This is a genomic window from Pseudoalteromonas sp. NJ631, from assembly GCF_000276645.1.
Lineage (GTDB): Bacteria > Pseudomonadota > Gammaproteobacteria > Enterobacterales > Alteromonadaceae > Pseudoalteromonas > Pseudoalteromonas piscicida.
On record NZ_AKXJ01000001.1, the window covers coordinates 461374 to 692059 of the forward strand.

Sequence of the window (230686 nt, forward strand, 5' to 3'; positions counted from 1 at the left end):
CTCTAAGATAACCCGACGAAATTAATAGCGCTTAGGTAACGGCTAGGCGCTATATAATTGAGGCACTCTATCATCAGAAAACTATGCTCGGTAACAGACATAGCAAAAGTTAATTGCTGCGCTCACTTCAAAGTTGATTCTACAAATCTCTTAGCCGCTTCATGGCTACTATCTAATTGCAATAGCTGCTGGTAAGTAACACGTGCATTGGTTTTATCTCCTTTAATTAGATACGCCTCAGCAAGACTGTCATAGGTATTCACGCTTTTTGGGTGTGCCGCAACATTCAATTTGAAAAATTCAATCGCGGCGTCGTAATAACCGACATCCAATAATTGATAACCAAAGCGATTTAGTTGGCGCTCACTCAGCCCCTTCCCTGTGCGACCCTGTTGCTGATAGTTTTTAATCGCAACTTCAAGGCCGTCAGATAGAATCGTCGCAAAAAGCAGCCGATTTGGACTTAACTTGGGCGCTGCTACAGCCCTACCTGCAAGGATTTCAAGTATGCCATCAACCATCTGTGTCAATGGTGCACCACCTGTATTATCCAGTAAAATAATAACCGTTTTGTCCTCCAATACTCTTGCAATCTTAGCCCCAAACCCTGGGATTCCACCGGCATGGTGAATCAGCGTTTTAGTTTGACTGGCATCTTCTTTGTTGGTGATTTCCCAGCCAAACCCGTAATTTCTATGTTTAGAGGGGGTAAATAACAATGTCTTGGTCTCAGGCGTTAATAGTTTATCTGTGTATAATGCACGGTCCCACTTATACATATCTAGCACCGTTGAATACATTGCACCCGCGGAAAAAGGCACAGTCATGTCAATAAAATCGGCATGTTTGAACCCCTTTAACGTGGTATCGTAACCACTGGCTAGGCCTTTAATTACCTGCTCATCATCGGCAAATCCAGTTTCTTTCATATCTAACGGTACTAATATTTGCTTTTCAAGTAGTTGCCAGTAACTTTGTCCACTCACAAGCTCAAGGATACGTCCAAGTATAGTGTAACCGGCATTGCTGTAACGAAACGCAGAGCCCGGCTCAAACAACAAGTCTCCTGAGCAGAAATGGTCGATAAACTCATCATGGTTATAAGGGTTGTGACTCTGCACTTGGCGAAATTCGGGGTGTTGAAACACATCAGGTAGGCCTGATGTGTGATTAAGTAATTGTCTTATGGTAATTTGGTCTCCCGTATCCTTTCGGTATTTAGGTAAATAACTGGAAATATTAGCATCAAGCTCAATCTTTCCTTTCTCAACCTGTTGTAATACCAAAAGCGCGGTAAACTGTTTGGTCACTGATGCGAGCTTAAATTTAGTATTGGGCTGATTTGCTATTTGCCACTCTACGTTGGCAAACCCATAACCTTGTTGCAGTAACACCTCAGATCCTCGAGCAACCAAAGCGGCACCATCAAACTCTTTAATTTGGTGATACTGCGCGATATAGTCATCTAGTTGTTTTTGCAGTTGAGTCGTCGCCTGAGCAGGCATAGAAAACAAGCATAAAAATAACAGTAAATGGGGTAATGCTTTCATGGAAATCCTTGTTTATTGTTATGACGAGTCTTACTCTACGTATCTAATGTTGGCTTGCCAGTGTGCTTTGGTGACATTGCGTGACAGAACAATTAAAAGCTTTTAAATCAATAAAATAAAAAATACAGGATTGATGACTTGCAGTATCAGTTGAATCAAAAATGGGACTTTAATGTGTCTTCTCGTACCATCAGTCATCGCGATGTGTCTCATGTACTGACACCGCTCGCGCATAGATTGTTGCTGAACCTGATTGAGCATGCACCTCACCTTGTGAGCCACCAGCAATTAGAACAACAAGTTTGGCTTGGTCGAGTCGTGACTCATGATGCGATTAAAAAACAAATAGCAAGGCTACGAAAGCTCCTTGAAGATGATGCCAATAAACCAGAATATATCGTGTCTGAACGCAGCTTCGGATACCGCTTTAGCGCAACCGTTAATAAGATAAATCATGAAGCGCAAGCGCCAGCAGTAAAACGATTTACTACTCTAGCCGGCGGAAGTATCGGCTTAATTCTGGTGTCTGCAATCTGTATATATCACTCCCCTTTTACCTCACCATTTTCTCCAACAAGTTCGGATACAGCATTGAGCATCGCCCAGCAACACTTTACCCAACAAACTTTAGAAGATAATTTGCGGGCGATAGCGCTGTATCAGCAAAGCATCACAACATCACAAAATGTAGATGAGAATTATAAGGGCTTGAGTCGGGCATTATTGAGCGACTACAACTTATATAATCAGGTTGCAGACGCGCTGACGAAAAGCCGGATCAATACAGAAAAAGCGCTGGACTTAACACCTGATAGTCCATCAGCAAATCTGCTTTTGGCTCAAGCACAGACGCTTCAAGGGCATTACCATCAAGCACAAAAACTTCTAAATGACACCATAGCAAATACACCTAATTGGCCTTTGTTAAAGTCACACCTAGCCGAGACCTATCTCTTGCAAGGCAATACCATTGATGCATACCCGCTAGCACGCCAAGCTTATGAGGCTTCTCCCACCGAACCCAAGGTAGTTGCTAGCTACCTCCACTGCCTGCGCAAAATGTATATGGCCAACTGGTTTAGCAAGGTACTTGTCAACGCCAGCCCTGAAGTAAAGGGATCTCCTAGGATACAACTAGAACACGTCCAGTTTTTGCAGCAACAAGCGCGGCACGAACAAGCCATCCAACAACTTAACTTATTAGCCAAAGCCGCACCAAATTCCCAGACATTAAACTGGTTCACAGCCCTTTCTTATCTAAGTAACAATCATCATGATAAAGCGACCGATGTTTTAGCGCTGACTGTTGAAAAGCACGGTAAATACGCATTATTCAGTCAATTATACTTGTCACTCCTCACTGCTAAGCATCAATCAATAAGTAAATACACCAATGATATTGCCAACCAGATAAAGGCCGGCAACCAAGACCCTGAATTAGTCTTTAGCCTCGGTCTCATCAGCCTTTACCATCAGCAAAATGACAAGGCTCAGGACTATTTCAAACAGGCTATTCAACTGGGATTTAGTGACGAGTTTAGGTTGAAAGCATTACCCTTCAATATCACGGCAGCTCAAGCTCATTTTTTAGATAGCATTGTTGAGCAGCTTACTCTGACTAACTTAAAGAAAAGAATAAAGCGCACACCAAAGTAGTCACTGTGCGCTGTATACCAATAGATTAATTGGCAGGTCTTAGCATTTCGATGACCTGAGCATCAACCCAAAAAATATCAGCATCTCGTGAAGGTGTGGTACGGTTAAAGAACAAATATTTACCATCGGGCGTGACACTCGCTGACGCCTCCCGCGCACTGGTATTCACTTTGTCTCCCAAATTAATCGCTTCGCCCCAACTACCGTCTTTCAAGCGGAAGCTAATATAAAGATCCGAGTTACCAAACCCTGAATCTCGAACCCCGTCCCATATAATGTAAGAATCATCGGGCGCGATAAACGGATGTGCATTATAAAGGCCAGTGTTAATTTCAGGACCTAATTTAACCGGTCGTTGGCGCTGACCGTTTTTCACCTCAGAGATCCTAATAACATCGCCACTTTTATAATCGTCAAACACATACGTACCACTCGCAGATGCACTTAACCGCATGATCCCCCAACTTTCTTTATCAAACATAGGGCCTAGACTTTTGGCTTCAGACCAGCTCCCCTCTCGACGTGTCATAACATATTTACCCATATGCATGGTCACGCCATCTGGTGCTAATAATGGCCTGCCAACTCTTGGACCAACAACCGTATCATGCCACTGTTCACCTCGCTGCTCGTATGCAATTAAACTCCAACGGTTCACGTTCAGATCCTTTCGCGTAAAATAAAAGGTTTTCATGTCCGGGGAGAAAAACGCATTGTGATCTCTGTGCTCTGTTGACACCGTGCCAAGCGCAAATACTTGAGGTGTGTCCCCAGGAGGTGTTTGGCCAAGATAAGGACCGGATCTAAGCTGCGCGAAACTCTTAGCAGACATTGATATCATCAACAGCGCTAAACCAATGTTTATTTTCATTTTTATTACTCACTTTCTTCGGTTAGAGATTATTTTTTTGAGAGTGGGTAAGGTAACAATTTCAGCAAAATTCTCTTGAATTTCTGATGATTTATTAATGACCTTTATCTGATTTCTACCGTTTTCCTTTGCGTTTAAGCTCTTCTAACCGCTCTCGCTCCGCCAAAATCATCTTTAACATCTGGATGCGAAGCTCCGCTTCTTGCTGTTTAAATTCAGAGAGCTGCTCTTCAAGCACTTCCACTTCATCCACTTTTGTTTGGTCACGGTACTTTTTACTGCCTACGTGTTCGATTAAAGCTTGCTGCTCATCATTAGTCGCGTCAGGGTGTTGTTCGACCCGTAAAAAGCGCTGCTCTTGGGATTGCATCAGTTTATTAATTCTTTCTTGGAGTTTACGAATTTGCGCTTGAATAAGGTCCATTGCCTTTTCTAAGTTTTCATAATCCTCTTTAAATACAGGGTTATCTTCCTTATAACCAGCCGCTTCGTCATCGAGTTCTTTGGAAAGCATCGCGGGTACCTCTTGCTTTTCCTCCACACCGCTTTGGGATTGCGATTCTAACTGGTTGGAAGCAGCTTGAGCCGAGCCCTGTGATTTCAACTCAGCTAGTTGCTTTAACGGTGATAAGCCACCTTGATGTATTTGAATATCCATTTTCACTCCTTGGGATAGACACTGTTTGTTATACATATCGGAAAAGCTGGAAAAAACTTAATTAAATTTATGTTGTGCGTTCCTAATTTCGTTTCCGCTGTCTTCAAACTGACATCAACTCGCGACCAATTTGTCATAAATACCAGCAAAAATACTCGATAAGCTAACTCGGCTAGGAAGTATGTTGGTATAGCCTCTTTTTTTCGCGGGAGCGTTATGGAAAACAAGCAAATTGCAGTGGTAACTGGTGCCTTTGGTGGGATTGGTTCTGCTATTACGAAAACACTCATTGAAAAAGATTTTTTTGTTATAGCGATAGCAAGCGAAAGGCGTAATGAGGCCGACTTTGATCTCTGGCTTAACACGCTACAAATAAATCCAGCTGCAGTAAAACCTTTATTCTTGGATGTGACTAACGCTGAGCAATGCCACGCAGCGATGACTCAGGTCCTACAAGAATTTGGTAATATCGATTTACTCGTAAACAACGCCGGGATCACACGCGACTCAGCGTTTAAAAAAATGACCCACGCGCAATGGAGCGAGGTGATCAACACCAATTTAAATTCCCTCTTTAATATGACCAACCCGGTCTTTGCGGCAATGTGCGCAAATAAGCAAGGTCGTATCGTTAATATCTCGAGCGTAAATGGCCTAAAAGGTCAGTTTGGGCAGGCTAATTATTCCGCCGCAAAAGCAGGCATGATTGGTTTTACCAAAGCGCTGGCCTATGAGGGTGCGAGAAGCGGTGTCACCGTCAATGCAGTAGCACCAGGCTACACAGAAACGCCTATGGTGAGCGCCATGCGTGAAGACGTATTAAATAGCATAAAAGCACAAGTACCGATGCAGCGTTTAGCCACGCCTGACGAAGTTGCAGCTGCAGTTGCTTACTTAGCATCAAAAGCAGCCGGTTACATTACTGGCGAAACCCTGTCGCTCAATGGCGGCCTATACATGCAATAACCTAAGTACCACTGAGGGAGCGAGCTGTACCTGATGTTCGGTGGTGCCAACTATTCACTATCATCCATTGTGTTAACTTAATCGATAACAAGGAAAAGACCATGTACAGCGATTTATTCAAAACATTCAACGAACAAACTGAGCAATTCTTTGCACCAGCGGTACAGTTTAACCAAATCGTGGCAAAAAACATCGAAGCACTATCTAAAATTCAGCTGCACTCGGCTGAACAGATCACTAAAACATCCATTGAGCAGCTAAAGCAAGCGACTGAAATCAAAGATGCAAAATCTATGATGGATTTTAACGCAAGTCAGTTGAACGCGTTAAACGCACTAAGCCAACAGATGATCCAAGATGGTCAAAAGCTTTCTCAGTTAGGTCAAGAATTTAAAGACAGCTTAGAATCTCTTGGTAAAGAAACGCTAAAAACAGCGAAAGCGCAATAACCTGCAATTTTGGGCGGCTTAGGTCGCCTTACCCGTTCAAACAACACAAAGGATCTACCTGTATGGGCACTCAAGAAAATATTGAGCAAGGGTTAACTGCGTGGTGGCAATATAACCAAGAATTGTGGCAGCTCGCAGCGACAAATTTTGGTAAAGCGAATCCATTACAAAATGCATTAAATGAGCAAAACCAAGCCGACTTACAAAGTTGGCTCAGTGCACTCAATCAGCAACCAGAAACCTTTATTAAGCAGCAAAATGCGTGGTGGCAAACTCAGTTTGCAATTTTTCAAAACAGTTTTATGCCACAAACTACCGATGAGAAAGAAGACATTATTAGCCCTGAGCGTGGAGACAAACGCTTTATAGACCCAGATTGGCAAGAAAATCCTTGGTTTAACTACCTTAAACAAAGCTATCTTTGGTTTGGACAATCACTACAAAACACCATTGAAAATACCCCAGGTCTCGACCCAAAACTTAAAGAGCGATTAGCGTTTTTTGCAAGACAATCCGTTAATTCAGTATCACCGAGCAACTTTGTTTCAACCAACCCTGAATTACTCAAGCTGACGCTAGAAAGTAACGGGCAGAACCTATTCGATGGACTGGCGCGCTTAAAAAAAGATTTAGCCAAAAGCACTGAAATGCTCCGAGTCAGCATGACCAATGAAAATGCGTATACACTTGGAGAAGACCTAGCTTGTACACCGGGAAGAGTGGTATTCCAAAACCACTTGTTTGAATTGATCCAATATCATCCGACTACGGAGCAAGTACACAAGACTCCCCTGCTTATCGTGCCGCCATTTGTTAATAAATACTATATTTTGGACTTGAGAGCAGATAACTCGATGGTTAAATGGGCACTTGAACAAGGGTATACCGTGCTAATGATGTCATGGAAAAACCCAGATCCAAGCATGGCAAATATTGCGTTTGACGACTATGTCGTCGACGGTGTGTTATGTGCTTTAGAGCAAACAGAAAAACAAACAGGCGAAACGCAAATCCATACTGTGGGTTATTGTATCGGCGGTACTCTACTCACCACATGTATGGCCTATATTGCTGCTAAACGCATCAAACAAAGAGTAAAAAGTGCAACCTTGCTGACCACAATTTTAGATTTCTCGCAGCCAGGTGAACTTGGCGCATTTATCAATGAGCCCACCATTAATGCGCTAGAACAGTATAATAATCAAAATGGCGTGATGTCAGGGCATCTGCTCGGTACTTCTTTTAGTATGCTGAGAGAAAACAGCTTGTATTGGAATTACTTCGTTAATAACTACCTCAAAGGCAAAGCGCCCGCCGACTTAGATTTACTCTACTGGAATAGTGATAGTACAAATCTAACAGCGGCCTGCCACAACTTTATTTTACGAGACTTATATCTCAATAATCAGCTTATTGAAGACAAGTCTGTCAGTATTCGTGGCACTAAAATTGACCTCAGTAAAGTAAAGCAACCTGTCTACTTTCTCTCTACCCGTGACGATCATATTGCGCTGTGGCAAGGCACTTTTGAGGGGGCTAAAAAGCTCAGCAGCCCGCTCACCTTTGTGCTCGGTGAGTCTGGTCATATTGCTGGTGTGGTTAACCCGCCAAATGCAAACAAATATGGTTATTGGTTTGATGGACAAGACCAAGAAAACCCCGCTGAGTGGCTGGCCTCGGCAAAGCATGAAAGCGGGTCATGGTGGTCCCATTGGGCACAGTGGTTACATCAAATAAACCCAGAGCAAGTCCCAGCTCGTGCTGCACAAAGTGATGAACAACCGGGGATTTACGATGCCCCCGGAGAATACGTCAAACAGAGTATTTAAGAAACTTACAATCAAATCAATTAGAGGCAAGAAATCTTGCTTCTAATATTTCCCGTTATTGACACATTCTATACATTCGGTCAGTCTAGGACGCAAAAATATAGGGAAATAACATGATTGGATTTCTTATACTTGTTGCGGCGTTCGTAGCCTTTGTTGGCGTATTACAATATCAAAAAGTAAAAACGACGGCACGTAGACGTAGTTTTATTCAAGATTACAACCTCACACATTTAAGGCCCAAACTCAGCCACCATTACCCTGAGCTTACCAATGAGCAACTGACACAGGTTGAGCTAGGCCTTAAGCAGTTTTTTCACGCGAACTTATTGCTCGAAGATCAATCCTTGGCTATGCCCTCTCAGGTTGTCGATGCGCTGTGGCATGAATTTATTTTACACACACAAGAGTATCATTCCTTTTGCTACCAGGCTTTTGACCGTTTCTTACACCATTGTCCATCTGAGGCAATGAAAGGGAAAAACAAAGCTCAACTCAGTTTGCGTAAAACATGGAGAGCCTGCTGTAGCATCGAAGGAATATCTCCGCGCAGGCCAGCTGCTTTACCTATATTATTCGCACTGGATGCCTTACTTAACATCCCAAATGGCTATTACTACTCGGCAACTGATTTTCGAGAGCCCATTGCCAAAGGCGACTCCAGCAGCACAACCTATGCCGGGCACATCGGGTGTACGTCAATGGACAGTGGCGACAGCAGCACTTCCTCAAGCTCTTCAAACTCAAGTTGCAGTAGTGGTTCAAGTTGCGGTAGCGGCTGTAGTAGTTAAACACAAAGTATTTCTAGGATGCGGCCTTTTACATTCGTTAACGTTAAGGCCTTATATTGGCGCCAAAGATTAGCTACTATTTGTACCGGTTTAACTAGTTTTCTTTTGGTGATCCGGTGCCTATTTTCAACAAACATTACAGCCTGCTATTTTCAGCCTTACTGATGTCGGGATGCCACCAGCTGGGCGAAGGTCAATCTTTGTGGAGAATCGCCTCAGAAGGCATCATTTTTGATGGGCAGCTGCAAACGCACCTGTCAGCTCCCTCAATTCAATGTGAACAATGTGAAATCAAACGTCAGACCGATATGCGCCCTTCCGGTCCTGCGGATTACACATTGGTGTCGGAAAACCACAAACTCAAAGCGATTTGGGGTAAAAGTAGCAATGCCGCTTTATATATTCCAAATAACGCAGGAAGAACCTTAATAAACTTGGCTCCGGATACAGAAACTGGTGTCTGGATAATGGATTTAGATAGCACACCAAAACCGCTCAAGGTGGGTAAGGTGAATTATGTGATGCTTGGCGCTGACACTTACCAAGTAGTGATCAGCCCAAATTCACAGCGCACAAACTTCGAGTACGCCGTACTTGTGAAATAGCTTTTATTGCGCTTCTAAAATCGTTACTGAGTCCGGTTTGAGCCTAACTAGATTCATTCCCTCAGTGACTTTGCTTGCATCAAACACTTCACCGTTTTCATGTGCTCTATGAGCCAAATAACGCTTCGTTTTCTCAATGTCTAACTCGAACTGCTCAAGTATTCCAGTCGCATAGGCTTGCTTTCCAATGGCAGACATTGGAAAAACCATATCGCCATCCCGTACCTTTACATTTATTTCCTCGCCGTTATCTACTTTCAGTGTCATCCAACAACCGCGTTTTTTACACACCTTGACCACTTCACCCGACAGCGTGATCTGACTCCCCACAAACTGCTCAGTATTTTTCAATACGTCTTTGCCCGCAACGAGCTTACTCATGTCTGCACCACCGCCAAACTGAGTATCACTTGCATAAGATATAGTGCTAAGCAATGCCAACATCAGCAGCAACCTATTTTGTAATTTCATAAAACCTCCTTCTCAAAAATTACAGCCAGTATAAACAAAAATGCCGACTTAAAGTCGGCATTTTTAACGTCATTTTGGTTTTTGCTCGTTATAGTTTTTTCAGCTTCATATCAGTGCCAAATACAAGGCCATGATCTGCAACATCCATACTAAACTCAAACACCATATTTTGCTGTAAAAACGCATCAATACCTTCCGGCATTGGTTGACCTGTCGCTTTTGCCGCTTCTAACATTGGTGCTAAAAACGCTTGCATATCCATGCTGAAATGCGTCATGCCATTAGTTTCTAACGCTTGGTTCGCCATTTTCTCAGCAATAACCGTCGCCTTTTCACCCGTAAACAATACCAAGTGATCGCCTTTAACTGCTAGTTTAATATCTACATCTAAAGGCTGTGGAGATGGAATATACTGGTTAATTGAAACCGGAGTACCATCTTCTGGGATTTGAATTTGACCCAGCATAGGTGCAAGCCCTTTTATCGTATTAACAAGTACTAAAGGATCTTCGGCCGACAATGTGACTAGAGCATCAAACGTTTTAGGTTCCGGCATGCCTTGGTCGTTTGGCTCCATAACAAGATCAAAAACGGATGCACTCACGCCTTTAACCGAGTTCGCCATCCCTGTCATCATCGCAATAGCCATAGGACTGTTTTGTTTCGCCTGCTGCTGTAGTGCAACGAGTTCAGAGCACTTGAATTCAGCTTTAGTAAAGCGGCCCCAAAGGGTGTTTACAAGCGGTGCAACTTTTGCAACGTCAACACCATAGCCAAACCCGAGTACTTTCTCTTCGCCGTTGGTGACGTGCGCAGGAATAAAACCACGGATCGACCCAAGCGCTTTCATCAGTTCAGCATCTTTACCCACCACCACAGTATCAACTTCAAAGTCGATTGCAGAATTAGTAAATTGAATATTCTTGGTACCCAATACCGTTGCTGGCCACAGGTTGGCGATTTCACTATAGTCCGCCTGACACTCAGGAGCACGTACCGCTGCTAATTTCTCAGTACCACCACCTAGCTGCAATAGGTTATCTAACATACGAGTCAAATCGGACTGCTTATTTGCAGTAATGCCATCGACGATAGCCACATGGTTCAAAAATGCAATTGACGAACCATCAAAACTGAACTGCGTATTGTATTGCTCAAGTTTGCCAGATTGCGCCAGTGACTGGGTTGGTTTGGCAATACCCAAAGCGACTTTTAAATCTGCTTCGGTGTTAATTGGCGTGTTAAATGTCGTCGTTACCCATTGACCTTGCACGGATGTGATAAGCTCAATTTTAGCTTCTGGCGCGAACTCAAGCTGATAACGCGTTAATGCGACGCCATCAAGCGTATCTTCTTGGTATGTGATTTCGGCATCTTTTGCAGCCATTTTTATTGTGCGCTGAAAAGCTTCGGGATCTGCAAGCTCATAACGCAGTGTCGGTAACAAACCAACGGTGTAGAATACACTTCTAACTGTCTCACCCATACCTAAGATAGCTTTCATTTGCTCAGGGGATGTCATTGCTAGATTGTACTGCTCTAATAGCGTTGCCAGAAAATTAAGATGTTTGTCATTTTCTTTTCTAAGCAACCCAGTTACTTCTTCAAGATCTTGTACTTTTCTAAGCGATTCAGGCATAAAAGATAAATATTTTTGCTGCTCAAAAGGCGTTAATTGCCCCCAAAATACAGCGGTATCAGCCGGAACATATTCCAGTTGTTCCATCGCGATGCTTGAAGAAGATGATTGAGTGGTTACATAAGCACCAACGGCAATAGCCACCGCACCTAAGCCAACGAGAAGTTTTGTATTCATAATTGATTCCTTGTTATCACCACGGTACATAGCCAAACACGTGGTAAATTTATTCTTCCCTACGAACCGCAACGATTGCGCGCGTCAGAGGTCGTTGCATAAAGACAATTGCATGCCCAAAAATGCAGCGGTATTGTACCTCGATTATTGTCTCAATTCCATTAATTGTGAACGGTCAAGTTACTCTCAAAATTCGGTCAGTTTTAAAATGAGCTTGATCGTTACACCAATAACCACCAAGCTCTCATTTACAGGGTTATTGACTTTCTGCTTGTAGAGTCAATCCTGAAAAAGCAGCGTAACCATAGAGCCCAATATGCCAAGTTCCCGCATTTGGATTGGTGATTGTGCATGTTTCATTATTGCCATTTTCATAAGGCCGACATTCGTAGGTATTACTATTTGGTTGTTGACCAAAGCGCAGATATAAATCAGCATCTCCAGTACCACCCGATGCCTTTACTTGCAGGCTCTGTGTGCCCTGTGCCACGTCAAAAGTATAATACTGCCACTGACCTTTACTGGCGGATTGATCCAACCATTGCTGGCTATTGCCTTGATCTGGAGGAGTGTCAGTATAAACCGTAGCCGTTAGCGCAACGCCTGAATAACTCTCATAGCCATTAAGCATGACATAGTAACGACCTGTTTGTACTGGAGTAATCGCACAGACTTCATTATTACCTGATTTATAGGGTCGACAATCGTAGTTTTGTGTCGTTGGTTCCGTATTAAAGCGCACATACATATCTACATCCCCACTGCCGCCCGCCGTTTCAACTTTTAGCTGTGTTGCTCCTGCTGGCACATCAATGTAATAAAGTGTCTGAGAAGACTTAGCACCAGTGACATTCGCTTGTGTTTGACCACTGATAAGTTCAATTGCAGCTGGCGGCTCAACAATGGGAGTTTCTATCACAGATAGATTATTGCTTGCTTTGATCAGATTCAGTTCATCACCAATTTCTGCGGCATACCACCATGTCATATTCATAGGTAACGCGAGCGGATCGGCATCTCGCTGCGCTTTAGATAACGCGGTTGCATTACTTGAAAACTCAGCAGTTCGAACAATGAGCTTATCGTTTGTCACACTCAACACTTTAAACTGTTGAATACTCGCAAGATCGATAGTCCAGCTTTTTGGATCATTGGCGCTTCTAGCCGGTGCCCCCCAGCTTCCCTCACCCACATAAACGGTGCCGCCTTGGGTCGTTGCAGTAAAGCCATTGCTGGTAGGCGTTAGTGCGTAAGTCAGTTTATTGATATGAGTATCGGACTCTACCACTAAGTTCATCGCATTATTATAGAAGTCTTGTGCCCACCAAGTGTGTAATATGGTGTTGTCTGACTTACCAGAATAGTGAGGGTACATCGGCTTGTGATACTGAGCGATACGCCACGTTGCGCTGTTGCCCTGAGACTGTAAGTCGCTTTTCAGCCAATTGTTCATCGCCGTAGCATAGCTCGACCAGCCACTATTTTTAAATTGGCTGTTTAAGGTATAAACCCTTAAAAGCCCCGCCACGTTAAAAGCACCATAGGTATCTTTTGCTGTACACGCACCATCTTGGTCATAATCGACGCCAAATACTTCGCATAGCGTTTTGTAGTTATCGTCTTCGTGATTGCCATGTGTTGCTACAAATGGATAAATTCGCTTGTATGCAAGGCCATCTATCAAATCATCCGAAAAGGTTAATTGCCAATCTTTTAAGTACTCACGCATTTCAGAAACGGAGTTTGCATTGGTGTAATCGCCACCATGCATAATAAATAGCGGTCGAATTTTAGCGATCAACTCATTGCCTTTACGACGCGTTGTCCAACCTGTGCGCGTATCACCACCAGCTACAGCAGTGATCCCTGATGCCGTTTGCGGCGCAGTTCTGAACCACAAACGCTGACCGCAACCTTGTGAATCACAAACACGATAATAAACCGCACTATCTGGGGTTAAACCGGTTAATTTCACAAATGAACTTGAGAGGCCACCGTCAAAGGTATGCGTTGCGCCGACCGCAGCACTTTGCCAACTCTGCTCATCCGTTGTGCTGCCATATTTAACAATATGATTAGTGCCCGATGTAGGTGTAAACCCTATTGTTGCTGAAGTGCTTGGACTAGTGTCCCACACAAGACGGTGGTAGTCACTCGCAGCAAAACTGCTACAAGATAGACCAGCTGCAACCACAAAAGTTGCCATTTGAGTATATTTCATTTCCTTGGTTCCTAGTTTAGAGTAACAGGCTCAGCACGACTTTGAGCCAATGAGAGTTGTGTTGACGGCGTAGCCACCAACATGACAAATGCGGCGTTTGCATAAGGGAGCGAAAGCGTCTCTGCAGAGTGAAAATTCACGGCCGTTGCCCCTAACTTTTCTCGCTTAAACGACTTGGGTAACGGCACACCAGCCTCACCACTCCAATAATCACCATTTTTAATATGTGGGAAAAAATCACTTGCGATATGGGGTTGTCCGGGACTATTTGGTGTTTGAATTAAAGAGCGCAGCTCATCAGGTGTAGGTAAGCGCCATTCGGCACTACCACATAATCTAGCTTGGTTAGTTTTACGGATCAGGTCTTGGCTGTCGCAGTGGGATGCTTCGAAATAACAATCACCTTGATCAGCATGACCAAATTGACCGTCATACCAAGAGTAACTCCAATAGCCATCGTGGATAGACTCATCATCTCGTTTTACTTCCCAAAGCAGATTAAGCTTTTTGTCATAGACACAATGCCAAGGACCCTGCCATATAGACAAAAATTGCATGTCATTAGTGACTTTAATAAAGCGTACATGAGTTGGAATTTCTCGCTCAGAGGGGCTGAATAACGAGTAGCTAATCGCCACAGCGGCAATCGCTAAACTAAGTATTAAACGTGAGGCTACGGTCATAGCATATACCTCAATTGAATAGCTCTGTGGTGACGAGTATGCGCGATTTGTGCGTGATCAAATGCCGAAACCCACATGCAAACACCAGAGCGCAGTTCAACATCAAGAGGAGAATGCGTTTGGTGTTTACGTACCAGCTCTAGCGTCCAATAGCCATCGTGCCACTCTCCCCTAGCTCTAACATCGGCTCTATCTCCCTCAAAACGATTTGAACGGTACAACACGGACGGTAACTGTTCGCCAATTTTCGCCATGTCTCGTTGTGGGTTGTAGGTTTCGCTGGCAAACCAATCAAGGACTTTGCGCTCAGTGATATCTGGCGATGGGATTGGTATTCGCTTTGGCGTAACCTCAGTCGGTGAGTACCAGCGCCAGTTCATCACATAAGCACCGCTTTCTTTGCCATCAGGTTGATACCCTGCGGTGTAGCGTCTTTGCCCAAGTGCAACGCTTTGAGGCGGCCCAAAAAAATTATCATCGGCCAAGTACATGTCATTGGTTCTCAGCGCTTTCCAGTGCCATAAATCTCGCGTGCGGCCGTCCGTACTTGCATGATAGCCCTTGCCATGCCAGTTACGGGGCTTGCCTGCAAGCGGCGCATCGCCGTATTGAACGGTGCCATCACCTCCTAGTTCACAGGTAGTCGATAGCATAATGGCAAACTTATCTTCATAATAAGTGCGCTCGTCAAAGCGATAAAAGCCATTTTCTTGTACTTGCCAACCGTTCGAGGTTTTTTCCAGCGGCAGATGCTCTAGACTTTCGGTCGGATCTTGCCAGCGGATCAGAAAAAAGGTTTCATCATGGTTGCTCAACGCTTTTATTTCGACCTCACTACTCCCATCTAAGAAGTTTGCACCACCAAATGTAGTTAACTTAATAGGCTTGGCACGCAACCATTCCGGCTCATCTCCTTTACCGTCTATTTCAAGGTGGCTTTGCCTTGATAGCGGCGCAACTTCTAGCCGTAAATGCTGCTCTGCAACAATAAGCTTTATGCCAAGGCCGCAAAAATACACCAGGGCAACACTGCAACTGAGTAAAATAAGCGCGTTTCTAGGCAATAATACGCTCAGTACTTGCTTACCCTTAAACACGGTGTGCTTTATGCCATGTAACACCAAATACAAAAAAATGCCTGTCGCTGATAACCCATGAATGACTAGACTTAGACTCTCTGGATTGAGCCAAAGTAACCAACCTGTGGCTATACTCAGCACGATAACAAGATACCCAAAGTAGTTAACGGCTTTATCAAACTTGCTTGGTGCGCCATGAAACGGTGTGCGAATGGTTGCCACGGTAAAAACAATCGCAATCAAGGTGAGTAAGCAACCAAATAACACATGCACTGACAACAACGCGCCTTGGGGAAGCAAAGGCGAAAGAAACGTAAGAAAATCATGATTGATAATGCCCAAACGAGGACCTGTCAGTAACCCAACCAAGATAACTATAACCGCCATAACATGAAAAATGGCAAAACTACTTCGACGCACAACCGCTCCCAAACAAATAAAGTAAATTTAGTGTAAACAAATAAATTTACATAAATATTTCATATTTGGAAAGATGAGACTTTCTCATCTTGTGAATTAGCGGCACGTGTAATGTCGTGTAACTTGATTGTTAATTAGTTTGTACTAAGGTAGTTGGTACTTCCACCGTCACGGACAGTTCAACATGAACAATAGACTAGTAATAAAATATGTAAGTGCGGCAGTGGCTTGCACATTGTTTCTCGCAAGTTGTAGCTCACCAAGTAAAAAACCTTCTGTGCCAAAAGAAATGCTCGACCCGGTTGCAGAATCTGGTCAAGTGCCTGAGCGAGTTTGGCTCAATCAAGGGTGGTCAGATAAACTTCGGCAAGACTTTTGGTTCACAGGTCAAGGGTCTCAAATCATTCCCTATACTTGGTTTACTTGGTTAGAGCAACCCAACAGTAAAAAGCTCTTTCGCGATAGCGAACATATGGAAATGCTGCGCTACCTGCCCAGTAAAACCGCCGCCAATAACCCTTCAGGCTTACCCATCGGTTTTGCCGTGCATAACAATCAAACCACGGGACAAGCTTGGGTCGGGATGACCTGTGCCGCATGTCACACTAACCAAATTGACTATAATGGCACAAAAATCTTGGTAGAAGGTGCGCCCACCCTCGCCAACTTTGTACTCTTCTTTAGCCGCCTAAATGCCGCGTTAGAAGCGACCCTTAACGATAATCAAAAGTTTAGCCGTTTCGCGATGCGCGTATTAAAAGAAGGGGCATCGCAAGAATTGATTGATGATCTACGAGACGATCTCAAGCATGTGGCGCTTGCAACCGCCGAGCGACAAACCGTTAATGACTTGCCCGAAGACTATCCAGACGATTTTACTAGCTATGCTCGACTTGATGCATTCGGCAATATACAAAACGCCGGCACGGCATTTGCGCTTGACGACCTTAACAATAAAAATGCGCCCACCGCACCCGTCTCCTATCCATTTTTATGGGGGACGCACCAGTCAAATGTTGTGCAGTGGAATGCTTCCGCCCCCAATATTCCTGTGGTCGGCCCATTAGTACGCAACATTGGTGAAGTTGTCGGTGTGTTTGGTTCGTTATCCATTGAAGAAGCACCGGTTTGGCAGCGCGTTTGGGGAAAACATGCTCGATATAGCTCAACGGTAGACATGCATGCGTTAGGGCAACTAGAAGCCTGGGTAAAAACACTTCTGCCACCAGCTTGGCCTGAGCAATACCTTCCGGGAATTGACACCAATAAGGCGGCACAAGGGAAAATGCTATTCCAAGCAAATTGTGCCAACTGCCACCAACTTATTGATAGCAAAAACTTACTCAAGGATTACGAAGCAGTAAAAGTACCGGTAAAAGAGATAGGTACCGATCCGACTATGTCTAATAACGCAAGCTGCCACATGGCAAAAACACTGTTCTTGGAAGGCACAAAAACCGACATTATCGCGGGAGACAAATTCCAAGCAGTGGATAGCGCTATCGATATCCCAGTAAATGGCGTGGTGGGTCTAGTGCTAAAAGATCCCATCAAAGCAATCGAAGCGGGCTTAATAGCAGAGCGCACCGGGCCAGATGGTAAGAAAACCACTGTGAAAAAGTCCATTGAAGAGCGCCTCAAAGTCTATTTGGCAAATAGACAACAGTTAACGCCCAATACTAACGAAGATTGTGTTGATGGTTTTTACGACGCGGGGGTCTACAAAGCAAGGCCGCTAAATGGAATTTGGGCAACCGCGCCTTATTTACATAATGGCTCGGTGCCAAACCTATGGTCACTACTACAATCACCAGAGTCGCGCCCAGATACCTTCTGGGTTGGCAGTCGCGAATTCGACCCTATCAATGTTGGCTATATTACTCATCAAGGCATGAACGAGTTCAAAGTGAACAAAGCCAGCGGCGAGGTGATGCCGGGCAATGATAACAGCGGTCACGTTTACGGCACGACCTTGAGTGACAATGAAAAATGGCAAATCGTTGAGTTTTTGAAAACGCTATAAACGCCATGTAGCACTAAAAACAAAGGGCCGAATACAGGCCCTTTGACTTATAACCGAAAACGTTATTTAAAATGACTCGTGCAACACCACCAGCGCACTTAACTTGCTTGCGCCAAACGTCATCATTTTTTCAAAATCCGACCTTGCGATGGGTACTTGCTGGCAGTCGATAGGGTTTTGGTCGTCCTCAACATCAGGGTCATTAAGATATAAACACAACTCATCCAACCCCGTAATAAGCACCCAATGCGGCGCTTTTTTACCGTTTAGCCTATAAGTGCTGATCAAAGCCAATACCGCACTGCCCTGTAACAACCATTGTTCAACCTGTTCAAGCTTTACATCGGCTTGATGAATAGCAATATCACGATATTCACACTCTTGACGGAATTGCTCATGAACTAAGGTCATCACCTGTTTTTTCTGCGCGCTTCTCACGCCATCTAAAAATAGCGGGCCCGCCGTATTCACCATCACCTCTGCCGCAAAACCACGGCGCTCCGCAGCCAATGCCAATCCAAATGGGTGACAGCCGCCGTGACCTGCGGTCATAAAGATGGTGGTCGCTTCACGCCATATCTCAAGCTCTAAGGCCTGATCGCCCATACAGCCTGGGTCTATGCTTGCCATTGCCATCATCAGTGACGCCGGTCCGCAGGTAAAGTCTGTCGTTTGCTGATACCAAGGAGCTTGGTGCAACACCGCCTTTTGCGACAGCTTACGCACGCATTTTTGCATTCTTAGCGCATCGTCATGATCCGCGTAATAGTTTTGATACTCGCCAAATACACGATAACCCATGCGTTTATATAAGCCGATGGCCGCGTCATTGCGTTTAGCCACTTCTAAACGCATATATAACCAGCCCATTTCACCCGCTCTGACTTCAAGCTCAGACATCAGTTGGCGTGCGATCCCTTTACCTTGATGATGAGGCGATACCGCCAATGAATAAAGCCTTGCTAGCCGCGTTCCTTGGTGCAACCAAAGCAGCCCATAGCCCACAAGTTCCCCTGCTAACTTTGCAGTGAGCAGCAAGCTATGTTCAAAACTGATGTAATGCTTGAGTTGGCGGCGACTCAGTCTATCCGCACTAAAGCAGCTTTGCTCCAGCGCGTTCAGTGAATTCAAATCGTGCTGTGTCGCCTTTTCAAGCACCAACGCGGCTTGCAACATTACTTTTTACCTCTCGCTTCAAGGCGTCTTGAAAATTCAGACATCACTTGCATGTACAGCTCGTCACCGAGATATTTGTCTTCAACCCCTTGGTCAATATTCGGGTTGTCGTTTACTTCTAGTACGTAGGCTTTGCCGTTGTGCTCTTTAATATCGATACCATACAAACCATTACCCACAACTGCTGCTGCTTTTAAGGCTGCACGTAACACCGCCTTTGGCACCTCAAACGTTGGTAGCGTGTCAAACCCACCCGAGAAATTACGTTTTGACTCATGGTTATAGATTTGCCAATGGTTACGTGCCATATGGTAACGGCATGCGTAGATCGCACGGCCATTTAATACCCCAATACGCCAGTCGTAATCTGTGTATAAGTAAGCTTGCGCCAACACAATCGCGGAGACGCTCATCAGCTCTTGTAAACGCTCGCCAAGTTCTTCTTTGGTTTTTACTTTAAATACGCCTTTTGAGAACGAACTCTCAGGCATTTTAAGCACCATAGGTAACGATAACTCAGCAATGAGTTTATCGATTACTTGTTCATTACACTGACTCACAAATCGCGTTTCTAAACTTGGCACCTTCTTGTAATTAAAGGCATCATGTAAAAACACCTTATTACAACAGCGTAGAATCGAGCTTGGGTCATCAATTACCACTAAATCTTTTTGCTCTGCTTCTTGCGCAAGGCGATAAGTATGGTGATCAATCGCTGTGGTTTCACGAATAAATAGCCCATCGTATTGGCCTAAGTTGTATAACTCAGCCGCTTCTAATGGATGTACTTTAATGCCAAGCTTTTCACCCGCTTTTACAAAGCGGCTTATCGCCCCTTTGTTACTTGGCGGCAACTTTTCATCATGGTCCACCAGCATCGCGATATCCCAGCGATACTTTTTGTGACTCTTACGTTTGTTCCACTGAGTGGCATGCACATGACCTAATACTTGAGTACAAAACTCAAGCTGCGCCACCTGTAGAGTCGAAAAGTCTCGACGCTGCACCTGCACACGCACGCCTTTATCTTGCTGCTGTAATGTCACTTTTAGTAGAGGCGCTGGAAATTGCTGAAATAAATACGCCGCCAACTTACTAAATTCAGGCTGTTGGGTTTCGCCCATACAAATGATCAACTCAGCGTCGTCGGTAATCGCGATCCCACGCTTATCAAACCAAGCTTGCGATAAGAACAACGCATTATCGCCATCACGTAGACCGTTAATAACTTTTAGACTCGGAAGTACTTGGTGATTACGCGCTTCAGCAAGTAAAGAGCAGTAATAACCTTGGCTTAAATAACGGTCACAGTCACATAAATTAATCACTCGAAGTTTTGATTCACCGAGCTTTGGGTACTCTTGCAAATACGTTTCAAACGTCACTACGTTATTTGCCAAAGGCAGTACATCTGCATTTTGATCAACAACGAATAGAGTAGATAGCATCTAAATAATCCTTAGGTGGCGATGCGTTAGCACATCAGTACATGATGGTTTAGGCACCCCACGATTTAACATAGGGGTCGTGGGCAAATTCAAGGCCCACATAAAAGTGGAGTAGTTGTAATCTTAAATATAGCACTTAGCAATTGAGTAATTTTGATTCTCAAGATAAATCTTTCTTGCTGTCGACGACTAGAATAAAAGGCTTTATTTTCAATTAGTTAAAAACAATAAAAGCGTATACAATTAGATTTGATTGAAACGATTAAGATTTCTCGTATTTACAAACAGATATCAAGGATGAAATAGCTCTCGACTGACATGCTTAGGAACATCACGAGCAATGAGTGCTTTGGTTGTAGTTGCTTATATTTGAGAGCAGATGACCACTAAAGGATAAGCCTTAATTTCATCTGATGGGAAGTCGTGAGTAAACAGCGAGAGTGGATAGAGCTCCACCATATTGATGATTTCAAGATAGGTATTTAAAGGTCTCTGAATAGTCAAAAATGTGAGAAATTGGGTTACTTGTGACGTGGTCAATAGAAAGCAGTGCGAATGTGTAATTCAGTGTAACTTCAAATTTTTAACATATATGATAATAATGTGTTAACTTATTATTTAATGGCGAACCAAAAGAAGGCCCAAATAAGTTACTCCTAGCTTGTTGCTAGTGGTTTGCATGTTGAAATTGTAATCTTTGAGCAGTAAGTTGCTAAAATTATTAAATAAAGTTAGCTTGATAATTTTTTGTTTTTTACTTGTGAATAAGAGAGATATTCAAGAGTTCTCGCTAATTAACTGTAGGCATAGGAAACTAAGAGTTTCGATTTTAGAGGATAAACGTAAATGAAAGAGGATGAAGGTTTACCGGATAAATCAGGAAAAAGTTGGCCTTATGTGTACAAAGCTACGCTAGAGTTTTTGGGGAAATTGGCAGCCCCCGCTGTAGTACTAGTTATAGCATGGCAGTTTCACTCTGATATATCCGATGCTTTAAAAAACCAAAAGATAAGAAAATTGGAGACTATATGGGGTAGCGCTGAGTTTGAGGAAATTCAGAAAATAGTGAAAACTGTTAAAAATGCACCGCCAGAGTCCAAGGAAGAAGCCGATGCGATCCGGAATGTGGAAGTAAAGGAAGAAGTTGTGAGGGCAGAGCTTGATGCAGGCTTGCGTATGGAAATTCCTACAAGTGGGCAGCCCAAAGCCGAAAACGAAGAGATAAACGCACCACCTACTCCACAAAACTGGGAAGTAGTTCTTGGTATCAGCTGGGTCAAACCTAATGATCTATTCGGACGCACATACTTCCTAAGTGTCGAAGGAAAAATGAACGTATGGCCAGTTGAAATTGACGAACAAAACAAACGTACCCTTTTTCTAATTAACTCCTCCACCAAATCTAGAGACTCAGGAACTCAGTATCTTAAGCCAACATGGGTTGTCGAGGGCGAATCAGCTAAATTCGAAGGTCCTGATAAAGCACATTATCGGCTAGTACTTGTTGATATTAGAAATGCAGGAAAAATACCAAGCAAAGCAGCATATATTCAAGTTGAAAAGTTGAATGGTGCCTAATCGGGTAGTCGGGGGTATCCAGCGCTCAGCCCCCACAACACCCTGCATGCGGGTCCGCACATGACGTTTCATTATTAACGGGGTTCGAATCGGTGACGAATCGGTGACACCCACTACTATTTGCACTATTTAAACTCATTACTAGTAATAACTAAATGGTTCTGATAGAAAGACTATACAAATTAAGTGTGGCGGAAGAAGAACAAAATATTCAATTAGCTCATAAAAAATAAGCCTAATTTAAATTTTTCATGGAGAGAATGGTTGAGATGAAAATAAATAGAACTGTCTTATCTACGGTAATAGCTTTCGGTTTGGTTGCATGTAGCCCTGTAGAAAGTGATTTAAAGGAGTTTTTAAAGTGTGGTATGGCTGCTAATAAGCTCTCAGAGCTAACTGCGGCAGATATGATCAATAAGAAAATGGGCCAATATATTAGGGAGAATCATGTTGATGGCACTTCAAGAGATGCAATGTATTTAGGTCAGGAGGTAAGAGAAGATCTAGAGTTGTACGCTAAAAACCCTCAGGGACGGTTTTTTACCTTAGCTAAAGTTTATAACTCATCAATATGCCTAGAAATGCACGAACAAGAAAAGATTGAAATGCCTTTCCTATATTATCTAGCATACATCTTTATTTAGATTTTTAAAGCATATTTAGAGTGGGTATCAGGTTAAAATACAGAGTTAGAGCATACTTCGTTAACGACCATTAACCAAAGATAAGCTCTGCCCTGAATTCATCGTCAAAGCTGGCCCGAACACACTTGCCACGTATCGAATCTTTACGGCCTGTGTGCTGTTTTACCAGATTGCGAACGACCCGTCTTAACAGTATTGGAATCGATGACACCCACTACCATTTGCATCAACGCTGAAAAATGCAGTATAAAATACTTCAATCACTGGGTACAAAAACCTTCATCGATAGGCTAATTTTTAGCGCCCAAGCGTATCTCTACTCCAAAACAGTTGTGGTGAGTGTCAGCTATTTATCAATATAAATGGCTGAAGTTAAACAATATATAAACCACAGTTTTCATCAAACTGAAAATGTGTATTAGGTTTCGAAGCTTCTTTCGCTTGATTGATACAGCGATTTATTCGATTAGTTAATTGAGTTTCGCTGACATTCCTTACAAGTGATACTGAAAAAGAAAAGTCGTAGTCGGGGCTAGTAAAACTGTAATGTCTCGCAGATAAATCTGATTCTTCAAACTTTTGTTCAAATTGAACATCTAATAGCTCAATTATTTTCGCTTTAATTTCTGATAATTCCATCTCAATTCTCCTTATTTTCATGCTTGACATGGGAGTCATACCACGCACGCTTATGGGGCAAATTGAGTAGGCTAAACTTGAGCGAAGCGAATAGCCCGCGAAAATTTGTCACAGCGAGTTTACGAGCAACATAAGGCGCTTGTTAGCCATACTTTCAATTAAAACACACTTTTAATAATTGAATTCACACCATCAATTAATTCTGCAACTTGAGCTTTTGTAGGCTCTTCATCCTTCTGGTGGCTACAAAGGTTTCTTATATCAGCCAACAATTGTATTTTACGCCAAGTTGGCACTCCATAAACGTTTGCTTGCTTGAGAGGATCGTTTAGATCTGAAATAGTTGGCGCTTTCTTTCTCAATTTAATTTGATGATTTTCAGCTGTCCGCTGTAAGTGCCTTTCCAAAACTACACCAGATAATGCTCCTGCGGCTCTAGGGCTGATCTTGATCAGTCTAGCCGCTTCCTCTAGTTCTTTATCTTGCAATTCAGCAAATAGATGCCCTGTAACATCTTGCAATACACTATCAATTCGGCTAGCAAGTGAAGCAATAATATGCACTTGATTCATTACTCGAATAGAAATTAAGTTGTTTACGTCCCACATTGGTTGGCGACTGTGGTCTGTTCTCGCTCCAATACCTTTTACATAGTCTTGAATGACGTAATTACTCGCATTAGTTAATTTTCTTTTGGGATCTATTAAATAATATTCAGAAAATTCTTTTAGCCTTTCAGGTGCTAGTGACTCTACTAACTTAATTGCTCTTGAATACCACTCTTGATATTTAGCACCAAATTTAATTGAATCACTTGTATCTTTTGCAAGATTTAATAAATCACTCTTACTAATGATTAAATCATCAAGCTCCTTTCTAATTTGATCAGAAGTGCTCATAGAAACTCTCTGTAAGGCTAGCATCTTGGTATTTATGCGACACGCAGTTTGTGTTGCATAATCGCTTGTTGGACTGAGCCGTTACCTCTTCGGTGCGTCAGAGTTGGTGTTGTTTATGCTATAGGAATTTGCTTTTTGGAGGCACTAACTTTCCTAACTAGTGTAATAAGTTTAGCTAGTGATATGTAAGCTTTCCCTGCATTGCTCAGTGCTTATTATGTATTCATTACACCTAAATTTGCCTTAATAAGCAAATATATTTTTTACGAATACAGAAGCCGCTAGCCTGAGCAATTGAGCTGGTTAACTAATTGATTTTAAGAAGCTATCGAGTTGCTAACTCGTTCGGTCTACTTTGGTCGTTGTTGCATCTAACTTGAATACGCTAATGAGCAGCAAGATACTTACCTTACAATGCTGACAAGGCCAATACGGTATCAGGAGTGAAAATCAATGACACCCACTACATATTTGCACCAAAGCTGGGAATTTGACTAACAAACCAAAACTTACCTACCTTCGGTTCTTCACTTTAGCTTTGACGGTGGTTTCCCATACCATTTTAAACAAACTTTATTGAGCGCACTTTGTTCTGTAAAACCGAGTGCGTCTACAATATCGAGTAACCTTGTGTTGCCGATGAGTTGTTCAAATCTATGCTTTCGCTCTCGGTCGAGTAAGGCTCTAAAGCTGGTGTGTTGTGTTTTTAGCTTACGCTGCATCGAACGCACACTCATGTTTAATGCCTTAGCCATACTTGCTTGGTTGACTCCGGCCAGTGAGTGCTTTGCCGCAAGTAAATTGGCAACACGCGTTTTTAAATCATGATTATCACAGAGCGCTGATACGCTTTTAGCAACCGCTTGCTCAATATGTTCGTGCATTAGGCTGTCGACGGTAGCGACTGGCATGGTAAGAAAATCTAACGGAAACGACAGTGCATTTTCAGGGCAATTTTGTGATACGGGGCAACCAAACCAAGTTTGCAACCGCTGTAATTCTAGGTCACACACGCTAAAGCTAAGCTGGAGTTGGTTAGGCGATAAAGTTGATCGCAAAAGCTGCCGTGCAGCACTCACCCAAGCGGTCATATTACGCAAAATGGCTTGCTTACCCAGCGGGGTTTTTGGTTGCCAAGTTAACTTGGCATTGTCACTATCACTTGTGAATACAGCGAGGCCAATATCGGCGACAATGGCGTCGTAATGCAATAATGAGGTAATAGCCTGCTGTAAGTCTTTACTGGTTTCGACCAAATAACCAAGCGCCCCATAGTCATGCAGCTGAATGGCTTTACCCAATTCAAAACCAATTAAAGGATCGCCGCTTAACTCCAGCCCTATCTCAAGCAACCGCTCGTACTCAATAAGTGTTACACGTTCAGGCCGTGACGCTACTAGCTCAGCAAACTCGCCTTGCAGTCTCTTGTTATCGGTAAAACGGTCATGGAGATATACCCACGCACTATAAAAATATACAAACGAAGTGGAGTGCATTGCAGTTCCTTTTGTCGTATTTGGACAAATTGTTGGCGCAGTTTGGCAGGATTGTCAATGGCTAACCCGCTACGCTTACGCATATAAAGTACCAAAGCTTTGGCTAAAGAAGGAGCTGTATATGATTGATGTATCAATAATTTTACTGGCACTCAGTCCCGTCTTTTTACTTTGTGTTGCATGGGAATATATTAAGCACCACGAGTACTATGATTGGCGAGATTCATTACTCAATGCCCTACTTGCGTTGCTCCATCAAGGCAGCGACGCGCTGGCTTTGCTTGTGCTGATGCCGCTCTTTTACTGGCTCCATCAATTTGCCTTATTCACAATCGAATTAAGTATCTTCACTTTGCTCTTTGGGTTTATCTTGCAAGATTTTTTGTATTACTGGTTTCACCGCGCATCACATTGCACTCACTGGCTTTGGAGTGCACACGTAGTCCATCACAGTTCTAACAACATGAACTTTACCACCGCATTTCGCCAAAGCTTACTTTACCCTATTGTTGGTATGTGGCTATTTTGGCTGCCTATGATACTACTTGGATTTACCCCGACTTTGGTATTTGCCATCGTCGCAATCAACTTGGCTTTTCAATTTTTTGTCCATACACAAACGGTTAATCGATTAGGGATGGTAGAGCGAATTTTTAATACGCCTTCCCACCACAGAGTCCATCACGCCAGTAATCCTGACTATATAGATAAAAACTTTGCTGGAGTGCTGATCATTTGGGATAAGCTTTTTGGCACCTTTGTTGAAGAGCGTGAAGACATAACAATTTGCTATGGAATAAGAGGTGCGGCGCCAAAGCAGACCCCTTTAGATGTAAACTTTGCTCAGTGGCGTCATATGTTCCACTGCTTTTCACAAGCAAACACCTTAAAGGGCAAATGGTTGGCGCTATTTGGTTATCCAACCCACTTACCCGACAAACCTAAGAATACAGCTTCAGTCAAGCCCTAGTGAGCTATTTATACCGCTCTGCCTTTTCTACAAGCGCTTGGCAGTACATTCTTAGTTTATCGCGAAGCACTCTCACACTTGGGTTGATCATTTGCTTTGACGGGCAGATCAACCACAGCGGCTTACATTCAACGCGGTAGTCATTTAATATACTTTGCACCACACCTTGCTCTAGTTGGTCTGCTACATCTATCGCGGAGCGCAATGAAATACCCGCTCCTTGCGCACACCAGCGCTTTACCACATCCGCATCATTACTGGTTCTACGCCCTTTAAGCACCACTTTGTAAGTTTGTTCATTTTTCGTCAGTTTCCACGTATCAAACTTACTGCCTCTGATCAAAAAGAATAGCCCTTGGTGCTCACTTAAATCCTCATGATCCTTTGGTGTACCCTGTTTTTCTAGGTATTCCGTAGAGGCACACAGCAGCAATGGCACATCACAAATTTTAAAGCCGTAGAAGCTACTGTCTTCAGGCGCACCATAGCGCAGCGCGATATCAACACCGTCACGATAAAAGTCGAGATTGTGATCATTAAGAATAAGCTTCAGGGCAAGTTTAGGGTATTCATCAAGTAATTCGTCTAGCCAAGGAAGGAGGATATTACGACCAAAATCTGACGGTGCGGTTAACCTTAGCTCACCGTCAATTTCGTTGTCGTTGTCGAGCACCTGCTTTTTGCCATCAGCCAAAAGCGCAAGTGCCTGCTCGCAAATTGGCAAGTAAGTTTCACCTTGCTTTGATAGCCTTAAGCTGCGCGTAGAACGCACAAAAAGTTGAAAGCCAAGGAGCTTTTCTACTCGCTTTATCGCAGCGCTCGCCGTAGCAACTTGCATATCTAACTGCGCAGCCGCCGCACTAATATTGCCAAGTTTAGCCGTTTTCATCACGACAATTAAATCTTGTGTATTCATTTTCAAAAAATTTTTGAAACTATTTAACTCATTATCATCTTTTTATTGATTATGTAAATCCATATTATGTCTTTAAAGCAATTTTAGGAGTCTGATATGTACACATTACGCGATGCAATTCACAATCGTTATTCCACAAAAGCCTTTGATCCTAATAAAAAAATTAGTGATTCAGATATTGACCTACTCAAGCAGGCGCTAAGACTAAGCCCGTCTAGCACCAACGTTCAGCCATGGCATTTCGTCATCGCAAGTACTGAGGCTGGCAAAACTCAAGTGGCAAAAAGCACACAAGAGAATTACAAATTTAATGAAGCAAAAATACTAAATGCATCGCATGTTGTTGTATTTTCTGCAAAACAAAATATAGATGATGCACATTTAGATAAAGTGCTTGCCAAAGAAAGTGCCGATGGCCGGTTTGAAAAAGACTCTGAGATCGAGGCACAAATGAACAATGGCCGTCGCTATTTTGTCGGCTTAAATCAAACCAGCGATGAAGCAATCAAAGCATGGACTGGCAAACAAGTTTATTTAAATCTTGGACAGTTCTTGCTCGGTGCGGCATCTCTTGGCATTGACTCAGTTCCTATCGAGGGTTTTGATGCTGAAATCCTCAGCAATGAGCTTGGGTTAACTGAGCAAGGCTTTGACGCTCTTGCCATTGTCGCATTGGGCTATCGAGACGAAGGTGATTTTAATGCTAAATTACCTAAATCTCGCCTTGCTATCGACGATATCATTACCGAAATCTAATACTCAGTTTGGCGCTGATAATGGCTAGCTATATAACGTCAGTGCCACTCCAACTTCTGTTGGAATACCATTTCAAACACCTCAATGTAAACCAATGTGAATGAAACAATAAATTCACAACTACCCTCTCCCCAGTTTTGTATTAAATTTATCCATACTTTTCAATAACATTACAGTTATTTGAAATTATTGGTAATTTTTTAATGTGAATTTTTTAACTCTGTTGTGAAAATTCTGCTTGAAACATTGAATATATTATTGTTAATTAAAAGTGAAGATTGAATTCACCTTTAAAAATAACGAAATGACAACAAGTAAACTCAGTCCTCGCCACTGGTTTTGTACCTGCCAGCCGAGAGACTGTAGCAACCTCAACAGGAAGAAATAATGAAGCTACTATCACGCACACTATCTACAGGGTTACTCGCGGCAGCCGTAACCGCATCACTGAATGCTCAAGCAATGAATAAAGACCTAGCGGTAAGCGTTGATGTCGACACAAAAAGCAATGGCGATGTTATTGCGACGCTAAACATCACCAATCAGGGTAAAGGCAATCAAAAAATCTTAAGCTGGTATACAGACCTTGAAGAAGAGCATATTTTCAAAATTACGCGTGATGGTAAAGAAGTTAATTTCTTTGGTCCTCACTACAAACGCCCAGCTCCTACTGAAGCTGACTTTATCAAGTTAAAGTCTGGCGAAACGCTCACTAAATCATTTGAGCTTTCAGGCCTTTATGATCTTAGCCAGCCAGGTAACTACGAAATTAGTTATGATGTTGAATCATTTGATCTTTTCGGTAAAAAAGAAATCCCGAGCATGACTACAAGAACGATGGGTCAGCAATCGATGATGCGTGCCGATGTTGCAGAACTCAGCTCAAATTCGGTAAATCTGTGGCTTGAAGGCGTTGCGATGACGAAGGGCAATGTTCAAGTCAATGCAAAACCAGCTGCAGGCGCGGCTGATTGTACTGATGGCACTTGTTTTACAGGTCGTTGTAGTAACAGTGAAAAAACCAGTATTTTGTCAGCACTAAATGCTGCAGACCAGATCACTAATGACTCCGTTGCTTACCTAAATAGCCACTCAGCAAGCAACCCGTCTACGCGTTATCAAACTTGGTTTGGTGCAGCGACAAGCAGCCGTTATGCAACCGTGAAATCTAACTTCAATGCAATCAATGATGCAATCGACAACCAAGATCTCACTTTTGACTGTAGTTGTAACAAATCATACTTTGCTTATGTATACCCAAATCAACCATACAAAGTCTATCTATGTCGCGCATTTTGGAGCGCAAATGAGCTAGGTACAGATTCACGTGCGGGCACGATTGTTCATGAGCTAAGTCACTTTAATGCCGTTGCAGGTACAGATGACATCGTTTATGGCCAATCTGGTGCGAAAAACTTAGCAAACTCAAACCCAAGTCAAGCGATTCAAAATGCTGACAGCCATGAATATTTTGCGGAAAACACTCCGTACCAAAACTAATCTCAACTAGTTATCCCTGAACGAGTATCGGGTTTAGGCAACCGTCTAAACCCGATACTATTCACAGCGATTTCAGCTAACATGAAATATACTTCTTAAATTCATCTATTTGCTGAGGAATTTAATGACTTGGGTTATCGTCGCGCTGTGTGGTTTTATCCTACTTGCTACGTTATTGCCACTTGCTAAGCATCCACACTGGAGTGTCAGAGCAATGGAGTTCCCACGGCTTCAGCTCACTATTATTACTGCATTTACGCTACTGCTGTCCATTTTCTACCTTAATCTTCAAAGCGTAGCCGCGCTTGCTGTCATTGCTCTATTAGGTTGTTTAAGTTTTCAACTCTGGTGGATTTTACCCTACACCCCGCTTTGGCCGGTCGAAGTAAAAAAAGCGACAACCAATACTCACACAATCAGTTTGATCACCGCCAATGTCCTGCAAACCAATCGACAGTTTAATCTGATATTGGAGCAAGTTAGGACACATCAACCTGATATTTTAGTCACGTTAGAAAGTGATGAGTTATGGGAGCAACAATTAGACTCGTTGTTAGATATACTGCCCTACAGCGTTAAATGTCCACAATCCAATTTATACGGCATGCACGTTTATTCTCGCTACCCGCTAGACGAGGCAAAATGTGAGTATATCGTTGAAGAAGGCGTGCCTTCGATACATGCAAGACTCAAGATCGCTCCCCATATCACTATCCAAACCCATTTTTTGCACCCAGCACCTCCGAGCCCCACCGAGAACGAAACGGCCATTGAGCGAGATGCAGAACTGGTGGTTGTCGCCAAACGCGTCATAAAGGAGCCTTTGCCTACCATAGTCACTGGCGATCTCAATGATGTTGCTTGGTCACCAACCACGAGGTTATTTAGGAAAATAAGTGGGCTTCTTGATCCGAGAGTTGGCCGAGGCATGTTTAACACTTTTCATGCACAGTACCCGTTTGCACGCTGGCCGCTAGATCATTTGTTTGCGAGTCACCATTTCACAGTGATCAATATTAAAAGGCTCAACAACATAGGGTCAGATCACTTTGCGCTTTATGCAAAACTCGCTTATCAACCCGTAAAAAATGAAGATGAAGCAGGTCTTGAGCTGAAAAAGAAAGATATACATCGCAGCAAAGAAATTATTGAAAATGCCGTGGCAAAGCCGAATTGCAAATTATGATAACCTGAGGTTTGGATAAGGAATGAGCTAGCTCATTGTTTTTTAATCATCTTAAACTATCTTCTTACCTAGCCAGAGAGTTTTGGGGATAACTCCGCTCTCGCGTCCTGCTACCGCCCAGGTACCTACATCCTTGTAGGCAAGGCGAATTTACGCACCAATAGCTGGCTATTGGAAGTGAATTCAACGCAGTTAGCGCTAAAACTGGCTGCTAGAAAGGCATTAATTATCCGAAGCTCAGGTTATGATAGTGACTTTAAGTACGGTGAGTTATGAACGAGCGCTATAAATAGAGGTTTTTAAATAGTGTCAGCTTGAAGCCAGCATCTCTCACTGACTTCAAGCCGAAAAGTATATTTACGACTTCAGAGAATTAATCCAAGTCTTAATATCTTCTTCAACAAGCGCCATAGGCCTTGCGCCTTTTAACAACACCACGTCGTGGAATGCTTTAATATCAAACTTATCACCTAGCTGTTGCTTAGCGTGCTCTCTAAGTTCAACCAATTTAAGCATACCTAATTTATAACCAAGCGCTTGTCCTGGCCAAGCGATATAACGGTCGATAGCCGATACCACATCACTCATCGCCGTACCGGTTGCATCAGCAAAATAAGTGATCGCTTGGTCTCGTGTCCACTTTTTATAATGTAGGCCCGTATCCACCACCAGTCGAGCAGCACGATATGCCTCAGCTTGCAGACGACCTAAGTCTCCAAATGGGTCGTCCTTATACATCCCCATTTCGTAAGCCAATAGCTCTGAATACAGTGCCCAGCCCTCAACATAACCATTAAATGAAGCATTTTGACGCATCAAACCGATTTCTGTTTGCAACATATTAAGCGCAATTTGGAAGTGGTGACCAGGAACCGCCTCATGATACGTTAAGGTTTTCATACCAAAGCTTGGTACTGCTTTCATGTCTTTTAGGTTGATTGAAAATACCCCAGGGCGACTTCCATCAAGCGATGGACCGTTGTAGTAACCACCCGGCGCGCCTGCTTCCACTGCTTTTGGTATACGTTTCACTTCAACAGGTTGCGGTGGAATAGTAGAAAAATAATCTGGCGCTTTTTGTAAAATAGTCCCTATTTCACCACGCAAGAACGATAATAACGCTTCACGACCTTCGTCAGAATCCGCATATAAAAATCTCGACTCTTCATTGAGCTGCTTCATCCGGTCACCAACAGTACCTTGTGAATAGCCATTTTGCTTGAGGATTTCGTCCATACGCTTTGAAATACGCTCCACCTCAGCAAGACCAATTTGGTGGATCTCTTCCGCGCTCATATCAGAATCCGCCAAATAGGTGATTTCATGCTGGTAGAAAGCTTCGCCATTTGGTTGGGCCCAAATACCGACATTTTCAGGCGCCTTGCTCTCTAGAGCTTGCATAATCGCAGACACATTTTTAAATTCAGGATAAAGCTTTTGCTCAACAATTTGTGTTGCCTGTGCAACATAATCAGCAGCGGCTTTATCCGTAATACCATCAATATTCGCAAGTTTATCTTTAAACGACACAACCAAAGGATGTTCTGCACCACTTGGCGCCGTGAAGTTATCTAAATAACCTAGCGTGTTCGGAAATAAAACTTTTGGTAAAATTACGCCTTTATTAGCATCCGCTTTTACCTTACTTGCAACTTGCTTCGTGACTTCAACAAAGGCATTTAGGCGCGCAACATAGTCTTTTGCATCTTGCTCACTCTCTATTCCATGCTGGTCTTTAAGCACATTCGGAATATCCAGCAATGGGCCGGACAATTGATTGACAATATATGGCAGGTGTCCGCCCCAAGTATCAATATAACCTGCTGAGAAGCCCTTATCACCAGCATAATAACGTGCAATAACTTCATTTACTTTAAGGTGCAACAAGTCATCAGAGTTCGCCACGCCCGATTGTAATTGTTTTAATTTATCTGCGGCTGCATTCATATCCACTTGGAGCGCCTGCATACCGACAACCGAGTAATCCGGCAGTCTATTAGCATAGTGGCCATATTCACTACTTGATAATTTGAGCGAAGTGGCTAGTGCGGGTTCATGGTTAATAAACTGCTTGGTGTACTGTTCTACGACTTTGTCGATTTCTGCACGAGAGAGAGTTGATTCAGTGGTTTTAGCAACAGATGTAGTTTCTGTTACTGGCTTGTCTTGAGCACATCCGCTCAAACCTAGCACGACAGAGAGTGCTACCAAGCTTATTTTATTCATTATTACGCCGCTCCATTAGGGTTGTTGTCAAAGCTAAAAATACCAGTGCAGATCAGACTGGTGATAGAATAATCATACCAATTTGACTGAACACTTGTTCAATTTGGTATAAGCACTTCATTCATTGAGAAATCAGAATGCAATAAAGTGCTCACGCTATTCTCATAGATGCAACTACAAGTAACATATTTGCGCTTTTGTTACAGCTATAAAAGATAGAATCCTGCAAAATAAGTTACTTTCTCTACACCTTAACTAAGGTACATAACCTTAGATAGAGTGCTTAGTCTTCAAGCAACAGAGGTTCAGGTATTTCGTTGTGGCCAAATGCAGAGTCAGCAATAATCTGCTGCACGCGACCAGATGACTTGTCAAACACAAAGCAAGCATGTGGCCTTTGCTCCAACTGTAAGCTGATGGTGATACTCAAACTTTTAGGTAAAGCCTGCGCTATCACATCTCTCGAGGCTTCTGTAAAGAGTACAGATTCAGGGGTAAATTGATAAAACTGCCCAAACTGTAAATCACAATGCTCGCCTTGCTGTAAGTCCTTCCTATATTCATATTGGTAGAGCTTGCTGCCACAACCGGGGCCAAAATAATTGGTTGTCAATGCCGTAAAGTTGTAGTCCCGCACTTGCGGAATAAAACAGCGCTGAGTCCCCCGCTTTGGCATTGGATGCCAAATTTGTGCGCATACTTTAAAAAATGGTCGTTTATTTTCATAAAGTACATATAGATCATCATTGTCCAACATCCCTCTGGCATGATGCTGGTAATTACTGCTGCCCGCAACTTGAGCCGCGAGAAATTGCTTGTTTTGCGATAGCCGATACAACATCTCAGCAAGCAGTCTTAATGTACTATCATCCAAGCAGTCTGGACCAGTATATAAGCTAGAAACACAATTAATAAAATCACTAAAATTAATTGCCCCATGACTATAAAAGTTATCGAATTGGCGTGCCATATTTCTTCCTTGTGTGTGAGCGTTTTAGTCAGACGAATAGTGAGTACGCCAGCTAAAATTCGTATTTTTTTAAAACAGAAACTTGCATATATCCGATTGCAAACTGCGCTGCTTTTTTCTTAGTCCCTAATTAAAGCTAATGCAGACTGGGGAGAACGCAACAAATTAATTACAATTTTGGTGACAGCCTAGTTAAGACTATTAATGAGATGAGTCAGAGGTGGTAGTTTAGAGTTTATACGCTATACAGAGCGTAAGTGAAGCATGAGTATATGTCATAAAAACTTCATGCAAATTTATGCACTTAACAGCACGCGCGACAGAGACTGATCCGAGCGCAATATTTATATTATATTTTCATCGTTCCGAATGACACTAATCAGCAAAACAAGATAAATCACGGTCCAAACTTACTTCGATTTGGACTCGGTAATCACCTCGTCTTGGCTAAACATCTCAACCTGAGTTGCTTGAGATGAGATGCTATGAGCATCAGTTGTTAACGTTAAAATAACAAACAATACAGTCATCACTGCAAATGCAATATTGACCGTTTTCCCTAAAAAGCGTGTTTTTAACATCACGATTTCTCCTAAACTTATTCCTACTAAGCTTAGTCGAAATCGTGAGCAAAAAGGTTTAATTCAAACAAAAAATAATTTACTAAATGCAATTATCGAAGCGTGTGGGATTATGCGTTAGCCAACGTTCGAGTTAATTGGTTTTAACGCCTTGATAAGCCTGAGTTCCCCATAATGGAACCGTTGATAAGCTATGCTTAAAGCTACCAGAGGTTTCCTTAGTGGTATAGGCTAAGTACATCAAGGTTTGATTTTTTGCATCAAAGATCCTTCTCACCTTCATTGCTTTAAAAAACACACTTTTTGATTTTTTAAATACCACTTCGCCTGAATCACTTTTATCTATATTCGCCAGCATTGCCGGTGTTATTTCACTCGTTTGACGGCAAGAAATAGAGCTATCGCTTGGGTCGGAAAAACTCAAGTCGTCTTCAACACTCGCCACATGACAGGTCACCCCCGTTACAACGGGGTCAACCATAGAGTCTAATTTTATATCTTTGAGCGTAAATAGACCGAGTGACACATCACCAACTTCACTGTCAGAGCAACCTAGTAACGTACAAGATGCCAACAATGCAAACATCAGCTTTTTCATTGTTTTTCCTTAAGATAATCGACGTACAAAAGAAACATACGGAGTTAATACTCTAAGCTATTTGAAAATTTTCGCAAATCACCTTATTAAAAAAGAAATAACCATTCAAAAAATCAAAATAATTATTCACAAAATACGAATAAGCATGTTAGCATGCGCCGCAGTTTCAGGGTGGCTAAATTTACCTAATCCGTGAACAAATCATGGCTAGTTAATTCACCACCGGCTGTATGAAATTCTCTCTAAACTCGGGACAGAAATGCACCACCTGCATAGTTACCCACTTATAAAGATTGAAATTTCGTCACGTTTAATTCTTAATTTGAGGTTTCACCATCCATGAGTAAGCTCCATCCAAGCTTAGTCGCACTAGCTGTTAGTTCGAGTTTTTTTGTTGTTAATCAATCACAAGCTGAAGAAAGTAAGCTTCAAGAAAAGTCAATTGAGCGAATTCAAGTAACAGCTACTCGACGCGCAGGCACAGTTCAAGAAGCGCCATTAAACATTACTGCCGTCGACAGCGATGTAATGAGCGACCAAAATATTGGCGACCTTGAAGATGTAGCAAGATGGGTTCCTGGTTTGACAATCACAGAGCAAGGTGGCCGTGAGGGCTCACCTATTATTGTTCGTGGCTTGAATACTAATTCGTCGGAACGTGCTTCTGACTCAGGAACAGTGGCAACTTACCTCGGTGAAATCCCAATCAATGTGGATTTGCGACTAACCGATATCGAACGTGTTGAAGTCTTGATCGGCCCACAAGGTACGCTTTACGGTGCAGGCACGCTAGGTGGTGCGATTAGAACCATGCTTAAAGCGCCAGTGCTTGACGTTATTGAAGGTAAACTAAGTGGTGACTTATTCAGTATCAATGAAAGTGACAGCCATGGTCATGAAGTAGGTGCTGTCTTCAATATGCCTATAGTGATGGATGAATTAGCCGTTCGTGCGAGCATTAACCGCTATCACAACCCCGGCTTTATGGATTACAGTTATGTGGTTAAGCAAGCTGGTGTTTCAAACCCTGATCCTGATTGGTCCAATACTGAGGATGTAAAAGCAAGCATCAACGCAGTTGCGGATGCAAATGATGAGACCATAACAACCACACGAGTTTCTCTACGTTGGTTAGTGAGTGAGAATATCGATACCACGCTGAACTATTTTCATCAGAAGCAAGAAAATGGCGCTAACTCAATTTCACAATATCAAAGCCTTGCAGCACAGCACCCGCTTGCCGATACGATCAAACCATACGAGTCAGCGTACCGTGTGCTTGAACCTAACGAGCAAGAAGACGACCTGCTTAGCCTTGAAATTAACGCCGATTTAGAGTTTGCTGATTTAGTTTCGGCATCCGGTTGGTCAAGCAAAGAACAACAAGGCCAACGAGATCAAACCGATCTACTTTATGATATTTGGCCGGGTTATGCGGATTTTCCTAGTTTTACCGCTTTGACTAAAGATACTACTGATCAAGACACTTTTACCCAAGAGATCCGTTTAGTCTCTAAAGGGGATGACGCGCTAAATTGGATTGCAGGGGTATATTACAGCAAACAAGAAATTAGTTCGGACGATAGAGAGTACACGCCAGGACTCACGGAGTTTTGGGGCGATGAAATCGACAATATTGAGCAAGATCTTGAGTATATTGCACTGACCAATGCCACCAGCAAAGAGTCAGCATTGTTTGGCGAAGTTGGCTATGCATTTTCAGACGATTTTAATATCACAGTGGGCGCTCGTTTCTATCGCTATGATGTTAAAACTGAGTCAGCGGCTGAAACCCCACTCTATTCTGGAGGCCTGCCAAGCCTTGAGCAAATTTCATTTGAACAAGTCAGTGCCAAAGACAATGGTAGTTTGTTTAAGTTTAATGCCAATTACACTTGGCAAGATGGACTGCTGACGTACTTCACTGTCAGTGAAGGATTTAGATTAGGCGGTGGTAACGGTTTGGAGTCCTGTCCAGAAACACTACCAGAGCAACAAATCATCTGTGCACTGCCGCATGAGCTTAGCTATAAACCAGATACCACCGCTAACTATGAGCTGGGATTAAAGTCAACATGGCTAAATAACAAGCTGCATTTTAATGCCGCGTTATTCAGTGTTGATTGGGAAGATGCACAGATCTCATCTGTGACGGTAAACGGCCAAGAGATCATTACCTCCAATGCAGGTTCTGCGAACTCTAGTGGGATTGAGTTATCAACTCGGGCTATCTTGAACGATCAGTGGACGGTGTATGCAACCTATTCTTATGCAAAAGCACAGCTAACTGATGATGCACCTGCCCTGTTTGCGGTATTCAAAGAAGGTGACTATAGCGCTGAAGAAATCGCGCTTTACCAGCCGTACTATGACGGTACAGATGGCGACCGCTTACCTGGCGCCCCAAAACAGCAGTTCTCATTCGGCTTAAGCTACGAACAGGAAGTGTTCGACGACAAAATGCTTAACGTTAATTATGGAGTAACCGCACAGAGTGACGTATACACTAAAGTCGGACTCAAAGCTGACGGAGAGGTATTGCCAGGATTTGCCTTGTCTAACCTCAGTGCGAAGCTTTCAAGCGAGCAATGGGCCGTCACTTTTTATGTCGACAACCTGTTTGACAAATTTGCTTTCACCTCGGTAAGGCGCGACAAATCTTGGGCTGGTGAAGCTAAATTCGCGGCGTTAAATAAAGCCTTGCCAGAGCAGCAGCGTGTTTACGGACACTACGTCACAACACCTCGCACCGTTGGGGTCAAGCTTAACTACCAGTTTGAGTTATAATCAGCAAAAAACTAAAATAGAGAGTGAAGTTACCTTCACTCTCTTTACGTTGCGATGACATCATACAATCAGATCCAAAGCTATATTCAACAGCGTCAATTTCAAGCGGCGCATCACGCATTAGTCGCTCGCATTAACAGCAATGCCAACGATCACCACGCGTACGCCTTATTGGCCGATTTGAATATCGCTCTCGGTAACCTCAGCAAAGCGCTAAAAATTTACGACAAGTGCCTAAGTTTATTTCCATGCGCACTTTACTCCCTAAGTGCTGCCAAACTTGCGCTTTTTACCCAAGCACCATTAGTGGCAAAGCGTTATATTCTGCATTTGCTAGGTAACACACAATTGTCGGGGTCAGAGCACGATACCCTCGCAAATATCTTACTGAGATTAAACCAATACACTGACGCTGGTTGGCATTTTAACCATGCCTATACACGCTCACCACACTGTCCTGAAATCGCGCTCAACTATGCAATGCATTTAAAGATGTCTGGTGAATTAGCACAAGCGCGGACGCTGCTTGCCTCTTTAGTGCAAGCAAAGCCAAGTAATGCTAAGTGCCAGTTAGCCTACTCAGAGCTTACTCCTGTAGAATTAGCATCGACTCGCATCACTCAGTTAGCAACTGAGATAACAGTGCAAACTGCACCACTTGCATTACAACGGCTTTACCATGCGCAGGCAATCGAATACGAAAAGCAGGAAAATTATCCCAAGGCATGGCAAAGCTTTATTGCCAGTAAACAAGCGATTAGTACTGAGGTTTCCTATTCATCTAAACAAATGACTGGCTATGTTCAAACACTTGGCAAACTTCTAGACAAGCCTATTAATTTTGCTCCAGAGCAAACGCTTGCACCAATATTTGTCATTGGTCTGCCACGTTCAGGCACCAGTTTAATGGAGCAGATCTTAGCGCAATTGTCGCTACAACCGCTGGGAGAAACCAGTGTATTACCCCAAACACTTAGGTTTTCTTGTGACTATAACAGCAATATTCAGCACATCAGCCACGCCTATGAAGAAGCTAACGCCATTGAGCAATACCGCCTCTTCACCGCGCAATCCGTTGCTGGTGACCAACGTTTTATAGACAAACAACCATTTCATTTTTTCTTTATCGATTTGCTTGCAAAGGCGTTTCCACGCGCAAAATTTGTCGTGATGAAGCGAGACAGAACAGATACTTGTATCGCAAACTTCCGTCAGCTATATCAAACGAATAGCCCCTTTCATGGCTACTCATACCGGATGCAAGATATTCAAGCTATGTATGATAATACTTATGCGTTTTTGCAAGATGCTGCACAAAGACATCCGACTCAAATTAAGTTTGTGAATTATGAATCGCTGGTAGAAATACCTCAGGCTGTGATGAAGGAAGTCTGCCAATTTCTCGAATTGGATTGGCAAGATAATGCACTTCACTTTTATAAGCAGGGTTATTACTCAGCGACAGCCAGCAAAATGCAGATCAGACAGCCATTGAATAACTCAAGTGTGGGCAAATATCGAAATTTATACCCAATATAGGAATATTGCTCCATTGCCGTGATGATGCTAACGTTAGACAAAAGGAATACCAAACAATAACGATATGAAGCAACTACTCCCTATTATATTTTTAACTGCATTAGCGGCTTGCACGCCATCAGAAATTACCAAGATAGAGCAAGAATTAACCCTTGCTCAGCAGCAACGAAATTTAGATGCCCAACTTAACGCGCTCAAGTCGCTCAATGAATATGATAATAATAAGTGGCAAGCGTTATACCTAGAAACATTGAATGCCTCCACTTTGCTATCCGATGCACAACGCGCCTATGACAACGGCAACATTGTTACAGCCCAGATAGGAGCTGGACAATCCAAAGGTATTAATAACTCATTGCAAGCGGATACATTGCTGCGTGCGTTATCTATCGATTACCCACTTACTGAGTTGATTGATGAATTAGTCCAATTGCAAACGACAGCAAGTAAAAATGAAATATCGTTCACCTCTTTTTTTAACCACTCTCCTAGCAAGTGGAATACTATCGAGATCAATCAAAAGCTGCTTGCCATAAATACTAAGATAAAAACAATTACTGAGCAGATTGAAACACTGCAAAATATTCAAAGACAATCTCAAAGTTACCAAGCGGTATTAGTAGAAGCAAAACGGCAACGAGGTTTACTAGTTGAACAGGAAGCTATTTTTTTACGCCACTTGCAACAACAGTTCAGTGTTTTACATCAAGCTCAATTTGCAAAGATTTATCAAACAGTGGCCGAACAACTTAATAACTTTGACGAACGAGTAGTAGCCTCAATGATCCGCCAAGATCAAAACAAGTTAATTGAGACGATGCAGCATCAAAGCGAGCTGTTGTACAATATTGATCTCATGCTAAAGCAGGCAGGTTCTAACAGACATGCTGAATTTGAGCCTTTTTATCTTGCCTATATTCAACTACTGAATAAACCCAAAGATTACAGAGAGTATGTACGCAAGGGAGAAGCAGCGCTCACTTTATTTGAGCACGCCGGAGCCCCTCATAACTTTTATCAACAGTATCAAATACTAGTGTCAGAGCCACTAACACTGAGCGATGATTTACTCGCTTTTGCACGCTCACAAAATGAATCAAAGTTTTTGTATAGAAAATACTAGCGACTAGCTATCCACCATGCGAGCAGCACAATGGCCGTTGTGAGAATAACGGCTTTTATTTTATGTTTTTTAATTAGCTTTTCAGCCCGATTACCGGCAAAGTAAACGACCGCCGCCAAGCCAAAATAACGTAGTGAACGGGCAATACAGGTTGCAATTAAAAATTGTAATAGTGAAAATTTTGTGGCGCCTGCTGCTAACATGGCAATCTGAAAAGGTACTGGCGCAATACCTAAGGTCAACACAAACCAAAATCCCTGACTTTGCATCTGCGCTTTCACTTGCTCAAACTGAGACGGACTCGACAGCAGCTCAATAACGGAATCCCCCACTGCATCAAATAAATAGTAACCCAACGCATAACCAAATAAGGCACCAATCACACATCCAACCGTCGCCATTAACGCAATTAGCCATAGCTTTTCTCGCCTTGCTTGCATAAGCGGCACCATCACAGCTTCAAGCGGAATAGGCACGATGGTTGACTCTAAAAAAGAGGCAACCGTGATCCCTTTAAGCATATTTTTTGATTCTACTAATCGCTTGGTCTTCTGCTTCAATTCAGCCGTTAACGCCATCACACTTCCCCTAATGTTCACAGTAATGGAGACAAGCATAGCCTAAGCTAAGTTTCTCCTTCCTGAATTAAGCAGTGCTTTATATATGCGGGTATTTGTATGTGCGGACAAATGCGGTACCCTGTTTTAGAGTGAATGGTTGGAGGGATGTTTCTGTGAATTATTTGGCGCATTTGTACTTTGCCAAACCGACTGCCGCATCGCACTTTGGCAACTTGCTCGGTGACTTTCAAAAAGGCGTGAATATACAAGCACTGCCTAAACCTGTGCAACTTGGTCTACAAACACATAGGCAAGTCGATAAATTTACCGATAGCCACTCGATTACAAAATCTGCTAAACAACTTTTTTCGCCCACGCGTCGCCGTTTTGCAGGCATTGCACTGGATGTGTTATATGACCACTTTTTGATTAAACACTGGCAGCAATATCACGGCACCTCGCTTGACGACTTTAAACGTCAGAGCTTTTCCTTGCTTCACGATAACTTGCACATCATGCCTGCACACATGCAACGAGTCGTTAGCGCAATGACACAAAACGATTGGTTTGCCACCTATGAATCCGTAGCTGGTGTGGGCCATGCGCTCGATAACATCGCTAAACGTATTCGTTTTCAAAATCAATTTGCTGGCAGTGAAAGGGATATTACCAAGCACTATCAACAACTAGAATCAGGATTTAATGTCTTTTTTCCACAATTAATTGCCCACATGCAACAACAACTCATCGAACCTGAAAATTTAGAGTAAATACTCCTCTATATTTGCTCCATGGTTATCAACTATAATGCAGATATATTTGTTGGTTATGGGGTTTTTTGCAGTGTTAAACAGAGTTAGGTTGCTTTTTGCCCAGGCACTATTTACGCTATTTTTACTTTTAACTCCGTTTTCCACCCAAGCCAGTGCACTATTACCCACGCTTGAAACGTTAAAGCAGCTGTTAACCGATAACCCATCTGTTGCGCTTGAAGAAATTGACACACTCCTAAACAAAAACACGACTCCAACTTATCTTTCAGCAGCTTGGTTTAAACTCAGCCTAATGAAGGTTGAAGCCCATTCTTTGCTTGGCCATTATGAAACTGCTTATCAGGCGATAGATGAGCTCAATCAGGTGTTAGATAAAGTGGCAGACCCTGATGCCAAGAGTAAATTGCTATTGAGTCACGCCACGGTGCTACTTAGTCAAAATCGCGCGACAGAGGCAGAAGAAAAGCTTGAGCTGGCACTCAACACCACCTCTCAAGCCGATGAGCGGTTAATTGCAGATATTCATGATCGCCTTGCTCATATTAACCGCTTTCGGGCAAACTACCGCAGCGCGCTAAATCATGCTGAGCAGGCCATCCAAATTGCAAAACGCATTAATGATGTTCCGCGACTCGCAGGTTTCTATAACCAAATTGGCATTGTTTACGATTACATGGGCCAAATTGAGCAAGCTATCAGCTTCCATGAACAATCTCTTATGCTTCAGCGCAAACGCAATAACCAGCAAGGGATCTCCAACTCACTGTACAACATCGGCGAACTCTACCGTGATTTAGAAGAATTTCCTCTTGCACTATCACATTTTGAGCAGGCGCTCAGGGTTGATAAGCTATTAGGTAATCCGCGTCATATCGCCAACAGTTACGGTAAGATTGGCCAAGTTTTATATCAACAGGGAGAGTATAAACAAGCTCAGGTGTTTATTCTAAACGGCCTTGCCCTAACAAAAAAAATGGAGGCTGACAGCGACACGGCTTGGCAATTAAGTAATTTAGTCAATGTCCAACTAGCTCAAGGTGATGTGAATGAAGCCTTAAATAGTGCAAATGAAGCGCTTATGCTTGCGATAAAATCCGGTGCCAACCGAACAGAGCGCACCGTTAGGCTGGCACTTGCTAATGTCTATTTGGCTCAAGATAAAAGTGAAGACGCCAAAGAACAGCTTGAACTATTACTAAAGCAACCTCAGCTTGGCACTCAAACTCAAAGTGATATTCACAAACAGCTGGCCGCAATTTATCAACAAGCAGGCGCATTTGAAGCCGCACTTGTTCAATTAAAACAATATCAGCAAGCACAAACTGAACTAAAAAAGGTTAGCGATAAAAACAAAGCGTACAAAATGGCATTAAACATAGAACTTGTGAAAAAGGAACAAGCACTTAGCCTGTTGCAAAAAGAACAGTCGCTGCAACAAGCAAATTTAGAAAACCTAAAGTTGCAGCGAGGCTTGGCCATCGCCTCTGCGCTGTTGCTGCTCGCAGGGCTTGCCATATACTTTTTAAGACAACGCCAGAAACAAAAACTAGAAGCCTTAGAGCAGCACATGGCCGCGCGAGCTTTAGAGCAAAAAAACCAGTTGCTCGCCGATATTTCTCACGAGTTGCGTACCCCGTTAACCGGACTAAAACTGACAATTGAGGCGATGCAATTTAATATCGAGCCTGATATTGATGTCGCCTATAAAAAAGTGAACAGTAAAATCAACCAACTAGATACCTTAATCTCGGATATTTATCAGTCCGCTCAGTTTGACAATAATGTGATGTCGTTAGAGCTCAGGCCGCTTGATATTAATACCCTTGTTAAGGATTGCTGCGCAGAACTCACGCCTGTTTTTGCGAAAAAGCAGCAATCTCTGCGTTGTAATTTAAGTGAGCAAGCCTTGAAGGTAGAAGGCGACCCACAGCGTCTAAAACAAGTCATCCTGAATCTTTTACGGAACAGCCATTTTTACACTGATGCAGCTGGAACCAGTCTAATACATACACGCATAGTCGACTCATATGCCATTATCACAGTGGAAGATTCAAGCCCAGGAGTAGCAACCTCGGAGCTAGATAAAATTTTTGAGCGACTTTATCGCTGTGAACACTTCAGAAGCCGAGATCTTGGCGGCTCGGGGCTTGGACTTGCGATTAGCAAACATATTGTGTTGGCGCATCATGGTTCTATCAACGCCAATCATAGCCCGCTTGGCGGGCTACTCGTTGAAGTGAAGCTTCCGATTAAATCCGCTCAAAACGATATAGGCCACGCCAAATCACCGCAGTGATGTCACCTTTGTCATTCGTTTCAATGGTGACATCTGCGCCCCCTTCAAGCTCAATCAGGGTGTCTTCCTCTGTGGCAACGAATGCCATCAGGTTATCGCGGGCCATATCTAAGACGTTAAATCGCGTACCATCTCGGGTGATTTTCATTTTAAACTGATGATCTTTCTCGTACGCATACAGACCTTCCAATTGCTTTGCGCGTGCCTCAGGTAATGTAATCGCTATTATTTTTTTACTGCGTAGAAAATCCCAGCCGTAATGTTCGCTGATGGCAATGCGAAGCTCACCAAATACGGTACTCGCTGAGTCGCCATTGGACATCAACACCATACCCTCACCTTTTTCTACATATGCTTCAAACCGGTTGCTAAAGCCTTTATTTTTACCACCATGGGTGAAGATAAGTCCTTGCTCACGCTGTTCAAGCTCTGGTCCCAAACCCCATACGTCATGATGAACTTCAACCATTTGCTTCGCCAGCTCTGGCGTGATGGGCCCCACGGTATTGCCTGCATACGCTTGTTGTACAGCCATAATGTATTTAGCAAGATCCACCGGAGTGGTCCAAAGACCAGCCGCAGCTTGTTCTGGATAAACATGCCAGTCCCCTTCGACTTGCTCGCCTTTATCGTCAAACGCAGCACTGGCTTTTGACCATAACGCTTTCGGTAGTGGTTGTGCATAGGTACTGTTGTGCATCCCTAGCGGAGTTAAAATTGCCTGTTGGACATACTCTTCAAATGGCATTTTTGTCACATCTGCCACGAGCAACTCCATTACCGTGTAACCACCGCCAGAATAGCGCCAAGCTTTACCTGGCAAAGTGTCAACCGTCACTAAGTCGGTATTGCCTTTACCCATTAAGACTTCAACATCGGTTGGAATTTTACTACCACGCACGTAGCCCGGAAAACCATGTTGGGTGAGCCCCGAAGTATGAGTCATTAACTGCCTCAAAGTAACAGGATTGGCTTTGGTAAATTCGTTTGTTGGTACTTTCCAAGAGGTGAGATATTGATTAACGTCAGCATCTAAATCGACTTTACCATCTTGCGCTAACTTTAATACCGCAAGCGCTGCAACGGGCTTACTTATTGACCCTGCCTGAAACAGCGTTTCAGTGGTCACTTTTCGATTTTGCTTTTTATCTGCAATGCCAAAACCCTCAGCCCACACCACTTTACCACCTTTAATCACAGCAAGGCTTAAACCTGGCAAATGCGTTTCTTGAAGACGCGTCTGCAAATCTACAGGCTTATATTTTTGGCCTTCCAATTGCACTTTAGGTAAGAGGTTATGTGCAACTTGTTGAACTTGAGGTTGAGCTGAGTCAGTGGCGAAGGATGTCTGACTTAGCAAAGACGAGCAAAATATGGCGCAGTACAATAGTTTCGACATGATATTTCCCTTGTTATTATCGTTATTCACTCACTTTACACACTGATAAATGTGCCGTGAATGAATAACAGTATAATCATGAGATGAAGAAAAATGCACCTATATCAACTTTGTGCCTGTGACACTCGGCGATTAACGGGGTAACGCTCGAAATCCTCCCAGTAATGAATTCCACCTATCATCTCTTTTACTTGATAGCCCATTTTTGCAAGCTTATACGCGGCCTTTGTTGCGCCATTACACCCAGGACCCCAACAATAAACCACGATTGGCGTAACCTTGTCATATTTAGTCATCGTCAGTTCGCTTATGTCTGCGCTTGGCATATTGACTGCGCCTTGAGCATGACTTTTGGCAAAGGCTTCATTCGACCTGACATCAAATAGCACAAAATCCTGCTGCCCCGTTAATATCGCCTGATAAACATCAGCACAATCCGTTTCGCAAGCCAGCTTCATTGCAAAATACTGTGATACATCTACTTTCATCTTCTAACTCCTATTTAAATACTCTGGGTCCTAAATAATCTGAGTTGCGGATAACTATTTAACGTCACCCGAGGTCAACTACGTTACGCATTCAATCAGCGTTAATGAATTCATATTTTTTGAAGGCGATGTTCGTCATTTCAGAATAGGCAATCACAGCAAGCTCATTTAAACTGGTGGTCTTCAATACGTGATTGAGTTTAGTGCAATGGAGTTTTACCATTTAAGGTCGTTTGTTGCGGTTGCAGAGGCCCAAAATCTAACGGCAGCAGCGAAACGACTGTACACCACACCACCTGCTATCAGCGCCCATATCAAAGCGCTTGAAGAAGAACTCAATACTGTGTTGTTCCACCGTTCTAGCAAAGGGATGCAGCTCACAGAACAAGGTAAGATCTTGCTAGACAAAGCTAAGTTAACGCTTGCAAGTGCAAATGATTTAATGCACACCGCAGCGCAAGCCAAAACACTGCTCACCGGCGAGTTCAGACTTGGCTTGAACAACCCTATTGGCACCTCGAGCGAACTTGGCACACTGATAAAAACCCTCAACCAGCACTTTCCAAGTCTTTCTTTTTCTCTGGAATTACTCTCAAGTGGTGTCATCGTCGACAAACTCAGTGATGGCCTCCTTGATGGTGGGGTTATTTATGGCGAAGTACCTGCTCATTTTAGCGCTGTACCGCTCACAGAAGTTGCGGTTACCACCGCTTATCCTGCATTTTGGCCTACGCCATCACATAAAGCCGAATTGGCACAGATGACGTGGATACGTATGGGAAAAGGCTGCCCTTTTGATAAGCAACTTGATCAACAGCTAAGCGAAGTAAACGCGGTAAATATTAAAGCTGCAGATGAGCGCTCCCGCTTGGCTTTAGTTAAGGCAGGACTCGGCGTGAGTTTTATTGAAGCCAACGCCATTGTAGATCAAGGAGCAGAGGTTGCCTTGTCTAGTTTGCTAGACTTTTCGCTCCCAGTACATTTTGTTGTGGCAAACCAAGCGCTCACAGAGCCTAAAGTGAACGCCGTGTACCAAGTCGTTTGTGCATCTATTGATGTTGCGCAAGGATAATCCCCTGCTGCTTTTTCGGCATTTTTTCGACTACAAGGCGAAATGAGTTATCCATCATCCGCTCAAGTTCTCCAGTAGGAATGGAGCCATCGAGCACCACCGTGTTCCAGAGCTTTTTATTCATGTGGTAACCCGGTAACACCGCACTAAAAATGTCTCGCAGCGCTTGCGCTTCGTCAGGATCGCATTTGAGATTTACGCGCCAATGGGGATGCTCGTCATCTCCTTTGCCCATTTTACCAAGCGCCAACGTCGCGAACATCTTGTCCTTCACTTTATATACATCAACGCCTTCACCAAAAGGTTGACTTACGCTGGTATAGGGTTTTGCAAGCAAGTAGTCGTGTACTTGTTGATGATCCATCTTATTCTTCTGCCTTTAGATTAATCGTTGCCACTTAGTAGTAAAGCATAATACCAAGCGGCGTAGTAGCATAAATTACTCAACCTGAGGTTTGAATAAGAAATACGCTAACTCATTGTTTTGAAGCTCAGGTTACTCAGGTTGTGGTGCCTGTCCTTGCCAACTCCAACTTGGAAATAGTTCGCCATTCACGACGGCATTATTACCAGAAAACAGCGAGTGCGGCCTTTCTTGCGTTACCCAATTTGTCGCAGAGGAGTGCTCCAACTCAAAAACCACATTACCAAAGAAGCTGTAAGGCCCTGACAAAGTCGAGTTTCTATAAGCAGCAAACAAGGTTTGGCCGCCCATCATCAGTTCACCAACACTACTTTGCTGGTCGATTTCGGCGGCGCCTTTGCTCCAGATCATCAATAGGTTTATATGCGACTGCCCATCTGCTAAAAAGTAGCCATTTCCAGCAACTTGTACTGCGTCAAACTGGTTCCCTTGAGTACTTCTAGCATTGGCGGTGTCAAACACATATGCTGTCATCGCCTGATTGCCGGCTACAAATTCAGCAAAAGCGCCCCCTGCTATTTTCACTTTAGCTTGGTTTAGATTACTTAAGTAAAGATTACTATTATCTGTCACGATATAGTGGTATTCAGGCTCAGTGCCTTGCACTTGAGTCGCGACATTATCCAATCTTGCCATTCCCTGCGCCGTCACCGTTACGCTACTTTGCTGAGCGGTGCTGACAAGCCCTAAGTTATTGAGCTTAACCGAACCAGACTCCACTAATATGGTCGACTGCACGCCGCTTAGCGCCGCAGAGATTACATCTTGAGTATTATCAGACCCAGAAATGGTGATACCAGGTCTCGTGATCTTAATTGGGCCCTGACATTGTCCTTGAATAGCAAAGGTAATTTCATCGACAGGCCAACTTACTTGCTCAACGGCACGTTTCAGTAAGCTGCGGTTAGTATGACAGTTGATAGCAAAAGTATACGACCCACTGACACTTTGTGATGCGACTTGCTTTGCCAAGACATGCAGCCTTTTGACATCGCTGTCATTTATGTCCTTTGCAAAAACATGGGAAGCGCAGATAGCGGATGCAACCAAACTGGTTGCAAATATGCTTGTACTTAATTTCATTTCCTTATCCTTTACACGGTTAATCCTGCCAATTGCAGTACCCTAAATCCTAATACAGATCCTTTGTTTTGCTAGATATAAAATGCACTGTATATTTAAACACTACTGACACTCCCTGACACAACATCGTGGTTTACTCTTTTTGAACTCAAAAAGGAGAAAGACCATGCAACAAAATGTCGTAGAGATTGTAAAATTTAAATTGGCTCTTGGTGCTACAGAGAGCGATATTATGGGTATAAACCCAGCTTTTACCGAGTGGGTAGAACAGCAACCTGGGTTACTATATCGTTCGTTGACTAAAGACAGTCAGACTGGCGAGTATTTAGATATTATTTATTGGCAATCGATGGAGCATGCAAAAGCGGTTTCAGCGCAATTCCCAACAACCGAAGTATGCCAAAGATTAACGCAATACATAGACAGCGAGAGTGTCACCATTAGTCACAGTAATGTACTCTCTCAAACGCCATGTAGCGGTTAATTAATCTGAGATTTGAATAACAAGGAAAACTCGTGCATAAATCAGAACGTCTCTTTCAGTTAGTGGATCTGCTCAAGGGTCGACGATTAGCGGTTACCGCTAAGTCATTGGCCGATCACTTTACGGTATCAGAGCGTACGATTTATCGCGATATTCAGGACTTACAAAGTTCTGGCGTGCCAATTGAGGGGGAAGCAGGTGTCGGCTATATCATTGGTGACTACCCACTGCCCCCTATGATGTTTAGCTATGATGAACTCACCGCATTATTACTTGGCAGTAAAATGGTTGGAGCATGGACGGATCCCGAGCTAAGCGCACATGCAAAAGCGGCCATTGCCAAAATAGAGGCCGTGCTACCCGCTCACCTCAAACAACAGCATGACCACTCCCCATATTTGGTCTCGAGTTTTAAGCACGGACCACAACAACAATCCTTTAGCGCTACACTTAGGCTCGCCATTGCGGCTAAGCAGTGTGTACAACTTGAATATCAAGACGTTGCAAAGCAACAAACCCTGCGTATTATCGAGCCACTCGGATTGGTTTATTGGGGTGGAAAATGGACGCTGGTCGCATTTTGTCAGCTCCGCAGTGATTACCGTGAATTTCGCTTGGACCGTATCACCGCGATACACAAAAGTGAGCTGACCTTTACCGTAAGTCCTGATAAAAACCTCAACCATTACGTTGAACTAGTCAAGGCCAAATACGCCGAAGAAATTGCACAGCACCAATGCCAAGCGCCTGATAAAAGTAGCAACTAATTCTAAGCTCACAGCCCGATTCATATTTTGTTACTAATACTTGCGCATCTAAAATCAACCTTTTCAGACTGCACCGCGACTAATTTTGTAAATCAGACTTATTCCTTCGAGGTGCTTATGAAAACCACAAAATCAATACTTATTATTTCGGTAACACTGGCTGTGAGTGCCTGCGTTGGCTACTCCAATGCAAATCCAACAGAGCCGCAAACGCAAGGCAGCTACCAGCTTATCGCTTACCAAGACTGTAACCCAATAATCAAACACACCATGGACGCCGAACAGGTGGCCGCATACAAAGCACTCAAAGTGGCAGAGCTTGATATGTCAGCTTCTGAGTTACCAATGAAAGATATTGAAGACAAGCTAGCACTGCTTAGCAAAGAAATGGAAGCCATTAGTAAAGAGGCGATACAAGAAGACGACGATCGACTTGTGATCAATAAAGCGCTACTGGCAAAACAAGAAGAAAAGGCCAAGCAGATTGAGGCAGTAATTGAAAGCCACGCAGCTAATTTTGATGCCATTGACGACTATGCCGAAAAAATCGAAGCCGCAGCAAATCGTTTTGATAAAGCTTTAAAACCCATAATCGGTGACTTAAAAGAGGTCAATATTAATATCATCGAACCCGGTGAAACCCCGAGTGTCCATTGTCTCGCTTCAAGCTAAGCAAGTTGAACTAACTGAATGGAGGAAAATATTCCTCCAACTGTATTTGCTCATTGCTTGCCTTACCAGTTAGACAAATTGATATGGACTTTAAATGACAGGCGGTTTTGAGCAAACATGGTTACTTCATTAAATGCTTTATGCGTGTTAATTCAGATATAAAATATGTTATGTTTGTTCATGCTAGCCTCAGCTGTTTAGTTATTTAACAAATTAATTATGGCTCTGCTTTATATAAAGCGAACCCACGAAAAAGAGAAGGCTAGCACGGTGTGGGAGTCATTATATCTATATTTCGGAAGATCGGCAGTGAATGATATTGAAAGGAATAAGTTAATCAAAACTAGCTGGGATTTGCATAGTTTGGTAGAAAGTAGCTACCTTGGCAATCCCGCTACCAAAGGCGATGACGAATGGCTAGAAAAACAGCGTATTCTATTAGCTGACATGGCTATTCATCTATTACAAACGGCTATTAAGCCAGGTAACATAGAGCTTGATAAATTAAAAAATAATCTGCACTCAATTCTAACAATCACAGATCAATTTTTACCCCACTCAGGGCTTAAAGAAGCAACAGAGAAACTTTACGAGTAAACATATAACACATGTCCAAGTTAATATTGCCGTAGTTTGGTTTCCTGTAGTACTCATATTTTGCAGTTGACTATAGCGATAACAGTCGGTGTTATTTATTGCACAAAGAGAAAGGTTAACACCCACTATGACTACCCTCTCGCTCGATTAAGCGATTGGTTATAGTGCTTTTTGTATTGCTTCGCTAAAGCCTGACTGTCTTGATAGCCAACCTGATTGGCTATCTGCTCCACGCTCAAGTTTGTGCCATGCAATAGCTGCTTGGTGCGAACGAGTCGCGCAAGTCGCACATACTCAAAAGGTGTCATACTCGTGTGCTGTTTAAAGCGTCGAATTAGCGTGCGCTCTGACATACAAGCCTGTTTCGCAAGGCTCTGTAAGCTATGCGAAACATCGAGATTATCACTAATATGATGCTGTGCCTTGAGCAATTGCGCATCTCTATGTTGTAAAAAGCCACTGAGCTGCACAAACTCATTTTGACTCGCTTGCTCGTTTGGTATCGCCAGCCAGGCGGCGATTGTTTTTGCCACTTCTGAACCCAGCACGTCGGTAATAAACCGCAGCATCAAGTGCAAGTAACTGTGAGCCGCGCCTGCGGTATACACCATACCGCTTTGCTCTGTTACCTTTTGGCTGTTGGGCTTTAAAACGGGATAATATCGTGTAAAAAAGGGCGTAAGCCACCAGCTACATGTAAATTGTTTTTGATCTAACAATCCTGCTGTGGCTAAAAATGCGGTACCGCAACATCCGGCAAGTTGATAAGTCGCGGGATGAAATTCAATACCATGCTTGTTTAATTGTGCTTTGACCTGTTGGCATTGTTGCCACAACAAAGGCTCTGACGAAAACTGGCTGCCGAGCCAGATAACGACATCAGCATCAGCCAATGCGCTAAATTCAGCATGACAAACAAATTCTAAGCCTTGACTACTCATCACCGACTTTTGCCCTGAAAGCGCAACCGTCTGCCAGCAAAACACCGCCTTACCAGCGACTTTATTTGCCACATTCAAAATATCAATCACGCCAGTTAATGCACTCGCAAATACATGTTCAGGACATAGCAAAATCACTTTCATGGCAATATCAAACCAAAATTAGTCATTATTGACACGATAAGTTAGCAATCAATCTAGTTAAAGTAAAACCTCTTTCAAACTCAGGAGCTTTACTATGTGGATCCATATTCCGATTTTATTTTTGCTTAGCCTAACGCTGTTATTATTCCTTTTGACCGCAACGAGTAGAATCCGCGCAGTCAAAAATGGTGATATTGCACTTCAAGATATTCGCTATGTCGAAAAACACGCCTTCCCCGAGCGCATAAGATTATTAGGTAATAGCTATGACAGCCAGTTTCAGCAGCCCGTTTTATTTATTGCACTGCTGATACTTTTGCATATTGAGCAAATGACAGGACAATTTTGGTTTGTGCTCAGCACTGTGTTTGTCGCAGCAAGATATTGGCATAGCTACGAGCACGTACTGGGCAGTAACTTACGATTAAGAACCCTAGCATTTGGGTTAAGTAGCTTTTGCTTGTTTTTTGCCTGGTTTAGCTTCTTGTTCGATAGGGTGTAAAAAGTCTCTGGTCAAAGGGTTTTTACACTGGCTAAGTTACGCACAAGTTTGTTACATTAACTACAACAATAACCTTAGGTTTTCGTTGTGCTGCAGTCTAGGTTGAATGGCGTCAAAATATACAGCAACTTTAGTGGGAAGCTTACGCTCCTACTCGCTGTTATTTACGGCGCTGTATTTTTGTTTAGCCCCTCAATTTTTGCGCTTGATGACAATTGCTCACTCACGATTGCTCACGGCAACTCGATTTCGCTTGCTATCAATACCACGTCTTATAGCAAAATTAAACGCGGCAACAATACCGTCTCTATAGTCTGCAATTTAAATGAAGACAGCGTTATTTCATTTGTAGATGTTGGCCTTAATCACTATCAGTGGCGAGTCAATGCCCCTTCGCCCGTTAAGTTCTCACAGCCAGCATTTATCATTCCAAAAGGTAGGTACACCGCAACCTTACGCTTAGATTCTATGCAAATTCATACGCCAAGATTTAGGCTGATGAGCATGGGGGAATTTATTTGGGAAAGTCAAAAAAGCAGCCTAGTCATGGGCGCATTTTATGGACTTTGCTTTACCTTAATTTGCTATGTATTGATCATGGGTAGTCGCCTCAATGATCCTATATTTAGGCTTTACGGCGCTTATATTTTCTGCCTTTGTGGATTTGTATTATTCCAAGAAGGGCAATTAAATCTTTTTGTTTCGTCTCAGTATAAGCCATTACTCAAACATGCATATTTACTTAGTATTGGTCTCACTGTGGTTTCAGCAACTTGGTTTATGTTGAGTATCCTACTTGTTGACAAGCAGTGGCCAAAACTCGTGTTGTTACTTAAAAGTGCCGCGGGTATTGTGATGCTTCTGGGCATACTTAAAATTCCCACTCAACAAGCACAATTGTCCTACTTATTAAGCCAAATTATGGCCTATATAACCCTCGTTATTGTCGCCACTATCTTTGTGCTATCAGCTCTTCAAACCAAGCGTAAAATTAGCGAAGCAAGTTTGGTTTTTGCGGCTCTGAGCCTAGTATTAATCGGTATGGTATTTCGCGTGCTGTTAGTGGGATATAGCCCATTTATGCAGCGCTATGCACTTATTTTTGCGTTTGCCATTGAGTCTTTGCTGCTGGCCGTTGCGGTATCTAAACGCATTGGACGGCTCAGACAGCAAAAGCAACAAGCTGAAAATGAAGCAAATTATGATCAATTATGCGGCATTTTTAACCGTCGAGGCTGGTACAAACAAGCCAACGTGCTAGTCGAGCAGTTTAATAAGCGTGGAGGTGTTTTGGCATTATTTTACATTGACTTAGATAAGTTTAAGTTGATTAATGACCAATTTGGTCACGATGCTGGAGATAAGGCGCTTGCCCATGTTGCGACGTTTTTGTCATCAAGTATCAGAAAACAAGATATTGTAGGACGCCTAGGTGGCGATGAGTTTGCAGCGCTCTGCTTATTTGACGACACACAATCTGCGGAAGAAAAAGCACTACAGCTGCAACAACAACTCAATACCTTGCAATTTAGTCATGGAAAACAAGAGGTAGCAATTCAAGGTAGTGTCGGACGAGCATTTTCCCAACACCCGATAACAGATATCAGCGACTTAATCGCACAAGCTGACAAGCAAATGTATCAGCAAAAAACCTTATCTTAAAGCTTAGGCTGCCTTAAGGTAAGGCTCTTGGCCTTTGTGCTTTACGCTACGTTGATAACTACCTTTGCCTTTTTTGCTTTTTTCAACTTTCGCCTTAAACAACGGGCTGGTTACCAACGCTTTTAGTGCGTTGTCTTTAATTTCACCACGCTGGTGCGCATGCTGAAGTTTGCTTTTTTTGGTCATGACTTACTCCAAATAAGAATCATATAAATTGATAGTGTTGATGCATAATTTCCGACCATCAACAAGCGCGAATATTAACCTAAATGTTTTAAAGCGCAATGGTATTTAGCAATAAATTTTCGTCTTTTTTGACTGCTATTTTAAAGTTAAGTTCATACCTACGCTCTATACTTAAATGCAGCCCTTTCAAGTCAAGCTAAACATTCGCGACAATGACCGATATCGAGATTGCAACCGGGATCAGCATACATTATCAGGACGAGGGGGTGCCTCACGCCCCCGTTATTATTTTGATAATGGGTCTTGGGGCACAAATGACGATTTGGCCCGATGAATTGTACTTTGGGCTAGTCAATAAAGGTTTTCGGGTGATCCGTTTTGATAATCGCGACACGGGATTGTCGAGCCACTTGGATCATCTTGGTTCACCAAGTGTGATAAAAACCATGCTGAGTAAAAAGCTTCCCATCCGCGCTTCTGTTCCCTATACCCTAGAAGATATGGCCGAAGATGTTATCGCTTTGATGGCAGGACTTAAGATTAAACGCGCCCACCTTGTTGGTGCTTCTATGGGCGGGATGATTGCACAAATCGTTGCCGCTAAGCATAAAAAGAAAGTGGTAAGTTTGACCTCAATTATGTCAACCTCAGCGTATCCCAAGTTTACCGCAGCAAATGTAAAAGTCATGCTGCAACTAGCAAAAGCACGGCCAAAGTCAGACTGCCACCAATCTGCCATTCAATACAATATAAAACTCAACCAGCTGATCGGCAGTCCCGCCTACCCTCAGGACGAAGGGACGCTACATCAACAAGCCAAACACAGTATTGAACGCGCACATAACCCGCAAGGATTTAAGCGTCAGCTTGCGGCGATTGTCGCAAGCCAATGTCGCAAGCGCACGCTGGCAAAGATAAAAACGCCTACACTTGTTATCCATGGTACCGACGACCCTATTTTCCCCGCGGCCGCTGGCCAGCAAACCGCCGCTACTATTCGCAAATCCAAACTAAAACTGGTCAATGGGATGGGTCATGACTTCCCTCCAATGCTCATGCAAAAGATTGCCAAATGGGTGGCAAAACACGTAACAAAAGCAGAGCGAAAGCGATTAAAAAAGAAACAACACAAACAAAATGCAGCCCAGGAGACTGCGAATAAAAAAGTCCCGAAAAATCAATCAAACACACCCCAACAAAACACACTTCACAATAAATAACATTCCCTAACATTACGCCCTGTAACGCCTGACAATCCTAGCCTTCGCATCGTAATTCAACCTAAATCAGGAACACCAATTCTGCCCTTATCGTTAAATTAAAGTAAATTTCTATTTGACAAACGTACATAAAAGCAACAACAATTAAACCGTTCCAAATTTATTTGGACGCCAAAATAAAAATAGCCATGGATACAACATCAACAGATATCCACCCACAAAAAGTGGAACGATACAAAAGAGGTCAACATGAACATGAGTATAGCTAAAACGCGATTCCAACGCTCTCTTATAGCAGCCGCTTTGATGAGCTTAGGCTTAAGCTCGGCGCACGCAAATAGCGATCTGACAACTGCCAATGCCGCAGCTATCAGCGTTTCAGGAGAAAACCAACCCTATGAGGGCAAAGTCAACGCATTTGATAATAACCACTACAGCAAGTGGCTTACTTTTTCAGCTTCCGGTTGGATAAGTTATGCGTTTAGTGAAGCGGTGAATTTAACAGCTTACACCCTCACTTCTGCGAACGATGCGCCACAAAGAGATCCCAAAAATTGGACGCTTCAAGGCTCTCAAGACGGTCAAGTGTGGTTCACTATAGATTCGCAAAACAATCAAAGTTTTGCTTCGAGACATCAAACTAAGCAGTTCAATGTCAGTACCAATCAAGCGTACCGCTTTGTGCGCTTAAATGTTACTGCAACGCAAGGTGCTAATTTATTACAGCTTGCAGAAATCGAATTTATCGGTGCTCCGGCAAACGGTGGTACAACCTTGCCATTTAACCAAAGTGGCAGCGTTACCCCTGGCCAATGGTCACATTTTGGGCCATTTACAAGCTCAGCTCCTATCACAGCAACCTTGACTGGCAGCGGTGATGCGGATCTATACCTAAAAGCAAATAGCCAACCGACCACCGCAAGTTATGACTGCCAAAGTATCAATGATGCCAGCTCCAACGAGCGCTGTGATTTGAGCTCAAACGCACCGGTTTATGTTTCTGTATACGGTTTCCAAAGTGCCAATTATGAATTAACCGTCAGTAGCGATAGCACACCACCAAACGACACGTGGCAACGTCCGGAAGTGAACTTTGTTGATGTAAACCCTGAAACACAAGGCTCGGCATTATTTAAACGGATCATACCAAACCCAGCTGCACACATGGCCGAACGCTGTGTGGATGTAGCAAAAGTATTATACCGCAACGCCAGTGAATCCCAGCGTTTTAGAAAATTACAGTTTGAGCTGAGAGCCAAAGATCATTGGGGCAAGGATTTCGTTGCCTATAAGATGGGACAAGACGGTTCGGGTGAGATGACTATCGTCGTTAGCACCGCGCACTTAGAGCGTATTTATCGTGATAATAATAACAACGATGCCGTGATCCGTGATGAAATCGACGGCATTTTATTCCACGAAGTCACCCATGGTTACAATAACTCGCCGTTGACTCATGATAGCTATGGTGATGGCAAGGCAAATTGGGCATACACCGAAGGCCTAGCTGATGCCGTGCGGATCGGTGCGGGTTTTCATAAATCACGCTCACCGGATATCATTAACGCTAAACGCTGGCTTAGTGGCTACACCACTACTGGGTTTTTCTTACATTACGTCAAACAACAGCACGACTCAGAGTTTATCTACAAGTTTAATAAAGCGGCGAAAGATATGGGCAATTATACCTGGTCATTTGACGCTGCATTTCAACATATCTTGGGCCGCAGTGTTGAAGATGTTTGGAACGAATATGTCGCCTTTATCCAAAATGGCGGACAACTGGAGTATTAATTTTTAAATCGTAACTCTGCCACGTAAAAGAGTCTAAGAGATTCCTTTACGTGGTATCCGTTAATTTTGTGGCGCCTGTTCATGGGACATTGTTTTCAATTTAATCGCAAGACCACAGGAGAAGTAGATCTTCACCACTCCAACAATGATCAAATGAAAGTTTGGGTGTGAAAGTAAATCTAAGTCATAGAGGTAAGCTGCTTTTATTGGCGCATCGCCGTTTTCTATCATGGCGACTAGCCAATGATAGATTGCAATCCCCTCTTTGATCACCCCAAGTACTATCAAGGCTACGCCCGTTAAAAACAACAAGCGACAATACCACAGCGCAGTTTCTAAACCCGGACAGCGTAAATTACGAAATGGAATAAATTTCATGTCAATCCTTTATTTACGTCTTGATTGCTCGATTTTGATTAGCTTAACGGTATGGTGCAACAAAGATAAATCCCCTTCTTTACCATGCCCTGGGATAACCATGTTTATTTCCGGATATCGGCTTAATACCTTGTGTATAGACGCTTGCCACTCATCAACCGAAGCGTCCTCCAAGTTACCTAAATTTTTACTCGCCACACTTTTCACAAAGCATCCTGCGAATAAAATTTTAGATTGTGGCAGCCACACGACAATATTGTCTTTCGAGTGCCCTGCACCTGGGTAATAGGTTTCAACGACACCTGACTTAATCACTGATGAGGCTTGCGGCAAATTATGTAACGCAATCTCGCTGTGTTTTTGGGCTAATAGATGGTTGGTTTGGGCTGATGCATAGGTTGGGATCTGATGTTTATTTAATACCGCTAGGCCACCGCTTGCATCTTGATGGTAATGCGTGACCACCGCCCCTTTAACATTGAGCTTGCGGTCCTCAGCCCACAATAGCAGCACTTCTGTGTCTTGCTCAGTCCAAGGTGTATCAACAATGTAAGCATCTTGACCGTCGACCACAACCAGACCAGAGCCGGCCACTAGCCCCCAAGGTTCAACGTGTAGCGAAGATTCATGTTTATAAACATGCTCTGCAATCGGCGTTACCACTAAAGTCGACGTTTCCGTTGCAACTGTCACGCAGGGTAACAAAAATAAGAAAGGAGCTAAAAACTTCATCTGAAGTTGTTCATGTTAATTAAAAGTGACGAAAGACTATCAAGTTTAAGAATATAAAGTCCAGCAAAATGAAACGTCAAACTGCTAAATAACAGAAATCGGCTTATTGGTGTTAAACACGTGTGGGAGAGTGGATTGTTATGTTTTCTATAGTTTAGTTATTGGTTGTATATACGCCTAACATAGTTTCACATCAGGCGTAATAGTATTACAATCTGCATAAGTTCTGATTGCGCTTAAGGAACCTTACAGTAGTACTTGCCTGTAGGAGCTGGATTACATGCCATTCGGCCTGTTAAAGTATCTGTCCCTCTTGCGCCTGCAACATCTTTAGTTTGAGCAGTTGCAATTTCTTTACCTAATAAGCTTTTTAAGTTGGTTTTTTTATAGTTAATTTCATGTTACTTCCTTATTTTCATTGTTATACTCAAGTAATACAGTACCCAAAAAAAACATAAAAACAACCCCCTAACAGAAACAAAAAAGACTTTTTTAAACAATTTGATACCAAAAAGCATCAAAGTGACAACAAAAGTTACTACCGTCTTATTTCCCCAGCTGAGCTAGTATTATAGGTCTAAAAAATGCGCGGCAATCTAAAATCGCCACGCAAATGGTTGGAGAAGTGTAAATTAACCTACCAGTGCAAGCAAAATACCGGCAGCAACCGCACTACCCAATACACCCGCTACATTGGGGCCCATCGCATGCATCAGCAAGAAATTATGCGGATTACTTTCAAGGCCAACCTTATTGACCACGCGCGCAGCCATCGGGACTGCAGATACCCCAGCGGCGCCAACTAGCGGATTAATGGGGGTATCGCTAAACTTATTCATGGTTTTAGCCATTAATACACCTGCTGCGGTACCAATTCCAAAAGCCACGGCACCCAGCGCTAAAATCCCCAACGTCTCAACCGTTAAGAACTGATCAGCGGCCAGCTTTGAGCCCACCGCCAGTCCGAGGAAAATAGTGGTGATATTAATCAACTCGTTTTGCGCCGTTTTACTCAAACGGTCTACTACACCGCACTCTTTCATCAAGTTACCCAAGCAAAACATACCAACCAAAGGTGTTGCAGCAGGTAAAAACAATATCGTCAAACCTAGTACCGCCAGAGGAAAGAGGATTTTCTCGGCTTTTGATACATGGCGCAGCTGCGGCATCGCAATCTGGCGCTCTTCTTGCGTCGTGAGTGCTTTCATGATCGGTGGTTGAATAATTGGCACTAACGCCATATACGAATAGGCTGCCACCGCAATTGCACCTAGTAACTCTGGTGCAAGCTTAGACGCGAGGAATATCGCAGTTGGTCCATCAGCACCGCCAATAATGGCGATTGCTGAAGCGTCTTGCAGGGTAAATTCAAAGCCCGGAATATAGTTCAGCAATATAGCCCCAAACAAAGTGGCAAAAATCCCAAACTGCGCAGCGGCACCAAGCAACAGCATCTTGGGGTTGGCTATCAGTGCACTAAAGTCCGTCATCGCGCCCACCCCCATAAAGATCAGCAAGGGGAATACTCCGCTGTCTATACCAATGTAATACACGTAGTACAAGAGCCCACCGGGATCGGCAAGCCCAGCAACAGGAATGTTCGTGAGTATGGCACCAAAGCCAATAGGCACTAATAGCAACGGCTCAAAGCCTTTGGCGATCGCAAGATACAAAAGTCCGCAGCCCACTGCCATCATGCAAAGTGCAGGCACGGTGAAGTTGGCAAGCCCTGTTGCTTGCCATAAATTAAGTAACCCTTCCATCACGACATCCTTATGCTAAAGACATGATGGCATCGCCAGCACTGACGGAATCGCCTTCAGAGACGAGTAGTTCTGCGACTTGACCACTGTGTGTTGCACGCACCTCGGTTTCCATTTTCATGGCTTCCATGATGAGTACTACATCGCCTTCTTGCACCTCATCTCCTGCGCGCACCATAAGCTTAAAGATGTTGCCGGCAAGTGGGGCATTCAAAGTTTCACTGGAGCTCACCGAAGTTGATTGCGGAATGAGCTCACTGTCTTTGACTTGTACTTCTTGTAACTCACCTCCCGGCGCAACCACTACATCGTATACTTTGCCATCCACTTTTACGCTGTAACGCTCAGTAGCTGATGACTTAGCTTTAGCAGGCGCCGCTGCTGCTTTTTGTTGTTTGTTTTCAACAAGCGTCGGTTTTGGCTCAAACGCATCTGGGTTATTGCGATTTTTCAAGAATTTAAGGCCAATCTGCGGGAATAATGCATAGGTAAGCACATCATCAATAACCTCGTCGGCTAAGGTAATTTGTTCCTCTTTTGCCGTCGCGACTAGCTCGCTTTGTAAACTATCTAGCTCAGGTTCAATTAAGTCTGCAGGACGGCAGGTAATAGGCTCTGCGCGTTCAAGTACTCGTTGTTGCAAAGCTTGGTCGACTTGCGCTGGTGTCGCTCCATATTCGCCTTTCAGCACGCCAGCCGTTTCTTTGGTTATAGACTTGTAACGCTCACCGGTAAGTACGTTTAATACCGCTTGCGTCCCGACTATCTGTGAGGTTGGTGTTACGAGCGGTAAGTAGCCAAGTTCTTTACGCACACTTGGAATTTCTTTTAGTACCGCGTCAAGCTTGTCACCTGCACCTTGCTCTCGCAGTTGATTTTCCATATTAGTTAACATGCCACCTGGCACTTGTGCAGATAGAATACGACCATCTACTCCTTTCAAGCTGCCCTCAAAAGCTGCATATTTCTTTCTCACCTCACGGAAATAGGCTGCGATCTCTTCTAGCTCTAGTAAATCAAGCCCTGTATCACGTTCCGTGCCTTCCACAATCGCCGCGATAGTTTCTGTTGCGCTATGGCCATAGGTCATACTCATCGAAGAAATCGCCGTATCGAGCATATCGATACCCGCATCTATGGCTTTTTGATAAGTTGCAGTACTGAGTCCTGTGGTTGCATGACACTGCATTGCGATAGGAATAGAGACGGACGCTTTAAGCCCAGAGATTAACTTTTCGGCATCATAGGGTTTTAGTAACCCAGCCATGTCCTTGATACAAATGGAATGACAGCCCAAGTCTTCGAGCTGCTTAGCTTGCGTGAGCCACATTTCCAGCGTATGAACAGGGCTTACGGTATACGAAATCGTCCCCTGCGCATGCGCGCCCACTTTAATAGCCGCTTTAATAGCCGTCTCTAAGTTGCGCACGTCGTTCATTGCATCGAATATTCTAAATACGTCCACCCCGTTATGGTGGGCACGTTCAACAAACTTTTCGACAACATCATCAGCATAGTGACGATAGCCCAATAAATTCTGGCCACGCAGTAGCATTTGCTGTTTGGTTTTTGGCATCGCGGCTTTCAGCGCACGGATCCGCTCCCATGGATCTTCGCCTAAATAGCGAATACACGAGTCGAAGGTTGCTCCCCCCCATGATTCAACAGACCAATAGCCCATATTGTCGAGCTTCTCAGCGATAGGAAGCATATCTTCCAAGCGCATTCTGGTGGCGAGTAATGACTGATGCGCGTCGCGCAGCACTAATTCGGTTAGCTTTAACTGTGACATGCAAAACCCCTATTAATTGTTTTTTCTATAGGCTGCAACGGCAGCGCTAATGGCTGCAATATGTGCCTGCGGCACACCCTGTGACGATGTTGCTCTGGTTGTTTTTGATCTTGTGGTACTTGGCTCTACTTCTTTAAATTGAGCAGCAAAGTTGGCCAACAGTCGCATCGCAAAAATTAAAATGGACAGAAAAACAAAAACACCAACCATACCGGTCAGCATGAGATTTCCTGCTTGCAGTAGCTGCGATCCAATATCCATTTTTACCCCTTACTTGCTGTTTGGTTTTCCTGTTCGATGTTAACGAACAGGTATAAACCTTCACTTTTTGTAGATATTTATTCACCTTATAACAAAAAATGTTCCACTGTAAAGCGCGTTGTAAATTGGTATTACCAAAGCACTTAATTTACAAACTATCAGTGAGTTAGCTAAGAAAACATTAATAAATATGGAAAATTAACGTAATAAATATGAAAAATATTCAAAATAGCGCCAACTAATACTGAGATTTTAATGAATATAGAATGGATTTTTGATTACGCAAGATAAATTGTAAATTGGACTGACCAAAATTTAACGTTTACGTTAACGTCACCCTGTATGACGCGTATTTCGCTGGATGTGGGAAAAGGGAGCTGCAAACAATTTATTCGCGTTACCGCTTTTTCAATATAGATGGGTATAATAAGGGGAAATTTTTACCAAAACGAACGTCTATGCCCTCCCTTGAACAAAATGAAAATTTATCTTTTCAAAGCCAATTTAAGTTAGATAAAGCCTATTATCGAGAGTGTTTTGAAGAGTCTGAAGCCAATGGGCTTGCTGTTAAACCGAAATATGGCTTGCTTGTACTACTAATTTTACTGGGGCTGTTTGCTATTTACGGGTTGCAGGAGCACTACGTCGGGAACTTTCTTATTCTATTGGCTGTAGTTGAATGCGTCGCTTTCTACTATCGCAAAGCTTGGTGGGTGATAAGACAGTCATATTCTCGTGCCGCCGGCAATATCGTCGAGGTTTCAATCTCTAAAGCAGGCATTAGCACCAAAGCGACACATGCCGAATTTTCTTACCTATTTGACGACTTAGATAAACTTGTTGAAACGAACAGAGGTTTTTTGGTATTTCACCAAAACAACCCGAGCTATATCAGTAAATCTGGACTTAACGAAGAAGCGATTGCCTTTTTATCTGAGCAAAGCCAGAAATAAGAAACCCCGCAGTGGCGGGGTTTTATTATGCCAGTTAAACCATGTTAACTAACATCGTAATTCAGTATTTGGTCAATTACATATTGCCCGGGCTAGATTTCTCAGCCTGGATTCGCATGTAAATTTCTTCACGGTGAACTGAAACATCTTTAGGCGCATTTACACCAATACGTACTTGGTTACCTTTAACACCTAGTACTGTTACAGTCACTTCATCACCAATCATCAGGGTTTCACCTACTCGACGAGTTAGTATTAGCATTCTCTTGCTCCTGTTATTCCAAAATTTAAAAGATTCCGCGTCAAATCCATTTTAAATAAAAGTTCCTAGAAAAGTAAGCAAAAACTTCTTTTACTCAGTACTTTCCAATTCGAATTTGGCATGTAAAGCCCGTACAGCTAGCTCTAAATATTTTTCTTCTACTAGTGCCGAGATTTTTATCTCTGATGTAGATACTAATAGAGTGTGAATATTTTCTTCGGCCAATGCCATAAAAAAGAGACCAGCAACACCTGAATGAGATTTCATCCCGATGCCAACCGCTGAGATTTTTGCCACGTTAGCATTAACCTCTACCGTTGCGCCACCTAAATTTTGTGCATGTTGCGCTAAAACTTCTTCCGCCAGAATACAATCATTTGTGTGCACAGTAAAAGCATAGTCTATTTTTTTCTCACTGTGGTTCAAATGGTTAATCATATCGACTTCGATATTATGCTCACCAAGAAGAGACAGTATATTGGCAAGATTACTAGGTTTTGCATCTACATTGTTAACTAAGATAAGCGCTTCGTCTTTGACACTCGCTACCCCAGAGACCACTTTGGTGTTTTTCATCTTACCTTCCTCATAGCTAATTAAGGTGCCGTTATCAGGAGAAAACGAAGAAAGTACGCGCAGCGGTACATTATATCGACCGGCCGCTTCAACCGAACGTATCTGCAAGACCTTAGCGCCAACACTTGCTAGCTCCAACATCTCAGAAAAAGTAATATGTGATAGACGCCTTGCATTTGGCTCTATTCGCGGATCGGTAGTGTAAACACCATCGACATCAGTATATATCTGACATTCGTCTGCTTGCAAAGCCCCTGCGATTTCAACTGCTGAGGTATCTGTACCGCCGCGTCCTAGCGTGGTGATATTACCTTCTCCATCACGCCCTTGAAATCCGGCAATAATGGTTATCCGGTTATGCTCAAGTTCTTGCTTTAAGCGGGTTGTGTCTATTTCTGTGATCCGCGCTTTAGAGAACATGTTATCGGTTTTAATACCAACCTGATCGGCAAGTAAGCTCACGGCAGAATGCCCACGCTTAATGATGGCCATCGCCAATAACGCGATAGAAACTTGTTCGCCGGTGGTGATCAACACATCTAGCTCACGAGAACTTGGACGTGCATCGATTTGTTGGGCAAGGGAAATGAGACGATTTGTCTCGCCTGACATTGCAGACAACACGACCACCACTTGGTGGCCTTGTTGTTGTGTTTTGATAACGTGTTCGGCAACCGCCTCAATACGCTCTACCGAACCTACCGAGGTGCCGCCAAACTTTTGTACAATCAGCGCCACTTGCTGATTACTGCGTTACTTCATTTAACCAAGTTGGAACACTGTTTAGTGCTGCGTCTAGGTTTTCTGGTTGTGAACCACCAGCTTGCGCCATATCAGGACGACCACCACCTTTACCACCGACTTGAGAAGCCATGTGATTAACTAGCTCACCTGCTTTTACCTGACCAACTAAGTCTTTCGTTACGCCAGCGATTAGGCTTACTTTATCGCCATTTGCTACACCTAGCGCGATGACACCTGAGCCAATCTTGTTCTTCAGGTCATCGACCATGCCTCGCAGTGCTTTAGACTCAGTTCCTGCAACGTTCGCTACGAGTAATTTAATCCCATTCACTTCGGTTACAGAGTCAAGTAGCGTTGCACCCGCGGCACTTGCTAGTTTGTCATTTAGTTGAGCAACTTGCTTTTCAAGGCCTTTTGACTTTTCAAGTAGCGCAGATACTTTTTCTAGCACAGATGAGGTATCACCCTTAACCAAAGCCGCAATTTCAGAAAGCACTTGCTCTTGCTCATTAACATAAGCGATGGCATCAGCTCCCGTTACCGCTTCGATACGACGAACACCCGCTGCGATACCGCCTTCTGAGACAATCTTGAATAGACCAATATCACCTGCACGCTTCACGTGTGTGCCACCACAAAGCTCAATTGAGTATCCACCAATTGAAACGACTCGAACTTCATCATCGTACTTTTCGCCAAAAAGCGCCATCGCACCTTTGTCTTTGGCAGCATCGATATCCATCAGCTCAGTTTGCAAAGCAAAGTTACGGCGGATCTCTGCGTTCACAGCATCTTCTACTTGCTGTAGCTGTGCTTTAGTGACGCCTTCAAAATGCGAGAAGTCAAAACGCAAACGATCTGGCAGTACCAATGAACCTTTTTGCGTTACGTGATCGCCCAGTAAATCGCGCAGTGCTTTATGTACTAAGTGCGTTGCAGTGTGGTTTTTCTTCACTCGCTCGCGACGCTCAGCATCAATACGCGCATCGGCTTTATCGTTAACACCAATGCGGCCAACTACATGACCATGGTGTGCAAATGCATTACCTAGCTTTTGCGTGTCAGTAACCACAAACTCGCCGTTAGCCACTTTTAGTACACCTGTATCACCAACTTGGCCGCCTGACTCAGCATAGAAAGGCGTGCGGTCAAGGATAACCACACCTTGCTCACCATCTTCTAACGTATTGGTATGTTGACCTTCTTTAAAAATTTCAACCACAGTGCCGGTATAGTGCTCAGCGTCATAGCCTTTAAAGTCAGTGTTTTTATCAGATTTCAAGCGCTCGTTGTAATCAGCACCGAACTTGCCAGCCGCTTGCGCTTTTTTACGCTGCTCTTCCATGCATGCTTGGAAACCGCGCTCGTCGATCGTCATAAAACGCTCACGCGCCACATCTGCTGTTAAGTCCGCAGGGAAACCGTAAGTGTCATACAGTTTGAACACTAAATCGCCTGGAATAACGTCGCCTTCAATGCCAGCTAGACTCTCTTCTAGAATAGTTAAACCACGGTCTAAGGTTTTACCAAACTGATCTTCTTCAATACGCAATACTTTTTCGATAATTGCTTGTTGCTTCACTAATTCAGGGTAAGCTTCACCCATTTGCTCAGCAAGTGCAGCAACTAACTTATAGAAGAATGCCCCTTTTGCACCGAGTTTATTACCGTGGCGAACTGCACGACGAATGATACGACGCAGCACGTAACCACGACCTTCATTCGATGGCATAACGCCGTCGGCAATAAGAAACGCACACGAACGAATGTGGTCAGCAACCACACGTAGTGATTTATCTTCTAAATCTTGAGCATCTGTTACTTTTGCAGCTGCTTTAATCAGCGCTTGGAACAGGTCAATCTCATAGTTTGAGTGCACACCTTGCATAATTGCAGAGATACGCTCAAGGCCCATGCCGGTATCAACCGACTGCATTGGCAGCGGTTCCATTGTGCCGTCTGCATGACGGTTGTACTGCATGAATACTAAGTTCCAGATCTCAATGAAGCGATCACCGTCTTCTTCTGGTGAGCCCGGAGGTCCACCCCAAATGTGCTCACCGTGGTCATAAAAGATTTCAGAGCAAGGACCGCAAGGACCCGTGTCGCCCATTGACCAAAAGTTATCCGCCGTCGCAATACGGATGATCCTATCTTCAGGAACACCAACTTGCTTTGACCAGATCTCAAATGCTTCGTCGTCTTCATGGTAAACCGTGACTAGTAGCTTTTCTTTTGGCAGCTTGATCACATCCGTAAGGAAGCCCCAAGCAAACTTAATTGCGTCGGTTTTAAAATAGTCACCGAAGCTAAAGTTACCTAGCATTTCGAAGAAAGTGTGGTGCCTTGCGGTATAACCTACGTTTTCAAGGTCATTATGTTTACCACCAGCACGAACACAACGCTGTGAACTGGTTGCTCGCGTATAAGGGCGTTTTTCCGCACCCAAGAAGGCATCTTTAAACTGCACCATACCAGCGTTGGTAAACAGTAAGGTGGCATCATTACCCGGAATTAACGAGCTTGAAGGCACCACTTGGTGCTGTTGTTTAGCAAAGAAATCTAAGAAGCTTTGCCTGATTTGTGCGGTAGTCATATGCTGCATGTGATCATTCACCCTTTATTTCTTCTTGCTCTGCTGCAGTCATTGCAGCTTCAATTGCAAAATCTATTTCATCAAAACTAAAGCCACGATAACTCATGTAACGTACGCGCTTAGTTTTTTCTTTATATTCTATCGGTTGTGCGCAAAGACCGTACTTTTTTTCATAGGTTTTTGCGGCTTGCATGTACCAATCAATTTCACGCTCGGCGATTAGTGTATGCAAAATCTCTCGGCTCACACCCTTTTGCCCTGCATCCATTAATACACGCTTTTCTCCAAGTCCTTTTGCAATCTGGCGGTTTAAAAAACTCTCTGCATAGCGGTCGTCATTAACGTAATCGAGCGACTTTAGCCAAGATACCAATTGTTCCGCGACTGCCGCTGTAGCCCCTTTTTGCAGTAGCTTTTGCGTCAGTCCTGATTCAGAGTACTCTTGTCTCGATAGTAACCAAACCGCATAGTTTTTTAGCTTTTTAACTTCTTGTTCATCCATCAGGCGTCAAAGCGTCCTGAGTCAGACTGAGAAATGTCAGCATTTTCATCATTTTCCTTCTTTTCAACGATAATTGGCATAAACATCGCCTGGAAAGAAACAAAAAAGCCTATCATGGCGACTGGCATGATAATAATCGCCGGGATCATCGATAGCGGTATAGAAGCGACGATAAGCGCTGCGACGACTAAGCCGTAAATACTCAGAGCAGCCATATTATGATAAAAAGCGGCAAGCGAGCACTTCATCGCGTGAAAAATACGTTTTTCACCTTGGAAAAAGACCTGTGGCACAACAAAAGCAAATGCCATCATAATGACCGATTGTGCAATCACAAATACTGCAACTTCGGCAAAACTAATATTGCTCGCGATAAGCCCGATAAGTTCATTCGGATCGGTGTTTGGGCCAACACTCTCTAGCGCACTCGCCACATCACTGAATAGCACACCGGCAACCATAGTCAGCAACAGTGCACCTGCCATTTGATAAATACCAACTCGGAACAAGTGTAATCGACGGCCTTTTGCTGCAAAAGGCTCAAAAATGTCTGCCAACTTTATTGGTTTATTGATCTGTTTATTGATAACGGCAAGATAGAAGCCTGCACTTAAGAAAGGACCAGACAAGGCAGCGATAATATGAAAAATAGGTGCGAACAGGGGTAATAGACTTACTACCGCCATAAAAATGTACATCAGCATGAAAGTCATAGGCTGGGTTTTGAAAATTGCCCACCCGGCTTTTAGCCACTGCACGCCCATGCTTGCTTTGAATGTTCTAATTGGTGTCGACATAGTCCACTTAATTTAAGCTATAACGTCTTTGATTATACTGATTACCGCGTCGAGTGAAAAGGCATGAAAGGCGGATTTGTCAGCGCTTTTTAGCATATTTTAAACAAATACTGGCGGTAGACGTAACCTACTTGAGCATCTTAAGTTTGAAGGGATTGGAATGAGAATAGAATGTTTGATATGACAAGCCAACCTAAGCACTTATCTAGTCGGCTTGTTGTGATAAGCATATACGCTTAGGCTAATCCGCTTTTGAAATCTTTTTGATATCCAGCATATGCGCGCCATGTTGGATCTTCGTTTTTAGATACTGTTCATTACCAGAAACCCCTGCCTTAACATGTGCCTGAGTACCAACGACTTCATCGACGGTAATACCAGCTTCTCTTAACGCCTTTAGCTTTCTTGGATTGTTCGTCATTAACTTAACATGGTTTAACCCTAGCGCTTGAAGCATCAATACTGCATCAGAGAAATCTCTTAAGTCATCTTCAAAACCGAGGTGATTGTTTGCCTCATAGGTGTTCATCCCTTGCGATTGCAATACATAAGCATCGATTTTATTGTACAGGCCAATGCCACGACCTTCTTGGCGTAAATATAATAAAATGCCGCCTTGTTTATGCATCGCCTCGATACATTCATTTAGCTGTTCGCCACAATCACAACGAGAAGAATGAAAGACATCGCCGGTTAAGCACTCAGAGTGCATACGAATTAGGGGGACTTGCTGCTGACTGTCTGCGCTATTAAATACCAGCGCAACATGTTCTTGGCCATCTTTTAACCCTGAAAAAGAAACTATTTCTGCAGGGATATTACTATGCTGCCCTACATTCAGCTCGACTCTCGCTCTTACTTCTGCCACGTCTTAATCTTGCCTAATGTGATAATATAACAATATGCTACCATAAATGGGATATGGTGTCTCTAAGTTCATTATACAAGGGCAAGGCGGACATCGCATTGGTAAATGTCAAAATTCGAACTAGGCTATATAAAAAAGGAAAGCGAATACATTTATAACTCATGCGCTCTGTTTTTATCTGCCTACTATTTTTAACCCCATTCAGCTATGGCTCTGACATCGATTTCAGTGGCTTTGCTACGCTCAAAGCGGTTAAAACAGACTCCCATACCGCCAAAATAAGAGAGTCCATCTCACAACCCAACGGTGTAGAAAGAGATGAACTCAACTTTTCATTTTCTTCTTTAGGCTTGCAAGCCGAGTGGCATGCAAGTGACAATCTAGAACTCGTGGGCCAACTGCTGTTAAAAGAACAGCATGATAACCAAATTAACAATGCAATAAAGCTTGCTTTCTTACGCTATAATTTAAACTCAAACTGGCAAATCCGTGCGGGTCGTACTGGTTTAGACTTGTTCCTGATGACCGAGTATCGAGATATCGGTTATTCGATGGATATGGAACACCCTCCTGTCGAGTTTTATTCTATTATTCCTCATCAGAACTTGGATGGCGTAGACCTTCAGTATCGCGTGCCTCTAGAACAAGGTATCGCAAGTATCAAAGCTTATTGGGGACGATCCGAAGCGCCAATCTACAGTGATATCGACTTTTATTGGAATGTAGAGCTCAAGTCTATCGTTGGTATGGTCGCGCAATACGAAACGTTAAACTGGCTGTTTAGAGCAAACTACACAACGACCAAATCCGCCAATGAGCATGAACAGCAAAGATTGTTACGCGATGCTTTAGCGCAAGTTCCATTGCAAATTTGGCCGACCAAAAACGAACTAATTGATTCTTTATACATTATTGACGAGCGCTTTACCTACAGTGCGCTCAGCATGAGATACGATGACTCAGACTGGCTCATACAAAGTGAAATATCGTTAACAGACTCAACCTCTAACATCCTCAACCATCTCAAGGCGGGGTATGTTACCTTAGGTAAGCGATTTGGTTTAAACACGGTCTCTTTTACCTATTCTGTCGCTGAATCAGATAATGAGACAATGATTGAATCCGGTCCATTGACTCCATCACCAGAATTATTATATCTCTATGAAGAAGCCTCAACATACTCTGGTTTTTATCAATTGGATCAGCGCAGCACTTCCTTAACGTGGCGGCGCGAACTCAGCCCAACACTCGCATTGAAGCTTAACTGGAAACATACTTCTACAAATCACCTACCCAGTGCTTTCTATCTTCACAATATAGAGCAATTTAGTAACCCAGACCTTTCGTTTAACACCTTTACGCTTAGCTTTAATTGGGTGTTCTGATGAAAAGGTTACTTATTACTGTTTTCTTCCTCGTTTCATACCCTATTTCAGCAGCCGCTGATATTGCCGTCATCGTTAACAAAGACAACCCCATCGAGTCGATATCACAGCGTCAACTCATCGACATGTATATGGGAAAATACGTTGCCTTTCCTAACGGTGATATAGCCGTGACCTATGACTACGAAAAATCACATCCATTAAGAGGCCCTTTTTTTCTGGCACTGACTGGCCGAAATGAGAGCCAAATTAACGCCTATTGGTCGAGAATAAAATTCAGCGGCAAAGTTTCTCCCCCACAATCATTTTCTTCACCATCAGCTATACTTGAAAATATAAGAAATACGCCAAATGCAATCGGCTACATTCCAGCAGACTTTGTGACGGGTGATGTAAAGGTAATCTATCAAATCGATGACTAAGTATGGATTGATTGTACGACTAGCACTCGTGCTGGTTGTCTCAACTTTTATTTTTTCAATGCTTTACGCTAAGTTATATCACGACCATATTGTTGAGCGTGAACTTCGGCGCTCTAATACTATTATCGGGCAAATTGGCCAAACCGTGTCGTCTTCTTCCTCTATTGCAACTTATCTCAATGACAAAGACCTGGCTGTAGAAGTCATTAATGGCCTAGTCAGTAACGATGTAATCTCTTCAGCCGCAATCAAAAGTGAAGAAAAGTGGCTCGCTCAAAGCGTAGGATTTAAGCCGCAAAATGCGACCATTATTAAGCTCAATCATCCGTTTTTATTGAGTGAAATCGTTGGTGAGATCTATATCCAACCAAACTCCGTTTTTATCGAGCAAAACGCTAGAGATATCGCTCGTTCAAGCGTTCAGACTTTGTTGGTCGTCATCATCCCCATCTTAATCATCTTCACGGTTGTGACACACTTCATCGTGACAAAGCCCCTGAGTAACTTGAGCAGCCAAATTGCGAGGGTTATTCCTGGAGCCCCCTTAAATTTAATCGTACCTAAAGGACATGAATCAAGCGAAATCGGTGATATTGCAAGCAATACCAATCAACTTATTGCTAAAACCGCTTCCATGTTCGAGCAAGAAAGGCAACTTCGAGCTGATATCGAAATCCTTGAGAAGCGCTTTAGACTCATGTTTGAGCGCTCATCTTCTCCCACCCTACTGGTAAAAGACAAAGGTGAAGTGATCTTAGCTAATGATGCCGCTTGTGATTTGCTGGCTGGTATGGCGATTGACCTTGATGAATATTTTCCAGAAAGCTTTGGTCGCTACTGCAAAACTCCGGATATTCTTTATACCTTTACGGAGCATACTTTGGAGCTTAACCAGCCAACTCAATCAGAATTTGAGTTTATTAACCCTATGACCGAACAACCTGTTTGGCTAAGTGTCATCATGTTGAGAGTCGAAAGTAGCGGACAATTCTATTTACAGGTGTTTTTATCAGATATCACGCTGAGAAAAACCGTGTTTCAAGAACTCAATAAAAAGGCTAACCGCGATAAGCTGACTGGCCTCTACAATCGCCATGGTACTGAAATCAAAATCAACGAGTGGTTAGATAACGAAACTCCGTTTAGCTTATTTATTCTTGATTTAGATGAGTTTAAACCAATCAATGATATTTATGGCCATAACGCCGGTGACGCTATGTTAAAACATATCGCCACTCAAATTAGTACTCAGGTTAGAGAACAAGATGTAGTTTGTCGTTGGGGAGGTGATGAGTTTTTGATTGCCTTGCACTGCGCCAAAAATGAAAAGCTGCAGCGCATCGCTGAAAACCTGCTAGAGGCGATTAACACCGAAATGATTTGGCAAACGCCAGAAGGGAAATCACTGCCACTGCGAGTTGGCGCGAGCATAGGTATTGCAAGCTACCCAAGAGACGCTATTGAGCTAAGCCAATTAATCGAATGTGCTGATGTCGCCATGTACACGGTTAAAAAAGACAAGAAAAACGCCTTTCAATTTTACTCATTAAGCGCTTAGTTATACCGCTTGAGTTAGTGTGTACCGATGCACAACAGCTCACCTGCACGCCTAACTCTCCTTTATCTACTGAAAGTGGTTTATCTGCTGCATCGCCTCTTGAATATATTCAAAGTTTGGTTCTTGCTCAGATGGCTTGTTCGTTTCATCGAGCGTCTCATATGTTCCCATGGGCGAGACTTCAATAATTTGCTGCTTACTCACAACCGCATATTTGTTGTAGCTGCTAAGTAGTAACCAATTTCTCTCTTTAACTGGTCCGGTTAAGTTATAACCCGTACTATAATCTTCAGGCGTGTTTTTAACCCTTAAGTACTCACTCATCAAAGTCGGTACTACGTCTAAATGACTGGTTACCGCGTTTGAGGCTTGCCAATGCTGCCACTTTTCGCTTTTTGGCCCAACCACAACAAATGGCACCTTTATCTGTGGTTCAGTAAAGTTACTATTGTGTCCCCAGTAATTAAGCTTATTGTCATTAAGCTCTTCACCGTGATCAGAAGTTATAATCACCAGCGTATTTTCTATATCAAGCTGCGCTAATACCGATGCAACAAGACTATCTACAAAGTGTGTACTGGTAAGATAACGATTTAAAATTGGCTCTCTATCATAATCGTTGTCCAATAGCATATGGTTAATGTGACCGTGCATCGGCTCGAAGCCAGCATGGTAACCCTCAGGAACTGCGTAGCCATGGATTGCATCATAAAAGAGGAAACTGAAAGACGGCTGGTTTGGATCCTTATTAGCATACCATTTAGCCCAATTTTTGGTGTTCTGCTCATCCCTAGCTAATACGTCATCGCCTTCAGTATGCGTTTTTAGCCCCTCAACGCGAGCAAAGACGGTTTCATTAAACTCAGGGCGAACAAGCTGAGCAGAAGAAAATATTCCAAATTGATAACCCAAATCGCGCATTCTATCCATCAATAATGGAGTAACTCGATTATTGTAAATGTCCTGCCAAGCGGTGCCAGGCAAGCCATAAAACAACCCGGTTATCCCTGTACGTGTAGAATTTCCAGTAGAAAAGTGGTGATTGAAGACCGCTCCTTGTTGTGAGAATCGCCAAATATTGGGAGTCACTTGCGCTGTAAAAGCATCATACCGCCATGAATCCAGCACCACAAAAACAATATCAAGAGGCTTCTTAACTGGCTCTACTTCAATAGGTTGTAAAGGATAGTTAAATTGTCCTTGTGTTAAAGACATTCTTTTCTGCTGCGCCAATGCGGCTTCATTTAGCAAATCATATTTACGCAAAAAAGAGTTTGCTGTTGCGGGTTTGTAGAGGGGTAAGTACTTACTGAACCCTGTGATTGGTTGATATACCGTCGCACTTGCCCAAGCATGAATTGTATTGCTCGCCAACAGGGCAATAATGGTTACGCTGGTAAACTTTCGACCAAAGCGCAGCTGCATTACGGCTCGGGGCTTACTTAACCACGTTGACAGGTAAAACTGGATCACAAATATCGTAACAAAAATAGCTATCGCTTGAGCCCATGCAATTGCTGAGAACTCAATAACTTGGCCTGCAAGCAGCATATCGACAATAACACCGTTAATATGAAACTTGTATAGCTCAAAGCACAAGCTATTTGCAATAAGCGCGACGAAAAACAATGCATAAAATAAAGCAAAGCATACGGATCTCACTTTATTTGACTGTAACCATATTAAAGGCATTGCAACAATACTCACTAACGCTGTGAGTAAAGCCATATGGCTCCACGTTGATACGGAAACGTAAAATAATGTCAGTCCTTGATAATCGGCAGGATTGGTATTTACAACGTTTATGGTAATTAAGATTGAGCAAAGAGAGTTGATAAGAACCAACCAGCCGAACTGGTGAAACCGATAACGCAATAGCACAGTTCAATTTGTTCCTTTAATAGAAAATTCGACTGTTATATTACCGTTCTGACACATTAGTGTCACATTAAAAATTGTGAAAAAGTTTAACGCCGAATCAAGCCGCTTTGTTAGTACTGTTTCAACATCGTTTCTTTATAGTTTTCTGCTTTTATTTCAACTTGATATTTGCTAGCCAGTGAATCTAGCTCCGCTTGCCACATCGCCAAATCATCCATCGTTATGGTATTGTCATCCAATTGCCATAGCTGACGAGATCCCGCATAGCTATACTGAATCGCCGTCATCGCGTCCACATCCCCCTGCTGCGCAGCCTGTTTTAACTTCGCCATTTTACGAGTGATTTTGTTCAGTGATTGCTTTAAGTCCCACACATAACTTACTTCGGTCATAAATGGGTGCGCTTTATGCTTTTTGAGCACGAGCCCAATAACGATGCAGGTCACGACTACACCAGTTAAATTCCAATGAAAATGGCTACCATCTACATCAGGAAATAATTGGATCAATAACTGAGCAACCCCTAAACTACCGATTGTTAGCGCTGCAACGCAAGCAATGATAACTTGATTTAAATGTTTGCGATAACGCGCCTTGTTGATCTCAACTAACTTCATAACAACCTATGATCACGAAAAATTAAATAATGCACTCTGCTCCTCGTGCATTGTAATCCAAGGCCTGTAGCCAAACCAAGATACATATCAAAAAAATCTAAAAACTTTCACCCCGTTTCCGTTACCCAAACGTTCTATTTACGAAAACAACATAACGGGGATAAAATCATGACGACATTAGCCACTCTTCAACGGCATAACTCAGCAATTCCAAAACTCACACTAGCACTTGTTGGCGCAGTTATTATTACTTTTGCCACCTTTGGCTTTATGCAAAACTTGGTTTCTCAAGAACTCACTCGCCCCATTATCGACATAGAAGTATTTGATCTTACTATTGCAGCGGATAGAGAGGACTCTCCAGTCGAAGAAAAAAGGATAATGCCAGAACCACCAAAACCAATAACGGCCCCGATTAGACCTACTGAAAATATCGTTGATACAGGAGATAATCTACAAATTAGTAGCGAGACACCTAGCTTAGATTTAGGTAAGTTTACTAACACAATGACGCTGCAATTCTCCACCGATGGGCAAGCGACTCCACTTGTTAGAAGCAACCCTAACTATCCACCTGCGGCTGCGAGAGATGGAGTGGAAGGCTGGGTAGAAATGGAGTTTGCCATTTCTCCACAAGGCGAAGTGATTGATGTTAAAGTGAAGAATGCGGAACCTAAAAGAGTATTTGATCAGGCTGCTGTCAGAGCACTAAGGAAATGGAAATATAGACCACTTATTGTTGATGGAAAACCGCAGCCGCAATACGCTCAGCGCGTTGTATTAGAGTTTACACTGGAACAGTAACAGCCAGTGATATGTAATCAATTTGAGTCGCTGAGTCACGAAGTAAACTTCTTAATTTAGCTTATTGATATTAGGGTCTATTGACCCTTGAGACTTAGGATTACCTATGCTGAGTAGCTTGAAAATGTGGCGTGCTCGCGCCATCAGCAACGTAGAAGATCCGCTTTATGAATATGCAACAACGGGTAAAGTAAAATACCTCGAGCAAGTCATTGAGCGCTATCAAAGTGATTTATTTCACTTTCTGAAAACACAAACACAGGCGGCGTCGGCAGAAGATATATGTCAAAAAACATGGCTAAAAGTCATCGAAAAGAAAAGCGCTTATCGACAGCAGGGCCACCCCAAGGCTTACTTGTTTCACATTGCACGTAACCTGCTAATCGATTCAATCAGAGCGTCAGGTAAACTCTCTGAGTTGACAGATAGTAAAGTAGGTATGACCAACTCCAATGAGTTTACAAAAGCCTCGGAGGAACAGTGGCTATACCAGCAAATTGCTGCACTTCCTTTATTACAAAAAGAAGCGCTAAGCTTACAGTTAGAGGGGTTCAGCTTAGCTGAAATAGCACAAATTGTAGGGGCCACACAAGAGACCGTAAAAACTCGAATTAGATACGCAAAAGAGACACTTAAGTCTCAAGTGGGTGAAAATCATGAGTAATTTAGACAAATTTGACGCCAAGTTAAAAGCGGCTTACCAAGCCAACAAGCAGAACAAACCGTTAACTTTGGCTACTCGCATCAAGGTGCGACTAGTTAGCTTTGTCCATCACTTTTTGGGTCGTATAGAAACTTGGCAATGGAGCGCGGTTACTTGTTCAGTCGCTTTACTTTTCACCTTATGGTATCAAAATCAACATGTTGATATTGATAAAGAATATAACTCAAGTGCTCATTTAGTCAGCTATGGAGATTTTCAACACATCGAAACACATGAGCTACAGCAAGGCCAGTATCTTGCCCGTATAGATGAACAGAAAAAAGTGCTGGATGCTAGATTTGAGGCTGCGCAACAACAAGTTCAAGAACAGCGTTACGGTCGACTCGTTGCGATTAACGATGATGCTTGGTTAATTGAAGAGTGTAATACCCATACTCTCATAGAGTTAAAACAAAGCCTACTTAGCGTGATGCCACAGCCAAAAACTAGTGTTATCAATTTTAATACGCCAGTTATGCTAGCACTGTCGACCGCCAACAACGGGCAAATTATTGCTATTGAAAGTACGGGACAAAACCAAGTTTTGGCTTGCCCCTAACTGGCGCTTACTTTTAAATCATAATAAGACTGGCAATAAAGAAGCAGATGATTGCTAATACCCCACCCACCAATGCATAAGGCAACTGGGTTTTAACATGAGTCAGTAAGTCACATCCAGATGCCAGTGCCGATACCGCGCTGGTATCAGAGATAGGCGAGCAGTGATCGCCAAATATTCCGCCACTTAAGATAGCACCAAGCACAAGCGACGGTGGCAGGCCTAGCGCTTGAATAAGTGGCACGCCAATCGGTATTAATATGGCGAAAGTTCCCCATGATGTACCCGTTGTAAATGACATGATTGCACCTGTAATAAAGAGTACAGGTACTATCAAGTAAATAGGCAGATAATCACCAACTAAAGACGCAACAAAAGTCCCTGTTCCCAACTCTTTTAGACTTGCGCCTAAAGTCAAAGAGAGTAACACAATGCTTACCAATGGCAGCAGCTCCCCCATCCCCTTAAATCCAAAATCCATTAGCTCGTGATGACTAAATCTCTTACCACTTAACAGCAGCAGGTACGCAACGGTTGAAGCTAAAATTGTGGCATAAAGTACTGACTTAGAGCCACTACCATTTGCCAATACACCGTTGCCTGTCCAAAACATAAATCCAATCATACTTACAATCAGAGTTAACAAAGGGATCAGCATATAACGCGATTTGGTGGCACTTGGCCCACTACTTATTTCAGCTGTATGGTGCTTTAACTCTTGCTCTGCGGCCCTCATCGGTCCATGAACTTTATCAAAGACAATCGTATAGAGAACAATTAACAGTGCAATAATCGCATAGAAATTAAACGCGACACTACCCCATAAAATACTCACTGCCGACTGCTCAAGTTCGTAGTTACTCAGCAATCCAAGCACATAAGCGCCCCAACCATTAAGTAAAATCAAAATACATACAGGAGCGCTAGTACTATCGATGATATAAGCCAAACGAGCCCGACTCATTTTGAACTTATCAAATAGTCCCCTCGCAACAATACCAGAGGTTAGTACACTCATATTTGATTCGATAAACACTGCCGTGCCAGTAAACATGGTTAGTAAGCCAACCTGACGTTTACTTTTAGCGACGCCTCGATTAAGCAGCATATTCACCGTTGCAGCAACCCCGCCAGACTCTCTGATGTAGGCGAGCAATGCACCGATCACTATACTAAAAATCAAGATCCGGCTGTTACCTGCCGATGTTGCAACCTCAATAACACGTTCAATACTGCCTACGAATGTGCCAGCGACTAGTGACTGCTGACCATGTAGAGTCAATAAAAATTCGGAAGAAACTAGCGCTAAAATCAATGCGATAATCACTTCTTTACGCCAAAACACGACTGCAATTGCAATCAAAGGTGGCAAAATCGAGTACCAAGCCATATAGTTTAATCTATAAATTCAAAACACTTAGCTTAAGTTAAGCGGTTTAAAACACCAAGTCTTTGCGACTAAATTAAATTTAAGTCAACATTTAACCCCAATACTGGTACAATGAGTGTGTTTTGTGCAATGATATTCCTTTTTGGTCTATCGTAACGTTCCAATTGAACCTATAATATGGACAGATTAATTTAGTTCGGATTGAGTATCGCATGTCTACATTTGTCAAAATAAAAGCACTTCGTCCATCACTATCAAATAGTGAAGCAAAGCTTGCTGACTTTACCTTGAACTCGGGCGATAAAATCCGTGCGCTTTCCTCCGTTGAGCTGGCACGCGAAGCCGGTGTCAGCCAATCTAGCGTCGTAAAATTTGCCCAAAAGCTGGGTTATAAAGGATTTCCAGCATTTAAACTTGCCGTTGTTGATGCGCTCAACGAGCAAACAGATACCAGCGCACCAATTGATGAGTTAATTTCCAGTAATGACTCCATCGAGTTAATCGCAGATAAATTACAACTAAAACAGCAAAATGTTATTTCCGAAACTCGAAAACTTAACTCAGCAAAACAGTTTGAGAACGCAATTCAGTTGGTGAAGAACGCACGAAAAGTCATTGTGTGTGCACTTGGTAGTACTTTCACTATGGCCCAAGATTTAACTTGGAAACTCCAAAAGCTTGGTATTCCGGCAATTGCTCAGGTTGATGAAATCAGCGCCTCCAGCTTTATTGCAACGATGGGGAAAGACGATCTTTTTATTGTGATCAGCAATACAGGAACCAGTAAGAGCTTGCTAACCTTGACGAATCAAGCATTGGATAATGGTTGTAAATGTCTTGCCATTTCTCGTTATGGTAGCCACTCACTTGCGGAAATGGCAGATGCGATACTGTATTGCATCAATGAAGGGGAGCCACTTAAACATTCAGGTATGCTGTCTCGTACTTCTCAAGCCTACCTTATTGATGTTTTATTCACAGCACTTGCACAATCAAACCTGCATTGGCAAAAACGCGTGGATAAGGCCAATGAAAACATGCAAGTATTGCGTAGCGAGTAAGACTTAATCTGCTCACGGCAGACTCGTGCTGCCGTTTACCTCTAGCAAAAACCCGTTACGGTCTCGGGTATAATAAATACTTTTTTCGCTGCTTTAAGAAATCTTGTACATCCTGCTGCCACAGCTTTCTCAACTCTGATGCCGATTGGCCAGACTCAATGGCTTTGCGGATTTTGTCCGTGCCTGCAAGCTTATCGAGAAAATCGGGGGACTGAAAAAACGCTTTATTCTCGTGTTTGAACTGTGCGTATGCAGCAACAAACCAAGTTAGATCAAAACCTCGTACATTGCTGTTTCTTAAGTCCAGACCAAACGCAGTCACACCATTTAATTTAGGATTGGAAGCCGCCCCCAACACAGGTCTAGGTGTGAACTGAAACTCACCCAATTTAGGGTCTGGGTAGCCAAAAACTTGAAATGGAAAATTCGTTCCACGACCTACAGAAATAGGTGTCGCTTCAAAAAAGCACAATGATGGATACAAGTAGATTGCTTGCTGATTTGGTAGGTTAGGACTTGGCGGGATCGGCAATCTATATTCCGTGCTGCCACTATAGTTTCGCATTGGAAATACACGTAACTGTGGCGCTTTAAGCGAGGTTAACCACCCCTCTCCTTTAATCATAGTTGCCAGTTCGCCAACGGTCATGCCATGCAATACGGGAATGGGATGCATACCAACAAAAGATTGAAATGGTTTTTCTAATAATGGGCCATCAACATATGCGATATTTGGATTTGGCCTATCAAAAACCCAAAATTCAATATTTGCATCGGCTGCGGCTTCCATCGCGAAGTGCATAGTGCTGATGTATGTATAAAAACGCAACCCCACATCTTGAATATCAAAAATAAGCACATCGATATCTTTGAGCTGCTCAGGCCTTGGCTTTTTATTACTGCCATAAAGCGAAATGATTGGTAGCCCAGTTTTCACATCTTTTGCATCAGCTACTTTAGCACCCGCATCATAATTACCACGAAACCCATGTTCCGGTGCAAAGACCTTTTTAACATCCACTTCTTTATTAAGTAAGTAATCAACTAGATGTTGGTCGTCAACGCGGGATGTTTGGTTTACGATTAATCCGACGCGCTTACCTTTTAACACAGGTAAATACTCATCTGCACGCTCAGCACCTAATATAAGCGCTTCAACGGTTAAAGGAACACAACAAAAAACAAGCAGTAAATAAACTCTGAGTGATTGAAACATATAACGCTTTCTCTAAATAAATACGCGATTAGGGTATCAGTCAGAAAAAAAATGAAAAGTGTTTCGGGAGTTTAATCATGCAGTAGTGAATCTCTGAGCGTCGTTATATTCAACTTCGTAACAGATCGCAGGGTAAGCCTGCTCCTACACGAGATGTTTAGGCACAAAAAAACCGACTTTCGTCGGCTTGTTTAACTCTTTATTTTACCACTTGAGATAAGTAGTGGATGCAGGACGTGTGTTGTGGAGAGTGAACCTCCGACCGCCATCATATTCAACTTTCGTAACAGATCGCAGGGTAAACCTGCTCCTACACGAAAGGTTTAGACACAAAAAAACCGACCTTCGTCGGCTTGTTTATCTCTTTATTTTACCACTTGAGATAAGTAGTGGATGCAGGACGTGTATTGTGAAGAGTGAACCTCCGATAGCCTGCTTTTACCTTCATTCTTTAACCACTTGAGGAAAAGTGGCGGACGCAGGACGTGTGTTATGGAGAGTGAATCTCCGACCGCCATCATACTCAACTTTTGTAAAAGATCGCAGGGTAAGCCTGCTCCTACACGAAATGTTTAGGCACAAAAAAACCGACTTCCGTCGGCTTGTTTATCTCTTTATTTTACCACTTGAGATAAGTAGTGGATGCAGGACGTGTGTTGTGGAGAGTGAACCTCCGACCGCCTGCTTTTACCTTCATTCTTTAACCACTTGAGGAAAAGTGGCGGACGCAGGACGTGTGTTATGGAGAGTGAATCTCCGACCGCCATCATACTCAACTTTTGTAAAAGATCGCAGGGTAAGCCTGATCCTACACGAAATGTTTAGGCACAAAAAAACCGACTTCCGTCGGCTTGTTTATCTCTTTATTTTACCACTTGAGATAAGTAGTGGATGCAGGACGTGTGTTGTGGAGAGTGAACCTCCGACCGCCTGCTTTTACCTTCATTCTTTAACCACTTGAGGGAAGGTGGCGGACGCAGGACGTGTGTTGTGGAGAGTGAATCTCCGACCGCCATCATACTCAACTTTTGTAAAAGATCGCAGGGTAAGCCTGCTCCTACACGAAATGTTTAGGCACAAAAAAACCGACTTCCGTCGGCTTGTTTATCTCTTTATTTTACCACTTGAGATAAGTAGTGGATGCAGGACGTGTGTTGTGGAGAGTGACTAAAGAAAAGTGCCGGACGCAGGACGTGTTTTTTGAAGGTGAACCTCCAGCTTCCTGTTTCCTACCTTTATTATTTAACCACTTAAGGAAAAGTGGCGGACGCTGCAGGACGTGTGTTGTGAAGAGTGAATCTCCGAGCGCAGTCATATTCAACTTTCGTAACTGATCGCAGGGTCAACCTGCTCCTACACGAAATGTTTAGGCACAAAAAAACCGACTTCAGTCGGCTTGTTTATCTCTTTATTTTACCACTTGAGGGAAAGTGGCGGACGCAGGACGTGTGTTATGGAGAGTGAATCTCCGACCGCCATCATACTCAACTTTTGTAAAAGATCGCAGGGTAAGCCTGCTCCTACACGAGATGTTTAGGCACAAAAAAACCGACTTTCGTCGGCTTGTTTAACTCTTTATTTTACCACTTGAGATAAGTAGTGGATGCAGGACGTGTGTTGTGGAGAGTGAACCTCCGACCGCCTGCTTTTACCTTCATTCTTTAACCACTTGAGGGAAGGTGGCGGACGCAGGACGTGTGTTGTGGAGAGTGAATCTCCGACCGCCATCATACTCAACTTTTGTAAAAGATCGCAGGGTAAGCCTGCTCCTACACGAAATGTTTAGGCACAAAAAAACCGACTTCCGTCGGCTTGTTTATCTCTTTATTTTACCACTTGAGGGAAAGTGGCGGACGCAGGACGTGTGTTATGGAGAGTGAATCTCCGACCGCCATCATACTCAACTTTTGTAAAAGATCGCAGGGTAAGCCTGCTCCTACACGAAATGTTTAGGCACAAAAAAACCGACTTCCGTCGGCTTGTTTATCTCTTTATTTTACCACTTGAGGGAAAGTGGCGGACGCAGGAGGATTCGAACCTCCGACCGCCTGGTTCGTAGCCAGGTACTCTATCCAGCTGAGCTATGCGTCCGTACAAGACAACCATTAAAAATGGCGGAGAGGGAGGGATTCGAACCCTCGATAGGGCTACAAACCCTATACTCCCTTAGCAGGGGAGCGCCTTCGGCCACTCGGCCACCTCTCCGTCTTGTATATTTAACCACTAAAAGAAAAGTGGCGGACGCAGGAGGATTCGAACCTCCGACCGCCTGGTTCGTAGCCAGGTACTCTATCCAGCTGAGCTATGCGTCCGTTATGAATGTATAGTTTTCCAACTTCTTTATTTTTAACCACTAAAAGAAAAGTGGCAGACGCAGGACGTGTCTTTTGAAGGTGAACCTTCAGCTTCCTGTTTCCTACCTTTATTATTTAACCACTTAAGGAAAAGTGGCGGACGCAGGAGGATTCGAACCTCCGACCGCCTGGTTCGTAGCCAGGTACTCTATCCAGCTGAGCTATGCGTCCGTTATGAATGTATAGTTTTCCAACTTCTTTTATATTTAACCACTAAAAGAAAAGTGGCGGACGCAGGAGGATTCGAACCTCCGACCGCCTGGTTCGTAGCCAGGTACTCTATCCAGCTGAGCTATGCGTCCGTACAAGACAACCATTAAAAATGGCGGAGAGGGAGGGATTCGAACCCTCGATAGGGCTACAAACCCTATACTCCCTTAGCAGGGGAGCGCCTTCGGCCACTCGGCCACCTCTCCGTCTTGTGGGGCGTATAATATAGGTTAGAAAAAATATGTCAAATACTTTTCTTGTAAAAAAGCACTGAATGGTGATAGATTGTGCAGTCTGCTTAGTTACTCGGCACTAACGCCAATTTTTACTCATTTTGTAGGGGGTTAGGATCGCTGTAAGTATTTCTTAATGCACGTTGTTGACGCAAAACTTCGTCCAAAAATGCTTCTTGATAACCAAGCTGCTGAAACTCAGCGATACAAGCCCGATAATATAAAATTCTCGCTTGCTCGTGCTCATCAACATTTTCAAACTCATTATTGCTCATCTTATTGGATTCCCTATTTGTTATTTTTAACGCAGCATTAGAACTTGAAAAAGACTAGTTAGGAAATTGGGATAATCTAGTTTCAAAAGAGAAACAACTTTTATGATGAGTAGGAGTTGGCAATAACTACATAATAAAACTAAGTATTTAAAAATACTGTGAGATTTATCTTACGCAAATAACAGAAAAGCGCCATTAGGCGCTTTTCTAGATGTACTTTCAGATTACGTGAAAATACTTACTGTTCAGCTTGTACTTCAGGACGCATGTGTGGGAACAAGATAACGTCTTTAATAGTCGGTGAGTCTGTGAATAACATCACAAGGCGATCGATACCAATCCCCTCACCCGCTGTTGGTGGTAAACCATGCTCTAGCGCACGAATATAATCCGCATCGTAGTGCATTGCTTCATCATCACCAGCATCTTTTTCTTCCACTTGGCGAGCAAAACGCGCAGCTTGGTCTTCAGCGTCATTAAGCTCAGAGAAACCATTTGCAAGCTCACGGCCACCCACGAAGAACTCGAAGCGGTCTGTGATAAATGGATTTTCATCGTTACGACGCGCAAGCGGAGACACTTCCCAAGGATATTCCGTGATGAATGTCGGTTGGATAAGTCTGTGCTCAGCAACTTCTTCGAAGATTTCACATAGGAACTTACCAGGGCCCCATACACAGTTTTCAGGGATCTTAACGTGAACTTTCTTAGCGTATGCTTTTAGTGCTTCAAAGTGGTTTTCTGGATCTTTGAAGATTTCAGCTTGTGCTTCAGCATCTGGGCCATATTGTAAAATAGCATCAGCCATAGACAAACGCTGGAATGCACTGCCAAAGTCATACTCAATCGTCTCTGTCACTTCGCCTTCAGCATTTTTCACAGTATTAACAACTGTAGTAGTGCCTAACACGTCTTGTGCCACGGTGCGTAACATGTCTTCAGTCAAGTTCATCAAATCATTGTAATCCGCGTATGCTTGATAGAACTCAATCATAGTGAACTCTGGATTATGACGCGTAGATAAACCTTCGTTACGGAAGTTACGGTTGATTTCGAACACACGATCAAAACCACCGACCACTAAACGCTTAAGATATAGCTCAGGCGCGATACGTAGATACATATCAATATCTAGTGCATTGTGATGCGTTACAAATGGACGTGCAGACGCGCCGCCCGGAATAACCTGTAGCATCGGCGTTTCCACTTCCATAAAGTCACGCTCAGCTAAGAAACGACGAATACCTTCAATCACTTTTGAACGAATACGGAATGTTTCGCGCGTGTCCATGTTAGTGATCAAATCAACATAACGCTGACGGTACTTTGCTTCTTGGTCAGTCAGACCGTGGAACTTTTCAGGTAGTGGACGTAGCGACTTAGTCAGTAGTTCATACTCAACCATGTCGACGTATAAATCGCCTTTACCTGATTTATGAAGCGGGCCTTTAACACCAACGATATCGCCGATATCTAATTGACCATACTTCTCTTTTAGGTCTTTTTGTACGTCTTTTGAAGCATAAGCCTGAATACGACCTTTCATGTCTTGCAACACTAAGAAAGGACCACGTTTCGCAAGCAGACGACCCGCAACAGAAACATGATGATCAAGTTCTACTAGCTCTTCCTTCGATTTATCACCAAACTTAGCTTGTAGATCTTGTGTGTAGTCTTCGCGGCGGAATGAGTTCGGGTGGCCATTCGCAGGGCAATTTTCCCGGATCGCATCTAGCTTGCCACGACGCTCAGCAATAAGTTTATTTTCGTCTTGATTGTGATCTGTCATTGTTTAGCTCTTAGTTTAGCTTGTGGATTAAAGGCCTGATTTCAGGCTTGCTTCGATAAATTTGTCTAAATCGCCGTCTAGTACGGCTTGGGTATTGCGATTTTCAATACCTGTACGCAAATCTTTAATACGTGAATCATCTAGCACGTATGAACGGATTTGACTACCCCAACCGATGTCAGATTTTGCATCTTCTTGGGCTTGCTTTTCAGCGTTTTGCTTTTGCAGTTCAAGTTCAAACAATTTCGCCTTTAACTGCTTCATCGCTTGATCTTTGTTCTTGTGCTGCGAACGGTCATTCTGACACTGCACTACCGTATTAGTCGGTAAATGCGTAATACGTACCGCAGATTCTGTACGGTTAACGTGCTGACCACCCGCGCCCGATGCACGATATACATCGATACGAAGATCTGCTGGATTAATATCGATTTCGATATTGTCGTCAATTTCTGGGTAAACGAATACAGAAGCAAACGAAGTATGACGACGGCCGCCTGAATCAAAAGGACTCTTACGTACTAAGCGGTGTACGCCCGTTTCTGTACGAAGCCAACCATAAGCATATTCGCCCGTGACTTTAACTGTCGCGCCCTTAATACCTGCAACATCGCCATCGGTCGCTTCAACGATTTCGGCTTTAAAACCTTTCGCCTCAGCCCAGCGCAAATACATACGCAGCAACATGTTACACCAGTCTTGGGCTTCAGTACCGCCAGAACCTGACTGCAAGTCGATGTACGCATCGTTGGCATCTTGCTCGCCCGAGAACATGCGACGAAACTCTAGTTTTTCCAGCTGCTCAACAAGGCCGTTGACCTCTTGCTCTGCTTCAGTGAAGGTTTCTTCATCTTCGGCTTCTACGGCAAGCTCAACCAAACCTTCTGCATCATCGGCACCAGACACGAGATTGTCGATGGTTTCAACAATCACTTCTAAATTCGATTTTTCTTTGCCCAGTGCTTGGGCTCTTTCCGGCTCATTCCATACAGCGGGATCTTCTAATTCGGCATTAACTTCTTCTAAACGCTCTTGCTTTAGAGCGTAGTCAAAGATACCCCCTAAGAAGCTCTGTACGTTCGCGAATTTCCTTGATTTGGTTAATCACAGGATTCACTTCAAACATTTACCATTACTCCAGAACTAAATTTGTCGGTTTGTGAATTCACACAAACAGGTCTGACAACGGGTCAGACCATAGATTTAAGCGACCAATAGTATCAAATAATAACCGCGCTTAGCATCCCTTAAAGTGAGAATTTTGGGAGTTTTTTAACAAACTCAGTACGCACATCTCTATAAATTCGGTTGCGCCTGAAGTTCACGCACAATGAGCTGCAAATTATATTTACCACGAAACTCATTAATATCTAATTGATAGGCAAACAAAGCATGGGTTGCTTGGAGATTTGGCCAAGCCCGAACGTCAATGTTAAATGCTATCGCATCAACCAATCGGCCTGAACGATGCTTAAGCACAAGTTTTAGATGTTTGTCGCCAACAATACGTTGCTGCACCAACTCAAATACATCCTGAAATACCGGCTCACTAAATTGCTGCCCCCACGGACCTGCCTGCTGTAGTTCAAAAGCAAAATCCATGGTAAAGCAATCGCCCGGCAGTTCACCGTCCGTCAACAGAATGCTTTGCTTTGCTTCTTCACTCAGCGTCGCACTGACGTTTTGTTCAAATACCTGTTTAAATCGCGCAAATTCAGACTCTAAAATGGTCAATCCTGCTGCCATCGCATGACCACCGAATTTTACAATTAACTCTGGATGCTGGGTATTGATTGCCTCCAGCAGGTCGCGCATGTGTAGACCTTCAATAGAACGACAGGAGCCCTTGATCTCGCCGTTGTCGCCTTGTGCAAAAATAATACACGGGCGGTGATACTTTTCTTTTAAGCGTCCCGCTAGAATACCTATCACACCTTGATGCCAATCATCTTGATACAAACACAAGGCATCTGGTACTTCTTGGCTTTTAAGTACCAAACGCTCTAATACCGCTTGCGCCTCTTGCTGCATACTTTGCTCAATCTCGCGTCGTTCTATATTGAGACTATCGAGCTCGGACGCAATACGGCGGGCTTGATTAATGTCTTTCGATAACAAGCAAGCAATACCTAAACTCATATCGTCAAGACGCCCCGCGGCATTGAGTCTTGGTGCTAACGCAAAGCCAAAATCACTGGCACTTAATCTAGCATTATTACGGTTAGAAACCTCGATAAGCGCTTGGATCCCCGGCCGCGTTTGACCACTGCGGATCCGGGCGAGCCCTTGATATACCAAAGTGCGGTTATTCGCATCCAAAGCCACAACGTCAGCCACGGTGCCTAGGGCGACAATATCTAATAATGCCGCCAAATTTGGCATCGCAACATTTTGTTCCATGAAATAGTTTTGCGCCCTTAAGTAATGCCGCAGCGCTATCAGCAGATAGAAGGCAACCCCAACGCCCGCGATAGACTTAGACGGGAAATCGCAGTCAAGACGATTTGGATTAACAATCGCATCGGCACACGGCAACTCATCACCTTGTAAATGATGATCAGTAACAATCACTTTAATACCCGCTTGCTTCACGATTTCGACACCGCGAATACAGGAAATACCGTTATCTACGGTGATCACCAAATCAGGTTTAATGGCGACGATTTGCTCGGCCAATGCTGGGCTGAGACCGTACCCCAAGCTAAATCTATCTGGCACGAGGTAATCCACCCGCTGAAAACCAAACTGAGGCAACCCCTCCATTAATACGGCGGTGCTCGTTGCGCCATCAGCGTCAAAGTCACCAACAATCAACACTTGTTGTTGCAAAGAAAGTGCTTCAGCCAGAATTTGGCTTGCAAGCTCGATGTCTTTAAATAATTTAAAATCGTGTAAGGTTGCGGCGCTATTATCGAGTTCAACGACCGATTTAACCCCTCTGGCAGCATAAAGCTGCTTGATTACGGGGTGCAATGATGCCGGTAAATGGCTGTCATCAACTCGGTCTCTTGGTTTAATTTCTGTATGCATACTTTTTCACAAAACAAAAAAGGCCAAAATGGCCTTTTATATTCTTTATCTTGCTATCTTATCGAGTTCTCAACGCGAACTCCATCGCTACGCGTGAGTCATTATGACTTAGGGCTATTTGCGTCTAGCATTTGTGCGATAGCTGCTGCAGGTTGATAACCTGGGATCATAGAACCATCTTCAAGAATGATCGCTGGTGTTCCTGAAATGCCAAAGCTTTGCCCAAGTTGATAGTGCTCGGCTACTGGCGCTTGGCAGTTTTCAACTGGTTTCACTTCACCACCAGCTTTCGCCTCAGTAAGTGCAGCCGCTGCATCTTTTGCACACCATACGTTTTTCAAATCTTCATAGCCTGAACCACGCAAACCACCACGCGGGAAAGCTAGGTATTTCACGGTAATACCAGCTGCCAAGTAATCTTCTAGTTCACGGTGAAGTTTGCGGCAGTAGCCACAAGTAATGTCTGTGAATACCGTGATTTGATGTTTTTCATTTTCCGCTTTATAGACGATCATTGAGTCTTCGTATTCAGCAATACCTTTTTGGCGCACATCACTCAACGCGTCTTCGGTAATATTACGACGGTTATCAAGATCGATCATCGTTCCCTGAATCAGATATTTACCATCGGCACTTGAATACAGCACCCCTTTATCTGTGATCACTGTTTTTAAGCCCGCAAGCGGACTATCTTTGATTTGCTTAACCGTAATGCCTAATCCGCTAAATTGCGTCGTAATTGGGTCTACTTGTGCTGTTGGTGCGGCAGGACCCTCAACTTGCTCAGCGAAAGCGCCAAAGCTCAATGCCAGTGAAGCGGCAACTATTAGTTTTTTCATTATGTTCTCTCTAAACCTGTTATTTGAGGGGATCACACGCCCCTTTGTGTTACTCACTAAGACCGGAGTAACCATAAATAATTCCCAAGCAACAAAAATTAAGCTCTTGGGTGATGCTGCTGGTGCAATGTTTTTAAACGTTCACTGGCAACATGTGTATAAATTTGAGTCGTCGACAAGTCGCTATGGCCAAGCATCATTTGCACAACTCGCAAGTCAGCGCCATGATTCAATAAATGTGTTGCAAAAGCATGACGTAGCGTATGTGGCGATAACGGCGACTTAACGTCTGCCAAAATAGCATAGTGTTTTATGCGATGCCAAAAAGTTTGTCGCGTCATACCTATGCCTCGCTTGGATGGAAAGACAAAATCGGTAGCATGCTTGATCATTAAGCCCCGCCCTTTTTTGAGAAATTGTTCAATCCAATGCAATGCTTCTTCACCCATCGGCACTAAGCGCTCCTTGCCTCCCTTACCACGCACAAGGACAACAGCTTGTCTCATGTTGACTTGCTCCATTCTTAGCCCGACTAACTCAGTCACGCGCAACCCCGTGGCATACAATAGCTCGAGCATTGCCTTATCTCTCAGCCCCATAGGGTCGTCACAATCAGGAGCATTTAGCAAGGCCTCAACTTCTTGCTCTGACAAGGTTTTTGGCAGCGACGGTGTTGTTTTAGGCTGCGCAATAGTATCCAGTGGAGACTGCGCGATTTGTTTTTCTCGCAACCAATATAAATAAAATCTCTTTAATGCACTGATGGCTCTCGCGTTACTCTTTGCTTTTAAGCCCTTGTCTATTCTGTGTGCCAAATAAGCTTCGACGTCCTGACTTGTGATTGCCAGTAAAGAAGACACCGAGGTTTCTGCTTTTATAAATAAGAGAAACTTTTCAAGGTCACTGCGATAGGCTGCAATGGTATTTTCACTGAGCCCTTGCTCCAAAAATAGCGCATCTAAAAAGGCTTCTATATATTGTAGATCGGACAGTGTATGGGTAGTTGCTTGGTGTTCGCTCACAGAGTACCTGTATTAATTATTAACGTCATGATGTAGACTTGCCACCTATAATACCAGTCAAATTGAAAGTGATAAATACAATGCAAATTGGGTTATTTTACGGCTCGACAACATGTTACACAGAAATGGCCGCAGAAAAGATTCAGGAAATCATCGGCAAAGACACAATTACCTTATTTAATATTAAGGACGAGCCGCTAAAACAAGCTGAGCAGTTTGACTTCCTCATTTTTGGTATCTCAACATGGGACTTCGGCGAACTTCAGGAAGACTGGGAGTCTCATTGGGACGATATCGACAGCGTTGATCTGAGCAACAAAGTGATAGCGCTATTCGGCATGGGTGACCAACAAGGTTATGGTGAATGGTTTCAAGATGCACTAGGCATGCTACATGAAAAAATTGCCCCTCAAGGCGTCATCTTTTTAGGTTACTGGCCAAATTCAGACGACTATGAATTTGAAGCGTCAAAAGCACTTACCGAAGATAAAAGTCAGTTCGTTGGCCTGGCACTAGATGAAGACAGTCAATACGACAAAAGCGACGAGCGTATCGCAACTTGGATAGAGCAAATCATGACGGAATACGCCGAATTAGATGTTTAGCGCAGTAGGCGTTAGCACTAACCCAAAGTGGTAACGCCCAATCCTTGTATCAGCTGTAAAACTGGCTCAACGCAGCCTCAATTTGTGATAGCTTATAGGGCTTATGGATCACATTATCAAAAACTTCATTTTGAGCTTGAGTTAAGAAAATATCAGCGGTTATCGCCAAAATCGGTAACCTTGAATTTTCCTGTTTGATTAAATGTGCCGCCTCTGTACCACTCATACCCGGAAGATTCACATCCATAAAAATGATGTCAAAGTGTTTTTCTTTTGCCACTTCAAAATAGGCTTCAGCAGATTCGAAAATATCATAGCTACAACTAAGTTTGTCGAGTATCGCAGTGATCAGTAGCTGATTAAGCGGATTGTCTTCTATTACACCAATTTGATGATAGAAAATGGCGATATGCTCTGTTTTTGGTGGCGAAGCGACTTTTACTCCACTTTCACTTCGGCACGGAATAATAAACACCACCTCGGTCCCCTCGCCCTCTTGGCTGGAAACGCTGATCCGCCCCCCCATAATATCAATAAGTGCTTTTGTCACACATAGGCTTAATCCAACCCCTAAGTTTCCTCTACCCTCAAACATACTAAAACGGTCAAATAGATTACTTTGCTCAAGCGCTGAAAGACCTTTACCACTGTCTTTTACAATAAACTGTATTTCATTACCAATTACATATGCTCTAAGCACCACTTCTTGCCCAGCCTCGCTGCTCTGAATTGCAGTGTCGAGTAAAGTCTCTATAACGCGCGACACTTTATCCTTATCGAGCATCAAAGCCTCACCTTTATAGACACCAGCAATAGAGTGCGTAATCGTAATATCGTGTTGTTTTGCCTCAGTAGCAAAGCGAGCAACTGACTGTTTGAGTAAATCGGGTAATGAACAAAGAATGGGTTCAAACTGAACTTTTTCACCTTCAATAAGCTCAAGCTCTAATACGGAATCAATGACAGTAAGCAGCTTACTCCCCCCTGTTTCTATATTTTGCAGGTAGCTTGTCGTAGATTCAGAAAACCCTTCAGCTTCAGCAGAGTTGAGTACCACATCATTAAAGCCAATGATGGCATTAAGTTGAGTGTGTAATTCATGGCTGATATCAGATAAGAAATTGTCTTTGGAATCATTGAGCAGCTTAAGTACGTTTACTTCTCTGCGCAGTTCAAGTTGCCGAATTACCTGACGACCCAAGGTGACAAGTGTTTTCCTTTGCAAATCAGTAAGTTTTTTGGGCTTATCACTGATAGCACAAATAGTGCCTACCTTATAACCGCCAGAGCTAATCAGCGGTGCACCGGAATAATGGCGGATTTTCGGACCGCCAGTAACCAGTGGATTGTCAAAAAAGCGCTCATCTTCTAGGGCGTCTTGCACCTCAAATACATCTTCTTGCAAAATAGCATGAGAACAAAAGGAGATATCTCGATGGGTTTCATCCACATCCAGCCCCACTTTGGACTTAAACCATTGGCGATTTGTGTCTATCAAGCTAATTAGCGCGATAGGCGTTCCACAGATCTCTGACACCAGCTGCGTAATTTCATCAAGATTTGCTTCAGCAGCAGTATCCAATACCTTATATTCGCGCAGCGCTTTGAGACGATTTTCTTCGTTATTTGGGATCTCGGCTTTTTTCATGAACACCTACACAAGCGAATTAAACCAGCTAAGTACACGTAAATCAGACTGCACTTTTGACACGATGATTCTGACTATTTCTCAGCTAAAGTGTAGAAGATAAATCACGATACGAGCAAAAAATATCCATCACATTTTTAGGTAAAACTCATGACATAAAGAAACAAAATCATTCGTATATTGGTTATCTACATCGTATATCACCAACGATTGCTCATCACTTGGTTGCGCTATGTTTTGTTTGCTGATCAATACCAATCTGCGAGAGTAAGATTTACTCGGGGTAGTTTTAATTGCACAGCTTGAAACAAGAAACCAATTTCGCGCTTTGACAAGCTGACAAAAGAGCACACTCTCTTGATAGGGTAAAATTACCGCAAGTTGCCCAGCATCCGACGTAAACTTTTCGAAGGCATCAAGCAACGCATCAAAACTTAGGCTGTCCGTATGTCTTGCTCTATTTCTCGCTTGATTTTCTCCTTTCAAACTCGCGTTGAAGTAAGGTGGGTTTGATACCATGAGGTCAAACCGCAGCTCGCTATCAAACTCTTGTATTGCACAGCGATGCAGTTCAATATCAGGCCACGGGCTGTGCTTGATATTAAATTCAGCATCCTTTAACGCATCGTCATCAAGCTCAACCGCATGGACTTTACTCGTTGGACTTCGCTGTTTACACATCAATGCGATAAGCCCAGTTCCCGTTCCAACATCAACAATCCGGTTGGCTTTAGCGAGAGGAACCCACGCGCCAAGCAAAATACCATCGGTCGAAACCTTCATTGCCGCATGATGCTGGGTCACCGAAAACTGTTTAAATGCAAACTGAGACATCCTATACCTTTGAGAAAATGCAATAGCAACGTATAATTCCGCTATTGTCCTTTATTTGTGATGCAATATGCAATTTACTGAATTTGATTTAGACAGCAAGCTGATTAGTGCGATTAAAAAAATGGGTTTCGATACTCCCACCAGCATTCAACAGATGGCTATTCCTGAAGCGCTAATTGGCCGAGATATTCTCGCCAGCGCACCAACCGGTACGGGTAAAACCGCTGCATTCTTGATCCCTGCGATTCAGTATTTGCTTGATTTCCCTCGTAAAGAGCCAGGCTTTGCCCGCGTACTTATCATGACACCAACCCGTGAACTTGCCTATCAAATACACGAGCAATGTGAACTCCTTGCCGCAGGTGTTAACCTTAAAATAGGCGTGGTAACTGGCGGTATTAATTACGGCAGTCACAAAGAAATCTTCGAAAAGAACAATGATATCCTTATCGCAACGCCAGGTCGTTTGATGGAATATCTTGAAACCGAGAACTTCCACGCAGAAAACGTTGAGCTACTGATCTTAGATGAAGCCGACCGCATGCTAGACATGGGCTTTCGAAAAGAAATGCTACGTATTTGCTCTGAAGCGGTTAACCGTCGTCAGTGCTTTTTGTTCTCTGCAACGCTTGAGGGCGAAAGCGTTGAGAAGTTTGCTGAGCGTATATTACAAGACCCAGCACTACTTGAAGCCACGCCATCACGTAAAGAAAAAGGTAAAATCCATCAGTGGGTTCACCTTGCAGATAACTACGAGCACAAAGTCAATTTGCTCGCACAACTACTAGATGACGAAGAAGTCACCAAAGCGGTTATCTTCGTAAAAACGCGTGAACGCCTAGAAACACTCGTTGGCGAGCTATTTGCCAAAGGCATTAAAACCACTTGGCTACGTGGTGAAATGCCACAAGACAAACGCATGGCTGCGATGGCGAGTTTTCACAGTGGTAAGACGAATATCTTAGTGGCAACAGATGTTGCAGCCCGTGGTATCGACGTTGCGGATATCAGTCACGTATTTAACTTTGATATGCCACGCACCGCAGATATCTATGTACACCGCATTGGTCGTACAGGCCGCGCTGGTAAAAAAGGCACCGCGGTTTCTTTGGTTGAAGCTCACGATGTTGAGATTTTAGGTAAGGTTGAGCGGTACACCGACCAAAAACTTAAGCGCCGTGTAATTAAAGGCTTAGAACCTAAACATAAAGAAGCAAAAGCACCGAAGAAGAAAAAAGATCCGGTGAAAATCAAGGCGAAAAAGAAAGCCGCCAAGGTTAAAAAGAAAAAGTAACCCAGAAAACCAGCGTCAGTACAGTACGCTGGTTTTTTTATGCTAATTTGAGCAAGTGCTAATCTGGATAAATGCGATTGCTCGATTTTAAAACGCGTTGCCGCCGTTAATTATAATTGGCGCAGAACTTCGGAAGAGCTCTTTATTTCTACCTGAAATAAAGCCTGAAGCAATGACTCTACCATTAAGACTGGATACTGTTATTTTCCCATGGTAGATTCTAGAGGAACATGCAACATTCCCTTTACCAAATGGAATGTGGTAAGTTGTAGTTGCTCGACCACTTAATACCAGCTCCTGTCCAGTTGTAAGCTCAGATTCCATACCGTTATTAGCTGTTCCTCCATGTATCAAAGGAGTGCCTTTGATTGTGTATAGATCTAATTTTATTGTTGTTTCAACATCGCTTAAATTTGATACTACCAGTGATAACTCAGTCACATGATTCGCATCACAATACTGATTTCCAGGCACAGAAAACTCGACAGTCCTCTCGTTTGCATAAATACCAGAGCTAAAAAATGCCGATAGTAATAATAATTTTGTGAAATGCTGTTTGATTTTCATAGTGATCCTTTTTGTTGTTAAAAAATCTAAGACTTTAGTATTTACGCCGATTAAACCTGAGATATTTATCCCCTAATGTATTTACGCACAGTGTCTGAAAGTATTTATAACGCTCGCGTAGCGCGAGTTAGTGAGCGTCCTGATTGATGCGTTTGTTAGCTTGTGCTGCACGAATAAAATCAAGATCACTAGTGATAACTCCAATACCCGATGCGACTACATCAGAGTAGGATTGGGTAATCGATTCATGTCGGGACCAAAGATAAACATCCGAACCATAGCTCTGCAATCTTGATGCGAGGCGTTCAGGATAGCCCCAAAAATACTTTGTCATCGAGGGAGGTATAAAAAGAATGGTGTTCCTACAGGACTCAGGAACTAATCCCGCCCATCCAACTAAAAGATAATCTATTCCGCAATTCTTTACACTACCAACACTTGCTAACCGTAAAGATGAATCCTTGTTTCGAAACCACTCCATACCTTTTGAAGAGGTAATTACAATATGGCTAGATTTTTTTCCAGATAGATACTCATATAGAGTTTCGAATGAACGTATGTCGTTATCCTTTAGGTTTAACCAAAACTCATGCTTTGGATACCGTTTATAAAACGCCTCTAACTTAGAAATCCCAAAACCTTTTCCTCTAAACGGGAAAGTCGCACCATCATCAAACGTATATCCATATCCTGCATCAATACTTTTCAACTGCTCAAATGATGCTTTATGTACCGGCCCAGACCCGTTTGTGGCACAATCTAACGTCCAGTCATGAAAAACAACCAGTTGATCATCACGAGTTCTGTGAACATTTAGATGAATTACGTTCGCTCCGGCTGCAACGGAAGAAGCTACAGCTTCTAGTGTGTTCTCAACAGCATTGATGTTTGATGCTTTTATTGAAAGGGCGGTACAGCCAGTTTTTTTTAATTTTTCATAGTTAACTGCGCTTCCCCCTCCTCGATAGGCCACGATCTCGCCATGTCGCTGTAGGTCAGGAACAAACATATAAGCGTTAACAACTCCTAGTGTGATTATGCAAGACAGTGCGATCAAAAACGTCTTAACTATTTTTATAAACATTTATTGCCTGATTCCTTGGTCGATGGTCGATGAAAAGCTAACGCCTTGCTCACCGGAAAACTGAGAGCGTAGCGAGTAATTTTCCCAGTGCAGCAAGTTGTTAACCATTCTCTTGTTCCATTTCCCGCATTCTAAGTTGTCTCTCTGCTTCACGTTCTTCCATGTATGACTCGACATTAGATTTAATTTCTTCAGTATTTATAGCTGCAATAATATGCTCAAATTCCTCGATGGATTTGATTGCATTATCTACATCCTCTCGGGTAGGTTCACCACGGCCATGAGCTGCCATGTTTCTCAACTTTCTTGTTTCATGCATCTTTCTAGCAAGATCATCAGGGATGACTACACCGAAACGATCAAGATAGGAAGGTGACATTATATGCCAAGGAGGTCTACGCCTAAGTTCTTGTTCAAGACCAACGCTCTCTCCAAATTCTATTGTTTTCTTCTCAAGGTATGTCATCGCAGCTAACAGAGCACCGAGAGAATGAACTTTTGCAAGGTTCCTTAAGTTCTCAAGCTCTGAATCATTCTGAGGGTTTCGCATTTGAAATGCCAGCAAATCGTTTTCTTCAACGAATTGAGAGATAACCTCATCAAAATCTTGATCGTAATGCTCTCTGAGAACTTCTTTGAAAAAATCGATAGCAATATTCATATAGAAGATTGCTGTTAATTCATTAGGAGAACCAAACCTATGCTGAAGAGCATTCCGCTCATCTATTAACAGCTCAATCTTATTCAAATATGGGATAGGAGTTTGCTTATCTGCAAGAGACTTTATGCAGCCATGAATAGTTATAGTTTCTTTAGGACTTTTATATATTGATTCTCCAGAGTCTAGCACTAAGTCCTTTAGTATAAGTTCAATAGAATTGGCCAAATGAAGGATAACCAGTTTACGGTCAAGCTCCTTTTGCCCATTATAGTGCGAGAAAGAGTGACCTAGTAACTCCATTGCACTCTGGAATAACGGTGATTCGATTGCCACATAATCTCCTTTGTATGGCTAACATTTTAGTATTTATGCGACACGCAGTTTGTATTGCATAATCGCTTGTTGGACTGAGCAGCTACCCGCTCGATGTGTCAGAGTTGGTGTTATTTATGCCATGGGAATTTGCTTTTTAGAGAAATTAACCAAATCAGTTGGTTTGAACAGCTAATCTATTATTAATTAAGCTTTCCCTGCATTGCTCAGCGCTTATTATGTATTTATTACACCTAAATTTGCCTTAATAAGCAATTATATTTTTTACGCATACAGAGGCCGCTAGCCTGAGTCATTAAGCAGGTTAACTAATTGATTTTACAAAGCAGCCATAATCAAACATACCCTCCTTGGCTGCTATCAAAGCGCATCCATGCGCTTCTCGTTCATTCTTTTTACACGACGCGATCGAGCGAACCAAGAAAACGTCGCCCCAGCATCACACTCAATCCTCAAACCCTAAGCCGATATAGTGCAACCGTCTTGTAAGGCACATCCCTATGCCAGACAAGACTTGGCCGACATCCTGTCGGCACATTGCATATCAGCTTATGCTTTTCGGGTGTGATGGAGGGGGAATAAGTTGCTTGTGAGATCTTCTACAATTTTTATGATTACGCTGCTTGCAAGCATTGCAAAAACTATCAGCGCAGCCTCCTACCTCACAGTCTAAATAGTTTTTTGGGAGGCAGTTCACCCGCCGAGAAGTTATGCTCTTCTGGTGTAGTTAAGGGGATTAGTTTTGACTGCGAGTTCTAGTTTTTCTCTCAAAGCAGCAAATTTGCCTGCAATCACCAAAAAAACTTTTCAGCACAGTATGTCTCCCTCATCACACCACTACAACAAATCAAACACAGGCTCTATCGCATCTAGACTGAAGTTATCCAAATCCAAGCGGTGCTGTATGCCTAGCGGCAAAATCCACTGCGGATCGGTATGGCCAAAGTCAAGCCGAGTTATTACGGGTAAACTGTCACAGCCAAACTCATCACGTACAACCGATAAAATCACTTCATCAAGCGCAGCCATCTCGCGCTCGCTGTAGTCCCGTGCGCGGCCAATCATTAAGCCGGATATTTTTTCAAACACGCCCATTACGCCATAGTTACGTAACCAAAAGCGAATATAGTCTTGACTGGGTTTGTCTTCAGAGGTTTCTAAAAATAGCAATTTGTCTTGCCAAAATGACGGCGATGGCCAGTATTCTGTGCCTTTTAGCATCTCCATCACTTCAAAACAGCCGCCAAATAGCCGCCCTTCCACTTGCCCAGTACCTTGCAATACTTTTGGACCATTTGTCGCAATAGCGGGATGCTGCTTACCGACGTTTTCTGGTATTGCCCACTCAGGATAACCATGAGAATAAGCTTTGAATATTGGATAATGGACTTCACCTAGCAGCGCCTGCGCTAAATAGGCTTGATACTCAGCACTAGCGTTGTGATACTGGGAGAAACCGGCCATGACCGATGGGCCGTTAAAGGTGACTAATCCCCATTGGTTCAGCAATGTGGTGAGCGTCGAAAAGTCAGAATAGCCCATCATAAACTTAGGGTTATTCAAGATAACGGATTTATCTAAATAAGGCAGGATCCGCGCGGAGTCTGAACCACCAATAGAAGAAATTATCCCGGCGATATTCGGATCGGCAAAGGCATTATTAATATCTTTTGCACGTAATTGTGGCTGTGAAAAAAGCACGTCTGCGGCCGTTCGAGCGGACGACATTTCAACAATATTAAAACCAAGCGAACGCAGGTTTGCTAACCCTTGCTCAAAGATGTGAGGAAATGTACTTGGGCCACCCCAGCTAGGTGATACAATCGCAAGGGTATCACCTCGGTTTAGTTTTTTAGGCTTGCGTAATTGCACCGTCTATCTTGCCTTAATGGAATATTCATCAGCAACTAGATATATCCCATTAAGACAACAGAATCAAACGCTTATTCGAATCGTTCAACGCGAAACGGAGCTAAATCAACAGAGGTAGGTTTGCCTGTCATGAGTTCAGTAATCAGCGTGCCAGTAATGGCCGACATTAAAATCCCCGTCCTAAAGTGCCCACACGCATTAATGTAACCCTCCACGCCATCAACGGGGCCCAAAATTGGCAGCTCATCCGGTGTACCGGGTCTAAGCCCTGCCCAACAACGTTTAATACTCGACTCTTTTAGCACCGGCAAACACTTCATAGCACCTTGTGACAACTCGGTTATTTTATCTAGACTATTGGTGGTGTCGAAACCTTTTTCCTCCGTTGATGAGCCAATTAAAATCTCGCCATTGTCCTTTTGTGCAATGTAGCAATCACTGGTACTGATACAACCATTTAATACTTTAGGCATGCGCTCGGACAACACTATTTGACCCTTAACCGGGTAAACAGGCATGTGTTTACCTGTCGCCTGATGGTAAATGTCATCCGCCCAAGCACCAGCGGCATTAATTAAGGTCTCACAATGCAGGCTTTGATCTTGCGTCCTCACGCCTATCACCTTATTGCCTTCACGCAGTACCTCTAGCACTTCAATATTCAGAAATAACTCAACACCATTTTGGCGTGCGCCTTCAGTGTACGCATCAACTAACCGGTATGGGTTTACCTGATGGTCGCAAATAAAATCTATCGCACCAATTGCATCTGGGGTGATATAAGGCTCCTCTGCACGTAATTGCTGTTGGTCTAACCAACGGATCTGCGAAGACAAATTAGGGATCCCAGACACTATGCTATCTGCATATATTTCATCATCGCGATTGTACATAATGAATTTAAGACCGGTACGTTCAAACTTAAAGTCGACATCATGTCTGGCCAGCATTTCTTCATGCAGTGCTGGATATAACTCGTTTGATTTGAGCGCAAGTTCAAAAAAGCATTCTGGTAATTGATGCGGCCGCAATGTTTGTGCAGCTTCGGTATCTCCTTCACTTTGGAGCTTCGACAAGGTTTTGAAGAAGATCACACCACAGCCAAGACCAACCGACTCACCAATTGCCCATAATCCACCCGCAGATGCACGAGACGCGTTACCCGGCTTTTTTAAATCCACTAACGCGATTTTTAGGTTGGTATCGCGACTTAAAAAATAGGCACAGGCAGCACCAATTACACCGCCACCTGCGATAATGACATCATACTGCTTCATGGTTTTTCTCCAGTAAAGTAAATGGAATTGGGTCAAGTGGGAATCTTGGCCTTATCACACCCAGTGTATCTAAGTGCCCTGCCGCGTGCAGTCGGTCTAGCGCATAGCTAGAACACATTTTCCCTTGGCAATCTCCCATGCCAATACGGGTTCTCATTTTCACGCTAGATAAATCTTTTGCACCTTGTTGCAATGCTAAATCGAGTTGCTGGCGTTTTACTTGTTCGCAGCGACACACCACGGTATCTGGCTGGGTTAACGCAAGTAGCCCCTCTCGGCGCGCCGAGAAGCGGTCAAATCCAGCTCTAAATTTCTGTGCTTGCTTACGCTTAGTTTTGAGCTTGCGCATTCGCGTGTGGAAGGCCGCTTCGCTTAAACAGGCTTGCTCATAGGCAAGCATGGTTGCGGCCATTTTTCCTTCAATGATAGCCGCTTCCGCACCTAGCAAACCATTGGTATCACCACAGACAAAAATTGAATTTAAGCTACTGCGTAAATTGTCATCTAATAAAGGCACATAACCATTCGTGGTGGTGTACTGATGAGAAACCCCAAGTAGCATGGCAAGCTGGGTGCGGGCAACAAAACCATAGCCGACCCCTAGACTATCCACGGCTAAATGCTGTGCTTTTGACAAGTCCGCATGCCAGTGCTCATCGTAAGGCGCTACGGTAACACTGGAGAGTTTTTCTTGGCCTTCTGCTTTCACAATGCCATAGCCATACTTGAACGGAATATTATGCTTTTTGAGATACGCCAACATACTCAATCCCGAAAGCGTAAGCTTAGGTTTATTAAGCAGCGCCACAGTCTCTTTCGCCAGCTCACTAAAGCGACTCGCTTCATATACGCCAACCACTTGTGCACCAGATTTATGTAACTGGCAAGCAACCAATGGTAATAATGGCCCAGTTCCGACTAATGCTACTTTTTTCCCTGGTCGAACTAACCCACTTTTAAGCTGAAGTTGCATCCCGCCCATTAACATCACACCAGGTAACTGCCATCCTTCAAATGGCACACTACGCTCATGACAACCGGTTGCCAGAACCAACTTGGTGTAATCAATTTGTGTTAACTGATTTTGTGTTTGCAACAGCAAACCGCTCTCGCCTTCAGGCCCAAGCACTTTGGTTTGTAGTTGTAGTGTTATATCTTGTTTATGATGTTCGTAGCGTACCTTTAGCGCAGCCATCGCTCGTTTAAGATTTTCATCTAAATGAGGAAGCTTGCTCGCTTGTCGAAGTGGCCCGCGATAGATCACCCCACCAATTTTTGGTGCTTCGTCAACTAAGGTGCTAGTAATGCCATATTTAGCCAGCTCAGCTGCACAGCTAACGCCTGCTGGTCCTGCACCAACAATAACGATTTTTTCTTTTTGACAACTAGACATCACACTATACTCCAACCTGCTTGAAGCGATTTTGTTTAGTTTCAACCTGCATGTTGGGTTGTACTAAGGTTTGGCAAGCCTTTTGTTTATGTTGCTTGTTTATCGTTACCTGACAACAATGGCAAACGCCCATACCACAATAAGCACCGGATACGGCCTCTCGATCGCTTTCCATGATTTGCTTATAGTTTGCCGCAAGCAAAACAGACAACACGGTTTCACCATCGCATGCATTAACCGCAATGTCGTCGATTTGAATTTGGAACTGTAACCCCTCAGGGTCTGTAATATCTTGGGTTCTGGATAATTCAGACATGAAAAAATGCTCCTTCAATAAAGTCGCACAAAGCCTACTATCCAAATATTAAAAATAAACATTTTATTTACTTCATTCACTTTAATTTGATCCAAATTAACTTTTAAGCACTCTCGCGCTAATTCTGTTCAATTCGGTGCAAATGCTGCACCCACCTCACTAAAGCAGTGCAATGCGAACGTATTTACAGACCAACGCAAACCGCATCCTATTGATATTAAATAGTTTTAATTTCTGGCACAGTTTTTCCTTATTAAACGACACGACGGATGAAAGGAGCGTAATTATGTACACTTTATATCAAACGATGTACTTACTTTGGCATTTGGACGTGAGTATCTGGCCTGTGCACGATACAGCAACAAACCCAGTAGATGTTAAGGAGAAGGCACAATGACACTTGGCAAACTAGACACAGCAGTACACGCAGTAATGAACGATATGCTCACCCCATCACAAGCTGCAAAAGCCTATCATGTGTCGCAGCGAGCACTTTACGAAGCACTGCGAAGCTCCCAAGAAAAACAGCAAACTCGATGGCAAAAATTAATGCATGAAAAGGCAAGGCTTGAGCAAAGTCTGGCTCGGATAAATAAGGAACTGCATGAACAATTTGTCTAATAGCGCTATGCAGCTTCACATTATTCAGGCGCCTAGCTTGAAATACAATCGCTTAGATTGTCAGCTTTGGGTAAAACAACTCAGCGCACTGACGCAAGCCTGTATTAATCTTGGCGCCTCTATCGGCTTTTTGCCCTCATCCTCTAGCAGAGCAATACAAAACTACTGGTGGCAGGTATTCGATGCTGTGATCAAGTCGCAAAAGACGCTTATTATCGCTGAACTTAATGGCGTAATGGCGGGTTGTGTGCAACTCTCACCAGCAACAAAAGATAATGCTCAGCACCGAGCAGAAGTGGAAAAGCTATTAGTGCATCCAAACAGCCGACGAAAAGGCGTGGCAACAAAGCTGATGCAAGCCATAGAGCAAGAATCTACGAGGCAGCAGATATCGTTACTCGTCCTTGACACACAATCAGATTCGGACGCAGAAATCCTATATCAGAGTTTGGGCTTTAAAGTCGCAGGACAAATCCCTCATTTTGTCAGTGATGAGCGCGGTGACTTCCATGCCACCACATACTATTACAAACTGCTTGCACCGACCTTGCGCAATCATATTGAGCGCGTAGCTCAAACGCATTGTGCCAATGAATATTAGTAAAACAGTCTAATCAAGCAACTCGCTACGACTTTCATTCAGGCGATAAAAAAACAGCTTACCGATGTGCTGTGGTGTAGTTACAGCCTCTAAGATTGGCGCAGCACCTTGTGGTATGCTCATCACATTGGGATTATTGATAGTAAGACCAGCGCGCAGCTTCGTATCTATTGCCCCGGGACAGAGTACCGTTATTTTGTAGCCATCTTTGTGAAGACCTTTAGATAAGGTCACCACTCCGGCTTTCGCAGCGCAATAAGACGTCCAATCTTTGTAGCTGTTAAATGCCGCCGTCGACGCCACATTGATCAAATGTACCGCTTTGTTAGCTTTAATTGCTGCACGAGAAATTAAATAAGTACCGATTAGGTTTACTTCGATGTCACGGATCCAGAGATTTGGATCAGAGTCTGCCACTAAACTTGAGTAAAGCGTTCCTGCCGCATTGATCACACAGTCATAAGATTTGTCGTCAAAAAAACGCTCAACTTCAGCTGGTTTAGAGACATCAAGCTGCGCGCGCGATGGCGCTTCCACTTCATGTCCTAAGCGCTTCAGTTCATCGCTTAAATAAGCGGCGAGACCACCCTGTCCGCCCGTTATTAACACGTTCATTTCTGTGGCTCTGGGATTGGATGGTTGTCGCTTTGCTCAATCAGCTTTTTATACTGATCGTAGATTTTTTGCTTTAAGTTACTAGAGCTAACACCAGCACCATAAGGAAAGTAAAATACCTGAACTCCAAGCTCTTTCAGATAATCATATTTTCCTTTCCAATCATCGCCAATCACAAACACATCAATATTTAGATTTTTCACTGTTTCACGATGATCTAAAGTACGTTGTGGAATAGCAAGATCAGGGTCTCTTAACCCTTCGATAATCGCCAAACGTTCTTCAAATGGTACTGCCGGTGGCTTTTTATAAGAACAAACAAGTTCATCGGTGCTCACACCAACGATTAACGTGTCTCCTAAACCTCGGCCATAACTAATCATTTTTAAATGATTACTGTGAAATAAATCAAATGTTCCTGAGACATAAACAATTTTATTTTTCATAAATTGCTATTTCCCTCCAGCTAAATCAATAAAAGTCCCTGTAACAAAGCTTGCTTCGTTACTTAAAAGCCAAGCGATGGCATTGGCCACTTCCGTTGCGGTTCCACCTCGCTTCAGCGGTAAAAAATCGGCTAGACGATCAACTCGGTTTGGTTCGCCACCGTCGCCGTGGATATCGGTATAAATACAGCCTGGTCTCACGCAGTTCACACGGATCTGCTCAGCGGCTAATTCCAGAGATAAGCCTTTGGTGAAGCTGTCTATTGCACCTTTTGCAGCCGCGTAGTCAACATATTCATTGGCCCCACCTAAATAAGAAGCTGCCGACGATACATTCACAATCGCGCACTGTGCCGGATCAGCGCTCAAACGCATGTGTTTAATTGCTTCGCGAGCACAAATAAAATACGGCGTAACATTATTGGTAAGCATATTGTTGATACGCGCTGCAGTCATGTGTTCAACTCGAGTCTGTGTGTTCAGCACGCCAGCGTTGTTGACCAAATGCGTAACCATACCAATATCGGTCTTTATTTTGTCAAACATCGCCTCTACAGATTTTTCGTCTGTGACATCTGCTTGTAACAAATGCGCTTTACCATTATTACTTAGGATGGTATCAGCAACCGTTGCTGCGGCTTGCACATTCTGCTTGTAATTTATAACAACGGTAAATTCTTGTTGTCCCAGCAGTTGAGCCGTTGCCGCACCAATCCCACGGCTTGCACCGGTGATAAGTACCACTTTTTGCATCTATTATTCCTTAAATTAGGCCAACAACTACTGATAGTTCAGTACTTCTACACCCATGTCTTCTTTGACGTGTTCTATCACCATATACGTATGGTTTGTACCAACGCCAGGTATTTCAACAATTTGACCTAATACCTCACGATATTGACGCATATCCTGAACTCGGATCTTAACTAAATAATCAAAGCCACCAGCTACCATATCACAAGAAACGACGTTGGGGATTTTTACAATATGCTGTTTGAATACCTCAAATACCGCTTCGGTCGAGCTTTTTAAGGTGATTTCCACATGCGCAACCAAATGCTGGCCAAGTTTTGCGGCATTTAATCTTGCCGTATACCCTTCGATATACCCCTCCGACTCGAGCTTTTTTACCCGATCGAGGCAAGGACTCGGACTCAAGTTTACCTCTTTCGCCAAGTTTACATTAGAGATCCGACCATTGCGCTGGAGCGCGTCTAAGATTGCTAAATCGATGCGATCTAATACCCGAGTTTTAATGGAAGTCGTCATATCAGCATAAAATTTTGTGAGGGTTTGAGATTACCCGCAAATTTACCGTATTCCTTAAAAATAAAACAGCATATTCTGCTGTCTTTTCGATAGAATGCCCGCGAAATTAACGATAAAGGGCAAAGCGGCTTATTTCAGTCTTTAACGCGGCTTTGTTCGAACATTTAGATTATGCATTCTGGCTAAAATTTGAACCCCCAAATGGGTGTGTTATGGTTAGCAATGTGACTGCATCATTTTGTCGTAATTGAGGCTTCCTATACAAATTAAACTACACTTTCAACCTTTAGTTGCTTAGTTTGGCATCAGTTCAGATGTAGTTTTGTAATCTGCACATTAAGGTGTGTGATTCCATAGGCAGGCGCGAATTACATGTATTTTTGACTCCAATTTTTGAGGGTTGCTTATGCTTTATAACGGCGATTTGACAACTAACTGTCCTATCCGACAAAAGATCCGTGATTTTTACCGCATTGATGAGAATGCAGTAATTGATCATATTTTACCTTTAGCTGAGGTAGGCGTTACAGCTCGAAGCCGAGCATGGGAACGTGCACGTCAAATGGTATTGAACATTCGTAGAGATCAAGATGGTCAAAACGGTGTAGACGCGCTTTTAAATGAATTCTCTCTTTCTACCGAAGAAGGCGTGGTACTGATGTGTTTGGCCGAAGCTTTACTTCGTGTACCAGACAAAGCAACACAAGAAAGCCTGATCCGCGACAAGCTCGCAAAAGGCGACTGGAGTTCACACCTAGGCAGCAGCGACTCGCTATTTGTTAACGCTTCAAGCTGGGGTCTACTCGTTACCGGTAAAATGGTTAACTATTCAGACAAGAATAAAGAAGAACAATTTGGCGTGTTAAAGCGTACAATTGGTCGTCTTGGTGAGCCGGTTATCCGTAAATCCGTTAACTACGCAATGAAGATCATGGGTAAGCAGTTTGTAATGGGTGAAACCATTCAAGATGCTATCGATCGTGCCGCTGATAAAGAACAAAAAGGTTATGTATATTCGTACGACATGCTAGGTGAAGGCGCACGTACGATGCGTGATGCAGATCGTTACTTCCAAAGCTATATGACCGCTATTCACGCGATCGGTAAAGCAGCGAAAGGCCGTGGCCCAATTAAGAGCCCAGGTATCTCAGTGAAGCTTTCTGCTATCCACCCGCGCTACGAATTCACACATCGTGACCGCGTGATGGACGAGCTTGTACCTAAGCTAAAAGAACTTGCTATTGCTGCGAAAGAATACGATATCGGTTTCACGGTTGATGCGGAAGAAGCGGATCGTTTAGATATCTCACTTGATGTTATCGAAGCGGTATTCTCAGACGACGCGCTTGGCGACTGGAATGGTTTTGGTCTTGCAGTACAAGCATATCAAAAACGTGCTATTTTCGTTGTGGAATGGGTAGCAGAACTTGCTCGTCGCGTAGGCCGTAAACTGATGGTGCGTCTAGTTAAAGGTGCTTACTGGGATACAGAAATCAAAACCACTCAACAAGATGGTCTTGAGCACTTCCCTGTGTTCACTCGTAAAGCAACGACTGACGTTTCTTATAAAGCGTGTGCTATTAAGCTACTTGAAGCTCGCGATGTGCTATTCCCGCAGTTTGCGACGCATAATGCTTACACCGCAGCAACCATTCTAGAAGTGGCAAAAGGCGATAACAAAGGGTTCGAGTTCCAACGTCTACACGGTATGGGTGAATCACTTTACGACCAAATCGTTGAAAACGAAGGAATTCAGTGTCGTGTGTATGCACCAGTTGGTCAGCACGAAGACCTACTTGCTTATCTGGTACGTCGTCTACTTGAAAATGGTGCAAACTCATCATTCGTAAACGCAATTGTTGATACCACTAAGCCTGTTGAGTCACTACTTCCAGATCCTGTAGAAACGCTGCAAGGCCTACGTAACCGTTACAATACGCAAATTAAACTACCTATCGAGCTTTATGGCGATGAGCGTCCAAACTCAAAAGGTAAAGACCTAACGGACATCAACGATTTAACACCGTTTAAAGAAAACCTAGACAACTGGTTTAACGAACACCTAATCGATGAAAGCCAAGTACCAGAGGGTCACCTTGCTGTTCGTAACCCTGCGAACCACAAACAAGTGATTGGATCTGTGCCTTTACACGATGAAGCACACATGCAAAGCGTGCTTGCCAATGCTGATGCGGCTTTTGAAAGTTGGTCTCAAACCTCAGTTGAAGAGCGTGCAAACCTACTACGCCGTACTGCTGACATCCTTGAGCGTCACCATGACGAACTTGTTGCTATCTGTATTAAAGAAGCAGGTAAAGTAACCCAAGACAGCATCGATGAAGTACGTGAAGCCGTTGACTTCTGTCGCTACTATGCAGCACGTGCAGAAGAGCTTTCTAAAGATGAGCGCTTTGAAGCTCGTGGCGTGATTTTATGTATCAGCCCGTGGAACTTCCCACTTGCGATCTTCTTAGGTCAGGTAGCTGCCGCTATCGTGACAGGTAATACCGTTATTGCAAAGCCTGCTGAACAAACCAGTATGATTGCACTGCGTTGTATTGAATTAATGCATACCGTTGGCTTACCGGAGCACGTAGTACAACCGGTTATCGCACGCGGTAGCGAAGTGGGTAAACACATCGTGCCTGACGAGCGTATCCAAGCGGTTATGTTCACAGGTTCAACAGAGACTGGTACGCTTATCTCACAAATTCTTGCTGAGCGTAACGATATTCAGGTTCCTCTGATAGCAGAAACTGGTGGTCAAAACTGTATGATCGTTGACTCAACAGCATTACCAGAGCAAGTGGTTGACGATGTTATTTCTTCAGGCTTCCAAAGTGCCGGTCAACGCTGTTCAGCACTTCGTGTGTTGTTCTTACAAGAAGATGTTGCTGACGGTATCATTGAAATGATCCAAGGTGCGCTTAAAGAGCTACATATCGGCGACCCATCGCTACTATCTACAGACGTAGGTCCAGTAATCGACGAAAAAGCGCTGACCACTTTGACTAAGCATGTTGATTACATGAAGTCGAACGGTAAGCTACTATTCGAAGCTAAGATCCCTGATAACAGCGAGAACGGCGCTTACTTCTTCGCTCCGCGTCTATATGAGATTGCTGATCTATCCGTGCTTAAGCGTGAAGTATTCGGTCCGGTAGTTCACGTTGTACGCTTCAAAGCTGATCAACTTGATAATGTGATCGACCAAATCAATGGTACAGGCTACGGTCTAACGATGGGCGTTCATTCACGTATTGAAGAGCGCTGCGAATACCTAGCTAAGATGTCGCGTGCAGGTAACGTATACGTGAACCGTAACATGATTGGTGCGATTGTTGGTGTTCAGCCATTTGGTGGTCGTGGCTTATCTGGTACAGGTCCAAAAGCAGGTGGTCCAAACTACCTACTTCGCCTTGTGAAAGAAAAAGCGTCACCAGACAACGTCCAAATGACAGATCTGACGCCTGATGAACTAGAGATCCACCACTTCCCAGGTGCCGTTGAGCAAGTTGAAAAACTGATGCAAAACTCTAAGCGTGATGAGAAGATCTGGCGTCGTACTGCGCTTAATGACCGTGTTTCGGCAGTGCGTCAGCTACTTGCTAAAGTAGCAACAGTAGACATCATTGATGAGCTGGCGGATGATTTATCATTAACGCTTTCTGATGCACGTGCTCAGCTAAACCGCTTAGAAAAGCGTATGCGTACTTACACAACACTACCGGGACCAACTGGTGAGTCGAACACGCTGCACTTAGAAGCGCGTGGTTGTGTAGTGGTATATGCCGATAAGAGTACGTCGTTCAACTTCTGGGCGATTTCAATTATCACAGCACTTGCTGCCGGTAACACAGTGATCACAGTAGCCTCTGACTTATTCTATGAAGAAGCATTGGCATTTAGAGATAAGTTCATCTCAACTGGCGTTGCTGAAGGCGTATTCCAAGTAGCGAAGCAAAACCAGCTACAAGCGATTTTGGCACACCCTCACCTTGCAGGTGCTGTTGTGGCTGCGCGCTCTTCACGCCTTGGTTACTTCTCACAGCAACTTGCAGAGCGCAAAGGTGCTATCCTGCCTGTGATCAGTGCAGAGTACTACGATACGCTTATCAACCGTCTTGTGACTGAGAAAACCATCAGTATCGATACCACAGCTTCTGGTGGTAACACTTCACTGATGACACTTGTTGAAGACGAAGAGTAAGAGAATATAAGTCGCTATGTTAGACATAGCGACTTTATTGAACAAAGCCAGCATAAGCTGGCTTTAATTTTTTACGCAGCGCTTGATGTCCTTAATCCCACAATGACATTAACAATGTCCATTAAATAAACATCTTCAACCAAAGCAATCACATCATTCCATTTAGGATTGTATTCGTTATTCTCCCAGCGCCTTAATGTTCGCTCCTCTATACCATAACTTGCGGCTGATTCAGCTTGAGTAAAACCGCGACTTTTACGTGCAAATCTAAGTATGGCAGCACCAAGCGGCGCGCGTTCAGAAATTAAAGGTTGGCTCATTAACATCACACTCATTCCTTAAAAAATTGCGCAAATATATGACTTTTAGAAAAATCACTTATTTACGCACTCACTGACTAAATGCATTCACTGCGTAATTTAATGAAGATAATAGATCTATTTTTTACGCATTACAACGAAAAAATGGATCTTTTTTGCGTCAAAAATGATTTTACTTCGCAAAAAATAGCCCATATAATGACGCACACGTATCATTATTTAAGAGGCAACGCATGGAACAAAGTCTCATGAGCCTAGCGGAGCGCGTAGAATATGCGATCAAGCCGGACAGTATTAGAGCTTTTGCGTTAAAAATTGATGTATCTGAAGGGACGCTGCGCAGAATATTAAAAGGGGAAGACCCAAAACTCAGTGTGATTGAACGCATTGCTAAACAGGCCAACGTAGATTTGATGTGGCTCGTTACCGGGATCCCACTTGATTGCAAAACCGAATCACCAATCATCCAGCAAAGTATTACCTTGGAAGACTTCAATGAAGACTTTGTTGTTGTGCCTGGCTACCATGTCTCTGTCAGCACCGGTTATGGTGCATTTAACCAAAGTGCCGAGGTTGCACGTTATCTTGCATTTAGAAAAAAGTGGATTGAATTTAAAAACCTAGATAAGTCACAGCTGGTCGTGGTGTTTGCCAAAGGCGACTCTATGGAACCCACTATTCACAATAACAATACAATTTTAGTGGATTTATCGGATAAAAAGTTAAGCGAAGGCCTGATCTATGTTGTCCGCCTCGGTGAAGAGCTTTATGCCAAGCGCTTACAACAAAACTTTGATGGCTCAGTACGCTTGATTAGCGATAATAAAGAATACCGAGAACAAGTTGTGATGCCGAATGAATTGGAGCAGCTGGAAATTCTCGGTAAAGTGGTATGGATTGGTAAAGATCTAATTTAATAATACGATGCTAAATCTTGAATACTTATTCTCATTTTTAATCGCCAGCATGGTAATTGCCGTGGCACCGGGTCCATCCAATGCGTTTTTAATGGCGCAGACCTTTACTAATGGCCGCGCTGCTGGCATGCAGAGCGCATTAGGCTTTGCACTCGGTGGGGTGATCCACACACTCTTTGCCGTTGTCGGCTTATCGGCACTCCTAAAAGCCTCAGAGACCGCCTATACCACAGTGCAATACCTCGGCGCAGCTTACTTAGCTTATCTAGGTGTAATGACTATCAAAGAGACGCTTGGGAAGGGGCAGATAGCTTGCGAGGAAAAACCACACGTTAGCACCAAAAAGCCTAAAAACGTGATGTTCCAAGCAATGATGACGGAAGTCTTAAATCCCAAAGTCGCCTTGTTTTTTATTGCATTTATTCCTCAGTTTGTCGATAGTAGCTTGACGACCTCGACAACGATGCAACTGGCCATGTTTGGCTTACTTTATCCTATTTTAGCTTTTCCCATCGACTGCATGTACATCTACGGTGGTGATAAAATCGCGGGCTATTTTAGGCAGCATCCCGCAGCGCCGGTGTGGATTGATCGAATTTCAGGCTTAATTTTTATCGCATTGGCAGTCAACTTATTACTCTAAACAGTTACGCAAAATAGGAGCAGTACACATGCAAAAACGTTCACAGCCACTGCCAGCTAAAAAGCATATTGCTTTGGTTGCACACGATGGCATGAAACCAGCCCTACTTGAGTGGTGTCAGACTCACTTAGATAGCCTTAAACAGCACAAGCTTTACGCTACGGGCACAACGGGTAACCTAATAGAAAAGCATACTGGTTTAGAAGTAACAAAGCTATTTAGTGGCCCAATGGGTGGCGACCAGCAAATTGGTGCTAAAATTGCGGAGCAAGATGTTCATGTCTTGATTTTCTTTTGGGATCCGCTGGCGTCACAGCCTCACGATCCGGATGTAAAAGCACTGTTGAGACTCGCTGCTGTTTGGAATATTCCCGTCGCCTGTAATGAAGCGACAGCAGATTTACTGATGGCGTGCGATAAAATGAGCCAGCCAATCGCAAGACATTTACCTGATTATGAGCAGTACCTTGCTAGTCGCTTAGATTGATAAATAGAAGCGGCTTGTGACCGCTTCTTTGATTTTGACTTCGATTACCTAAATATTTTATCCGCCCACTTAGTCAAGCCTGCAGTAACACTACCAAAGTTATCCCCGTTCACCATTTCAATATCACCAATTTGCTGTGCAAGCGTTGCCTTGAGTAACGGTGATTGCGCGCTACCGCCAGTCAGATAAATTACATCGGGTTTTGATCCCGCTTGATGAATGGCTTCTTTCGCAAGCATGCCCATCTGTTCTAAGTTCGACATGACCGACTCGGCAAAATCTTGCTGCGTAAATTCAGAGGTTAACTGTGGCTCAATAAAGCCAAGATCAGCATTAAATTTTGCTTGCTCAGAGAGTGCTATCTTACCAAGCTCACCTTCACGAACCACTTGATGGGTAAGTTTGTTCTGTTGAATATGAAGTAAACGCGCCAGCTTTTGCGGCTCGGCGACATCTCGCAACATGCTTTGCAATTCTCGCGCTAATTTATCGCTGTAGAAGTCTAGTTGAGACTGAATATCATTGATTTTACATGCCTGCCAATACAGTTGACTAGGCATCGGCAAACCTGAACTCATGTTAGAACCTAGACCACACAACGGCATTAATTGGTGATAAGCTAGCGCAATATCTAAGTCGTTACCGCCGATACGTTTGCCCGTATGCGCTAAAAAGTCTTGTTGGCGCTGTGTGTTATTGCGATAGCTTGGCCCCATTCGGACAAACGAACAATCGCTAGTACCACCGCCGATATCAACCACCAGCACAAGTTTATCTTGCTGAAGACGGCTTTCGTACTCAATCCCCGCTGCGAGCGGTTCGAAGAGAAAACCCACTTCCTTAAACCCAGCTCTTTTTGCGGCGGTGGTAAGAATATTAACCGCTTGTTGGTTGCTTTCTTCTCCACCGACGGACTGAAAGTTAACAGGTCGACCAATCACAGTGTCGGTGATGGACTGTTGCAACTGCGACTCGGCACGGCGCTTAATCTCCATCATCATCGCCGCAGCAATATCTTCAAAGAAGGCGATTTGTTGAGGTTTAAGCCCAACCGCACCAAAGAAGGACTTGGGTGATTTTACAAAAAAACCTTCTTCGGGAAATTCGATATACTCAGAAATCGCCGCTTGACCAAAAAAAACGCCCGCTTCATGCGCTTCTAAATCGAGATCGCGTTTGGCTTGCTGTGCTACCGTTAGCAGCCCTTGGCGAGACTGTGTGTAGACTGGATCTGGTTCACTCAGATGACGGTTAACAAATGCAGGAATTAACGCATTGTGCATCGCATACATAGTCGAAGGCAGGTAATATTTATCTTGCTCGAGACGCAGTAAGTCCACTTCATCATTTTGCATGACACCCATCGCACAATTAGAACTTCCGTAATCAAACCCGACTTTCATTCTCTACCTCAAACTGCTGAAAAGTCGCGAAGTGTATCATGGTTGTCGTTATTGTCAGATGAATTTATCTAGGTTCTCACATCCTTTATAGGCTTGTCGTGGAATGAAACCGTTTTGCATAACACACTAGGCATTGCACAATGAGAGCTTCCGTAATCAAACCCGACTTTCATTCTCTACCTCAAACTGCTGAAAAGTCGCGAAGTATATCATTGTTGTCGTTATTGTCAGATGGATTTATCTAGGTTCCAACATCCTTAATTGGTTTGTTGTGGAAAGCATAGTGGAACAAGCCTGTTAGATCCCAGTTTCCACCATTTTGCATGACACTTTAGGCATTGCACAATGAGAACTTCCGTAATCAAACCCGACTTCCAATCTCTACCTCAAATGGCTGAAAAGTCGTGAAGTGTATTATGGTTGTCGTTATTGTCAGATGAATTTATCTAGGTTCCAACATCCTTAATTGGTTTGTTGTGGAAAGCATAGCGCACTCTGTCAGATTGCTTGGCTTGATACATGGCGGAATCTGCCTGTTGGATCCCAGTCTCGATATCGAGGTTATTAAGTAGACTGACGCCGATACTAATCCGACAACTTAGCTTATTGCCTTCAAAGAGATATGGCTTATCTACCTTGTTGATTATTTGCTGGCAAATCCCAACCACATGAGATTCGGCTTGAGGCTGTTGAGGAGATAAGTGAGTGATTAAAATCACAAACTCATCGCCTCCCCAACGGATCACCACATCATCTTGGCGTACGCTAGCACACAAACGCTGGGCAACCGCCTTAAGTAGCTGGTCTCCTACATGGTGACCATGCAAGTCATTTACTTTTTTAAAATCGTCAAGGTCCAAAAACAAGACTGCACTGTAGCTACCAAGCTGCTGACCTATACGGAGCTGCTCCGTTAACCCATGTTGGAGAACATGGCGATTCGGTAGCTCGGTTAATTGGTCATGATACGCCAGCTTCTCGGCTTCAAGATACTCCAACTTACGGTCATTGATATCCCGAGATAACACGATAAAACGTGTTTCTGCATGATTATCGCTTGCAGTGACAACCTTACGGGCAATAGAGACCTCAAACCAACGCTCGCCAACAGGCGTAGACAAGTGAATATGGCTACCATGTGAGTAGCCGTTAATTTTTGCTTCCTGTAATGCCTGCATCACTATTTTAGCGGCTTGCTCTGGCATCACTTCAGTCACCGTATGGCCAATCAATTGTTCTGCAGGCGCGACTAATAACTCAGGGCGGAGTATTCTGGCGTCCCAGTGTCGCCCCTCTTCGTCCAGTTCAAACATCAAGTCCGGCATCGCACTCAATGTCGACGCCAATTCCTCATAGCTCGGTTGCGCCAAAGCTTGAGTGCGGGCCATACGACGGTCCTTAATCATGAGACGTTGCAACATCCTGTTCCATAATTCTATAAACTTGAACTTTGCAATTTGAAACATGCCAATGAACACAGCTCATCTACAGCTATCGTTATAAAAATAATATACCAATTTTGCGAATTATGACTAATTACCGACTGCATCATAAAAATATTTTCAAGTCATCGGCTTCGAAGGAGAAAAGCAATTGACGAATTGATAATAATTCCTATAATCGACACGGCAGCGCTTTCCATGATGGAAGGTCACAAGATATATAAGGATGACTATGTCTTTTTTCAAAAAAGCCCTTGGCGCAGTCGGTATCGGTGCAGCAAAAGTAGATACCATCTTAGAAACCCATCATGCCTCCCCTGGCGAAGAAATTTCTGGAACGGTTAAAATCATCGGTGGCAAAGTTGCTCAAGAGATCAACAAAATAGATCTTAACGTAATGTGCAACTACACAGTTGAAAGAGAAGACAGTGAAGGTGAAACAACGACCATCACTAAAAACCACACCCTCGCTAAATTTCAAATCAACGAACGATTTACTATCGAACCCGGTGATGAAAAGCACATTCCATTCGCGCTTGACCTCGCTGAAGAAACCCCGCTTACTGTTGGCCAATCCAAAACTTGGATCGCTACCAACCTTGATATTGATATGGCGCTCGACAAGTCAGATAGAGACTATTTACATATCGTACCTACCGAGCTACAACAAGCGGCTATCGATGCGATGGAAGCGCTTGGCTTTAAACTTTATGAATCAGACTGTGAAGGTATTGATGAAGTATCATTCTCACGCCTGCCATTCGTACAAGAACTAGAGTTTAAAACGATCACAGGTGACTTCCATGGTCGCTTTGATGAGGTAGAAGTGGTTTTCTTTAATCGTGGTGAGCAACTTGAAATCATCTTTGAGATTGATCGCAAAGCGCGAGGCTTTAAAGGCTTCTTTGCGGAGGCGCTAGACCTTGATGAGTCAAAAGCCAGATTGTTGATAGATGAAGCAGATTTAGAAGACCTAGAAGATACTATCTATGACATCCTAGAGGCGAATTGCTAAGGTATATTAACCTTATAGTATTGATAGATTTATATTGATGCTTTGGTGATCGTTGCATTCATACGAATGCAACTTCTATATGAACAAACTCTATTATTATCCCAATCCACCTAACGCTATGGTTTATGTTAATACAAATGTTAAGGTGTATAGGTAATAACTTTCTAGACTGATTTATTGTTACAATTTAAGCCCCTTTAACATGCCGATCACGGCACGTTTGAGTTGACTTAAACTCAATAAAACAGCACATTAAAACGAATGGTCAAGGTAGATTAGGTGACAATGAATGTCCAACTTTAGAATTTGGAAACTGGTTAGCCTACTGTGTGTTTTGAGCCTAATGCTGGGCTGCGAATCGAAAGAAGAACGTATCCAGCAAACCATTACACATACACTTCAAGAAGCTTCAACAGCGATAAATACGCTGGGAACCGCCCTTGATAAAAAGCAGGTGAGAAACGCCAACCTTTTGACTGAGTATGGCAAAGTACTTAGTCAGCAAAAACCTCAGCTCAGTGAAATTGCGCAAATTATTTCCCAAGACGCAACAAGCAGTGGAACCTTATATCAGAGTTTATTGACTCGTTATCAGTCCCTCAAGTCCCCCGCCCCAAGTATGAACAGCGATGATATTATCAACCAAGCGCTCTTGTTAAAAGAAGCTGCTTCCATCAGTTTGTTCAATGATGCGCTGACAGATCCAATCAATGTTTTAGCCGATATGTCAGATGGGAAGCTAGCGCGAGTCGGCGCAATCAGTCAGCAAGCAGAACAAACGGCAAACGGTCAGACCGGTGTCGGTAACCAGCTTGTTGGTAATGCCAACTATGGCGAATGGCAGACCAACTCAAACGGCACTAGCTTTTGGATGTGGTACGGCATGTATCGCATGCTTGGAGATATTGTTGGTGATGTGGAGTATGGCCGCTGGAGTAAACACCGCAAATACAGCTACTACAGTGACTATGGTCGCCATAGATACACCAGTTATAAAAGCTACAAACGCCAAACTGAACTCGCCAAACGTACTCAACAATCGTATCAAAGACAGGGTAAACAGTTTACCAGTCCCTATGCCAAGAAAAAGTCTGGCGCGTCAGGGTTAAGTCGAAGTAGTAATACCCCATCAGCAGTAACTCGAAGCAGCTACTCTCGAACCTCAAGCTACGGCTCAGTTCGCAATAGCTCAAGTAGAACCTCCCGTGGCGTAAGCCGGGGCAAATAGCGCATATATAGCGGAGTTAACACATGTACCAATTTAACGGATTAACAGCTTGGACTTTTCAAGCATTGCTAATAGATATGGCGGTGATCGTCGCGTTGTTTGTTAGCTTAAAATACATCAAAGGTTGGGTATCTAACCTTCATGCAAACGATGAAATAACAGAAAAAGACAACTTTGCATTTGGCCTCAGCTTTGCTGGTGGTTTAGCAGCTTTAGCCATTGTGATTTCAGGTATTTCAAGTGGTGCTTTTGCCAGTTCTTTGGCTCAAGAAGCACTACAAATGGCGGGCTATGGTATCGTTGGTATCATTCTTATCAAACTCGGCCACTTTTTCCAAGACAAAGTCGCGTTACGCAAGGTGAACCTTCATGACGAAATCGTTAAAGGTAATGTCACCTCAGCACTGATTGATTTTGGCCATGTGGTGAGCGTTGCCATTGTGATCCGCTCAGCTTTGCTTTGGGTACTCACAGAGGGCTGGTATGGTTTACCGATTGTGGTTGCGGCCTTCATTATTGGTAATATTTGTATGCTGCTTGTAAGCCAATACCGAGTACAACTATTTAAGCGCACCAACAAAAGTGGCGACTGTTTACAGCAAGCAATCAAAGACAACAATATCGCAGTCGGGATCCGCTACGCGGGCTTTTTAATCGGCTCAGCACTGGCACTAACTGCGGCGTCCGGTTTAGCGCCGTATGTAGCGGACAATATTAACTCAAGTTTACTGTACTGGAGTATTGCGGCACTGGGTAGCATTGTGCTTTTCATCGTCTTACACCTCATCATGATAAAAATTATTCTGGCGGGTAAAGATATTTCCGATGAAGTGAACAGACAAAAGAATGTTGGTGTTGCTGCAATCTCAGCCGCACTTTCTTTTGCGATTGGTACGACTATGGCAAGTTTGTTAGGTGCATAACCCTTGAGCGCATCTGCACCACAAACTTCAGCAAGAGTGACCGGCAACTGGTCGTTGTTCGGTCACGACACCCTACTAATTGGCGTCATGGCTATTTTGGCCGGTTGCGGCCTAATCTACGAATATTTACTCTCCCATTATGCTGGTCGCGTTTTAGGCTCCGTAGAAAGCGCGATTTATGCCATGATAGGCACTATGATCGTGGCCATGGGCATTGGCGCATTTTTAGCACGCTGGTTTAAAGATCCTTTTACCGCTTTTGCTTGGCTTGAAAGCCTAATCGCGCTACTGGGCATGAGCAGTATTTTGGTGATCGCCAGTGTTATTGCACTTACCTATACCCTGCCCCATACACTTTCTAGCCTATACAGCCTGCCTCCCGATAGTGTCTTAGATGGAATGCCATTTGCGCAATTACAAGCATTTGCCCGATTTCTACCTTATGTTTTCGGCCTCATCCTAGGCATTTTAATTGGCATGGAAATTCCGCTGATCGCTAGGATCCGCCAACAAGTGTACGGTCGTTTCCTTGAAAATAACGCAGGTACCATTTACGGTGCAGATTATATCGGTGCTGGTGTTGGTGCTGCTATTTGGGTCACGATTATGCTTGCGTTGCCAATAATGCAAGCAGCAGCGTGGACTGCGCTATTTAATATCATTGCAGGACTTATCTTCCTATGGCGTTACCATGCTCATGTCCGCTTCGCTAAGCTGCTGTTTGCTTGCCACTTTGTTCTACTTGGTATCTTTTTTGTCATCCTGAGCCATGGCTCTCTTTGGATGAAAGACCTCAGCAATGTACTTTACAAAGACAAGGTGATCTATTCAGAGTCAACGAAGTATCAACATGTTGTCATCACTGAGCGATTGAGCCGCGCACAACCGATGCCAATTAACGATTTATTCTTAAATGGTCGATTACAGTTTTCATCTGTGGATGAACAGATCTATCACACTATGCTCGTATATCCTGCTATGCTGGCATCCAACCGTCGCGAAAAGGTGTTAATCATTGGTGGCGGAGATGGTCTGGCACTTCGAGATGTACTGGAATGGCCAGTAGAGAATGCAACCTTAATCGATTTGGATGGACAACTACTTTCATTATTTGGACTACAAGGGCAGCCTTACCCGGCTAGACCACATATCACCAGTCAATTAACCCGCTTGAATGGCGACGCGTTAAACGACCCAAGAGCGACGGTTATCATTGCAGATGCATTTTTAGAAGTAGAAAAAATGCTCGACCAAGGTAGACAGTTTGACACTATCATTATCGACTTACCCGACCCTAACCATCCCGATTTAAACAAGCTATATAGCGACTACTTTTATAATCATGTGCGTCAATTACTGGCACCCGATGGTGCACTCGCTATTCAGTCAACGTCTCCCTATCACGCCAAAAAAGCGTTTATTAGCATAGCTAAAACGGTAAAACATGCCGGGTTTACGCATGTTGAGCAATACCAACAGAATATTCCCTCATTTGGCCAGTGGGGATGGACAATCGCAACGAGAACAGGACAACCAGCAAGTGCTAGGATCCGGTCGGCCGAGTCTTTGCCTGTTCCAAGTAACTGGATAAACAAAGAGTATTTACTCGCGACTTTCGCCTTCCCAAATCGCTTTTTTGATGGAGCAAAAGATATTGAAGTCAACCAGTTAGGAACGGGGAGACTATACGATTATTATCGCCAAGCATGGCAAACAGAAGATGAGTTGTATAAAAATTAGCGCACGGCCATTGACATATTATGTCTTACGTGCAACTCTTAACTCAGACATAATATGTCAAAACAAAAAGGTAAATGAAGATGGAATTAAATGAACTATCAATCAAATTAGCATCATTTGAAACAGAAGGTGCTAACTTCGAATCTTTCTTAATCGCCAATGAAGGCGAGCAAGATGTATTGCAAGTGATTGTTGACGGAAATGACGAATTACCAATTTTTGTGACTCAGACTGAAGAACAACTTGTATGCATTAGTTACCTATTTAAAGAGAATGAGGTAAAGCCTGAGTTGCTAAACGAGTTAAACGAAGCACTATTAAAACTGAATGTGCCGATCCCGCTGAGTGCGTTTGCTAAAATTGATGAGCAGTATGCGATATTTGGTGCTCTAGCCGTTTCCTCCTCAATTGATGAGATCACGCACGAACTGGTCACCCTCGCGGACAATGCAATCGAAGCATTAGATGCTGTGACTGTGTATTTGAATGAGTAATATTGGAGTTGTGAAATGAGTATTTTAAAGAAATTATTTACTGCTGTTCGTGGTGGCGCTAGAGAAGTTGGTGAGTCAATTGTTGACGCAAATGGCATTCGCATTTTTGAGCAAGAAATTGCTGACGCACAAAACGCTTTAGCTAAAGCCAAAAAGAGCTTAACTGAAGTAATGGCGAAAGAGATGCAGACAAAACGCAAATTAGCTGCACTTGACGAAAGCATTATCGAGCATGAAAACTATGCTGGACAAGCGCTCGAAAAAGGTAACGAAGCTTTAGCGGTAGAAATCGCAGAGAAAATCGGTGAATTTGAAGTTGAGCGCGCAGAGCATCAGCAAGTGCTAGACGGTTTTAGTAAACATGTGATCCTGTTAAAGCAGCAGATCAAAGAAGCTGAAAAAACGATTAAAGAAAACCAACGCCAGCTGACCATGGTAAAAACCACAGACAGCGTTCAAAAAGCAACCATGGCAGTAAACAGCACGCTAAATACAAATGAATCATCTATGGTAAATGCACGTCAGTCGCTTGAGCGTATCAAGCAACGCCAGCAAGATAGGCAAGATCAACTGGCTGCAGCAAAAGAGCTTGAAGCCGCTGCAACGGGTGCAGATCTAAAAGCCAAAATGGCAGAAGCAGGTATTGGCTCTACGCAAAAGAGTAATGATATTCTTGAACGTATTAGAGCTAAACAAAGCAACTAATATTTGCCGATTAGAAAAAGGAGGCCTCGCCTCCTTTTTACCCTTTTGATTATGTAGGTGCATTATGTTTGGCTTTTTTAAATCAAAAAAAACTCCTGAGCGACAGCTTACTCATGCTAAAGATCTGCAAGTTGGGGACATGCTCACCATCATCGATTCGTTCGCTTACCCAAGCTGGCTCAAGGGACAAACCCTAAAAGTGGTTGGCGTACAAACTTACCAATTTGAGCGCAGCGCTGCATATGAATTTGTTCTCGAAAGTGATTCAGGTAACATTACTTTTTTGCAAATTGAACAAAGTGACGGTGAGGAATACGCGAATTTCTCTACCAAAATCCAAAGAGAAGACGTCGACGCTATTTTTACGCTTGATGAATTTGCGCGTATTTTCGATGAAGAAGCACTGACCCACATCGACACCCACGCCACTCCAGAGATTTTCGAGCGATTTTTAGGTAAAAGCTATCAACAAAGTGAAGCGCCCTACGTTTGCTATTTTTACGATAGCGATTATCGCGGTCGCGCCTTGCCACGCTATCAAGATGAAAGTGGCGAAGTATGTGAAGTTATCGAGTTACTTAGTCCTGACGAAAAGTTCGCTATCAATATCGAGATCTGGGATGGGGGGGAAACTGACGTGTCACTAACCATGTGCCGCCCACTGAGCGATATTGTCGACCTATTTCCTGGAGCGAACTCGTGACCACAAGAGAAGACAAGTGGAAACGTCAAGAAGTGGCATTGAGGGCCACACAAATGGCCTTCGATTTAACCACGGAAGTACAAAAAAGCATTAAAAAACAGGCGATAGACGAAGAGCTAACGCCATCCGATATGATCAGAAAGATCCTTAATTTAGAAGTTAAATCGAAGAAAACTCGGCAACGCTTATCCTTCAATTTAACCGATGATGAAATCGCACTACTGGCAGAACGTTTTGGCGTTGACCCCAACGACAAACGGGCTGTAAAACAGCAAGTCGCCAACATGCTGCTTAGTCGCTATACAGAAAATAAAGAGAAGTGAGCAGTAATACCAACCCATTAATTCTCCAACTATTTTAAATAGTTAAAGCTACAACCTAAGAGGGAACGATGACAGAAGCAGAGATTAAGAAAAGTATTGATAAACATAGTGTGAAACCACTTATTTTCGTAGTCATCATGATGTTACTAATAGCATTATTGAACAACTACTTATTGGAAGATGACCCATTATCTTCCAACCTATTAATTTTAGGAGCATTAGCTGCTGGCATACACATCTTCAAAAATGTCCTCTGTGACGTCCTTGTCACAAAATCAGCACAGGATGGCTCTAAATAACCTGAGCTGCGGATAATTAATGCCTTTCTAGCAGCTAGTTTTAGCGCTAACTGCGTTGAATTCACTTCCAATAGCCAGCTATTGGTGCGTAAATTCGCCTTGCCTACAGGATGTAGGTACCTTAGCGAGAGCAGGACGCGAAAGCGGTGTTTTCCCTAAAACTCTCTCGCTAGACAAGGAAAAAACTAAGTTGTGCTTTAGCAACAATGAGTTGGAACATTCCTTATCCAAACCCCAGGTTAAATAACCTGAGCTTAAATAACATCATTTCTCTCTAGCAGTCCACCTTAACAATTGTAGCGACGGTTAATCACGCTTGGGCAAATAAAAATAGCTGCTAGAGCCTCATCGCTTTGAGCTCATCATTCTACCGCGAGCAGCTCAACTTCAAACACTAATAACGAACCCGGTTCGATTTTACCTGCTGCGCGGTCACCATATCCTAGGTCCGGACCAATCCAAAAGCGATATTTATCCCCTTCGCTCATCAACTGCACACCTTCGGTCCAACCCGGGATCACTTGATTAAGTCCAAAACTGATGGGTTGGTCACGCAGTACCGAGCTGTCGAATACGGAGCCATCAAGTAAAGTGCCATGATAATGTACTTTAACTTTGCTCGTTGCATTTGGCTGTTTGCCACCGTCAGTTTGAGTGATTATTTCGTACTGAAGACCTGAGTCAGTTTTATGTACCTCTGCGCGCTTTTCGTTTTCTTTCAAAAAGTCTGCCGCTTGAATTCGATTAAACTGCGCAAGCTGCTTTTGTTTCTGACCACCTCGAAAAAACACCACTGCAATCACCAGTGCAACGATAACGAGGATAATATTAGTTGTCGTCATGGCTTTCTTCTCCTTTGTCGTCATCGCCGTTTACTACTTTTGCAATACGTTCAAGTTTCGCCATTGCAACTGCATTGATACTGTTTTCGGGATAGCCTTCATCACTTAGCTCTCCTGCTGGTCTATCCATTAACAAGCTAAGCGCTTCATCTACTGTGGCAACGGCGTAGACATGGAATAAGCCTTTTTCAACAGCCGCAATCACTTCATCATCTAACACTAAGTTGACCTTGTTAGATTCAGGGACGATCACCCCTTGCTTACCTGTGAGGCCTCGCATTTTGCAGAGTTTAAAGAAACCTTCGATTTTTTCGTTTACACCACCAATGGCTTGTACTTCACCGTGTTGGTTTATTGAGCCAGTGAGTGCTAAAGATTGGTCTACGGGTAGTTGTGTCACCGCCGATAGCAGTGCACAAAGTTCTGCAAGTGATGCGCTATCACCGTCTATAAAACCATAATTTTGTTCAATGGCGATATTTGCGCTAAGTGTCAGGCTAAAGTCTTGCGCATACTTATTACCTAGGTAACCCGTAAGCAGCATCACGCCTTTTGAGTGAATTGACTTACCTAAATCTACCTCACGTTCAACGTCAATCACCCCGTCAGCACCCGCGTATACCGTAGAGGTAATACGCGCAGGAGTACCAAATGCGGTGTCACCAATATGCAGGACCGTCAGGCCGTTTACCTTACCAATTGCGGTGCCTTCAGTTGCAATCAAAGTATGCCCTTCTTGAATATCGCTGAGCATGTTTTCACTCAACTGCCCAGTCCGATATTCTTTTCCAGCTATCGCTTCATCGATGTGATTAGCGGCTATTTGGTTTACGCCATCTTGCTTGGCATAAAAACTGGCTTCTGCCACCAGCTCCAAAACATCAGCAAAGCGCGCCGAAAGCTTACTATGGTGCTCCGCTTGGCGATAGCTAAATTTAAGCATACGCGCCAGCGCCGCTGAGCTAAGCTCAATCTTCAAGGTATCATTACAGTATTCCATCACCTTAGTGATAAATTGATACTGCATTTTGTCCGAGCTTGGTAAATAGTAATCAAAATCGGCCAGCACTCTAAATAGTTCTGCAAACTCTTCATCGTACTCACCTATGGTGTAATATAGATCTCTCGAACCCAAAAGAATAATTTTGACATCCAATGGAATTAACTGCGGCTTTAAGGTAAAGCTGCTGCCCACCGAATTGTCTTGATACGGTAGGTCATTTTTAATTTGGTGGGTTTTTAACGACAGTTTAAGGCCATCCCACACTTGCGCGTTAGCCATGACCTTTTCAGCATCCATGATCAGATAACCGCCATTGGCGCGGTGCAATGCACCGGCTTGAATAGAGCGATAGCTGGTGATCAAATTACCTTGAGAGGTTGCATATTCCACCTTACCAAAAATATTACCAAAGGTCGGATTTGGCTCATACACCACAGGCGCAGGGTCGTCCTCTTTAAACTCAACCAGAATATTGGGCGCAAAAAAGTCCGTGAGCATTCCCTTTGAGTCAAAGTCATCTTTGTTTTCGTCGCTGTTGCTACTATCGTCGTCTAGCCAATCTAATACCGCATCGACAATTTCAACCTTCAGATCTTTAAGATAACGCAGCACGCCAATGTGTGCGGCATACTTATGCTCAAGTGCTTTTAATAGCGGTTTGGTCGCCACTTCGATGGTAGTTTTTTTAAGATTACGTAAGCGCTCAGAAGATTCACGCTTCCATCTTGGCAGCTCAATAAGCGATTCGATTAGGGCATCTTCTAATGTTTCTATTGCGGTTAAAAAGTGTGCCTGAACATGCTCGTCCAGAGCCGAAAACTCCGTATCACTGAGCTGCTTACCATCGACCACAGGAGCAAAGCCAACAGTCCCCGTATCTTCTATCAGTGCAACGCTCATATTCATAGCTTGCTGCTCAACAGCGGTGATCGCAGCATCGTATTTTTGTTCGAATTCTTTATCTAGCGACTTTTTCTTACGTTGATAACCCGGATTGTCAAAAGCTGCAGGAAAAGTATCTAAGATCTCATCAATAAAGGCGTCAATATCGGCCTCAAGCTGCTTACTTTCACCCGCCTGCATAAATAGCGCGATAGGCTCGCGGTGGTCGTCGTAGTTGTTGACGTACAACCATTCTTTAGGCGTTGGCTTAGTTTTACTGTGTGCCTCAAGCTTGTCTTTTACCATGGTAAAACGACCCAGCGCCGCTTCTCCCATGACATACACATTATAACCAGGAAGCTCCATTCCCAAAGCAAAGTCTAGCGCGGTTTGAGCGCGCTGCTGGCCAATAAACGGTAGTGCTTCTGGATAAGGGTTTTGGATACAATTTTCTATGTGAGTCAACGAAACTGATGGCGCGAGCTGACTCGCAGGCAGTGCTTTTTCACACGACAATTTAGATTTGGTCATTCTAACTTCTTTGTATTATTCGCATACGTTAGTCTACTCAGCTTGGTGCTTCCAAGCTGAGCGCCCACACTTTAGGGCGCTAATGCTTTTCTAGTATATTCCCCATGCCCGCACTCGCTGCAAGCTGGGATCTTGATGGCATAATAAACATCTAATTTATAGCCACAATTCTTACACACTAATTGTCCCAAAGCTATCCATTCACCTTCTTTATAAATGCCTTGGTGTTCAAAATCTTTTAAAAGTGCGGACCACTCAAGTTGAGTTCTATCTTCTAATTGGGATATTTCGAATAAGATGTTGGCTTTGAGCTCACTCCAAGCCGCTTCATCATAGAAGGATTTGTTTTCGAGAAGATGTTCCAAGTCACGTTTTAGATAGTAACTATAATCATCATAGGTTTGTTTGGTGTAGTCTTTCAGTGCGCTCTGCGCTTCCCAGAATCGCTTAGATAAATCGTCAATTTCATGTTCTTTGACGTCTTTGAGCCAATCGGAAAATTGATCCAGCCATTTTTGATAATCCGCCATTGCTACACTCCTGTTTCGCCAATAGATTAAGTGTAGACCAGATATACCATTCATTGTATTAGGGTTTGCTGAACTTGGTGCTCAGCAAACCCATTTGACTTCAGATTATGAAGCCAAAAGTCATTGCTATTAGCTTAGAAACGATACTTCACGCCAACCGTTGCTGTTGTACCAAGGCCTTTAATGTTGTAGCCACCGTACGTATAGGCTTGTGCGCGAGCCGGGTAGTAGTCTGAGTTAAATAAGTTTTCAATACCAACAAAAGCTTGCCAGCTTTGGTCGAATTGATATTGACCACTAAAGTTAACCACGTTGTAGCTGTCAATTGGACCTTGATCGCCAACATAGTTGCCTTTATCGTTCCGCTCAAAACGTTTACGGTCGCCCACATGTAACCAGCTTAACGTCATCGATAACGCATCAATTGGCTGCCAGTTTAGGTTTGCCGTAAGCTTTGGTGGGCTAATTTGTCTAGAGCCAAGATAAGTATCGGCTTCGGTATCTTTACCCTCTACATAGCTATATGTCGCAATGAGTTTTAGCGTGTCGTTGATCTTGTAATCGACAAGTGCCTCATAGCCCCATATTTTTTGTGGTGCTCGAACAGGCTCATAAACTCCGGTTACTTCATTGAATTTATTCGTTGTGCCAAACTCAGACGTACTTCTATATGCCGCAAATTCAAATCGTAACGTCTCAAATTGAGAGTTAAAACCGATTTCGTAGTTATCAACAATCGATGCTTCTGTTTGAATTTGACCTATGTCTTCTACCGTTGCACTGCGCAGCAGACGGCCAACATCGGAGATATCAGAGCCCTGCGAGTAACTGGCGAATGGGCTGAACTTTTCATTCGCGTTATATTTAATACCCACATTGTAAGTTGTGGCATCATAGTCAATGGTGTCGCCTTTCACGTTAAGTGGCACAGAGCACTGATCCGCTGAACGGCAAAGTTTTAGTGTTTGGTAATCAGCTACCGCAAGATCAATGCTTTCTTGTCTCACTCCCGCTTTTAACACTAGGTCATCCGCAACAATCCACTTGGTCTGTAGGTAACCTGCGATGCTTTCCATGTCCATTTCTGGCACCCAAATACGACCATCGACAAGTGGCTGTGAGGTCACATCATTCAACGCATCGATACCATAAATGAAGGTAGCTTGGACATTGTCAAAATCAACCAAGGTATTAAATGTCGCACGCGCGCCCTTTTTTTCAGAGCGGATGATAGATTGACCGCCAGTGTATCCTTCATCAGGGTTTGCTAAGCTTGGAGAGAAGAAGAACACGTTCTCAATGTCTTGCATATACGCATCAAGCGTCATTTGTGTATTAGCAAAAACTTCTATGTCGGTGTATTTCAAAGTAATGTTTTCATTACCTTCTGGCCCTTGAGGCTTACCTTGTTTTTGCTGAGCTGGTGGCACGTGAATAGCGTAAGATTTTTCACCTAAATTGATGTTACCAAACACATCACCTAGGTCAGTTTTTTGCTGAGAACTGTAGAAGTTGTAGCTAAATTGCAGTTGCTTGTCTTTATCAAAGTCATAGCCAAGCTTAGTAAAATAGTTTTCTGTCACAGTATCCGACAGACCATACTGTAAACCCAGAATATCACCTTCAGCATCACGCTGAACACCATTTTCTTCATAGCTTGCCGTGACTAAATAACTAAATTGGTCAACGCGGCCATTAACCGCGCCCGCAATTCGAGCCCCGGCGCTCTCTGCAAGCTTTACTGCGCTAAAGCGGCTAGATAGGCTAATTTCACCTTCTGGTTTGCCATCGCTTTTGGCCTGCTTGGTGATGTAGTTAATGATCCCACCTGAAGCACCATTACCATAAATTGAGGTTGCTCCTTTGATCACTTCTATACGCGCGATGGCACTTGGATCGAGTGTTTTTACACCCAAAGAACCATTTCGCAGTGGTGTAGACTGAGGTACACCGTCAATCATCACCAGTGGTGCACGTCCACGCAACGATTGCCCAGTATTACTTGAACTACCCGTATCCGGAGCAAGGCCAGGAACAATTTGAGATAACAAGCTTTGTAATTCTGGATTTACTTTTAAATGATCTTCAATTTGTTTTTGATTAATAATCGTAATGGAGGCAGGCACTTCATCAATGCTTTCAAACACACGACTGCCCGAGACCACGATATGCTCCATATCTGCAGCTTGAAGATCTTTAACATTGGTATCGTCTGCAATGGCTGCTGCGCTAACAGCCAACGCTACCGTACTGAGAGTAGTTTTTAACATGGTTATCCTTGCTGGATTTAGAATAATAATGATGTAAAAAGCGGCAATATAATATTGCCAAACCTCAGTAAAAACAAGGCAAATGTGAATAATTTGCATTACCTTTTACTGTGAAATTATTTTCCTCTACACCATTTTTTGCAATTATATCTACATAACAGCAACTTAGAGTGAAGTTAATTACCTCTTCCTGCGATGACGTTGCAGCCAAAAATACAGGCCGGATACCGTGAACAAGGTCGGAGCAAAGGCAAGCATTAACCAGACAAATTGCACGATGGGGCCAGCAAAATCACCAATATGAAACTTGTACTTAAAGTTCCAAACTTGCGTAGCGACTCCCGCTTTTGATGCATCATATTGCGCCACTACCTCACTGTTATAAGGGTTTACCCAAACCCAGCTATAGGCATGACTTTCGCCTGGGTTTTGAACTCTGTAAGCGATGCTGTCGGACGCTTTGTCAGGCATATAGATACGGAACAGCTGACTGTCTGGGAAGGTAGATTTCGCGCGTGTTGTAGCGCTATTTAAATCATAGGGTAAGCCATGAAAATTAACCGCAATAGTAGGCGGTTTTGGTCTTGCTTCGACCTCATCAAAGCTTAACCACTCAACCACAGCCTTAGTTTGCGGCTGCCAGTTAAACGCCATACCACTGAAGGCAATGAGCAGGATAGGTAAAAGCAAATATACACCCAATACGGTGTGTAACTGATAAAGCAGGGTCCTTAGTTTAGCCTTTGGTTTTATCACTAGCCGTTTCAAGCGATTTTTAGGCTTTACCCAAAGATAAAAGCCCAACACTAACTCAATAATGAGTACAAGTGCACAAATAGATACCCAGTCTCTAAGCGGCTTGTTGTCAGCATCTTCAAACAACAACCAACGATGTAGCGCCATCGTAAAACCGTATATTGTAGAGTAATACTCGTAGCGATGAAGGATCCTACCACTGTAGGGATTAACGCTAACATAATCACCGCTAGACAACTTCAGTTGCCACGCCAAATCCGGTTGCTGCTCAGGCATAAACAGTGAAACTTTCTCAGCGGTTGTAGATTCAACTGAGGTGACTATTTGCTCTACCCCAAGAGGCTTAGACTGCGGCTCAACTCGCCACAACTCAGGCTGGGTAAGGTATTGAATATCTTTGGCGTATATAAGCAGTGCCCCAGTTAAGCTTAAGCAAATAATAAATGCACCAACCACTAGCGCCATTACTAGGTGAGCACGGCGTAACCACAATTTTATCAAGGGAATTCTCAAACGTCTTTCGATATTTAGCAATAGTAAGTGATAATAACTCTTACTTGCAACAGCACAAAATTTACGCTTTTACCGTTGCCGGTCTTCTCGTAGTTTATCTCCACTTCAACACGCTCTTTCGTCCGCGACAATCGACTAAAATAATTCCACTTTAGGTGCTGTGATTGCTGGCCAATTTCGGGTATGCTATCGAGCAATTTTCTATTAATTTTGCCAGATGTTTGGAAACCTAGATGCAAGAGCAATATAACCCGCAAGATATCGAAGCCAAAGTACAGTCGTACTGGGAAGAAAACAATACCTTCAAAGTTGTCGAAGACGAAAGTAAAGAGAAGTACTACTGTCTCTCAATGTTCCCATATCCAAGTGGTCGCCTCCACATGGGTCACGTACGTAACTACACCATTGGTGATGTGGTTTCTCGTTTCCAACGCCTACAAGGCAAAAACGTTATGCAACCTATGGGTTGGGATGCGTTTGGTCTTCCAGCTGAAAACGCAGCAATTAAAAATAATACTGCACCGGCGAAATGGACCTACGAAAATATCGACTACATGCGCAACCAGCTTAAGTTACTTGGTTTTGGTTACGACTGGGATCGTGAAATCGCGACTTGTCACCCTGAATATTACAAGTGGGAACAGTGGTTCTTCACTAAGCTTTACGAAAAAGGCTTAGTATACAAAAAGATGTCAACGGTAAACTGGGATCCAGTTGACCAAACGGTACTGGCAAATGAACAGGTAATTGACGGCCGTGGTTGGCGCTCTGGTGCCATTGTCGAACAAAAAGAAATTCCACAATGGTTCATTAAGATCACTGATTATGCCCAAGAGTTACTGGATGACTTAGACAAGCTTGACCACTGGCCTGAGCAAGTTAAAACCATGCAGCGTAACTGGATTGGTCGCTCAGAAGGCGTTGAAATCGATTTTAAACGTGCCGACAACGACGAAAGTTTCACCGTATACACCACCCGCCCAGATACCTTTATGGGTGTGACTTATGTAGCGGTTGCGGCAGGCCACCCGATCGCTCAAGAAGCGGCGAAAAACAGCGATGCAATCTCTCGCTTTGTTGAAGAGTGCAAAAACACCAAAGTTGCCGAAGCGGATATGGCAACAATGGAGAAAAAAGGCATCGCAACTGGCTTTACGGCTATCCATCCACTCACTGGGCAAGAAGTGCCAATTTGGGTAGCTAACTTTGTACTAATGGATTACGGCTCAGGTGCCGTGATGGCAGTACCGGGTCACGACCAACGTGACTATGAGTTTGCAACCGCTTATGGTCTTGAGATCAAACAAGTTATTCAGCCGCTAGCCGGCGCAGAAGTAGAAGCCAATCTAGCTGAAGCGGCATTTACCGAAAAAGGTACGCTTATAAACTCTGGCGAGTTCGATGGCCTAGACTTTGAAGGCGCATTTAACGCCATCGCGACTAAACTAGAATCACTTGGCGTCGGTAAACGTAAAGTAAACTTCCGTCTTCGCGATTGGGGTGTAAGCCGCCAGCGTTATTGGGGTTCGCCAATCCCAATGTTGAACAAAGAAGATGGTTCTGAGCTTGCTGCACCTGAAGACATGCTCCCTGTTCGTCTACCTGAAGACGTAGTCATGAATGGAGTAACTTCACCGATTAAAGCAGATCCAGAATGGGCAAAAGCAACAATAAATGGTGAAGCGGTATTCCACGAAACCGATACATTCGACACCTTTATGGAATCATCTTGGTACTATGCACGATACTGTAGCCCACGCTACGATGAAGGTATGCTTGAACCAGGTGCTGCAAACTACTGGCTACCAGTAAACCAATATATTGGTGGTATTGAGCACGCTATCTTGCACTTGTTGTACTCGCGCTTCTTCCACAAGTTGCTACGTGATTTCGGTTTAGTAAACTCTGATGAGCCATTTGAGCGTCTACTGTGTCAAGGCATGGTACTTGCGGACACTTACTACCGCAAAGACGAGAAAGGCGGCGATATTTGGATCGCACCAACTGACGTATTAACTGAGACTGACGACAAAGGCCGCATCACTAAAGCGTGGCATAAAGAAGACGGCGAGCCGGTATTCTCTGCAGGCATGAGCAAAATGTCTAAGTCGAAGAACAATGGTATTGACCCGCAAACGGTGATCAAGCAATACGGCGCTGACACGGTTCGCTTATTCATGATGTTTACGGCTCCACCAGAGCAAACGCTTGAATGGTCTGACTCAGGCGTTGAAGGTGCGCACCGTTTCCTTCGTCGTATTTGGAAATACGCGGTTGACGTAAAGCAAGCAGGCACTGCCGAGCTTGATTTAAGCAAACTAAATGCAGCGCAAAAGACACTACGTCGCGATATCCACAAAGCCATTGCAAAAGTGACAGACGATATCGAACGCCGTCAAACGTTCAACACGGCAATTGCGGCGGTGATGGAGCTTTCAAACAAGCTTATCAAAGCGCCACTGAGCGATGAGCAGGACATTGCACTAGCAAACGAAGCGCTAGAAGCCATGGTGATCATGCTGGCGCCTATCACACCGCACATGTGTCACGAATTATGGGCTGAGCTAGGCAAAGCTGGCGATATCCTTGATGCGGCATGGCCTGTTGTTGACCAAAGTGCGCTCGTTGAAGATGAAAAGCTTATCGTTGTACAAGTCAACGGTAAACTGCGCTCTAAAATCACCGTGGCGGCAGATGCAACGCAAGAACAAGTTGAAGCGATTGCATTTAGCGAAGAAAACGTCACTAAGTTTACTGACGGCAAGACCATCCGTAAGGTGATCTATGTTCCTGGTAAGCTACTTAATGTGGTTGCAAACTAAGATGCGTAGCCTATTTTGGCACACCAGCAAGCTAGCAGTTTTGCTAGCTTGCTTGTTCGTGGCGAGCTGTGGTTTTCACCTCAAGCAAGCCTCTTATCTGCCTGACGATCTAAAAGAAATCACCTTAAGCGGTGACGACAAGCGTTCAGCCTTGTTTGAACAGCTACAGTCCGATCTTCAGCGCGCTCAGGTATCCCTTACGCCAAAAAATACCAAACAAGCCGCTGAGTTGTACTTGTACAATGACTCACTTGAACGTCAAACACTCAGTTTGTTCAAAAATGGTCAAGTTGCTCAGTATGAACTGGCATATCGCGTGTCATACCGTTTGAGTCGTCCGGGCCAAGAACCCGTTAAACAAATGTTCGAGCTGTATCGCAACTATCAGGACGACCCAGACAATGCATTAGCAAAAGCAAAAGAGCTTGAGCTGATCCTAACCGAGATGCGCCGTCTTGCAAGCCAACGTATTATTCGAGAGTTGTCGCAACTGTAATGCGTTGTTATGCCAATCAACTCTCCAATTACCTAGATAAAGGGCTTGCCCCTTTTTATCTGGTCTTTGGTGAAGAGCCCTTTCAGCAAGGCGAATGTGTACTTGCCATACGAACCGCAGCTAAGCAACAAGGCTTTGACGAAGTCATTAAATTTGCTCTACTTCCGGGATTTGACTGGCAAGAGCTCAGTGCGCAGTACAACAGTATGTCTTTGTTCAGTGCGCGTACGCTCATCGAGTTCGACTTTAACGAGCAAAAAGTTCCTACCCAAGGTGTTGCAGTTTTGAAGTCTTTGGCCGAACAGCTCAATCCAGATGTCGTTGTTATTTTTAAAGGACTGGGCGCGGGTCAAGACATTCAACGCACAGCTTGGTTCAAAGCATTAGAGCCTAAAGGCCTGTTCGTCCCTTGCTATGCGTTAACGGGCCGTCATCTTGAACGTTGGTTTGATGACGAATGTAAGCGGCTGAAGCTGTCGGTGTCTCCACAAGGCAAGCGCGCCCTCCTCGTCGCCACAGAAGGCAACTTGCTTGCAACGCATCAGGAGCTCGAAAAGCTCTCCTTACTATTTGGTAAAAACCCGGTTGATGAACAGCAATTGCTGAGCGGCTTATTAAATCAATCTAAGTTCGATATCTTTGATTTAAATACCGGATTGCTAAGTGGCAACCCTAAACAAATCATCAAAGTATTGAATAAGCTCGCAAGCGATAATGTAGAGCCCGCGAGTATTCTCTGGACCTTGCAAAACCAAGCACGCACCCTGCTGGGTGTTAAAACCTTGTGGCAAACCGGCACTACTCTTGCAGATGCCTATAAAAAGCATAATGTCTGGAAAAATCAGCAAACCATCACGCAGCAAGCGTTAGATAGATTAACGCTAGAGCAGATGAAACAGTTGCTTTGTATGATGGCAGACTTTGATACCGCATATAAAGAAGCCAGGCTCACTGCGCCATATCAAGCTCTAGCACACATCGCGCTGGCCTTTGCTACACCTATCACGATGCCGCTACCAATTAGCCAGAGTGAGCATGTATGATAGCTTTGTTTGGTGGTACTTTTGATCCTCCGCATTTAGGTCATTTAAATATGGCGATGCGCTGCGTCGACGAGTTAAGTCTGGCTGAGTTAAAGTTTTTACCTTGTGCCATACCGGTTCATAAGCAAAAGCCCAGCATCAGTGACAAGCATCGCCTAGCGATGCTTGCAAATTTGCTATCAGGGCAACAAAAACTGGTTATTGATAGACGTGAGCTTGACCGACAAGGACCCTCTTACAGCCTGCTAACCCTGCAAGAACTACGTAACGAATATCAGGACCAGCCGATTTTATTTTTAATGGGTATGGACTCGTTTAATAGTCTGCACACTTGGTATCAATGGCAAGAAATCACAAAGCTGTGCCATCTTGTGGTGTATCAACGCCCAAAAGAACATTGCTCACCAGATGCTAAAGTCTCGGCTTATTTAGCTAAAGCACGCACAGATAACTTAAATAAGCTCCAAACCACCAAGGCTGGACATTGCTATTTCCTTCACGGTGAGCAAAAAGACATTGCATCGAGTACAATAAGAGCTGCAATTGCACAGCGAGATAAAGAATATTTGGAACATTGGCTGCCTGCTTCTGTCATAGATTATATAAATAGCCATGGCTTGTATGCTGATTAACCCTATAAAGCATGTTAAAATCGCCGATTATTTGAAATACAGAGACAAAAACTTGGATTCACAACAGTTATTAGATTTCGCGCTAGACAAAGTAGATGATATGAAAGCGCGTGATATTGTTAAGCTCGACGTTCGCGAAACTTCTTCAATCACCGATTACTTAGTGATCTGTACAGGCACCTCAAAACGCCATGTACAATCGATTGCCGATCATGTCGCAAAAGAAGCACGTCATGCTGGAGAAACACCAATTGGCCAAGAAGGTCAAGACGTTGGTGAGTGGGTATTGGTTGATTTGGGCGACGTTGTTGTTCACGTAATGCAAGACCAAACCCGTGATTTTTATGACCTAGAAAAGCTGTGGGGCTAATGTGAAGATCCAACTCATTGCAGTAGGTACCAAAATGCCGAAGTGGGTTGAAACTGGCTTCACCGAATATCAAAGACGCTTTCCCAAAGATATGCCACTGGAGTTAATTGAAATTAGCGCTGGCAAGCGGGGGAAAAACGCAGATATTAAACGCATTTTGCAACAAGAAGGTGAAAAAACCTTAGCCGCTATTCCAAAAGGCAATCGCATCGTAACCTTAGAAGTGACTGGCAAGCCATGGGATACACACCAACTTGCGAGCAATATGGAAAAGTGGCAGTTGGACGGTCGCGATGTTAGCTTACTGATTGGCGGCCCTGAAGGGCTTGCTCCAGAATGTATTGCTGCAGCTGAACAAAAATGGTCATTATCAAACTTAACCCTACCCCACCCTTTGGTGCGTATTGTGGTTGCCGAGAGCTTGTATCGCGGCTGGAGTTTAAATAACAATCATCCTTACCACAGAGAATAATAATGATAAAAAAACGGCCGACGATTAGGGATCATTCTGCCGAGGCTAACCTCTTTGCGAGGCGGGCCTTTGTCGGCTTTGTTTTTGTCGTTATTATTGTTGGGATCTTGTTTCACAATGTCTACAAGCTTCAGGTGACTGAGCACGAGACCTATCGCACCCGCTCCAACGATAACCGTATTAAAGTCATTCCGGTCGCCCCTAATCGTGGTCTGATTTACGACCGCAATGGTGTCTTGCTCGCCGAAAACCGCCCTGTTTACAACCTTGAAGTGATCCCAGAAGATGTCGAAGATCTCGAAGCATCATTAGCTTCTGTACGTCAACTCATCGAAATTTCTGAGCAAGAAGTAGAAGATTTCAAAAAGGAAATCAAGCATAACCGTCGCTTCAAAAGCCAGGTATTAAAGGGTCGTCTGAATGAAGAAGAAGTTGCGATCCTTTCGGTTAACCAACACCGTTTGCCAGGCTTTAGTGTTGAAGCACGATTGTCCCGTTATTATCCTTATGGCGATACCCTCACACACGCCCTTGGCTATGTCGCAAAGCTCAATAAAGAGGAACTCTTTGACCTCGAACTAGCTGGCAAAGACACGAACTATCGTGCCACCCATGATATCGGTAAGCTCGGCGTCGAGAAGTTTTATGAAGAACAGCTACACGGTATTGTGGGCTCTCGCCGCGTCGAGGTGAATAATCGCGGCCGTATCATTCGCACGCTAAGCATGGAAACGCCACAACCAGGTAAAGACTTGGTGCTAACGCTTGATATCGGCTTGCAACAAATCGTCCAACATGTGCTAAAAGACACCCGAGGCGCGATCATCGTTATGGATCCACGCGACGGCGGAATTTTAGCGCTCTATTCTAACCCAAGTTACGACCCGAATCTGTTCGTTCACGGGATCAGCGGCAAAGATTACCGAGCCTTACTCAACCCAGACAGACCACTTATCAACCGTGCAACTCAAGGCCGCTATGCACCGGCTTCCACAGTGAAACCTCATCTCGCTGTGCTTGCGCTGGAAGAAGGTGTTGTCACCGAAACAACCAAAATTTGGGATCCCGGTTTTTTTCAAATTCCCAATGTAAAACATAAATGGCGTGACTGGCGTCCTTGGGGTCATGAGCATGTTGATGTGTATAAGGCTATTGAACAGTCTTGTGATACCTATTTTTACGAAACCGCATATAAACTCGGCATAACCAAAATTAGCGACTTTATGAACCAGTTTGGCTTTGGTGAGCTTTCGGGTATCGATATTCATGAAGAAACCTCCGCCATTTTGCCATCCGTTGAATGGAAAAGAGAACGTTTTAAAGAGTCGTGGTACCCCGGAGATACGATTTCTGTTGGGATAGGACAAGGCTACTGGACTGCCACGCCAATGCAAATAGCGAACTCGCTGAGCATTTTGGTCAATAAAGGTATACACCGCCAGCCCCACTTAGTACAAATTTCTAAGCAAGACACTGAAGTGGAGCAACTATTTACGGAAGAAAAACCACCCGTTGTGTTGAAAAATCCTTATCACTGGGACATTGCATTAAAAGCCATGCACAACACGGTAAAAATAGGTACCGCAAAAAGCGCATTTAAGGGCGTGACCTATGACCACGCAGGTAAAACAGGTACCGCACAAGTTGTCAGCATTGCTCAGGGCGAAAGATACGATGCCAAAAAGCTAAAAGAAAAACACAGAGACAATGGTATCTACGTAGGTTTTGCACCTTTTGATGACCCTCAAATTGTTATCACTGTGGTTGTCGAAAACCAAGGTGGAGGTAGTGCTATCGCAGCGCCAATGGCACGACAAGTGATGGATTATTACTTTTCAGCCTACCCGCTTGAGAAGGAGCAACAGCAATGAGCCCACTGAATAAGCCGCGTTCGCTATTTGAAAAAGTTCATATCGACCTACCGTTATTTGCAGCCTTGATCACTATGATGATTGGTAGTCTCGCGATTGTTTATAGTGCTAGTGGACAAGATATGGGCATGATGATGCGCCACGGCACACGCATGTTTGGTGCATTAGTTGCCATGCTATTTATGGCGCAGTTTTCTCCCAATACACTTAAGCGTGTGGCAATTCCGGTTTACCTCTTAGGTCTTGGCATGCTCGTCGCTGTGCTGTTTTTTGGAGTCAGTAGTAAAGGGGCTCAGCGCTGGCTCGACTTAGGTGTTACCCGCTTTCAACCTTCTGAAATAATGAAGCTAGCAGTACCCATGACAGTCGCGTGGTTTATTGGCCGCTCTCACTTACCTCCTAGTATTTTGAATTTAACAATCGGCTTTGTGATTGTGTTAGTGCCAACTATCCTGATCAAAGAGCAACCCGACTTGGGTACTTCTATCTTAATCGCCAGCTCTGGTATTTTTGCGCTCTTTTTAGCTGGGTTAAGTTGGCGTTTAATCGGCTCTGGTTTGTTACTCGCGGTCCCTGGTGGCTATGCGTTTTGGCATTACGGAATGCATGCCTATCAAAAGCAGCGTGTACTAACCTTTTTAGATCCAGAAAGCGACCCGCTGGGCTCTGGTTACCATATTATCCAATCGAAAATTGCGATAGGTTCCGGTGGCGTTGAAGGCAAAGGCTGGCTGCATGGAACGCAATCTCAATTAGAATTTTTACCCGAGCGCCATACCGACTTTATCTTCTCGGTGCTGAGCGAAGAATTTGGCTTGTTGGGTGTCACTATTTTACTCAGCTTGTATCTTTTTATAATTGGTCGTGGATTGTATATCGCAGTGCAAGCACAAGACGCTTTCAGTAAACTGCTTGCGGGAGCACTGACGTTGACCTTCTTTGTCTATGTCTTTGTAAATATCGGAATGGTTTCTGGTCTTTTGCCAGTAGTAGGTGTACCACTGCCCCTAATTAGCTATGGTGGCACGTCGATGGTGACCTTAATGGCCGGTTTTGGCATTATTATGGCAATCGCAACAGATAAGAGGATGTTGTTAAAATAATGACTGTTCGTATTACCCTAATTTCAAAACTGGTTTTAGTATTGGCCCTATTAAGCGTGCTCAGCGCTTGTGGTAGCCGTTATCATATTCGTCATGATAAAGCGCCACTGCGCGAACCTACCGAACTGGAAATGCAAGATGCCATTGTCACCAACGAGAAAAAGAGCGTGAGTGCCAATCGCCCTTACACAGTTCTTGGGAAACGTTACACACCAATCTCAGACGAACATGGGTATCAACAACAAGGCATTGCCTCGTGGTATGGCCGTAAATTCCACGGCTACCACACCTCCAATGGTGAAATTTTTAATATGTTCGATATGACAGCGGCACATAAAACGCTGCCACTCCCTAGCTTTGCTAAAGTAACAAACTTAGACAACGGACGCTCTGCCATCGTTAGGATTAACGACCGAGGTCCATTCCACGACGATAGATTAATCGACCTATCTTACGCTGCCGCCTATAAGCTAGGCTATCACCTTCAGGGTACAGCGCGCGTTAAGGTCGAAGCCATTACTCTATCGCGCGAGTCTCCAAGGCTAACCTATGTACAAGTTGCTGCTGGCAGTAAACTTGAGAACATACAGTTATTAGCAGGTCAGTTAAAACAAGAACTGGGGTTAGGTACACCCATCACGTTTGAAAACAACCTGTACAAGCTTAGAGTCGGCCCAATTACCGACGACAATCAAGCACAGTCTTTACTAAAAACCTTACAACAAGGTCAATTTAGTCGTGCTTTCTTGCTTTACAGTGAGCAGGAACTTTAGAATAACCGCAATGAATGCCGATAAACAAAAAAGCGAGCATAATGACTTCTATCAAACCAAAAATCGTTAAAAAAGTCCTTGGACTGGTGTGCACTTTCTCTATTATGAGTGCCAGTGCACAAATTATTCCTTCGCCGCCGCAGATTAATGCGAAAGGCTATTTCCTTGTTGATTTCACAACTGGAAAGGTGATTGCAGAAGGTGAAGCCGATACTAAGCTAGCGCCAGCAAGTTTAACCAAAATGATGACCAGTTATGTTATTGGTACTGAAATCGCGGCAGGTAACATTAGTCCATCAGATCAAGTCACCATTAGCGAAAAAGCGTGGGCTAAGAATTTTCCTGGTTCATCGGTGATGTTTATCGAGGTGGGTAAGCAGGTCAGTGTTGATGACTTAAACCACGGGATCATTATTCAGTCAGGCAATGATGCTTGTGTTGCAATGGCCGAGCACATTGCTGGTAGTGAAAGTGCGTTTGCTGATCTGATGAATGCACATGCTGAAAAGCTGGGAATGACTAATACTCACTTCATCAATAGCCATGGTTTAGATACAGATGAGCATTACACCACTCCAAGAGACATGGCGACTCTAGGGGCAGCGCTTATTCGTGATGTACCTGATGAATACGCTTTATACAAGAAAAAATCTTTTTCATACAACGGCATAAAGCAATATAACCGTAACTCACTACTTTGGGATGCAAGCCTTGAAGTGGACGGCATTAAAACCGGCCATACTTCAGATGCCGGCTACAGCCTTGTTACTTCAGCGATTAAAGATGATATGCGTCTTGTTGCAGTAGTCATGGGCACAGAGAGTGAGCGAGCGCGTAAAGTTGAAAGCAAAAAGTTGCTTAACTACGGCTTCCGTTTCTTTGAAACCATTACTCCTTACCAAGCTGGTGACGCTTTTGCCGATCAGCGCGTATGGATGGGTAACAAAGAAACCGTATCGCTTGGCATTATGGAAGACACGCCAATTACTATCCCACGTGGTCAAAGCAAGAACTTAAAGGCTAACTTTGAGCTAGATAAGACACTCGAAGCGCCGCTAGCAAAAGGCACTAAAGTTGGTACTTTATTCTTACAGCTTGAAGGTGAAGACGTAGCACAATACCCGCTGGTTACGCTTGAAGAGATCCAAGAAGGTGGATTCTTTAGCAAGATCTACGACTACCTACGTTTACAGATCTCGCAATAACCCCATTTTATGTAAGTGAACGCCTCATCATGAGGCGTTTTTTTTTGCGTCAAAAATGATAGAATGCGGCCAATAAATGACGACCTTGGCAGCTCCTGGCTTGAAAGAGCATCTAAGTGGCCAAATAAGGGCGTCAGCAAGTAGTTCGTTGTGAGGATACCGTCGTGGTAAAACCAGTTAAAAATACTAAGTTTGATGAATACTTAGAATTTCCTTGCCCATTTACATTCAAGATTATGGGCCTTGCAAATGTCGATTTGACGGATCAGATCCTAGCTAAACTGCAGGTTATTGCACCGGGTGATTATGCACCAAAGGTTAAACCAAGCAGCAAAGGCACCTATGAAGCCGTATCTCTTGTCGTTACCGTAACCAGCAAAGAGCATATCGAGCAGATTTATACCGAGATCGGTGGCATCGAAGACGTCCGTTACATCCTGTAGTTGGTAAGGACCCCTAGTTATGGAATCTCGTAAGTTAATTGTGCGCCAACTTGGCCTTTGTAGTTACGAGCCAATTTGGCACAAAATGCAATCTTTTACCGATGAACGTGATGACACCACTGCGGATGAAATCTGGCTGGTGGAACATGAACCTGTTTTTACACAAGGTCAAGCAGGTAAAGAAGAGCATGTATTGGCGCCGGGCGACATTCCCGTCGTAAAAGTGGATCGCGGTGGTCAAGTTACCTACCACGGTCCTGGGCAACAAATGCTTTATGTACTGCTCAACTTACGACGATTGAAAATAGGGGTACGTGAACTTGTCACTTGGCTAGAGGAAAGCATTATCGACTCCCTAAAAGAATATGGGATAGAGGCTTATGCTAAAGCCGATGCACCAGGTGTATACGTCAACGATAGCAAGATAGCATCTCTTGGACTTAGAGTCCGCCGTGGCTGCTCGTTTCATGGTCTCGCACTCAACGTTAATATGGACCTTGGTCCATTTTTACGAATAAACCCTTGTGGTTATGCGGGCATGAATATGGTGCAAAGTAGCGAAATTAATGGACCTCAAACCGTCGCTGATGCGGGGGCTGGTCTGGTAAAACACATGCTAAAACGCATTAATGCTGAGCATGTCGAATACACTGAAGGGTTTGAAAACGTATGAGTAAACCAGTCAAAATGGAGCCAGGGGTAAAGCTCCGCGATGCTGAAAAAATGGCATTGATCCCAGTTAAAGTCATGCCAACAGAACGCGAAGAAATGCTGAGAAAACCTGAGTGGTTAAAGATCCGTTTGCCAAAATCAAGTGAACGTATCGATGGCATTAAACAAGCAATGCGAAAGCACGGCTTGCACTCTGTTTGTGAAGAAGCGTCTTGCCCTAACCTTTCTGAGTGCTTTAATCACGGTACAGCAACCTTTATGATTTTAGGTGCAATTTGTACTCGCCGCTGTCCATTCTGCGATGTGGCCCACGGTCGTCCATTAAAACCTGACGCCCAAGAGCCGGAAAAGCTTGCACTTACCATCAAAGACATGAAGTTAAGCTACGTTGTTATTACCTCTGTTGACCGTGATGATTTGCGCGACGGTGGTGCGCAGCACTTTGCCGACTGTATTCGTGAGATCCGTAAGCACAACCCAGGTATTACAATCGAAATTCTTGTGCCTGATTTCCGTGGTCGTATGGATAGAGCTTTAGAGATCTTAAGTGAAACACCACCAGATGTATTCAACCACAACCTTGAAACTGCACCGAGACTTTACAAGCTAGCGCGTCCAGGCGCCGATTATAAGTGGTCGCTCGAATTACTACGCCGCTTTAAAGAAGCGCATCCAGAAGTAAGAACTAAATCAGGCCTGATGGTTGGACTAGGCGAAGAAATCTCTGAAATTGAAGAAGTCTTAAGAGACTTGCGCGAGCATAACGTAGATATGCTTACCGTAGGCCAGTATCTGCAACCTTCAAAGCACCACTTGCCAGTCAAGCGCTACGTGCCACCGGTTGAGTTTGATGGGCTAAAAGAATATGCCGACGAAATAGGCTTTAGCCACGCAGCTTGCGGACCATTTGTACGCTCTAGCTACCATGCAGATCAGCAAGCCGCCGGTAAAGAAGTAAAATAGCTTCTGCTCCGAACTTAAGTTCAAGTAACACGGATATTGCTCCTAGTCGTAAATAGGAGCAATTTCCGCTCTCCCCTCTACGCATTCATGTAAATTCAATGTAAAATAGCCAAAATTCCCTTAATTTACACCCTTGTCTAGCCAGAGAGTTATAGTGGTAACAAGGCTTTAATTATCCCCAGCTCAGGTTACTTAGAATAATAATATGGAATACGGACCAATCAGCTTTTACGCTATTTTTATTGCCGTTGTGGTGCTTGGAGGCAGCTTAGGCGGGCTCTTACAAGCGATGCGTTCAACGTCGTCATATAAGTTTCGCAAACCTAAGTTTAAGAGTGCGAATAGCGCTGCCCCAGAGTATTGGGACTTAGGTGGATTCGGTGTCATTCTAGCCGGTGTGATCTCAGCATTTATGGCAATCGGTGTGCTCACCATGGCGGGCGCTGCTGACTTCAGCCCAGTCAGTAAGTATGCATTTAAATCATATCAAAATGGGGAGCACGACTCCCACCATCAAAACAATGATGAGATACTCATTCCCGTGGCGATGTTTTCATCTGCGCATAACGATAATGCCGTTGAGATCAACCGTATTATCAAAGTGGTCGTAGAGCACAATTTGAAGCGGGAAAATGACTCAATTACCGGTTCTGATAAAGCATTTTGGACTTGGATTAAAATCTTTTCATTCTCTATTTTAAGCGGTTTTGGTGGTGTAGGACTCGTTTCTAGCGCCTACAAACGCTATGTTGGCGAAGATGAATTCAATGACATCCAACAAAAGGTGAAAGAAGAGTATGAAATAGCACGTAAGAATACCGTAGAAATCGCACTCCAACGCGCTAGGGAATTGATTGCAAACACACAATACGATGAAGCAATTAAGGTTTGTGATGACATTCTTACCAACATTCATCCAAACCATGCAAGAGCAATTGGCATAAAAGCCAGAGCACTCAGCCGAGATGGTAAGCTCGCAGAAGCCATCAAGCTGCTAGAAAGCGCACTTTCCATCTCAGATATGAGTGAGTCCGTCAGAGCTCGTATGCATTGGAATATAGCCTGTTACCAGACTCGTATAGATTTTAGCGAAGGCTTACCTGAGGAGCTAGATTGTATGGTCCGGACGCTGGGTGAAATCCGCAGCCATTTGGAACGTGCAATTGCGCTTGATGAGCATTTAAGATTGAAGCTACCCGACGGTGAAAGTGACCTTATTGTGCTAAAGTCGCTCAGTGCGAGAGGTCAAGATTGGTTTGACAATTTAGTACGAGCGCAATAAACTCTTAGGTAAGTTAGCTTGATACGGTGCATTTTCATGAGAGATGAAGACTTTATATAAAAGTTAAAGGTACAAGCACAAACTCACTGGATGAAAATACCAGTGAGTAGAATAAGCCGCATATTGATATGCGGCTTTTTTGTTTTTAACGCATAAATTTTATACGCGAATTGGTATTAGCAGCAAAACGGTTTCATTTCCTCGCTATTCGTTATATCTTGCCTCACCAGATAATAATAATCAGGGGCAAAACGTGCTTAAGAATAAAACTTTGGGCAGCATGCTGATTGTAGCAGGTACTACAATTGGCGCGGGTATGCTCGCCCTCCCTATTGCATCAGCAGGACTCGGCTTTTCTACCGCTATCGCATTATTAGCAATCACATGGTTGTTAATGACCTATACCGCTTTGCTTATGTTGGAAGTACATCAATACGCAGATCAAGACGCAACGCTAAATACACTGGCGAAAAACTTGCTCGGTAAAACGGGCCAATATGTCGCTAACTTTTCTATGGTATTTTTATTCTATGCACTGTGCGCAGCTTACATCGCGGGAGGTGGAGCACAACTTCAAAGCAAACTGGTTAGTGTACTAGGTGATGGGATCACTCCCCAACTCGGTTCAGTATTGCTTGCTGTTATCATAGCAACCATAGTGACATTAGGCACAAGTACTGTCGACAAGCTTAACCAGTTACTATTTACCATTAAAGTTATCGTGCTCGCGAGTTTATTTTTTATCCTGACTCCCTATGTTCATGGCCAACATCTTATCGATATGCCAGTGGAGCAAGGACTTGTTATTGCGGCAATTCCTGTAATTTTCACTTCATTTGGGTTTCATGGATCAATCCCATCAATCGTTAAGTACGTGGGCGTAGATATCCGCCAATTACGTAAAGTAATGATGTTTGGTGCTTCCCTCCCGCTTATCATCTATGTATTTTGGCAACTACTAAGCCAAGGTGTTATGGGTCAAGAGAGCTTAATGGCAAGTGAGGGACTGCCGGGTTTTGTCACCAGTATTTCGTCTATCGCACACAACGACAACGTACAATTATTTGTGACGGTTTTTGCAGATCTTGCTCTGGCGACTTCATTCTTAGGTGTTAGTCTCGGCTTATTCGACTTTTTTGCTGATGCCTTTAAAAAGCAAGATACTAAGAAAGACCGTATAAAAACGGCGTTCATTACCTTTTTACCACCGCTTGGCTTTGCCCTCTTTTATCCAAAGGGCTTTATTATGGCACTGGGGTATGCAGCGATTGCGCTCGTGGTGTTAGCGGTATTTCTACCAGTTGCTATGGTATGGAAACAGAGAAAAGTTAGAGGTAATGATGGATATCAGGTTAAAGGTGGTACGCTTGGACTAGGACTTGCCGCCATTTTTGGTGTGATGATCATCACCTCTCAGCTAATGCAAATGGCTGGCCTTATTCCTAGTTTAGGGTAATAGCAACAGCAAATTAATCTGAGCCTTGGGTAAGGCATTAATTATCCGAGGCTCAGATTAACTAGTAGTTTCTGCTAGACTATTTTCCCTAGCCAGTCTCGCTTCTTTTCTATCTTGCATTACTTTCCAAAAGGTAAACACTGGCACAAATGCTAAACACAGAGTAGCCACATTAACCATAGGAATAATTGTAGGGTACAGGTAAGTTGAATAAGAGAGATCCATAAAATGTCTGTCGACAAGTCTAAAAAACTGTAACAGCGGAGCTGGAATAATGATTATTTGGGCAAGAATACTTTGCCAAAGATACATCTTATCTTTAACAGCCCAGTAAGCAATAATTGCCATGAAGACAATGTCTGAAAGGGCCCAATAGATATACCGATAAACTTTATCAGGATCAGCCGCCCTAATATAATCAGAATTCAGAATTCCCAAGACATAAAACAACGCAATTAGAGTTGCATATCTTAACGCTTTTATATCACGAACTGCGAGACATAAAATAACCGCGATAAAAGATACCCAAACGCTATGCTCAAAAAAGAAGAGCCTAACAGGCTCCCACGCGGACCACATAATTAATTACTTTGTTACACTTGGCTTTTTTTCAGCTTCATCATCGCCGCCAGAGCCGTTATCACCTGGTAATCTATAATTTTTAATGTTCATCATTTTATCCTTATCGAGAGTTTGTAGAGCAGCTAGAACTTTAGCGAATTCCCTGTAATTTGGCAATAAACTGTAATTAATTTTGCCTCACTTCAATAGGGTCTGACTCTTTAGGTTTACCCTGTAAAATTGAGATTTCAACACGTCTATTGCGGCGTCTATCAGCATCGCTGTCATTGGGAACAAGTGGTCTGGTGTCTGCGTGACCAACCACGACCATTCTATTCTTATCAAAACCACGGACGCGCTCCATCACAGTCGCAACAGCGACCGCTCTCGTCGCCGATAAATCCCAGTTATTAGAGTAAAGTTCGTTAGTGACTCTAAAATCGTCTGTGTGACCCGAGACAGTAATTTCACCGGGTACATCTTTGAGTAGTTCTGCAATTTCGGCAATCACTGGTTCAAATTTAGGTTGTAAAAACGCACTACCTGCTGGGAAAGAACCATTCTCTTGGATACGAATAATGATTTGCTGCCCTAGAGACTCAAGCTCAATCGCACCATCCATTATTTGCTTTTCTAGCTGCTGCGCAATCTTTTTAACAAGCTCATTAACTTGTTCTTGATCTGCGGATGCGATTGCTTGCGTTGACGCCATTTCCTGAGCTGTACTGGCTGACTCACCACCACGCTTATTGCCCCGCTGCTCTTGCCGACCACCCGCAGACGATTCATCACCGGCCTGAAATTCAAGCATCTGTTGCGTCATTTCTACGGTTTGCTGTTGGATAGTTTCAATTGGTGTTGGCTCTGGCTTACCAGGAGTAAATTCCATCGCGATAACACTGGTACCTTTTGGGATATCCTTTACTTCTATTTTGTTTTGCACACCAAAAGCAAACTTCATCGACCCGGCAATTTGCTTAAACTTCAGCACGTCCATTTCAGAAAATGCCAGTAGCAGTACAAAGAAGCACATCAGTAATGACATCAGATCAGCAAATGTCCCCATCCAGGCGGGAAGACCTGGAGGAGGACATTTACATTCTTTCTCATCTGACATGGTTATTCCTCAGCCTCAGCGCCACGTTTAGATTCAGGCAAATAATTTTTCAAAATGCCTTCAATAACTTTCGGGTTTTGGCCATCCTGAATACCTAAGACAGCATCTAAGATGAGCCGCTGATTTCGCTCTTCTTCATCTTTACGAAGCTCAAGCTTAACCTGAATAGGGATCGCAACCACGTTAGCTAAAAACGCACCATACAAAGTTGTTAAAAGTGCAACAGCCATAGCAGGTCCAATTGCTTTTGGGTCGTCCATGTTAGACAACATAGCTACCAAGCCGATGAGTGTTCCGATCATCCCCATCGCAGGCGCAATATCCGCGAGGGATTTAAATAAACCCGCGCCTAGTTCATGTCTTGAAGACGTTAGGGAAATGTCTTTTTGCAGTGTGGCACGTACAACATCAGCGTCATGGCCGTCGACTAACATATCAACGCCTTTACGCATAAATTGGTTGGGAATTTCAGCTTCTTCTAACGCTAAGAAACCACCTTTACGCGCAGAATCAGCAAGCTCAACGGCTTTTTCAATCAGCTCTTCAGGGGTTTCAATCTTAAACATGAAGGCCTTGCCGGCCACTTTACCAATGCCGAAAAATTGTCCAAGCGTAAAGTTAGACAATACGATAAAAATTGAACCACCAAATACGATAACGACGGAAGGCGTGTTATAGAACATAGCGATCTGGCCATCACTACTCAGTACCATCGACATTACAATCAAACCTATGGCACCCAGGATCCCTATTACCGTTGCTAAATCCACATGTCCTCCGAGGGAAGTTATTTGTGATAAATCACGCAGTTATTATTGTTTGAGTTATCGGCAAGTTTCTCTACAACTTAACACTATTATATTAAAAAGTGTTTAAAATGCGAGTTTATAGCAGATCTTGTAATGCCGATACTCCGTCAGATCAAAAAGTCTCTGGTTTTTTTGACCTTGGCGCGCAATCCCCCTAAAATTGCCACACTTTTACTTTACGGGTCAGTGTGACATATGGCAGTAAAAAAACCTGATAATTTGAGCTTTGAAGAGGCCATGCAAGAGTTGGAACAAATCGTTGCAGACATGGAAAACGGTAGCTTACCTCTGGATCAAGCACTTAAACAATTTGAGCGTGGGATAAAGCTCGCAAAAGCTTCAAACCAAAAACTTCAGCAAGCTGAGCAGCAGGTCGCTATTTTAATGGGCGAAGATGAGCAAGCGCAATTACAGCCATTTGAAAACGAAGCCTAATGTCAGCAAAATTACAAGAAAAACTCCTGTCAGCTAAGACTCGTGTAGAAACCACCGTTTTACACTATTTTGATAATGTGATTGATACTGAAGAAAATATCAAATCCGCAACGCGCTACAGTATAGAAAATGGTGGTAAACGCTTGCGACCATTCTTGGTGTACTGCACTGGTGAATTGTTTGGTGCGGCTTCAGGAGACTTAGACAAGGCCGCTGCTGCAATAGAGTGTGTTCATAGCTATTCGTTGGTGCACGATGATTTACCCGCGATGGATGATGATGAACTTAGGCGCGGCCGTCCAACTTGTCACATCCAATTTGACGAGGCGACTGCTATTTTGGCTGGTGACGCTCTGCAAACGCTGGCTTTTGAGCTGTTAAGTGAGCATCAATTCGCAGTAAACCACCATGCACAAATAAAAATGATTTCCGCGCTAGCTAAAGCATCAGGTCTACAAGGCATGGTTGGTGGCCAAGCACTTGATATAGCGGCTACTGATCGTTCGATTACCATAGACGAACTTGAACGTATTCATAAGCTAAAAACAGGTGCACTGCTAAGCTGTGCTGTGGAGCTTGGGATCTTATGCGGCAACCCAGAGCAAGTTACCGAGCAAGCATGTAATGCAATACGCACTTATGGTCGTGCAATAGGCCTTGCATTCCAAGTCAGAGATGACATTCTTGATGTAGAAGGTGACACGGCGGTGCTTGGTAAGCCACAAGGTTCTGACATAGAACATAATAAGTCTACCTACCCTGCATTGTTAGGCTTAGAACAAGCAAAAGAAAAAGCCGAACAGTTGATAGATGAAGCACTGGATGCGCTTACGAAAATAGATGGTGACACAGAAATACTTGCAGATTTAGCAAAATACATCATAGATCGAGAATATTAAGCTGACGTATAAAATAACTACGCCAAGCTAAGAAAATATTCACAAGTACTTTGTAAATACTGGCTAACATAATATTATGACCAGTTGGTGACGAATTTTAATAATTATGAAGTGAGCTGCGCGAGTAAGTACTCAGCAAAGACTCACTAGGACTCTGATAAATACCATGAAACTTGATAGTAGCAAGTATCCTTTACTCGCGTTAATTGACGACCCAAGTCAACTTCGTCAATTACCCCAGCATAAGTTATCTGCGTTAAGTGATGAATTACGAGAGTATTTGCTAAACTCAGTCTCTCAAAGCAGCGGTCACTTAGCTTCAGGTCTTGGCACGGTCGAACTGACCGTTGCATTGCATTACGTCTACAACACACCACAGGATAGATTGGTGTGGGACGTAGGTCATCAGGCTTATCCCCATAAGATCCTAACAGGCCGCCGTGACCAGATGCATACTATTCGCCAGAAAGATGGGCTACACCCTTTCCCATATCGAGAGGAAAGCCAATACGATACCTTTAGTGTTGGTCACTCAAGCACCTCAATTTCTGCAGCGCTCGCAATGGCTATTGCCGCTGAAAGAGAGGCAATAGGCCGTAAAACTGTTGCTATTATTGGTGATGGCGCAATGACTGCTGGTATGGCGTTTGAAGCCATGAACCACGCGGGAGATGTTAATCCGGACATGCTCGTGATCTTGAATGACAACGAAATGTCTATCTCGGAAAACGTTGGCGCACTTACAAACCATTTCGCTAAGATCCTCTCTGGTAGCTTCTATACCAATATTCGTGAAGGCAGCAAAAAGCTGTTAGCTGGTGTGCCACCAGTTAAAGAACTTGCTGGCAGAATGGAAGAACATTTAAAAGGGATGATAATCCCAGGCACTTTCTTTGAAGAGCTTGGCTTTAACTATATTGGCCCAATTGATGGACATGATGTTGGCACCCTAGTTGATACGCTGCGTAATATGCGTAACCTTAAGGGGCCACAGTTATTGCATGTTAAAACGCAAAAAGGGAAAGGCTATAAGCCTGCAGAGGCGGATCCTATTGGCTACCATGGCGTACCAAAGTTTGATCCAACCGTGCACAGCTTACCCAAATCAAAACCCAGCGCACCGACCTTTTCAAAAGTATTTGGTGACTGGCTCTGTGATATGGCCGCACAAGATAATAAGCTGATGGCTATTACACCTGCAATGCGTGAAGGTTCTGGTATGGTGCGCTTCTCTAAAGAGTACCCGACTCAGTATTTTGATGTTGCGATTGCTGAGCAACATGCTGTTACGCTTGGTGCTGGCTTTGCCTGTGAGGGCTTGAATCCTATTGTCGCTATTTATTCAAGCTTTTTACAACGTGCTTATGACCAATTAATTCATGATGTTGCACTACAAAATCTGCCAGTACTTTTTGCTATTGACCGCGCAGGTGTCGTTGGTGCCGATGGTGAAACACACCAAGGGGCTTATGATCTAAGCTTTTTGCGCTGCATTCCTAATATGGTGATCATGGCACCAAGCGACCTCAATGAATGTCGTCAAATGCTCTATACCGGTCACCGCCTAGATAGGCCAGCTGCGGTAAGATACCCTAGGGGCAGTGCGGGAAGCGCAGAGATTAGTGCAGAAATGAGCGAACTGGAAATTGGTAAGGGCAAGGTAGTAAGAGAAGGTGAAAAGCTGGCTATTTTAAGCTTTGGTACATTGCTTGAAAACGCTCAAACCGTTGCCGCAGAGCTAAATGCTACACTAGTTGATATGCGCTTTGTAAAACCTTTAGATACCGCACTTATCGAAGAGTTAGTGGTAACTCACGAGCGCTTTGTAACACTTGAAGACAACGCGATTGCTGGTGGTGCAGGTTCAGCTGTGAGCGAATATCTATTAGCCCAAGGCCATCTAAAGCCAATCAAACTACTCGGCCTACCTGATGAGTTTATTAAGCATGGTTCACAAACTGAGATCCACGCCGAACTGGGTTTAAACAGCGAAGGAATAAGTCAGCAAATTAAGGCCTGGCTAAATCCATAGTCTTGACTTTGAGCTGTTCTAAAAAAGGCTTCCATTTGGAAGCCTTTTTTATGTTCTTGTCCCATCCTAAACAAGGTTGACAGTTTAAGCGCTAGTGATGAGTATTACCTCATCCACACTCTCACTTCCGCAAGTCCATTGCTTTGCAAAAGTTGTAACTGAGACTCTATGTTCGCGCTTTGCTCAAATTCGAATGCATCCAATTGATCGTCAAAGATGATTGTCGCAGCACCATCACCGCCACGTTGTTTGACCTGATGCAATGCGATATCAGCTAAGTTCACAGATGATTCCCAGCCAATGACCTTACCACCTAGTAGTGGCAATGGATAATATGACCATCCCATCGACACCGTTAATTTAGTCGTTTTACCATTCGGTAAGCGGTAATCCGTTTCAGCAATCGCCTTACATAAGTCGCTGACGTACTCTTCGATATAGTCTCTGCTAAAGTCACGTAGCAGTAATAGGAATTCATCACCGCTCCAACGGACGACATAATCAGAACCTTGCGTTCGTGTATTGAGTAACGTTGCTAATTGCTGCAAACAGCTATCACCGCCAATTGGACCATAAGAATCATTAATTTTGCTAAAATCATCAATGTTCATAATCATCAATACCAAACTCTTATTTTGAGCCTGTAGTGACTGCGCATTGCGCTGATAATGCTCGACATCTTTTGGTAACTGATCAAAGAGGAAGCGACGACTACGTAGCCCCGTCAATTCATCTGAGTGACTTACAAGCTTAAGCTGAGTATTGACCTGATTGAGCTTTTCATTGGCTTTTCTGAGCTCTGTCGTACGCTCTGCTATCAACGCTTCTAGTGCGGCTTGCTTCCTTCTTTCTTGTGCTCTAAATACCCAGAAAATGAGATAGAACATAAATATAAATGCACAAGTGATAAACAGCCTAAAGTAAATCGTTTCATCAAAACGGCGCGGTAACGTAATGGATAAGTTAAGCACCTTCGCCTGCTCCCAATCTTGCCCTTGGCGCTTAACTTCTAAAACAAAGGTGAAGTTGCCTGGTGGTAAATTGGTATAAATTGCTTCGCGGCGAGATTGAGCATCACGCCATTGCGTATCGTGCCCTTTTAGCTTGTATCTAAATTCAATACTATGCGGCGCGTAAAAATCGATTGCAGTATAATTAATGGTTAGATCACGCTCCGATGTATCAAGCTGGATCACTTGATTTAAGGATTCTGTACTAAATACTCTATCGTGGGTAGACAATGACTCTAGCCTTGGCAATAAATCCCCACCACCAAAAAGCTGGACATTTTTAGGGATCTCAACGACACCTTGTAAGCTGGGGTAAAAAATAGCAGACTCGGTTTCAACCACTGCATCATGCCCAAGCCCCGAACAACATTGGCTTGGTCTGCCATCAAGCTGCCTATCGAATGGGCTTATTACTTGTTCAACTTGCAAACTCTCTATAACGTGACCAAATTGCGCAACGGGCATGCGATATACCCCTTTCATTGTGCTCACCCAGATGAGCTGATTGCTCTTGTCATAATGCAGCGAAAATATCGATCCGTAAGGCAATCCATTTGAAGCATCAAGCTGATACCAATCACCCTCTGAGGTACGATAGAATAACCCATCGTTGAGTGAGCCAACTAAAGTCGTCACGGTATCCAAATGCAAAATACTGGTGATATAAGCGGTATCCAATGACGTTTGAGAACCGATTTTTTCGATCCCCTTATCATTGTAACGATAAGCCCCTTTGTTTGTACCAATGAAGCCGTATCGAGGGAAGTCTTCAACAAAAGTGACGAATTGGCTACCGAGAAAGGCATTATAGGCAAACGGCGTTATCCCCTTGTAATCAAGGCGATACAAGCCCCTGCCAGTACCAAACCACATCCCCCCACGATTTGAAGGGCTGAGAGAAAATACCGGATTTTGCCTGAGCTCTCGCTCATTTAACTTTTGCAGTGTGCCATCTTCGTAAATAAGCGCACCACGGTCAGTACCAAGAATGAGCTTTTCACCGATAAATTCTAAGTCGTGTATTACAGAGCGATTTAACTGAGCACTTGTGAGCACGGGTTGATAACTATCATTTAACCCAATAATTCCAAGACCTTCTCTGCTAGCTACCCACAATTGACCATTGGAGCCTTGAGTAATTGCTGAGATAGCTTGATTTGTCCGTTGGCCGATATGATGACGCTCAACCTTACCTGAGTGAGCAAGCCAAAGTCCCTCATTTAAACTAGCAAGCCAGATATTATTATCGTTATCCATAAAAATATCGGCAAACCAGATGCTCTGATCTAGTTGAATTGGCTCAACAGCTTGCCAAATGCCATTATTTTGTCGGTATAACAATCGCCCATAAGTGGAAACCCACAGGCCACCTTCCTTATCGTTAAGAAACTTATATACCGCATTGTTACCCACTTCTTGGTAACGACGTAGTACTTCATCAATATCTAGAAAATAGGCGCCCAGCTCTGATGCTAAGAACAACTTACCATCGACCCAAGCTAAGTCATGTATGATGGTTTGTGCTAACTGTTCAGGTAATGACACTTTACTTGCCAATTCAAGCCGAACCCCATCGCCAGTGCGATTGCTTGATTCGCTGATTTTAAGTAAGTGACGCTCATTTACCAACCAAATACCATCTGGCACCAGCGCCATTTTAGTCACGGAACCTACAATTTGATTGATTTGGGTAACATCTAACGTACTTTGTTCGATGTTATTAGCGGCTAACGTCAGCTTTTTCGCAGAAACATAATACAGACCATTCGCAGCAATCCAGATCCCGCCATCTTCATCTTGCAAGATATCCCGTACAGGCCCCTGCAGATCGAAACGTCGAGCTTCTAAGGTTTTAGGGTTGAGTCTTAACAATCCTCGACGTGTGCCAACCCAGAGCATGCCAAATCGGTCTACCACCAATTTATTAATGGCATTGCTATTTAAAAACTCGGTATTTTGGGTATTGAAGTTTTGGAATTGATGACCGTCAAACCGACTTAAGCCAAACTGAGTTCCGAGCCAAATGTAGCCCTGATTGTCTTGAACGACACTCTTAACGCTTTGTGACGGTAATCCACTTTGGATATTCCACTGTTTAACTACGTAATCATCTATCGCCGCAAAACTCTTAATTGGTAGCAGCAAAGTGAAAATGAAAAACAATAGCCTTGTCATCTCGATTCCATCACATCAGCACAGTTAGACTAAAATGCCAGTTTTAAACAAAGCTTGCACGCAAATCAATGAAAAAATGCCAGCTAATACATCATCTAGCATAATCCCCGAGCCACCATGCAAACGTTTATCGAGCCATCTTATCGGACCCGGCTTCAAAATATCGAAAAAGCGGAACAAAATAAAGCCAACGATTAATGACTGCCAGCTAAGTGCCGCCCCTATCATGGTAATATAAAAGCCTGCCACTTCATCCCAGACAATGGCTGGATGGTCATGAACATTAACATCGTCTGCTGTTTTACCACACACCCAGATCCCAAATAACGTCATGACAATCGCAACAAGACATTGCAGCCAAATTGGTGCACCTTGGGTTGCAAAAATAAACGGTAATGCAGCGAAGGTACCAAAAGTACCAGGTGCTTTTTTCGCTAAACCAAGACCAAACCCGAGTGCAAAGAGTTGATGCGGCTTCTTTAAATTAAATACATACTGCTTAGCCAAACCAACTCCTAGCTAAAATGCTCAAAACCAAGCCCTGCGAGCTGGTAAGGTTGACCTTTTTTGAGCAATTGAATTTCGCCATTATTAGCCGTAATTTGGCCAATGCAAACTGGCTCAACACCATATTGCTTCAATCTAGTTTCCACGGCATTTTTGTTATTATCATTGACCGTGAAGAGTAACTCGTAGTCATCACCAAAACCGAGCGCGAGCCGCATGCGTGCATCTTCATCAAGACTTGAGCGCAGCGCATCAGACTGTGGGACTTTATCGGCATTTATCTTAGCGCCAACTAACGAGCTACGTAAAATATGCTTAAGATCCGCAAGTAAACCGTCTGAGATATCGATTGCAGAGGTAGCAAGGCCTCTGAGTACTTGACCCGCAGCAACTCGTGGCGCAGGATAGTGAAACTTTTCAAGCGCTGCTTTGTAGTGTTTTGGCTCAAGCGTCCAGCCTTGCTTTCGCGCTTCAATAGCAAGCCCTGCGTCACCAAGCGGACCTGTTACATAAATCCAATCACCCACTCGCGCACCTGAGCGCTTGAGTGCTTTACCAGTTGGTACAATACCTTTTGCACATACAGTGATAGTCAATGGACCTTGCGTTGTATCGCCACCTATTACTTGTACGTTATAGTACTCAGCGATTTCATGCATGCCTTCGGTGAAGGCCTCTAACCACTCCAAGTCAGCGCTAGGTAACGTTAAACCAAGCGACACCCAAGTAGGTTCCGCCCCCATTGCAGCTAAGTCGCTAAGGTTTACCGCGATCACACGGTGACCAAGTGCCCGAGGTGGAATATCTTCAAAAAAATGCACACCCGCAACTAGCGTATCCGTTGTTACCGCAAGCTGATTGCCAGCAGGAACTGAAACTAAGGCGCAGTCATCACCGATCCCAAGCTCTACATCTCGACGAATAATGCCACGGCCTTTAAAGTAGTGATTGATTAGCTCAAATTCTTTCATACACAAAAAAGCCGGCCAAGGCCGGCTATTCCTATAGTAAAGCTTATTTGCGAATAAACTTAACCGCTTTGTCTAGTACACCGTTAACGAATTTGTGGCTTTCTTCAGCGCCAAACATTTTCGCTAACTCAATACCTTCGTTGATAGCCACTTTGTATGGCACATCTTCACGGAATTTAAGCTCATAAGCACTAACACGTAACACGGCAAGCTCAACCATATCCAATTCTTCAAGTGGACGAGCTAAATGCGGACGAATTGCTTCGTCTAGCTGCTTTTGGTTAACAACAACACCACGCGCTAAGTCTTTGAAGTATTCCACATCGACTTTCGTTACGTCGTTTTCGATCAGCATTTGCTGTTCGATATCGGCAATTGGGTTACCACTTAGCTGCCAAGAATAAATAGCTTGTAAAGCAAGTACACGTGCTTTGCGTCTAGCTGCTGGTTTCACTGAGATTCCTCTTAAATTTGCTCTAGCACGTTCACCATTTCTAGAGCTCCAAGGGCGGCTTCTCCCCCTTTGTTGCCCATTTTAGTGCCCGCGCGCTCGATAGCTTGCTCAATGCTTTCAGTGGTAAGTACACCAAAAGCAACAGGGATGTCATAATCTAATGAAACGCTAGCTAAGCCTTTGTTAGACTCGTTAGCAACTAAATCGAAGTGTGGTGTACCACCACGAATAATCACACCTAGCGCAATAATCGCGTCGTGCTCTTTTTTCATCGCAACGCGTTTTGCTGCTAGTGGTAGTTCAACCGCTCCCGGTACATATACAACCGTGATGTCTTCATCGCTAACACCACCGGTACGTTTTAATTCATCTACAGCGCCTTCAAGTAAGCTGCTACCGATAAAATCGTTAAAACGTGAAATGACAATGGCAAATTTTTTGCCAGGAGCGTATTTATTACCTTCGATTACTTTCATTAGATGTTCCTAATCTGTATGAGCAATTGCCAAATTGAGGCGCATGATAGCACAGTAATGTGGCAATCGCCTACTACCAGAATATAGGCGATTGCGATCAATTTGGCATTTTGGAATTATTTTGGTTCGACGTATTCAACCACTTCTAAGTGGAAACCAGACAGTGCATGATATTTTTTCGGTAGACTCATTAGGCGCATTTTCTGAATGCCTAAATCAGCCAAAATTTGCGACCCCACACCTACGGTGCGCGAAGTACCTTGGAATTTACGGTAGTTCACCTGTTCGCCCGCATCTTCCGCAGCAAACGCCTTAACTAGCGCTTCCATTTCTTCGCTGTGTTCTTGCTTACCAAGAATGACTAATACACCTTCGTTGTCAGCGATGTGCTTCATGGCACTTTGCAGCGTCCAGCTTCTATCCGCACTGCGATCTGAATGAAGAATATCGTTAAACGTGCTTTGCAAATGCACACGCACTAAATTGGCTTCTTCCGATTTGATCTCGCCCTTAACCATCGCATAGTGAAGTTGATTATCAATGGTGTCTTTGTACGTCACCAGATTAAACTCACCGAACTCAGTAGGCAGTTTACACTCTGCTACTTTTTCGATAGTAGTTTCGTTTAAGTTACGATACTCAATTAAATCAGCAATGGTGCCGATTTTAATATCGTGTTCTTTTGCAAATACTTCTAGTTGTGGGCGGCGTGCCATAGTGCCGTCTGGATTGAGAATTTCAACAATCACAGATGCAGGCTCCAATCCCGCCAAACGTGCTAAATCACATCCAGCTTCAGTATGACCTGCACGCGTTAAAACGCCGCCTGGTTGCGCCATGATTGGGAAGATATGACCAGGTTGTACGATATCTTCAGGCACTGCACCTTTGGCAACTGCAGCTTGCACTGTACGAGCACGATCTGCCGCTGAAATCCCAGTAGTTACGCCTTTCGCAGCTTCAATAGACAAAGTAAAGTTGGTAGAGAACTGAGCGCCATTGGTTTTCACCATTAGTGGCAAGTTCAGCTGCTCACAGCGCTCCTGTGTCATGGTTAAACAGATTAACCCGCGACCATATGTTGCCATGAAATTAATTGCATCTGGTGTAATGTGCTCTGCTGCAATGATCAGATCACCTTCATTTTCTCGGTCTTCATCATCCATCAAAATAACCATTTTACCGGCTTTAATGTCCGCGATGATTTCCTCAGCACTATTTAAACTCATAGTTTTCCCATTTTTACTTTGTCTGTGGCTACTTTATAAAGCCAGCTTTCGCCAATAGACTGGTTGTGAGAGTGGACTCGCTGGCAGCGCTTGGCTCACCCTGAATTAGTCTTTCGAGGTAGCGGGCGATTTGATCAACCTCTAAGTTTAGTTTTGACCCGACTTGAAAACCTGCAATCGTCGTTTCTTGCGCCGTGTGAGGCACAATGGTCAGTTTAAAGCGATTTTGTTCCACGGCATTGACCGTCAAACTGATACCATCAATGGCAACCGAGCCTTTATACGGAATATACTTCATTAGCGATGACGGCGCAGCTAGCCAATAATCAGTCGCTCTGGCATTAGCGGTTATCTCTACCACTTCAGCGATACCATCCACATGGCCAGAAACCAAATGACCACCTAGGCGTGAAATCGGCTGCAGTGCCTTTTCAAGATTGACCTTTTGGCCTTGTTTGTACTCGGCAAAACGCGTCAAACTTAAGGTTTCGTTAGAAACATCGGCTTTGAAGCCATCATGAAACTTCTCAGTTACGGTCAGGCAGACCCCGTTAGTGGCAATGCTATCACCCAAGTTTACATCGCTCATATCAAGAGATGTCGTGGTTACACGAACAATTAAATCGCCGCCCTTGAGCTGCAATTGAGTTAATGTTCCTGTTGCTTCGATAATACCTGTAAACATTTTACTTCTCTTTAGTCGCGATAAGTTTGAGATCAGGCCCCACTTGGCAAACGTCGCCAAACACTAACTCTGGTATTTGCGACATGGCACTCAGTGGTGTGGTGTTAAACAGCCCTTTTCCAGCGCCAATTATTTTCGGTGCCAAATAGATGATATATTCATCAATTAGCCCTTGTTCATGCATTACCCCCGCAAGGGTGGCGCCAGCCTCAAGCCAAACATAATTACAGTGCTTTTCAGCCAGCTTGTTGAGCACGGCTTTTAGGTCGAGCTTACCGTTGATTTCAGGCACGACAATTTGCTCTACGAAATGAGGCCATTGCGCTGAATTATCAATAGTACGGCGAAAAATAATCACCGGAGATGCGATTTTAAATAACGCAAGATCTGGTGTCAGACGATTTTGTGAGTCAATAATCGCACGTATCGGCTGGCGTAGCTCAGGTTGAGGATAATCGGTGTCTTGCAAAAACTCTTCACGAACATTGAGTCTGGCATTGTCTACCATAACCGTATCGGCCCCGGTCAAGACCACGCAGCTTTGCGCACGGTGGCGCTGCACATCTAAGCGCGCTGCCGCTGAGGTGATCCACTTGCTCTGGCCATTGTTTAATGCAGTTTTGCCATCAAGAGAAGCGGCAAGCTTACAGGTCACGAACGGCAACCCATACTCCATTCGCTTCAAGAAACCAGTATTTAGCGCCCTTGCTTGTGGCTCTAGCAAACCAAAAGCCGTTGCAATTCCCGCGGCCTCTAACATTGCCAATCCGCGCCCTGCAACTTGTGGGTTAGGATCAACCATAGCTGCAACCACTCTGCTGACGCCTGCGTCGATCAGACCTTTAGCACACGGCGGCGTTCTGCCATAGTGACTACATGGCTCAAGCGTTACATAGGCAGTCGCACCAGCGGCTTTAGCTCCAGCTTGCTTAAGCGCATGCACTTCAGCATGGCCTTCACCTGCTTTTAAGTGCGCGCCTTCGCCGACGATTTCACCGTCTTTTACGATCACACAGCCGACGTTTGGATTGGGTGTTGTGGTGTATTTACCGCGCTTTGCAAGCGTGATTGCACGGCTCATGTAATCATGATCTTGCGCTGTGAACTGGCTCAATCCCCCAACCTCGCAATTTCTTCACCAAACTCACGAATATCTTCGAAAGAGCGATATACCGAAGCAAATCGCACATAAGCCACTTTATCGAGCTTTTTGAGGGCTTCCATAATACATTCTCCAATCATGTCGCTTGGTACTTCACGTTCGCCCGTACCACGAATTTGAGATTTAATCTGGTGTACCACTTCTTCTATTTGTTCTGTGCTGACGGGGCGCTTTTCCAGCGCTCGGTGCATGCCATTGAGTAACTTATCTTCATTGAAAGGCTCTCTGGTTCCATCTTGCTTTATTACGCGCGGCATTAAGAGCTCAGCACCTTCAAAAGTGGTAAAGCGTTCGTGGCATAAAATACACTCACGACGGCGACGGACTTGGTGGCCGGAAGCAACCAAACGTGAATCTATCACTTTGGTATCTTTGGCTGTACAGAATGGACAATGCATAGACGCTCTCGTTGACTCAAAAACAAAAAAGGCCGCTTGAATGCGGCCTTAATCATAACAAAAAACTGCTTTTTTGTGAGCGAAATTATGCGTAAACAGGTAATTTAGCGCAAATTGCTTTTACTTTTTCTTTCACTTGTGCCTGTACAGACTCATCATTGATGTTGTCTAGTACGTCACAGATCCAGCCAGCAAGCTCTTTCGACTCAGCCTCTTTAAAGCCACGGCGAGTGATCGCAGGAGAACCGATACGCAGACCAGAAGTAACGAACGGTGAACGTGGATCGTTTGGTACAGAGTTTTTGTTTACTGTGATGTTTGCACGGCCAAGCGCTGCATCCGCATCTTTACCTGTGATGTCTTTATCAATCAGGTCAAGTAGGAACAGGTGGTTTTCAGTTTTGCCAGAAACCACTTTATAACCACGCTCCTGAAGTACCGCAACCATAGCTTGTGCATTTTTAACCACTTGCTCTTGGTATGACTTGAACTCTGGCTGTAGTGCTTCTTTGAACGCAACCGCTTTCGCAGCGATAACGTGACATAGAGGACCACCTTGACCACCAGGGAATACAGCAGAGTTTAGCTTCTTGTAGATTTCTTCATCATCACAAGCAGAGATGATAAGACCACCACGAGGACCCGCTAGCGTTTTGTGCGTTGTTGTTGTTACAACGTGTGCATGAGGCACTGGGCTTGGGTAAATACCAGCGGCAACAAGACCTGCAACGTGCGCCATATCAACAAGTAGGTAAGCGCCTACTTTATCAGCGATTTCGCGGAACTTAGCCCAGTCAACGATACCTGAGTACGCAGAGAAACCACCGATGATCATTTTTGGCTTGTGCTCAAGTGCTAACGCTTCAACTTGCGCGTAATCGATTTCGCCAGTTTCTTCGTTTAGACCGTACTGAATAGCATTGTACGTTTTACCAGAGAAGTTTACGTGTGAACCGTGCGTTAAGTGACCACCGTGAGCAAGGCTCATACCTAGCACAGTGTCATGTGGCTGAAGTAGCGCTTGGAATACCGCCGCGTTTGCTTGTGAGCCAGCGTGAGGCTGAACGTTTGCGTAAGTCGAACCAAATAGCGCATTGGCACGGTCAATCGCGAGTTGCTCAACCACATCAACGTGCTCACAACCACCGTAATAACGCTTACCTGGGTAACCTTCAGCATACTTGTTTGTTAGCTGAGAACCCTGCGCTTCAAGTACACGTGGGCTACAGTAGTTCTCAGAAGCGATAAGCTCGATGTGCTCTTCTTGACGTGAAGTTTCTGCTTCAATCGCTGCAAATAGTTCTGGGTCAAAATCTGCAATATTCATGTTACGTTCTAACATGGTTTCTCCTAGGTAAACGTAAGGGTATTTTTAAAGACAATCTAGCATCACAAGATAACCAGTTTGCCTATGAAATCAGCATGGGCATATTTAAGCAGGGATTGAATTTATTTCACACCCCTATCGCGATGATATTTTTTTATTTAAACATTAATATTTTAAATAAGACAACCTAAGTTGTATTTGAAAAGCTAATATAGTCTTGAAATTGACCTTATCTGAGTGGGCGTTCTACCCACTCAGACAGGCTCTCTGATTTAGTTGAGTTTTGCTAACATTGCTGCCTTCAAAGCATCATAATCTGCACTAAGCGGCTCTGCCAAACATGGTTTTTGCAATGCATCGACCAACGGTTTTGGCATGTCAAGTTTCTGATTTAAAACACCTTCTACAGATTCCTTAAACTTCGCAGGATGCGCAGTGGCAAGGAAAATTCCGGTTTCATCCGCTTGAGAGTCCAGCGCTAATCCTTCGTAGGCTATCGCAGTATGTGGCTCAGCCAAGTAACCTTTATCATGTAATTCTTGCATTACTGTCTGAGTTCGCGCTTCCGTCACCGAACGTGAATAAAAGTCATGTTTGTTAAAATCCTCTCTATCTAGCATGATTTCAACACGAGGCCAGTTATTAGGTTTACTCACGTCCATCGCATTAGAGAGTGACTCCAAAGTGTCGTTTGGTTGCCACTCACCCGAGGCAATATAACGGGGTACAGTGTCATTTTGGTTTGTCGTGGCACTTAACTTGGCAATAGGCAGTCCAATCGCGGCCGCAATCATCGCCGCACAGACATTACCGAAGTTACCACTTGGCACTGAAACATGCACTTTATCACGCTGCGACTTAGGTAATTGCGCTAGCGCTTCAAAGTAATAACACACTTGCGCCACTAAACGGCTGATGTTGATGGAGTTAGCTGAATTAAGACCAAGCTTTTGCTTTACTTCGTCATCAAGGAATGCAGACTTTACCATCGCTTGGCAGTCATCAAAGCTGCCATCTACAGCATAACAATGAATGTTTTTCCCAAGTGTTGTAAATAGCTTTTGTTGGGCAAGGGAAATCTTGCCATGAGGGTAAAGGATCACCACATCGACATTTTCTTTTTCGTAAAAGGCATGGGCAACGGCGGCGCCAGTATCGCCACTTGTTGCCGTGAGGATAGTCACGCGCTCACCTTGATTAAACATGCTAATGCATTCAGCCATAAAGCGGCCGCCAAAGTCCTTAAATGCCAGTGTTGGTCCATGAAAAAGCTCTAAACAATGCTGATTTTTAGCAACTTCGACTAACTTAGCTGGGAAATTAAAGGCGCGTTTTACCATCGCATCGAGCGTATCTTGTGGTAGTTCATCACCAATAAGGTGATGTAATACCTTGGCACTACGCTCAGCAAAAGGTAATTCAAGTAGTGCATCAACATCCGCAATACGCTCAAATGTAGGAGGAAAAAAAACCCCCTGGTTACGACCTAAACCGATTTTTACCGCTTCAACGAATGAGACTATCTGCTGTTCGTCTTTTAAATTCACTAATTTCATTACTTTTGATCCTTTAATTCTCTTGTGCCAAGCATATCTAATCGGCAAACATGGCTAAAACCCGCTTCATTAATGTAGTTTTGTTGCAACCATTGCTGCACTGCATTTGCCTGTTGCTCTGACTTACAAATAGCAAATAATGTGGGCCCTGCCCCTGAAATACTCACCAGCTCGGCACCTAGGGCTGGTAGCGCGTCTTTTGCTTCACTAAAGCCGGCAATGAGTGGCGCTCTCGCTTCCTCGGCAATGCTGTCTTTCATCATCGACAGTGCTTTGTCAAATTGACCTGACTGCATCAATAAACAAAAGCCCGAGAGTCGCTGGGCAAATTCCACCGTATCATGCAAAGAAAATTGCTGTGGTAGTGCTTGCCTTGCTTTCGCAGTATTCAAGGCAAAGCCAGGATATGCAATAACATAAAACCAGCTCTCATCATGCGCAACACTGATTGCTTTACTTGGAATGCAGTCTGCCGTCAGTTGTAGTCCACCAAGGTAGCATGGCGTGATGTTGTCGTAGTGACGACCGCCACTGACCTTTGCTTCAAAGTCGGCCATCAATTCAATGAGCGCCTCTTGACTTAATTGCGTATTGGCAAAATCATTGAGTGCAGCAAAAGCGGCAACCACAGAGCAAGCGCTAGAGCCTAAACCTGAACCAACAGGAAGGCCCTTATATAAGGTCATAGCAACCGCTGGCATGTTTGGTGCCACATGCAGTTTGAAGTGCTGTAAACACTGAAACGCCAAATTGTCTTTAGGATCGGCGGAGAGCTTTTCTGCATATGGACCAATACAATTGAACGTATCACGCTCTGCGGCTTCAACACTGACCTGATCGCCCAATAAACTGCCATCAATAGGCTGGATTGCGGCGCCAAGGGCGTCAAAGCCAACACAAAAATTGCCCATTGACGCTGGTGCATAAAACGTTTTCATAAGTCCTACCTCGACAGCGTTTTTAGGATATCAGCAAATACGCCTGCAGAGGTTACTTCTGCGCCCGCGCCATAACCTCTGATCACAAAAGGCTTTGGTTGATAATACTGACTTAAAATAGCCAGTGCGTTTTCACCATCACGAATATCGTACAGAGCGTGCTCTTTATCTACCGCTTCAATGCCAACGCGGCATTTACCGTCAACGATTGAACCGACATAGCGCAGCACTTGCCCTTGTGCTTTTGCTGCCGCAATACGCGCTGCGAAAGCATCATCTAATTGTGGTAATTGCGCCATAAATTCATCAACACTGGCGCCCTCAGCAAACCCTTCAGGTAATACGGATTCAACTTCAATATCACTGAGTTCCAACGGCAGCCCCGATTCACGGGCAATGATAAGCAGCTTACGCGCGACATCCGTACCGGATAAGTCATCGCGCGGATCTGGCTCTGTAAAACCACTTTGTTTGGCTTTCTCTGTCGCTTCCGATAGCGATAAACCATCCGACAATACGCCAAAGATATACGATAGCGAGCCAGACAAAATACCACTGAATGAAAGCAATTCATCTCCTGCGCCAAACAGCAATTTAAGGTTGTCTAAGACAGGGAGTCCGGCGCCAACGTTGGTTTCGTATAGAAAGTGACGGCGCTTAGCTAGTGCAGCCTGCTGTAGTGACTGATAATACTCAAAGCTGCCAGTATTGGCTTTTTTGTTAGCCGCAACAACATGAAAGCCCGCATTAAGAAAGTCTAAATAGCCATCGGCAACGAACTGAGCTGCACTACAATCAACAATCACAGGGTTAATTAAATGATTTTGTCTAACAAACTGGCTAACCTGTTGTAAATCAAAGCCCGACTCAGCTTTCTCTAGCGCCAGTTCCCAGTTATCAAACGGTACGCCTTCTGGGTCTAAATAACACTTACTTGAGTTTGCAATGCCATAGAGGTTCAAGCGTATATTACGTTTTTCAAGCCATGCTTGTTGCTTATGAAACTGCTTCATTAATTCTTGACCCACTAGACCGCAGCCAATCAGGAAAACATCGATGGACGGTACATGCGTGAAGAAGTTTTCATGACATACTTTTACTGCATCTTGGCAAAGTTCACCGTCAACCACCGCCGAAATCGAACTCTCTGTTGAGTCCTGTGCGATGGCGACAATATTCACCTGAGCCTGTGCAAGTGATGCAAAGAATTTGGCCGCAAGACCTTTGTGCGCTTTCATGTTGTCGCCAACCAAAGTAACGATAGCAAGGTTACGTTGCACTTCAATTGGGTCAATTAAACCTGCTTGCGTTTCAAGCTCAAATGCCTGTTCAAGCGCAACCAGCGCGAGTGTTAAGTCTTGCTCATGGACACAGAAACTGATGCTGAATTCACAAGAAGATTGCGTAATAAGTACAATGGATACATTATCTGCTGCCAGTGCAGAAAAGACCCTAGCAGCCATGCCTACCTTGCCTTTCATCCCAGGTCCTGCCACGGTCAACATAGCCAGTTTATCAAGACTCGAAAGCGCTTTTACTGGAGCCTCGCCGCCGCCCTGGGCACAAATCAGTGAACCAGGCACTTCTGGATCATGAGTATTTTTAATTTCACAAGGCACATCTGCTTTGGCGCAAGGTAAAATGGTTTTTGGGTGCAGCACTTTAGCGCCAAAATAAGATAGCTCCATGGCTTCTTTATAAGATAGCACGTCGACCTTAGTCGCTTTCTTTATCAGGCGAGGATCTGCACTGTAGACACCATCAACGTCAGTCCAGATTTGGCAGATTTCGGCTTCTAGGCATGCAGCAGCGACTGCCGCAGAGTAGTCAGAACCATTGCGACCAAGCGTTGTTAGCTCGCCCGCTTCATTGCTTCCCGTAAATCCTGCCATGATATAAAAACGCGACGCTTGGGCACGCACCAACTCTGCAAAACATAATTTACTTAGCTTAAGGTCAACTTCGGCATCGAGATACCCGCCCTGCGTTTTTACACAAGCATCAGCACTAAGCGCCACTGAGTCTGATTGCAGCATGGTGTCCATCAACGCAACGCTAATACGTTCGCCAAAACTAATGACATAGGCTCTTGCTTGATCTGGGCAATGTCCCAGTAACTTGGCGCCATCTAATTTATTCTTAAGTAATTCAAAGTCAGGCCAGCCAACAACACCGCCGTACACCGCTTGCACTTCATTGTGTAAGCCTTGGCTGCGGGAAGTAAATGACTGCCACTGGGAGTCAAACGCTTCCCCTCGTCCAGCCAAATCAGCAAGCTCAACAAGCTGATCTGTCATGCCACCGGGAGCCGACAGCACGACAAGCGCTTGCTGCTGGCCGTGGTCTTTAACTAGCTCACTGACTCTTTGTAAACAGGCAAAATCTTTGAGGGAAGACCCTCCAAATTTTAGTACTCGCATCATTTTTCCTCATTCCAAAAACAAAAAAGGCCTGTGTTCTTAGTGAACACAGGCCTTTTTCAAACTCGCACTGACCTATGCCACTATCCCGTTAGGATGGTGGTTGTAATAATGGTCGTAGTGATAATATTCGTTTTCATAATTTTAGAGTGCCTGAAGTTTAGCCACGCTGTCAATACGAAAGAGCAAAATAGATTATGCAAATTTCTAATAGTGACATTTGTAATTTGCATAGATAAGTTATCGGATCCCAAACTGGTGCAGTAATCCTAATAACTGCTCTGCTTTAACCGGTTTTTCTAAAAACCCTAACGCTCCCAAACTCGCTACTCTTTCTTTCATCTTGGCCTGAACATCTGCCGAAATAACCACCACGAAACATTCAATTCGGTGTGCTTTTATTGCCTCTAACACAGCAATCCCATCAAGTATTGGCATGGTTAAATCCAGACACAATAAATCTATTTGCTGAGTTTTCAGTAAATCAATCGCCTGCTGGCCATTCTGTGCTTGGTGCAAGGTCAGGTCTAATTTGCTCTGTAAGTTTTTAATGACTTGTTTACGGGCGACAGCCGAATCATCGCAAACTAAGACGGAATAACTCATAAAGTGGTCAGTCTTGTACTATCGTTAATAAAACGGTCACTGGATATCGCTATCTTATAACACATTAAACTTTCCTAGGTAAGGCGCTAAAAAGCATAATTAATGAAGATAATTATTTATTTTTAACCATTTATTGGCTAACTTTAAGAACAGATTATACAAAGGCGATGAACTTACCGTAGGAGCTCAGCTTAATTCATGCTGCAAAAAAGCCTCTCAAAAAAATTGCTCACCAATGTGCTGTCGGTTTACTTCCTTCTAACCTTTGTCGTCACATGTGGTCAAATCGTTGCTGAATACGTCAATACCAAAGACTATATTCGCAATGAACTTACCATGCTGCAAAAAACCTTTAGCCGCAGTTTGACCCGTGCCATTTGGGAACTCAATACGAAGCAGACCGTTACTACGGCAGAAGGCCTACTTGCGATCCCCATGATCGAAGGAATTATTGTACGTGATGACAGTGGCGAGATTATTTCACAGCTTGGCCGATCACTAGATATTCACGAGCTGTATAGCCAACAGCTTGTTCAAGAAGAAGCAATAATCGAAGATACACCATCCGGTTTATTTGGTTACACATTTCCGTTGATTTTTGAATTCTCGGGACGTGCAACACAAGTCGGTGATGTAACATTGTTTTCTAGCCGGGAGGTGGTCTTTAGTCGCATCATGATCTCTATCTACTTTTTGATAGGTAATGCGATGATCAAGACGACTTTCTTGATTATTCTATTTTTAATTGCCTTCAGAAAGCTACTTACCGAGCCATTAAGCGACCTCACCGAGCAAATTGAAGACTTTGAGGTCGACAACGTTGATGGCCATAAAATAGATATCGGCGCAAAAGAGCGCAATGAACTAAAGATCATGGAAGAGGCATTCAATAAGCTAATAGATAAGGTCTCTGAATATCGTAAAAAGCTCGATCAAACTCAAAAAGAGCTTTTGATCAGCAATGAAAAGCTTGATCAACATAATATTCAATTGGAACAAGAAGTCGCACGTAAGACCTCAAACCTAAGCCAAGCGATGATGGATCTTCAACAACAAAAATATGAATTAGAAAAGCAGAAATTAACGCTCACAGAAGAGATTGATTTAAGAAAACAAACAGAAGAAGAACTATTAACAAAACAAAAAGAGCTTGAGAAGTACGTAGACGAGCTGAATATGGCACAAGAGCGCCTAGTGGGTTCTGAAAAAATGGCAGCACTTGGTGGCCTCGTTGCCGGTATTACGCACGATATTAATACACCCGTTGGTATTGGCGTGACTGCGACCTCGTTCTTACAGGAACGTTTAGATCAGCTTGAGGCGGCGTACAACGGAAAAACCTTGTCACCAAAAGCGTTAGAAGAATTCATTAGCGAAGCAAAGCAAAGTGCCAGCCTACTTACCACCAATTTAGACCGCGCATCGGAGCTTGTCGCAAGCTTTAAACAAATTGCAGTCGATCAGGCCAGTGAAGCAGTTCGTACCATTAATCTGAAGCAATACCTTGGTGAAGTGATCCGCTCATTGCATCCAAAATTGAAGAAGACTCATCATCAAGTGAATATTGAGTGCCCTGAAGACATGACGCTAAATTTACCTGCTGGGGCAATTAGCCAAATATTCACTAACCTTATCATGAACTCTTTGATCCATGGTTTTGAAAATCAAGACCAAGGACAAATAGATATTAAGATTAAAGAAGACAATGGTATGGTAAATATTGTCTACAAAGACAACGGTAAAGGCGTGAGTAAAGCCCAACTAGACAGGTTGTTTGACCCCTTCTTTACAACCAAACGCGATCAAGGTGGCAGTGGGCTTGGTACCCATATTACCCTAAACCTCGTAAAACAAACCTTGAATGGGGATATCGAAGTAAATAGTGAAGAAGGCAAAGGCCTCACCTACTACATCAGCTTCCCAAAAGACTTACAAAAACCAATGGCGATGTTTAGCTAACCAAGTTTAGAACACAACAACCATCCAATACGCCATACTGCAAAGTGGCGTATTGGAGCAAGTATCCCCCCACCATCAAACATCATCTAGTGGAATACAAGCTGTGACCTTTTTGCTATGATGACCGCAATTTTATTCCAGACGGGCATATTTCTATGTGGTTCAGTAACTTAATCTGCTACAAATTTAAACAAGATGTAACTTACGCACAAGAAGATTTCGAAAAAGCACTCGAGCAGGATATTTTTCGTCCTTGTGGTAGCCAAGACATGACCACTTTTGGCTGGACTAAAGCTTTTGGCAAACATGGCCAGATGCTTTCTCATTTTTCTCAAGACAGTATCTTAGTTTGTGCTAAGCGCGAAGAAAAGGTGCTTCCTGCAGCCGTAGTCAATGAAATGGTCGCCGAAAAAATTGAGCAAATAGAGCAGCAAGAAAACCGTCCAATAAAGAAAAAAGAAAAAGACGATATTAAAGAAAATATCCTAGCCACTTTATTGCCTCAAGCGTTCAAAAAATCGAGCCTACAATTTGCTTTTATCGACCAAAAGTCAGGTTGGGTGATTGTAAATAGCGCCAGCTTCAATAAAGCGGAAGAACTACTTGCACTACTGCGTAAGTCTCTGGGCACACTTCCTGTTGTACCTGCGTTTGCAAACTATGATTTAGACTTACAGCTAACACACTGGCTCACCGAGTTTAGTGCACCTGAAGGCTTTGCAATAGGCACCGACGCTGAGTTGCAAGAGCCAGACGACAACGGTGCTCAGGTAAAGTTAAAACAACATGACCTTTCATCAGACGAAATCAAAACGCACCTAGAAAACGGTAAACGTGTGACTAAACTCGCGTTAGATTGGCGTGAGCGCGTGAAGTTCGTTTTACAAAACGATGGCACATTAAAACGTTTAAGCTATGCAGAAGCACTTAAAGACCAAAATGCAGATATTCCAAAAGAAGATCTAGCCGTTAAACTTGATGCTGACTTTATTTTGGTATCGGAAGAAATCAAAGAATTGTTAGAAGATCTAACCAAAGGTCTTGGTGACGACGAAGGCTTAGCGTCTTAATTTTACCATCTAGAATCTGTTGAGCTTTGAGTACGAAAAATTGATAGCTGATATGGCTATCAATTTTTCTTTATCCAGTTCAATATTCTATCTTCACAAGGTCACTTTGCGCCAATAGCGAACGGACTGCCAACATAACCTCTGCGTCAGTAGACAAATCAAAGTTTAATCTATACCTATTTTTGGCAAGAAATTGTGTTTCAATAGCACCAGTGTATACATTAACCCTTTCTAAGTAAGCCAAATTTTCTTTTCGGGTCGTGTAATACAACCACTCACCTCTCATTAACCACCGGTTTGAGCTCACGCTTTGTAGTTTAGTCAACAGGCGCTTTTTGCCATCTTTTTGATACCAAGCTTGCAACGCATCGTCGAGCAACAGCGTCTCAGATGAGCTAACCTTTATCTTGGCAAAATACCCAACATCTTCCCTTACGGTAATTTGAGTATCGAGCTCGTAGCGATAGATAACAGGTGAACCATGCTCAAGCCTTGCGTAATGCAAGTTATCTAGATTTGATACCCAAACAGGCGTTGTAACTTGCTCTAGTGATGTGGTGAGAAACTTAATTGCATCTTTTTCAAGGTCAAATACAAATAACCGTCCATCGACAATACCTGCCAGCTTTCTACCCTCAGCATTCAGTTGCAGCGCGCTAAAATCACTGTCTCTGGGAAATGTATGTAATACCCTACTCGTCTGTCTATCAGCAGCAATAAGCTCAGTTCTACCAAATTGTTTTGTCACGAAGTAAGTTTTGTCGCTAATCTTATCCATGATGGGGAAGTCTTGTGCACCAAGCTGTGTGTGAAAACCAAAGTGAGAAACTGAATTTTCGGAAAATGGGTTCGCCAAATATTGTAAATCTAGGTAGTTTCCATTGTGCTGTCGAGCATAAAAGCAGTGCTTGCCGCAGCCATAGAAAACGTCGTTCAGATGGGGGATATCAAGCTCTATGGTATGTAGCTCATATTCAGTGAGATTATACTGGGCAAAATCGGAGTGAAAGCTTGAAAGTAGGATACTTTCATCATCCTGTTGCCAAACCAAACGATTAAATGCTTTTGGCAACAGGGTGATATGACTCAACTCACCACTAGCAAGGTGCTGGATCAACAGCTCATGGCTTTGACTGTCGCTATTTCGAAGCACCGCGAGCCAGCGCCCGTTATGGGATTCGCGAGCAAAGTAATCGCCGCCACCATTCCCACCGGGAGAGGTAATATTTTGTAGTGTTTGATTATCTATTCGATAATACCAAATCCCTTGCGGTGTTAACGGCTTTTTGGCGTCACTTAAATACAACCCCTGACCATTCGCGCGCCAAGATTGCAAATACCGTTGCGAAGAGACTGCTTGTGGTAAGGTGTCATAGTTCGTCAGCCCTGTTTGTGGCGAATAGTCCGCGATTACAATGTCTGAAGTTGTGGCCGTACTCCTCGTAAACGCAATTTTACTACCATCATAGGAAAAGTATGCATTGGCAAAATTAGCCTCACCAAAAGTAAGCTGAGTAATTTCGCCGCTTTCTAACGATTTAGTGTAAAGCTGAAGATAATCATCTTTCTCCGCTCGATGGGAGTAAAGTAAATGATTTAGTTTACTGTTAAATGAAGGGCTAACCTCTGAGCCGGCTACCTTTGTAAGTGCTTCAAGCTTTGGTTCGATGACTGTTCCACCGGAAAAAAGATAAAATAAAACCAATAAAATCAATGCAATTATAGAAAGTAACCGATAGCGTAGGTGGTTCAAAGGCCTCGCTTTAGAAGGTAAAACAGAAACTTCGGCAATCAATATGTAGCCCTTCAATGGCAATGTTCGAACATAACGTGCTTCTTTTGCGCTATCTCCTAAGGATCGGCGTAATTTCTTGATTACCGCACGAAAAGCATCATCAGTGATGATGCGATTAGGCCAAAGTAAATGGATGATTTGCTCTTTAGTTACCAACTGTCCAGGGTTTTCGACAAATAGCTTCAGCAGTTCATTAATCTGCGGCTCAAGCTTTTTAACTTGGCCCTGATGACCAAGCTCTGCTCGTTGATAATCAAAAACAAATTCCCCAACTTTGTACATACGACTCCACTGTAACCAGTTTTTATTTTTTTATAGCAAAATTAGCGTCTTGTGTCGCCTGACTTAATGTGACTTTTGTCTAAAACCGTAAATGTCACATTAAATCCATTGCCTAGTTTTCCTCCCGCAAACAAGCTAAACAGCAAAATTAAAACTATTAATAAGGAAAACTATGTTAGTCCGTTTAGCCTATTTATTTTTGTTTATGTGGCTTGCTATCAGTAAAGTACAAGCTGCAACTACAACATCTCTTCAACAGCAATTGGATAAAGTAAGAGAAATGGCGTCCGTGCCAGGTATTGCAGTCGGTATTGTTGAAGCTGGACACCCTACTATCGTTATTACTTCTGGCTATGCCGATATTGAGAGCAGACGTCCTGTTACGGCAAAGACCCAGTTTCGATTTGGCTCGATTGCCAAAATGCTGGTCGCGATGTCAGTGATGAAACTTGTTGAACAGGGAACACTTTCTCTCGATGACCGTTTGATAGATATTGCCCCTGAAGTTGAATTTACTAACCCTTGGTCGGCAGAATACCCGCTTAGGGTAAGGCATTTACTCAATCATTCCACGGGTTGGGATGGAATGCACTTTGCTGAAAATGTCAAAGTGGCTGAGCAACCCACCTCAATATCACAGGCACTTAACATTCATCCAGACAGCAGAATCTCTCGCTGGCCACCGGGCAGCCGCACCGCATACAATAACAATGGCGCGCTCATTGCAGCCTATTTGGTGGAGAAAAAATCGGGACTTCCGTTTGAGCAGTTTATTGAGCAGCAGTTTTTCAAGCCTCTAGCGATGAACGATAGTGGCTATTTTTACACTGACACTTATCGTACCAATGCCGCAACTTTATACCTTGGCAACAAACCTTTACCTTATGAACACCTCAATAATCGTGCAGCTGGAGGCCTCAACAGTAGTATCTCAGACATGTCAAACTTGTTGCGATTTTTGCTTGAGCAAGGTGAAAGTAATAACCAGCAGCTCCTCTCTGAACAATCGTTCAAAAAGATACAAACCCCAAATGGAACACTCCCCACCAGCGCAGGTATAGAGCTGACTTTTGGGCAAGGGGTTAATTTATTTCACCACAATGGCGTCATACTTTATGGTCACGAAGGTAGCGTACGCGGAGGCTCTGCAATACTCATCTATCAGCCTCAACTAGGGAAAGGCTACGTTATTGCAGTCAATGGTGAAGGCGCTGCCACGGCGAAAATCCATCAAATTTTGGCCGAGTTTATTACTCAAGATACAGCACAACCAAGTATAACTTCAGAACACTTCTCAGCCACACAACAAGCGATGTCAGGTTTTTATCGTCTGATCAATCCGTCTGCAAGTTTGGTTGCCCCTTTTGTCTCATTGCTCCCTTGGAAGCTCACCGTACGTGATGATAAAGCACATATCCATGCTTTACTTGGCATGCCTCCACGACCGCTACGTAATGCGGGTAAAAGGTTGTTTGCACAGTGGAGTACAGGAAAAGTTGTGCTAGTACAGACTCAAGATCCGCTTGCCGGAGAAGTATTACAGTATGGTCCCATGACGCTAAAGCGTACCTCTGGCTTTATGGCGGTTTTTCCCATTTTCATCGCGCTATTTTGGTTACTGTTAAGCTTAATGACCATTGTGCTGTTATTGACTAGGTTAATAAGAAAGAGCTTAAAGAAAGCGCCTCCTTCTTTGGCTAGCAATAAGCTAACTTGGTGTAGCATCCACACCATAGCCAGTGTGATAATGGCATTTATCTTGATTGTAATTGCAAAAAATAGTACTCAATTAACCCCTTTAGTAGCGACACCTAGCTGGCTTTCTATTGCTCTATTTCTTACTACTATCTGGTATTTACTAGTATCAATTTGGCATCTTTTTTTGTGGTGGAAAACTAACCGCACTCAAGTGCGAGCGTTTAGTTACTGGCTCGCCACTTTATTTACACTAACCAACGCATTTGTCGCGCTTTATTTACTCTTCAATGGCATGATAGGAATTCGGCTTTGGCAGTAACGCTTTACTAACCTGAATTTCAGGCATCGAAGACTATTTACGCCAGTAGTCCGATACCCAACAACGGTAACTCGTACAATTAAACGGAGTTTGACGCGCGTGAATGTAAAAAGCATTTCATTGGCTTTAATAGTAGTGATAATTTGGGGGCTTAACTTTTCGGTCATTAAATTTGGCCTAGCAGAGTTGCCTCCTATTTTATTCTCAGGCTTGCGTTTTTTGGTAGTCGCGATCCCTGCAGTATTCTTCATTCCTTTTCCTAAAACGTCGTTATGGAACGTACTCGGGGTTGGGCTGTTTTTAGGTGTGCTTAAGTTTAGCTTGCTGTTTATTGCGATGGAGTCAAATGCATCAGCCGGCATTGCTTCTTTGCTGCTACAAGCCCAAGTCATTTTCACGATTTTGCTAAGTGTTTTGTTGTTAAAGGAAACCATGGATCGCTTTCAAGTGGTGGGAATTAGCATCGCAACGTTTGGCTTTAGCTTGTTTTTTATCAACTCGTCTGGGTCAACGACAATATTGGGCGCAGTGCTCATTCTATTCGCAGCATTATTTTGGTCGTTTTCAAATCTCATTATGAAGCGCCTGCAAGACGTTAATTTACTCCATTTTATTGTTTGGGTAAGCCTAGTGCCGCCATTGCCACTTTTTACACTGTCTTATTTTATTGAAACTGACGCACCATTGACCTTACTACTAAACACCACAACACAGTCTTGGCTATCCATTGCCTATGTGGGTTATATCTCGACACTGATTGCATTCGCAATATGGGGTTGGCTACTTAAAAATCACAAGGCCGCGGCAGTCACGCCTTTTGCTTTATTAATCCCTATTGTCGGCATTGTAGGTTCAGCCTTATTACTTAATGAGCAATTGATATTAATGGAAGCCGTTGGGGGCAGTTTTATCTTATGTGGCTTAACGATTTCTGTTACAGGTGCTCGGATAAGCAAAATATTTAGAAAACCCCAGGCCGATGCTATACCCTAAACGACAAAGACCTCAACAGAGGTCTTTATATTCACGGGAAACAAAGGCGCTGAAACTGCATATTGAGTACAAGGGTTAAGCAAACATTGTTTTAACGTCTTCGAGTACATTCAAATAAGTGTCATCAGCAAACATATTTACCTCTCTTATTACCCCTTTTTCTTCATACTGTTTTAGCGCTGCAGACTTATCCGATACCTGCAAAATACCTTCTACAATTGCACCAACACGAATAAAGTCGACATAACAAACATGTTCAGGCCGATAATTTGGATTTGCCCAGCTTTCTGCGACTTCAACAAACTCATCGGTGAATTCCCACTCTCGCATTATTGCCCCTCCAATTTTGCCGCCTAATTTCTGGATGGCATGGGCCAAAAAGCTCGGATTAGCAAACACTTCAGGGTGGCGTTCGGCCTCCGTTAAAATAGGCAAAACACCGATATTAAACACCAAAGAAGCCAACGTGATTGTATCTTTGTTAAGCGAAGTGTGCTTATTGACGCGAAGATAAAAATCCATCGTTGTTATCGCTTGGCAAGCGACTTTTAGCGTTTTCTGCCAAGCTTTGTCCATGTATGTCTTGATGAGTTTGTTATTCGAAACAAATAACTGCTCCATTGCCATTGCAGTCGCTATATTCTTGATTTGTCTAAGACCGATACGAGTTACTGCTTGGTTTAAGGTGTTTACCTTCACCGAACGGCCCATAAAAGCGCTGTTGGCAACTTTGATCATACGTGCTGCAAGGGCCGGGTCGTGAGAAATTACGTCTGCCATCTGCATCAAGTTAATTTCAGGGTCATCTGCCGCCTGCCTAACCCGCACTGCGATTTCAGGTAATGTCGGCAATACCAAGGTGTCGTTATTAATTCTGTCAGTTAGAATTGTGAGCAAAGCATTTTCTGTAGACATGAAACCAAATCCCTTAATAACTGAATAAAAGACCCAACTACAAGCGTAAGCTTATGGCAAAAGTAAGCACTTGCTTGCTAGAGGTCACACTGCTGATTTTTAGTATCTATGACGTAAGTATTGTCTAACTTTCGGATAAAGTTAAGAAAATCTAAAAAAATAATATTTTATTTATATACCCTAAATAATTAGCAAGTTAGAATTCAGGACATATAGTACTTTGTGGCAAACTTTGCCGCAAAAATACTGAAAATGACCCACAGCTGGACACAAATGATGACCTTTCACGTTAACAGCGGCTTGAGTATCACACACCAATCTAAGTTAACTAAGTATTGTGATACAAAATCGTGTAAGGTGATCGCCACATAATTAAGACAACAAGGGAGCATTATGAAACACTCAATGATTTCGGTTGCAATCGCGCTTGCAACAGGTCTCACCCTAACTGGCTGCTCTGAGCCATCAACCTCTTCAGAGAAACCTAATGCACAAACTGAGCAAGCACAAGCTAATACTGAACAATCAGGCTATAAGCTAGTTAATGCATCTCAAGATCGGCTAGATATTTATACCCCAGTAACGCTAAAAACAGACTTAAGTCATTTAAACGATAACCAGAAAAAGATGTTAGCTTTACTCATCGACGCTTCGGTTATTATGGATGATTTATTTTGGCAGCAAGCGTTCGGCGAAGACAAAGCAACATTCCTAAGCAAAATCTCAGACGAAAAAGTACGCCAATTCGCAGATATTAACTATGGGCCTTGGGATCGTTTAAATGGCGACCAAGTTTTTCTTTCTGGCTTTGAAGAAAAAGCACTGGGTGCAGAATTTTATCCAAGCGACATCACCAAAGACGAGCTAAATAGCGCCGATGTAAAAGATAAAACAGGACTGTATTCTGTTATTCGCCGCGATGAAAACGGCAAGTTATACAGCACTTCTTACTCATCAGCATATAAAGCAGAGTTGGATAAGGCCGCAGCGCTTTTACGCCAAGCAAGTAAACTGGCACAAGACAAAGAGTTTGCAAACTACTTAAACTTACGCGCAGATGCATTAGTCAATAATAGCTACCAAGCGTCTGATTTCGCTTGGATGGACATGAAGAATAACCCGATTGATGTGGTGATTGGTCCAATTGAAACCTATGAAGACCAGCTATTTGGCTATCGCGCCGCTTTTGAGTCTTATGTTTTGGTTAAAGACTTGGCGTGGAGTGAGCGTCTCGCTAAATTTGCAGCTTTCTTACCTGAGCTACAAACCGGCTTGCCTGTTGATGATAAATATAAGCAAGAAGTACCAGGCTCTGATGCCGACCTAAACGCATATGACGTCATTTATTATGCAGGCCATTCAAACGCGGGTAGCAAAACCATTGCGATTAATCTACCAAATGACGAAGAAGTGCAACTCCAAAAAGGTACGCGTCGCCTACAGCTTAAAAACGCTATGCGCGCAAAATTCGATAAGATCTTAGTACCGATCGCCGATCAACTTATCATCCCTGAGCAACGTAAGCACATCACCTTTGATGCTTTCTTTGCTAATACCATGTTCCATGAGGTGGCCCATGGTCTAGGCATTAAAAATACCATTACAGGTAAAGGCACCGTGCGCCAATCACTGCAAGAACACGCCAGTGCACTTGAAGAAGGTAAAGCCGATATCCTAGGTCTATACATGGTCGAGCAATTACTTAAAAAAGGCGAGATCACCGAAGGTACGCTTGAGGATTACTACATCACCTTTATGGCAGGTATCTTCCGCTCAGTACGTTTTGGCGCATCCAGTGCACATGGTAAAGCGAACATGATCCGCTTTAACTTCTTTAAAGAAGAAGGCGCGTTTTCAAAGAACACGGATGGTTTATATCAAGTGAATATGGAAAAGATGGGCGCAGCGATGGAGAAACTGTCTAACCTTATCCTAACGCTACAGGGTGACGGCGACTATCAAAAAGTAGATCAACTGATCGCCACACACGGCGATATCAAAGCGGAGCTACAAAAAGACCTCGATAAGCTTTCCAAAGCGAACATTCCTGTTGACGTTACCTTTAAGCAAGGTAAGCAGGTGCTAGGACTGTAATTACCGAGCACACCATGGTAGTGCTTACTACCATGGTGTAATTAATCCTAGATACAATAATCTTTGATTTCTTTTTGGTGTTTTTTGATGGCTTTTGTGGCTTTGTCAGATTTAGCAATCGCTAGATTTACTTTCGCATCATTGCATTTGTCTTGTAGCTCTTTGCGCATTAAATAGTTTTGATCTTGCTGTTGCTGCGCCAACCCTTCCACACCACTATATTCAGTTCTGGATTCTGGTTCACGATCTTTTTGATAAGGCTCTGGCACAGTCGCCTTACAGGCGGATAATAATGATACTGTCAAAATAACAACTAAACTTTTATTCATATCGCTTACTCCTTGATTTAAAACGGCAAAAGTCAATTTCAGTTATAACAGTTCCAGATATAAACACAAAACACGTAGAGCTTAAAAGTTTGTAAAGCGCTTGATGTGTTTACAGTCTCATTGCCTTTTTGAGGATTTAAGCAAAACTCGCCTTTAACTGCTCAATTTCCTCATCACTGTAGGGTTTTGCTGGATAGAGCCCCCAAACCGGTTTTGGCCATGCAATATCGGTTTTAAATCGTGCGATGTGGTGCACATGTAGTTGCGGCACCATATTACCAAGCGCAGCCACGTTTAATTTATCTGGGGTAAAGGTGTCTTGTAACAGCTGACTAAGTTTGGCCGATTCTTGCCAAAATTGAACTTGCTGCGACTCAGGTAAATCAATAATTTCTTTTGCTCCTGCTACTCTTGGCACTAAGATAAACCAAGGGTATTGTGAGTCATTCATCAACAATACAGTACAAAGCGGCCATTCAGCCATTAGAATACAGTCTCGCTGTAATTCTTTCGCTAATTCAAATGACATAGTGAAATTCTATAAATCCTATTTACTCAGCACTCTATCCGAATTTGTTGCTATTGCAAAGCGGCTTCATTACCATCCGATCAGACTTTAAAAATATAACAAGGTGGCTACCGTGCACTCTCGCATTAAACACTACACCATCGCCCTTCCGTTAGCACTTGCCTCTGTCACCGCTAGCGCAGAGCAACTAACGCTAGAGCGACTTTTTGACGACCCGTCTCTTTCAGGTAAAGCGCCTGTAAAACTGCAATTTTCTCCTGACGGTTCTCGTGTTACTTATCTTCAAGGTAAAAAAGAAGACTATAACCGTTACGACCTTTGGGAATATAATCTCAAATACAATACCAACCGCTTGTTGGTAGATTCTGCGGCGCTATTTTCTGGCCCAGAGAACCTCTCAGATGAAGAAAAAGCACGACGTGAGCGTCAACGCATTTTTGGCCGTGGTATTTTAGAATACAAATGGTCAAAAGATGGCAAAGCGCTACTTTTCCCACTCAATGGCGACTTGTACTACTATGAAATCGCTTCTAGTAAGAGTAAGAAACTAACGGAAACGGAAGCATTCGAAACCGACGCTCGCTTCTCGCCAAAAGGCAATTTTGTTTCTTTTATTCGTGAGCAAAACCTCTATGCCATTGATCTTAAATCGGGTAAAGAAACGCAATTAACTAAAGACGGCGGTGGCGTAATTAAAAACGGCATGGCTGAGTTCGTTGCTCAAGAAGAAATGAGCCGTATGACAGGCTATTGGTGGTCGGGTGATGAGCAACAAATTGCTTTTACTCGCATTGATGAAAGCCCAGTTCAGGAAGCCATTCGTAACGAAATCTATGCCGAAGAGGTCAAGCTATTCAATCAACGTTACCCATACACCGGGACTGCTAACGTTGAGATTGAATTGGGTGTTGTAAAAATCAATGACCAAAAGGTGGATTGGATTGATTTAGGCGACGATAAAGATATCTATATTGCCCGTGCAAATTGGTTAAAAGACAACAAAACGTTGTCATATCAGTGGCAAAATCGCTCACAGCAAAAACTGGAACTGCGCTTTTACGATACTAAAAGCAAAAAGCAGCAAGTCGCCCTGATCGAAACCAGTGATACCTGGATTAACCTACATTTTGATCTTGAATTCTTAAAGGACAAAAAGCATTTCGTTTGGGCATCTGAGCGCGATGGCTTTAAACACCTTTATCTTTACAGAACCAATGGCCAACTTGTGCGCCAAATCACTAAAGGCGATTGGATTGTTGAAAGCCTTCAGGGAATTGATGAGAAAAAAGGCATCGTATACTTCTCCGGCCGCAAAGACACACCGCTTGAAAGCCACCTATACAGCGTACCACTTTTCAAAGATGGCGATGCAAAACGTATTACCGAAAAAGGCAGCTATCATAGTGTCGTACTGGCAAAGGATAACCGTACCTTTATCGATAAAAGTTCTTCTGTAAACCGTCCACCAGCCGTTGCGCTACGAAAAGTGAATGGTGACTTTGTTACTTGGCTTGAAGAAAATGCGCTGAATAACGAACATCCGTTAACACCATATTTGAGTAACCTAGCCACGCCAGAATATGGCACGCTTAAAGCGGAAGATGGTCAAACCATGTATTACCGCTTATTTAAGCCCGCAAAGCTTGAAAACGGTAAGAAATATCCGGTTATTGTGAACGTGTATGGCGGACCTCACGCACAACGCGTGACCAACAGCTGGCGTAGTAAAAACTTGTATTTCCAATATCTTGCACAGCAAGGTTATGTGATTTTCCAATTAGATAATCGAGGTTCATATAACCGCGGTAAGAAGTTTGAAGATCCAATCTACAAGCATTTAGGCGTCGTGGAAGTGGCTGACCAAATTAAAGGCGTTGAGTTCTTGCGTACGCTAGAGTATGTCGACCCTGAGCGTATCGGTATTTATGGTCACAGCTATGGTGGTTATATGGCGCTGATGACAATGTTTAAAGCTGGCGACTACTTTAAAGCCGGTGTCTCTGGTGCGCCAGTAACCGATTGGGCTCTATATGACACGCATTACACTGAGCGTTATCTTGGTCACCCAGATACAAATGCTAAGGGCTATGAGCAAAGCGCGGTTTTCCCTTATGCTGATGGACTAAAAGGCCCGCTGATGATCTATCACGGTATGGCGGACGATAACGTGCTATTTACCCATGCAACGAAACTATTTAAGCAGTTGCAGGACGAGGTTAAGCCATTTGAAATGATGACTTATCCAGGCTCGAAGCACAGCTTACGTGGCAAAAAAGTACAAACCCACTTGCATCAAACTATTACTGACTTCTTTAATCGTCATTTTGAGGTTGAAGTTAAGTAAGCACTTAATAGCGCCCAACTTACTATGAGCTGGGCGTTCCTTCTTTTCTCTACATTTAGTTCTAGTCCATTGGTCTAATTGTTTATTCTTCTAGACTAAGAAAAACTGAAATTATTGTTCTATCCAAGTTATATATCAATTGCATTAAGTAAATGAGCTATTTGAAGCGGGGAAATAACTTTAGTAGCAAGGCAAAAATTTTGCTATTTAGTTGTTCTAAATGAGAAATTTTTAACGAAGCTAATATGGTATTTCACCCTTCAAATTGGTTGGAGAATTAACGCAATTGGTATTACTACTAAGATTAATTAGTATGAATTGATGAGGCGTTCGCGCCTGCTTCTCTCAATAATAAAAACGACATAAGGATTGCGTTATGTCCAAACAGTTTTTTCGAAATCTCACCATTTTCCAGCGCCTCGCGTTACTTATCATTGTCGTTATTATCGGCGTTATCCTTCAAAGCGCAGTAAGCTTATCGCAACAGTATGATGCACTCGAAAAGCAGCAATATCATAAAACTCAAAACCTTGTTGAAAATGCCTATAGTTTAGTGGCTTACTTTCATCAACAATATGTATCTGGGAAACTCCCAGAGGCGCAAGCGAAATCCGCAGCCCTTGATGCCGTTGCCGCTTTACGATACGAAGGTAATAATTACTTCTGGATCAACGACTATCACCCAAAAATGGTGATGCACCCATTTAAAAGCGAGCTCAACGGCAAAGATCTCAGCCAATCAAAAGATCCCAACGGCAAGCGCTTATTCGTTGAAATGGTAAAAGTGGCAGAAAAAAGTGGTGCGGGATTTGTTCCCTACCTGTGGCCAAAGCCCGGTAAAGAAGCCCCTGTCGAAAAAATATCTTACGTCAAAGCGTTTACACCTTGGGGTTGGATCATCGGCTCCGGTGTGTACCTCGACACTATCGAAGCTGAGTTTGCCTATATTCGAAATTTGCTATTAATTGAGATGGCAGTGCTTATTATTCTGCTATTCCCATTTAGTGCAATCATAAGTAAGAGCATCATCACCCCCATTCAACACGCCAAAGACATGATGAAAGATATCGCTCAAGGCGAAGGCGATTTGACTCGACAACTCGACGAAAGCGGTAAAGATGAGATCACCGCGCTTGCCAAATACTTTAACTTGTATACTGAGAAGATGCGTCACTCCATCGCAACAGTGGCCCATAACGCCAAAGAAGTTGAAACACTGGCCAATCAGGTAAAAGCGGCTGGCGAAGAGAACCTGGCATTTATTGAGTCGCAAAATGACCATAGCCGCCAAGTCGCCACGGCTGCCGAACAAATGACCATGCAAGTTCGTGAGATCAGTAGCAATGCAGATACTGCAGAACATTCCGCCGCAGACGCACGCAATTACAGTGAAAAAGGCAAACAAACTATTTCTCAAACCATCGCCGCCATTAAAAAGCTGTCGGAGCAAATTCAATCTGTGAGCGTGACCACAACGAGCCTTGCACAAGAGAGTCAGCATATAGGATCGGTGCTCGATGTTATTCGGGGTATTGCGGAGCAAACCAATTTACTTGCACTAAACGCGGCAATAGAAGCCGCTCGAGCGGGTGAACAAGGGCGAGGCTTTGCCGTTGTTGCAGATGAAGTGCGCACCCTTGCAAGTCGTACAGGTCAAAGCACAGATGAAATCCACAACATGATCGAGCGACTGCAAAAAGAAGCGCAGCAGGCCGTAGCGGCAGTTAAAATTAGCCAACAAATCTCGGAGCAAACGGTTGAACAAGTACAGCTTGCCGATAGTGCATTAACCGAAATTGAGCGCCTAATTGACGCTATCTCGGATATGAGTACCCACATCGCCAAAGCCACCGACGAGCAGAGTCTTGCAGCACAAGAAGTTAATGAGCGAATAGCTCAGCTTTCTGACTCCACCCACCACTCTTTGGATACCACACATTCACTCAACAACACCAGTGAGCAACTAACACGAGCAAGTCACGAATTGAGTGACATAGTTAACCGCTTTAGAGTATGATATCCACCCTGCAGAGCACCTGTCAGTGCTCTGCTTCTTGCCCAATAGATGATTGATATTCCTTATCTTGTCGATAAAAATAATCCGTGAGCATCTAAGCTATTTTACCGCTATATTGCCAATTTATTTGCTGAGCAAAATAGCCCGTGAAAATCTGTTTTATTATGTACCCTTGGGAGCGTGTAGAAGCTGAAAACGACAGCACGCTAAGACTTATCCACGAAGCCGTATCGCGCGGTCACGTCGTTGCCATCACTACCGTAAACAACCTCACTATTCGCGAAAGTGTCGCTAGTGCCTTCTGTGATGTATTTGTTGCAGGCCAAAAAGTATCTGACAACTTCGTGAGCTTTTACAACAAAGCTGAGTTTAAAAAAGTACAGCTTCCTTTGGCAGGTTTTGACGCGATATTTATGCGCGCTAATCCGCCGCTTGATACCTTAGCGATGAACTTTTTAGACTCTGTTCGTGATGACACTTTCATCATCAACGACATTGATGGCCTGCGTATCGCAAATAACAAGCTATACACGGCATCTTTCCAAGGCATCGCGAGAGAGTTTATTCCAAATACGCATGTATCAAAAAATAAAGAGTATTTAGAGCGTATATTCTCTGAGTCAGAGCAAGAGAAAATGATCTTAAAGCCACTGGATGGCTTTGGTGGTCGCGGTGTTATCGTCGTTGAAAAACGCGCGAAACAAAGCTTTAGCTCACTCCTTGAGTTTTATATTGGTGGCGATGAGGCTGGTAAAGGCAGCAACTACGTCATTTTACAAGACTATGTTGAGGGTGCCGACGAGGGTGATGTTCGCATCCTAATGCTTAACGGTGAACCGATTGGTGCCATGAAACGTGTGCCTGCAGCAAATGAAGTGCGTGCCAACGTACATGCCGGTGGCAAAGTGGTGAAACACAAACTCACCAACCAAGAAAAAGCGTTATGTAAGCACATCGGCCCAAAGCTTGTGCGTGATGGTTTGTATTTTGTTGGCATTGACGTGATAGGCGGCAAGCTTATCGAAGTTAATGTACTCTCGCCTGGCGGGATAACCCGTATTAACCGTTTAAACCGCTGTAAGCTGCAAGTGCAAGTTATCGATTTTGTAGAGAGTGTGGTGCACGCCAAAGAGCTAGTAACGCATCGCAAAAACCAATTCCGTCAAGTAATAGAAGATGCTCATGCTATCTGAACAAGCCATCATTACCGCGCTTGAAGCCGGTAAACCCATCAGTGGACAATTTGCTGAAGGTGCTTTTCACCTCGAAGTGAGGGAATACGTGCCTTATGTCGCTACTGCTGTACACGCAGGCCACCGTACCCGGGCTAGCCTAAAAGGCTTGTTCGCCATTAGCGATGCTGAGCGTTTACAAGAGGAAGATCCGTTTACCGACGGCATGATTGAATCATTACCCATCACGCTCATTGCGCGTGACTCACGTTACGAATACGATCTTAACCGGGCGCCAGAGCTTGCGATATACAAAGAAGCATGGGGTAAACAAGTGTGGAGCCAAGCGCTACCAAATGCAGACATAGATGTTAGCTTGTCAAAGCATGCAGCCTATTACCGTGTGCTCAGTGCGCTGTTAACCACGCTTGAGCGTAAGTTTGGTGCCTGCTTGCTATTTGATGTGCACAGCTATAATTATCAAATTCGTAGCTACCCTTATGCACCAACCTTTAATATTGGCACTGCACAACTTGATACCTTGCGTTTTCGCGCCGTATTAGATGAGCTGAAAAAGCAGCTAGGACTGAAAAAACTGGCAGGCCAGCTGGTGGATTGTGCTGAAAATACCGTCTTTCAGGGTCATGGTTATCAAGCGCAATATATTACCAGCCACTTTGATAACACCTTAGTGGTACCGCTGGAAGTGAAAAAAGTCTTTATGGACGAAAACAGCGGCGAATTGTTCCCGGTGGTGTTTGAAAAACTACAGCGCAACATGCATGTTGCTTTGAGCAAAACGGCAAAAACATTCGCTAAAAATCACTGCTATAAGCCACTTCGCAAAGCAAAATCCACGTCGCAGCTTGACCCTGCGCTGATCAACGTGGACTCTGCGCTATACCGCATAGCCAGAAACCTTGAAACGCTGCATTACGTTAACCCAAGTAATATCGCACAAGAGAAACGTCGCTTTTTCTCGAAACGTCATTATCAGCCTGCGTTTAAATATCGCCCGCTGAAAATTGACCCGTATGAGTTTAAAGAGCAACTCTATCGCTTGCCCGTTGGAAAAATCCAAGATCCGATCGTAAAAGATTTATATCGTAAAGTGATAGACAGCTACGCCACTAAAATCGAACTGATCACCCAAATTGGTCGAGAAGCCTTTTTGTATAACTCGCTACGCTATTATGGTGAGCCGGATTACAACGATATAAATAATGCGACCTTCTTGCTGCACGCGCGCGAAACCGAAACCTTGCCAAAAAAAGACATTACTGCCGAGCAAGCCTTAGTCCGTTTTAATCAAGCGATTGAGACCATGGGCTTACCTTGTAAGGTCGCTATATCAAGCAAGCTCGTTGCCAAAGCAATGGTCGACAATAGTAAGCGTCTTCTGCTTGTAAATAGCAGTGCTATGCTATCTGAGCTTGATATCAATGCCTTGATAGAGCATGAAATTGGCGTGCACTTGCTCACGACCTTAAATGCTGACGCTCAGCAGCTTAAAGTGCTGCACTTAGGCCTACCTGGCAATACCTACACTCAAGAAGGCCTTGCCATCTATCGCGAGTATCAATCTGGGCAAATAAATCTGACCCGATTAAAAGTATTAGCGCTTAGGGTGATTGCGGTTAACATGCTGCTTAAAGGCGATAAATTCTATCAAGTGTATGAGTTTTTAGCTGACTCGGGTGTATTAAACGTCAATGAAGCCTTTGCGCTGACCACGCGAATTTTCCGTGGTGGTGGTTTTACTAAAGATCATCTCTACTTAAAAGGCTTTAAAGACATAGTGCAGCTTGCCAATACTCGCAGCTTAGATAATTTATATCTCGGTAAAACGGGCATTGCGCACTTAGATGCGCTGGATGCGTTAGTAGAGCAAGGTATATTCACAAGGCCTAAATATCTGCCGGATACAAGCCGAGATCCTAAGCCTGATGCAATCCTAAGTTATTTAATTTCTTCAATTAAATAGGCCAGATTCGCCACTGTGGTTATACTAGTGCCATCTAGTATCTACCCAGTGGCTTTGTTTTGACACAACAGGAAATAGATTTACTCGCTTTTGAGCTGGCAAACCTTCGTCTCAAAGCCGATCTTACACTTGCACCGAAGTACAGCTACTTTTCAGATAAACCCTACCCGCTTGGTCGCTGCCTAGAAATTCGCGATGAAATGTTTAAACTCGTCACCACAGAGCTCAAGCAAAATTCAGAACGTTTATCTGTGCTCAGAAATTACATGCTTAAAGAAAATGCCGAGCTCAAAAAAGTATGGGGTTCGCTACGCGATGAGTACTTTCAAAATGCGATGTTGGTGGGAGATTGGTATATAGATACCGCAAACGATACGGTCAATGCAAACAAACCCAGAGTTGAAATCAAACCCATCGTACAATCAGGCTTTTCCACCATCACTAATTTCGAGCAGTTTGTTAAGATTGCTCGCGCTTACTGGCAAGTGGAGGTGTTTAAAAACACCGCCTTTCCAGCCATCGCGCCTTATTTACCATTAATTTGTGTCAACGCAACAGGCGCTACTTGGTTAGCTGCGGCCAATGACGATATGATCAAAGTCGCTACCAACAGTGAGTTTAGGTTATCTGAGCAAATCCTCTGTCAGCTGCCAGAGCCTAACTCTGTTATCGCATCTCGCTGGCAGCAGACCCTAACTGGCGCCGATGCTTTAGATGACATTTTATTGCAGACAGGAAAGCCTGAGGGGTTTTGCCAACTATACAGAGCTGCCGAAAAAGCAGAGGATTTAGCATTTAGAGATAGGGTCGTACGCGCCTATATGAGCTTACCCAAAGGCGCGTAGCGTAGTGAATTAGAAAGAAGCGGGATAAGTCGGTTTTTCGTCCGTAATTTCCCATTTATCTTCTGTTGGTCTATCCACTCGACATTGATTTTGCTGTTGGAAGCACCTGTCCTCGCAGTTTTGTACTTGCATCGGATCTGAGTAATCTCTGCGACAGCTCATAGAACACGAACGTGAATCACCTTCGCAATCAACCGGCACATTGCTGACTCTAGTTGCAAAATGTCCACTACAGCCACTAACAAACACAGCGGCGAACACTGCTACTACCCATAATTTTGTTGTCATTGCTCTGCTCTCAAAAACACCGGTTCTTGGGCCTTTTGCGTTGCTTCTTCACTAAAGCGGTATCCTGCAATATCAAACGCTTTCAGGCTTTCCAAATCCGATACTTGGTTCTCAATGATATACCTTGCCATCATACCGCGCGCTTTTTTCGCGTAAAAACTGATGACTTTGTATTGACCATTTTTACAATCTTTAAAGATAGGAGTGATAATGTCGCCTTTCAGCGCTTTCTTATCTACCGCTTTAAAGTACTCATTTGAAGCTAAGTTTACCAAGTATTGTGTCTGTGCCCCTTCCATGACCTTATTCAGTTTTTCAGCGATAATCGTGCCCCAAAACTCATACAGGTTTTTGCCACGCGGGTTACTTAACTTTGTACCCATTTCTAAACGATAGGCCTGCATTAAGTCAAGTGGTTTTAGGATGCCATACAGCCCAGATAAGATACGTAAATGATTTTGCGCATAATTTAAATTAGCCTCAGTTAGGCTTTGCGCTTCTAAACCAACATACACATCGCCATTAAAAGCAAAAATAGCTTGTTTAGCATTGTCCTGTGTAAAAGGCTCTGACCACTCGGCAAACCTTGCCGCATTTAAGCCCGCGAGCTTGTCGCTTATCTTCATTAAGCTACCGATCTGCTGTGGTGATAAATCGCGACAAACTTGAATAAGTGACTCGCTATGCTCCAGCAGCTCTGGCTGTGTGTGCATCTTGGTTGGTGCGGGTGTTTCATAGTCTAGGTTTTTCGCTGGAGAGATAACTGTGATCATGGTTTGCCTATTGACTTAGCTAGTAATTAATGTCAATTTCAACACTATCCCCAAGTAACTTCAAGTGTTTGTCCGCTTTCACTTGGGTTTAAGCAATTCGCTGTTACAGTACAGCTTCGCTTTACAACTCGACCTTATATAACAATAACCCTAAATAACGAGTGTGATATGTCGCCCGATACGGACATATGACCTATTCAGCTATTTAATGGTGTTGCAACATAAGGCGTCTAATATCACTTCGCTGTTATCAATATTGGAATGAGGAACACATGACTTCAGCATTAGATAGGCTAAAACAACATTCATCAATCGTCGCTGACACCGGTGACATTGAAGCCATCCGCAAGCTACAGCCTGAGGATGCAACAACTAATCCTTCTCTTTTACTTAAAGCGGCAGAGACGCCTGCTTATCAGCCTTATCTAACAGAAGCTTGGGATTATGCCAAAGCCAATGAAAGTGACGCTGAAAAGCAATTAGCGCTTGCTTGTGACTATTTTGCCGTTGTGATTGGTAAAGAAATCGCAAACTCTGTGCCGGGATATATCTCAACCGAAGTAGACGCACGTTTATCTTTTGATACCGAAGCGACTATCGCAAAAGCAAAAACGCTATTAAATTTATATGAAGCGCAAGGCGTAAGCAAAGACAAAATCTTGATTAAGATTGCATCGACTTGGGAAGGTATTAAAGCCGCTGAAGCACTGGAAAAAGAAGGTGTAAAGTGTAACCTAACGTTGCTATTTAGCGAAGCGCAAGCACGAGCATGTGCCGATGCAAACGTATTTTTAATCTCACCATTTGTTGGGCGTATTCTAGATTGGCACGTTGCCAACGGCCTAGAAAAACCAACTGATCCACTACAAGATCCGGGTGTACAATCTGTTCGTAGTATTTTTGAATTCTATAAGCAGCACGGTTATAAAACCGTTGTAATGGGCGCCAGCTTCAGAAATACAGGTGAAATTCTAGCCCTAACGGGTTGCGATAAGCTCACGATTAGCCCTTCTCTATTAGAAGAGCTTGCTGCAATGCCTGCAAACGAAGATTACCTACTTGAGGCTGACTTTGCGCCTAAAGCAAAACCTGCTGAGCTTAGCGAAAGTGAGTTCCGTTGGTTACATAACCAAGACGCAATGGCCACAGAAAAGCTTGCTGAAGGTATTCGCTCATTTGCCGATGCACAAGAAACACTAGTCGCACGCTTTAAAGCACTGTAAGTGCCTTAAACATTCGATTTCGAAACGCCGCATATTGCGGCGTTTTTGTTATCGCTCTCAATACAAACCTTTCTGACACTTCCTAGATACCACCCGAATTGACCTTCATCAAACTGTCACTTGGTTTTAACCCAAAAGACACAATTGTGTTTTATTTTTATCCCGTCTGTGGTATATCAATATCACTTGAAGTGAAAATTGATGCCGCTACTTTCTGGTTTTGGTACAAAAAGCAAGCAACGCGGGGTTGTTTGTAGCGTACTTTAGCTATCAGACTTTTATCGGTTCCTCATGTTGAGGTTTGCCAAATAGTATGAAGAGATCAACGGTGTCATTGCAGTTGTAGTGCTAACAACAGCCAAAGCAAATGCCACTTTAGGTTGTTTTTATCAATAGGAGATTTTCATGGATACCCTAGACGAGTTATTAGAATTATTAGAAAGTCCGGATACTAGGAAAAAAACTTCATCTAAGGGCAAAAAAAGAAAATGGCGTGAAATTGAAGCGCTAAAAGATAAACAGCGACTACGCAAAGAACTACAGGAATTGGATATTTTCGCAGACAGTGTTGATTTAGACGAATTTGATTTTAACTAAAAAGAGCGCCCTTCACGGCGCTCTTTTTTGTTTTTATACCAATTCGCTTAATTAAGTGGTCTATTTTGAGGCGAGAAAATCTTGTCGATAACAAGGCAAAAATTTTGCTATTTAGTTGTTCTAAATAATAAATTTTTAACGCAGTTAGCGTCAGATTTACTCCTTCAAATTGAGCAAGTATTAAGACTAATTGGTATTATAGCTCGGCCAATCGCCAGTCGATTGGCTGCTTACCCATTTGGGTGAGCAGCTGATTAGTTTTGCTGAAATGGCCACTACCAAAAAAGCCGCGATGTGCAGAGAGCGGCGAAGGATGTGGCGCGTGTAAAACATGGTGACGGTTTGTGTCTATGCTCTTACCCTTTTTCTGGGCGTGTGAGCCCCAGAGTAAGAAAATCACACCTTCACTGTGGGCATTCAGCCTTTCAATCACTACATCTGTAAAGCGCTCCCAGCCTAAATGCTTGTGTGAGTGTGCTTGGCCTTGCTCTACCGTCAACACCGTATTTAACAGCAGTACGCCTTGTTTAGCCCAGTCAATTAGGTAGCCATGATTAGGTATGCGAAAGCCGTCAATATCCTGCACTAATTCTTTATACATATTATTTAACGACGGCGGCGGCTTAATTCCTGGTAACACAGAGAAACATAGGCCATGAGCTTGATTGGGGCCGTGATAGGGATCTTGCCCTAAAATCACCACTTTAACCTGATCGAAAGGTGTGACTTTGAACGCTTCAAATACCTGTTCATGGGGCGGAAACACATTTATACCTTGAGCGCGACGCTCTGCCACGTAATCCATGGTTTGTTTAAAGTAATCTTGTTGTTTTTCCTGACCTAACACGTCACTCCACGTTGTCATGCTTCACCTTTTTTCATCATATTATAATGGCTTCGAGAAGCGTCGAGTTTACCACATAAATCCGATATTCCCTCGAGCATACGATAGCTATAACGATGGAGCAGATCGGCATCTACCGAAATAGTTTGTTGGTACTTTACTGCAGGGATCGAAGGCCATTGCTGCCATGCAATTGCTTTGACCTCTTGTTTGGTCTTTTCTTCTGGGATCACAATCACTTGTGGTGATTTCAACAGAACATTCTCAATGCTAATTTGCGGATAGTCCGTGGTGGCGTCGGCAAAAACATTTTTCACATTACACACAGTAAATACTTGCTGTAACCAACTTTCGCCTCCCACTGTCATCAGCGGTGATGGCCACAATTGATAAAATACAGCTAAGCTAGCGCTTTGTTTATACTGGGCTTTTAGTTCATTTAAACGTTTAGCAAATAAATCAGCCTGTTGCTGTGCTTGAGCTCCAAGGCCAGTAATTTTACCTAGGCGTAGCAACTCTTCCGGTAGTTTATCTAGATATTTCGCTTCACTATAGATCACGTCAACACCAAAACTCTCCAGCTTTTCAAGCATAGGAACGTGACTTGCGTTTTTCCACGCGATGATAAGATCAGGCTTAAGTGCCAAAATTTTCTCAACCGAAATGCCTTGATAGTCACCAACTTGAGGCAGTTGCTTGGCTGATTCTGGATAATCGGCATAGGCGACCGTGCCTACAATCCGCTCCCCAGCTCCTATTGCATAAAGATTTTCGACAATATGAGGCGCAAGCGCGATGATCCGCTCTGCGGGCTTAGCACTAACGCTAAAGGCAAAACCTAGAACAATAAATAAGGCGAATTTTAGCATCAGTAGTCAAACCCTTTTTGCGCCTTAATGCCGGCCTCAAACGCATGCTTCACATTACGCACTTCGCTCACGGTATCTGCAAGCTCAGTCAGACGTCGATGTGCACCGCGCCCAGTTACAATCACCGACTGCATGGTAGGACGGCTTTCTAGTGCCGTTATGACTTCGTCCAAATCTAGATAGTCATAGCTCAACATATAGGTAATTTCGTCAAGCAATACCAAGTCGATGCTTTCATCTTGTAGCCATACTTTTGCTTGCTGCCACGTCGCCTGCGCAGCGGCAGTGTCGGTTTCACGGTTTTGCGTTTCCCATGTGAAGCCCGTTTTCATGACTGCAAATGGCACGCCGACTTTTTCGAGCAAATTGCGTTCACCGCAATCCCAGGTTCCTTTAATAAACTGTACAACTGCAGCGTTCATACCATGACCGACACAACGTGCAACGGTGCCGAAACCAGATGTTGACTTACCTTTACCGTTACCTGTGATCACTTGTAAAATGCCCTGCTCTTGCTGCGCCGCGGCAATTTTTTCATCGACTTGTTGTTTTACTTTTTGCTGTCGTTGCTGATGCTTATCTTGTTGTTCGCTCATGTTATTCCTCAATTATTTTCATCAATTTTTGCCAATCTAAATGTGCTTCACAGCTGTCGGCAAGACGCGTAATTTGCTGCTCTCTGTGCTTCGCTAAATCAATCGCGGCTGTTCCCGCTTGCTTACTACCAGCCCAAGACAAGATAGCCTGTGTCGCAGTGACCGTATCAAATAAACCATGTAAATAGGTGGCTGCAATTTGATTATCTCGAGAGATAAAACCATCTTTCACACTGTTATTTGGATGTGTGCTAAATCGCAAGAATGGCAGATCTAGTGCCGCTCCAGAAGAAATCCCAGCATGGATCTCGTAACCACAAATTTCAGCACTTTGCTCATCCAATTGGCAAATGCCAGATACTTGCGTCAGTACTTTTTGCTCTGAAAGTGTAGTATCAAAGTCAGCCAGACCAAGCCCAGCGACTTCACCGAGAGTTGATTCCACCGCATTTGGATCTCTGATGAACTTACCTAACATTTGCAAACCGCCACACACACCTAGTACCTTACCACCGTACCTCAGGTGCCGTTTGATTTCTTCTGCCCAACCCTGTTTGCGTAAGAAGGTTAAATCGCTCAACACATTTTTGCTGCCAGGCAGAATGATTAAGTCACAAGGACCGATAGATTCTTGATAGCGTACATAACGCAAATCCACTTCAGGGTTTAAGCGCAAGGTGTCAAAGTCAGTGTGATTGCTAATATGAGGAAATAGTAAAACCCTGACGCTTAACGATCCCCGTTCACAGATATTGTCCACCGTCACCGCATCTTCTGCATCGAGCGCTAAGCCATGCAAATAGGGCAATACCCCAAGTACAGGCTTGCCCGTTTTTTGCTCGAGCCAGTCAAGTCCTGATTGCAATAACGCAATATCACCACGGAAGCGATTGATCACAAACCCTTTAACCAAGCTTTGTTCATAGTCACTTAATAGCGCAAGTGTGCCAACCAAGTGTGCGAACACCCCGCCTTTGTCGATATCAGCGATAATGATCACGGGGCACGCAACTTCACAGGCAAACCCCATATTGGCAATGTCGTTTTCACGCAGATTAATTTCAGCAGGGCTCCCCGCCCCTTCCACTATGCACAGCTCAAATTGTTCGCTGAGACGCTGATGTGAGGAAAGCACGGCCTCCATCGCTACCTTCTTGTAATCATGATACGCGGCTGCTTCCATATTGCTAATGGCTTTGCCGTGAATGATCACTTGTGCGCCAGTGTCAGAGTTTGGCTTAAGCAAAATAGGATTAAAGTCTATGGATAGCGGGACTTTTGCGGCTTCGGCTTGGAGTGCTTGTGCCCGACCAATTTCACCGCCGCAAGGTGTGACGGCACTATTTAGTGCCATATTTTGCGGCTTAAAAGGCGCAACAGACAAGCCTCTTAGTTGCAGCACCCGGCAAAGTCCCGCAACCAATGTACTTTTACCGGCATCAGACGTGGTGCCCTGCACCATTAAGGTTTTCATACGTCTTGACCTTTTAAACATTGTGGCAAGCCTGCAATAACAAAATCGACTCTATCGGCCACGTTAGCAATGTCTTGATGGAGCCAACCAGACTCATCAACAAACTCACGGCTTAGCTCGCCCAGCGGAATTATCCCATGCCCCACTTCATTACTCACCAAAATAACAGTGGCAGCACAGCTTTCTAGTGCCGCCAGCAAATGTTCCTTTTTGTCTATAGTCGCGGCTTTGCCCATTTCGCATAAGCCAAAACTCAGCCATAAAGTCAAGCAATCGATAAGTAACAGCGCATCTTCGCGTGCAGTAGCAATAAGCTTATCAATATGCCACGGCTCTTCTACTAGCTGCCAGCGGCTATCGCGCTGCATCTGGTGAGCAAACACTCGGCTTTTCATTTCTTCATCTTGAGCTTTTGCAGTTGCAACATAGTAAAGTTCGTTCACCGCACCTTGCTCTAACAATAGAATAGCGCGCTGCTCTGCCAAGCGACTCTTGCCTGAACGAGCACCGCCCAGTATTAACTGTATTTGTGCCATTAGAGATGACCCACAATAAAAAGCAAAATAACAAGCTCAGCGAGTTGCTGCGCGACCCCTAAACAGTCTCCGGTATAACCACCGAGTTGCGCGTTAAACCATTTAATGCACACAAGTCTTAGCACAAATAAGCAAGTACACAGCAGCAGCAAGTCGAACAATGAAAGCGCAAGCCATGGCCAACAGAAAATTAAAATCGCGGTGGTAGTTAGCGTAAGGCGAGTCGCTGCAGCACTCGATAGATGTTTCGCTACCGGCTTAACTTTGCTCAGCTTATCAGCCTGTACATAGTTAAGTGCACCGATTAAAGACACCGCAAAGGCACGGCTTAGACTGTGGGCTAAAATAAGTGCAGCAAGTATCACTGCAAAGTCATTAAAGAGCATGAGCAAAAGCGAAAATTTGGCCAATAACAGCAATATCAGCGCACAACTACCGTATGTACCAAGACGGCTATCTTTCATGATCTCAAGCTTTTGTTCACGGCTCCAGCCACCGCCAAAACCGTCAAAAACATCGGCAAAACCATCTTCGTGAAAAGCACCGGTAAGTAAAATACTCGCAGCCAGTGCAACAACGGCGCCGAACATTAGCGACACACCACCACTGGCAACATAGCCAAGCATGGCCGAGAAACTACCAACAAATAAACCGACTAAAGAAAAGTAACCACTCACTTCGTTAAGTTCATCGGATGAAGGAGCAGGATCCAAACGAATTGGCACCCGCGTTAAAAACACCACGGCAAGCTTAAACAGTCGCCACTCTTGTTGCCACTGCATTATGCGTCTACCACTTGCGTAACATGGGCATCGGCAAAGCTTGCCATTTCGCAAAAAAAGCCTAGCGCAGCTTGTAATAATGGAAGCGCTAGAGCGGCGCCTGTTCCCTCACCCAAGCGCATATCTAAATGTAGTAATGGCTCAGCGTTTAACTGCTCTAACATTAACTTATGACCTTGCTCCATAGAGCCGTGAGCAAACACCATATATTGCTTACTATGCGGTGCTATTCTACTTGCCAACATAGCCGCTGCGGTGGAGATAAAACCATCCACTATGATTACTTTTTGTGCCCGTGCAACCGCCAGCATGGCACCAACCATTTGCACAATTTCAAAGCCACCTAGGCGCTGCAAAATTTGTTCTGGTGTCGCAAGCTTATCTTGATGATATTCTAGAGCCTGTTTGATAAGTGCCCGTTTTTTGCAAAGCATTTCATCGTCAATGCCTGTACCGCGCCCCACACATAATTCCACACTCGCCCCACTGAGCGCCGCTAAAATTGCAGCTGCAGAACTGGTATTGCCAATCCCCATTTCACCAAAAGCAATTACGTTGCTACCCGCTTCAATAGCGGACATCACTACTTGCTCTCCGTATTCAAGTCCTTGCTTGAGCTGCATTTCACTCATCGCGGGTTGTTTATGGAAAGCATGAGTAATATCGCCAAGTCGCTGTGAGCACAAATTCGGCGCAGGCTCGCATGGCACTAATGTGCCACAGTCTACTACGGTTAACTGCCAACCAAGTTCTCGACAAAAAACATTGATCGCGGCCCCCCCCTGCACAAAGTTTGCAACCATTTGCCCAGTCACTTCGCTTGACGCGATAGAAACCCCGTGACTTGCAATACCATGGTCGCCCGCAAAAACCAACATTGCAGGGCGCGTTATTGCTAACTGCTCGATGTTTAATTGCGTCTGCCTTTGTGAGAAGATCTGTACTAGCTGCGCAGCCAAGGCTTCAAGCTTACCCAGCGCACCTAACGGTTTGGTTTTTAAGTCAATGCGCTGTTGAATAAGCGTGTTTAAGCGTGTATCTAACGGTTTAACCATGGGTAACTCCGACGCCTCCAGAGCGGCGATTTTTGAAAATAAGCAATGCTAAGAAGAACACGCTGCCAATGGCGGCGGTGATCACCCCCACGGGAAGTTCCTGATTATCGATAAGTGTGCGCGACAATACATCCACCCATAGCATCAATAGCGAACCGCAAAGCGCGGTGGCCACAAGCCCAATGACCTTTGCTTGCGAGATAAAAAAGCGCACGATATGCGGGATCATCAAACCTACAAATCCGACTCCACCGCACGCAGCCACAAGTACTGCGGTGAGTAAGGAGCTCAATAACAACATACCTATTCGCACTCGTCCTACATTCACGCCAAGCGTGGTGGCACTCTCATCTCCGAGCAACAAGGCGTTGAGTGGCCGACGCATCACTAAAAGCGTGATAAAACTCAGCAACACGACCAAACAAGGAAGCCATAGCCATTGCCAGCTCGCCCTTGCAAACGAGCCTAGATTCCAAAACAAGATTGCACTGATGGCTTGAGGGTCACTCCAATAGAGCAACAAGCTAGTAAAGGCACTGAACAGAAAAGAAAGTGCGACTCCCGCCAAGAGCATAGTTTCCACCTGCTGCATTGCATTGCGCTTTGCCACAAATAAAAGCAACAAAATAGACAGCAAACTTCCGACAAATGCAGCCCCAGACATCATTAGGCTAGACTGTGCACCAAATAGCGCGATAAGTACCACCACACCAAATGAGGCACCTGAAGAAATACCAAATAAATAAGGATCAGCTAGAGGGTTACGCGTCACGGTTTGCAAAATAAGACCTGCTATCGCCAGTCCTGCTCCCGCGCTCATCGCCAGTAACGTCCGTGGCAGACGAAGTTCAACTACCACTCGTTGTTGAAGTACGTTGGGATCGAAATTAATAATCGCTTGTATAACTGTATGCCAAGATAAATCAATCGCACCGATCTTTAGTGCCATCAGCATGCTAAAACAGCACAAGCTCAATAGCAGTATCGATATCAACGCGATCCGCTTTGCGGCAATCATAACTGATACCCATAATGAAAGCGTATATGTGGAATCTCACTGTTATTTGGCGGATGACGGACAGTAGAAACCTCTGCGCATACCCCAAAAACTTGGCTTAATAGGGTTTCGTTAATGACTTCAAGTGGCGACCCATCTGCAACAAGCTCACCATTATTTAATACTAATAAGCGATCGCACAAGGCGCTAGCCAAATTTAAGTCGTGAAAAGACGCGATGATAGTAACGCCAAGTTGTTTGGCCAGCTCCATAATTTGGATTTGATATTTAATGTCCAAATGGCTGGTGGGCTCATCCATTATCAATACTTGAGGCGCTTGCACCATAGCACGTGCGATCATTGCCCTTTGCTTCTCCCCACCAGACAATGAGCTAAAACATTGCTCCAATTTATGACTCAATCCAACCTGCTCAATGGCATGTAAGATTGCCTGTTTTTCAGCGGCCGTCGTTGTCGCAAGCAGTGATTTGTCTGGTGTTAGCCCCATCAATACCATATCAAATAATGGCAGAGTAAACTCAGCGGGGATCTCTTGTAGCACCACAGCAACATGCCTTGCGTAGGCCTTACGTCCGTAACTAGCTAGCGGCTTATCATTGAAAAGTAGCGACCCAGAACTTGGTGCTGTGTATTGATATAAAGTGCGCAGCAAAGTCGACTTTCCAGCACCATTCGGTCCAAGCAAACCAATAAATTCCCCCGAATTAATAGCAAAGCTGAGTGCCTTTAAGATAGCTTTACCACCAAGCTGCACGCTAAGTTTATCGACTTGAAACTGTGGAGTAACTGCCATAGCACCTCTGATTGGGCACGGCAAAGTAGTAGCTTATAGAGAAGCGACAACTTTGACTTAAGTCTGCCCGCTTAAGTATATGGATAGGCCTTGGTATCTGACTTATGCAAGAGACAAGGCTCAAGCACTTACAGTTGCGGGGACAGTTGAGGACTCACACCTCATTCCCAATATCTGCCTATCACGAAATTTGCAATATTATGAAGTCTAGACGTCTAAAATACAACTTTTGGCCAAGCAGTTTGGCTGCTGTCGTAAAACACCTCAACTTTTACTATACCCGCATAGGGAATATCTATCTTCGATTGGTATGCAGTAAGCTCTGGCGATAGCTCAAGGATAAGTGCTACAAGCGCCTTTATTACTCCTGCATGCGCTACGACGGCGATACACTCTTCACTTGGCGACGCCAAAATGCTGTGCCACCACGTTGTGACCCGATGATGAAAATCATACATAGACTCGCCCTCAGGAGGCGTGTGCAGCCAAGGGTTTTGCCAAAAATCGCCAATACTTGGAGATTGGGTTTCTCGCCAAAGCGTATCATAAGGTTGTCCATCCCATAATCCAAAATCAAATTCGGCGAGATTTGGCTCCACGTCAATGGGGAGTTGATACTGCTTTGCAAAGGCTGTAGCAGTATTCAGGCAGCGCTTCCTTGGAGAGCTAATAATACGCCTCAGGCCACTTAGACTCGTTAATGATTGCAGCAATTGCTGAGCGCCTATGGTACTGAGCTCGGGATCTGTCACTCCAAGTAAATGGCCTGAGAGCGTCGTTTCACCATGACGAACAAAATATAGCTGCCGCTGCATTTTTACTTAACCTAAGGTTTGTTACCCAAAAAGCAAAAACGCAAGCTAAGCTTGCGTTTTCAATTAATATCATTCTACGGTTACAGGATCTGGTTTTCTTTCCACATCTCTTCTTTTGCTAACCGCTTTTTGCGTTTATCGCATGGATCGTCGCAATCACAAATTTTGTCAATGCCCATTGAGCCTAAACCACCACAACTACTGGCCATGGATTTCTTTTGTACGATAACGCCTACAGCCATCGCAACAGCGATAAGCATAAGTAAACCGAAAGTAAGGAGGAATAAAGACATTATCTAGCCCCTTTTATTGCTACATTGAATTGAGTGACGACGCGCAAATTATACGCTTTCATGACGTCACTCACAATTAAATTATGGGGTGTTGTAGAGCTTAATTCAAGTACGGCTGAAATGCTTCACTCGCGTAACTCTTGATCCCTTCAGGACTTTTATACATCAAATACACGGGGAGTTGATGCTCAGTGGCATACGCCTTTGCACGCTCCGTGCCCATCACAGTCAATGCTGTTGCTAAGCCATCAGCCGTCATCGCAGATGGATGCAGTACCGTTACTGATACTAGCTCATGTTTAACCGGGCGACCCGTTGTTGGGTCAATAAGGTGTGTAAAGGTTTCACCATCCATTTCATAGAAAATACGGTAGTCACCTGAGGTCGCAATGCCATTTTTGCCAGGCTCTATCACACGATGAATTTGGCGTTGACCAACAGGCGCATCAGGTTTCTCGATAGCAATACGCCACTTACCATCCGGCTTCTTACCTGAAACTCGCAGCTCGCCGCCAATTTCAACCATATAGTCATGAATATCATGACTCTCAATCACCTCAGCGACCTTATCTATACCATAACCTTTAGCGGTTGCAGAAAATGATAATTCAAGTCCAGCAATTGTTTTAGCGAGGCCACTGTCATTTAAAATGAGCTTATCGACACCGATACGAGTGCGCATATCGTCTAACTCAGCCTGTGACGGACGCATTGTTGGTCTTTTGTCAGGACCAAATCCCCACAAATCGATAAGCGGTCCCATCGTAACATCAAGCGTTTTTGTCGACTTCCCAAGGCGGATAGATTCAGCAACTACCAAGCGAAAGTCTTCACTGATAGGCATAACGGTATTTGCCGCTAAACGGTTGAACTGGTTAATCTCAGAATCTGGGATATAGGTGGACATAGATTGATTAACAGTCTTTAATGCTTGCTCAACCTCATCGTGCAGCTGCGCTTGTGAGAGCGGCTTTTCGCCAGGGAATACTTTGATGTTGTAGGTCGTGCCCATGGTTTTACCAGACAGCACGATTTCCTTGGCTTCAGGTTTGGCGTCTTGGCACCCTGTTAAAAAAACGAATAAAAACGAAATAATAAAAAATCTAGATAAAAAAGCGTAACTTGCTTGCATCAGAATTCCCTGAATTTAGTACCAACGGGTATAAAAAAGCCCTCGAGCAAAGTATTTTACTGGAGGGCTTATATTCTAACTTAAGTTCATTGTTAGACCGAAACCTAATTAACCACCGAAGTCATCAAGTAGGATGTTTTCGTCTTCCACACCTAAGTCTTTAAGCATGTTAATAACTGCCGCGTTCATCATTGGAGGACCACACATGTAGAACTCACAATCTTCTGGCGCTTCATGGTCTTTAAGATAGTTTTCAAAAAGTACGTTATGAATGAAGCCCGTGTAACCTTCCCAGTTATCCTCTGGTTGAGGATCTGAAAGGGCAACATGCCATTGGAAGTTATCATTTTCTTCAGCTAGACCGTCAAAGTCTTCCACGTAGAACATTTCACGCTTAGAACGTGCACCGTACCAGAAAGACATCTTACGCTTAGAGTTAAGACGCTTAAGCTGATCGAAAATGTGTGAACGCATTGGCGCCATACCAGCACCACCACCAACAAATACCATTTCTGCATCAGTGTCTTTCGCGAAGAATTCACCAAATGGACCAGAAATAGTAACCTTATCACCTTCTTTAAGTGACCAGATGTATGATGACATCTTACCACAAGGTAATGTTAGGTTATTTGGCGGCGGAGTTGCGATACGTACGTTTAGCATGATGATGCCAAACTCTTCTGGGTAGTTAGCCATTGAGTACGCACGGATCGTTTCGTCGTCAACTTTAGACTCTAGCTTAAAGAAACCAAAACGTTCCCAGTCAGCACGATATTCTTCAGGAATATCATAGTCTGCATATTTAACATGGTGAGCTGGTGCTTCAATCTGAATGTAACCACCAGCACGGAAAGGTACAACTTCACCTTCAGGGATGCCTAGTTTTAGCTCCTTGATGAAAGTTGCTTTGTTATCGTTAGAGATAACAGTACATTCCCACTTTTTAACACCGAAGATTGATTCTTCAACTTCGATTTCCATGTCGTTTTTAACGTTAACCTGACACGCTAGACGACAGCCTTCACGTGCTTCACCTTTAGAGATGTGGTCAAGTTCGGTTGGTAGAATATCACCACCACCCTCTTTAATATGTACGCGACACTGACCACACGAGCCACCGCCACCACATGCAGACGATACGAAAATACCCGCGTTTGCAAGTGCACCTAGTAGCTTACCGCCAGCAGGAGTCTTGATCGCTTTTTCAGGATCGCCGTTAATATCAATTGTAACGTCACCGCTTGCTACAAGCTTCGATTTCGCTGCAATGATGATAAGCACTAGCATCACAACGATAGCGATGAACATGCTTACGCCTAATACAATAGTTTCCATCGTATAGTTTCCTCGCTACCTTACAGTGAAATACCAGAGAATGACATGAAGCCAAAGCCCATTAGACCTACAGTAACAAAGGTAATACCTAAGCCACGTAAACCATCAGGAACGTCTGCATACTTCATCTTCTCACGAATACCTGCTAACAATACGATAGCAAGTGCCCAGCCCACACCTGAACCTAGACCATAAACTACAGATTCACCGAAGTTTAAGTTACGCTCAACCATGAATGATACCGCACCGAAAATCGCACAGTTAACTGTGATTAGCGGTAGGAAGATACCTAGTGCGTTATATAGCGCAGGGAAGAACTTGTCCAATGTCATTTCTAGAATTTGCACAAGCGCTGCGATTACACCGATAAACGTCAAGAAGCGTAGGAAGCTAAGATCCACTTCAGGGAAGCCTAACCATTCCAATGCGCCCGGCGCTAGCACTGCGTGATAAACCAAGTTGTTTACTGGTACAGAGATACCAAGAACTACAACTACCGCAATACCTAGACCTAGCGACGTTGTTACTTTCTTAGATACCGCCAAGAAAGTACACATACCTAAGAAGAAAGACAAAGCTAAGTTTTCAATGAAAACTGCTTTTATAAATAAATTGATATATTGTTCCATCTCTCTCCCCTTATGCCTTCGCTTCTACTTGCTCTTTCTTCCAAGTACGTAGTGCCCAAATAAATGCACCTACGATGAAGAACGAACTGAATGGCATAACTAGTAGACCCATAGGCTGATACCAACCACCTTCAGAGATAAGTGGTAAGATTTCAACGCCAAACAATGTACCCGCACCGAATAGCTCACGGATAAAGCCAACTGTTAGAAGTACAACAGAGTAACCTAAGCCGTTACCAATACCGTCAAGGAACGACATTGTTGGTGGTGACTTCATTGCGTATGCTTCTGCACGACCCATTACGATACAGTTAGTAATGATAAGGCCGATGAACGTTGATAGTTCTTTTGCTGTTGAGTAAACAACCGCTTGAAGCACTTGGTCTACAACGATTACTAAAGATGCAATAATCGTCATTTGTACAATGATACGCACACTTGAAGGAATGTGGTTACGGATCATTGAGATAAATAAACTTGAAAACGCAGTAACCAATGTCAACGCGATTGACATGATAAGTGCATTTTTAAGGCTTGAAGTTACCGCTAGTGCAGAACAGATACCCAACACTTGCAGTGCAATCGGGTTGTTTGCAAAAACAGGACCAAACAAGACTTCCTTCATTTCTTTTGCATTAGCCATTAGTTCAATGCTCCTTTACGTACTTTCGCAAGGAATGGACCAAACGCTTTGTCGCTTGTCCAAAAATCAACTGTGTGATCAACACCGTTAGAAGTAAGTGTTGCACCAGATAGACCGTCTACCTTGTGTTCGTTACCGCCAGCACTACCTTTAACTACATCGATAGGAAGCTCTTTGCCTTCCCAAAGTGCAGTCCACTTAGGGTTTTGGATTTCGCCACCAAGACCAGGAGTTTCGCTGTGCTTATAAAAGTTGATTGACTTAATCGTCTCACCATCAGCTTCTAGCGCAAGGAAGCCATACATCACACCCCAAAGGCCATAACCTTGGATTGGTAGAATGATAGTAGATACTTTACCTTGGTCATCTTTTGCAAAATAAACTGGAGAGTTATTTGTGATACGTTGAATACCCGCTTTGTCTTCTGCTTTTGAAAGCTTGTAGCTACGTTTGGCATCAAACTTAGTCGCTTCAAAGTCAAAAGTTTCCGCTTTAACGTCTTCTACAAACTCACCTGTTTTAAGACTAACAACACGTGATTCGATATTTTGGTTAAAAACTTCAGATACGTTTTTAACTTTATCGTAGCCAGCAACGGCTAAAATGTTACGTTGAATATCTTCGTTTTTGTTTGCTTGTTGCATAGGGCGAAGCTGAACCGAAGCAAAAGATACTACGATTGCACACACTAAACATAAGCCAACAACTACGCCAAGCGTTTTGCCCATTGATTCATTATTAGTTGACACGTGCCAATCTCCTCTTCACATTAGACTGCACTACGAAGTGGTCGAATAGTGGAGCAAAAAGGTTAGCGAATAGGATTGCCAACATCATGCCCTCTGGGTATGCCGGGTTAACAACACGGATAAGCACAACCATTACACCGATTAGCGCACCGTATAACCACTTACCTTTGTCTGTGAAAGACGCAGATACAGGGTCTGTTGCCATAAAGAACATACCAAATGCAAAACCACCAAGTACTAAGTGCCAATGCCAAGGCATAGCAAACGCAGCATTTGTTTCAGAGCCAATTGCATTTAGAACGAATGACATTACAACCATACCAATGAATGTACCTAGTACGATGCGCCATGAAGCGATACGAACATAAACCAGGAACAAACCACCAAGTAAGATTGCCAGTGTTGATGTTTCACCTACAGAGCCTTGGATAAAGCCGTAGAACGCGTTAAACCAAAGGTCCATATTGCTGTAGTCTAGTGAACCTGCAGTCGCTTGACCTAAGTAAGTTGCACCAGAGAACGAATCAACAGCTGTCCACACTGTGTCACCAGAAATGTCAGCAGGGTATGCGAAGAATAAGAACGCACGACCTGCAAGTGCTGGGTTTAAGAAGTTACGACCAGTACCGCCGAAGATTTCCTTCGCGATTACAACACCAAACGTAATACCTAAAGCAGCTTGCCATAAAGGAATTGTCGCAGGCAGGATAAGCGCAAATAATACCGAAGTTACGAAGAAACCTTCATTTACTTCGTGCTTACGAACTGACGCGAATAACACTTCCCAGAAGCCACCAACCGCGAACACGGTAGCGTAAATAGGCAAGAAGAAACACGCACCATAGAACATCTTGGCGCCCCAACCTGCATCAGCAGTTAATTCACCACCAAGCGCTTGGAAGATAGCTACCTGCCAAGTATTAGCAAGCTCAAAACCGTTACCTAGTGCAAGCGCAGCTTGGTGACCGATGTTGAACATACCAAAGAACATTGCTGGGAACGTCGCCATCCACACTAAAATCATAATACGTTTTAGGTCGATATTATCGCGAACGTGCGTTGCACCTTTGTTTACATAACCAGGAGTATAGAAGATAGTTGCTACGGCTTCGTAAAGCGCGTACCACTTCTCGTGTTTACCACCAGGTTCAAAGTGAGGTTCAATGTCTTCTAAAAATTTCTTTAAGGCCATTTTTAACCTTCCTTCTCGATAGTAGTCAGGCAATCGCGTAGGATTGAACCGTACTCATATTTGCCCGGACATACGTAAGTACATAGTGCTAAATCTTCTTCATCTAGCTCTAGTGCACCCAACGAAATCGCAGAATCTAGATCACGTGAAATAAGATCACGTAATAATAGCGTTGGCAAAATATCGAGTGGCATAACACGCTCATAGTTACCGATTGGTACCATCGCACGCTTAGAACCACCAGTAGACGTTGTCATCTTGAACAAACGGCTAGGTGTTAAGTGTGAAATGAATGTACGTGTTACTGAGAATTTGTCACTACCCGGAGCGATCCAGCCAAATAGCTCTTTCTCGCGACCTTCAAGTAAAACAGATACTTGAGTATGGTAACGACCAAGGTAAGCGTGAGGGCCAGTTGCTGTTTTACCAGCTAACACAGAGCCAGAAATGACTCGGTTATCACCGTCTTCAAGCTCGCCTGCAACTAAATCTGTTAGCGACGCACCGACATGAGTTTTTACTAAGCGAGGGTTCTTAACTCGAGGACCTGCTAGAGCAATAACTCTGTCTGAGTAGATTTCACCTGTCAGGAACAACTTACCAAACGCGATGACATCTTGGTAACCAATGTGCCAAACTTGCTTGTTTGTACCTACAGAATCTAGGAAGTGAATGTGAGTACCCACGTTACCTGCTGGGTGCACACCTGCAAACTCATGAACTTCTACTTGTGAGATAGAAGAACTAGGTACGTTAGCACCCGCTTTCTTACACACAAATACTTTGCCTTCAGTCAAACGAGATACAACCGCTAGACCCGCTTCAAACGCTTCCACGTTTTCTGCGATGATAACAGCAGGATCGGCTGCTAACGGATTAGTATCTGTTGCTGTCACAAAGATTGAGCTAGGTGTTGCACTCGGCACAGCGACACGGCTGAATGGACGTGCACGAAGCGCAGGCCATTGACCAGACTCGGTTAGCACTTCCTTCACTTTTTCAGAGTCTAAGTTGCTTAAATCAGCAGCTGAAAACTTCTCGAAAGTGATTTGCTCGTCGCCTTGAACTTCGATCACAACGGATTGAAGTACACGCTTAGCACCACGGTTAATTTCTTTAACTACACCAGAAGCTGGCGCAGTAAACTTGACGCCTGGGTTCTTTTTATCTTCAAAAAGAACTTGGCCTTTTTTGACTTGGTCATCCACACGAATATGCATGGTAGGACGCATACCGATGAATTCTTCACCTAGCACAGCTACTCGTTTGACGGCAGAACCATCATGAATAACTTGCTGAGGTGCGCCCTCTATTGGTAAGTCCAGACCTTTTTTTATGTTGATCATACGCACTTGCATTACATTAACGGAAAGAAACTGAAAATATCTTTAGTCACCACAGCGCCACCTCGTTTGTACTAAGTATTAGGTATAAAGAGCAGAAAGTTATGAGTCCGGATAGGGTTCCCAAACAAGCCCCTTTAAAATACCTCTCAACGCGCACAAAAAAGCAGCGTCGTGATAAAAGTCCTCACATATTTCTCTGATTTTAACATTAATCGTACTGAGTATGCGAGTGGAATTATGAAATTAATACGACTTTAACGTGGATTTAGATTAGTTGAAAAATCCATCACTGGAAGGAGTATAGACCAAAGTTGCATAGATAAAATTTTTCTTACCCTAATCTACAAAATAAGTAAAAATTCACGGTCAAACAAAAACGGGCAAAGTACCAAGTAGCACTTTGCCCGCAAAATCAAAAACAGTGAGATCAAAAACCGTGAAATTAAACGAGATGACTAATTTCTACCGTTGCATCCACATCAGCTTCGTAATCTACGCCGTCAACTCCGAAGCCGAATAGCTTCAAGAATTCGTTGTGATAACCAACATAATCCGTCAATTCATCAATTGTATCAGTATCAACAGTATCCCAAATAGTTTGCACACGAGCTTGAACGCCGTCTTCTAGTTCCTTATAGTTTTGGAACAAGTGACCGCCATCATCAAAGCGTGGCGATTGACCATATAGATTTTCAGTAAACAATCCATGAATTTGCTCGATTGTCCCTTCATATGTGCCATCACCTTTCATCACTTTAAATAGTGCAGAGATATAAAGAGGCATAATTGGAATAGCAGAGCTTGCCTGCGTCACTACTGCATTCAGTGAAGACACATAAGCTTCGCCATTAATATCAGCAGTGGTTTCGCGAATTGCCAGCGTTGCACGGTCCAAGTCTTCTTTTGCTTTACCAATCGTTGCGTGACCGTATATTGGCCAAGTCAGCTCTTTACCAATATAAGTATATGCCGTTGTCTTGAAACCATCAGCTAACACATCCGCTTGCTTAAGCGCATCAATCCAAAGTTCCCAGTCTTCACCACCCATCACTTTAACCGTATTGGCGATTTCGTCTTCGTTAGCAGCTTCAACTGTCATTTCATCAATAACACGCTTAGAAGTATTCAGGTTTTTAGTTGTGATAGCTGAGCCAATTGGCTTAAGTGTTGAAGAGTAAACTTCATCAGATTTAGGGTCTTTACGACGAGGAGACGCAAGGCTATATACCACTAAATCTACTTTACCCAGCTCAGCTTTGATGGTGTCGATGGTTTTTTGCTTCAACTCATCAGAAAATGCATCGCCATTGATATTTTTCGACCACAAACCCGCTTCTTCTGCAGCTTGTTGGAAGGCAGCCGTATTATACCAACCCGCTGACGCGGTTTTCTTCTCTGAGCCTTCTTTTTCAAAGAAGATACCTAACGTTTTCGCACCGGCACCAAATGCAGCCGTGATACGCGATGCCAAGCCATAACCTGTCGATGCACCAATTACTAATACATTTTTAGGACCATTTTCGATTTGGCCTTGTTGTTTTACGTATTCAATCTGTTCTTGAACGTGTGCAGCACAGCCTACTGGATGCGCATTCGTACAAATAAATCCGCGAATTTTTGGTTTGATGACCATAAGAGATCCTATCCATTGATTTGATACAAAATAAAAGTGAGATTGGTCTCACTTTATTAAAATTACTGCGTAGTGTACTGGCAGATATGTAAAACACACATCTGATCAGCTATCAAACTTAGAACCACCCAAACATTTTGGTGACTCTGGCGTCTGACCTTCTTTGTCTGAAAACTCTTCTGGTGTATAGGCATGAATGGCCAAAGCGTGAATATGGTTTTGCAGCTCATCTTTTAGCACTTCATTGATCTTTCGATGACGCTGCAGCAGCCGCTGACCGATAAATTGTTCGCTTACAACAATGACTTTAAAATGAGACTCTTCGCCACGTCTGTGCATATGGCTTTCATTGATAACGTTCAGATGCTTGCACGCAACGGCTTCAGCTATTTTGTCATAAATCTGTGATTGCATTGACATTATACTTTGTCTCCTAGAGCAATTCGTGACGCTACTATACGCCGTTCAGCGCGTATTTCCAACACTTCGAAAAGTGAGATTAATACGCCCCTGAGTCACCTTGGCCTGCTTTGGCAAAGCATGTTGATAGTCGCGCTGGCTATCACCTTGCATTACCAATAAGCTGCCTGTTTCCAATAGAATATCAGTTACAGAGTGACTTACTTTGTGGCGTATTTTAAATTTACGGGTCGCGCCAAGCGACAGTGAAGCAATTATGGGCGTCAAACCGAGTTCAGGTTCATCATCACTGTGCCAGCCCATACTGTCTTGACCGTCACGATAAAAATTAGCCAATACTGCATTAAAAGGCATATTAAATCTGCGTTCTAGCGTTTGTCTGATCCCCAGCAATACCGAAGGCCAAGGAGCATTTTCAAGTCGCTTTCCAGAATAACTGTAATGCACGTCAGGGTCGGCAATAAAGCGTTCAAGTCGAGGCGTTTGATGGGTCTTACCAAATAAGGTGATGGTATTTTGCTGCCACGCAAGGCTATTCAGTAGTACATTATATAGCGCTAGACTTTTATTGAAGCTAATAGCCTGTGCTTGATAGCTAAAACCGCACGGCAAGTTCCGTGCTTTGTCTACTGCTCTCATGTTAAACTACCTGCTGCTTTTATTTATAGAACATTCACATGACGACTGATGCAATTCTAGCCGGAAACCCTTTTACGCTACATAGGTTTCCACTCGATCAAAAAAATCGTAGCTTACAAGCTTGGGATTCAGCCGACGAATACCTGTTAGATTATGTCTTTGAACATCACCGCGATGCAAACCGTATTCTCATTCTCAACGATAGTTTTGGCGCATTATGCTGTGCACTTGCTGACAAGCACTGCACGGTAGTGACCGACTCTTATGTAAGTACCCTCGCCTATGAGTATAATTTAGAGGCCAACGAACTTGCGGACGCTCGGGTTGATGTACTCACTAGCATGGATGAGCTGCCAAAAGATATCGATCTGATATTAATAAAAATTCCCAAAAATTCAGGGCTATTGCAAGCGCAACTTGCACAATTAAGTAAACTGACTACAGACATTCCCGTAATTGCGGCTGGCAAAGCAAAAGAAATTCACACCTCAACATTAAAAAGCTTTAGCCACTTTTTGACGGAGCCAACGACTAGCTTAGCGGTAAAAAAATCGCGTTTAGTGTTCAGCAAAACGTCAGCCAAAGCCATTGATAGTAAATTCCCTGTGTCTTGGCCGCTGGAAAAAACCGATTTTATCTTGTCGAATGAAGCAAATGTCTTCTCACGAGACTCTCTTGATATTGGCGCACGTTTTTTTATCAATTACCTTCCTATGGGTAAAAAACCATTGAAGGTCATTGATCTCGGCTGTGGTAATGGTGTCATCGGATTGATGACGCTCGCAAAAATGCCAAATGCCACCGTCACCTTTATCGACGAGTCCGCGATGGCGGTGCATAGCGCGGAGCAAAATATCGTGAATAACCTACCCGAGCGTGTTGCTGATTGTCAGTTCGTTCAAAACGACTGCCTTACGGGTTTTGAAAATTACGGTGCGGATCTGATACTGTGTAACCCGCCATTCCATCAGGCCAACGCAATCACCGATCACATTGCTTGGCAGATGTTTTTCCAAGCTAAGGCTGCGCTTCGCCAAGGGGGAGAGTTAAGAATTATCGGTAACCGCCACTTGGAATACGACGATAAACTCAAGCGTTTGTTTGGTAATAGCAAGACATTAGGCAACAACAAAAAATTCACGGTTTTAAGTGCAATAAAGAGGAGCTAACTTCATGCGTTTTTCATTGCTGATTATTCTGCTAACCTTGATACTCGTGGGCTGTGAAAGCTCACCACGCAGTGTCATTCTTCATCCGGAATATCAAGGTCCTTCGTCAAACGCGCTTGCCGCCAACCTAGCGGTCAAAGTAAACGATCTACGGACCACAAAATACACCATTCGCGTGAAAAACCAAGAACCCGCACTTTACGTACCTGATGCAACTTTACCAGTTAATTTCAATCAGGTATTAACGCAAGCACTCACTGCACATGGCGCGCAAATAACACCGGTCGCTGCTGCGCAAATCACTGTGAATATCAATCGCTTTAAAGCTATTATTGATGAATCTTTCTCGACTCATCAAAGTGATGCAGAAGCTGACGTCACCGTACTGATAAAGCAAGGCGCTCGCAGTTTCGAAAAGCAATATAAAGGTAGTGCTAATTTAAATGGCCCACTAAAACACGACCAAGCCAAAATCGAAGAGCAGCTCAACAATCTAGCTCAACAGGTTGTTACTCGAATCGTTCAAGATCCTGAATTTATTCAATTTGTGAGAGGAAGTTAATGAAAAAAATAATTCTAAGCTTAACCGTCCTATTATTAAGTATGAATGTATTTGCCGAAATGAACGGTAAATTCGTACAAAAGAATAATCTATTCCCTCGAGTTCAAATCAATACTAGTAAAGGGCCGATTATTGTCGAACTAGACAGATCGAGAGCGCCTATCACAGTAAATAACTTTTTAACTTACGTTATCAACAAAGACTATAACGGCTCTGTCTTTCATCGAGTTGAGCGTGATGAAGCCAACGAAAAAGACTTTGTTATCCAAGGTGGAGGTTACGACAAAGAGTACGATGGTATGTTTGAGCGCGAAGCTATCTTCAATGAAAGCGGTAACGGCCTGAAAAATGACATGTATACCATTGCCATGGCCTACCAAGACAACAAACCACACTCAGGTACCAGACAGTTTTTCTTTAATATGGATGACAACGATCACTTGAACCCAGGTAGAGGCTGGGGTTTTGCCGTGTTCGGAAATGTGTCTGAAGGCTATGAAACACTGGACGCGATTATGAAGGTGGAAACCGGCTACAATGAAAAGCTTGGCTATACCTTTATACCTAAAGAGCCCGTCATTATTCTTTCAGTCGAAGTATTAAAGCAGCCAGAGTAATACCCTTTTATGTTGATATCATCTAGCTTTTCACAATATCTTGGTTATTACAAAGACAAACGTCTATTAACTGTCTTTGCTTTTGGAATAAGTAGCGGCTTTCCTTGGGTATTGATTGGTTCGGTGATGTCAGCTTGGCTTAAAGATGAAGGGTTAAGCCGCAGCACCATTGGCCTATTTGGCCTAGTATATGGCGCCTATACTATCAACTTTTTGTGGTCCCCACTCGTTGACCGAGTAAAAATCCCTCTGCTGTATAATCGCTTAGGGCAAAGACGAAGCTGGATAGCAAGTTGCCAGTTTATTATTATTGTTGCCACCTTTGCATTAGCCACTATTTCAATTAAAGACCACCTTTCGCATGCTGCATTATTGTGCTTTATTATTGCGTTATTTTCAGCTACACAAGATATTGCAATAGATGCTTATCGCATCGACATTTTACCAGAAGATGAAAGTGAAAAGGCAACCGCAGCAGCAGCAATGGCGACTTCAGGTTGGTGGTCTGGCTATGCCTTACTTGGTGCAATTCCGTTCTTTATGGCCGATTTACCCGGCTTTAGTTGGCCCATTATCTATCAGATGCTAAGCGTCATCGTAGTGTGTTTGTTAGTGGTCACTTTGTTGGCAAAAGAGCCAAAATCTCATCGCGAGCAAGTACAGGCACTACTACAGAAGAGTTACGAGCAAAAACTTAACCACAGCGCTTCATCAAGTGCTTCTAAAAAGATCTATGCCTGGCTTGCTGTGACTCTGGTTGAACCCTTTAAGCGATTTTTTGAAAAAAATGGGGTTAAAACGGCATGTGCCCTACTCGCCTTTATTTTCCTATTTAAGATAGGAGAGGCCTTTTTAGCCCGTATGTCCATCGTATTTTATAAAGAAGTGGGTTTTACAAACACCCAAATTGGGCAATATTCAAAGCTTGGTACCGGTGTGATCACTATCGTATTTGCTTTTCTTGGCAGTATCTTTAACCATAAATACGGTATCGTGAAGGGCTTATTTATTAGTGGTGTTGCTATGGCAGCATCAAATTTAATGTTTTCTTGGATTGCCATAGCAGGCCCTCAAGAACACCTGTACGCACTAGCAATTGTGGTGGACGGCTTTACCCAAGCTTGGTCACTGGTAGCAATGGTGGCGTTTATTTCTATGCTTTGTGATAGAGCGTTTAGCGCAACCCACTATGCCTTACTTGCATCACTTGGTAGCTTAGGCCGTACCGTGCTATCAGGCTATAGTGGTTTTGTGATAGATGATTTGCTTGGAGGTAATTGGGCACTCTTCTTCGCGCTAACTGCGCTTATGGTGCTTCCGTCATTATTGTTTTTATATTTAATTCGGCACAAGCTTTATGCTATTGAGAAGGCGTATCATGCTAACAAAAGCTAGAGGTGCAGGTCCTTGCACCTTTTACGTTCTTGCTAACTAAACGCTTATTGATCTTCTTTGATTAGCTGTAAGCCTTCATAAGGATCAACTTCTAACGCTTCGCAGTAACGTAAAAACTCAATGACATCCAATCGACGCTCTTGGTTTTCAATTTTACCGATGAATGAATGAGGCGTACCTAACACCTGCGCAAGACTACGCATTGTGTGACCTTTCTCGTGGCGCTTTGATTTTAGCCACTTCGTTAGCTTGCCGTTTTCTTCAGAAGAAACCGTTTTACCCATCATAATTAAACATCTCCTACTAGATGAAAGACTAAATTATCTAAATGAAATATGCCCGTCTCATTTAGTTATTATCTAAATATTACAGTTGTAGCTTATCGCGGAACTCTACAATGCAAAATGTTAAGCCTGTATGAACTCAGCATTTTTGCCTTTAGAACTCGCTCAAGCTTACAGTTTACCCTGAATGCGGTACAACTTACCAGCTAGCTGCGATAAGTTATGCCAAACCAGTAACACGTAGACAAAATGTTAACTTGTCCCTATGTACCCAATTAGGTATAGACTAAAACACGAGTAACACCTAATTAATTTTTTACTTTTTCTTAATTCATTAAGGGTTGTAATATCCAGTAACACTTTAACAAATTTTTTAAAAAATGTACCAGTATTTGAAATAAATTATTTTTCTTTAAAAAATAAAAACTTACAGCTAACATTTACTAAGTGGTTAAAAAAGAGGCTATTACTAGATGATTCGATTACTGTTTTTACTGCCAATTCTATTGTGCTTAGGCTGGATTTACTTCCTTCGTTCTAACGGCGTGCCGCTTAAGCAAGGGAAAAAAGGCTTTATCTACATCTTAGTATTTTCATCTTTTGTTTTAGGCTTTTTTGTCTTAATGATGTATTTAACAGGGAGTTTGTGACGAATAAAGCAAATTGAGTTGTGATGGGCAGAAACAAAAAGAGCCATGACAAACGCATGACTCTTTAGTGGAACGTAGTGCGAATAAAGTCTAGACGCTGAAACTTGCGCCACAGCCACAAGTGGTTGTTGCATTCGGATTGTTCACAAAGAAACGTGCGCCCTCAAGCCCTTCAGTATAATCCACGATGCCGTCGATTAAATACTGAATACTCATAGGATCGACAACCATAGTGACACCGTTTTTTACGATTTCCAAATCACCTGGATTTACTTTTTCATCGAAAGTGAAACCATATTGAAAGCCTGAGCAACCGCCACCCGTTACATACACGCGTAGCTTAAGATTGGCATTCTCTTCTTCTTCAATAAGTTCCTTTACGCGGCTTGCGGCAGCGTCAGAAAACTGAATTGGTAATTGTTCAGACATAGATTTAGACCCCTAATCCTGTAATCTGCAAATTATCTAATACCTGAGTATTTTAATCAAGTATAGCGTTTGTACCAATTATCTTTGATAAATGATCTATTTTTGGAGGAAAGAACTCGTCGTTCACCTGTCAAAAGGTTTCTATTTATTTTTTGTCATAGAGAGATTTTTAACTCTGCACCTAACCTGCTATTGAATGTATATTGATATAAATTGGTATCTATATGCTAAACCAAAGGAAATAAGACTATTGCCTCAGTTAAGTTGCGTTAGCACAAGGACTTAGTGTAAAAAATTTGATATTCTTAAACGGTTTACTATTGTGGAATGACGTTCATGTCGTTGGATACATTAAGACGAAGCCTTGCAAAACCTAAAACTTCAGCGCAACTGTGCCTACTTGGTGCCGGTGCTGGCCTGCTTGCGGCGATACTTATCATTGCTTTTCGTCTTACTATTGAATTAATCCAAGGCACATTTCTCGATAAACCTGATGACTTTACCGAGCTTTCTGAGCTACATCGGCTATTTTTGCCTGTGCTTGCTGCGCTACTCATCGCGGTCTTTGCCGCCTTAACCGGGTTTAAGCATTACCGTTTGGGCATTCCATATGTGATCAACCGGATCAAACACCACTACGGTCATATGCCAATTTGGAATTCTGCGAACCAGTTTTTTGGTGGTGCCGTTGCTTTGATCAGTGGTTTCTCTGTTGGTCGAGAAGGACCATCTGTACACATGGGGGCAACAGCAGCGAGCATTCTATCAGAGCGTTTACATCTACCACTCAATGCCGCGCGAACTTTGGCCGGTTGCGGTGTAGCTGCAGGTATTGCTGCCTCATTTAACACTCCGCTCGCGGCGGTGATATTCGTTATGGAAGTCGTGCTCAGGGAGTATAAAATCCACATTTTCGTGCCCGTGATGTTAGCCTCAGTGATCGGTGCAATGAGCACGCAATATGTGTTTGGTAATAGTTCCGAGCTAGCGCTCATTCATATTACTCCGTTGAGTTTTTGGCATTACCCTTATTTAATTATTTGTGGTGCAGCATTAGGAGCGGTTGCATTTGCCTTTAATCAAAATCTAATGCTGATCATCAAAACTTTTAAGCCCATCAGTATGTTCCCTCGCCTTTTATTAGCGGGTTTAATTGCGGGATTAATTGGCTACGCCGTACCGGGAGCCATGGGTTCAGGTATGAGCGCTATCACCCAAGCCGTTGAATCTCCACATAACTTACAGCTACTCACCACAATATTGATTGCTAAGCTGATGGCGACTTTATTTGCGATTGGACTTGGTATTCCCGGTGGTATTATTGGTCCAGTGATTGGGCTTGGGGTTATCATGGGCACCTTGATGTCTTTCTTTGCCCAGTTTATTGAACCCAGCGTCGATGTTGCGGGAACTTATGGTGTACTCGGTATGGCAGGCTTACTTGCGGCGACTTTGCACGCCCCGCTTGCTGCACTCACAGCGGTAATGGAGCTGACTTCCAATCCAAAAATAATCGTTCCAGCTATGCTGGTGATCACCACAGCTTACGTTACGGCTTTACAGGCGTTTGGCAACCGCTCTATTTTTATCCAACAACTAGATTTCCAAGGGCTGCCTTACCAAGTATCCCCGGCAAAAGAGGCATTGCAGAAAGTGGGAATAGTGGCTGAGATGGATGAGAATTTTAAACTGCTCTATTCCGATGACAAAGAGCAGATAAAGGAAACCCTATCCGCGGTTGATAGCCAAACACCGCTCATTGTTTATGATGAACAAAGCGGCTACCGCTTAGCCGAATACGATTTAAACTTAATCTCCGAGGGCAGCGTATCGGTCTCTTATATCGAGCTACAAGGACTAAGCACACAAGCGACCTTAGCAGACGCCTTTGATGTGCTAAAAGATAAACGTTCAGGCGCAGTGTATATCTACAACCAAAAGGATGAAAAACAAATACTTGGGTTATTGCGATGGGACCAAATTCGTCACATACTCACCACCAGAAACAGTTTACTCTAATCTAAAAAGTGGAATTTATAATGAGCTTATTGCTAACGTATAAAGCCTTACATATCTTTTTTATGATTGCCTGGTTTGCAGGGATTTTTTATCTGCCACGTCTCTTTGTGTACCACGCGATGACTGAAGAAAAATCTTGTAGCTCAATGCTCAAAATCATGGAGCGCCGCCTACTCTATTTTGTAACCCCATTTGCTATTCTCACCGCGGTGTTTGGAGTCTTAACGATTACAGAATATGGACGTGAGTGGTTTAAACATAGTATGTGGCTGCACTACAAACTGACCTTAGTGATTTTACTTTATATTTATCATGGCTATTGCTTTAAATTGCTTGCCGACTTCAAACATGATCGCAATCGTAAAAGCGACAAGTTCTATCGTTTTTTCAACGAATTTCCCGTACTAATCCTATTAGCCATTGTCTTTCTTGCCGTTTTAAAACCTGCACTGTAACCGTGCATTATTGAGGGTATTTGGGTATAATATGCGCCCAAGTAACCGCCCACAATCTGCGTGTTATCTGGTTGGGTGAGCGACCTTGCAACCCGGTAGTCAATTTGTCTTTAGGAATCGCCAAATGTTCAGTTTCCAAGGTGAAAACATTCTTTCTGTCAATCAATTAGACAGAGATTCAATTGAACACATCTTCTCCATTGCCAAAAAAATGGAACCCTATGCTAAAAAGCAAAAACGTACCCAAGTACTTAATGGGGCGATTTTGGCAAATCTATTTTTTGAACCAAGCACGAGAACACGCGTAAGTTTCGGCACCGCATTTAACCTGCTGGGCGGCCTAGTTCGTGAAACCACAGGTATGCAAAGCTCAGCACTGGCAAAAGGCGAATCTTTGTATGATACCGCCCGTGTGATTTCAGCTTATGCTGACGCCGTGGCAATGCGCCACCCAGACGCAGGCTCAGTAGCCGAGTTTGCAACTGGTTCCGATGTTCCTGTCATCAACGGTGGCGATGGCCCTAATGAACACCCAACTCAAGCACTGTTGGACTTACTGACGATTGACCGAGAGCTTAGCCGCTTTGGTACTGGAATTGACGGCATGCACATCGCCCTAGTCGGTGATTTAAAATACGGCCGTACCGTGCATTCTTTATCAAAGTTACTTAGCCACTACAAAGATATCCGCTTTACAATGGTTGCACCGGATGGCTTACAAATGCCTCAGTCTATTTTAGATGTCGTAGACAATGCCGGTCACCGTATTGAAGTCGTGTCTAAGATGGAAGGCAATTTAGCTGCCGATATCGTTTACCAGACTCGAATTCAAGAAGAGCGCTTCCCTTCTCAAGAAGAAGCAAACAAATACCGTGGTGGCTTTAGGATCAGCCAAGCGATTTATGACGCTCACTGTAAACCTAGCTCAGTATTAATGCACCCATTACCTCGCGACAGCCGTAGCGATGCAAACGAGCTAGACAACGACCTAAATAACAACGACAACCTAGCTATCTTCCGCCAAGTTCAAAATGGTGTATTGATCCGTATGGCACTTTTTGCCCTAACGCTAGGTGTTGAAAACCAAGTGGAAAAACACGAGGTAGAAGTACCTTGGTTTAGCCGCAAACGTGAAAGCTAAAAAGGATCGACAATGACAATCAGTCAAGACTTATTCAAACGCGCCCAAGACTCAATCCCTGGAGGCGTTAACTCTCCTGTTCGCGCTTTTAATGGTGTAGGTGGTACGCCACTATTTATCACCAAAGCCGAAGGCGTTCACACCTTTGATGCCGATGGTAAACAGTACATTGATTATGTGGGTTCTTGGGGCCCGATGATCTTAGGTCATAACCATCCTGAGATTAAACAAGCAGTGCTTGAAGCGGTTGAAAATGGCCTATCGTACGGCGCGCCGACGGAAACTGAAATCCTAATGGCGGAAAAAGTAAAAGCGCTAGTACCATCTATTGAAAAAGTGCGCATGGTAAGCTCTGGTACAGAAGCGACCATGAGCGCTATTCGCCTTGCTCGTGGTTACACCGGCCGCGATAAGATCTTAAAGTTTGAAGGCTGTTACCACGGTCACGCTGACGCTTTGCTTGTTAAAGCAGGTTCAGGTGCACTTACCATGGGCGTGCCTAACTCACCAGGTATTCCTGCCGATTTTGCTAAGCATACGTTAACGGTTTCATTTAATAACCTTGATGAAGTAAAAGCGATTTTTGAGCAGTACAAAGATCAAATCGCCTGTGTGATCATCGAGCCAGTTGCTGGAAACATGAACTGCATTCCACCAGTAGAAGGCTTTTTAGAAGGCCTACGCGAAGTATGTACTGACAATCAAAGTGTGCTTATCTTTGATGAAGTCATGACAGGCTTTCGTGTTGCACTTGGTGGTGCTCAACAGTACTACAACATCACCCCAGACTTAACCTGTTTAGGTAAAGTGATTGGTGGCGGTATGCCAGTGGGTGCGTTTGGTGGTAAAAAAGAAATCATGGATTACATCGCCCCAGTTGGCCCGGTTTATCAAGCGGGCACGCTATCTGGTAACCCAATTGCCATGGCTGCTGGTTTAAAAGCGCTAGAGCTGCTTTCAAAAGAAGGGCTACACGCAGAGCTTGAAGCTAAAAGTAAAGCCCTGTGTGAAGGCTTCCAAGCGGCTGCTGATGAAGCTGGCATCGCGCTTACGACTAACTACGCGGGTGGTATGTTTGGCTTCTTCTTTACTGACGCTAAAAAAGTAACCAGCTATCAACAAGCAACTGAATGCGACCTAGAGCGCTTCAAAAAGTTCTTCCACTTGATGCTAGATGAAGGCGTTTATTTAGCCCCATCTGCATTCGAAGCGGGTTTCGTGAGCACAATGCATTCTGACGAAGAAATCGCTAACACTATCAATGCTGCAAAGCGTGCATTTGCCAAGTTGTAATCACTGATTGCAACCCACATTAGTTTGTATTTAAAAAGCCCGCTCAGGGCTTTTTTTGTTTTTTCAGCTACGCTTTGAATAAGCTTTTCAAAAGCTTCGGTCTATTTAACCTAGGCGCACATAATTAATAACACTGTGCAAAGTTAAAACTATCATACAGAGGAAGTGATGGCTGGATTTAATACGCTTATTAATCCTGCAACCCGTTTGATGGCACGGTTGCGATACAAAACAAAAATGGCCGTTGTATTTGGCATTTTATTACTACCACTAAGCCTCAGCTTGTTTTTTCTAAACAGTGTACTTAACCATTCTATTTCAGTCAGTGAGATGCAGAGGCAAGGGCTCACGCTTTACCCTAGTATGTTGGAAAACATTTTAGCGGGTAAAGCTTCCGATAATTCAATTTTATTGCAACGCGCTAAATTACCTAAAGTGAGCGCCGCTGGCGCAAGCGCCCTTGAGCAGCTCTCTATTGCCTCTCAACTTGCCGTCGATGATGATCTTGGACGCAGTTACCTGAATCGCACGCTTGTTGAATCTGCACCAAGACTTATATCGCAAATCAATCAAATTGAAGCGCAGGCACGCGATATCATCAGTAGAGGCAGTTTTACTCCAGATAGTTTTATTGCGCTGTCCAATTTAAACAAAGGATTACCGGGCGTCACGACACAGTTTTCAGGCAAACTTAACATTGCTATCAATGATAATCAGCGACTCAAAAAGCAGCTTAGTCAGCCCTTAGCTGAGCTTGAGTCTAGCCTCTCTGATTACCAGCAAGCGGTGAAAACAGGCTTGTTAGACCCTGATGAACTAGCACTCTCACAAGCGCAATTTTACCGTTACTACCAAAGCGCAAGTGATGCTATCAAGCAGTTTGTTAATGTTGCAACACCCTCGCTTGCCGCGCTTGTCGCTGAAAAACAAAACCAGCAACGGTGGATAAGAAACACCGTTGCCTTGGCTTCACTACTCGCACTGATCATCGCTATTTATCTTATGGTTGGCTTTTACTCTTCGGTCATGGGCACTATCACGACTTTCTCACATGTCGCGCAGAGCGCTTCTCGAGGGGATTTAAGCATCAAAGCACAGACAACCGGCTCCGATGAGCTTAGCCAAATTATTGAACAATTTAATGCGGTACTACATGCCTTTATCTCTTTACTTGGTAACGTTCGATTGAGTAGTGACGAGCTACAACAAGCAACAAGAACACTTAATAAGATAAGCCAAGATACTGAAAAGGATGTCGCCCAGCAGGAGAATAAAATCCAGTCTATCCACCACTCGCTCGAGAATATGGCGCAGTCCGCTCGCTCGGTTGAGGATGCTGCATTTAGCGCCACAGAACTGGCCTCCGTAGCAGCCAAACAAGTAAAGCAAAGTAGCGTTAATACCACAGCACTTGCACAGCAAATGACCGAACTACAAGCTGAGTTTCAACAAAGTCGTGCTGCCTTAGATAAGCTCGCGGAAGACACACAAAACATTAGTCAGGTGAGCTCCGCGATTAGAGAGATTGCCGAGCAAACCAATTTACTCGCGCTCAATGCCGCAATTGAGGCTGCTCGTGCAGGTGAACAAGGCCGCGGATTTGCGGTGGTAGCGGATGAAGTTAGAACGCTTGCGCAAAGAACGCAGCAACAAACGGAAGAAATACACAATATTATTCAATCTCTACAAGCTGCATCCAGAGACACGCAAGACAAAATGCGCAGCAGTGAAGACAATATGGCACAAAGTGTTATCGCCGCGAATGATACCAATGAAGTCCTACAGCACGCAGAGCAAAGCATGCGAGACATAGACGAACAAGGGAAACTGATCAGTCAGTTAGTGCAACAACAAACCCAAGCGACCGAACACGCATTGAATGAATCATCTGAGATCAGTAACTTAGCACAGCACACTCTGGGTTCCGCAAGAGCGACCCAAAGCGATGCACAAAAACTTGGCAAGCTCTCACAAACTTTAAATAAAGAAATCGATAAATTTAAAGCATAAGGCTGTGCTAGGGTTAGCAAGCCCTAGCAGCCAATAGCTTGCTCAACACCCGGGTCTTGGTTCGAACATGCTTTCTCTAATAGGTAGCTGCAATACAGGACCACAACTCGGAGGCGACTGCTTACCCGTTTTCGGATTGATAAACGCCCAGCGAATGGACTTTGGACGCTCATCAACAATCGCTTGTGGGTTTAGTGGTTTTAGGTAACGAATATAGAGCTCAAGCGCACCTTGGCTGCCCGTTAACCCCGTTGGCTTGTTATCATCACGACCAATCCAAGCAACGGTGACCGTATTTTGGTCAAAACCGGCAAACCAGCTGTCTCTTAAATCATTACTCGTCCCTGTTTTCCCCGCAAGTTGAATAGAGGGAAAGTGAAGATTAAGGCGTTTTGCCGTGCCTTTTTTAGTCACTCGCTTCATGCCGTATTTCGTCATGTATACCGCATCGCTGTCTAGCGCTTGGCTTTTTTGTACAGGATGTTCGTATATCAGCTTACCCAGTGAATCGGTGATAGCCATGACGCTGGTCAACTCGCTCTGCTTACCATCTGCAGCAAGTGTGGTGTAGGCCTCTGCAACATCAAAACTGGATAGCTCTAACGCGCCCAATAATAAAGAAGGATAAAGTGGAATCGACTTAGAGACACCAAGCTCATTCAAAGTTTGTGCGACTCGATTAACACCCACATCCAGACCAAGGTTTACCGCTGGAATATTGATGCTATTGCTGAACGCTTCAAACATTGGCACTTGGCCTCTAAATTTATGATCGAAGTTCTCTGGAGACCAAACCTTACCTGAACCGTCTGTCACTTCAAGGGGACTGTCATCAAGTAGCATGCCCAAATGGTAGTTTGGATTCGACAAAGCACTCAAATAAATAGCAGGCTTGACCAGTGAACCTATATTGCGCTCGGTGTCTAATACTCGATTAAAACCTGAAAACTTCAACTGACGACCAGCAACTAACGCCGATACACCCGCTTTTTCAACATTAACTGACAGCATTGCAGTTTCTAAATCTTCCGTTTTAAAACGGCGCTCTAAGTAAGGTAAGCCCTTTTTAACGGCATCTTCCATCGCCGTTTGCTTTTGTAAATCGAGATAGGTAAAAATCCGAATTCCAGAGTCAACAATGTCATCATCAGGTACCAGTTTCTTTAACTCGCGATTCACCAACTCCAAATATCCAGGATAAGACTGCATACGGCTCGCTTTTAAAGGCTGTACATCAATCGGCCTTGCCAGCGCTGCGCGATACTCGGGCGTTGTGATAAGGCCATTTTCCACCATTAGCCTCAAGACTAAATCACGCCTTTCCATTACCCGCTCAGGGTAGCGTCTTGGGTTATAAAAAGATGGCCCTTTCACCATCGCGACTAACATAGCGACTTGGTCAAACTCAAGCTCGTCCACCGGCTTACCAAAATAAAAATCGGCCGCAAGCCCCATACCATGAACACCTTGATTATAGGCTTGACCCAAAAACACTTCGTTCAAATAGGCTTCGAGGATTTCATCTTTGCTGTAACGGAAATCTAAAATCAATGCGATGAACGCTTCATTCACCTTGCGGATTAAGGTGCGATCTCTGGTGAGATAAAAGTTCTTTGCGAGCTGCTGCGTAAGCGTACTGCCACCTTGCACAGTTCGCCCAGCTTTGATGTTGGCATACAGCGCACGCAAAATAGACAGCGCAGAAACACCATGATGTTGGTAAAAGTCTCTATCTTCTACCACCAGCAGCGTTTCTTTTAAAATATTAGGAAATTTATCGAACGGAACAAACTCTCTGTCTTGCCGAGATTCATTGCCGATCCGAGCAATCTGCACAGGTTCTAAGCGAGCCCCTGCTAAGCGTCGACCTTGATTATCAACAATATTGGCAAGCTTCTTACCAGCAAAATTAAGCGTAAAAATACGCGCGGTTTCTGGGCCATCGTAGAATTCGAACGCGCGACGATGGATGGTGATTGTGCGACCTTGAACGGTATATTGACCGGTACGGCTGATACGATTTACACGGGAATAATTAAGCCGCTTCAGCTCCCACAGCACTTCATCCTCATTAAGGAACTGATCAGGAAAAAACTGCATCGATCTGGCATAAACCTGCACGGGAAGTTCCCATTTATTGCCTTCAAACTGGCGGCTTATTTTGGCGTCTAAGTAGATGATATAGATTGCTACAAGGAATATCGCCGCAATAGTCCCCTTCCAAAAGAAAGACCACAACGTGCTCAGTACACGGCTTTTAATTCTTTGCATCTTAGAACCGTTTTGCTGGGTATTGTTTTTACGCGAAGTGTTCGCTTTGACGTTTGAATTTTTGGCAGGTGTTCTTTTCTTTTTATCCGTCATGACCCAAGTAAAACTAAAAAATGAATCGCAAGATGGTAGGGTAACCTAAATTAACAACTGCTGAAAGTAGAATAATATTTATAAAGAAAAGTGAGCCCTGCTGGACTCACTTTGTTTAGACAACGAGAACTTTACAATATTGACCGAGAGCCAAATTGGTATTACTGTCCGCGAACTGTCACGAACTCGGGATAGGCATCTACGCCACAATCATGTTGATCCATACCGCTTAGCTCTTCTTCTTCACCAACGCGGATCCCCATGCTCGCTTTCAATACACTCCAAACAATATAAGAAGCAATGAAAACAAAACCTAAAATAGTGATAAGTCCCACAGCCTGACCTTGGAAAGTAGCGTCTGAGTTTGAAAATGGCACCATCATCACACCCAGCGCACCGCAGATACCGTGAACAGAGATAGCACCGACAGGATCATCAATTTTTGCTTTATCTAGCGCAACGATACTAAACACCACCAATGCACCGCCTATGGCACCGAGGATAAGCGCTAATATAGGTGTTGGAGAAGCAGGTTCTGCGGTAATGGTCACTAGACCTGCTAGTGCACCATTAAGCACCATAGTTAAATCCGCCTTGCCCCACATTAATTTACACACCAACAGTGCAGCAACCGCACCTGCAGCCGCCGCCGCATTGGTATTTAGCATGATTTGGCTGACCGCGATGGCATTTTCTTTGTCGGCAAGGAACAGTTGAGAGCCACCGTTAAAGCCAAACCACCCCATCCACAAAATAAAGGTGCCTAGTGTAGCTAGTGGCATGTTGGAACCAGGAATTGGGTAAATCTCACCATTTTTGCCATATTTTCCTTTGCGCGCACCTAGTAACAGAACACCCGCTAGTGCCGCAGCAGCACCGGCACCATGCACAATGGCAGAACCGGCAAAGTCAACAAAGCCAAGCTCAGATAAGAAACCACCGCCCCACGTCCAATAGCCTTCTAACGGGTAGATAAAACCAGTTAACACCACACAAAATGCTAAAAACGCCCACAATTTCATACGCTCAGCAACAGCGCCCGAGACAATTGACATGGCCGTTGCAACAAATACCACTTGGAAGAAAAAGTCGGATTGCAGTGCATGGTCGGCATCCTTAGCAGCACTGCCAATGAGCGCGCCAAGACTTGGTAAAACCCCGCCTTCGGCATTATTCACATACATGATGTTGTAACCAATAAGAAGATACATAGTACAAGCAATGGCGTACAGTGCGACGTTCTTGGTAAGGATTTCAGTGGTATTTTTTGAGCGTACTAATCCCGCTTCAAGCATAGCGAAACCGGCAGCCATCCACATAACTAAGACGCCAGAGATCAAAAAGTAAAAGGTATTTAATGAAAATTTTAGTTCTATTATTGTATTTTCCATTGCTCGGCTCCCCTTAAATGGCTTCTTCATCAAGTTCGCCGGTACGGATCCGAACAACTTGGTCTAAGTCGTAAACAAAGATTTTTCCATCACCAATTTTTCCAGTGAACGCAGCCTTTGTAACCGTTTCCACAACGCGCTCGGCGCTTTCGCTTAACGTTGCAATTTCTATTTTTATTTTTGGAATGAAATCGACTTGATATTCTGCACCGCGATATAGTTCGGTATGACCGCGCTGACGTCCAAACCCTTTAACGTCAACAACCGTCATGCCTTCAATCCCCAGATCGGCTAACGCTTCACGTACCTCATCAAGCTTAAATGGTTTTATTATTGCACTTATCATTTTCATGCTGAGTCCCCTTAGGACAGTTGATCCTGTTGTATGCAGTAATCCAACCTTTGTGCCAAATTTTTTATTCCTTAATTAACAATGAATTAAAGTGGGAGGTGGAATTTAACGCATAAAAAATGCACCATCTAGGTGCATTGATATTAAGTCTGAACTGAGTTGGTGCATAAACACCCAAATAACGAAAAGCTAATGCGCGATAACGCAATTTCGTTGTTTGTCCTTCGCTTTGTAGAGCGCTTTATCAGCTTTGCGCATTACTTCGCTTAAACTCTTTGATTGGCAAGCCGCGAGGCCAATACTGATGGTGCAATAATGCTTACCCTCAGGAATTTTGAATGCTTGCTGTGCAAGGCGCTCTCTAAAGTCTTCTAGCATGTGCTTTGCCATCTTCATATCTGAGCTTGGAATAAGCAAAGCAAACTCTTCCCCACCAATACGTGCGACAATGTAGTGACCAAATGCACTACGCAGTAAATCAGCAACTTGTTTAAGTACATCATCACCGCTTTCATGACCATATTGGTCGTTAATAGACTTAAAGTGATCGAGGTCTAACAATGCCAATATATGCTGGCTCGGTTTGTTCTTGATTAAACGCTCTGCTTGCTGACAGAAATAACGGCGATTATAAAGTCCTGTTAAATAGTCTCGATGCGCATATTCTTTGATTTCTGCAATCAAATTGAGCTGCTCCATCGTCTGCATGATGCGGCAGTGAAACTCTTCACTCATAAAAGGTTTTGCCAAAAAGTCATTGGCGCCGTATTTGATAAACTTTGCTGACAAACCATGACTTCCCGCGCCAGATAGACCTATAATCGCCAACTCATCTCGTCCGCGACTATTACGAACGGATTTCACCAACTCAAAGCCATCCATCGTCGGCATCGCAAAGTCTGTCAGCAGCAGTTTAATTTCATGGTCAGATAGCAACATCTCCAATGCCTGTTCGCCATCTTGCGCCTCAAGCACTGTAAATAATTGCTTTTCAAGCATTTGCTTCATTACCGCGCGACTGATCACAGAATCATCGGCGATCAGCGCCTTGCAACCTTGGTTTCTCAACAGTCTAGATGCTAACTTGACCGCGTATAGGTATGAATCACGGTTGTCTTTAATTACATAATCCACCACGCCCATTTCAAGCATTTGCTGGCGACTATATTCATCTATTTTTGAGGTCAGCACCACAGTGGGAATTTTGTGGCTGAGCGTGAGCTGCACGACCTCTGCGTCCATCGCATCGGGCAGCGTTAAATCTACCAGCGCCAATGTATATTGGTGCTGTGCTAAGAAGTCCTTACTTTCCTTGAGGGACCAAGCAAAATCGATTTCGACATCTAGATGCTGAGCAGCAAGGTGTCGCAATACCTGTTGTACGACTTTACTGTCTTCAACAATTAAAATTCTTTGCATGGATTGAGATCTCTTAAGTACAACGAGAAGCGCAGTGAAACAAGAATTTAACGGGGCTAAATACTTTATTACTACATAATAAAGTACTAAATATACGCGAATCTTGCACTAAAAAAAACCAAATCGGCTCAAATTCGTTACTTTTCGATAAACGAGGTTACAACAGCCTATTTTTCAAACCTGCCGTTTTTTTTGTTGAGTTTGTCTCAATGGCTTTGAATTTCAGATGAAATACTTCTTTAATGCAGACATACCGACTGCAATACCGAGGAAGCAATGAAAAAACTACTACCACTATTGCTCGTGAGTTGTGCCCTACTCTCAGCGCCAAGCATAGCTGAAGAGCACAACCGCGCAATTGAGATAGATCATAAAATAACAACTGAGCATAGAGCCGAAATAAAAGGTGAACGTATTAACTACACCGCAACAACAGGCACACAGCCGGTGTGGAATGAAAACGGCGATGCAGTTGCAACGTTGCATTACACCTACTACAAACGCACAAAAATTAAAGATATGAGCAAACGTCCGCTGCTGATCTCATTTAACGGTGGTCCGGGCTCTGCTTCCGTGTGGATGCACATTGCCTATACTGGCCCAAGAGTATTAAAAATTGATGACGAAGGATATCCACTGCAACCTTACGGTTTGAAAGATAACCCATATTCAGTGCTAGATGTTGCCGATATTGTTTATGTAAACCCAGTCAACACAGGTTATTCTCGCGTACTCAAAAATGCTGAAGGTAAATATCCGAGTAAAGCCGAACAAACAAAGATGTTTTTTGGCGTCAACGCGGACGTGAAGTACTTAGCCGAATGGCTCAATACATTTATTCATCGCAATGAGCGTATGCTTTCCCCTAAGTACCTGATTGGCGAGAGCTACGGCACGACTCGAGTGTCAGGTCTTGCGCACGCGATGCAAAACAATCAGTGGCTTTATCTCAATGGCGTGGTGTTGGTATCTCCTACAGAAATCGGCATTAAACGAGAAGGTCCGGTTGAAGTGGCAAACCGTTTACCGTATTACGCTGCTGCCGCTTGGTATCACAAGGCGTTATCTTCTGAATTACAGAATAAAGATTTGCTCGAAGTGCTTGCAGAGGTTGAACAATATACGGTTGATCAGTATCTTCCCGCACTCGCCAAAGGCGCATTTATCAGCGCCCAAGAAAAACAAAGTGTGACACAGGCCGTTGCTAAATATAGTGGCTTAAGCGAACGCTTTGTAGCTCAAAACAACCTAGATATTCCTACTGCGGCATTTTGGAAAGAACTGTTGCGTGACCGTGGCTATACACTTGGTCGGTTGGACTCACGCTATCTTGGTATTGATAAAAGAGACGCCGGTTCTCGCCCTGATTATTGGCCTGAGCTGACCTCTTGGTTGCACTCATTTACGCCAGCAATCAATCATTACTTCGCAACGGAGCTCAACTATAAAACCGATGTAAAATATAATATGTTTGGTTCAGTTTACCCTTGGGATAACAGCGATAATAATGTCGGTGAGCAATTACGATTAGCAATGGCACAAAACCCTTACCTAAACGTGATGATCCAATCTGGCTATTACGATGGCGCAACGAATTACTTTGATGCCAAATACAATATGTGGCAACTCGATCCGAGCGGAAAAATGCGTGATCGCTTAAGCTTTAAAGGTTACCGCTCCGGGCACATGATGTACCTGCGTCATGAAGATTTACAAAAGTCGAACGAAGATCTCCGCGAGTTTATCTTAAAAACAACACCCAAAGCGGATCAGTCAGCGCTTTACTAAATTCCCAACCCATTGTGGCCGCGCAAGCGGTCACTTATCTTAATGCTCACCAGATTGTAAAAATTTCCTTTTATCCTTCTACAGTTACCTATAATCTAGATATACTCAATACTATCTCTCTACAACTTAGGCACGCACCATGAACGAGCAGTTTAAAGTCGTCTTCGTTGGCATGGCCGACGGTAAGGATCAACAAAGCGCCGCTATCGCAATTGCAGACAGGTTGAAAACTTCCCCCTCAAAGATTCAGCAATTTTACGCTGGCAAAAACTTGTTTGCTCCTGCAGATAAAGCCAAAGCGCTAAAACAGGTAAAATTACTTGCAAGCGCGGGGATCAATGCCAAGCTACAAAGCCAAGCAGCCGCTACCTCAAGTAACGCAGATCAAGAGCGCGTATTTGAAGCACTGGATTACATCACCAGCAGTCTAATACGCATCGAAGAGCGATTAGAGGAACTTGAGCAACGCGTGGCACCAACTCCCCATACTAAAATAGAAGATACAACAGACGAAGAGTGGGAGACGAAGGAGCTATTTGATGAGCTGGACTTTGAGCCTAGCCCTCCGGCTAAATCTAAGACTTGGC

211 protein-coding genes, 6 tRNA genes, 1 pseudogene and 1 riboswitch (2 of these 219 running past the window's edge) are annotated in these 230686 nt (G+C 43.7%); of the genes and pseudogenes, 94 read left to right on the forward strand and 124 right to left on the reverse strand.

Annotation, left to right across the window (positions count from 1 at the left end; genetic code table 11):
* A protein-coding gene (locus A587_RS0102205) for a methyl-accepting chemotaxis protein (RefSeq protein WP_017216254.1) crosses the window boundary here: on the forward strand, positions 1-6 show its end. Its footprint begins 1623 nt before the window's first position; the window shows 6 of its 1629 coding nt (coding positions 1624-1629); the start codon falls outside the window, past its left edge; the stop codon is at positions 4-6.
* 116 nt (positions 7-122) lie between these two features.
* On the opposite strand, the gene A587_RS0102210 is transcribed toward A587_RS0102205, so the two are convergent.
* Entirely contained in the window at positions 123-1550 is a 1428-nt protein-coding gene (locus A587_RS0102210) for a serine hydrolase (RefSeq protein ID WP_017216255.1), read from the reverse strand.
* A gap of 138 nt (positions 1551-1688) precedes the next feature.
* Between A587_RS0102210 and A587_RS0102215 the strand changes: the two genes are divergently transcribed.
* Positions 1689-3206, forward strand: coding sequence for a winged helix-turn-helix domain-containing protein (locus tag A587_RS0102215; protein WP_017216256.1), 1518 nt, complete (start codon positions 1689-1691; stop codon positions 3204-3206).
* A 25-nt stretch (positions 3207-3231) separates the two neighbouring features.
* Here the strand turns inward: A587_RS0102215 and A587_RS0102220 are convergent, their stop codons facing one another.
* The gene (locus tag A587_RS0102220; protein WP_017216257.1) at positions 3232-4077 is read right to left on the reverse strand and encodes a PD40 domain-containing protein; all 846 of its coding nucleotides are present in this window, start codon (positions 4075-4077) and stop codon (positions 3232-3234) included.
* Positions 4078-4192: 115 nt separating this feature from the next.
* Positions 4193-4735 carry a hypothetical protein gene (locus A587_RS0102225; protein WP_017216258.1) on the reverse strand — a complete coding sequence of 181 codons (543 nt, stop codon included), beginning with the start codon at positions 4733-4735 and terminating at the stop codon, positions 4193-4195.
* 216 nt (positions 4736-4951) lie between these two features.
* Here A587_RS0102225 and A587_RS0102230 point away from each other — a divergent pair, with 216 nt between their 5' ends.
* From A587_RS0102230 to A587_RS0102250, 5 genes are all read left to right on the forward strand, one after another.
* Positions 4952-5701, forward strand: a complete 750-nt coding sequence (locus tag A587_RS0102230; protein WP_017216259.1) for an SDR family oxidoreductase — start codon at positions 4952-4954, stop codon at positions 5699-5701.
* Between the two features lie 101 nt (positions 5702-5802).
* Positions 5803-6150 carry a phasin family protein gene (locus tag A587_RS0102235; RefSeq protein WP_017216260.1) on the forward strand — a complete coding sequence of 116 codons (348 nt, stop codon included), beginning with the start codon at positions 5803-5805 and terminating at the stop codon, positions 6148-6150.
* A 62-nt stretch (positions 6151-6212) separates the two neighbouring features.
* Entirely contained in the window at positions 6213-7979 is a 1767-nt protein-coding gene (phaC, locus tag A587_RS0102240) for a class I poly(R)-hydroxyalkanoic acid synthase (protein ID WP_017216261.1), read from the forward strand.
* A 113-nt stretch (positions 7980-8092) separates the two neighbouring features.
* Complete coding sequence (locus A587_RS0102245; RefSeq protein ID WP_017216262.1) at positions 8093-8770, forward strand: glycine-rich domain-containing protein; 678 nt, start codon at positions 8093-8095, stop codon at positions 8768-8770.
* Between the two features lie 116 nt (positions 8771-8886).
* Positions 8887-9375, forward strand: a complete 489-nt coding sequence (locus A587_RS0102250; protein WP_017216263.1) for a hypothetical protein — start codon at positions 8887-8889, stop codon at positions 9373-9375.
* 3 nt (positions 9376-9378) lie between these two features.
* On the opposite strand, the gene A587_RS0102255 is transcribed toward A587_RS0102250, so the two are convergent.
* From A587_RS0102255 to A587_RS0102275, 5 genes are all read right to left on the reverse strand, one after another.
* Complete coding sequence (locus A587_RS0102255; RefSeq protein WP_010375863.1) at positions 9379-9846, reverse strand: DUF4920 domain-containing protein; 468 nt, start codon at positions 9844-9846, stop codon at positions 9379-9381.
* A gap of 88 nt (positions 9847-9934) precedes the next feature.
* Positions 9935-11662 carry a hypothetical protein gene (locus A587_RS0102260; protein ID WP_017216264.1) on the reverse strand — a complete coding sequence of 576 codons (1728 nt, stop codon included), beginning with the start codon at positions 11660-11662 and terminating at the stop codon, positions 9935-9937.
* A gap of 256 nt (positions 11663-11918) precedes the next feature.
* Positions 11919-13883: a pre-peptidase C-terminal domain-containing protein gene (locus tag A587_RS0102265; RefSeq protein WP_017216265.1), complete on the reverse strand. Its 1965-nt coding sequence runs from the start codon at positions 13881-13883 to the stop codon at positions 11919-11921.
* A gap of 11 nt (positions 13884-13894) precedes the next feature.
* Positions 13895-14566 (reverse strand): Lcl C-terminal domain-containing protein, encoded by a 672-nt coding sequence (locus A587_RS0102270; protein WP_017216266.1) that lies wholly within the window; start codon positions 14564-14566, stop codon positions 13895-13897.
* Positions 14563-16065, reverse strand: coding sequence for an ethylbenzene dehydrogenase-related protein (locus tag A587_RS0102275; protein WP_017216267.1), 1503 nt, complete (start codon positions 16063-16065; stop codon positions 14563-14565). Before A587_RS0102275 ends, A587_RS0102270 begins: the two co-directional genes overlap by 4 nt.
* Before the next feature lie 184 nt (positions 16066-16249).
* Here A587_RS0102275 and A587_RS0102280 point away from each other — a divergent pair, with 184 nt between their 5' ends.
* Positions 16250-18088 carry a di-heme-cytochrome C peroxidase gene (locus A587_RS0102280; RefSeq protein ID WP_017216268.1) on the forward strand — a complete coding sequence of 613 codons (1839 nt, stop codon included), beginning with the start codon at positions 16250-16252 and terminating at the stop codon, positions 18086-18088.
* A 66-nt stretch (positions 18089-18154) separates the two neighbouring features.
* On the opposite strand, the gene A587_RS0102285 is transcribed toward A587_RS0102280, so the two are convergent.
* Together A587_RS0102285 and A587_RS0102290 are read right to left on the reverse strand one after the other, a co-directional pair.
* Positions 18155-19264: a GNAT family N-acetyltransferase/peptidase C39 family protein gene (locus A587_RS0102285; RefSeq protein WP_010375872.1), complete on the reverse strand. Its 1110-nt coding sequence runs from the start codon at positions 19262-19264 to the stop codon at positions 18155-18157.
* On the reverse strand, positions 19264-20712 hold the full coding sequence (locus A587_RS0102290) for a RimK family protein (protein WP_010606541.1): 1449 nt from the start codon (positions 20710-20712) through the stop codon (positions 19264-19266). Before A587_RS0102290 ends, A587_RS0102285 begins: the two co-directional genes overlap by 1 nt.
* A gap of 846 nt (positions 20713-21558) precedes the next feature.
* Between A587_RS0102290 and A587_RS0102295 the strand changes: the two genes are divergently transcribed.
* Positions 21559-22290, forward strand: coding sequence for a hypothetical protein (locus A587_RS0102295; RefSeq protein ID WP_017216269.1), 732 nt, complete (start codon positions 21559-21561; stop codon positions 22288-22290).
* A 260-nt stretch (positions 22291-22550) separates the two neighbouring features.
* Positions 22551-22934, forward strand: coding sequence for a hypothetical protein (locus A587_RS0102300; RefSeq protein WP_017216270.1), 384 nt, complete (start codon positions 22551-22553; stop codon positions 22932-22934).
* 70 nt (positions 22935-23004) lie between these two features.
* Here the strand turns inward: A587_RS0102300 and A587_RS24955 are convergent.
* The 4 genes and pseudogenes from A587_RS24955 to A587_RS0102315 form a co-directional block, all read right to left on the reverse strand.
* A pseudogene (locus tag A587_RS24955) lies at positions 23005-23127 on the reverse strand (ISAs1-like element ISPsesp1 family transposase); the annotation flags it as partial.
* 179 nt (positions 23128-23306) lie between these two features.
* Positions 23307-23573: a hypothetical protein gene (locus A587_RS0102305; RefSeq protein WP_017216271.1), complete on the reverse strand. Its 267-nt coding sequence runs from the start codon at positions 23571-23573 to the stop codon at positions 23307-23309.
* A gap of 158 nt (positions 23574-23731) precedes the next feature.
* Positions 23732-24472, reverse strand: a complete 741-nt coding sequence (locus tag A587_RS0102310) for a hypothetical protein (protein WP_017216272.1) — start codon at positions 24470-24472, stop codon at positions 23732-23734.
* Between the two features lie 527 nt (positions 24473-24999).
* The gene (locus A587_RS0102315) at positions 25000-25968 is read right to left on the reverse strand and encodes an AraC family transcriptional regulator (RefSeq protein ID WP_017216273.1); all 969 of its coding nucleotides are present in this window, start codon (positions 25966-25968) and stop codon (positions 25000-25002) included.
* A 121-nt stretch (positions 25969-26089) separates the two neighbouring features.
* Between A587_RS0102315 and A587_RS0102320 the strand changes: the two genes are divergently transcribed.
* Positions 26090-26938, forward strand: coding sequence for a sterol desaturase family protein (locus A587_RS0102320; RefSeq protein WP_026000856.1), 849 nt, complete (start codon positions 26090-26092; stop codon positions 26936-26938).
* A gap of 4 nt (positions 26939-26942) precedes the next feature.
* Here A587_RS0102320 and A587_RS0102325 read toward each other — a convergent pair whose 3' ends face one another.
* A complete protein-coding gene (locus A587_RS0102325; protein ID WP_017216275.1) occupies positions 26943-27854 on the reverse strand; it encodes a LysR family transcriptional regulator in 912 nt (303 codons plus the stop codon).
* A gap of 96 nt (positions 27855-27950) precedes the next feature.
* Here A587_RS0102325 and A587_RS0102330 point away from each other — a divergent pair, with 96 nt between their 5' ends.
* From A587_RS0102330 to A587_RS0102340, 3 genes are all read left to right on the forward strand, one after another.
* Entirely contained in the window at positions 27951-28610 is a 660-nt protein-coding gene (locus A587_RS0102330; RefSeq protein ID WP_017216276.1) for an oxygen-insensitive NAD(P)H-dependent nitroreductase NfsB, read from the forward strand.
* 387 nt (positions 28611-28997) lie between these two features.
* Positions 28998-30110 carry a M35 family metallo-endopeptidase gene (locus A587_RS0102335; protein WP_017216277.1) on the forward strand — a complete coding sequence of 371 codons (1113 nt, stop codon included), beginning with the start codon at positions 28998-29000 and terminating at the stop codon, positions 30108-30110.
* Positions 30111-30234: 124 nt separating this feature from the next.
* Positions 30235-31296 carry an endonuclease/exonuclease/phosphatase family protein gene (locus tag A587_RS0102340; protein WP_017216278.1) on the forward strand — a complete coding sequence of 354 codons (1062 nt, stop codon included), beginning with the start codon at positions 30235-30237 and terminating at the stop codon, positions 31294-31296.
* Positions 31297-31653: 357 nt separating this feature from the next.
* Here A587_RS0102340 and A587_RS0102345 read toward each other — a convergent pair whose 3' ends face one another.
* From A587_RS0102345 to A587_RS0102360, 4 genes are all read right to left on the reverse strand, one after another.
* A complete protein-coding gene (locus A587_RS0102345; protein ID WP_017216279.1) occupies positions 31654-33522 on the reverse strand; it encodes a DUF885 domain-containing protein in 1869 nt (622 codons plus the stop codon).
* A 283-nt stretch (positions 33523-33805) separates the two neighbouring features.
* A complete protein-coding gene (locus tag A587_RS0102350) occupies positions 33806-34492 on the reverse strand; it encodes a hypothetical protein (protein ID WP_017216280.1) in 687 nt (228 codons plus the stop codon).
* A 410-nt stretch (positions 34493-34902) separates the two neighbouring features.
* Complete coding sequence (locus A587_RS24960; RefSeq protein WP_155940707.1) at positions 34903-35076, reverse strand: hypothetical protein; 174 nt, start codon at positions 35074-35076, stop codon at positions 34903-34905.
* Between the two features lie 130 nt (positions 35077-35206).
* Complete coding sequence (locus A587_RS0102360; RefSeq protein WP_010375897.1) at positions 35207-35671, reverse strand: CreA family protein; 465 nt, start codon at positions 35669-35671, stop codon at positions 35207-35209.
* A gap of 339 nt (positions 35672-36010) precedes the next feature.
* Here A587_RS0102360 and A587_RS0102365 point away from each other — a divergent pair, with 339 nt between their 5' ends.
* The 3 genes from A587_RS0102365 to A587_RS0102375 all read left to right on the forward strand — a co-directional run bounded on the left by A587_RS0102365 (position 36011) and on the right by A587_RS0102375 (position 41120).
* Positions 36011-38458: a TonB-dependent receptor gene (locus A587_RS0102365; RefSeq protein ID WP_017216282.1), complete on the forward strand. Its 2448-nt coding sequence runs from the start codon at positions 36011-36013 to the stop codon at positions 38456-38458.
* A gap of 54 nt (positions 38459-38512) precedes the next feature.
* Positions 38513-39997, forward strand: coding sequence for a tetratricopeptide repeat-containing sulfotransferase family protein (locus tag A587_RS0102370; RefSeq protein WP_017216283.1), 1485 nt, complete (start codon positions 38513-38515; stop codon positions 39995-39997).
* Between the two features lie 64 nt (positions 39998-40061).
* Complete coding sequence (locus A587_RS0102375) at positions 40062-41120, forward strand: hypothetical protein (RefSeq protein ID WP_017216284.1); 1059 nt, start codon at positions 40062-40064, stop codon at positions 41118-41120.
* Here A587_RS0102375 and A587_RS0102380 read toward each other — a convergent pair.
* Positions 41117-41698 (reverse strand): YqaA family protein, encoded by a 582-nt coding sequence (locus A587_RS0102380; RefSeq protein ID WP_017216285.1) that lies wholly within the window; start codon positions 41696-41698, stop codon positions 41117-41119. The two genes, A587_RS0102375 and A587_RS0102380, sit on opposite strands and share 4 nt — an antisense overlap.
* A 155-nt stretch (positions 41699-41853) precedes the next feature.
* Here A587_RS0102380 and A587_RS0102385 point away from each other — a divergent pair, with 155 nt between their 5' ends.
* Both A587_RS0102385 and A587_RS0102390 read left to right on the forward strand, forming a co-directional pair.
* On the forward strand, positions 41854-42450 hold the full coding sequence (locus A587_RS0102385) for an acyl carrier protein phosphodiesterase (RefSeq protein ID WP_017216286.1): 597 nt from the start codon (positions 41854-41856) through the stop codon (positions 42448-42450).
* Positions 42451-42541: 91 nt separating this feature from the next.
* Complete coding sequence (locus A587_RS0102390) at positions 42542-44749, forward strand: tetratricopeptide repeat protein (protein ID WP_232288006.1); 2208 nt, start codon at positions 42542-42544, stop codon at positions 44747-44749.
* Here the strand turns inward: A587_RS0102390 and A587_RS0102395 are convergent.
* Positions 44703-46148: a serine hydrolase domain-containing protein gene (locus tag A587_RS0102395; RefSeq protein WP_017216288.1), complete on the reverse strand. Its 1446-nt coding sequence runs from the start codon at positions 46146-46148 to the stop codon at positions 44703-44705. The genes A587_RS0102390 and A587_RS0102395 overlap by 47 nt on opposite strands.
* Before the next feature lie 104 nt (positions 46149-46252).
* Entirely contained in the window at positions 46253-46636 is a 384-nt protein-coding gene (locus tag A587_RS0102400; RefSeq protein WP_010375905.1) for a rhodanese-like domain-containing protein, read from the reverse strand.
* A gap of 190 nt (positions 46637-46826) precedes the next feature.
* On the opposite strand from A587_RS0102400, the gene A587_RS0102405 reads away from it, so the two are divergent.
* Complete coding sequence (locus A587_RS0102405) at positions 46827-47708, forward strand: LysR family transcriptional regulator (RefSeq protein WP_017216289.1); 882 nt, start codon at positions 46827-46829, stop codon at positions 47706-47708.
* Here A587_RS0102405 and A587_RS0102410 read toward each other — a convergent pair.
* Both A587_RS0102410 and A587_RS0102415 read right to left on the reverse strand, forming a co-directional pair.
* Positions 47686-48072, reverse strand: coding sequence for an MmcQ/YjbR family DNA-binding protein (locus A587_RS0102410; protein WP_017216290.1), 387 nt, complete (start codon positions 48070-48072; stop codon positions 47686-47688). The genes A587_RS0102405 and A587_RS0102410 overlap by 23 nt on opposite strands.
* A 132-nt stretch (positions 48073-48204) precedes the next feature.
* Entirely contained in the window at positions 48205-49215 is a 1011-nt protein-coding gene (locus A587_RS0102415; RefSeq protein WP_017216291.1) for a hypothetical protein, read from the reverse strand.
* Positions 49216-49381: 166 nt separating this feature from the next.
* Here A587_RS0102415 and A587_RS0102420 point away from each other — a divergent pair, with 166 nt between their 5' ends.
* From A587_RS0102420 to A587_RS0102435, 4 genes are all read left to right on the forward strand, one after another.
* Positions 49382-49699 (forward strand): hypothetical protein, encoded by a 318-nt coding sequence (locus A587_RS0102420; RefSeq protein ID WP_017216292.1) that lies wholly within the window; start codon positions 49382-49384, stop codon positions 49697-49699.
* A gap of 32 nt (positions 49700-49731) precedes the next feature.
* Positions 49732-50466, forward strand: a complete 735-nt coding sequence (locus A587_RS0102425; RefSeq protein ID WP_017216293.1) for a helix-turn-helix transcriptional regulator — start codon at positions 49732-49734, stop codon at positions 50464-50466.
* A gap of 117 nt (positions 50467-50583) precedes the next feature.
* A complete protein-coding gene (locus A587_RS0102430) occupies positions 50584-51138 on the forward strand; it encodes a hypothetical protein (protein WP_017216294.1) in 555 nt (184 codons plus the stop codon).
* A gap of 309 nt (positions 51139-51447) precedes the next feature.
* Positions 51448-51735, forward strand: a complete 288-nt coding sequence (locus A587_RS0102435; RefSeq protein WP_026000858.1) for a hypothetical protein — start codon at positions 51448-51450, stop codon at positions 51733-51735.
* Positions 51736-51866: 131 nt separating this feature from the next.
* Here A587_RS0102435 and A587_RS0102440 read toward each other — a convergent pair whose 3' ends face one another.
* Positions 51867-52820 carry a GlxA family transcriptional regulator gene (locus tag A587_RS0102440; RefSeq protein WP_017216296.1) on the reverse strand — a complete coding sequence of 318 codons (954 nt, stop codon included), beginning with the start codon at positions 52818-52820 and terminating at the stop codon, positions 51867-51869.
* 94 nt (positions 52821-52914) lie between these two features.
* On the opposite strand from A587_RS0102440, the gene A587_RS0102445 reads away from it, so the two are divergent.
* Both A587_RS0102445 and A587_RS0102450 read left to right on the forward strand, forming a co-directional pair.
* Positions 52915-53322 carry an MAPEG family protein gene (locus A587_RS0102445; protein ID WP_010375915.1) on the forward strand — a complete coding sequence of 136 codons (408 nt, stop codon included), beginning with the start codon at positions 52915-52917 and terminating at the stop codon, positions 53320-53322.
* Between the two features lie 87 nt (positions 53323-53409).
* Positions 53410-54984 carry a sensor domain-containing diguanylate cyclase gene (locus A587_RS0102450; RefSeq protein ID WP_017216297.1) on the forward strand — a complete coding sequence of 525 codons (1575 nt, stop codon included), beginning with the start codon at positions 53410-53412 and terminating at the stop codon, positions 54982-54984.
* A gap of 3 nt (positions 54985-54987) precedes the next feature.
* Here the strand turns inward: A587_RS0102450 and A587_RS0102455 are convergent, their stop codons facing one another.
* The gene (locus A587_RS0102455; protein WP_010606219.1) at positions 54988-55170 is read right to left on the reverse strand and encodes an alternative ribosome-rescue factor A; all 183 of its coding nucleotides are present in this window, start codon (positions 55168-55170) and stop codon (positions 54988-54990) included.
* A 212-nt stretch (positions 55171-55382) separates the two neighbouring features.
* Here A587_RS0102455 and A587_RS0102460 point away from each other — a divergent pair, with 212 nt between their 5' ends.
* Together A587_RS0102460 and A587_RS0102465 are read left to right on the forward strand one after the other, a co-directional pair.
* The gene (locus tag A587_RS0102460) at positions 55383-56390 is read left to right on the forward strand and encodes an alpha/beta fold hydrolase (protein ID WP_017216298.1); all 1008 of its coding nucleotides are present in this window, start codon (positions 55383-55385) and stop codon (positions 56388-56390) included.
* A gap of 249 nt (positions 56391-56639) precedes the next feature.
* Positions 56640-58184: a basic secretory protein-like protein gene (locus tag A587_RS0102465; RefSeq protein ID WP_017216299.1), complete on the forward strand. Its 1545-nt coding sequence runs from the start codon at positions 56640-56642 to the stop codon at positions 58182-58184.
* A 60-nt stretch (positions 58185-58244) separates the two neighbouring features.
* Here A587_RS0102465 and A587_RS0102470 read toward each other — a convergent pair whose 3' ends face one another.
* The 5 genes from A587_RS0102470 to A587_RS0102490 all read right to left on the reverse strand — a co-directional run bounded on the left by A587_RS0102470 (position 58245) and on the right by A587_RS0102490 (position 63110).
* Positions 58245-58562 carry a hypothetical protein gene (locus A587_RS0102470; protein WP_017216300.1) on the reverse strand — a complete coding sequence of 106 codons (318 nt, stop codon included), beginning with the start codon at positions 58560-58562 and terminating at the stop codon, positions 58245-58247.
* Positions 58563-58571: 9 nt separating this feature from the next.
* Entirely contained in the window at positions 58572-59294 is a 723-nt protein-coding gene (bla, locus tag A587_RS0102475; protein ID WP_017216301.1) for a subclass B1 metallo-beta-lactamase, read from the reverse strand.
* Between the two features lie 632 nt (positions 59295-59926).
* Positions 59927-61057 (reverse strand): sodium ion-translocating decarboxylase subunit beta, encoded by a 1131-nt coding sequence (locus tag A587_RS0102480; RefSeq protein ID WP_017216302.1) that lies wholly within the window; start codon positions 61055-61057, stop codon positions 59927-59929.
* A 10-nt stretch (positions 61058-61067) separates the two neighbouring features.
* The gene (gene oadA, locus A587_RS0102485; protein ID WP_017216303.1) at positions 61068-62849 is read right to left on the reverse strand and encodes a sodium-extruding oxaloacetate decarboxylase subunit alpha; all 1782 of its coding nucleotides are present in this window, start codon (positions 62847-62849) and stop codon (positions 61068-61070) included.
* Between the two features lie 12 nt (positions 62850-62861).
* Positions 62862-63110, reverse strand: coding sequence for an OadG family protein (locus A587_RS0102490; RefSeq protein WP_010375931.1), 249 nt, complete (start codon positions 63108-63110; stop codon positions 62862-62864).
* A gap of 458 nt (positions 63111-63568) precedes the next feature.
* Here A587_RS0102490 and A587_RS0102495 point away from each other — a divergent pair, with 458 nt between their 5' ends.
* Positions 63569-64063 (forward strand): hypothetical protein, encoded by a 495-nt coding sequence (locus A587_RS0102495; RefSeq protein WP_017216304.1) that lies wholly within the window; start codon positions 63569-63571, stop codon positions 64061-64063.
* A 76-nt stretch (positions 64064-64139) separates the two neighbouring features.
* Here A587_RS0102495 and csrA read toward each other — a convergent pair whose 3' ends face one another.
* The 6 genes from csrA to A587_RS0102525 form a co-directional block, all read right to left on the reverse strand.
* Complete coding sequence (csrA, locus tag A587_RS0102500; RefSeq protein ID WP_010375935.1) at positions 64140-64325, reverse strand: carbon storage regulator CsrA; 186 nt, start codon at positions 64323-64325, stop codon at positions 64140-64142.
* A gap of 90 nt (positions 64326-64415) precedes the next feature.
* Positions 64416-65639 carry an aspartate kinase gene (locus tag A587_RS0102505; protein ID WP_010375937.1) on the reverse strand — a complete coding sequence of 408 codons (1224 nt, stop codon included), beginning with the start codon at positions 65637-65639 and terminating at the stop codon, positions 64416-64418.
* Between the two features lie 7 nt (positions 65640-65646).
* Complete coding sequence (gene alaS, locus A587_RS0102510; RefSeq protein WP_026000859.1) at positions 65647-68250, reverse strand: alanine--tRNA ligase; 2604 nt, start codon at positions 68248-68250, stop codon at positions 65647-65649.
* A gap of 4 nt (positions 68251-68254) precedes the next feature.
* A complete protein-coding gene (locus tag A587_RS0102515) occupies positions 68255-68743 on the reverse strand; it encodes a regulatory protein RecX (protein ID WP_017216306.1) in 489 nt (162 codons plus the stop codon).
* Positions 68743-69540, reverse strand: coding sequence for a BPSS1780 family membrane protein (locus tag A587_RS0102520; RefSeq protein ID WP_017216307.1), 798 nt, complete (start codon positions 69538-69540; stop codon positions 68743-68745). The genes A587_RS0102515 and A587_RS0102520 overlap by 1 nt, the downstream gene beginning before the upstream one ends.
* A 241-nt stretch (positions 69541-69781) precedes the next feature.
* Complete coding sequence (locus A587_RS0102525) at positions 69782-70408, reverse strand: GTP cyclohydrolase II (protein WP_010375947.1); 627 nt, start codon at positions 70406-70408, stop codon at positions 69782-69784.
* Positions 70409-70569: 161 nt separating this feature from the next.
* Between A587_RS0102525 and A587_RS0102530 the strand changes: the two genes are divergently transcribed.
* Genes A587_RS0102530 through A587_RS0102540 form a run of 3 tightly spaced genes read left to right on the forward strand, consistent with a single transcriptional unit; the run spans position 70570 to position 73773 of the window.
* Positions 70570-71793 carry a hypothetical protein gene (locus A587_RS0102530; RefSeq protein ID WP_017216308.1) on the forward strand — a complete coding sequence of 408 codons (1224 nt, stop codon included), beginning with the start codon at positions 70570-70572 and terminating at the stop codon, positions 71791-71793.
* A complete protein-coding gene (locus A587_RS0102535) occupies positions 71793-72215 on the forward strand; it encodes a hypothetical protein (protein ID WP_017216309.1) in 423 nt (140 codons plus the stop codon). Before A587_RS0102530 ends, A587_RS0102535 begins: the two co-directional genes overlap by 1 nt.
* Complete coding sequence (locus A587_RS0102540) at positions 72208-73773, forward strand: sensor domain-containing diguanylate cyclase (protein WP_017216310.1); 1566 nt, start codon at positions 72208-72210, stop codon at positions 73771-73773. The genes A587_RS0102535 and A587_RS0102540 overlap by 8 nt, the downstream gene beginning before the upstream one ends.
* A gap of 66 nt (positions 73774-73839) precedes the next feature.
* Here A587_RS0102540 and A587_RS0102545 read toward each other — a convergent pair whose 3' ends face one another.
* Together A587_RS0102545 and A587_RS0102550 are read right to left on the reverse strand one after the other, a co-directional pair.
* Positions 73840-75654: a DUF3413 domain-containing protein gene (locus tag A587_RS0102545; RefSeq protein WP_232288007.1), complete on the reverse strand. Its 1815-nt coding sequence runs from the start codon at positions 75652-75654 to the stop codon at positions 73840-73842.
* A gap of 110 nt (positions 75655-75764) precedes the next feature.
* A complete protein-coding gene (locus A587_RS0102550; protein WP_017216312.1) occupies positions 75765-76271 on the reverse strand; it encodes a DUF3087 domain-containing protein in 507 nt (168 codons plus the stop codon).
* Positions 76272-76439: 168 nt separating this feature from the next.
* Between A587_RS0102550 and A587_RS0102555 the strand changes: the two genes are divergently transcribed.
* The 3 genes from A587_RS0102555 (at position 76440) to A587_RS0102565 (ending at position 78337) form a co-directional block, all read left to right on the forward strand.
* A complete protein-coding gene (locus tag A587_RS0102555; RefSeq protein ID WP_017216313.1) occupies positions 76440-77075 on the forward strand; it encodes an energy transducer TonB in 636 nt (211 codons plus the stop codon).
* A 106-nt stretch (positions 77076-77181) separates the two neighbouring features.
* On the forward strand, positions 77182-77739 hold the full coding sequence (locus tag A587_RS0102560; protein WP_010375960.1) for an RNA polymerase sigma factor: 558 nt from the start codon (positions 77182-77184) through the stop codon (positions 77737-77739).
* Complete coding sequence (locus tag A587_RS0102565) at positions 77732-78337, forward strand: hypothetical protein (protein ID WP_017216314.1); 606 nt, start codon at positions 77732-77734, stop codon at positions 78335-78337. The genes A587_RS0102560 and A587_RS0102565 overlap by 8 nt, the downstream gene beginning before the upstream one ends.
* Before the next feature lie 13 nt (positions 78338-78350).
* On the opposite strand, the gene A587_RS0102570 is transcribed toward A587_RS0102565, so the two are convergent.
* A complete protein-coding gene (locus A587_RS0102570) occupies positions 78351-79727 on the reverse strand; it encodes a Na+/H+ antiporter NhaC family protein (protein WP_017216315.1) in 1377 nt (458 codons plus the stop codon).
* A gap of 212 nt (positions 79728-79939) precedes the next feature.
* Between A587_RS0102570 and A587_RS0102575 the strand changes: the two genes are divergently transcribed.
* Positions 79940-80788: a MurR/RpiR family transcriptional regulator gene (locus tag A587_RS0102575; RefSeq protein WP_010375966.1), complete on the forward strand. Its 849-nt coding sequence runs from the start codon at positions 79940-79942 to the stop codon at positions 80786-80788.
* A gap of 55 nt (positions 80789-80843) precedes the next feature.
* Here A587_RS0102575 and A587_RS0102580 read toward each other — a convergent pair whose 3' ends face one another.
* From A587_RS0102580 to xerD, 13 genes are all read right to left on the reverse strand, one after another.
* Positions 80844-82004 carry an exo-beta-N-acetylmuramidase NamZ family protein gene (locus A587_RS0102580; RefSeq protein WP_017216316.1) on the reverse strand — a complete coding sequence of 387 codons (1161 nt, stop codon included), beginning with the start codon at positions 82002-82004 and terminating at the stop codon, positions 80844-80846.
* A gap of 2014 nt (positions 82005-84018) precedes the next feature.
* Positions 84019-84095, reverse strand: a tRNA-Arg gene (locus tag A587_RS0102585).
* Between the two features lie 21 nt (positions 84096-84116).
* A tRNA-Ser gene (locus A587_RS0102590) sits at positions 84117-84209 on the reverse strand.
* Between the two features lie 30 nt (positions 84210-84239).
* Positions 84240-84316 (reverse strand) — tRNA-Arg (locus A587_RS0102595).
* Positions 84317-84452: 136 nt separating this feature from the next.
* Positions 84453-84529, reverse strand: a tRNA-Arg gene (locus A587_RS0102600).
* Positions 84530-84583: 54 nt separating this feature from the next.
* Positions 84584-84660 (reverse strand) — tRNA-Arg (locus A587_RS0102605).
* Between the two features lie 21 nt (positions 84661-84681).
* A tRNA-Ser gene (locus A587_RS0102610) sits at positions 84682-84774 on the reverse strand.
* 119 nt (positions 84775-84893) lie between these two features.
* Entirely contained in the window at positions 84894-85076 is a 183-nt protein-coding gene (locus A587_RS0102615; RefSeq protein WP_010375970.1) for a hypothetical protein, read from the reverse strand.
* A 238-nt stretch (positions 85077-85314) separates the two neighbouring features.
* Positions 85315-86865: a lysine--tRNA ligase gene (gene lysS / locus A587_RS0102620; protein WP_010375973.1), complete on the reverse strand. Its 1551-nt coding sequence runs from the start codon at positions 86863-86865 to the stop codon at positions 85315-85317.
* Positions 86866-86892: 27 nt separating this feature from the next.
* Positions 86893-87991, reverse strand: a protein-coding gene (gene prfB, locus A587_RS0102625; RefSeq protein WP_099030198.1) for a peptide chain release factor 2 whose coding sequence is annotated in 2 segments (ribosomal slippage) — positions 86893-87915 and positions 87917-87991 — 1098 coding nt in all. Because the reading frame shifts where the segments join, the coding sequence is not laid out codon by codon here.
* A gap of 170 nt (positions 87992-88161) precedes the next feature.
* Positions 88162-89895, reverse strand: a complete 1734-nt coding sequence (gene recJ, locus A587_RS0102630; RefSeq protein ID WP_017216318.1) for a single-stranded-DNA-specific exonuclease RecJ — start codon at positions 89893-89895, stop codon at positions 88162-88164.
* A 101-nt stretch (positions 89896-89996) separates the two neighbouring features.
* Positions 89997-90734, reverse strand: coding sequence for a bifunctional protein-disulfide isomerase/oxidoreductase DsbC (gene dsbC / locus A587_RS0102635; RefSeq protein WP_017216319.1), 738 nt, complete (start codon positions 90732-90734; stop codon positions 89997-89999).
* Positions 90735-90832: 98 nt separating this feature from the next.
* A complete protein-coding gene (gene xerD, locus A587_RS0102640) occupies positions 90833-91756 on the reverse strand; it encodes a site-specific tyrosine recombinase XerD (protein WP_017216320.1) in 924 nt (307 codons plus the stop codon).
* Between the two features lie 80 nt (positions 91757-91836).
* Here xerD and fldB point away from each other — a divergent pair, with 80 nt between their 5' ends.
* Positions 91837-92361, forward strand: coding sequence for a flavodoxin FldB (fldB, locus tag A587_RS0102645; protein WP_017216321.1), 525 nt, complete (start codon positions 91837-91839; stop codon positions 92359-92361).
* A gap of 49 nt (positions 92362-92410) precedes the next feature.
* On the opposite strand, the gene A587_RS0102650 is transcribed toward fldB, so the two are convergent.
* Both A587_RS0102650 and A587_RS0102655 read right to left on the reverse strand, forming a co-directional pair.
* Entirely contained in the window at positions 92411-94009 is a 1599-nt protein-coding gene (locus A587_RS0102650; RefSeq protein ID WP_017216322.1) for a hybrid sensor histidine kinase/response regulator, read from the reverse strand.
* 129 nt (positions 94010-94138) lie between these two features.
* The gene (locus tag A587_RS0102655) at positions 94139-94843 is read right to left on the reverse strand and encodes a tRNA1(Val) (adenine(37)-N6)-methyltransferase (RefSeq protein WP_017216323.1); all 705 of its coding nucleotides are present in this window, start codon (positions 94841-94843) and stop codon (positions 94139-94141) included.
* Between the two features lie 67 nt (positions 94844-94910).
* On the opposite strand from A587_RS0102655, the gene srmB reads away from it, so the two are divergent.
* Entirely contained in the window at positions 94911-96137 is a 1227-nt protein-coding gene (gene srmB, locus A587_RS0102660) for an ATP-dependent RNA helicase SrmB (RefSeq protein ID WP_010606189.1), read from the forward strand.
* Between the two features lie 87 nt (positions 96138-96224).
* On the opposite strand, the gene A587_RS0102665 is transcribed toward srmB, so the two are convergent.
* From A587_RS0102665 to A587_RS0102700, 7 genes are all read right to left on the reverse strand, one after another.
* Positions 96225-96704, reverse strand: a complete 480-nt coding sequence (locus tag A587_RS0102665) for a hypothetical protein (RefSeq protein ID WP_017216324.1) — start codon at positions 96702-96704, stop codon at positions 96225-96227.
* Positions 96705-96831: 127 nt separating this feature from the next.
* Positions 96832-97788 carry a glycerophosphodiester phosphodiesterase family protein gene (locus A587_RS0102670; RefSeq protein WP_017216325.1) on the reverse strand — a complete coding sequence of 319 codons (957 nt, stop codon included), beginning with the start codon at positions 97786-97788 and terminating at the stop codon, positions 96832-96834.
* A 100-nt stretch (positions 97789-97888) separates the two neighbouring features.
* Positions 97889-98782: a hypothetical protein gene (locus A587_RS0102680; RefSeq protein WP_017216327.1), complete on the reverse strand. Its 894-nt coding sequence runs from the start codon at positions 98780-98782 to the stop codon at positions 97889-97891.
* An 837-nt stretch (positions 98783-99619) separates the two neighbouring features.
* Positions 99620-100654 (reverse strand): S66 family peptidase, encoded by a 1035-nt coding sequence (locus A587_RS0102685; protein WP_017216328.1) that lies wholly within the window; start codon positions 100652-100654, stop codon positions 99620-99622.
* 71 nt (positions 100655-100725) lie between these two features.
* Positions 100726-101931: an NAD(P)/FAD-dependent oxidoreductase gene (locus A587_RS0102690; protein ID WP_017216329.1), complete on the reverse strand. Its 1206-nt coding sequence runs from the start codon at positions 101929-101931 to the stop codon at positions 100726-100728.
* Entirely contained in the window at positions 101918-103324 is a 1407-nt protein-coding gene (locus A587_RS0102695; RefSeq protein ID WP_017216330.1) for an FAD/NAD(P)-dependent oxidoreductase, read from the reverse strand. Before A587_RS0102695 ends, A587_RS0102690 begins: the two co-directional genes overlap by 14 nt.
* Positions 103325-103328: 4 nt before the next feature.
* Positions 103329-103640: a 2Fe-2S iron-sulfur cluster-binding protein gene (locus A587_RS0102700; RefSeq protein WP_010371949.1), complete on the reverse strand. Its 312-nt coding sequence runs from the start codon at positions 103638-103640 to the stop codon at positions 103329-103331.
* Between the two features lie 393 nt (positions 103641-104033).
* Here A587_RS0102700 and A587_RS0102710 point away from each other — a divergent pair, with 393 nt between their 5' ends.
* Together A587_RS0102710 and A587_RS0102715 are read left to right on the forward strand one after the other, a co-directional pair.
* Complete coding sequence (locus A587_RS0102710; protein WP_010371952.1) at positions 104034-104261, forward strand: helix-turn-helix domain-containing protein; 228 nt, start codon at positions 104034-104036, stop codon at positions 104259-104261.
* A complete protein-coding gene (locus tag A587_RS0102715) occupies positions 104245-104862 on the forward strand; it encodes a GNAT family N-acetyltransferase (RefSeq protein ID WP_017216332.1) in 618 nt (205 codons plus the stop codon). Before A587_RS0102710 ends, A587_RS0102715 begins: the two co-directional genes overlap by 17 nt.
* A 9-nt stretch (positions 104863-104871) precedes the next feature.
* On the opposite strand, the gene A587_RS0102720 is transcribed toward A587_RS0102715, so the two are convergent.
* Genes A587_RS0102720 through A587_RS0102735 form a run of 4 tightly spaced genes read right to left on the reverse strand, consistent with a single transcriptional unit; the run spans position 104872 to position 107192 of the window.
* Positions 104872-105477, reverse strand: coding sequence for an SDR family NAD(P)-dependent oxidoreductase (locus A587_RS0102720; RefSeq protein ID WP_017216333.1), 606 nt, complete (start codon positions 105475-105477; stop codon positions 104872-104874).
* Complete coding sequence (locus A587_RS0102725) at positions 105474-105923, reverse strand: adenylyltransferase/cytidyltransferase family protein (RefSeq protein WP_010371961.1); 450 nt, start codon at positions 105921-105923, stop codon at positions 105474-105476. The genes A587_RS0102720 and A587_RS0102725 overlap by 4 nt, the downstream gene beginning before the upstream one ends.
* Positions 105924-105929: 6 nt before the next feature.
* A complete protein-coding gene (locus tag A587_RS0102730; RefSeq protein WP_017216334.1) occupies positions 105930-106676 on the reverse strand; it encodes an SDR family oxidoreductase in 747 nt (248 codons plus the stop codon).
* Positions 106677-106703: 27 nt separating this feature from the next.
* Positions 106704-107192: a winged helix-turn-helix transcriptional regulator gene (locus tag A587_RS0102735; protein WP_010371968.1), complete on the reverse strand. Its 489-nt coding sequence runs from the start codon at positions 107190-107192 to the stop codon at positions 106704-106706.
* A 406-nt stretch (positions 107193-107598) separates the two neighbouring features.
* Between A587_RS0102735 and putA the strand changes: the two genes are divergently transcribed.
* Positions 107599-111402: a bifunctional proline dehydrogenase/L-glutamate gamma-semialdehyde dehydrogenase PutA gene (putA, locus tag A587_RS0102740; RefSeq protein WP_010371970.1), complete on the forward strand. Its 3804-nt coding sequence runs from the start codon at positions 107599-107601 to the stop codon at positions 111400-111402.
* 71 nt (positions 111403-111473) lie between these two features.
* Here putA and A587_RS0102745 read toward each other — a convergent pair whose 3' ends face one another.
* A complete protein-coding gene (locus tag A587_RS0102745; RefSeq protein WP_010371972.1) occupies positions 111474-111728 on the reverse strand; it encodes a helix-turn-helix domain-containing protein in 255 nt (84 codons plus the stop codon).
* 227 nt (positions 111729-111955) lie between these two features.
* Between A587_RS0102745 and A587_RS0102750 the strand changes: the two genes are divergently transcribed.
* The 3 genes from A587_RS0102750 to A587_RS0102760 are packed head-to-tail and all read left to right on the forward strand — an operon-like array spanning position 111956 to position 113769.
* Positions 111956-112639 (forward strand): XRE family transcriptional regulator, encoded by a 684-nt coding sequence (locus A587_RS0102750; protein ID WP_010371973.1) that lies wholly within the window; start codon positions 111956-111958, stop codon positions 112637-112639.
* Between the two features lie 7 nt (positions 112640-112646).
* Positions 112647-113282, forward strand: coding sequence for a LysE family translocator (locus A587_RS0102755; RefSeq protein ID WP_010371975.1), 636 nt, complete (start codon positions 112647-112649; stop codon positions 113280-113282).
* 28 nt (positions 113283-113310) lie between these two features.
* Positions 113311-113769 (forward strand): methylglyoxal synthase, encoded by a 459-nt coding sequence (locus A587_RS0102760; protein WP_010371978.1) that lies wholly within the window; start codon positions 113311-113313, stop codon positions 113767-113769.
* 44 nt (positions 113770-113813) lie between these two features.
* Here the strand turns inward: A587_RS0102760 and yegD are convergent, their stop codons facing one another.
* Positions 113814-115172: a molecular chaperone gene (gene yegD / locus A587_RS0102765; protein ID WP_017216335.1), complete on the reverse strand. Its 1359-nt coding sequence runs from the start codon at positions 115170-115172 to the stop codon at positions 113814-113816.
* 446 nt (positions 115173-115618) lie between these two features.
* A complete protein-coding gene (locus tag A587_RS0102770; RefSeq protein WP_017216336.1) occupies positions 115619-116593 on the reverse strand; it encodes a sensor domain-containing diguanylate cyclase in 975 nt (324 codons plus the stop codon).
* A 253-nt stretch (positions 116594-116846) separates the two neighbouring features.
* On the opposite strand from A587_RS0102770, the gene A587_RS0102775 reads away from it, so the two are divergent.
* The 9 genes from A587_RS0102775 (at position 116847) to A587_RS0102815 (ending at position 124044) form a co-directional block, all read left to right on the forward strand.
* Positions 116847-117629 (forward strand): sporulation protein, encoded by a 783-nt coding sequence (locus A587_RS0102775; RefSeq protein ID WP_017216337.1) that lies wholly within the window; start codon positions 116847-116849, stop codon positions 117627-117629.
* A 289-nt stretch (positions 117630-117918) separates the two neighbouring features.
* Positions 117919-118857, forward strand: coding sequence for a hypothetical protein (locus tag A587_RS0102780; protein WP_017216338.1), 939 nt, complete (start codon positions 117919-117921; stop codon positions 118855-118857).
* Positions 118858-118880: 23 nt separating this feature from the next.
* Complete coding sequence (locus A587_RS0102785; RefSeq protein WP_017216339.1) at positions 118881-119780, forward strand: DUF350 domain-containing protein; 900 nt, start codon at positions 118881-118883, stop codon at positions 119778-119780.
* 87 nt (positions 119781-119867) lie between these two features.
* Entirely contained in the window at positions 119868-121520 is a 1653-nt protein-coding gene (locus A587_RS0102790; protein WP_232288015.1) for a polyamine aminopropyltransferase, read from the forward strand.
* An 80-nt stretch (positions 121521-121600) separates the two neighbouring features.
* Positions 121601-122014, forward strand: a complete 414-nt coding sequence (locus A587_RS0102795) for a DUF2170 family protein (RefSeq protein ID WP_010371994.1) — start codon at positions 121601-121603, stop codon at positions 122012-122014.
* A 15-nt stretch (positions 122015-122029) separates the two neighbouring features.
* Positions 122030-122719, forward strand: coding sequence for a PspA/IM30 family protein (locus tag A587_RS0102800; protein ID WP_017216341.1), 690 nt, complete (start codon positions 122030-122032; stop codon positions 122717-122719).
* Between the two features lie 64 nt (positions 122720-122783).
* On the forward strand, positions 122784-123422 hold the full coding sequence (locus A587_RS0102805) for a DUF4178 domain-containing protein (RefSeq protein ID WP_017216342.1): 639 nt from the start codon (positions 122784-122786) through the stop codon (positions 123420-123422).
* Positions 123419-123745, forward strand: a complete 327-nt coding sequence (locus A587_RS0102810) for a hypothetical protein (protein WP_017216343.1) — start codon at positions 123419-123421, stop codon at positions 123743-123745. The genes A587_RS0102805 and A587_RS0102810 overlap by 4 nt, the downstream gene beginning before the upstream one ends.
* A 68-nt stretch (positions 123746-123813) precedes the next feature.
* A complete protein-coding gene (locus A587_RS0102815) occupies positions 123814-124044 on the forward strand; it encodes a hypothetical protein (RefSeq protein ID WP_010372003.1) in 231 nt (76 codons plus the stop codon).
* Between the two features lie 362 nt (positions 124045-124406).
* On the opposite strand, the gene A587_RS0102820 is transcribed toward A587_RS0102815, so the two are convergent.
* The 5 genes from A587_RS0102820 to A587_RS0102840 form a co-directional block, all read right to left on the reverse strand.
* Positions 124407-124886 carry an FKBP-type peptidyl-prolyl cis-trans isomerase gene (locus tag A587_RS0102820; RefSeq protein ID WP_017216344.1) on the reverse strand — a complete coding sequence of 160 codons (480 nt, stop codon included), beginning with the start codon at positions 124884-124886 and terminating at the stop codon, positions 124407-124409.
* Entirely contained in the window at positions 124873-127302 is a 2430-nt protein-coding gene (locus A587_RS0102825; RefSeq protein WP_017216345.1) for a Lon protease family protein, read from the reverse strand. The genes A587_RS0102820 and A587_RS0102825 overlap by 14 nt, the downstream gene beginning before the upstream one ends.
* Positions 127303-127373: 71 nt before the next feature.
* On the reverse strand, positions 127374-127832 hold the full coding sequence (locus A587_RS0102830; RefSeq protein ID WP_017216346.1) for a zinc ribbon-containing protein: 459 nt from the start codon (positions 127830-127832) through the stop codon (positions 127374-127376).
* A 134-nt stretch (positions 127833-127966) separates the two neighbouring features.
* Positions 127967-130102 (reverse strand): TonB-dependent receptor, encoded by a 2136-nt coding sequence (locus tag A587_RS0102835; protein WP_026000861.1) that lies wholly within the window; start codon positions 130100-130102, stop codon positions 127967-127969.
* Positions 130103-130282: 180 nt separating this feature from the next.
* Positions 130283-131356, reverse strand: a complete 1074-nt coding sequence (locus tag A587_RS0102840; RefSeq protein ID WP_026000862.1) for a PepSY-associated TM helix domain-containing protein — start codon at positions 131354-131356, stop codon at positions 130283-130285.
* A 248-nt stretch (positions 131357-131604) separates the two neighbouring features.
* On the opposite strand from A587_RS0102840, the gene leuS reads away from it, so the two are divergent.
* The 15 genes from leuS (at position 131605) to A587_RS0102915 (ending at position 146974) form a co-directional block, all read left to right on the forward strand.
* Complete coding sequence (gene leuS, locus A587_RS0102845) at positions 131605-134193, forward strand: leucine--tRNA ligase (protein WP_017216349.1); 2589 nt, start codon at positions 131605-131607, stop codon at positions 134191-134193.
* Positions 134177-134689 (forward strand): LPS-assembly lipoprotein LptE, encoded by a 513-nt coding sequence (locus A587_RS0102850; protein WP_017216350.1) that lies wholly within the window; start codon positions 134177-134179, stop codon positions 134687-134689. Before leuS ends, A587_RS0102850 begins: the two co-directional genes overlap by 17 nt.
* Positions 134689-135732 carry a DNA polymerase III subunit delta gene (gene holA, locus A587_RS0102855; protein WP_017216351.1) on the forward strand — a complete coding sequence of 348 codons (1044 nt, stop codon included), beginning with the start codon at positions 134689-134691 and terminating at the stop codon, positions 135730-135732. The genes A587_RS0102850 and holA overlap by 1 nt, the downstream gene beginning before the upstream one ends.
* A complete protein-coding gene (gene nadD / locus A587_RS0102860; protein ID WP_017216352.1) occupies positions 135729-136364 on the forward strand; it encodes a nicotinate-nucleotide adenylyltransferase in 636 nt (211 codons plus the stop codon). Before holA ends, nadD begins: the two co-directional genes overlap by 4 nt.
* A gap of 52 nt (positions 136365-136416) precedes the next feature.
* Positions 136417-136734 carry a ribosome silencing factor gene (rsfS, locus tag A587_RS0102865; RefSeq protein ID WP_010372036.1) on the forward strand — a complete coding sequence of 106 codons (318 nt, stop codon included), beginning with the start codon at positions 136417-136419 and terminating at the stop codon, positions 136732-136734.
* A 1-nt stretch (position 136735) separates the two neighbouring features.
* Positions 136736-137206 (forward strand): 23S rRNA (pseudouridine(1915)-N(3))-methyltransferase RlmH, encoded by a 471-nt coding sequence (rlmH, locus tag A587_RS0102870; RefSeq protein ID WP_010372039.1) that lies wholly within the window; start codon positions 136736-136738, stop codon positions 137204-137206.
* A 2-nt stretch (positions 137207-137208) separates the two neighbouring features.
* Positions 137209-139077, forward strand: coding sequence for a penicillin-binding protein 2 (mrdA, locus tag A587_RS0102875; protein ID WP_017216355.1), 1869 nt, complete (start codon positions 137209-137211; stop codon positions 139075-139077).
* Positions 139074-140180, forward strand: coding sequence for a rod shape-determining protein RodA (gene rodA / locus A587_RS0102880; RefSeq protein ID WP_017216356.1), 1107 nt, complete (start codon positions 139074-139076; stop codon positions 140178-140180). The genes mrdA and rodA overlap by 4 nt, the downstream gene beginning before the upstream one ends.
* Positions 140180-140953 (forward strand): septal ring lytic transglycosylase RlpA family protein, encoded by a 774-nt coding sequence (locus tag A587_RS0102885; protein WP_010372048.1) that lies wholly within the window; start codon positions 140180-140182, stop codon positions 140951-140953. Before rodA ends, A587_RS0102885 begins: the two co-directional genes overlap by 1 nt.
* A 41-nt stretch (positions 140954-140994) precedes the next feature.
* Positions 140995-142158, forward strand: coding sequence for a serine hydrolase (locus tag A587_RS0102890; protein ID WP_017216357.1), 1164 nt, complete (start codon positions 140995-140997; stop codon positions 142156-142158).
* Between the two features lie 164 nt (positions 142159-142322).
* On the forward strand, positions 142323-142601 hold the full coding sequence (gene ybeD / locus A587_RS0102895) for a DUF493 family protein YbeD (RefSeq protein ID WP_010372058.1): 279 nt from the start codon (positions 142323-142325) through the stop codon (positions 142599-142601).
* Between the two features lie 19 nt (positions 142602-142620).
* The gene (lipB, locus tag A587_RS0102900) at positions 142621-143274 is read left to right on the forward strand and encodes a lipoyl(octanoyl) transferase LipB (protein WP_010372061.1); all 654 of its coding nucleotides are present in this window, start codon (positions 142621-142623) and stop codon (positions 143272-143274) included.
* The gene (gene lipA, locus A587_RS0102905; RefSeq protein WP_017216358.1) at positions 143271-144236 is read left to right on the forward strand and encodes a lipoyl synthase; all 966 of its coding nucleotides are present in this window, start codon (positions 143271-143273) and stop codon (positions 144234-144236) included. The genes lipB and lipA overlap by 4 nt, the downstream gene beginning before the upstream one ends.
* A 205-nt stretch (positions 144237-144441) precedes the next feature.
* On the forward strand, positions 144442-145518 hold the full coding sequence (locus A587_RS0102910; RefSeq protein WP_017216359.1) for a tetratricopeptide repeat protein: 1077 nt from the start codon (positions 144442-144444) through the stop codon (positions 145516-145518).
* Positions 145519-145771: 253 nt separating this feature from the next.
* Complete coding sequence (locus A587_RS0102915; protein ID WP_026000864.1) at positions 145772-146974, forward strand: aromatic amino acid transport family protein; 1203 nt, start codon at positions 145772-145774, stop codon at positions 146972-146974.
* Positions 146975-147031: 57 nt separating this feature from the next.
* Here the strand turns inward: A587_RS0102915 and A587_RS0102920 are convergent, their stop codons facing one another.
* The 3 genes from A587_RS0102920 to pomA all read right to left on the reverse strand — a co-directional run bounded on the left by A587_RS0102920 (position 147032) and on the right by pomA (position 149422).
* The gene (locus tag A587_RS0102920; protein WP_017216361.1) at positions 147032-147553 is read right to left on the reverse strand and encodes a hypothetical protein; all 522 of its coding nucleotides are present in this window, start codon (positions 147551-147553) and stop codon (positions 147032-147034) included.
* Positions 147554-147722: 169 nt separating this feature from the next.
* Positions 147723-148652, reverse strand: coding sequence for a flagellar motor protein MotB (locus A587_RS0102930; protein ID WP_017216362.1), 930 nt, complete (start codon positions 148650-148652; stop codon positions 147723-147725).
* Positions 148653-148654: 2 nt separating this feature from the next.
* Complete coding sequence (gene pomA, locus A587_RS0102935) at positions 148655-149422, reverse strand: flagellar motor protein PomA (RefSeq protein ID WP_017216363.1); 768 nt, start codon at positions 149420-149422, stop codon at positions 148655-148657.
* A 234-nt stretch (positions 149423-149656) separates the two neighbouring features.
* Here pomA and xseB point away from each other — a divergent pair, with 234 nt between their 5' ends.
* The 3 genes from xseB (at position 149657) to dxs (ending at position 152827) form a co-directional block, all read left to right on the forward strand.
* On the forward strand, positions 149657-149896 hold the full coding sequence (xseB, locus tag A587_RS0102940) for an exodeoxyribonuclease VII small subunit (protein WP_010372081.1): 240 nt from the start codon (positions 149657-149659) through the stop codon (positions 149894-149896).
* Positions 149896-150795: a (2E,6E)-farnesyl diphosphate synthase gene (gene ispA, locus A587_RS0102945; RefSeq protein WP_017216364.1), complete on the forward strand. Its 900-nt coding sequence runs from the start codon at positions 149896-149898 to the stop codon at positions 150793-150795. The genes xseB and ispA overlap by 1 nt, the downstream gene beginning before the upstream one ends.
* A 166-nt stretch (positions 150796-150961) precedes the next feature.
* A complete protein-coding gene (dxs, locus tag A587_RS0102950; protein WP_017216365.1) occupies positions 150962-152827 on the forward strand; it encodes a 1-deoxy-D-xylulose-5-phosphate synthase in 1866 nt (621 codons plus the stop codon).
* 104 nt (positions 152828-152931) lie between these two features.
* Here dxs and A587_RS0102955 read toward each other — a convergent pair whose 3' ends face one another.
* The 14 genes from A587_RS0102955 to A587_RS0103020 form a co-directional block, all read right to left on the reverse strand.
* Positions 152932-156012, reverse strand: a complete 3081-nt coding sequence (locus A587_RS0102955) for a ligand-binding sensor domain-containing diguanylate cyclase (RefSeq protein ID WP_017216366.1) — start codon at positions 156010-156012, stop codon at positions 152932-152934.
* A gap of 24 nt (positions 156013-156036) precedes the next feature.
* Positions 156037-156519: a phosphatidylglycerophosphatase A family protein gene (locus A587_RS0102960; protein ID WP_017216367.1), complete on the reverse strand. Its 483-nt coding sequence runs from the start codon at positions 156517-156519 to the stop codon at positions 156037-156039.
* An 8-nt stretch (positions 156520-156527) separates the two neighbouring features.
* The gene (gene thiL / locus A587_RS0102965; RefSeq protein ID WP_010372092.1) at positions 156528-157490 is read right to left on the reverse strand and encodes a thiamine-phosphate kinase; all 963 of its coding nucleotides are present in this window, start codon (positions 157488-157490) and stop codon (positions 156528-156530) included.
* 43 nt (positions 157491-157533) lie between these two features.
* Positions 157534-157944 (reverse strand): transcription antitermination factor NusB, encoded by a 411-nt coding sequence (gene nusB / locus A587_RS0102970; RefSeq protein WP_010372094.1) that lies wholly within the window; start codon positions 157942-157944, stop codon positions 157534-157536.
* Between the two features lie 11 nt (positions 157945-157955).
* A complete protein-coding gene (ribH, locus tag A587_RS0102975; protein ID WP_010372096.1) occupies positions 157956-158420 on the reverse strand; it encodes a 6,7-dimethyl-8-ribityllumazine synthase in 465 nt (154 codons plus the stop codon).
* Positions 158421-158536: 116 nt separating this feature from the next.
* Positions 158537-159649 (reverse strand): bifunctional 3,4-dihydroxy-2-butanone-4-phosphate synthase/GTP cyclohydrolase II, encoded by a 1113-nt coding sequence (gene ribBA / locus A587_RS0102980; RefSeq protein WP_010372099.1) that lies wholly within the window; start codon positions 159647-159649, stop codon positions 158537-158539.
* Between the two features lie 28 nt (positions 159650-159677).
* Positions 159678-160334 carry a riboflavin synthase gene (locus A587_RS0102985; protein WP_010606132.1) on the reverse strand — a complete coding sequence of 219 codons (657 nt, stop codon included), beginning with the start codon at positions 160332-160334 and terminating at the stop codon, positions 159678-159680.
* Position 160335: 1 nt separating this feature from the next.
* Entirely contained in the window at positions 160336-161448 is a 1113-nt protein-coding gene (ribD, locus tag A587_RS0102990; protein WP_017216368.1) for a bifunctional diaminohydroxyphosphoribosylaminopyrimidine deaminase/5-amino-6-(5-phosphoribosylamino)uracil reductase RibD, read from the reverse strand.
* Complete coding sequence (gene nrdR / locus A587_RS0102995) at positions 161445-161894, reverse strand: transcriptional regulator NrdR (protein WP_010372109.1); 450 nt, start codon at positions 161892-161894, stop codon at positions 161445-161447. The genes ribD and nrdR overlap by 4 nt, the downstream gene beginning before the upstream one ends.
* An 85-nt stretch (positions 161895-161979) precedes the next feature.
* On the reverse strand, positions 161980-163236 hold the full coding sequence (gene glyA / locus A587_RS0103000; RefSeq protein WP_010372111.1) for a serine hydroxymethyltransferase: 1257 nt from the start codon (positions 163234-163236) through the stop codon (positions 161980-161982).
* Between the two features lie 257 nt (positions 163237-163493).
* Positions 163494-164777 carry a threonine synthase gene (gene thrC / locus A587_RS0103005; RefSeq protein WP_017216369.1) on the reverse strand — a complete coding sequence of 428 codons (1284 nt, stop codon included), beginning with the start codon at positions 164775-164777 and terminating at the stop codon, positions 163494-163496.
* On the reverse strand, positions 164777-165715 hold the full coding sequence (gene thrB, locus A587_RS0103010) for a homoserine kinase (protein WP_010372120.1): 939 nt from the start codon (positions 165713-165715) through the stop codon (positions 164777-164779). Before thrB ends, thrC begins: the two co-directional genes overlap by 1 nt.
* Before the next feature lie 5 nt (positions 165716-165720).
* Complete coding sequence (gene thrA, locus A587_RS0103015) at positions 165721-168135, reverse strand: bifunctional aspartate kinase/homoserine dehydrogenase I (RefSeq protein WP_010372123.1); 2415 nt, start codon at positions 168133-168135, stop codon at positions 165721-165723.
* Positions 168136-168375: 240 nt separating this feature from the next.
* Complete coding sequence (locus A587_RS0103020; RefSeq protein WP_017216370.1) at positions 168376-168741, reverse strand: response regulator; 366 nt, start codon at positions 168739-168741, stop codon at positions 168376-168378.
* A gap of 198 nt (positions 168742-168939) precedes the next feature.
* On the opposite strand from A587_RS0103020, the gene A587_RS0103025 reads away from it, so the two are divergent.
* Entirely contained in the window at positions 168940-170700 is a 1761-nt protein-coding gene (locus tag A587_RS0103025) for a sensor histidine kinase (protein WP_010606127.1), read from the forward strand.
* 155 nt (positions 170701-170855) lie between these two features.
* The gene (gene rdgC, locus A587_RS0103030) at positions 170856-171770 is read left to right on the forward strand and encodes a recombination-associated protein RdgC (RefSeq protein WP_017216371.1); all 915 of its coding nucleotides are present in this window, start codon (positions 170856-170858) and stop codon (positions 171768-171770) included.
* A gap of 79 nt (positions 171771-171849) precedes the next feature.
* Here rdgC and A587_RS0103035 read toward each other — a convergent pair whose 3' ends face one another.
* The gene (locus A587_RS0103035) at positions 171850-173847 is read right to left on the reverse strand and encodes a winged helix-turn-helix domain-containing protein (RefSeq protein WP_017216372.1); all 1998 of its coding nucleotides are present in this window, start codon (positions 173845-173847) and stop codon (positions 171850-171852) included.
* 172 nt (positions 173848-174019) lie between these two features.
* On the opposite strand from A587_RS0103035, the gene A587_RS0103040 reads away from it, so the two are divergent.
* Both A587_RS0103040 and A587_RS0103045 read left to right on the forward strand, forming a co-directional pair.
* Positions 174020-175864, forward strand: a complete 1845-nt coding sequence (locus A587_RS0103040; RefSeq protein WP_017216373.1) for a serine hydrolase domain-containing protein — start codon at positions 174020-174022, stop codon at positions 175862-175864.
* Between the two features lie 99 nt (positions 175865-175963).
* Positions 175964-176857, forward strand: a complete 894-nt coding sequence (locus A587_RS0103045; RefSeq protein WP_017216374.1) for an EamA family transporter — start codon at positions 175964-175966, stop codon at positions 176855-176857.
* Positions 176858-176932: 75 nt separating this feature from the next.
* On the opposite strand, the gene A587_RS0103050 is transcribed toward A587_RS0103045, so the two are convergent.
* Positions 176933-177772 (reverse strand): HDOD domain-containing protein, encoded by an 840-nt coding sequence (locus A587_RS0103050; protein ID WP_017216375.1) that lies wholly within the window; start codon positions 177770-177772, stop codon positions 176933-176935.
* A gap of 393 nt (positions 177773-178165) precedes the next feature.
* Between A587_RS0103050 and A587_RS0103055 the strand changes: the two genes are divergently transcribed.
* Positions 178166-179866: a dipeptidyl-peptidase 3 family protein gene (locus A587_RS0103055; protein ID WP_017216376.1), complete on the forward strand. Its 1701-nt coding sequence runs from the start codon at positions 178166-178168 to the stop codon at positions 179864-179866.
* Between the two features lie 47 nt (positions 179867-179913).
* Here the strand turns inward: A587_RS0103055 and A587_RS0103060 are convergent, their stop codons facing one another.
* Both A587_RS0103060 and A587_RS0103065 read right to left on the reverse strand, forming a co-directional pair.
* Positions 179914-180195 carry a hypothetical protein gene (locus tag A587_RS0103060; protein WP_017216377.1) on the reverse strand — a complete coding sequence of 94 codons (282 nt, stop codon included), beginning with the start codon at positions 180193-180195 and terminating at the stop codon, positions 179914-179916.
* A gap of 136 nt (positions 180196-180331) precedes the next feature.
* Positions 180332-180724 (reverse strand): HIT domain-containing protein, encoded by a 393-nt coding sequence (locus tag A587_RS0103065; RefSeq protein ID WP_017216378.1) that lies wholly within the window; start codon positions 180722-180724, stop codon positions 180332-180334.
* A 112-nt stretch (positions 180725-180836) separates the two neighbouring features.
* Between A587_RS0103065 and A587_RS0103070 the strand changes: the two genes are divergently transcribed.
* From A587_RS0103070 to A587_RS0103090, 5 genes are all read left to right on the forward strand, one after another.
* Positions 180837-183068: a S9 family peptidase gene (locus A587_RS0103070; protein ID WP_017216379.1), complete on the forward strand. Its 2232-nt coding sequence runs from the start codon at positions 180837-180839 to the stop codon at positions 183066-183068.
* 376 nt (positions 183069-183444) lie between these two features.
* Positions 183445-185085, forward strand: a complete 1641-nt coding sequence (locus tag A587_RS0103075; RefSeq protein WP_017216380.1) for a methyl-accepting chemotaxis protein — start codon at positions 183445-183447, stop codon at positions 185083-185085.
* 146 nt (positions 185086-185231) lie between these two features.
* Complete coding sequence (gene gshB, locus A587_RS0103080) at positions 185232-186278, forward strand: glutathione synthase (protein WP_010372154.1); 1047 nt, start codon at positions 185232-185234, stop codon at positions 186276-186278.
* Complete coding sequence (locus tag A587_RS0103085) at positions 186262-188241, forward strand: flavohemoglobin expression-modulating QEGLA motif protein (RefSeq protein WP_026000865.1); 1980 nt, start codon at positions 186262-186264, stop codon at positions 188239-188241. The genes gshB and A587_RS0103085 overlap by 17 nt, the downstream gene beginning before the upstream one ends.
* Positions 188242-188300: 59 nt before the next feature.
* Entirely contained in the window at positions 188301-189086 is a 786-nt protein-coding gene (locus tag A587_RS0103090; RefSeq protein ID WP_017216383.1) for a hypothetical protein, read from the forward strand.
* 9 nt (positions 189087-189095) lie between these two features.
* Here the strand turns inward: A587_RS0103090 and A587_RS24965 are convergent, their stop codons facing one another.
* On the reverse strand, positions 189096-189374 hold the full coding sequence (locus A587_RS24965; protein WP_157234618.1) for a hypothetical protein: 279 nt from the start codon (positions 189372-189374) through the stop codon (positions 189096-189098).
* Positions 189371-190147, reverse strand: a complete 777-nt coding sequence (gene yaaA, locus A587_RS0103095; protein WP_010606114.1) for a peroxide stress protein YaaA — start codon at positions 190145-190147, stop codon at positions 189371-189373. The genes A587_RS24965 and yaaA overlap by 4 nt, the downstream gene beginning before the upstream one ends.
* A gap of 272 nt (positions 190148-190419) precedes the next feature.
* Between yaaA and tal the strand changes: the two genes are divergently transcribed.
* Together tal and A587_RS0103105 are read left to right on the forward strand one after the other, a co-directional pair.
* Entirely contained in the window at positions 190420-191370 is a 951-nt protein-coding gene (gene tal, locus A587_RS0103100) for a transaldolase (RefSeq protein WP_017216384.1), read from the forward strand.
* A gap of 405 nt (positions 191371-191775) precedes the next feature.
* The gene (locus A587_RS0103105; RefSeq protein WP_010372168.1) at positions 191776-191967 is read left to right on the forward strand and encodes a DUF3545 family protein; all 192 of its coding nucleotides are present in this window, start codon (positions 191776-191778) and stop codon (positions 191965-191967) included.
* Positions 191968-192163: 196 nt separating this feature from the next.
* Here the strand turns inward: A587_RS0103105 and ung are convergent, their stop codons facing one another.
* The 21 genes from ung to A587_RS0103210 form a co-directional block, all read right to left on the reverse strand.
* Positions 192164-192832 carry a uracil-DNA glycosylase gene (ung, locus tag A587_RS0103110; protein WP_017216385.1) on the reverse strand — a complete coding sequence of 223 codons (669 nt, stop codon included), beginning with the start codon at positions 192830-192832 and terminating at the stop codon, positions 192164-192166.
* Positions 192829-193680, reverse strand: coding sequence for a cobalamin-binding protein (locus A587_RS0103115; protein WP_017216386.1), 852 nt, complete (start codon positions 193678-193680; stop codon positions 192829-192831). The genes ung and A587_RS0103115 overlap by 4 nt, the downstream gene beginning before the upstream one ends.
* Positions 193680-194276: a cob(I)yrinic acid a,c-diamide adenosyltransferase gene (cobO, locus tag A587_RS0103120; protein WP_017216387.1), complete on the reverse strand. Its 597-nt coding sequence runs from the start codon at positions 194274-194276 to the stop codon at positions 193680-193682. Before cobO ends, A587_RS0103115 begins: the two co-directional genes overlap by 1 nt.
* Position 194277: 1 nt before the next feature.
* Positions 194278-195750, reverse strand: coding sequence for a cobyric acid synthase (locus tag A587_RS0103125; protein WP_017216388.1), 1473 nt, complete (start codon positions 195748-195750; stop codon positions 194278-194280).
* Positions 195747-196286, reverse strand: a complete 540-nt coding sequence (gene cobU / locus A587_RS0103130) for a bifunctional adenosylcobinamide kinase/adenosylcobinamide-phosphate guanylyltransferase (protein ID WP_017216389.1) — start codon at positions 196284-196286, stop codon at positions 195747-195749. The genes A587_RS0103125 and cobU overlap by 4 nt, the downstream gene beginning before the upstream one ends.
* Positions 196286-197068, reverse strand: a complete 783-nt coding sequence (locus A587_RS0103135) for an adenosylcobinamide-GDP ribazoletransferase (protein WP_017216390.1) — start codon at positions 197066-197068, stop codon at positions 196286-196288. The genes cobU and A587_RS0103135 overlap by 1 nt, the downstream gene beginning before the upstream one ends.
* Positions 197068-198123 carry a nicotinate-nucleotide--dimethylbenzimidazole phosphoribosyltransferase gene (cobT, locus tag A587_RS0103140; RefSeq protein WP_017216391.1) on the reverse strand — a complete coding sequence of 352 codons (1056 nt, stop codon included), beginning with the start codon at positions 198121-198123 and terminating at the stop codon, positions 197068-197070. Before cobT ends, A587_RS0103135 begins: the two co-directional genes overlap by 1 nt.
* The gene (locus A587_RS0103145; RefSeq protein WP_017216392.1) at positions 198116-199141 is read right to left on the reverse strand and encodes a FecCD family ABC transporter permease; all 1026 of its coding nucleotides are present in this window, start codon (positions 199139-199141) and stop codon (positions 198116-198118) included. Before A587_RS0103145 ends, cobT begins: the two co-directional genes overlap by 8 nt.
* Positions 199138-199935: an ABC transporter ATP-binding protein gene (locus A587_RS0103150; RefSeq protein WP_017216393.1), complete on the reverse strand. Its 798-nt coding sequence runs from the start codon at positions 199933-199935 to the stop codon at positions 199138-199140. Before A587_RS0103150 ends, A587_RS0103145 begins: the two co-directional genes overlap by 4 nt.
* Before the next feature lie 69 nt (positions 199936-200004).
* Positions 200005-200132, reverse strand: a riboswitch (cobalamin riboswitch).
* An 18-nt stretch (positions 200133-200150) separates the two neighbouring features.
* Positions 200151-200750 (reverse strand): histidine phosphatase family protein, encoded by a 600-nt coding sequence (locus tag A587_RS0103155; RefSeq protein WP_017216394.1) that lies wholly within the window; start codon positions 200748-200750, stop codon positions 200151-200153.
* An 80-nt stretch (positions 200751-200830) separates the two neighbouring features.
* Positions 200831-201043, reverse strand: a complete 213-nt coding sequence (gene nqrM / locus A587_RS0103160) for a (Na+)-NQR maturation NqrM (RefSeq protein WP_010372193.1) — start codon at positions 201041-201043, stop codon at positions 200831-200833.
* Positions 201044-201143: 100 nt separating this feature from the next.
* Positions 201144-202175: an FAD:protein FMN transferase gene (locus A587_RS0103165; RefSeq protein ID WP_017216395.1), complete on the reverse strand. Its 1032-nt coding sequence runs from the start codon at positions 202173-202175 to the stop codon at positions 201144-201146.
* Positions 202176-202283: 108 nt separating this feature from the next.
* A complete protein-coding gene (gene nqrF, locus A587_RS0103170; RefSeq protein ID WP_010372196.1) occupies positions 202284-203510 on the reverse strand; it encodes an NADH:ubiquinone reductase (Na(+)-transporting) subunit F in 1227 nt (408 codons plus the stop codon).
* A gap of 20 nt (positions 203511-203530) precedes the next feature.
* Complete coding sequence (gene nqrE / locus A587_RS0103175) at positions 203531-204139, reverse strand: NADH:ubiquinone reductase (Na(+)-transporting) subunit E (RefSeq protein ID WP_010372198.1); 609 nt, start codon at positions 204137-204139, stop codon at positions 203531-203533.
* A gap of 10 nt (positions 204140-204149) precedes the next feature.
* Positions 204150-204782: an NADH:ubiquinone reductase (Na(+)-transporting) subunit D gene (locus A587_RS0103180; protein WP_010372200.1), complete on the reverse strand. Its 633-nt coding sequence runs from the start codon at positions 204780-204782 to the stop codon at positions 204150-204152.
* Positions 204782-205531, reverse strand: coding sequence for a Na(+)-translocating NADH-quinone reductase subunit C (locus A587_RS0103185; RefSeq protein ID WP_010372202.1), 750 nt, complete (start codon positions 205529-205531; stop codon positions 204782-204784). Before A587_RS0103185 ends, A587_RS0103180 begins: the two co-directional genes overlap by 1 nt.
* Positions 205521-206723: an NADH:ubiquinone reductase (Na(+)-transporting) subunit B gene (locus A587_RS0103190; RefSeq protein WP_017216396.1), complete on the reverse strand. Its 1203-nt coding sequence runs from the start codon at positions 206721-206723 to the stop codon at positions 205521-205523. Before A587_RS0103190 ends, A587_RS0103185 begins: the two co-directional genes overlap by 11 nt.
* Positions 206724-206725: 2 nt before the next feature.
* Positions 206726-208069 (reverse strand): Na(+)-translocating NADH-quinone reductase subunit A, encoded by a 1344-nt coding sequence (locus A587_RS0103195; protein WP_026000866.1) that lies wholly within the window; start codon positions 208067-208069, stop codon positions 206726-206728.
* Between the two features lie 442 nt (positions 208070-208511).
* Entirely contained in the window at positions 208512-209702 is a 1191-nt protein-coding gene (fabV, locus tag A587_RS0103200; protein WP_017216398.1) for an enoyl-ACP reductase FabV, read from the reverse strand.
* Positions 209703-209807: 105 nt separating this feature from the next.
* A complete protein-coding gene (locus A587_RS0103205; RefSeq protein WP_017216399.1) occupies positions 209808-210122 on the reverse strand; it encodes a BolA family protein in 315 nt (104 codons plus the stop codon).
* A gap of 45 nt (positions 210123-210167) precedes the next feature.
* Positions 210168-210761, reverse strand: a complete 594-nt coding sequence (locus tag A587_RS0103210) for an alpha-ketoglutarate-dependent dioxygenase AlkB family protein (RefSeq protein ID WP_017216400.1) — start codon at positions 210759-210761, stop codon at positions 210168-210170.
* A 38-nt stretch (positions 210762-210799) separates the two neighbouring features.
* On the opposite strand from A587_RS0103210, the gene A587_RS0103215 reads away from it, so the two are divergent.
* From A587_RS0103215 to A587_RS0103230, 4 genes are read left to right on the forward strand one after another with little or no spacing between them, the layout of a single operon-like run.
* Positions 210800-211930, forward strand: coding sequence for a methyltransferase (locus A587_RS0103215; RefSeq protein WP_017216401.1), 1131 nt, complete (start codon positions 210800-210802; stop codon positions 211928-211930).
* Between the two features lie 4 nt (positions 211931-211934).
* Positions 211935-212492: a YajG family lipoprotein gene (locus A587_RS0103220; protein ID WP_017216402.1), complete on the forward strand. Its 558-nt coding sequence runs from the start codon at positions 211935-211937 to the stop codon at positions 212490-212492.
* Positions 212492-213109, forward strand: a complete 618-nt coding sequence (locus A587_RS0103225; RefSeq protein WP_010372225.1) for a peptidylprolyl isomerase — start codon at positions 212492-212494, stop codon at positions 213107-213109. The genes A587_RS0103220 and A587_RS0103225 overlap by 1 nt, the downstream gene beginning before the upstream one ends.
* A 9-nt stretch (positions 213110-213118) precedes the next feature.
* Entirely contained in the window at positions 213119-214504 is a 1386-nt protein-coding gene (locus A587_RS0103230) for an AmpG family muropeptide MFS transporter (protein WP_017216403.1), read from the forward strand.
* A gap of 44 nt (positions 214505-214548) precedes the next feature.
* Here A587_RS0103230 and A587_RS0103235 read toward each other — a convergent pair whose 3' ends face one another.
* Together A587_RS0103235 and erpA are read right to left on the reverse strand one after the other, a co-directional pair.
* On the reverse strand, positions 214549-214791 hold the full coding sequence (locus tag A587_RS0103235; protein WP_017216404.1) for a helix-turn-helix domain-containing protein: 243 nt from the start codon (positions 214789-214791) through the stop codon (positions 214549-214551).
* 737 nt (positions 214792-215528) lie between these two features.
* Positions 215529-215867 (reverse strand): iron-sulfur cluster insertion protein ErpA, encoded by a 339-nt coding sequence (gene erpA, locus A587_RS0103245; protein WP_010372235.1) that lies wholly within the window; start codon positions 215865-215867, stop codon positions 215529-215531.
* A 336-nt stretch (positions 215868-216203) separates the two neighbouring features.
* Here erpA and A587_RS0103250 point away from each other — a divergent pair, with 336 nt between their 5' ends.
* The 5 genes from A587_RS0103250 (at position 216204) to A587_RS0103270 (ending at position 222785) form a co-directional block, all read left to right on the forward strand.
* On the forward strand, positions 216204-217886 hold the full coding sequence (locus A587_RS0103250; RefSeq protein WP_010372240.1) for a chloride channel protein: 1683 nt from the start codon (positions 216204-216206) through the stop codon (positions 217884-217886).
* A 20-nt stretch (positions 217887-217906) separates the two neighbouring features.
* Positions 217907-218341: a CopD family protein gene (locus A587_RS0103255; RefSeq protein WP_010606087.1), complete on the forward strand. Its 435-nt coding sequence runs from the start codon at positions 217907-217909 to the stop codon at positions 218339-218341.
* Positions 218342-218465: 124 nt separating this feature from the next.
* Entirely contained in the window at positions 218466-219482 is a 1017-nt protein-coding gene (locus A587_RS0103260) for an aspartate carbamoyltransferase (RefSeq protein ID WP_010372246.1), read from the forward strand.
* Positions 219483-219494: 12 nt separating this feature from the next.
* Positions 219495-220775, forward strand: a complete 1281-nt coding sequence (hemL, locus tag A587_RS0103265) for a glutamate-1-semialdehyde 2,1-aminomutase (RefSeq protein ID WP_017216405.1) — start codon at positions 219495-219497, stop codon at positions 220773-220775.
* A 168-nt stretch (positions 220776-220943) separates the two neighbouring features.
* Positions 220944-222785: a methyl-accepting chemotaxis protein gene (locus tag A587_RS0103270; protein ID WP_017216406.1), complete on the forward strand. Its 1842-nt coding sequence runs from the start codon at positions 220944-220946 to the stop codon at positions 222783-222785.
* Positions 222786-222827: 42 nt separating this feature from the next.
* Here A587_RS0103270 and mrcB read toward each other — a convergent pair whose 3' ends face one another.
* The 4 genes from mrcB to A587_RS0103290 all read right to left on the reverse strand — a co-directional run bounded on the left by mrcB (position 222828) and on the right by A587_RS0103290 (position 228311).
* On the reverse strand, positions 222828-225149 hold the full coding sequence (gene mrcB, locus A587_RS0103275) for a penicillin-binding protein 1B (protein WP_017216407.1): 2322 nt from the start codon (positions 225147-225149) through the stop codon (positions 222828-222830).
* A 161-nt stretch (positions 225150-225310) separates the two neighbouring features.
* Positions 225311-226540, reverse strand: coding sequence for an ammonium transporter (locus A587_RS0103280; RefSeq protein ID WP_017216408.1), 1230 nt, complete (start codon positions 226538-226540; stop codon positions 225311-225313).
* Positions 226541-226553: 13 nt separating this feature from the next.
* Entirely contained in the window at positions 226554-226892 is a 339-nt protein-coding gene (locus A587_RS0103285; RefSeq protein ID WP_017216409.1) for a P-II family nitrogen regulator, read from the reverse strand.
* Positions 226893-227081: 189 nt separating this feature from the next.
* Entirely contained in the window at positions 227082-228311 is a 1230-nt protein-coding gene (locus A587_RS0103290; RefSeq protein ID WP_010372263.1) for a GGDEF domain-containing response regulator, read from the reverse strand.
* A gap of 276 nt (positions 228312-228587) precedes the next feature.
* On the opposite strand from A587_RS0103290, the gene A587_RS0103295 reads away from it, so the two are divergent.
* Entirely contained in the window at positions 228588-230099 is a 1512-nt protein-coding gene (locus A587_RS0103295) for a S10 family peptidase (RefSeq protein WP_010372266.1), read from the forward strand.
* 139 nt (positions 230100-230238) lie between these two features.
* On the forward strand, positions 230239-230686 hold the 5' portion of the coding sequence (locus tag A587_RS0103300) for a hypothetical protein (RefSeq protein WP_017216410.1). Its footprint extends 86 nt past the window's final position; 448 of the gene's 534 nt are visible here — the first part of the coding sequence; the start codon lies at positions 230239-230241; its stop codon lies beyond the right edge, outside the window.

What these genes read in the sequence shown, in the direction of transcription:
- lipB (WP_010372061.1), top strand. Translation starts at nt 142,621, where the DNA reads ATGGAATCTCGTAAGTTAATTGTGCGCCAACTTGGCCTTTGTAGTTAC.
- A587_RS0102465 (WP_017216299.1), top strand. Translation starts at nt 56,640, where the DNA reads ATGAACATGAGTATAGCTAAAACGCGATTCCAACGCTCTCTTATAGCA.
- A587_RS0102210 (WP_017216255.1), bottom strand. Translation starts at nt 1,550, where the DNA reads ATGAAAGCATTACCCCATTTACTGTTATTTTTATGCTTGTTTTCTATG.
- A587_RS0102710 (WP_010371952.1), top strand. Translation starts at nt 104,034, where the DNA reads ATGACACTTGGCAAACTAGACACAGCAGTACACGCAGTAATGAACGAT.
- A587_RS0102785 (WP_017216339.1), top strand. Translation starts at nt 118,881, where the DNA reads ATGTACCAATTTAACGGATTAACAGCTTGGACTTTTCAAGCATTGCTA.
- A587_RS0102690 (WP_017216329.1), bottom strand. Translation starts at nt 101,931, where the DNA reads ATGAAGCAGTATGATGTCATTATCGCAGGTGGCGGTGTAATTGGTGCT.
- A587_RS0102700 (WP_010371949.1), bottom strand. Translation starts at nt 103,640, where the DNA reads ATGTCTGAATTATCCAGAACCCAAGATATTACAGACCCTGAGGGGTTA.
- A587_RS0102350 (WP_017216280.1), bottom strand. Translation starts at nt 34,492, where the DNA reads ATGGCACGCCAATTCGATAACTTTTATAGTCATGGGGCAATTAATTTT.
- A587_RS0102245 (WP_017216262.1), top strand. Translation starts at nt 8,093, where the DNA reads ATGATTGGATTTCTTATACTTGTTGCGGCGTTCGTAGCCTTTGTTGGC.
- A587_RS0102695 (WP_017216330.1), bottom strand. Translation starts at nt 103,324, where the DNA reads ATGTCTAGTTGTCAAAAAGAAAAAATCGTTATTGTTGGTGCAGGACCA.
- A587_RS0103060 (WP_017216377.1), bottom strand. Translation starts at nt 180,195, where the DNA reads ATGAATAAAAGTTTAGTTGTTATTTTGACAGTATCATTATTATCCGCC.
- A587_RS0102280 (WP_017216268.1), top strand. Translation starts at nt 16,250, where the DNA reads ATGAACAATAGACTAGTAATAAAATATGTAAGTGCGGCAGTGGCTTGC.
- A587_RS0102315 (WP_017216273.1), bottom strand. Translation starts at nt 25,968, where the DNA reads ATGCACTCCACTTCGTTTGTATATTTTTATAGTGCGTGGGTATATCTC.
- A587_RS0103035 (WP_017216372.1), bottom strand. Translation starts at nt 173,847, where the DNA reads ATGTACAAAGTTGGGGAATTTGTTTTTGATTATCAACGAGCAGAGCTT.
- leuS (WP_017216349.1), top strand. Translation starts at nt 131,605, where the DNA reads ATGCAAGAGCAATATAACCCGCAAGATATCGAAGCCAAAGTACAGTCG.
- holA (WP_017216351.1), top strand. Translation starts at nt 134,689, where the DNA reads ATGCGTTGTTATGCCAATCAACTCTCCAATTACCTAGATAAAGGGCTT.
- A587_RS0103145 (WP_017216392.1), bottom strand. Translation starts at nt 199,141, where the DNA reads ATGATTGCCGCAAAGCGGATCGCGTTGATATCGATACTGCTATTGAGC.
- srmB (WP_010606189.1), top strand. Translation starts at nt 94,911, where the DNA reads ATGCAATTTACTGAATTTGATTTAGACAGCAAGCTGATTAGTGCGATT.
- cobT (WP_017216391.1), bottom strand. Translation starts at nt 198,123, where the DNA reads ATGGTTAAACCGTTAGATACACGCTTAAACACGCTTATTCAACAGCGC.
- A587_RS0102540 (WP_017216310.1), top strand. Translation starts at nt 72,208, where the DNA reads ATGACTAAGTATGGATTGATTGTACGACTAGCACTCGTGCTGGTTGTC.
- A587_RS0102910 (WP_017216359.1), top strand. Translation starts at nt 144,442, where the DNA reads ATGGAATACGGACCAATCAGCTTTTACGCTATTTTTATTGCCGTTGTG.
- A587_RS0103295 (WP_010372266.1), top strand. Translation starts at nt 228,588, where the DNA reads ATGAAAAAACTACTACCACTATTGCTCGTGAGTTGTGCCCTACTCTCA.
- A587_RS0102480 (WP_017216302.1), bottom strand. Translation starts at nt 61,057, where the DNA reads ATGGAAGGGTTACTTAATTTATGGCAAGCAACAGGGCTTGCCAACTTC.
- A587_RS0102340 (WP_017216278.1), top strand. Translation starts at nt 30,235, where the DNA reads ATGACTTGGGTTATCGTCGCGCTGTGTGGTTTTATCCTACTTGCTACG.
- A587_RS0103255 (WP_010606087.1), top strand. Translation starts at nt 217,907, where the DNA reads ATGAGCTTATTGCTAACGTATAAAGCCTTACATATCTTTTTTATGATT.
- A587_RS0102420 (WP_017216292.1), top strand. Translation starts at nt 49,382, where the DNA reads ATGCAACAAAATGTCGTAGAGATTGTAAAATTTAAATTGGCTCTTGGT.
- A587_RS0102930 (WP_017216362.1), bottom strand. Translation starts at nt 148,652, where the DNA reads ATGTCAGATGAGAAAGAATGTAAATGTCCTCCTCCAGGTCTTCCCGCC.
- A587_RS0102775 (WP_017216337.1), top strand. Translation starts at nt 116,847, where the DNA reads ATGTCTTTTTTCAAAAAAGCCCTTGGCGCAGTCGGTATCGGTGCAGCA.
- ribH (WP_010372096.1), bottom strand. Translation starts at nt 158,420, where the DNA reads ATGAAAGTAATCGAAGGTAATAAATACGCTCCTGGCAAAAAATTTGCC.
- A587_RS0102290 (WP_010606541.1), bottom strand. Translation starts at nt 20,712, where the DNA reads ATGCTATCTACTCTATTCGTTGTTGATCAAAATGCAGATGTACTGCCT.
- A587_RS0102715 (WP_017216332.1), top strand. Translation starts at nt 104,245, where the DNA reads ATGAACAATTTGTCTAATAGCGCTATGCAGCTTCACATTATTCAGGCG.
- A587_RS0102795 (WP_010371994.1), top strand. Translation starts at nt 121,601, where the DNA reads ATGGAATTAAATGAACTATCAATCAAATTAGCATCATTTGAAACAGAA.
- A587_RS0102310 (WP_017216272.1), bottom strand. Translation starts at nt 24,472, where the DNA reads ATGAGCACTTCTGATCAAATTAGAAAGGAGCTTGATGATTTAATCATT.
- A587_RS0102325 (WP_017216275.1), bottom strand. Translation starts at nt 27,854, where the DNA reads ATGAATACACAAGATTTAATTGTCGTGATGAAAACGGCTAAACTTGGC.
- A587_RS0103025 (WP_010606127.1), top strand. Translation starts at nt 168,940, where the DNA reads ATGCTGCAAAAAAGCCTCTCAAAAAAATTGCTCACCAATGTGCTGTCG.
- A587_RS0102760 (WP_010371978.1), top strand. Translation starts at nt 113,311, where the DNA reads ATGCAAAAACGTTCACAGCCACTGCCAGCTAAAAAGCATATTGCTTTG.
- nadD (WP_017216352.1), top strand. Translation starts at nt 135,729, where the DNA reads ATGATAGCTTTGTTTGGTGGTACTTTTGATCCTCCGCATTTAGGTCAT.
- thiL (WP_010372092.1), bottom strand. Translation starts at nt 157,490, where the DNA reads ATGAAAGAATTTGAGCTAATCAATCACTACTTTAAAGGCCGTGGCATT.
- A587_RS0102260 (WP_017216264.1), bottom strand. Translation starts at nt 11,662, where the DNA reads ATGAATACAAAACTTCTCGTTGGCTTAGGTGCGGTGGCTATTGCCGTT.
- A587_RS0102755 (WP_010371975.1), top strand. Translation starts at nt 112,647, where the DNA reads ATGCTAAATCTTGAATACTTATTCTCATTTTTAATCGCCAGCATGGTA.
- nqrE (WP_010372198.1), bottom strand. Translation starts at nt 204,139, where the DNA reads ATGGAACAATATATCAATTTATTTATAAAAGCAGTTTTCATTGAAAAC.
- mrdA (WP_017216355.1), top strand. Translation starts at nt 137,209, where the DNA reads ATGATAAAAAAACGGCCGACGATTAGGGATCATTCTGCCGAGGCTAAC.
- A587_RS0102805 (WP_017216342.1), top strand. Translation starts at nt 122,784, where the DNA reads ATGTTTGGCTTTTTTAAATCAAAAAAAACTCCTGAGCGACAGCTTACT.
- A587_RS0103065 (WP_017216378.1), bottom strand. Translation starts at nt 180,724, where the DNA reads ATGTCATTTGAATTAGCGAAAGAATTACAGCGAGACTGTATTCTAATG.
- A587_RS0103235 (WP_017216404.1), bottom strand. Translation starts at nt 214,791, where the DNA reads ATGATGGGTAAAACGGTTTCTTCTGAAGAAAACGGCAAGCTAACGAAG.
- A587_RS0102655 (WP_017216323.1), bottom strand. Translation starts at nt 94,843, where the DNA reads ATGTCTCAGTTTGCATTTAAACAGTTTTCGGTGACCCAGCATCATGCG.
- A587_RS0102230 (WP_017216259.1), top strand. Translation starts at nt 4,952, where the DNA reads ATGGAAAACAAGCAAATTGCAGTGGTAACTGGTGCCTTTGGTGGGATT.
- A587_RS0102305 (WP_017216271.1), bottom strand. Translation starts at nt 23,573, where the DNA reads ATGGAATTATCAGAAATTAAAGCGAAAATAATTGAGCTATTAGATGTT.
- A587_RS0103020 (WP_017216370.1), bottom strand. Translation starts at nt 168,741, where the DNA reads ATGAGTTATTCCGTCTTAGTTTGCGATGATTCGGCTGTCGCCCGTAAA.
- A587_RS0102265 (WP_017216265.1), bottom strand. Translation starts at nt 13,883, where the DNA reads ATGAAATATACTCAAATGGCAACTTTTGTGGTTGCAGCTGGTCTATCT.
- lysS (WP_010375973.1), bottom strand. Translation starts at nt 86,865, where the DNA reads ATGACAGATCACAATCAAGACGAAAATAAACTTATTGCTGAGCGTCGT.
- A587_RS0103290 (WP_010372263.1), bottom strand. Translation starts at nt 228,311, where the DNA reads ATGCAAAGAATTTTAATTGTTGAAGACAGTAAAGTCGTACAACAGGTA.
- ribBA (WP_010372099.1), bottom strand. Translation starts at nt 159,649, where the DNA reads ATGAGTTTAAATAGTGCTGAGGAAATCATCGCGGACATTAAAGCCGGT.
- A587_RS0103155 (WP_017216394.1), bottom strand. Translation starts at nt 200,750, where the DNA reads ATGCAGCGGCAGCTATATTTTGTTCGTCATGGTGAAACGACGCTCTCA.
- mrcB (WP_017216407.1), bottom strand. Translation starts at nt 225,149, where the DNA reads ATGACGGATAAAAAGAAAAGAACACCTGCCAAAAATTCAAACGTCAAA.
- A587_RS0102345 (WP_017216279.1), bottom strand. Translation starts at nt 33,522, where the DNA reads ATGAATAAAATAAGCTTGGTAGCACTCTCTGTCGTGCTAGGTTTGAGC.
- A587_RS0103285 (WP_017216409.1), bottom strand. Translation starts at nt 226,892, where the DNA reads ATGAAAATGATAAGTGCAATAATAAAACCATTTAAGCTTGATGAGGTA.
- A587_RS0102725 (WP_010371961.1), bottom strand. Translation starts at nt 105,923, where the DNA reads ATGAAAAATAAAATTGTTTATGTCTCAGGAACATTTGATTTATTTCAC.
- cobO (WP_017216387.1), bottom strand. Translation starts at nt 194,276, where the DNA reads ATGAGCGAACAACAAGATAAGCATCAGCAACGACAGCAAAAAGTAAAA.
- A587_RS0103075 (WP_017216380.1), top strand. Translation starts at nt 183,445, where the DNA reads ATGTCCAAACAGTTTTTTCGAAATCTCACCATTTTCCAGCGCCTCGCG.
- A587_RS0102565 (WP_017216314.1), top strand. Translation starts at nt 77,732, where the DNA reads ATGAGTAATTTAGACAAATTTGACGCCAAGTTAAAAGCGGCTTACCAA.
- A587_RS0102330 (WP_017216276.1), top strand. Translation starts at nt 27,951, where the DNA reads ATGTACACATTACGCGATGCAATTCACAATCGTTATTCCACAAAAGCC.
- xseB (WP_010372081.1), top strand. Translation starts at nt 149,657, where the DNA reads ATGGCAGTAAAAAAACCTGATAATTTGAGCTTTGAAGAGGCCATGCAA.
- A587_RS0102570 (WP_017216315.1), bottom strand. Translation starts at nt 79,727, where the DNA reads ATGGCTTGGTACTCGATTTTGCCACCTTTGATTGCAATTGCAGTCGTG.
- A587_RS0103085 (WP_026000865.1), top strand. Translation starts at nt 186,262, where the DNA reads ATGCTCATGCTATCTGAACAAGCCATCATTACCGCGCTTGAAGCCGGT.
- A587_RS24965 (WP_157234618.1), bottom strand. Translation starts at nt 189,374, where the DNA reads ATGACAACAAAATTATGGGTAGTAGCAGTGTTCGCCGCTGTGTTTGTT.
- A587_RS0102650 (WP_017216322.1), bottom strand. Translation starts at nt 94,009, where the DNA reads ATGAAAAAAGCCGAGATCCCAAATAACGAAGAAAATCGTCTCAAAGCG.
- fldB (WP_017216321.1), top strand. Translation starts at nt 91,837, where the DNA reads ATGCAAATTGGGTTATTTTACGGCTCGACAACATGTTACACAGAAATG.
- A587_RS0102220 (WP_017216257.1), bottom strand. Translation starts at nt 4,077, where the DNA reads ATGAAAATAAACATTGGTTTAGCGCTGTTGATGATATCAATGTCTGCT.
- A587_RS0103055 (WP_017216376.1), top strand. Translation starts at nt 178,166, where the DNA reads ATGAAACACTCAATGATTTCGGTTGCAATCGCGCTTGCAACAGGTCTC.
- A587_RS0103195 (WP_026000866.1), bottom strand. Translation starts at nt 208,069, where the DNA reads ATGATCAACATAAAAAAAGGTCTGGACTTACCAATAGAGGGCGCACCT.
- A587_RS0102780 (WP_017216338.1), top strand. Translation starts at nt 117,919, where the DNA reads ATGTCCAACTTTAGAATTTGGAAACTGGTTAGCCTACTGTGTGTTTTG.
- A587_RS0102460 (WP_017216298.1), top strand. Translation starts at nt 55,383, where the DNA reads ATGACCGATATCGAGATTGCAACCGGGATCAGCATACATTATCAGGAC.
- A587_RS0102885 (WP_010372048.1), top strand. Translation starts at nt 140,180, where the DNA reads ATGACTGTTCGTATTACCCTAATTTCAAAACTGGTTTTAGTATTGGCC.
- A587_RS0102735 (WP_010371968.1), bottom strand. Translation starts at nt 107,192, where the DNA reads ATGACGACTTCCATTAAAACTCGGGTATTAGATCGCATCGATTTAGCA.
- A587_RS0102550 (WP_017216312.1), bottom strand. Translation starts at nt 76,271, where the DNA reads ATGAAGTTAGTTGAGATCAACAAGGCGCGTTATCGCAAACATTTAAAT.
- A587_RS0102365 (WP_017216282.1), top strand. Translation starts at nt 36,011, where the DNA reads ATGAGTAAGCTCCATCCAAGCTTAGTCGCACTAGCTGTTAGTTCGAGT.
- A587_RS0102375 (WP_017216284.1), top strand. Translation starts at nt 40,062, where the DNA reads ATGAAGCAACTACTCCCTATTATATTTTTAACTGCATTAGCGGCTTGC.
- dxs (WP_017216365.1), top strand. Translation starts at nt 150,962, where the DNA reads ATGAAACTTGATAGTAGCAAGTATCCTTTACTCGCGTTAATTGACGAC.
- A587_RS0102745 (WP_010371972.1), bottom strand. Translation starts at nt 111,728, where the DNA reads ATGTTAATGAGCCAACCTTTAATTTCTGAACGCGCGCCGCTTGGTGCT.
- dsbC (WP_017216319.1), bottom strand. Translation starts at nt 90,734, where the DNA reads ATGAAAAAACTAATAGTTGCCGCTTCACTGGCATTGAGCTTTGGCGCT.
- A587_RS0103250 (WP_010372240.1), top strand. Translation starts at nt 216,204, where the DNA reads ATGTCGTTGGATACATTAAGACGAAGCCTTGCAAAACCTAAAACTTCA.
- lipA (WP_017216358.1), top strand. Translation starts at nt 143,271, where the DNA reads ATGAGTAAACCAGTCAAAATGGAGCCAGGGGTAAAGCTCCGCGATGCT.
- A587_RS0102445 (WP_010375915.1), top strand. Translation starts at nt 52,915, where the DNA reads ATGTGGATCCATATTCCGATTTTATTTTTGCTTAGCCTAACGCTGTTA.
- A587_RS0103105 (WP_010372168.1), top strand. Translation starts at nt 191,776, where the DNA reads ATGGATACCCTAGACGAGTTATTAGAATTATTAGAAAGTCCGGATACT.
- A587_RS0103280 (WP_017216408.1), bottom strand. Translation starts at nt 226,540, where the DNA reads ATGGAAAATACAATAATAGAACTAAAATTTTCATTAAATACCTTTTAC.
- A587_RS0102790 (WP_232288015.1), top strand. Translation starts at nt 119,868, where the DNA reads ATGGCTATTTTGGCCGGTTGCGGCCTAATCTACGAATATTTACTCTCC.
- A587_RS0103180 (WP_010372200.1), bottom strand. Translation starts at nt 204,782, where the DNA reads ATGGCTAATGCAAAAGAAATGAAGGAAGTCTTGTTTGGTCCTGTTTTT.
- A587_RS0103050 (WP_017216375.1), bottom strand. Translation starts at nt 177,772, where the DNA reads ATGTCTACAGAAAATGCTTTGCTCACAATTCTAACTGACAGAATTAAT.
- A587_RS0102825 (WP_017216345.1), bottom strand. Translation starts at nt 127,302, where the DNA reads ATGACCAAATCTAAATTGTCGTGTGAAAAAGCACTGCCTGCGAGTCAG.
- ispA (WP_017216364.1), top strand. Translation starts at nt 149,896, where the DNA reads ATGTCAGCAAAATTACAAGAAAAACTCCTGTCAGCTAAGACTCGTGTA.
- bla (WP_017216301.1), bottom strand. Translation starts at nt 59,294, where the DNA reads ATGAAGTTTTTAGCTCCTTTCTTATTTTTGTTACCCTGCGTGACAGTT.
- A587_RS0103260 (WP_010372246.1), top strand. Translation starts at nt 218,466, where the DNA reads ATGTTCAGTTTCCAAGGTGAAAACATTCTTTCTGTCAATCAATTAGAC.
- A587_RS0102440 (WP_017216296.1), bottom strand. Translation starts at nt 52,820, where the DNA reads ATGAAAGTGATTTTGCTATGTCCTGAACATGTATTTGCGAGTGCATTA.
- oadA (WP_017216303.1), bottom strand. Translation starts at nt 62,849, where the DNA reads ATGTCACAGTTAAAGCTAACCGAATTAGTGCTGCGCGACGCGCATCAG.
- A587_RS0102455 (WP_010606219.1), bottom strand. Translation starts at nt 55,170, where the DNA reads ATGACCAAAAAAAGCAAACTTCAGCATGCGCACCAGCGTGGTGAAATT.
- rdgC (WP_017216371.1), top strand. Translation starts at nt 170,856, where the DNA reads ATGTGGTTCAGTAACTTAATCTGCTACAAATTTAAACAAGATGTAACT.
- A587_RS0103150 (WP_017216393.1), bottom strand. Translation starts at nt 199,935, where the DNA reads ATGGCAGTTACTCCACAGTTTCAAGTCGATAAACTTAGCGTGCAGCTT.
- thrB (WP_010372120.1), bottom strand. Translation starts at nt 165,715, where the DNA reads ATGAAAACGTTTTATGCACCAGCGTCAATGGGCAATTTTTGTGTTGGC.
- putA (WP_010371970.1), top strand. Translation starts at nt 107,599, where the DNA reads ATGCTTTATAACGGCGATTTGACAACTAACTGTCCTATCCGACAAAAG.
- A587_RS0102530 (WP_017216308.1), top strand. Translation starts at nt 70,570, where the DNA reads ATGCGCTCTGTTTTTATCTGCCTACTATTTTTAACCCCATTCAGCTAT.
- A587_RS0102665 (WP_017216324.1), bottom strand. Translation starts at nt 96,704, where the DNA reads ATGAAAATCAAACAGCATTTCACAAAATTATTATTACTATCGGCATTT.
- A587_RS0102335 (WP_017216277.1), top strand. Translation starts at nt 28,998, where the DNA reads ATGAAGCTACTATCACGCACACTATCTACAGGGTTACTCGCGGCAGCC.
- nqrM (WP_010372193.1), bottom strand. Translation starts at nt 201,043, where the DNA reads ATGTCTTTATTCCTCCTTACTTTCGGTTTACTTATGCTTATCGCTGTT.
- A587_RS0102835 (WP_026000861.1), bottom strand. Translation starts at nt 130,102, where the DNA reads ATGTTAAAAACTACTCTCAGTACGGTAGCGTTGGCTGTTAGCGCAGCA.
- rodA (WP_017216356.1), top strand. Translation starts at nt 139,074, where the DNA reads ATGAGCCCACTGAATAAGCCGCGTTCGCTATTTGAAAAAGTTCATATC.
- A587_RS0102580 (WP_017216316.1), bottom strand. Translation starts at nt 82,004, where the DNA reads ATGTTTCAATCACTCAGAGTTTATTTACTGCTTGTTTTTTGTTGTGTT.
- A587_RS0102410 (WP_017216290.1), bottom strand. Translation starts at nt 48,072, where the DNA reads ATGGATCATCAACAAGTACACGACTACTTGCTTGCAAAACCCTATACC.
- A587_RS0102515 (WP_017216306.1), bottom strand. Translation starts at nt 68,743, where the DNA reads ATGGATGAACAAGAAGTTAAAAAGCTAAAAAACTATGCGGTTTGGTTA.
- A587_RS0102285 (WP_010375872.1), bottom strand. Translation starts at nt 19,264, where the DNA reads ATGTTGCAAGCCGCGTTGGTGCTTGAAAAGGCGACACAGCACGATTTG.
- A587_RS0102890 (WP_017216357.1), top strand. Translation starts at nt 140,995, where the DNA reads ATGACTTCTATCAAACCAAAAATCGTTAAAAAAGTCCTTGGACTGGTG.
- A587_RS0102615 (WP_010375970.1), bottom strand. Translation starts at nt 85,076, where the DNA reads ATGAGCAATAATGAGTTTGAAAATGTTGATGAGCACGAGCAAGCGAGA.
- cobU (WP_017216389.1), bottom strand. Translation starts at nt 196,286, where the DNA reads ATGGCACAAATACAGTTAATACTGGGCGGTGCTCGTTCAGGCAAGAGT.
- A587_RS0102490 (WP_010375931.1), bottom strand. Translation starts at nt 63,110, where the DNA reads ATGGATATTGGATCGCAGCTACTGCAAGCAGGAAATCTCATGCTGACC.
- recJ (WP_017216318.1), bottom strand. Translation starts at nt 89,895, where the DNA reads ATGCATACAGAAATTAAACCAAGAGACCGAGTTGATGACAGCCATTTA.
- A587_RS0102815 (WP_010372003.1), top strand. Translation starts at nt 123,814, where the DNA reads ATGACAGAAGCAGAGATTAAGAAAAGTATTGATAAACATAGTGTGAAA.
- A587_RS0103230 (WP_017216403.1), top strand. Translation starts at nt 213,119, where the DNA reads ATGTTGATATCATCTAGCTTTTCACAATATCTTGGTTATTACAAAGAC.
- A587_RS0102270 (WP_017216266.1), bottom strand. Translation starts at nt 14,566, where the DNA reads ATGACCGTAGCCTCACGTTTAATACTTAGTTTAGCGATTGCCGCTGTG.
- yegD (WP_017216335.1), bottom strand. Translation starts at nt 115,172, where the DNA reads ATGAAAGTCGGGTTTGATTACGGAAGTTCTAATTGTGCGATGGGTGTC.
- A587_RS0102830 (WP_017216346.1), bottom strand. Translation starts at nt 127,832, where the DNA reads ATGGCGGATTATCAAAAATGGCTGGATCAATTTTCCGATTGGCTCAAA.
- A587_RS0102235 (WP_017216260.1), top strand. Translation starts at nt 5,803, where the DNA reads ATGTACAGCGATTTATTCAAAACATTCAACGAACAAACTGAGCAATTC.
- tal (WP_017216384.1), top strand. Translation starts at nt 190,420, where the DNA reads ATGACTTCAGCATTAGATAGGCTAAAACAACATTCATCAATCGTCGCT.
- A587_RS0102395 (WP_017216288.1), bottom strand. Translation starts at nt 46,148, where the DNA reads ATGTCGAAACTATTGTACTGCGCCATATTTTGCTCGTCTTTGCTAAGT.
- A587_RS0102225 (WP_017216258.1), bottom strand. Translation starts at nt 4,735, where the DNA reads ATGGATATTCAAATACATCAAGGTGGCTTATCACCGTTAAAGCAACTA.
- A587_RS0102555 (WP_017216313.1), top strand. Translation starts at nt 76,440, where the DNA reads ATGACGACATTAGCCACTCTTCAACGGCATAACTCAGCAATTCCAAAA.
- A587_RS0102770 (WP_017216336.1), bottom strand. Translation starts at nt 116,593, where the DNA reads ATGTTGCAACGTCTCATGATTAAGGACCGTCGTATGGCCCGCACTCAA.
- A587_RS0103135 (WP_017216390.1), bottom strand. Translation starts at nt 197,068, where the DNA reads ATGCAGTGGCAACAAGAGTGGCGACTGTTTAAGCTTGCCGTGGTGTTT.
- A587_RS0103210 (WP_017216400.1), bottom strand. Translation starts at nt 210,761, where the DNA reads ATGAGAGCAGTAGACAAAGCACGGAACTTGCCGTGCGGTTTTAGCTAT.
- fabV (WP_017216398.1), bottom strand. Translation starts at nt 209,702, where the DNA reads ATGGTCATCAAACCAAAAATTCGCGGATTTATTTGTACGAATGCGCAT.
- A587_RS0102955 (WP_017216366.1), bottom strand. Translation starts at nt 156,012, where the DNA reads ATGACAAGGCTATTGTTTTTCATTTTCACTTTGCTGCTACCAATTAAG.
- A587_RS0102470 (WP_017216300.1), bottom strand. Translation starts at nt 58,562, where the DNA reads ATGAAATTTATTCCATTTCGTAATTTACGCTGTCCGGGTTTAGAAACT.
- A587_RS0102670 (WP_017216325.1), bottom strand. Translation starts at nt 97,788, where the DNA reads ATGTTTATAAAAATAGTTAAGACGTTTTTGATCGCACTGTCTTGCATA.
- A587_RS0103165 (WP_017216395.1), bottom strand. Translation starts at nt 202,175, where the DNA reads ATGCAAGCAAGTTACGCTTTTTTATCTAGATTTTTTATTATTTCGTTT.
- A587_RS0102300 (WP_017216270.1), top strand. Translation starts at nt 22,551, where the DNA reads ATGGTTGAGATGAAAATAAATAGAACTGTCTTATCTACGGTAATAGCT.
- A587_RS0103215 (WP_017216401.1), top strand. Translation starts at nt 210,800, where the DNA reads ATGACGACTGATGCAATTCTAGCCGGAAACCCTTTTACGCTACATAGG.
- A587_RS0102920 (WP_017216361.1), bottom strand. Translation starts at nt 147,553, where the DNA reads ATGTGGTCCGCGTGGGAGCCTGTTAGGCTCTTCTTTTTTGAGCATAGC.
- A587_RS0102415 (WP_017216291.1), bottom strand. Translation starts at nt 49,215, where the DNA reads ATGAAATTAAGTACAAGCATATTTGCAACCAGTTTGGTTGCATCCGCT.
- A587_RS0102720 (WP_017216333.1), bottom strand. Translation starts at nt 105,477, where the DNA reads ATGAACGTGTTAATAACGGGCGGACAGGGTGGTCTCGCCGCTTATTTA.
- A587_RS0102430 (WP_017216294.1), top strand. Translation starts at nt 50,584, where the DNA reads ATGAAAACCACAAAATCAATACTTATTATTTCGGTAACACTGGCTGTG.
- A587_RS0103040 (WP_017216373.1), top strand. Translation starts at nt 174,020, where the DNA reads ATGTTAGTCCGTTTAGCCTATTTATTTTTGTTTATGTGGCTTGCTATC.
- yaaA (WP_010606114.1), bottom strand. Translation starts at nt 190,147, where the DNA reads ATGATCACAGTTATCTCTCCAGCGAAAAACCTAGACTATGAAACACCC.
- csrA (WP_010375935.1), bottom strand. Translation starts at nt 64,325, where the DNA reads ATGCTAATACTAACTCGTCGAGTAGGTGAAACCCTGATGATTGGTGAT.
- A587_RS0102575 (WP_010375966.1), top strand. Translation starts at nt 79,940, where the DNA reads ATGTCTACATTTGTCAAAATAAAAGCACTTCGTCCATCACTATCAAAT.
- nrdR (WP_010372109.1), bottom strand. Translation starts at nt 161,894, where the DNA reads ATGCATTGTCCATTCTGTACAGCCAAAGATACCAAAGTGATAGATTCA.
- thrC (WP_017216369.1), bottom strand. Translation starts at nt 164,777, where the DNA reads ATGAAATTAGTGAATTTAAAAGACGAACAGCAGATAGTCTCATTCGTT.
- A587_RS0102360 (WP_010375897.1), bottom strand. Translation starts at nt 35,671, where the DNA reads ATGAAAAAGCTGATGTTTGCATTGTTGGCATCTTGTACGTTACTAGGT.
- A587_RS0102820 (WP_017216344.1), bottom strand. Translation starts at nt 124,886, where the DNA reads ATGACGACAACTAATATTATCCTCGTTATCGTTGCACTGGTGATTGCA.
- erpA (WP_010372235.1), bottom strand. Translation starts at nt 215,867, where the DNA reads ATGTCTGAACAATTACCAATTCAGTTTTCTGACGCTGCCGCAAGCCGC.
- nqrF (WP_010372196.1), bottom strand. Translation starts at nt 203,510, where the DNA reads ATGGAAACTATTGTATTAGGCGTAAGCATGTTCATCGCTATCGTTGTG.
- thrA (WP_010372123.1), bottom strand. Translation starts at nt 168,135, where the DNA reads ATGCGAGTACTAAAATTTGGAGGGTCTTCCCTCAAAGATTTTGCCTGT.
- A587_RS0102495 (WP_017216304.1), top strand. Translation starts at nt 63,569, where the DNA reads ATGCCCTCCCTTGAACAAAATGAAAATTTATCTTTTCAAAGCCAATTT.
- A587_RS0102520 (WP_017216307.1), bottom strand. Translation starts at nt 69,540, where the DNA reads ATGTCGACACCAATTAGAACATTCAAAGCAAGCATGGGCGTGCAGTGG.
- hemL (WP_017216405.1), top strand. Translation starts at nt 219,495, where the DNA reads ATGACAATCAGTCAAGACTTATTCAAACGCGCCCAAGACTCAATCCCT.
- A587_RS0103115 (WP_017216386.1), bottom strand. Translation starts at nt 193,680, where the DNA reads ATGCTAAAATTCGCCTTATTTATTGTTCTAGGTTTTGCCTTTAGCGTT.
- A587_RS0102985 (WP_010606132.1), bottom strand. Translation starts at nt 160,334, where the DNA reads ATGTTTACAGGTATTATCGAAGCAACAGGAACATTAACTCAATTGCAG.
- glyA (WP_010372111.1), bottom strand. Translation starts at nt 163,236, where the DNA reads ATGTTAGAACGTAACATGAATATTGCAGATTTTGACCCAGAACTATTT.
- phaC (WP_017216261.1), top strand. Translation starts at nt 6,213, where the DNA reads ATGGGCACTCAAGAAAATATTGAGCAAGGGTTAACTGCGTGGTGGCAA.
- A587_RS0103220 (WP_017216402.1), top strand. Translation starts at nt 211,935, where the DNA reads ATGCGTTTTTCATTGCTGATTATTCTGCTAACCTTGATACTCGTGGGC.
- A587_RS0102370 (WP_017216283.1), top strand. Translation starts at nt 38,513, where the DNA reads ATGACATCATACAATCAGATCCAAAGCTATATTCAACAGCGTCAATTT.
- A587_RS0102535 (WP_017216309.1), top strand. Translation starts at nt 71,793, where the DNA reads ATGAAAAGGTTACTTATTACTGTTTTCTTCCTCGTTTCATACCCTATT.
- A587_RS0103225 (WP_010372225.1), top strand. Translation starts at nt 212,492, where the DNA reads ATGAAAAAAATAATTCTAAGCTTAACCGTCCTATTATTAAGTATGAAT.
- A587_RS0102295 (WP_017216269.1), top strand. Translation starts at nt 21,559, where the DNA reads ATGAAAGAGGATGAAGGTTTACCGGATAAATCAGGAAAAAGTTGGCCT.
- A587_RS0102850 (WP_017216350.1), top strand. Translation starts at nt 134,177, where the DNA reads ATGTGGTTGCAAACTAAGATGCGTAGCCTATTTTGGCACACCAGCAAG.
- alaS (WP_026000859.1), bottom strand. Translation starts at nt 68,250, where the DNA reads ATGCAGCATATGACTACCGCACAAATCAGGCAAAGCTTCTTAGATTTC.
- A587_RS0103270 (WP_017216406.1), top strand. Translation starts at nt 220,944, where the DNA reads ATGGCTGGATTTAATACGCTTATTAATCCTGCAACCCGTTTGATGGCA.
- A587_RS0103125 (WP_017216388.1), bottom strand. Translation starts at nt 195,750, where the DNA reads ATGAAAACCTTAATGGTGCAGGGCACCACGTCTGATGCCGGTAAAAGT.
- A587_RS0103190 (WP_017216396.1), bottom strand. Translation starts at nt 206,723, where the DNA reads ATGGCCTTAAAGAAATTTTTAGAAGACATTGAACCTCACTTTGAACCT.
- A587_RS0102730 (WP_017216334.1), bottom strand. Translation starts at nt 106,676, where the DNA reads ATGCAAAAAGTGGTACTTATCACCGGTGCAAGCCGTGGGATTGGTGCG.
- A587_RS0103205 (WP_017216399.1), bottom strand. Translation starts at nt 210,122, where the DNA reads ATGTCAATGCAATCACAGATTTATGACAAAATAGCTGAAGCCGTTGCG.
- A587_RS0102400 (WP_010375905.1), bottom strand. Translation starts at nt 46,636, where the DNA reads ATGAAAGTAGATGTATCACAGTATTTTGCAATGAAGCTGGCTTGCGAA.
- A587_RS0102560 (WP_010375960.1), top strand. Translation starts at nt 77,182, where the DNA reads ATGCTGAGTAGCTTGAAAATGTGGCGTGCTCGCGCCATCAGCAACGTA.
- A587_RS0102800 (WP_017216341.1), top strand. Translation starts at nt 122,030, where the DNA reads ATGAGTATTTTAAAGAAATTATTTACTGCTGTTCGTGGTGGCGCTAGA.
- ung (WP_017216385.1), bottom strand. Translation starts at nt 192,832, where the DNA reads ATGACAACGTGGAGTGACGTGTTAGGTCAGGAAAAACAACAAGATTAC.
- A587_RS0102320 (WP_026000856.1), top strand. Translation starts at nt 26,090, where the DNA reads ATGATTGATGTATCAATAATTTTACTGGCACTCAGTCCCGTCTTTTTA.
- A587_RS0102750 (WP_010371973.1), top strand. Translation starts at nt 111,956, where the DNA reads ATGGAACAAAGTCTCATGAGCCTAGCGGAGCGCGTAGAATATGCGATC.
- A587_RS0102255 (WP_010375863.1), bottom strand. Translation starts at nt 9,846, where the DNA reads ATGAAATTACAAAATAGGTTGCTGCTGATGTTGGCATTGCTTAGCACT.
- A587_RS0102380 (WP_017216285.1), bottom strand. Translation starts at nt 41,698, where the DNA reads ATGGCGTTAACGGCTGAATTGAAGCAGAAGACCAAGCGATTAGTAGAA.